Origin of the sequence: Microbacterium sp. LWH7-1.2, from assembly GCF_038397755.1 — a bacterium.
In the GTDB taxonomy this organism is placed as follows: domain Bacteria; phylum Actinomycetota; class Actinomycetes; order Actinomycetales; family Microbacteriaceae; genus Microbacterium.
Genome location: NZ_CP151637.1, coordinates 4083463 through 4307923 on the forward strand (window position 1 = coordinate 4083463; position 224461 = coordinate 4307923).

208 protein-coding genes, 3 tRNA genes, 1 other RNA gene, 1 pseudogene and 1 riboswitch (1 of these 214 cut by a window edge) are annotated in these 224461 nt (G+C 70.3%); of the genes and pseudogenes, 124 read left to right on the forward strand and 89 right to left on the reverse strand.

The annotated features are described in order from the left end of the window. Positions 1 to 1304: the 5' portion of an alpha/beta fold hydrolase gene (locus MRBLWH7_RS18935; RefSeq protein WP_341997325.1), read on the reverse strand. Its footprint begins 79 nt before the window's first position; 1304 of the gene's 1383 nt are visible here — the first part of the coding sequence; its start codon is at positions 1302 to 1304; its stop codon lies off the left edge, out of view. Between the two features lie 156 nt (positions 1305 to 1460). Here MRBLWH7_RS18935 and MRBLWH7_RS18940 point away from each other — a divergent pair, with 156 nt between their 5' ends. From MRBLWH7_RS18940 to MRBLWH7_RS18965, 6 genes are all read left to right on the forward strand, one after another. Next, the gene (locus tag MRBLWH7_RS18940; RefSeq protein ID WP_341997327.1) at positions 1461 to 3764 is read left to right on the forward strand and encodes a heavy metal translocating P-type ATPase; all 2304 of its coding nucleotides are present in this window, start codon (positions 1461 to 1463) and stop codon (positions 3762 to 3764) included. A gap of 85 nt (positions 3765 to 3849) precedes the next feature. Beyond that, complete coding sequence (locus MRBLWH7_RS18945) at positions 3850 to 4719, forward strand: DUF2510 domain-containing protein (RefSeq protein WP_341997329.1); 870 nt, start codon at positions 3850 to 3852, stop codon at positions 4717 to 4719. After that, the gene (locus MRBLWH7_RS18950) at positions 4716 to 5555 is read left to right on the forward strand and encodes a sulfite exporter TauE/SafE family protein (RefSeq protein ID WP_341997331.1); all 840 of its coding nucleotides are present in this window, start codon (positions 4716 to 4718) and stop codon (positions 5553 to 5555) included. The genes MRBLWH7_RS18945 and MRBLWH7_RS18950 overlap by 4 nt, the downstream gene beginning before the upstream one ends. Positions 5556 to 5564: 9 nt before the next feature. After that, on the forward strand, positions 5565 to 6014 hold the full coding sequence (locus MRBLWH7_RS18955; protein WP_341997333.1) for a MaoC family dehydratase N-terminal domain-containing protein: 450 nt from the start codon (positions 5565 to 5567) through the stop codon (positions 6012 to 6014). Next, on the forward strand, positions 6011 to 6424 hold the full coding sequence (locus tag MRBLWH7_RS18960; protein ID WP_341997335.1) for a MaoC/PaaZ C-terminal domain-containing protein: 414 nt from the start codon (positions 6011 to 6013) through the stop codon (positions 6422 to 6424). The genes MRBLWH7_RS18955 and MRBLWH7_RS18960 overlap by 4 nt, the downstream gene beginning before the upstream one ends. Before the next feature lie 3 nt (positions 6425 to 6427). Then, a complete protein-coding gene (locus tag MRBLWH7_RS18965; RefSeq protein WP_341997337.1) occupies positions 6428 to 7564 on the forward strand; it encodes a UDP-N-acetylmuramate dehydrogenase in 1137 nt (378 codons plus the stop codon). A 231-nt stretch (positions 7565 to 7795) separates the two neighbouring features. Here MRBLWH7_RS18965 and MRBLWH7_RS18970 read toward each other — a convergent pair whose 3' ends face one another. Then, positions 7796 to 8995 carry a hypothetical protein gene (locus MRBLWH7_RS18970; RefSeq protein ID WP_341997339.1) on the reverse strand — a complete coding sequence of 400 codons (1200 nt, stop codon included), beginning with the start codon at positions 8993 to 8995 and terminating at the stop codon, positions 7796 to 7798. 149 nt (positions 8996 to 9144) lie between these two features. After that, entirely contained in the window at positions 9145 to 10347 is a 1203-nt protein-coding gene (locus MRBLWH7_RS18975) for a pyridoxal phosphate-dependent aminotransferase (RefSeq protein WP_341997341.1), read from the reverse strand. 151 nt (positions 10348 to 10498) lie between these two features. On the opposite strand from MRBLWH7_RS18975, the gene MRBLWH7_RS18980 reads away from it, so the two are divergent. The 5 genes from MRBLWH7_RS18980 (at position 10499) to MRBLWH7_RS19000 (ending at position 14635) form a co-directional block, all read left to right on the forward strand. After that, complete coding sequence (locus tag MRBLWH7_RS18980; RefSeq protein WP_341997343.1) at positions 10499 to 10837, forward strand: hypothetical protein; 339 nt, start codon at positions 10499 to 10501, stop codon at positions 10835 to 10837. 119 nt (positions 10838 to 10956) lie between these two features. Next, the gene (locus MRBLWH7_RS18985; protein ID WP_341997344.1) at positions 10957 to 11850 is read left to right on the forward strand and encodes an ABC transporter ATP-binding protein; all 894 of its coding nucleotides are present in this window, start codon (positions 10957 to 10959) and stop codon (positions 11848 to 11850) included. 98 nt (positions 11851 to 11948) lie between these two features. Further along, positions 11949 to 12713 carry an ABC transporter permease gene (locus MRBLWH7_RS18990; protein WP_342002133.1) on the forward strand — a complete coding sequence of 255 codons (765 nt, stop codon included), beginning with the start codon at positions 11949 to 11951 and terminating at the stop codon, positions 12711 to 12713. Positions 12714 to 12743: 30 nt separating this feature from the next. Then, positions 12744 to 14006, forward strand: coding sequence for a sensor histidine kinase (locus tag MRBLWH7_RS18995; protein WP_341997347.1), 1263 nt, complete (start codon positions 12744 to 12746; stop codon positions 14004 to 14006). After that, positions 14003 to 14635: a response regulator transcription factor gene (locus tag MRBLWH7_RS19000; RefSeq protein ID WP_341997349.1), complete on the forward strand. Its 633-nt coding sequence runs from the start codon at positions 14003 to 14005 to the stop codon at positions 14633 to 14635. Before MRBLWH7_RS18995 ends, MRBLWH7_RS19000 begins: the two co-directional genes overlap by 4 nt. A gap of 189 nt (positions 14636 to 14824) precedes the next feature. Here MRBLWH7_RS19000 and MRBLWH7_RS19005 read toward each other — a convergent pair whose 3' ends face one another. Together MRBLWH7_RS19005 and aceB are read right to left on the reverse strand one after the other, a co-directional pair. Beyond that, on the reverse strand, positions 14825 to 16420 hold the full coding sequence (locus MRBLWH7_RS19005; protein ID WP_341997351.1) for an isocitrate lyase: 1596 nt from the start codon (positions 16418 to 16420) through the stop codon (positions 14825 to 14827). A 114-nt stretch (positions 16421 to 16534) separates the two neighbouring features. Further along, on the reverse strand, positions 16535 to 18175 hold the full coding sequence (gene aceB / locus MRBLWH7_RS19010) for a malate synthase A (protein ID WP_342002135.1): 1641 nt from the start codon (positions 18173 to 18175) through the stop codon (positions 16535 to 16537). Between the two features lie 283 nt (positions 18176 to 18458). On the opposite strand from aceB, the gene MRBLWH7_RS19015 reads away from it, so the two are divergent. Continuing rightward, positions 18459 to 19937: a helix-turn-helix domain-containing protein gene (locus MRBLWH7_RS19015; RefSeq protein ID WP_341997353.1), complete on the forward strand. Its 1479-nt coding sequence runs from the start codon at positions 18459 to 18461 to the stop codon at positions 19935 to 19937. 29 nt (positions 19938 to 19966) lie between these two features. Here MRBLWH7_RS19015 and MRBLWH7_RS19020 read toward each other — a convergent pair whose 3' ends face one another. Further along, positions 19967 to 21358, reverse strand: a complete 1392-nt coding sequence (locus tag MRBLWH7_RS19020) for an FAD-binding oxidoreductase (RefSeq protein WP_341997355.1) — start codon at positions 21356 to 21358, stop codon at positions 19967 to 19969. A gap of 188 nt (positions 21359 to 21546) precedes the next feature. Then, the gene (locus tag MRBLWH7_RS19025; protein ID WP_341997357.1) at positions 21547 to 23076 is read right to left on the reverse strand and encodes a PucR family transcriptional regulator; all 1530 of its coding nucleotides are present in this window, start codon (positions 23074 to 23076) and stop codon (positions 21547 to 21549) included. A 93-nt stretch (positions 23077 to 23169) separates the two neighbouring features. Between MRBLWH7_RS19025 and gabT the strand changes: the two genes are divergently transcribed. From gabT to MRBLWH7_RS19050, 5 genes are all read left to right on the forward strand, one after another. Further along, positions 23170 to 24531 carry a 4-aminobutyrate--2-oxoglutarate transaminase gene (gabT, locus tag MRBLWH7_RS19030; RefSeq protein WP_341997359.1) on the forward strand — a complete coding sequence of 454 codons (1362 nt, stop codon included), beginning with the start codon at positions 23170 to 23172 and terminating at the stop codon, positions 24529 to 24531. An 84-nt stretch (positions 24532 to 24615) separates the two neighbouring features. Beyond that, positions 24616 to 25977 (forward strand): NAD(P)/FAD-dependent oxidoreductase, encoded by a 1362-nt coding sequence (locus MRBLWH7_RS19035; RefSeq protein ID WP_341997362.1) that lies wholly within the window; start codon positions 24616 to 24618, stop codon positions 25975 to 25977. Further along, positions 25974 to 26855 (forward strand): universal stress protein, encoded by an 882-nt coding sequence (locus MRBLWH7_RS19040; protein ID WP_341997364.1) that lies wholly within the window; start codon positions 25974 to 25976, stop codon positions 26853 to 26855. Before MRBLWH7_RS19035 ends, MRBLWH7_RS19040 begins: the two co-directional genes overlap by 4 nt. After that, positions 26855 to 28420: an APC family permease gene (locus tag MRBLWH7_RS19045; RefSeq protein ID WP_341997366.1), complete on the forward strand. Its 1566-nt coding sequence runs from the start codon at positions 26855 to 26857 to the stop codon at positions 28418 to 28420. Before MRBLWH7_RS19040 ends, MRBLWH7_RS19045 begins: the two co-directional genes overlap by 1 nt. 40 nt (positions 28421 to 28460) lie before the next feature. Continuing rightward, positions 28461 to 29822 carry an NAD-dependent succinate-semialdehyde dehydrogenase gene (locus MRBLWH7_RS19050; protein ID WP_341997368.1) on the forward strand — a complete coding sequence of 454 codons (1362 nt, stop codon included), beginning with the start codon at positions 28461 to 28463 and terminating at the stop codon, positions 29820 to 29822. 3 nt (positions 29823 to 29825) lie between these two features. Here MRBLWH7_RS19050 and MRBLWH7_RS19055 read toward each other — a convergent pair whose 3' ends face one another. Next, positions 29826 to 30449 (reverse strand): hypothetical protein, encoded by a 624-nt coding sequence (locus tag MRBLWH7_RS19055; protein WP_341997370.1) that lies wholly within the window; start codon positions 30447 to 30449, stop codon positions 29826 to 29828. Between the two features lie 64 nt (positions 30450 to 30513). On the opposite strand from MRBLWH7_RS19055, the gene MRBLWH7_RS19060 reads away from it, so the two are divergent. From MRBLWH7_RS19060 to MRBLWH7_RS19105, 10 genes are all read left to right on the forward strand, one after another. Next, positions 30514 to 30951 (forward strand): pyridoxamine 5'-phosphate oxidase family protein, encoded by a 438-nt coding sequence (locus MRBLWH7_RS19060; protein WP_341997372.1) that lies wholly within the window; start codon positions 30514 to 30516, stop codon positions 30949 to 30951. A gap of 175 nt (positions 30952 to 31126) precedes the next feature. Next, positions 31127 to 31199: transfer RNA gene (locus MRBLWH7_RS19065), tRNA-Trp, on the forward strand. A gap of 90 nt (positions 31200 to 31289) precedes the next feature. Further along, positions 31290 to 31562, forward strand: coding sequence for a preprotein translocase subunit SecE (gene secE, locus MRBLWH7_RS19070; protein WP_116197035.1), 273 nt, complete (start codon positions 31290 to 31292; stop codon positions 31560 to 31562). 83 nt (positions 31563 to 31645) lie between these two features. Next, on the forward strand, positions 31646 to 32767 hold the full coding sequence (gene nusG / locus MRBLWH7_RS19075) for a transcription termination/antitermination protein NusG (RefSeq protein ID WP_341997374.1): 1122 nt from the start codon (positions 31646 to 31648) through the stop codon (positions 32765 to 32767). 104 nt (positions 32768 to 32871) lie between these two features. After that, a complete protein-coding gene (gene rplK / locus MRBLWH7_RS19080) occupies positions 32872 to 33303 on the forward strand; it encodes a 50S ribosomal protein L11 (RefSeq protein WP_116195954.1) in 432 nt (143 codons plus the stop codon). Between the two features lie 14 nt (positions 33304 to 33317). Continuing rightward, positions 33318 to 34010 (forward strand): 50S ribosomal protein L1, encoded by a 693-nt coding sequence (gene rplA / locus MRBLWH7_RS19085; protein ID WP_341997378.1) that lies wholly within the window; start codon positions 33318 to 33320, stop codon positions 34008 to 34010. A 113-nt stretch (positions 34011 to 34123) separates the two neighbouring features. Continuing rightward, positions 34124 to 35170, forward strand: a complete 1047-nt coding sequence (locus MRBLWH7_RS19090) for a DUF561 domain-containing protein (protein ID WP_341997380.1) — start codon at positions 34124 to 34126, stop codon at positions 35168 to 35170. Positions 35171 to 35288: 118 nt separating this feature from the next. After that, positions 35289 to 36089: an amino acid ABC transporter substrate-binding protein gene (locus MRBLWH7_RS19095; protein WP_341997382.1), complete on the forward strand. Its 801-nt coding sequence runs from the start codon at positions 35289 to 35291 to the stop codon at positions 36087 to 36089. 71 nt (positions 36090 to 36160) lie between these two features. Further along, on the forward strand, positions 36161 to 36829 hold the full coding sequence (locus tag MRBLWH7_RS19100) for an amino acid ABC transporter permease (protein WP_341997384.1): 669 nt from the start codon (positions 36161 to 36163) through the stop codon (positions 36827 to 36829). Next, positions 36816 to 37631 carry an amino acid ABC transporter ATP-binding protein gene (locus tag MRBLWH7_RS19105; protein WP_341997386.1) on the forward strand — a complete coding sequence of 272 codons (816 nt, stop codon included), beginning with the start codon at positions 36816 to 36818 and terminating at the stop codon, positions 37629 to 37631. The genes MRBLWH7_RS19100 and MRBLWH7_RS19105 overlap by 14 nt, the downstream gene beginning before the upstream one ends. Positions 37632 to 37637: 6 nt before the next feature. Here the strand turns inward: MRBLWH7_RS19105 and MRBLWH7_RS19110 are convergent, their stop codons facing one another. Beyond that, the gene (locus MRBLWH7_RS19110) at positions 37638 to 37913 is read right to left on the reverse strand and encodes an acylphosphatase (RefSeq protein WP_341997387.1); all 276 of its coding nucleotides are present in this window, start codon (positions 37911 to 37913) and stop codon (positions 37638 to 37640) included. A 63-nt stretch (positions 37914 to 37976) separates the two neighbouring features. Between MRBLWH7_RS19110 and MRBLWH7_RS19115 the strand changes: the two genes are divergently transcribed. After that, positions 37977 to 38330: a DUF1801 domain-containing protein gene (locus MRBLWH7_RS19115; protein ID WP_341997388.1), complete on the forward strand. Its 354-nt coding sequence runs from the start codon at positions 37977 to 37979 to the stop codon at positions 38328 to 38330. A gap of 15 nt (positions 38331 to 38345) precedes the next feature. Here the strand turns inward: MRBLWH7_RS19115 and lysE are convergent, their stop codons facing one another. After that, positions 38346 to 39083 (reverse strand): L-lysine exporter, encoded by a 738-nt coding sequence (lysE, locus tag MRBLWH7_RS19120; RefSeq protein WP_341997389.1) that lies wholly within the window; start codon positions 39081 to 39083, stop codon positions 38346 to 38348. A 71-nt stretch (positions 39084 to 39154) separates the two neighbouring features. Here lysE and MRBLWH7_RS19125 point away from each other — a divergent pair, with 71 nt between their 5' ends. Further along, the gene (locus MRBLWH7_RS19125; RefSeq protein ID WP_341997391.1) at positions 39155 to 40045 is read left to right on the forward strand and encodes a LysR family transcriptional regulator ArgP; all 891 of its coding nucleotides are present in this window, start codon (positions 39155 to 39157) and stop codon (positions 40043 to 40045) included. Between the two features lie 46 nt (positions 40046 to 40091). On the opposite strand, the gene MRBLWH7_RS19130 is transcribed toward MRBLWH7_RS19125, so the two are convergent. The 3 genes from MRBLWH7_RS19130 to MRBLWH7_RS19140 form a co-directional block, all read right to left on the reverse strand. Further along, on the reverse strand, positions 40092 to 41117 hold the full coding sequence (locus MRBLWH7_RS19130) for an NADP-dependent oxidoreductase (protein WP_341997393.1): 1026 nt from the start codon (positions 41115 to 41117) through the stop codon (positions 40092 to 40094). A 156-nt stretch (positions 41118 to 41273) separates the two neighbouring features. Beyond that, positions 41274 to 41738 (reverse strand): MarR family transcriptional regulator, encoded by a 465-nt coding sequence (locus MRBLWH7_RS19135; protein WP_341997395.1) that lies wholly within the window; start codon positions 41736 to 41738, stop codon positions 41274 to 41276. Positions 41739 to 41749: 11 nt separating this feature from the next. Beyond that, complete coding sequence (locus MRBLWH7_RS19140; protein WP_341997397.1) at positions 41750 to 43474, reverse strand: MDR family MFS transporter; 1725 nt, start codon at positions 43472 to 43474, stop codon at positions 41750 to 41752. 346 nt (positions 43475 to 43820) lie between these two features. On the opposite strand from MRBLWH7_RS19140, the gene MRBLWH7_RS19145 reads away from it, so the two are divergent. After that, the gene (locus MRBLWH7_RS19145; protein WP_341997399.1) at positions 43821 to 44810 is read left to right on the forward strand and encodes a hypothetical protein; all 990 of its coding nucleotides are present in this window, start codon (positions 43821 to 43823) and stop codon (positions 44808 to 44810) included. A 126-nt stretch (positions 44811 to 44936) separates the two neighbouring features. On the opposite strand, the gene MRBLWH7_RS19150 is transcribed toward MRBLWH7_RS19145, so the two are convergent. Beyond that, positions 44937 to 45647 carry a helix-turn-helix domain-containing protein gene (locus tag MRBLWH7_RS19150; RefSeq protein WP_341997401.1) on the reverse strand — a complete coding sequence of 237 codons (711 nt, stop codon included), beginning with the start codon at positions 45645 to 45647 and terminating at the stop codon, positions 44937 to 44939. A 139-nt stretch (positions 45648 to 45786) separates the two neighbouring features. Here MRBLWH7_RS19150 and MRBLWH7_RS19155 point away from each other — a divergent pair, with 139 nt between their 5' ends. The 6 genes from MRBLWH7_RS19155 (at position 45787) to MRBLWH7_RS19180 (ending at position 53560) form a co-directional block, all read left to right on the forward strand. After that, entirely contained in the window at positions 45787 to 47538 is a 1752-nt protein-coding gene (locus MRBLWH7_RS19155; RefSeq protein ID WP_341997403.1) for an amidohydrolase, read from the forward strand. Positions 47539 to 47585: 47 nt separating this feature from the next. Beyond that, complete coding sequence (locus MRBLWH7_RS19160; protein ID WP_341997405.1) at positions 47586 to 49235, forward strand: ABC transporter substrate-binding protein; 1650 nt, start codon at positions 47586 to 47588, stop codon at positions 49233 to 49235. Between the two features lie 75 nt (positions 49236 to 49310). Further along, on the forward strand, positions 49311 to 50267 hold the full coding sequence (locus tag MRBLWH7_RS19165) for an ABC transporter permease (protein WP_341997407.1): 957 nt from the start codon (positions 49311 to 49313) through the stop codon (positions 50265 to 50267). Then, on the forward strand, positions 50264 to 51127 hold the full coding sequence (locus MRBLWH7_RS19170) for an ABC transporter permease (protein WP_341997409.1): 864 nt from the start codon (positions 50264 to 50266) through the stop codon (positions 51125 to 51127). The genes MRBLWH7_RS19165 and MRBLWH7_RS19170 overlap by 4 nt, the downstream gene beginning before the upstream one ends. Next, a complete protein-coding gene (locus MRBLWH7_RS19175) occupies positions 51124 to 53013 on the forward strand; it encodes an ABC transporter ATP-binding protein (RefSeq protein WP_341997412.1) in 1890 nt (629 codons plus the stop codon). The genes MRBLWH7_RS19170 and MRBLWH7_RS19175 overlap by 4 nt, the downstream gene beginning before the upstream one ends. A 43-nt stretch (positions 53014 to 53056) precedes the next feature. Next, on the forward strand, positions 53057 to 53560 hold the full coding sequence (locus MRBLWH7_RS19180) for a 2'-5' RNA ligase family protein (protein ID WP_341997414.1): 504 nt from the start codon (positions 53057 to 53059) through the stop codon (positions 53558 to 53560). Between the two features lie 24 nt (positions 53561 to 53584). On the opposite strand, the gene MRBLWH7_RS19185 is transcribed toward MRBLWH7_RS19180, so the two are convergent. Further along, positions 53585 to 54253: a YqaJ viral recombinase family protein gene (locus MRBLWH7_RS19185; RefSeq protein WP_342002138.1), complete on the reverse strand. Its 669-nt coding sequence runs from the start codon at positions 54251 to 54253 to the stop codon at positions 53585 to 53587. Positions 54254 to 54662: 409 nt separating this feature from the next. On the opposite strand from MRBLWH7_RS19185, the gene MRBLWH7_RS19190 reads away from it, so the two are divergent. After that, a complete protein-coding gene (locus MRBLWH7_RS19190; protein WP_341997416.1) occupies positions 54663 to 55580 on the forward strand; it encodes a hypothetical protein in 918 nt (305 codons plus the stop codon). A 156-nt stretch (positions 55581 to 55736) separates the two neighbouring features. Next, entirely contained in the window at positions 55737 to 56372 is a 636-nt protein-coding gene (locus MRBLWH7_RS19195; protein WP_341997419.1) for a 4a-hydroxytetrahydrobiopterin dehydratase, read from the forward strand. A 25-nt stretch (positions 56373 to 56397) separates the two neighbouring features. Here the strand turns inward: MRBLWH7_RS19195 and MRBLWH7_RS19200 are convergent, their stop codons facing one another. From MRBLWH7_RS19200 to MRBLWH7_RS19210, 3 genes and pseudogenes are all read right to left on the reverse strand, one after another. Further along, entirely contained in the window at positions 56398 to 56802 is a 405-nt protein-coding gene (locus MRBLWH7_RS19200) for a heme-binding protein (RefSeq protein WP_310245123.1), read from the reverse strand. A gap of 56 nt (positions 56803 to 56858) precedes the next feature. Beyond that, a pseudogene (gene fdhA, locus MRBLWH7_RS19205) lies at positions 56859 to 58080 on the reverse strand (formaldehyde dehydrogenase, glutathione-independent). Between the two features lie 172 nt (positions 58081 to 58252). Next, the gene (locus MRBLWH7_RS19210) at positions 58253 to 59905 is read right to left on the reverse strand and encodes a M28 family peptidase (protein WP_341997424.1); all 1653 of its coding nucleotides are present in this window, start codon (positions 59903 to 59905) and stop codon (positions 58253 to 58255) included. Between the two features lie 376 nt (positions 59906 to 60281). Between MRBLWH7_RS19210 and rplJ the strand changes: the two genes are divergently transcribed. Both rplJ and rplL read left to right on the forward strand, forming a co-directional pair. After that, complete coding sequence (gene rplJ / locus MRBLWH7_RS19215; RefSeq protein ID WP_109211493.1) at positions 60282 to 60797, forward strand: 50S ribosomal protein L10; 516 nt, start codon at positions 60282 to 60284, stop codon at positions 60795 to 60797. A gap of 42 nt (positions 60798 to 60839) precedes the next feature. Further along, a complete protein-coding gene (gene rplL / locus MRBLWH7_RS19220) occupies positions 60840 to 61226 on the forward strand; it encodes a 50S ribosomal protein L7/L12 (protein WP_045300341.1) in 387 nt (128 codons plus the stop codon). Positions 61227 to 61300: 74 nt separating this feature from the next. Here the strand turns inward: rplL and MRBLWH7_RS19225 are convergent, their stop codons facing one another. Next, the gene (locus MRBLWH7_RS19225; RefSeq protein WP_341997431.1) at positions 61301 to 62350 is read right to left on the reverse strand and encodes a LacI family DNA-binding transcriptional regulator; all 1050 of its coding nucleotides are present in this window, start codon (positions 62348 to 62350) and stop codon (positions 61301 to 61303) included. Between the two features lie 244 nt (positions 62351 to 62594). Between MRBLWH7_RS19225 and MRBLWH7_RS19230 the strand changes: the two genes are divergently transcribed. The 3 genes from MRBLWH7_RS19230 (at position 62595) to MRBLWH7_RS19240 (ending at position 66349) form a co-directional block, all read left to right on the forward strand. After that, a complete protein-coding gene (locus MRBLWH7_RS19230) occupies positions 62595 to 63935 on the forward strand; it encodes an ABC transporter substrate-binding protein (RefSeq protein WP_341997433.1) in 1341 nt (446 codons plus the stop codon). A gap of 93 nt (positions 63936 to 64028) precedes the next feature. After that, the gene (locus MRBLWH7_RS19235; protein WP_341997435.1) at positions 64029 to 65372 is read left to right on the forward strand and encodes a sugar ABC transporter permease; all 1344 of its coding nucleotides are present in this window, start codon (positions 64029 to 64031) and stop codon (positions 65370 to 65372) included. Next, positions 65372 to 66349, forward strand: a complete 978-nt coding sequence (locus tag MRBLWH7_RS19240; protein ID WP_341997438.1) for a carbohydrate ABC transporter permease — start codon at positions 65372 to 65374, stop codon at positions 66347 to 66349. Before MRBLWH7_RS19235 ends, MRBLWH7_RS19240 begins: the two co-directional genes overlap by 1 nt. A 78-nt stretch (positions 66350 to 66427) precedes the next feature. On the opposite strand, the gene MRBLWH7_RS19245 is transcribed toward MRBLWH7_RS19240, so the two are convergent. After that, positions 66428 to 67102 carry a DUF305 domain-containing protein gene (locus MRBLWH7_RS19245; protein ID WP_341997440.1) on the reverse strand — a complete coding sequence of 225 codons (675 nt, stop codon included), beginning with the start codon at positions 67100 to 67102 and terminating at the stop codon, positions 66428 to 66430. Between the two features lie 8 nt (positions 67103 to 67110). Next, positions 67111 to 67821, reverse strand: coding sequence for a DUF3105 domain-containing protein (locus MRBLWH7_RS19250; RefSeq protein WP_341997442.1), 711 nt, complete (start codon positions 67819 to 67821; stop codon positions 67111 to 67113). Between the two features lie 379 nt (positions 67822 to 68200). Between MRBLWH7_RS19250 and MRBLWH7_RS19255 the strand changes: the two genes are divergently transcribed. Beyond that, positions 68201 to 69571, forward strand: coding sequence for a multidrug effflux MFS transporter (locus tag MRBLWH7_RS19255; protein WP_341997444.1), 1371 nt, complete (start codon positions 68201 to 68203; stop codon positions 69569 to 69571). Positions 69572 to 69577: 6 nt separating this feature from the next. Here the strand turns inward: MRBLWH7_RS19255 and MRBLWH7_RS19260 are convergent, their stop codons facing one another. Beyond that, positions 69578 to 70075, reverse strand: coding sequence for a nitroreductase family deazaflavin-dependent oxidoreductase (locus tag MRBLWH7_RS19260; RefSeq protein ID WP_341997446.1), 498 nt, complete (start codon positions 70073 to 70075; stop codon positions 69578 to 69580). A 199-nt stretch (positions 70076 to 70274) separates the two neighbouring features. Here MRBLWH7_RS19260 and MRBLWH7_RS19265 point away from each other — a divergent pair, with 199 nt between their 5' ends. The 6 genes from MRBLWH7_RS19265 to MRBLWH7_RS19290 all read left to right on the forward strand — a co-directional run bounded on the left by MRBLWH7_RS19265 (position 70275) and on the right by MRBLWH7_RS19290 (position 77183). Next, on the forward strand, positions 70275 to 70940 hold the full coding sequence (locus MRBLWH7_RS19265) for a phosphatase PAP2 family protein (protein ID WP_341997448.1): 666 nt from the start codon (positions 70275 to 70277) through the stop codon (positions 70938 to 70940). Positions 70941 to 70944: 4 nt separating this feature from the next. After that, a complete protein-coding gene (locus tag MRBLWH7_RS19270) occupies positions 70945 to 72981 on the forward strand; it encodes a helicase HerA-like domain-containing protein (RefSeq protein WP_341997449.1) in 2037 nt (678 codons plus the stop codon). A 45-nt stretch (positions 72982 to 73026) separates the two neighbouring features. Beyond that, the gene (locus MRBLWH7_RS19275; RefSeq protein ID WP_341997450.1) at positions 73027 to 73665 is read left to right on the forward strand and encodes a DUF305 domain-containing protein; all 639 of its coding nucleotides are present in this window, start codon (positions 73027 to 73029) and stop codon (positions 73663 to 73665) included. A 108-nt stretch (positions 73666 to 73773) separates the two neighbouring features. After that, positions 73774 to 76236, forward strand: a complete 2463-nt coding sequence (locus tag MRBLWH7_RS19280) for an FdhF/YdeP family oxidoreductase (protein ID WP_341997453.1) — start codon at positions 73774 to 73776, stop codon at positions 76234 to 76236. A 27-nt stretch (positions 76237 to 76263) separates the two neighbouring features. Continuing rightward, a complete protein-coding gene (locus MRBLWH7_RS19285; protein WP_341997455.1) occupies positions 76264 to 76743 on the forward strand; it encodes a MogA/MoaB family molybdenum cofactor biosynthesis protein in 480 nt (159 codons plus the stop codon). Then, positions 76743 to 77183, forward strand: a complete 441-nt coding sequence (locus MRBLWH7_RS19290) for a molybdenum cofactor biosynthesis protein MoaE (protein WP_341997458.1) — start codon at positions 76743 to 76745, stop codon at positions 77181 to 77183. Before MRBLWH7_RS19285 ends, MRBLWH7_RS19290 begins: the two co-directional genes overlap by 1 nt. Positions 77184 to 77205: 22 nt before the next feature. Here MRBLWH7_RS19290 and MRBLWH7_RS19295 read toward each other — a convergent pair whose 3' ends face one another. The 6 genes from MRBLWH7_RS19295 to MRBLWH7_RS19320 are packed head-to-tail and all read right to left on the reverse strand — an operon-like array spanning position 77206 to position 81208. Further along, complete coding sequence (locus tag MRBLWH7_RS19295) at positions 77206 to 77439, reverse strand: MoaD/ThiS family protein (protein ID WP_341997460.1); 234 nt, start codon at positions 77437 to 77439, stop codon at positions 77206 to 77208. Further along, positions 77439 to 77708 (reverse strand): DUF6457 domain-containing protein, encoded by a 270-nt coding sequence (locus tag MRBLWH7_RS19300; protein ID WP_341997462.1) that lies wholly within the window; start codon positions 77706 to 77708, stop codon positions 77439 to 77441. The genes MRBLWH7_RS19295 and MRBLWH7_RS19300 overlap by 1 nt, the downstream gene beginning before the upstream one ends. Then, on the reverse strand, positions 77705 to 78337 hold the full coding sequence (locus MRBLWH7_RS19305; protein ID WP_341997464.1) for an NTP transferase domain-containing protein: 633 nt from the start codon (positions 78335 to 78337) through the stop codon (positions 77705 to 77707). The genes MRBLWH7_RS19300 and MRBLWH7_RS19305 overlap by 4 nt, the downstream gene beginning before the upstream one ends. After that, positions 78334 to 78825: a cyclic pyranopterin monophosphate synthase MoaC gene (gene moaC / locus MRBLWH7_RS19310; protein ID WP_341997466.1), complete on the reverse strand. Its 492-nt coding sequence runs from the start codon at positions 78823 to 78825 to the stop codon at positions 78334 to 78336. The genes MRBLWH7_RS19305 and moaC overlap by 4 nt, the downstream gene beginning before the upstream one ends. Then, a complete protein-coding gene (gene glp, locus MRBLWH7_RS19315) occupies positions 78822 to 80066 on the reverse strand; it encodes a gephyrin-like molybdotransferase Glp (RefSeq protein ID WP_341997468.1) in 1245 nt (414 codons plus the stop codon). Before glp ends, moaC begins: the two co-directional genes overlap by 4 nt. Next, positions 80063 to 81208, reverse strand: a complete 1146-nt coding sequence (locus MRBLWH7_RS19320; RefSeq protein ID WP_341997469.1) for a ThiF family adenylyltransferase — start codon at positions 81206 to 81208, stop codon at positions 80063 to 80065. Before MRBLWH7_RS19320 ends, glp begins: the two co-directional genes overlap by 4 nt. A 162-nt stretch (positions 81209 to 81370) precedes the next feature. On the opposite strand from MRBLWH7_RS19320, the gene MRBLWH7_RS19325 reads away from it, so the two are divergent. Further along, positions 81371 to 81601, forward strand: coding sequence for a hypothetical protein (locus MRBLWH7_RS19325; RefSeq protein WP_341997471.1), 231 nt, complete (start codon positions 81371 to 81373; stop codon positions 81599 to 81601). Positions 81602 to 81648: 47 nt separating this feature from the next. On the opposite strand, the gene MRBLWH7_RS19330 is transcribed toward MRBLWH7_RS19325, so the two are convergent. After that, positions 81649 to 82011 carry an MmcQ/YjbR family DNA-binding protein gene (locus MRBLWH7_RS19330; protein ID WP_341997473.1) on the reverse strand — a complete coding sequence of 121 codons (363 nt, stop codon included), beginning with the start codon at positions 82009 to 82011 and terminating at the stop codon, positions 81649 to 81651. 131 nt (positions 82012 to 82142) lie between these two features. Between MRBLWH7_RS19330 and MRBLWH7_RS19335 the strand changes: the two genes are divergently transcribed. From MRBLWH7_RS19335 to MRBLWH7_RS19360, 6 genes are all read left to right on the forward strand, one after another. Further along, positions 82143 to 82535, forward strand: a complete 393-nt coding sequence (locus MRBLWH7_RS19335) for a TOBE domain-containing protein (protein WP_341997474.1) — start codon at positions 82143 to 82145, stop codon at positions 82533 to 82535. Between the two features lies 1 nt (position 82536). After that, complete coding sequence (gene modA / locus MRBLWH7_RS19340) at positions 82537 to 83343, forward strand: molybdate ABC transporter substrate-binding protein (RefSeq protein ID WP_341997475.1); 807 nt, start codon at positions 82537 to 82539, stop codon at positions 83341 to 83343. Continuing rightward, on the forward strand, positions 83340 to 84170 hold the full coding sequence (locus MRBLWH7_RS19345) for an ABC transporter permease (protein ID WP_341997476.1): 831 nt from the start codon (positions 83340 to 83342) through the stop codon (positions 84168 to 84170). The genes modA and MRBLWH7_RS19345 overlap by 4 nt, the downstream gene beginning before the upstream one ends. Continuing rightward, positions 84167 to 85255, forward strand: coding sequence for an ABC transporter ATP-binding protein (locus MRBLWH7_RS19350; RefSeq protein WP_341997477.1), 1089 nt, complete (start codon positions 84167 to 84169; stop codon positions 85253 to 85255). The genes MRBLWH7_RS19345 and MRBLWH7_RS19350 overlap by 4 nt, the downstream gene beginning before the upstream one ends. A gap of 124 nt (positions 85256 to 85379) precedes the next feature. After that, the gene (locus MRBLWH7_RS19355) at positions 85380 to 85991 is read left to right on the forward strand and encodes a GNAT family N-acetyltransferase (RefSeq protein ID WP_341997478.1); all 612 of its coding nucleotides are present in this window, start codon (positions 85380 to 85382) and stop codon (positions 85989 to 85991) included. Positions 85992 to 86057: 66 nt separating this feature from the next. Further along, positions 86058 to 87611 carry an SDR family oxidoreductase gene (locus MRBLWH7_RS19360; protein ID WP_341997479.1) on the forward strand — a complete coding sequence of 518 codons (1554 nt, stop codon included), beginning with the start codon at positions 86058 to 86060 and terminating at the stop codon, positions 87609 to 87611. A gap of 15 nt (positions 87612 to 87626) precedes the next feature. On the opposite strand, the gene cydC is transcribed toward MRBLWH7_RS19360, so the two are convergent. Both cydC and cydD read right to left on the reverse strand, forming a co-directional pair. Beyond that, a complete protein-coding gene (gene cydC / locus MRBLWH7_RS19365) occupies positions 87627 to 89303 on the reverse strand; it encodes a thiol reductant ABC exporter subunit CydC (RefSeq protein WP_341997480.1) in 1677 nt (558 codons plus the stop codon). Then, positions 89300 to 91174, reverse strand: coding sequence for a thiol reductant ABC exporter subunit CydD (cydD, locus tag MRBLWH7_RS19370; RefSeq protein ID WP_341997481.1), 1875 nt, complete (start codon positions 91172 to 91174; stop codon positions 89300 to 89302). The genes cydC and cydD overlap by 4 nt, the downstream gene beginning before the upstream one ends. A 91-nt stretch (positions 91175 to 91265) precedes the next feature. Here cydD and MRBLWH7_RS19375 point away from each other — a divergent pair, with 91 nt between their 5' ends. Further along, entirely contained in the window at positions 91266 to 92552 is a 1287-nt protein-coding gene (locus MRBLWH7_RS19375; protein WP_341997482.1) for an alpha/beta fold hydrolase, read from the forward strand. Between the two features lie 44 nt (positions 92553 to 92596). On the opposite strand, the gene cydB is transcribed toward MRBLWH7_RS19375, so the two are convergent. Together cydB and MRBLWH7_RS19385 are read right to left on the reverse strand one after the other, a co-directional pair. Then, entirely contained in the window at positions 92597 to 93631 is a 1035-nt protein-coding gene (gene cydB / locus MRBLWH7_RS19380) for a cytochrome d ubiquinol oxidase subunit II (protein ID WP_341997483.1), read from the reverse strand. 18 nt (positions 93632 to 93649) lie between these two features. Next, entirely contained in the window at positions 93650 to 95095 is a 1446-nt protein-coding gene (locus tag MRBLWH7_RS19385; RefSeq protein ID WP_341997484.1) for a cytochrome ubiquinol oxidase subunit I, read from the reverse strand. A gap of 229 nt (positions 95096 to 95324) precedes the next feature. Between MRBLWH7_RS19385 and moaA the strand changes: the two genes are divergently transcribed. Then, complete coding sequence (gene moaA, locus MRBLWH7_RS19390) at positions 95325 to 96431, forward strand: GTP 3',8-cyclase MoaA (protein ID WP_341997485.1); 1107 nt, start codon at positions 95325 to 95327, stop codon at positions 96429 to 96431. A gap of 1 nt (position 96432) precedes the next feature. Next, on the forward strand, positions 96433 to 97359 hold the full coding sequence (gene fdhD, locus MRBLWH7_RS19395; protein ID WP_341997486.1) for a formate dehydrogenase accessory sulfurtransferase FdhD: 927 nt from the start codon (positions 96433 to 96435) through the stop codon (positions 97357 to 97359). A gap of 13 nt (positions 97360 to 97372) precedes the next feature. On the opposite strand, the gene MRBLWH7_RS19400 is transcribed toward fdhD, so the two are convergent. Both MRBLWH7_RS19400 and MRBLWH7_RS19405 read right to left on the reverse strand, forming a co-directional pair. After that, entirely contained in the window at positions 97373 to 97981 is a 609-nt protein-coding gene (locus MRBLWH7_RS19400) for an ArsR family transcriptional regulator (protein ID WP_341997487.1), read from the reverse strand. A gap of 60 nt (positions 97982 to 98041) precedes the next feature. Then, a complete protein-coding gene (locus MRBLWH7_RS19405; RefSeq protein WP_341997488.1) occupies positions 98042 to 98413 on the reverse strand; it encodes a hypothetical protein in 372 nt (123 codons plus the stop codon). A 326-nt stretch (positions 98414 to 98739) separates the two neighbouring features. Between MRBLWH7_RS19405 and MRBLWH7_RS19410 the strand changes: the two genes are divergently transcribed. Continuing rightward, the gene (locus tag MRBLWH7_RS19410; RefSeq protein ID WP_341997489.1) at positions 98740 to 100155 is read left to right on the forward strand and encodes an amidase; all 1416 of its coding nucleotides are present in this window, start codon (positions 98740 to 98742) and stop codon (positions 100153 to 100155) included. A 13-nt stretch (positions 100156 to 100168) separates the two neighbouring features. Here MRBLWH7_RS19410 and MRBLWH7_RS19415 read toward each other — a convergent pair whose 3' ends face one another. Beyond that, the gene (locus MRBLWH7_RS19415; RefSeq protein WP_341997490.1) at positions 100169 to 100390 is read right to left on the reverse strand and encodes a hypothetical protein; all 222 of its coding nucleotides are present in this window, start codon (positions 100388 to 100390) and stop codon (positions 100169 to 100171) included. A gap of 248 nt (positions 100391 to 100638) precedes the next feature. Between MRBLWH7_RS19415 and MRBLWH7_RS19420 the strand changes: the two genes are divergently transcribed. Beyond that, a complete protein-coding gene (locus MRBLWH7_RS19420) occupies positions 100639 to 101382 on the forward strand; it encodes a sulfurtransferase (protein WP_341997491.1) in 744 nt (247 codons plus the stop codon). Continuing rightward, a complete protein-coding gene (locus MRBLWH7_RS19425) occupies positions 101379 to 101780 on the forward strand; it encodes a DUF3054 domain-containing protein (RefSeq protein ID WP_341997492.1) in 402 nt (133 codons plus the stop codon). The genes MRBLWH7_RS19420 and MRBLWH7_RS19425 overlap by 4 nt, the downstream gene beginning before the upstream one ends. On the opposite strand, the gene MRBLWH7_RS19430 is transcribed toward MRBLWH7_RS19425, so the two are convergent. The 6 genes from MRBLWH7_RS19430 to MRBLWH7_RS19455 all read right to left on the reverse strand — a co-directional run bounded on the left by MRBLWH7_RS19430 (position 101743) and on the right by MRBLWH7_RS19455 (position 106799). Further along, positions 101743 to 102093: a hypothetical protein gene (locus tag MRBLWH7_RS19430; protein WP_341997493.1), complete on the reverse strand. Its 351-nt coding sequence runs from the start codon at positions 102091 to 102093 to the stop codon at positions 101743 to 101745. The two genes, MRBLWH7_RS19425 and MRBLWH7_RS19430, sit on opposite strands and share 38 nt — an antisense overlap. 50 nt (positions 102094 to 102143) lie before the next feature. After that, positions 102144 to 103517 carry a hypothetical protein gene (locus MRBLWH7_RS19435; RefSeq protein ID WP_341997494.1) on the reverse strand — a complete coding sequence of 458 codons (1374 nt, stop codon included), beginning with the start codon at positions 103515 to 103517 and terminating at the stop codon, positions 102144 to 102146. Positions 103518 to 103641: 124 nt separating this feature from the next. Beyond that, entirely contained in the window at positions 103642 to 104556 is a 915-nt protein-coding gene (locus MRBLWH7_RS19440) for an ABC transporter substrate-binding protein (RefSeq protein WP_341997495.1), read from the reverse strand. Between the two features lie 28 nt (positions 104557 to 104584). Then, positions 104585 to 105310, reverse strand: coding sequence for an ABC transporter permease subunit (locus MRBLWH7_RS19445; RefSeq protein WP_341997496.1), 726 nt, complete (start codon positions 105308 to 105310; stop codon positions 104585 to 104587). Continuing rightward, positions 105307 to 105978 (reverse strand): ABC transporter permease subunit, encoded by a 672-nt coding sequence (locus MRBLWH7_RS19450; protein WP_341997497.1) that lies wholly within the window; start codon positions 105976 to 105978, stop codon positions 105307 to 105309. Before MRBLWH7_RS19450 ends, MRBLWH7_RS19445 begins: the two co-directional genes overlap by 4 nt. Continuing rightward, positions 105975 to 106799, reverse strand: coding sequence for an ATP-binding cassette domain-containing protein (locus MRBLWH7_RS19455; RefSeq protein ID WP_341997498.1), 825 nt, complete (start codon positions 106797 to 106799; stop codon positions 105975 to 105977). Before MRBLWH7_RS19455 ends, MRBLWH7_RS19450 begins: the two co-directional genes overlap by 4 nt. A gap of 152 nt (positions 106800 to 106951) precedes the next feature. Here MRBLWH7_RS19455 and MRBLWH7_RS19460 point away from each other — a divergent pair, with 152 nt between their 5' ends. From MRBLWH7_RS19460 to MRBLWH7_RS19485, 6 genes are all read left to right on the forward strand, one after another. Then, the gene (locus MRBLWH7_RS19460) at positions 106952 to 108370 is read left to right on the forward strand and encodes an NAD(P)/FAD-dependent oxidoreductase (protein WP_341997499.1); all 1419 of its coding nucleotides are present in this window, start codon (positions 106952 to 106954) and stop codon (positions 108368 to 108370) included. 140 nt (positions 108371 to 108510) lie between these two features. Next, the gene (locus tag MRBLWH7_RS19465) at positions 108511 to 109071 is read left to right on the forward strand and encodes a PadR family transcriptional regulator (protein WP_341997500.1); all 561 of its coding nucleotides are present in this window, start codon (positions 108511 to 108513) and stop codon (positions 109069 to 109071) included. 125 nt (positions 109072 to 109196) lie between these two features. Continuing rightward, the gene (locus MRBLWH7_RS19470; protein WP_341997501.1) at positions 109197 to 110897 is read left to right on the forward strand and encodes an AarF/UbiB family protein; all 1701 of its coding nucleotides are present in this window, start codon (positions 109197 to 109199) and stop codon (positions 110895 to 110897) included. An 84-nt stretch (positions 110898 to 110981) separates the two neighbouring features. Continuing rightward, positions 110982 to 111677: a DUF1345 domain-containing protein gene (locus MRBLWH7_RS19475; RefSeq protein ID WP_341997502.1), complete on the forward strand. Its 696-nt coding sequence runs from the start codon at positions 110982 to 110984 to the stop codon at positions 111675 to 111677. 59 nt (positions 111678 to 111736) lie between these two features. Further along, positions 111737 to 112828 carry a phosphogluconate dehydrogenase (NAD(+)-dependent, decarboxylating) gene (gene gnd / locus MRBLWH7_RS19480; protein ID WP_341997503.1) on the forward strand — a complete coding sequence of 364 codons (1092 nt, stop codon included), beginning with the start codon at positions 111737 to 111739 and terminating at the stop codon, positions 112826 to 112828. Continuing rightward, positions 112825 to 113445, forward strand: a complete 621-nt coding sequence (locus tag MRBLWH7_RS19485; RefSeq protein ID WP_341997504.1) for a GyrI-like domain-containing protein — start codon at positions 112825 to 112827, stop codon at positions 113443 to 113445. Before gnd ends, MRBLWH7_RS19485 begins: the two co-directional genes overlap by 4 nt. Positions 113446 to 113517: 72 nt before the next feature. On the opposite strand, the gene msrA is transcribed toward MRBLWH7_RS19485, so the two are convergent. From msrA to MRBLWH7_RS19510, 5 genes are all read right to left on the reverse strand, one after another. After that, on the reverse strand, positions 113518 to 114072 hold the full coding sequence (gene msrA / locus MRBLWH7_RS19490) for a peptide-methionine (S)-S-oxide reductase MsrA (protein WP_341997505.1): 555 nt from the start codon (positions 114070 to 114072) through the stop codon (positions 113518 to 113520). After that, the gene (msrB, locus tag MRBLWH7_RS19495; protein WP_341997507.1) at positions 114069 to 114536 is read right to left on the reverse strand and encodes a peptide-methionine (R)-S-oxide reductase MsrB; all 468 of its coding nucleotides are present in this window, start codon (positions 114534 to 114536) and stop codon (positions 114069 to 114071) included. Before msrB ends, msrA begins: the two co-directional genes overlap by 4 nt. Positions 114537 to 114733: 197 nt before the next feature. Next, a complete protein-coding gene (locus MRBLWH7_RS19500; RefSeq protein ID WP_341997509.1) occupies positions 114734 to 115312 on the reverse strand; it encodes a hypothetical protein in 579 nt (192 codons plus the stop codon). Then, positions 115309 to 116151: an endonuclease/exonuclease/phosphatase family protein gene (locus tag MRBLWH7_RS19505; RefSeq protein WP_341997512.1), complete on the reverse strand. Its 843-nt coding sequence runs from the start codon at positions 116149 to 116151 to the stop codon at positions 115309 to 115311. The genes MRBLWH7_RS19500 and MRBLWH7_RS19505 overlap by 4 nt, the downstream gene beginning before the upstream one ends. A gap of 95 nt (positions 116152 to 116246) precedes the next feature. Continuing rightward, entirely contained in the window at positions 116247 to 117749 is a 1503-nt protein-coding gene (locus tag MRBLWH7_RS19510; protein WP_341997515.1) for a SulP family inorganic anion transporter, read from the reverse strand. A gap of 226 nt (positions 117750 to 117975) precedes the next feature. Here MRBLWH7_RS19510 and MRBLWH7_RS19515 point away from each other — a divergent pair, with 226 nt between their 5' ends. Further along, entirely contained in the window at positions 117976 to 119637 is a 1662-nt protein-coding gene (locus MRBLWH7_RS19515; RefSeq protein ID WP_341997518.1) for an alpha-amylase family protein, read from the forward strand. Here the strand turns inward: MRBLWH7_RS19515 and MRBLWH7_RS19520 are convergent. Next, positions 119589 to 119897: a hypothetical protein gene (locus tag MRBLWH7_RS19520; RefSeq protein WP_341997519.1), complete on the reverse strand. Its 309-nt coding sequence runs from the start codon at positions 119895 to 119897 to the stop codon at positions 119589 to 119591. The genes MRBLWH7_RS19515 and MRBLWH7_RS19520 overlap by 49 nt on opposite strands. 136 nt (positions 119898 to 120033) lie before the next feature. On the opposite strand from MRBLWH7_RS19520, the gene MRBLWH7_RS19525 reads away from it, so the two are divergent. The 3 genes from MRBLWH7_RS19525 (at position 120034) to MRBLWH7_RS19535 (ending at position 123732) form a co-directional block, all read left to right on the forward strand. After that, the gene (locus tag MRBLWH7_RS19525; RefSeq protein WP_341997521.1) at positions 120034 to 122052 is read left to right on the forward strand and encodes an acyltransferase family protein; all 2019 of its coding nucleotides are present in this window, start codon (positions 120034 to 120036) and stop codon (positions 122050 to 122052) included. Positions 122053 to 122120: 68 nt separating this feature from the next. Beyond that, positions 122121 to 123080, forward strand: a complete 960-nt coding sequence (locus MRBLWH7_RS19530; protein WP_341997523.1) for an NAD(P)-dependent alcohol dehydrogenase — start codon at positions 122121 to 122123, stop codon at positions 123078 to 123080. 307 nt (positions 123081 to 123387) lie between these two features. Continuing rightward, on the forward strand, positions 123388 to 123732 hold the full coding sequence (locus MRBLWH7_RS19535) for a DUF2200 domain-containing protein (protein WP_341997525.1): 345 nt from the start codon (positions 123388 to 123390) through the stop codon (positions 123730 to 123732). Between the two features lie 122 nt (positions 123733 to 123854). Here MRBLWH7_RS19535 and MRBLWH7_RS19540 read toward each other — a convergent pair whose 3' ends face one another. Beyond that, a complete protein-coding gene (locus MRBLWH7_RS19540) occupies positions 123855 to 124832 on the reverse strand; it encodes a lytic transglycosylase domain-containing protein (protein WP_341997528.1) in 978 nt (325 codons plus the stop codon). A gap of 249 nt (positions 124833 to 125081) precedes the next feature. Here MRBLWH7_RS19540 and MRBLWH7_RS19545 point away from each other — a divergent pair, with 249 nt between their 5' ends. Further along, positions 125082 to 126383, forward strand: coding sequence for a M18 family aminopeptidase (locus MRBLWH7_RS19545; RefSeq protein WP_341997531.1), 1302 nt, complete (start codon positions 125082 to 125084; stop codon positions 126381 to 126383). Between the two features lie 124 nt (positions 126384 to 126507). After that, positions 126508 to 127245 (forward strand): CoA pyrophosphatase, encoded by a 738-nt coding sequence (locus MRBLWH7_RS19550; RefSeq protein WP_341997534.1) that lies wholly within the window; start codon positions 126508 to 126510, stop codon positions 127243 to 127245. 11 nt (positions 127246 to 127256) lie between these two features. On the opposite strand, the gene MRBLWH7_RS19555 is transcribed toward MRBLWH7_RS19550, so the two are convergent. Further along, a complete protein-coding gene (locus MRBLWH7_RS19555; RefSeq protein ID WP_341997536.1) occupies positions 127257 to 127832 on the reverse strand; it encodes a DUF2510 domain-containing protein in 576 nt (191 codons plus the stop codon). Between the two features lie 73 nt (positions 127833 to 127905). Here MRBLWH7_RS19555 and MRBLWH7_RS19560 point away from each other — a divergent pair, with 73 nt between their 5' ends. Continuing rightward, positions 127906 to 128307 (forward strand): PPOX class F420-dependent oxidoreductase, encoded by a 402-nt coding sequence (locus tag MRBLWH7_RS19560; RefSeq protein WP_056369280.1) that lies wholly within the window; start codon positions 127906 to 127908, stop codon positions 128305 to 128307. A gap of 68 nt (positions 128308 to 128375) precedes the next feature. Here MRBLWH7_RS19560 and MRBLWH7_RS19565 read toward each other — a convergent pair whose 3' ends face one another. After that, on the reverse strand, positions 128376 to 129251 hold the full coding sequence (locus MRBLWH7_RS19565) for an SDR family oxidoreductase (RefSeq protein WP_341997540.1): 876 nt from the start codon (positions 129249 to 129251) through the stop codon (positions 128376 to 128378). 111 nt (positions 129252 to 129362) lie between these two features. On the opposite strand from MRBLWH7_RS19565, the gene MRBLWH7_RS19570 reads away from it, so the two are divergent. Then, positions 129363 to 129725, forward strand: coding sequence for a helix-turn-helix domain-containing protein (locus MRBLWH7_RS19570; protein WP_341997542.1), 363 nt, complete (start codon positions 129363 to 129365; stop codon positions 129723 to 129725). Positions 129726 to 129762: 37 nt separating this feature from the next. Continuing rightward, positions 129763 to 130995 carry a nucleotide disphospho-sugar-binding domain-containing protein gene (locus MRBLWH7_RS19575; protein ID WP_341997544.1) on the forward strand — a complete coding sequence of 411 codons (1233 nt, stop codon included), beginning with the start codon at positions 129763 to 129765 and terminating at the stop codon, positions 130993 to 130995. A 33-nt stretch (positions 130996 to 131028) separates the two neighbouring features. Here MRBLWH7_RS19575 and MRBLWH7_RS19580 read toward each other — a convergent pair whose 3' ends face one another. Further along, positions 131029 to 132021 (reverse strand): TIGR03557 family F420-dependent LLM class oxidoreductase, encoded by a 993-nt coding sequence (locus MRBLWH7_RS19580; protein WP_341997546.1) that lies wholly within the window; start codon positions 132019 to 132021, stop codon positions 131029 to 131031. 210 nt (positions 132022 to 132231) lie between these two features. Here MRBLWH7_RS19580 and MRBLWH7_RS19585 point away from each other — a divergent pair, with 210 nt between their 5' ends. Together MRBLWH7_RS19585 and MRBLWH7_RS19590 are read left to right on the forward strand one after the other, a co-directional pair. Beyond that, positions 132232 to 132855, forward strand: coding sequence for a dihydrofolate reductase family protein (locus MRBLWH7_RS19585; protein ID WP_341997548.1), 624 nt, complete (start codon positions 132232 to 132234; stop codon positions 132853 to 132855). Beyond that, positions 132852 to 133940 carry a crosslink repair DNA glycosylase YcaQ family protein gene (locus tag MRBLWH7_RS19590; protein ID WP_341997550.1) on the forward strand — a complete coding sequence of 363 codons (1089 nt, stop codon included), beginning with the start codon at positions 132852 to 132854 and terminating at the stop codon, positions 133938 to 133940. The genes MRBLWH7_RS19585 and MRBLWH7_RS19590 overlap by 4 nt, the downstream gene beginning before the upstream one ends. Before the next feature lie 39 nt (positions 133941 to 133979). On the opposite strand, the gene MRBLWH7_RS19595 is transcribed toward MRBLWH7_RS19590, so the two are convergent. Both MRBLWH7_RS19595 and MRBLWH7_RS19600 read right to left on the reverse strand, forming a co-directional pair. After that, the gene (locus MRBLWH7_RS19595) at positions 133980 to 134315 is read right to left on the reverse strand and encodes a cupin domain-containing protein (protein WP_341997552.1); all 336 of its coding nucleotides are present in this window, start codon (positions 134313 to 134315) and stop codon (positions 133980 to 133982) included. Between the two features lie 138 nt (positions 134316 to 134453). Next, on the reverse strand, positions 134454 to 135395 hold the full coding sequence (locus MRBLWH7_RS19600; RefSeq protein WP_341997554.1) for an AraC family transcriptional regulator: 942 nt from the start codon (positions 135393 to 135395) through the stop codon (positions 134454 to 134456). Between the two features lie 138 nt (positions 135396 to 135533). On the opposite strand from MRBLWH7_RS19600, the gene MRBLWH7_RS19605 reads away from it, so the two are divergent. Continuing rightward, positions 135534 to 137225, forward strand: a complete 1692-nt coding sequence (locus MRBLWH7_RS19605; protein WP_341997556.1) for a Na+/H+ antiporter — start codon at positions 135534 to 135536, stop codon at positions 137223 to 137225. Between the two features lie 15 nt (positions 137226 to 137240). Here MRBLWH7_RS19605 and MRBLWH7_RS19610 read toward each other — a convergent pair whose 3' ends face one another. The 4 genes from MRBLWH7_RS19610 to MRBLWH7_RS19625 all read right to left on the reverse strand — a co-directional run bounded on the left by MRBLWH7_RS19610 (position 137241) and on the right by MRBLWH7_RS19625 (position 142250). After that, on the reverse strand, positions 137241 to 137852 hold the full coding sequence (locus MRBLWH7_RS19610) for a helix-turn-helix domain-containing protein (protein ID WP_341997558.1): 612 nt from the start codon (positions 137850 to 137852) through the stop codon (positions 137241 to 137243). A 64-nt stretch (positions 137853 to 137916) separates the two neighbouring features. Further along, positions 137917 to 138273 carry an SPW repeat protein gene (locus MRBLWH7_RS19615; RefSeq protein WP_341997559.1) on the reverse strand — a complete coding sequence of 119 codons (357 nt, stop codon included), beginning with the start codon at positions 138271 to 138273 and terminating at the stop codon, positions 137917 to 137919. Positions 138274 to 138350: 77 nt separating this feature from the next. Then, positions 138351 to 139391, reverse strand: a complete 1041-nt coding sequence (locus tag MRBLWH7_RS19620; RefSeq protein WP_341997560.1) for an LLM class flavin-dependent oxidoreductase — start codon at positions 139389 to 139391, stop codon at positions 138351 to 138353. 75 nt (positions 139392 to 139466) lie between these two features. Beyond that, positions 139467 to 142250 carry an AAA family ATPase gene (locus MRBLWH7_RS19625; protein WP_341997563.1) on the reverse strand — a complete coding sequence of 928 codons (2784 nt, stop codon included), beginning with the start codon at positions 142248 to 142250 and terminating at the stop codon, positions 139467 to 139469. Positions 142251 to 142371: 121 nt separating this feature from the next. Here MRBLWH7_RS19625 and MRBLWH7_RS19630 point away from each other — a divergent pair, with 121 nt between their 5' ends. The 5 genes from MRBLWH7_RS19630 to MRBLWH7_RS19650 all read left to right on the forward strand — a co-directional run bounded on the left by MRBLWH7_RS19630 (position 142372) and on the right by MRBLWH7_RS19650 (position 147700). Next, complete coding sequence (locus MRBLWH7_RS19630) at positions 142372 to 143448, forward strand: class I SAM-dependent methyltransferase (RefSeq protein ID WP_341997566.1); 1077 nt, start codon at positions 142372 to 142374, stop codon at positions 143446 to 143448. A 54-nt stretch (positions 143449 to 143502) separates the two neighbouring features. After that, positions 143503 to 144744, forward strand: coding sequence for a glycosyltransferase (locus MRBLWH7_RS19635; protein WP_341997568.1), 1242 nt, complete (start codon positions 143503 to 143505; stop codon positions 144742 to 144744). Continuing rightward, on the forward strand, positions 144744 to 145610 hold the full coding sequence (locus MRBLWH7_RS19640; RefSeq protein WP_341997570.1) for an alpha/beta hydrolase: 867 nt from the start codon (positions 144744 to 144746) through the stop codon (positions 145608 to 145610). The genes MRBLWH7_RS19635 and MRBLWH7_RS19640 overlap by 1 nt, the downstream gene beginning before the upstream one ends. A 70-nt stretch (positions 145611 to 145680) precedes the next feature. Continuing rightward, complete coding sequence (locus tag MRBLWH7_RS19645; RefSeq protein WP_341997572.1) at positions 145681 to 146172, forward strand: bifunctional nuclease family protein; 492 nt, start codon at positions 145681 to 145683, stop codon at positions 146170 to 146172. Between the two features lie 133 nt (positions 146173 to 146305). Then, positions 146306 to 147700 (forward strand): FAD-binding oxidoreductase, encoded by a 1395-nt coding sequence (locus MRBLWH7_RS19650; RefSeq protein ID WP_341997574.1) that lies wholly within the window; start codon positions 146306 to 146308, stop codon positions 147698 to 147700. A gap of 27 nt (positions 147701 to 147727) precedes the next feature. Here the strand turns inward: MRBLWH7_RS19650 and MRBLWH7_RS19655 are convergent, their stop codons facing one another. After that, positions 147728 to 148441, reverse strand: a complete 714-nt coding sequence (locus tag MRBLWH7_RS19655) for an MBL fold metallo-hydrolase (protein WP_341997576.1) — start codon at positions 148439 to 148441, stop codon at positions 147728 to 147730. A gap of 103 nt (positions 148442 to 148544) precedes the next feature. On the opposite strand from MRBLWH7_RS19655, the gene MRBLWH7_RS19660 reads away from it, so the two are divergent. Next, positions 148545 to 149069, forward strand: coding sequence for a WHG domain-containing protein (locus tag MRBLWH7_RS19660; protein ID WP_341997578.1), 525 nt, complete (start codon positions 148545 to 148547; stop codon positions 149067 to 149069). Here the strand turns inward: MRBLWH7_RS19660 and MRBLWH7_RS19665 are convergent. Next, positions 148969 to 149637: a dihydrofolate reductase family protein gene (locus tag MRBLWH7_RS19665; protein ID WP_341997580.1), complete on the reverse strand. Its 669-nt coding sequence runs from the start codon at positions 149635 to 149637 to the stop codon at positions 148969 to 148971. The two genes, MRBLWH7_RS19660 and MRBLWH7_RS19665, sit on opposite strands and share 101 nt — an antisense overlap. Before the next feature lie 55 nt (positions 149638 to 149692). Then, a complete protein-coding gene (locus MRBLWH7_RS19670) occupies positions 149693 to 150631 on the reverse strand; it encodes an RNA polymerase subunit sigma-70 (protein ID WP_341997582.1) in 939 nt (312 codons plus the stop codon). 42 nt (positions 150632 to 150673) lie between these two features. Between MRBLWH7_RS19670 and MRBLWH7_RS19675 the strand changes: the two genes are divergently transcribed. Beyond that, positions 150674 to 151585 (forward strand): metalloregulator ArsR/SmtB family transcription factor, encoded by a 912-nt coding sequence (locus MRBLWH7_RS19675; protein ID WP_341997584.1) that lies wholly within the window; start codon positions 150674 to 150676, stop codon positions 151583 to 151585. Positions 151586 to 151684: 99 nt separating this feature from the next. Further along, complete coding sequence (locus MRBLWH7_RS19680; protein ID WP_341997586.1) at positions 151685 to 152260, forward strand: DNA starvation/stationary phase protection protein; 576 nt, start codon at positions 151685 to 151687, stop codon at positions 152258 to 152260. 91 nt (positions 152261 to 152351) lie between these two features. Here the strand turns inward: MRBLWH7_RS19680 and MRBLWH7_RS19685 are convergent, their stop codons facing one another. Then, a complete protein-coding gene (locus tag MRBLWH7_RS19685) occupies positions 152352 to 152711 on the reverse strand; it encodes a PRC-barrel domain-containing protein (protein WP_341997588.1) in 360 nt (119 codons plus the stop codon). Positions 152712 to 152921: 210 nt separating this feature from the next. On the opposite strand from MRBLWH7_RS19685, the gene dinB reads away from it, so the two are divergent. The 4 genes from dinB to MRBLWH7_RS19705 all read left to right on the forward strand — a co-directional run bounded on the left by dinB (position 152922) and on the right by MRBLWH7_RS19705 (position 157624). Continuing rightward, positions 152922 to 154118: a DNA polymerase IV gene (dinB, locus tag MRBLWH7_RS19690; RefSeq protein WP_342002140.1), complete on the forward strand. Its 1197-nt coding sequence runs from the start codon at positions 152922 to 152924 to the stop codon at positions 154116 to 154118. A 178-nt stretch (positions 154119 to 154296) separates the two neighbouring features. Then, entirely contained in the window at positions 154297 to 155679 is a 1383-nt protein-coding gene (locus tag MRBLWH7_RS19695; protein ID WP_341997590.1) for an extracellular solute-binding protein, read from the forward strand. Continuing rightward, positions 155679 to 156644 (forward strand): sugar ABC transporter permease, encoded by a 966-nt coding sequence (locus tag MRBLWH7_RS19700; RefSeq protein WP_341997592.1) that lies wholly within the window; start codon positions 155679 to 155681, stop codon positions 156642 to 156644. Before MRBLWH7_RS19695 ends, MRBLWH7_RS19700 begins: the two co-directional genes overlap by 1 nt. Next, on the forward strand, positions 156641 to 157624 hold the full coding sequence (locus MRBLWH7_RS19705; protein ID WP_341997594.1) for a carbohydrate ABC transporter permease: 984 nt from the start codon (positions 156641 to 156643) through the stop codon (positions 157622 to 157624). Before MRBLWH7_RS19700 ends, MRBLWH7_RS19705 begins: the two co-directional genes overlap by 4 nt. A 61-nt stretch (positions 157625 to 157685) precedes the next feature. Here the strand turns inward: MRBLWH7_RS19705 and MRBLWH7_RS19710 are convergent, their stop codons facing one another. Continuing rightward, positions 157686 to 158939 (reverse strand): CorA family divalent cation transporter, encoded by a 1254-nt coding sequence (locus MRBLWH7_RS19710; RefSeq protein WP_341997596.1) that lies wholly within the window; start codon positions 158937 to 158939, stop codon positions 157686 to 157688. 511 nt (positions 158940 to 159450) lie between these two features. Between MRBLWH7_RS19710 and MRBLWH7_RS19715 the strand changes: the two genes are divergently transcribed. After that, complete coding sequence (locus MRBLWH7_RS19715) at positions 159451 to 159948, forward strand: DUF305 domain-containing protein (protein ID WP_341997598.1); 498 nt, start codon at positions 159451 to 159453, stop codon at positions 159946 to 159948. 135 nt (positions 159949 to 160083) lie between these two features. On the opposite strand, the gene MRBLWH7_RS19720 is transcribed toward MRBLWH7_RS19715, so the two are convergent. The 4 genes from MRBLWH7_RS19720 to MRBLWH7_RS19735 form a co-directional block, all read right to left on the reverse strand. After that, positions 160084 to 161718, reverse strand: coding sequence for a polysaccharide biosynthesis tyrosine autokinase (locus tag MRBLWH7_RS19720; protein WP_341997600.1), 1635 nt, complete (start codon positions 161716 to 161718; stop codon positions 160084 to 160086). Positions 161719 to 162170: 452 nt separating this feature from the next. Further along, on the reverse strand, positions 162171 to 163322 hold the full coding sequence (locus MRBLWH7_RS19725) for an MFS transporter (RefSeq protein WP_341997601.1): 1152 nt from the start codon (positions 163320 to 163322) through the stop codon (positions 162171 to 162173). Positions 163323 to 163326: 4 nt separating this feature from the next. Further along, positions 163327 to 164013, reverse strand: coding sequence for an aquaporin (locus tag MRBLWH7_RS19730; RefSeq protein ID WP_341997603.1), 687 nt, complete (start codon positions 164011 to 164013; stop codon positions 163327 to 163329). Next, entirely contained in the window at positions 164010 to 164360 is a 351-nt protein-coding gene (locus MRBLWH7_RS19735; protein ID WP_341997605.1) for a metalloregulator ArsR/SmtB family transcription factor, read from the reverse strand. The genes MRBLWH7_RS19730 and MRBLWH7_RS19735 overlap by 4 nt, the downstream gene beginning before the upstream one ends. 12 nt (positions 164361 to 164372) lie before the next feature. On the opposite strand from MRBLWH7_RS19735, the gene MRBLWH7_RS19740 reads away from it, so the two are divergent. Together MRBLWH7_RS19740 and MRBLWH7_RS19745 are read left to right on the forward strand one after the other, a co-directional pair. After that, on the forward strand, positions 164373 to 165767 hold the full coding sequence (locus MRBLWH7_RS19740; protein ID WP_341997608.1) for an FAD-dependent oxidoreductase: 1395 nt from the start codon (positions 164373 to 164375) through the stop codon (positions 165765 to 165767). Positions 165768 to 165781: 14 nt separating this feature from the next. Next, a complete protein-coding gene (locus MRBLWH7_RS19745) occupies positions 165782 to 166276 on the forward strand; it encodes an N-acetyltransferase family protein (RefSeq protein WP_341997610.1) in 495 nt (164 codons plus the stop codon). 275 nt (positions 166277 to 166551) lie between these two features. Here MRBLWH7_RS19745 and MRBLWH7_RS19750 read toward each other — a convergent pair whose 3' ends face one another. Then, positions 166552 to 168231 (reverse strand): FAD-dependent monooxygenase, encoded by a 1680-nt coding sequence (locus MRBLWH7_RS19750; RefSeq protein WP_341997612.1) that lies wholly within the window; start codon positions 168229 to 168231, stop codon positions 166552 to 166554. Here MRBLWH7_RS19750 and MRBLWH7_RS19755 point away from each other — a divergent pair. From MRBLWH7_RS19755 to MRBLWH7_RS19775, 5 genes are read left to right on the forward strand one after another with little or no spacing between them, the layout of a single operon-like run. Then, complete coding sequence (locus MRBLWH7_RS19755) at positions 168215 to 169072, forward strand: metalloregulator ArsR/SmtB family transcription factor (protein WP_341997614.1); 858 nt, start codon at positions 168215 to 168217, stop codon at positions 169070 to 169072. The two genes, MRBLWH7_RS19750 and MRBLWH7_RS19755, sit on opposite strands and share 17 nt — an antisense overlap. A 44-nt stretch (positions 169073 to 169116) precedes the next feature. Further along, on the forward strand, positions 169117 to 169536 hold the full coding sequence (locus MRBLWH7_RS19760) for an arsenate reductase ArsC (RefSeq protein ID WP_341997616.1): 420 nt from the start codon (positions 169117 to 169119) through the stop codon (positions 169534 to 169536). After that, on the forward strand, positions 169533 to 170177 hold the full coding sequence (locus MRBLWH7_RS19765; protein ID WP_341997618.1) for an arsenate reductase ArsC: 645 nt from the start codon (positions 169533 to 169535) through the stop codon (positions 170175 to 170177). The genes MRBLWH7_RS19760 and MRBLWH7_RS19765 overlap by 4 nt, the downstream gene beginning before the upstream one ends. A 37-nt stretch (positions 170178 to 170214) precedes the next feature. Next, positions 170215 to 171597 carry an FAD-dependent oxidoreductase gene (locus MRBLWH7_RS19770; RefSeq protein ID WP_341997620.1) on the forward strand — a complete coding sequence of 461 codons (1383 nt, stop codon included), beginning with the start codon at positions 170215 to 170217 and terminating at the stop codon, positions 171595 to 171597. Next, a complete protein-coding gene (locus MRBLWH7_RS19775; protein ID WP_341997622.1) occupies positions 171594 to 172046 on the forward strand; it encodes a low molecular weight phosphatase family protein in 453 nt (150 codons plus the stop codon). Before MRBLWH7_RS19770 ends, MRBLWH7_RS19775 begins: the two co-directional genes overlap by 4 nt. Positions 172047 to 172089: 43 nt before the next feature. On the opposite strand, the gene MRBLWH7_RS19780 is transcribed toward MRBLWH7_RS19775, so the two are convergent. The 7 genes from MRBLWH7_RS19780 to MRBLWH7_RS19810 form a co-directional block, all read right to left on the reverse strand. Beyond that, a tRNA-Ser gene (locus MRBLWH7_RS19780) sits at positions 172090 to 172174 on the reverse strand. A 41-nt stretch (positions 172175 to 172215) separates the two neighbouring features. After that, positions 172216 to 174495, reverse strand: a complete 2280-nt coding sequence (locus MRBLWH7_RS19785; protein ID WP_341997624.1) for a DUF3488 and transglutaminase-like domain-containing protein — start codon at positions 174493 to 174495, stop codon at positions 172216 to 172218. Beyond that, positions 174482 to 175741 (reverse strand): DUF58 domain-containing protein, encoded by a 1260-nt coding sequence (locus tag MRBLWH7_RS19790; RefSeq protein ID WP_341997626.1) that lies wholly within the window; start codon positions 175739 to 175741, stop codon positions 174482 to 174484. Before MRBLWH7_RS19790 ends, MRBLWH7_RS19785 begins: the two co-directional genes overlap by 14 nt. A 7-nt stretch (positions 175742 to 175748) precedes the next feature. Continuing rightward, positions 175749 to 176774: a MoxR family ATPase gene (locus MRBLWH7_RS19795; protein WP_341997628.1), complete on the reverse strand. Its 1026-nt coding sequence runs from the start codon at positions 176772 to 176774 to the stop codon at positions 175749 to 175751. A gap of 163 nt (positions 176775 to 176937) precedes the next feature. Then, a complete protein-coding gene (locus tag MRBLWH7_RS19800) occupies positions 176938 to 177471 on the reverse strand; it encodes a hypothetical protein (protein ID WP_341997630.1) in 534 nt (177 codons plus the stop codon). Between the two features lie 3 nt (positions 177472 to 177474). Next, positions 177475 to 179562, reverse strand: coding sequence for a primary-amine oxidase (locus tag MRBLWH7_RS19805; RefSeq protein WP_341997632.1), 2088 nt, complete (start codon positions 179560 to 179562; stop codon positions 177475 to 177477). Positions 179563 to 179607: 45 nt separating this feature from the next. Then, positions 179608 to 181083 carry an APC family permease gene (locus tag MRBLWH7_RS19810; RefSeq protein WP_341997634.1) on the reverse strand — a complete coding sequence of 492 codons (1476 nt, stop codon included), beginning with the start codon at positions 181081 to 181083 and terminating at the stop codon, positions 179608 to 179610. A gap of 210 nt (positions 181084 to 181293) precedes the next feature. Here MRBLWH7_RS19810 and MRBLWH7_RS19815 point away from each other — a divergent pair, with 210 nt between their 5' ends. The 3 genes from MRBLWH7_RS19815 (at position 181294) to ffs (ending at position 183613) form a co-directional block, all read left to right on the forward strand. Beyond that, complete coding sequence (locus tag MRBLWH7_RS19815) at positions 181294 to 182793, forward strand: APC family permease (protein ID WP_341997635.1); 1500 nt, start codon at positions 181294 to 181296, stop codon at positions 182791 to 182793. Beyond that, positions 182786 to 183484, forward strand: coding sequence for a helix-turn-helix domain-containing protein (locus MRBLWH7_RS19820; protein WP_341997636.1), 699 nt, complete (start codon positions 182786 to 182788; stop codon positions 183482 to 183484). Before MRBLWH7_RS19815 ends, MRBLWH7_RS19820 begins: the two co-directional genes overlap by 8 nt. Positions 183485 to 183516: 32 nt before the next feature. Next, an RNA gene (ffs, locus tag MRBLWH7_RS19825) (signal recognition particle sRNA small type) lies at positions 183517 to 183613 on the forward strand. On the opposite strand, the gene MRBLWH7_RS19830 is transcribed toward ffs, so the two are convergent. Continuing rightward, positions 183608 to 184279 carry an NUDIX domain-containing protein gene (locus MRBLWH7_RS19830; protein ID WP_341997637.1) on the reverse strand — a complete coding sequence of 224 codons (672 nt, stop codon included), beginning with the start codon at positions 184277 to 184279 and terminating at the stop codon, positions 183608 to 183610. The genes ffs and MRBLWH7_RS19830 overlap by 6 nt on opposite strands. Positions 184280 to 184390: 111 nt before the next feature. On the opposite strand from MRBLWH7_RS19830, the gene pta reads away from it, so the two are divergent. The 5 genes from pta (at position 184391) to MRBLWH7_RS19855 (ending at position 191938) form a co-directional block, all read left to right on the forward strand. After that, on the forward strand, positions 184391 to 186538 hold the full coding sequence (gene pta, locus MRBLWH7_RS19835; RefSeq protein WP_341997639.1) for a phosphate acetyltransferase: 2148 nt from the start codon (positions 184391 to 184393) through the stop codon (positions 186536 to 186538). A 31-nt stretch (positions 186539 to 186569) separates the two neighbouring features. Further along, the gene (locus MRBLWH7_RS19840; protein ID WP_341997641.1) at positions 186570 to 187796 is read left to right on the forward strand and encodes an acetate kinase; all 1227 of its coding nucleotides are present in this window, start codon (positions 186570 to 186572) and stop codon (positions 187794 to 187796) included. 95 nt (positions 187797 to 187891) lie between these two features. Then, positions 187892 to 188623, forward strand: coding sequence for a beta-phosphoglucomutase family hydrolase (locus tag MRBLWH7_RS19845; protein ID WP_341997643.1), 732 nt, complete (start codon positions 187892 to 187894; stop codon positions 188621 to 188623). Further along, a complete protein-coding gene (locus MRBLWH7_RS19850) occupies positions 188620 to 191145 on the forward strand; it encodes a glycosyl hydrolase family 65 protein (RefSeq protein ID WP_341997645.1) in 2526 nt (841 codons plus the stop codon). The genes MRBLWH7_RS19845 and MRBLWH7_RS19850 overlap by 4 nt, the downstream gene beginning before the upstream one ends. 73 nt (positions 191146 to 191218) lie before the next feature. Beyond that, positions 191219 to 191938, forward strand: coding sequence for a FadR/GntR family transcriptional regulator (locus MRBLWH7_RS19855; protein WP_341997646.1), 720 nt, complete (start codon positions 191219 to 191221; stop codon positions 191936 to 191938). On the opposite strand, the gene MRBLWH7_RS19860 is transcribed toward MRBLWH7_RS19855, so the two are convergent. Then, the gene (locus tag MRBLWH7_RS19860; protein ID WP_341997648.1) at positions 191895 to 193301 is read right to left on the reverse strand and encodes an aspartate ammonia-lyase; all 1407 of its coding nucleotides are present in this window, start codon (positions 193299 to 193301) and stop codon (positions 191895 to 191897) included. The genes MRBLWH7_RS19855 and MRBLWH7_RS19860 overlap by 44 nt on opposite strands. 166 nt (positions 193302 to 193467) lie before the next feature. Here MRBLWH7_RS19860 and MRBLWH7_RS19865 point away from each other — a divergent pair, with 166 nt between their 5' ends. Beyond that, positions 193468 to 195042 carry an amino acid permease gene (locus tag MRBLWH7_RS19865; RefSeq protein ID WP_341997650.1) on the forward strand — a complete coding sequence of 525 codons (1575 nt, stop codon included), beginning with the start codon at positions 193468 to 193470 and terminating at the stop codon, positions 195040 to 195042. Next, the gene (locus MRBLWH7_RS19870; protein ID WP_341997652.1) at positions 195039 to 195989 is read left to right on the forward strand and encodes an asparaginase domain-containing protein; all 951 of its coding nucleotides are present in this window, start codon (positions 195039 to 195041) and stop codon (positions 195987 to 195989) included. Before MRBLWH7_RS19865 ends, MRBLWH7_RS19870 begins: the two co-directional genes overlap by 4 nt. Positions 195990 to 195995: 6 nt before the next feature. On the opposite strand, the gene thiD is transcribed toward MRBLWH7_RS19870, so the two are convergent. From thiD to thiM, 3 genes are all read right to left on the reverse strand, one after another. Next, a complete protein-coding gene (thiD, locus tag MRBLWH7_RS19875) occupies positions 195996 to 197444 on the reverse strand; it encodes a bifunctional hydroxymethylpyrimidine kinase/phosphomethylpyrimidine kinase (RefSeq protein WP_341997654.1) in 1449 nt (482 codons plus the stop codon). Beyond that, a complete protein-coding gene (gene thiE / locus MRBLWH7_RS19880) occupies positions 197441 to 198175 on the reverse strand; it encodes a thiamine phosphate synthase (protein ID WP_341997656.1) in 735 nt (244 codons plus the stop codon). The genes thiD and thiE overlap by 4 nt, the downstream gene beginning before the upstream one ends. After that, complete coding sequence (gene thiM, locus MRBLWH7_RS19885) at positions 198172 to 198990, reverse strand: hydroxyethylthiazole kinase (protein ID WP_341997658.1); 819 nt, start codon at positions 198988 to 198990, stop codon at positions 198172 to 198174. The genes thiE and thiM overlap by 4 nt, the downstream gene beginning before the upstream one ends. Then, positions 198981 to 199075, reverse strand: a riboswitch (TPP riboswitch). It overlaps the preceding gene by 10 nt. 131 nt (positions 199076 to 199206) lie before the next feature. Here thiM and MRBLWH7_RS19890 point away from each other — a divergent pair. From MRBLWH7_RS19890 to MRBLWH7_RS19900, 3 genes are all read left to right on the forward strand, one after another. Further along, complete coding sequence (locus MRBLWH7_RS19890) at positions 199207 to 201444, forward strand: DNA polymerase III subunit gamma and tau (RefSeq protein ID WP_341997660.1); 2238 nt, start codon at positions 199207 to 199209, stop codon at positions 201442 to 201444. A 3-nt stretch (positions 201445 to 201447) separates the two neighbouring features. Further along, a complete protein-coding gene (gene recR, locus MRBLWH7_RS19895; RefSeq protein WP_341997662.1) occupies positions 201448 to 202041 on the forward strand; it encodes a recombination mediator RecR in 594 nt (197 codons plus the stop codon). A 174-nt stretch (positions 202042 to 202215) separates the two neighbouring features. Next, positions 202216 to 203148 carry a DMT family transporter gene (locus MRBLWH7_RS19900; RefSeq protein WP_341997663.1) on the forward strand — a complete coding sequence of 311 codons (933 nt, stop codon included), beginning with the start codon at positions 202216 to 202218 and terminating at the stop codon, positions 203146 to 203148. Between the two features lie 3 nt (positions 203149 to 203151). Here MRBLWH7_RS19900 and MRBLWH7_RS19905 read toward each other — a convergent pair whose 3' ends face one another. After that, entirely contained in the window at positions 203152 to 203640 is a 489-nt protein-coding gene (locus MRBLWH7_RS19905; RefSeq protein WP_341997664.1) for a hypothetical protein, read from the reverse strand. A gap of 252 nt (positions 203641 to 203892) precedes the next feature. On the opposite strand from MRBLWH7_RS19905, the gene MRBLWH7_RS19910 reads away from it, so the two are divergent. The 6 genes from MRBLWH7_RS19910 to MRBLWH7_RS19935 all read left to right on the forward strand — a co-directional run bounded on the left by MRBLWH7_RS19910 (position 203893) and on the right by MRBLWH7_RS19935 (position 211540). Next, positions 203893 to 205179, forward strand: coding sequence for an aspartate kinase (locus tag MRBLWH7_RS19910; RefSeq protein WP_342002142.1), 1287 nt, complete (start codon positions 203893 to 203895; stop codon positions 205177 to 205179). Positions 205180 to 205243: 64 nt separating this feature from the next. Beyond that, entirely contained in the window at positions 205244 to 205840 is a 597-nt protein-coding gene (locus MRBLWH7_RS19915) for a DM13 domain-containing protein (protein WP_341997666.1), read from the forward strand. 183 nt (positions 205841 to 206023) lie between these two features. Further along, positions 206024 to 207094 carry an aspartate-semialdehyde dehydrogenase gene (locus MRBLWH7_RS19920; protein ID WP_341997668.1) on the forward strand — a complete coding sequence of 357 codons (1071 nt, stop codon included), beginning with the start codon at positions 206024 to 206026 and terminating at the stop codon, positions 207092 to 207094. Between the two features lie 160 nt (positions 207095 to 207254). Next, positions 207255 to 208757 (forward strand): malate:quinone oxidoreductase, encoded by a 1503-nt coding sequence (locus tag MRBLWH7_RS19925; RefSeq protein ID WP_342002144.1) that lies wholly within the window; start codon positions 207255 to 207257, stop codon positions 208755 to 208757. A gap of 57 nt (positions 208758 to 208814) precedes the next feature. After that, complete coding sequence (locus MRBLWH7_RS19930) at positions 208815 to 210863, forward strand: DUF2207 domain-containing protein (protein ID WP_341997670.1); 2049 nt, start codon at positions 208815 to 208817, stop codon at positions 210861 to 210863. A 29-nt stretch (positions 210864 to 210892) separates the two neighbouring features. Continuing rightward, positions 210893 to 211540, forward strand: a complete 648-nt coding sequence (locus tag MRBLWH7_RS19935) for a thymidine kinase (RefSeq protein WP_341997672.1) — start codon at positions 210893 to 210895, stop codon at positions 211538 to 211540. Between the two features lie 25 nt (positions 211541 to 211565). Here the strand turns inward: MRBLWH7_RS19935 and MRBLWH7_RS19940 are convergent, their stop codons facing one another. Then, positions 211566 to 212396, reverse strand: coding sequence for a DUF1295 domain-containing protein (locus MRBLWH7_RS19940; protein ID WP_341997674.1), 831 nt, complete (start codon positions 212394 to 212396; stop codon positions 211566 to 211568). Positions 212397 to 212525: 129 nt separating this feature from the next. Between MRBLWH7_RS19940 and MRBLWH7_RS19945 the strand changes: the two genes are divergently transcribed. Both MRBLWH7_RS19945 and MRBLWH7_RS19950 read left to right on the forward strand, forming a co-directional pair. Then, a complete protein-coding gene (locus MRBLWH7_RS19945) occupies positions 212526 to 213275 on the forward strand; it encodes an FCD domain-containing protein (protein WP_341997676.1) in 750 nt (249 codons plus the stop codon). Positions 213276 to 213293: 18 nt separating this feature from the next. Beyond that, positions 213294 to 214679: an alpha-hydroxy acid oxidase gene (locus tag MRBLWH7_RS19950; protein ID WP_341997678.1), complete on the forward strand. Its 1386-nt coding sequence runs from the start codon at positions 213294 to 213296 to the stop codon at positions 214677 to 214679. A 69-nt stretch (positions 214680 to 214748) separates the two neighbouring features. On the opposite strand, the gene MRBLWH7_RS19955 is transcribed toward MRBLWH7_RS19950, so the two are convergent. The 6 genes from MRBLWH7_RS19955 to MRBLWH7_RS19980 form a co-directional block, all read right to left on the reverse strand. After that, positions 214749 to 215528 carry an HAD-IIB family hydrolase gene (locus tag MRBLWH7_RS19955; protein ID WP_341997680.1) on the reverse strand — a complete coding sequence of 260 codons (780 nt, stop codon included), beginning with the start codon at positions 215526 to 215528 and terminating at the stop codon, positions 214749 to 214751. A gap of 54 nt (positions 215529 to 215582) precedes the next feature. Further along, a tRNA-Pro gene (locus MRBLWH7_RS19960) sits at positions 215583 to 215656 on the reverse strand. A gap of 18 nt (positions 215657 to 215674) precedes the next feature. Further along, positions 215675 to 217246: a hypothetical protein gene (locus tag MRBLWH7_RS19965; RefSeq protein ID WP_341997682.1), complete on the reverse strand. Its 1572-nt coding sequence runs from the start codon at positions 217244 to 217246 to the stop codon at positions 215675 to 215677. Continuing rightward, the gene (locus MRBLWH7_RS19970) at positions 217243 to 217494 is read right to left on the reverse strand and encodes a hypothetical protein (protein WP_341997685.1); all 252 of its coding nucleotides are present in this window, start codon (positions 217492 to 217494) and stop codon (positions 217243 to 217245) included. The genes MRBLWH7_RS19965 and MRBLWH7_RS19970 overlap by 4 nt, the downstream gene beginning before the upstream one ends. A 107-nt stretch (positions 217495 to 217601) precedes the next feature. Next, entirely contained in the window at positions 217602 to 218534 is a 933-nt protein-coding gene (locus MRBLWH7_RS19975) for a metallophosphoesterase (RefSeq protein WP_341997687.1), read from the reverse strand. Next, positions 218534 to 221353 carry a transglycosylase domain-containing protein gene (locus tag MRBLWH7_RS19980; protein WP_341997689.1) on the reverse strand — a complete coding sequence of 940 codons (2820 nt, stop codon included), beginning with the start codon at positions 221351 to 221353 and terminating at the stop codon, positions 218534 to 218536. The genes MRBLWH7_RS19975 and MRBLWH7_RS19980 overlap by 1 nt, the downstream gene beginning before the upstream one ends. A gap of 109 nt (positions 221354 to 221462) precedes the next feature. Here MRBLWH7_RS19980 and MRBLWH7_RS19985 point away from each other — a divergent pair, with 109 nt between their 5' ends. Continuing rightward, positions 221463 to 221678 carry a hypothetical protein gene (locus tag MRBLWH7_RS19985; RefSeq protein ID WP_341997691.1) on the forward strand — a complete coding sequence of 72 codons (216 nt, stop codon included), beginning with the start codon at positions 221463 to 221465 and terminating at the stop codon, positions 221676 to 221678. A gap of 2 nt (positions 221679 to 221680) precedes the next feature. Then, the gene (locus tag MRBLWH7_RS19990; RefSeq protein WP_341997692.1) at positions 221681 to 222148 is read left to right on the forward strand and encodes a RidA family protein; all 468 of its coding nucleotides are present in this window, start codon (positions 221681 to 221683) and stop codon (positions 222146 to 222148) included. Between the two features lie 121 nt (positions 222149 to 222269). Here MRBLWH7_RS19990 and acs read toward each other — a convergent pair whose 3' ends face one another. Beyond that, positions 222270 to 224261, reverse strand: coding sequence for an acetate--CoA ligase (acs, locus tag MRBLWH7_RS19995; protein ID WP_341997694.1), 1992 nt, complete (start codon positions 224259 to 224261; stop codon positions 222270 to 222272). Positions 224262 to 224461: the final 200 nt, after the last annotated feature.

Genomic DNA, 224461 nt, shown 5'->3' on the forward strand with positions numbered 1-224461 from the left:
TGCGGCGCGTGCGAATCGTCGGCCATCCGCCCACCCGCGGCCAGCGCCGCCGCCACCCGCGCCTCGACCTGGTCACGCGGCACCGAGATGTCGATGTGCGTGCGCCCGCGGCCCGGCTTCGGCGGCGCGAGCGGGTGGAACCACACGTGCGGGTTGCGGCGCAGGGGGTCGATCGCGTCCTCGGCGCCGAGCGGGTCGTAGCCGAGCGCGGCGCTCCAGAACGGCCGGACGTGCGCGTCCGGCCCCTGCGCCACGGCGATGCCGACGACGGTGAGCACGGACGGGTCGGCTTCCAGACCGAGCTCGCGGGCGGCGCGTGAGACGGATGCTGCGAGCTCGGCATCCGTCCGGCTCAGTGCGCCGTCGCGACGGCTGAAGGTCTTGACGAAGACGCCTTCGGGTCGGAGGTCGATGTCGGGGTAGTGGTCCAGGCCCTCCGCGATGGCGGCGACCTCCGCCACCAGACGCGCGCCCTGGGAGAGCGAGTCGGCGCGGAAGAAGGCGTGCGCGCCCCAGTAAAGGACCCGCCAGTCCTCCACGCCCTCCGAAGCATGGAAGGCGACGGGGCTGATCGTCTCGACCTCCGGGGCGATCGTGCCGTCGCCCAGCGGCGGCTGCGCGAGGATGATGCGGGCCAGCTGCTGCGGACGCGTCAGCTGCGGCCAGTGCCCCGTCGGCAGGTCGACGTACGTGACGTCGCGCAGGCGCGCGAACTCCTGCACCGGCGGTGCCCCCGCGTCGATCCAGCCGTGCAGGTCGGCGACCGTGTACTCGGTCGCGACGGCGGTGACCGGGATGTCGAGCCGGCGTTCGTCGCCGAGGCGCTGGATGCCGGTGACCACACCCGCGGGAGAGGGGATCGCGTACGTGCGGAACGCCGTCATGCCGCCCTCGCCGAGATCGCGGAGATCGGCTTCGTCGAACTCGCTCCAGGGGGGCAGGGGAAGCTCCCCGCCCTCCGTCGCGAACCCGTCCAGCAGTGGGTCGCCATCAGCGGTCGGAAATCCGCCGATGAGGATCAGCCGGGCGACACGGTCGGGGCGCGCGTCGGCCGCCGCGTAGACGATGCCCGCGCCGGCGGAGTGCCCGACCAGCACGACCTTCTCGCCGGGGGCCTCGTCGATGGCGGCGACGACGGCCGCGACGTGGTCGGCCAGAGTGATCGCGGAGCGGTCGGCATCCGCCGACCCCATACCCGGAAGCGTGAGCGGCACCGGCCGATGCCCTTCCCGTTCGAGGGCGGGCGCGACCTCGTACCACGCCCATCCGCCCATCCACAGACCTGCGACCAGGATGATGTCCATTCATGCTCCTCGCGACTCCGGGTGCAGTCAGTGTCGCGCCTCCCGCCGACATTCGCCACGATTCGGCGCGAAGCAGGAATACGTCGCACCCGAGCGCGCTTGAAGTTGATACCCCTAGGGGGTATAACGGACACGTAGGTCGACGAGGAGAGCACCGTGACCGATCCGCATCACGACCACGAGCACGCGGCGCACGACCCTGCTGGCCATGACCACGCGGCGCATGACCACGCTGGGCGCGATCACACGGCGCACCACGCGGTCAGCGCCACGGCGACGACGGACGGCGCCGCCCACTCACAGCATGGCGCCCACGCCGATCACGGCGCCCACGCCGATCACGGCGCCCACGCCGATCACGGCGCCCACGCAGATCACGGTGCCCCGGTCGATCACGGTGCCCACACGGATCACGGCGCCCACGCCGCCTCTGCCGGGAACGGCGCGCACACGGGCCACGGGGGTCACGCCGGCCACGGCGCGGACCACGTCGCCCGCTTCCGGCGGCTGTTCTGGATCAACCTCGCCCTCGCCGTACCGGTCGTCGCGTTCTCGGGCATGTTCGCGATGGTGCTCGGCTACACGCTGCCCGACGGGCCGTGGGTCCGCTGGATCTCGCCGCTCGTCGGCACCGTCATGTACTTCTGGGGCGGCTGGCCGTTCCTGTCGGGCGCCGCGTCCGAGCTTCGCGCGCGCAAGCCCGGCATGATGCTGCTCATCGGGCTCGCGATCACGGTCGCGTTCTTCGCCTCGTGGGGAGCGAGCCTCGGGCTGCTGCACCACGAACTCGAGTTCTGGTGGGAGCTGGCCCTCCTCATCGTGATCATGCTGCTCGGCCACTGGATCGAGATGCGCTCGCTTGCCCAGACGACGTCGGCGCTCGACTCGCTCGCGGCGCTCCTTCCCGACGAGGCCGAGCGGGTGGAAGGCGACCGCATCGTCACGGTGGCGCCGTCCGAGCTGCGTCTCGGCGACGTAGTGGTGGTGCGACCCGGGGGCAGCGTTCCCGCGGACGGGCGCATCGTCGACGGCGCTGCCGACATGGACGAGTCGATGGTCACGGGCGAGTCCCGCACTGTCGCTCGCGGGGCCGGCGACCAGGTGACCGCCGGCACCGTCGCGACCGACTCGGGCCTGCGGGTGGAGGTCACCGCCACCGGCGACGACACCACTCTCGCCGGCATCCAGCGGCTCGTCGCAGAGGCGCAGAACTCGAGCTCGCGCGCGCAGCGCCTGGCCGACCGCGCCGCGGGCTGGCTGTTCTGGTTCGCGCTGATCGCCGCCGCGCTGACCGCGATCATCTGGACCGCGTTCGGACTGCCCGACGAGGCGGTCGTGCGCACCATCACCGTGCTCGTGATCGCGTGCCCCCACGCGCTGGGGCTTGCGATCCCCCTCGTGGTGTCGATCGCGACCGAGCGCGCGGCGCGCGGCGGTGTGCTCGTCAAAGACCGCCTCGCCCTCGAGAGCATGCGGACGATCGGCGCCGTGCTGTTCGACAAGACCGGCACCCTCACGAAGGGCGAGCCGACGGTGGTCGACGTGGCAGCGGCGACCGACCTCGATGCCGACGGCGTGCTCGCGCTCGCCGCGGCGGCCGAGGCGGACAGCGAGCACCCGCTCGCGAAGGCGATCGTGCGCGCCGCGCAGGAGCGCGGCCTCCCGCTCGCCCCCGCCTCCGGCTTCCAGTCGTCGCCGGCGGTCGGCGTGACCGCGACGGTCGACGGGCACGTCGTCCGGGTCGGCGGACCGCGCCTTCTCGCAGAGATCGGCGCCACGGATATCGCTGCCGCCGGCATCTGGCGCGACGGGGGCTCGATCGTGCTCCACGTCGTCCGCGACGGCGCGGTCGTCGGCGGGCTCGCGCTCGCCGACGAGATCCGGCCCGAATCGCGGGAGGCCGTCGATGCGCTGCACAAGCTCGGGGTCGCGGTCGTGATGATCACGGGCGATGCCGAACCCGTCGCGCAGTCGGTGGCTCAGGCGCTCGGCATCCGTCGCGTCTTCGCCGGTGTGCGCCCCGAAGACAAGGAGCGCAAGGTCGCCGAACTGCAGGGCGAGGGCCTCAAGGTCGCGATGGTGGGGGACGGCGTGAACGACGCGCCGGCGCTCGCGCGTGCCGACGTGGGCATCGCGATCGGCGCCGGAACCGACGTCGCCATCGGCTCGGCGGGTGTGATCCTCGCATCGAGCGATCCGCGATCGGTGCTGTCGGTCATCGAGCTGTCGCGTGCGAGCTACCGCAAGATGACTCAGAACCTGTGGTGGGCCGCGGGATACAACCTCATCTCGGTCCCGCTCGCCGCCGGAGTCCTCGCCCCGATCGGCTTCGTGCTGCCGATGTCGGTCGGCGCGATCCTGATGTCGCTGTCGACGGTCGTGGTGGCGCTGAACGCCCAGCTGCTGCGCCGGCTCGATCTCAGCCCCGAGCGGAGCGCCCGCGCCGTCCTCGATCGCTGACCCGGACACGGATGCTGCGACCCGAAGCGCCGGGTCGCAGCATCCGTCGTCCCTTCCCCGATATGTCGCGGGATAGGGTTTGAGGATGACGACGACTCCTCCCGGCTGGTACGACGACGGTCACGGCGCGATGCGCTGGTGGGACGGCACTCAGTGGACGGATCACGTCGCGCAGCCCGATCCGGAGACCTCGCCGGCGCCGTCCGAGGCGGAGATCGTGGCCTCCCAGCTGGGATTCGACCAGCAGGCCGAGGTGACCGTTCCGGCCGATGCCGCCGCCCGTCCCGAGGGTTCGGCCGAGTCCGACGCCGTCGTTCACCCCGGCCATCCGGCCGCGCCGGGGCAGTCTCCGGCGGTGGACGGGTATGCGCCCGTCGAGGGGTATCCGCAGGGGGTCTATCCCGGAACGCCCGCCGGCGTCGCCCCGGCCGGGGGCGGCTTCTCCGCGGCGACCGAGCCTCGCAGCAAGTCGAAGCTGTGGATCGTGTGGGTCGTGCTCGGTGTCGTGCTGCTGGGAATCGTGATCGCGGCAGCCGTCGTGATCCCGCTGCTGCTGCTGTCGGCGTCGACCGCGGACTCGGGCGGCCAGTCCGACGACGAGCGCACAGCGGTCGCGACCGTCGGGCTCTACGACGACGCCTGGCAGGAGGGCGACTGCGAGAAGCTCATCGCTGCCACGACCGAACAATTCCGTATCGATTCGGAGCTGAACGATTGCGCCGCCTTCGCCGATCAGGCCGCGGCCTTCAGCACGGGCATCGAGGACTACACGGTGAACATCACCGACGTGGAGACTGTCGGCGACGAGATCACCGTGACGACGAACGAGACCTTCACGTCGCTCGTCGACGAGAACGGCGAGCCGACCGAGCCCACCGAGGGCGCACAGGTCTACGAGTACACGCTGGTCGAGTCCGACGGTGAGTGGCTGATCGACTACCTGTACTCGGAATGACGCCGCACGACACCGCACGCCCCGCCCACGACGCTCGCTTCATCCTCACCTGCGTCGGGATCGGTCTGCTCGCCGGCCTGTTGTCGGGCCTGTTCGGCGTGGGCGGCGGCACGGTCATCGTGCCCTTCCTCGTGCTGTTCCTCCGCTTCGACCAGCGCCTCGCGGCCGGTACGTCGCTCGCGGCGATCGTGCCCACCGCGACGGTCGGCGTCATCTCGTACGCCGTGCACGGCTCGGTGGCGTGGATCCCCGCGCTGCTGCTGGCCGCCGGCGCGGTGTTCGGCGCCCAGATCGGCACGTGGCTGCTGCCGCGCCTCTCGCTGACAGTGCTGCGGTGGGCGTTCGTCGGCTTCCTCGCCGCCGTCATCGTGAGCCTGTTCATCGTCATCCCGTCGCGCGACGCCGAGCTCTCGCTCACATGGCTGAGCGGCGTCCTGCTCGTCGTGCTGGGCGTGATCACCGGCATCCTGTCCGGGCTCATCGGCGTCGGCGGCGGCATCATCGTGGTCCCCGCGCTCATGGTGCTGTTCGGCACGAGCGACCTCGTGGCCAAGGGAACGTCACTGCTCATGATGATCCCGACGGCGGTCTCGGGCACGGTCGGCAACATCCGCCGGCGCAACGTGGACCTCGTCGCCGCGGCGATCATCGGCGTCGCGGCGTGCACGACGACCGCGCTCGGCGCGTGGGCGGCGACCCTCATCGATCCCTTCGTGGGCAACATGCTGTTCGCGGCGTACCTGGTGATCATCGCGGTGCAGATGGGCCTGCGGGCCTGGCGCGGCCGCCCTCGCCCGGCGACCGGCCCGACCGGGCCGGCGGAGCCCGCTCGGTAGGATGGCCTGGTGCCAGTGAACCCCGAGCTCGTCGGCCGCGACTTCCCGCCGACGACCCCCTACCTCGTGGGTCGCGAGAAGGTGCGCGAGTTCGCGCGCGCCGTCTTCGCCGATGACCCGCAGCACACCGACCCCGCCGCCGCCCAGGCGCTCGGCTATGCCGACGTCGTCGCGCCGCCGACCTTCGCGATCGTCGTGACCGACGCCACGCTCCAGCAGCTGCTGGGCGAGCCCGACTCGGGCATCGTCCTCAAGAACGTGCTGCACGCCGAGCAGAGGTTCCGCTACTCGCGGCCGATCGTGGCGGGCGACGAGCTGACCGCGAAGCTCTCCGTCACCGGTGTCCGGCGCATGGGCGCGGCCGCGATGGTGACGAGCGAGTCCGAGATCACGGATGCCGCGGGCGACCACGTCGTCACCACGACGTCCGTCCTGCTCGTGGGGGAGGACGACCAGTGAGCGCGCTCCACAACCTGACCGTCGGCGACGTCGTCGCCGAGCGCACCGTGCATCTCACCCGCGAGTCCCTCGTGCGCTACGCCGGGGCCTCCGGGGACTTCAACCCGATCCACTACCGCGACGATGTGGCTTCCGCGGTGGGCCTGCCGGGCGTCCTCGCCCACGGCATGCTCACCATGGGCCTCGCCGTCGGCACGATCGAGTCGTGGGTCGGCGACACCGGCCGCATCCTCGAGTACGGCGTGCGCTTCACCAAGCCCGTCGTCGTCGATCCCGAAACCGGCGCCGACGTCACCGTCGTCGCGAAGGTGGGCGCGGTCGACGAGGAGTCGGCGCGCATCGACCTCACCGTGTCGTTCGAAGGCAACACCGTGCTCGTCAAGGCGCAGGTCCGCGTCCGGACCGTCTGACACATGCCCGAAGCAACCCCGATCCCGCTCGCGCGGCTCACGACGCTGCGCACCGGCGGCACGCCAGACCGCATGATCGACGCCCCCACGACCGCCGAGCTTGTCGACGCCCTGCGGGAGGTGTGGGCCACCGGCGACGAGTGGCTCGTGCTGGGCGGCGGATCGAACCTGTTCGTCGGCGACGAGCCGTTCGAGGGCACCGTCGTGCGCGTGCTCACGACCGGCATCGAACGGATGCCGTCGCCCGTCCCCGCACGCGTGCGGCTCAAGGTTCAGGCGGGCCACGACTGGGACGACCTCGTCGCGTTCGCCGTCGCCGAAGGACTGGGCGGCATCGAGGCGATGTCGGGGATCCCCGGAACCGTCGGCGCCGCCCCGGTGCAGAACATCGGCGCGTACGGCCAGGAGATCGTGCAGACCCTGAGCGAAGTCGAGCTGCTCGACGAATCGACCGGCGAGGTCTCCACCGTTCCGGCCGCCGAGCTGGGGCTGGGCTTCCGCACGTCGGTGCTCAAGCACCACTACGGATCGGCGCCCGCCCGGCGGGCGGTGATCCTCACGGTCACGCTCGACCTGCCCGACATCGGTCAGGGCGCGCGCCGTATCGCCGGCGACCAGCTCCGAACCGCACTGCGCCTCGGCCCCGACGACGAGGTGACGCTCGCGTGGGTGCGCGACCGCATCCTCGAGACCCGCCGCAGCAAGGGGATGGTGCTCGACGCCGACGACCCCGACACGTACAGCGCCGGGTCGTTCTTCCAGAACGCCGTGGTCTCGGCATCCTTCGCCCGCACGCTCCCCGAGGCGTGCCCGCGCTGGCCCGTGCACCCCGACCTCGACCCCGTGCTCGTCATCCCGCTGGCGAACTTCGACGGCTACGTGCCCGCGCCCACGACCGTGGAGTCCGACGTGAAAGTGAGCGCCGGCTGGCTCATCGAGCACGCCGGCGTGCGCAAGGGTTTCAAGCTGCCGCGCTCGCGCGCCGGCCTGTCGACCAAGCACGCCCTGGCGCTCACGAACCGGGGCCACGCGACCGCCGCCGAGCTCGCCGAGCTCGCGCGCTTCATCCAGGGCCGCGTGCAGTCCGAGTTCGGCCTGATCCTGCAGCCCGAGCCCGTCCTGGTGAACGTCGAGCTCTAACCCCCGCCCCCGGCCCCGCGCGCTGCATTTTGGCGAGTCGCCAGTGTCCACGCAAATGCGCGACGATTCTCGGCGAATCGCCGCTCAGGGTTTCGCGCTCGATTTTGGCGAGTCGCCGGAACAGGCGGCATTCGCCCTCATTCTTGGCGAGTCGCCAGAAGAGTTGACAAGACGTGTTCGACGGCCGCCCGACGTCGCGGCCGGGACACGCGCCAGGGCGCGATGCGCAGATCAGCTCGCGGTCGATGCGAAGAGGAGTCGGCGGATGCGGGCCGCGAGGGCGGGCAGGTCGTCGAAGTCACGCCGTGTGACCACCGTGAATCGGTAGCCGAGTGATTCCAGTTCGGCGCGGCGCATTTCATCGCGGCTCCACTGATCCGGATCGCGATGGTAATCGCCGTAGTACTCGATGATCAGTCTCTGCGCGCGGTAGAGCATGTCGACGCGGGCCACCAATCGCGTGCCGTCATAGATCTCGACATTGCACTCGGGCCTCGGTAGTCCGGCCATTTCGAGAACGCAGCGGAGCTCCGACTCACGGGGTGACTCCGAACGCTCCGAACAGAGTTCGAGGGCGCGGCGACGAATCCCCGCCCCAGGCGAGCGCGGTGCTCGGGCGTGTTCCGCTGTCAGCTGGTCGATGGTGCAACGGCGCCGGTTCCGCGCGATGAGGAAGTCCGTCACGGCGACGAACGCGGGAAGGTCGAGCTCGGCGGAGAGGTCGCGCCACGTCCGCGATGGACGAGTCACACGGACGCGACGTCTCGTCAGCACCTCATCCTCCGCGATCTGCAGAGATCGTCCGCGGACCCGCCGCCCTCGGATTCTGTTGCGCGGATGAGGCACCCCGATCGTCGGTCGTCCGAACGCGTCGTCTTGCAGCGCGACGGGGAGCGGCACGCCGAGCACCGCTCCCGCGGTCGGGCCGCAGGCGAAGGCATGCGAGGGCAGCGCGCGCATCAGAAGCTCGAGGCGCGCCATCGGGCTCAGTTCCCTCGTCGTTCGAGCGCCATGGAACGGATGCAGCAGCGACCTCGCCGAAAGCTGCGAGGGGGCGACTCCTGCTTCGCGTGCCTCGCGCACGGTGAAGCCCGGAAGCAGGTGGGGCGGGAGGTGCCAGTCGCGCATCTGTCGATCGTCAACGCCTTGGATGCGGTGTCCGTGACTGGCCAGACGTTTCCGAGGAATCTTTCCGCGCCACCGGTACTGGGGAGGAGCGGGCGTGGCTGCATGGACCACCAGTCGATCTGCCAGATCCAGGTAGATTGGGCCACCGATGCTGGCGACTCGCCAAAATGCGCGGCGCGTGGGGGCGCCGCGCAGTTCGACGAGTCGCCAGAAGGTGACGGTGGGACTCCCGGTTCGTGGCGACTCGCCAAGATGCGCGGCGCGTAGATGCGCCGCGTCGTTTGACGAGTCGCCAGAAGGCAACGGTCGGACTCGCGGTTCGTGGCGACTCGCCAAAACCGAGTGATGCGCCAAAACCGAGTGATGCGCCGGAACCGAGTGATGGGCGGGGCAGGGTGGACAAAGTGATCACGGATGCCTCGGGGCGAGGCATCCGTGATCAGAAAGAGCTCTTACGACGCGAAGAGGCGCTGCAGGCGCTGCACGCCCTCGAGGAGGGCGTCGTCGCCGAGGGCGTACGACAGGCGCAGGTAGCCGGACGGACCGAAGGCCTCGCCCGGGACCACGGCGACCTCCGCCTTCTCGAGGATGAGATCGGCGAGCTCGAGCGAGGTCGTCGGCGTGACGCCGGCCCACTCGCGGCCGAGGAGGCCACGCACGTCGGGGTACACGTAGAAGGCGCCGAGCGGGGTGGGCACCTGGACGCCGTCGATCTTCGACAGTTCGGCGACGATGAGCTTGCGGCGGCGGTCGAAGGCCAGGCGCATCTGCTCGACCTCGTCCTGCGGGCCGGTCAGCGCCGCCAGCGCCGCGCGCTGCGCGATGTTGTTCACGTTCGAGCACAGGTGCGACTGCAGGTTGCCGGCGATCTTGATCGCGTCCTGGGGGCCGACCATCCAGCCCAGGCGCCAGCCGGTCATCGCGTAGGTCTTCGCGACGCCGTTGACGAGGATCGTCTGGGCCGCAGCATCCGGAACGGCCTCCACGATCGACACCGCGCGCGTGCCCTCGTAGACGAGGTTCTGGTAGATCTCGTCGGAGATGATCCAGATGCCGTGCTCGACGGCCCAGCGGCCGATCGCCTCGGTCTCTTCGAGGGTGTACACCGAGCCGGTCGGGTTCGACGGCGACACGAACACGAGGGCCGTGGTCTTCGCGGTACGGGCGGCCTCGAGCTGCTCGACGGTCACCTTGTAGTCCTGGTCGGCACCGGCGAACACCTCGACGGGGATGCCGTCGGCCAGGGCGATCGCCTCGGGGTAGGTCGTCCAGTACGGCGCCGGCAGCAGCACTTCGTCGCCCGGGTTCACCACGGCCTGGAAGGCCTGGTACACGGCCTGCTTGCCGCCGTTGGTCACGATGATCTGCGACGGGTCGACGTCGAGGCCCGAGTCGCGCAGCGTCTTCGCGGCGATCGCCTCGCGCAGCACCGGAAGCCCGGCGGCGGGCGTGTAGCGGAAGTTCGCGGGGTTGTGCAGCGCCTCGGCGGCGGCGTCCACGATGAACTGCGGCGTCGCGAAATCGGGCTCGCCGGCCGCGTACGAGATCACGGGCCGGCCGGCGGCCTGCAGCGCCTTCGCCTTGGCATCGACCTTGAGGGTCGCGGACTCGGCGATGGCGGAGAGCTTGCGGGAGAGCGGTGCGCGTTCGGTCACGCTTCGAGCGTAGTCGGCGGCTCGCGACGTTTCAGCCGCCGATCGCACACGCGTGGCCCGGCTGTGTGCGCGATCCGGGCGCGACACGACGGAGCGTCCGGTTGGTAAGCGCTCTTCCGGATCGGGCCGTCGCCGGGGTAGCCTGTGCGTCGTGGACGCCTGGATCTGGGGAGCCGTCGTGCTCGCCATCGTGCTCGTCATCGCCGGTGGGATCGCGTGGTGGCTCGCGCGCGGCTGTGTGCTGACGATGATCGGCGCCACGGGTGCGGTCATCGGCGGCGTGATGTCGCTCATCGCGCTGGTGGTGCTGCTCGACCCCGACGTCGGGCTGCGCGTCGCGTTCATCGTGACGGTCGGTTCCGGAGTGTGGCTGCTCGCGTGGGCGCTCGCGGGAGGCATCCGCGGTCAGCGCCTGCTGCGCGCCGAGGAGCGGGCGGCCGGCGCGGCGGCCCCGGTTCCCGTGTCGGTGACGACCGCACACGGTCACTGACCGCTTCGCGCGCCGCGGCTCACGGGCGCACGGTGGACGACGGCATCCACCGAATGGGGGATGCCGTCTCCTGCGGATGACGGCTGGGCGCAGCATCCGTTCCGGGCGACGCTGGAAGCATGCAGACAACAGCGGTGCGGGTGCAGAACCTGCGCAAGACGTACGGCGACCGCACGGTCGTCGACGGGGTGTCGTTCGAGATCGAGCGCGGCGAGACCTTCGCCCTGCTCGGGCCGAACGGTGCCGGCAAGTCGACCACCGTCGAGATCCTCGAGGGGTACCGGCGGCGCACGGGCGGTGACGTCGAGGTGCTGGGCGTCGACCCCGCCACGGGCGGCCTCGACCTCAAGGCGCGACTGGGCATCGTGCTCCAGACGACCGGCCAGTCGGGCCTGGTCACCGTCCGCGAGCAGCTGAAGCAGTTCGCGGGCTTCTACCCGGACCCGCGCGACGTCGACGAGGTGATTGCGGCCGTGGGCCTCGAGTCGCAGGCCAAGACGCGCATCTCGAAGCTCTCGGGCGGACAGCAGCGAAGGGTCGACGTGGCCCTCGGCATCATCGGACGCCCCGAGCTGCTCTTCCTCGACGAGCCGACGACGGGCTTCGACCCACATGCGCGCCGGGAGTTCTGGGAGCTCATCCGCCGGCTGCAGGCCGAGGGGACGACGATCGTGCTCACCACCCACTACCTCGACGAGGCGGCGCAGCTCGCCGACCGGGTCGCGGTGATCGCCGCCGGACGGCTGCAGGCGATCGGCCCCGTCGCGGGGTTCGGCGGTGAGGCGGCGCGGGTGCCGATCGTGCGATGGGTGGAGAACGGGATGCCGCGCCACGAGCGCTCGGCGGACCCCTTCGTGTTCGCGACCGCTCTGGCGGCGCGGCTGGGCGGGGCCCCCGCCGAACTGGAAATCGTGCGGCCCAGCCTCGAGGACGTCTACCTGGAGATGGTCGGCGAGACGGCGCCTGATGCGGCCGCGGGTGCGGCGGCCGGCAAGAAGGGAGCGGTGCGATGAGCGCCACCGTCGAGAAGCCGCGGGCCGCGGGCACCCGTCCGCGTCGCGCACGTCGCAACGTCCTGGCCGTGGGGGTCTGGCGCACGCGGTTCGAGCTGATGCAGTACTTCCGCTCGGGCGACACGCTGTTCTTCACGTTCCTGTTCCCCGTCTTCATGCTGGGCCTGTTCAGCGTCGCGTTCGGATCGGACGGCGACGTCCAGATCGCCCCCGGAGTGCCGCCGACCTCGATGGCCGAGCTGTACCTGCCCGGCATGATCGCCGCCGGCCTGCTGCTGTCGGGTTTCCAGAATCTCGCGATGGACATCGCGATCGAGCGCTCCGACGGCATGCTCAAGCGCCTCGGCGGCACGCCGCTGTCGCCGGTGAGCTACTTCACGGGCAAGATCGGACAGGTGCTGGTCACCGGAGTGCTGCAGTCCGCACTGCTGCTGGTGTTCGCGTCCACGGTGCTCGGGGTCGAGCTCCCCACCGAACCGGAAAGGTGGGCGACGTTCGCGTGGGTGTTCGTGCTCGGCATCACGACGTCGGCGCTCCTCGGCGTCGCGCTGTCGTCCGTGCCGCGCACCGCGAAGAGCGCGACGGCCGTGGTCGTGCCGATCGCCCTCGCGCTGCAGTTCATCTCGGGCGTATACCTCACGTTCTCTCAGCTGCCGGAGTGGCTGCAGAACGTCGCGGGGCTCTTCCCGCTCAAGTGGATGGCGCAGGGCATGCGCGCGGTGTTCCTGCCCGACGAGTACGCGACACTGGAGCAGAACGGCGAGTGGAACCTCGCCGGGGTGGCGATCGCACTCGGCGTCTGGCTGATCGTGGGTCTGGTGCTGTCGCGGGTCACCTTCCGGTGGATCCGACGCGACGCGTAGCCTGCCGATGGGCCGACGGGAAGAGGAACGATGCTGACGAAGCGGGGATGGGACGCGATCGTGTCGATCGTGTCGGCCGTCATCGCCATCGCGCTCGTCTTCCTCTTCCCGCCCGCCAACGCCGCACGCACGGCGGTCGCGCTCGCGGCCATCGGTCTCTTCGTCCTGGGCTATGCGCTGATCGGCCGCGACGCGATCGAGCCTCCGCGCGCGGCATGGCGGTACCCCGCCTTCCTGTCGGTGGCAGCGGTCGCCGCGGGGATCGGCGCCGGCGCGGCGCCGTTCATGGCGATGCTGCAGACCCTGGCGTACCCCCTGGTGTGGGTCATCGGCGACTCCCGGCGTCGCGGGATCGGCGGATCGGCGGTCATCGCGGGGAGCGTCTTCGTCGGGGCGAGCTTCGGCTACGGCCTGAACCTGGATTCCCTGCTCGCCGGCGCGACCACCGCGGTCTTCTCCCTCTCGTTCGCGATCGCCATAGGCCTGTGGATCGCCCGCATCGCCGAGTACGGCGAGGAGCGCGAGCGGCTGCTGGCGGAACTGACCGCGGCGCAGACCCAGGTCGAAGCGCTCAGCCGGGAGCGCGGCGCGTCGGCCGAGCGCGAGCGTCTCGCCCGCGACATCCACGACACCCTGGCACAGACTCTCGCGGGCCTCGTGATCTTCGCCGAGCGCGCGGGCCGGCAATCCAGGGACGGGCAGACGGATGCTGCCGCCACCACGATCGCGACCGTCGAACAGGTCGCGCGCGACGCCCTCGCCGAGGCCCGGGCGCTCGTCGCCCGCACCGCGGCCGTTCCCCGCGAGCCGGCGTTCGGCGCCGCGGTCGAGCGTCTCGTCGAGAGGTTCCGCGAGCACGGGTCGGCGCGCATCGTCCTCGACACCGCCGGCGTGCAGGGCGAGCTCGACCGTGAAGCGCAGGTGGTGCTGCTGCGCTGCCTGCAGGAGGCGCTGTCGAACGTGACGAAGCACGCCGCCGCCGCGGAGGTCTCCGTGCGCGTGCAGGTCGCGGCCGGCGGCGCCGCCGAGCTCGAAGTGAGCGACGACGGACGAGGCTTCGACGTCTCCCGGCCGGGAAGCGGGTTCGGGCTGGATGGCATGCGCGAGCGGGTGGCGCTTGCGGGGGGCGCGTTCGATGTCGCCTCCGTGCCGGGCGAGGGCACGAGGCTGACGGTCAGGCTTCCGGCGGTCTCGGACGGCGCGCGCCGCGCGGAGGCGTCGACCCCCGCGGTGCCGGCCACGACGGGCGATGCGGTGGCAGACACCGTCCGGACGGAGGGAGACCGCCCATGATCCGGCTGCTCATCGCCGACGACCACCCGGTCGTGCGCGCCGGCCTCGCCGGGCTGCTCTCGGACGAGCCCGGCTTCGAGGTCGTCGCCGAAGCATCCGACGGCGACGAAGCGGTCCGCCTCGCGGCCGCGACCCGTCCCGATGTCGTGCTGATGGATCTGCGCATGCCGAAGGTCGACGGAGTCGCCGCCACCGCGCGGATCGCCGGGGGAGAGGCGGGCGACCCGCCGCCGCGCGTGCTGATCCTCACCACCTACGAGTCCGACGACCAGATCCTGGCGGCCATCGAGGCGGGCGCGACGGGGTATCTCCTGAAGGCCGCACCGCAGGCCGAGATCGTCGCGGGCATCCGCTCGGTGGCGGCGGGGCAGTCGGCGCTGTCGCCGCAGGTGGCGGTGCGGCTCGTCGAGCGGATGCGGCGCCCCGAGCCCGAGACAGTGCTCACCGCGAGGGAGCTCGACGTGCTGCGGCTGGTCGCCACCGGCCACAGCAACAAGCAGATCGCCGCCGTGCTCGGCATCGGCGAGTCCACCGTCAAGACGCACCTGCTCAAGGTGTTCGAGAAGCTCGGCGTCGCCGACCGCACCCGCGCCGTGACCCTCGCCATGGAGCGCGGCCTGCTCGCGTAGCGCGACGCCGGCGTCCTGCTCCCCGCGGTTCGCTCTCCGGCCGATCCGGAGATCGGACTTTCGCGCTCTTTCCGGGCTGCCGACGCCGGGGAGATCCGGAAACGCGCGCATTCTCCGAATTCCGGATCGACGACGGATGCTGCGGACCGGTCCGGTCCGCAGCATCCGTCGTCTTGAGATCAGTCCCGCTCAGCTGAACTGGTTCATCGTGTTGTGCTGGCCGCCCGCCTTGAGGGCGGCGTCGCCGGCGAAGTACTCCTTGTGGTTGTCGCCGATGTCGCTTCCGGCCATGTTCTGGTGCTTGACCGTGGCGATGCCCTCGCGGATCTCGCGACGCTGGACGCCCTTCACGTACGCGAGCATGCCCTCGTCGCCGAAGTAGCCCTTCGCGAGGCTGTCGGTCGACAGCGCCGCCGTGTGGTACGTGGGGAGCGTGATGAGGTGGTGGAAGATCCCGGCGCGTGCCGAGCCGTCGCGCTGGAAGGTGCGGATCTTCTCGTCGGCCAGCCGCGCCAGCTCGGTGTCGTCGTAGTCGACGCTCATCAGGTCGCTGCGGTCGTAGGCCGAGACGTCCTCGCCCTGCTTCGCGAGCAGGTCGTACGCCTGCTGGCGGAAGCTGAGCGTCCAGTTGAACGAGGGGCTGTTGTTGTAGACGAGCTTCGCGTTCGGGATCACCTCGCGGATGCGGTCGACCATGCCGGCGATCTGCTCGACGTGCGGCTTCTCGGTCTCGATCCACAGCAGGTCGGCGCCGTTCTGCAGCGACGTGATGCAGTCGAGCACGACGCGGTCCTCGCCGGTGCCGGGACGGAACTGGTACAGGTTGCTGGCGAGGCGCCTCGGGCGCAGCAGCTTGCCGTCGCGCTTGATGACGACGTCGCCGTTGCCGAGGTCGGAGCCTGCGATCTCCTCCACGTCCAGGAACGAGTTGTACTGGTCACCCAGATCGCCGGGCTCGTGCGTGACGGCGAGCTTCTGCGTCAGGCCGGCGCCGAGCGAGTCGGTGCGCGCGACGATGATGCCGTTCTCGATCCCCAGCTCGAGGAACGCGTAGCGCACCGCGTTGAGCTTCGCGATGAAGTCCTCGTGCGGAACCGTGACCTTGCCGTCCTGGTGGCCGCACTGCTTCTCGTCCGACACCTGGTTCTCGATCTGGATGGCGCACGCGCCCGCCTCGATCATCTTCTTCGCCAGGAGGTACGTGGCCTCGGGGTTGCCGAAGCCGGCGTCGATGTCGGCGATGATCGGCACCACGTGGGTCTCGTAGTTGTCGATCTGCGACTGGACGAACTCCGCCGCCGTGTCGTCGCCGGCGGCGCGCGCGTCGTCGAGCTGCGTGAAGAGCAGGTCGAGCTCGCGGGCGTCGGCCTGCCGCAGGAAGGTGTAGAGCTCCTCGATGAGCGCCGGCACCGCGGTCTTCTCGTGCATCGACTGGTCGGGAAGCGGCCCGAACTCCGAGCGGAGCGCGGCCACCATCCACCCCGACAGGTAGAGATAGCGCTTGTTCGTGCTCTTCAGGTGCTTCTTGATCGAGATCAGCTTCTGCTGCCCGATGAAGCCGTGCCAGACGCCCAGCGACTGGGTGTAGACCGACGAGTCGGCGTCGTAGTCGGCCATGTCGCGGCGCATGATGTCGGCCGTGTACTGGGCGATCTCGAGCCCCGTGCGGAAGCGGTTCTGTGCCCGCATACGGGCGACGGACTCGGGGTCGATGGCGTCCCAGCCGGGGCCCTGCTGCTCCTTGAGCGCCCGGATGGCTTCGATGTCGTCCTGGTAGGCGGTCATTGTCGTCTCCTTCGAGTGGTGGGGGTGTTCGTGTCCCGACTTATGGAGTTCGTGTCCCGATTTCCGTCGCAGCAACGGGTGTTGTGCGGCGAAAATCGGGACACGGATGCCTCGTCAGTCGGTCTCGACGAGGTACTTCGCGTAGGCCGGCAGCGTCAGGAACGCCGGGAAGTCCTGGCCGAGTGCGACCTCGCGGAAGATCTCCGCGGCGTCGTCGAACCGGTCGCCGTCCTGGCGGTCGGCCTCGGCCAGCACCTGCGTGACGAGGGCCTCGATCGACTCCCGCGTGATCGGTGTGCCGTCCTCGGTGGTGCGGTCCTGGTGGATCCACTGCCACACCTGGCTGCGGCTGATCTCGGCGGTCGCGGCATCCTCCATGAGGTTGTCGATGGCGACGGCGCCGAGCCCGCGCAGCCACGCCTCGATGTAGCGGATCGCCACCGACACGTTGCCATGCACGCCCGCCGCCGTGATCGGGCGGCCGATGTGGACGTCGATCAGATCGGATGCCGCCACCTCGACCTCCGGCCGCTGGCGGTCGATCTGGTTCGGGCGGTCGCCGAGGACCGCGTCGAACTCGGCGCGGGCCACCGGGATGAGGTCGGGGTGGGCGACCCACGTGCCGTCGAAGCCGTCGCCGGCCTCGCGCTTCTTGTCGGCGGCGACCTTCTCGAACGCGCGCGCGGTCACCTCGGGGTCGCGGCGGTTCGGGATGAAGGCGCTCATTCCGCCGATCGCGAAGGCGCCGCGCTTGTGGCACGTCTTGACGAGCAGCTCGGTGTACGCCCGCATGAACGGGACGGTCATCGTGACCTCGCTGCGGTCGGGCAGCACGAAGCGCGCGCCGCGGCCGCGGTAGTTCTTGATGATCGAGAAGATATAGTCCCAGCGACCCGCGTTCAGGCCGGCGATGTGGTCGCGCAGCTCGAACAGGATCTCCTCCATCTCGAACGCGGCCGGCAACGTCTCGATGAGCACGGTCGCGCGGATGGTGCCGTGCGGGAGACGCAAGTACTGCTCGCTGAACGTGAAGACGTCGTCCCACAGCTTCGCCTCTTCGCTCGACTCGAGCTTGGCGATGTAGAAGTAGGGGCCGCGACCGTTCGCGATGAGCTGCTGGGCGTTGTGGAAGAAGTACAGGCCGAAGTCCACGAGAGAGCCTGACGCGGCCATCGTTCGGCCGGTGCGGTCGGTGAAGTGAATGTGCTGCTCGGGCAGGTGCCAGCCGCGCGGGCGCATCACGATCGTCGGCGTCTCGGTCGCGGTGACCTCGTACCGCTTGCCCTCGGGACTCGTGAAGGACAGCTCGCCGCGGATCGCGTCGCGCAGGCTCAGCTGCCCTTCGATGACGTTCTTCCAGGTCGGGCTCGTGGCGTCCTCCTGGTCGGCGAGCCACACCTTGGCGCCGGAGTTCAGTGCGTTGATCGTCATCTTCGGGTCGGTCGGACCCGTGATCTCGACGCGGCGGTCCTCGAGGCCCGGGCCGGCGCCGGCGACCTTCCACTCCGCATCCTCGCGGATGTGGCGGGTGTCGTCGCGGAACTGCGGGTCGTGCCCGTTGCCGATCTCGAAGCGGCGGCGCATGCGGTCGGCGAGCCGGTCGTGGCGGCGGGCGCCGAAGCGGTGGTGCAGCTCGGTGAGGAACGCCAGCGCCTCCGGCGTCAGGATCTCGTCGTAGCGGGGCCCCAGACGTCCGGCGATCTCGATCGAGGGCTCGTGGGTCTGGGTGGGGATCGGGCCGGTGCGCGTACGCATCGGGGTGGCGGTCGCAGGTGTCATGGTCCTGCCTTCCTGTGTGGGTCTGCTCACCGTCGCGAGGTGCCGGGTCGAGTGGCAGGTCGTGACGGGCGAGCGGTGTGGAGTTCTCGGGGGGATGCCTCGACCTGGCGGTGTCGGCCGGGTCGCGGCATCCGTGATCCGCGTCTGGCTGGATCGGTGGTTCGTCGTGAGACCACTCTGGGGTGAAGTTCGGGGGTTCACTCGACAGATTGGGGTGTGAAGTTTTCCTGTATTTCTGCTTTCGTGACAGAATCGCGGCATGACGACGACGTTGACCCCCGATGTGCGCGGTGAAGTCCCGGACGATGATGAGGTGGATCCCCTCACCATCGGCCGCCGCATCCGGCAGCTGCGCACCGACCGCGGCATGACGCTCGAAGAGCTCGCCGCCGCCGTCGACCGCGCGCCGAGCCAGCTGTCGATGATCGAGAACGGGCGACGCGAGCCGAAGCTCACCCTGCTGCAGGCGATCGCGCGTGCGCTCGGCTCATCGATCGACGCGATCCTCGAGTCGGAGCCGCTCGACGAGCGCGCCACCCTCGAGATCTCTCTCGAGCGGGCCATGCGCGGGCAGACGTTCCAGGCGCTCGGCATCCCGCCCTTCCGCATCGGCAAGACGGTCCCGACCGAGGCGCTCAAGGCGATGCTGGCGCTGCAGGGCGAGATCGAGCGGCTTCGCGACGAGCGGGCCGCGACGCCCGAGGAGGCCCGCCGCGCGAACGTGGCGCTGCGCAAGCTCATGCGCACGCAGAACAACTACTTCGCCGAGCTCGAGCTCCAGGCGCGGCGCATCCTCGACGCGGTCGACCATCCCGGTGGTCCGCTGACGCAGCGCACGGCGTCCGACATCGCCGCGCACCTGGGCTTCACCCTGCACTACGTGCCCGACCTGCCGCAGACCACGCGGTCGGTCGCTGACATCAAGAACGGCCGCCTTTACCTCTCGAGCCGGCTCACCACGAAGGGCGACCCGCGCACGGCGGTGCTGCAGGCTCTGTCGAGCCGCATCCTCGGCCACCGCGAGCCCACCTCGTACGCGGACTTCCTGCGCCAGCGGGTGGAGACGAACTACCTCACCGGTGCGCTGCTCATCCCCGAGGCGCACGCGGTGCCGTTCCTGCAGGAGGCGAAGAAGGACCGCTCGATCTCCATCGAGGACCTCCGTGACGCGTATTCGGTGTCGTACGAGACGGCTGCGCATCGCTTCACCAACCTCGCGACCGTGCACCTCGGCCTCCCCGTGCACTTCCTCAAGGTGCACGAGTCGGGCGTCATCACGAAGGTCTACGAGAACGACGACGTGAACTTCCCGACCGACCGCCTCGGTGCGATCGAGGGGCAGATGTGCTGCCGCAAGTGGACGTCACGCGTCGTGTTCGACGTCGACGACCACTTCAACCCGTACTACCAGTACACCGACACGGGCAACGGCACCTACTGGTGCACCGCCCGGGTGGAGCTCTCGAGCGAGGGCGCGCACTCGATCAGTGTCGGCGTGCGCTTCGACGACACGAGGTGGTTCCTCGGGCGCGACACCCCGAACCGCGGTGTCTCGAAGCATTCCGTCGAGGTCTGCTGCCGTCGCGCCCCGGCGGAGCTCGAGGCGTCGTGGCGCGAGCAGTCCTGGCCGAACGTGCGCACGCCGCGCACCCTGCTGGCGACCCTGCCCACGGGCTCGTTCCCCGGCGTCGACACCACGGACGTCTACGAGTTCCTCGAGGCCCACGCCCCGCGCTGAGCGCGCGGCGAGTGCAGCGGTTGCGCGGGTCAGCGGCGGCCGGCGACGAAGTCGGCGACGTGCGCGGGCCACGCGGTGCGGTCGGAGGAACCGGATGCCTCGGCCCGGTCGGCCATCCGATACGCGGTGTAGATCGCGTTCACGGCGGTCCACCGCAGGGGCTCGAACTCCCAGCGCTTGGTGCGGTGACCCACCCAGGGCAGGCGGGTGAGCTCGGTGTCGCGCTCCAGCACGAGATCGGCGAGCGTGCGGCCGGCGAGGTTCGTCGCCGCGACGCCGGTGCCGACGTAGCCACCGGCCCAGCCGAGACCGGTCGCGCGGTCATGGACGACCGTGGCGGCCCAGTCCCGGGACACGCCGAGCACGCCGGCCCAGGCGTGCGCGACGCGCACCCCCGCGGCATCCGGGAAGAACTCCCGCAGCAGCCGCCTGAGCGACGCGATCGTGCGCTCCTGCGTCGTGCCGTCGGTGTCGACGCGCGAGGCGTACCGGTAGGGCACCCCGCGCCCGCCGAAGGCGATGCGATCGTCGGCAGTGCGCTGCGCGTACATGTACACGTGTGCGAAGTCGCCGACCGTCTCGTGTCCGTCCCACCCGACGGCCTTCCAGAACGACGCAGGCAGCGGCTCCGTCACGATCATCGACGAATTCATCGGCAGCCACGTGCGGTGCTCGCCGCGGAGGTCGGCGGTGAATCCCTCGGTGGCCCGCAGCACATGGGTCGCGCGTACCGTGCCGCGATCGGTGACGGCCCGGCCCGGCGCGATCTCGCGCACGTGGGTCCCCTCGTAGAGGGGCACCCCGAGCCGCTCGACCGCCTCGGCGAGCCCGCGCACGAGCTTCGTCGGGTGCACGCGGGCGCAGTGCGGGTGCCAGACGGCGCCGAGCGTTCCGGCGATGCGGATCCTGGATGCTGCGGCCGCAGCATCCAGGATCTCCACGTCCGTGTGCGGCCATGACTGCTCGGCGACGGCGCCGGCGGTGAGGCGGGCGAGCTGGGCCGGCGTGCGGGCGACGCCGTACTCGCCGCCCTTGACGACGTCGGCGTCGATGCCCTCGCGGGCGGCGACGGCGATGACCTCGTCGACCGTCTCGTTGAGCGCGCGCTGCTGCGCGATGGCGGCGTTTCGGCCGTGGGACTCGGCGTAGCGCTCGCGTCCGCCGGTGACGGTGTTGGTGAGCCAGCCGCCATTGCGGCCGGAGGCCCCGAACCCGGCGAAGCGCTGCTCGAGCACGACGACCCGCAGGTCGGGCTGGGCGCGCTTCAGGTAGTACGCGGTCCAGAGGCCGGTGTAGCCCCCGCCGACGATGGCGACGTCGACGACGATGTCGCCCGGCAGGGAAGTGCGAGGGGTGGGACTGCCGCCGAGGCTCCGCCACCACCACGACACGTCGCCGTTGGGCACAGCGGGCTCGGTCATGCCCCCATCCTGCCCCGCTGAGACGTGCTCCCGTCGGGCGATCTGTCGGGAATCGGACCCCACCCCGGCGATCTCTCTCGCCCGCCGCCCCGCCCGCGCTGCTCGTCGATCCGCCGCAACACGCCGAGGCCGTTCGCACCCGCACGGCGTGTCGTGGCGAGTGGCGGGGTCGCCCGGAGAGGGAAGGGTCAGGAAGCCAGGGCGCGCAGCGCCGCCCACAGCTCGGCGCGAGTCGCGAACGACGAGAGGTCGCGACTCAGCACGCGCTCGATGAGGGCGAGCCGGGTGCGCACGGTGTGGCGGTGCACCCCGAGGGATTGCGCGGATGCCTCGTGGGAGCAGTCCTCGTCGAGCCACACCTTCAGCGTCTGGACGAGATGCGTGCCGTGCGCGACGTCGTGGTCGTACAGCGGGGCGAGCTCGGCGCGCGCCAGCGCGCGGGCCTCGTCGGTGAGCGCCGACAGCACGCCGGCGCGGGCGACCTCGGCGAACTCGGTCACCGGACGGATGCCGCGATCCCGGGCGACGCGCGCCTGCCCGAGAGCGGCTGCGAACCCGTCGTAGCCGGTCGGGTCCGACAGGCCGACGCGCACGTCGTACCGCTCGATCAGGTCGGCGATGCTGGAGCGGTCGTCCGCCGGCACGACGAGCACGAGCCCGTCCTCGCCGCGGCCGAAGAACAGGGCGCCGCGCCGCTCGTCGGCCCAGAGCTCGAGCAGCTCTGCGATGCCGTCGACGCGTGCGGCGGCGGCATCCGTCAGTCCGACGACGACGGGGGCGGAGGGAAGCGGTCCCCACAGCTCGCGCGAGGTGCGGCGGGCGAGGGCGGGATCGCCGGTCAGCAGCGACTGCACCAGCCCCGCGCGCAGCGCGTTGCGCGCGCGGCCGAGGCCCTGCTGCTGCTCGAGCGCGAGCCCGGCCATCGCGATGACGGCGGTGACGACGACGCGGCCCTCCTGGTCGAGGTCGCCGGCGGCGATCGCGATCACCCCCCGCAGGTGCCCCCCGCGGCCGAGGGTCTGCAGCGAGAACGGCGTCTCGCCGATATGCAGCGACGAGCCTGCGCGCGCGCCGCGGTGCAGCACGCCCGTCACCTCCCGCTGCAGCGCCGCGGCCGTGTCGGCGCCGAGTCCGCCGACGGGGTGCTCGCGGGCCAGCTCGCCGGCGGCGTCGAACATCCCCACCCAGGTGTCGAGCTGCTTCGCGAGCTCGGCGACCGTCGCGCCGAGTCCGTCGGGGCGCAGCGCCGCCAGGGCGATCGCCCGCTGCGCCGCCAGCGCCCAGCTGCGCCGCGCGTACGCCTCGGCGGCGATCGCCTCGGCATTGGCCCGGGCGACGGCGATGAAGGGCGTCCGGTACGGCACCTCGAACAGCGGAATGCGTTCATCCCGGCATGCGTCGACCAGGGCCGGCGGGATGCCGTCGCGCACCACCTCGGTGCCGAAGCCGAGCCCGACCACGCCCCGGGTCGCGAGCCGGTGGACATAGGAACGGTAGACCGCGGCCGCGTCGGCGTCGTCCCGCTGGGGGAACTGCGTGCCCGTCGTGAGCAGCACGAGGCCCTCGGAGAGGAAGGGAGTCGGGTCGGCGAGGTCGGAGCTGTGCACCCAGCGGATGCCGCGGTCCAAGGTGCTCGGGTCGAGGTCGTCGCCGGCGAGGGACAGCTTCAGATCCCGCCGGGCGAGGAGGGCGCGAAGGGTGGGGGCATCGGCGTCCATGATCTTCCGAGTGTACGGCTCGTACAGCAGACCGGACAGAATGTACACCAGGGCGGGTGCGGGGTCCTCCGGCCACGACTTACGCTCCCCAGCATGACCAGCGCAGCCGACATCATCACCGAAACGCCCCTCGGCGGTCCGACGCTTCCGCAGGAGCGCCGCCTGGTCACCAGCATCCCCGGTCCCCGCTCGCAGGAGCTCCTCGACCGCAAGGCCGGTGCCGTCGCCGCGGGTGTCGGACACACCGCGCCCGTGCAGGCTGTGGCGGCCGGAGGCGGCGTCATCGTCGACGCCGACGGCAACTCGCTCATCGACCTCGGCTCCGGCATCGCCGTCACCACGATCGGCAACGCGCACCCGAAGGTCGTCAAGGCCGTGCAGGAGCAGGTCGCCCAGTTCACCCACACGTGCTTCATGATCGCGCCGTACGACTCCTACGTGTCGGTCGCCGAGGCCCTCAACCGCATCACGCCGGGCGACCACGCCAAGAAGAGCGCCCTGTTCAACTCGGGTGCCGAGGCGGTGGAGAACGCGGTCAAGATCGCCCGCAAGTACACCGGCAAGCAGGCCGTCGTCGCGTTCGACCACGGCTACCACGGTCGCACCAACCTCACGATGGCGCTCACGGCGAAGTCGATGCCCTACAAGAGCGGCTTCGGCCCGTTCGCGTCGGAGATCTACCGCGCGCCGCTGTCGTACCCCTACCGCGACGGGCTCGACGGGGGCCTGGCGGCCAAGAAGGCCATCTCGATGATCGAGAAGCAGGTCGGTGCCGACAACCTCGCCGCCGTCATCATCGAGCCCATCCAGGGTGAGGGCGGCTTCATCGTCCCCGCCGACGGCTTCCTGCCTGCGCTCGTCGAGTGGTGTCGCGCGAACGACGTCGTCTTCATCGCCGACGAGATCCAGACCGGCTTCGCTCGCACGGGGGAGATGTTCGCGAGCGACCTCTTCGGCATCGTGCCGGACCTGATCACGACCGCCAAGGGCATCGCGGGGGGCCTGCCCTTGGCGGCCGTGACGGGCCGGGCCGAGATCATGGATGCCTCGCACGCGGGTGGCCTCGGCGGCACCTACGGCGGCAACCCGATCGCATGCGCCGCCGCGCTCGCCGCGATCGACGTGTTCGAGAACGACGGGATGCTCGAGCGCGCCCGCGAGATCGGGAGCGTCCTGAAGGGCCGCCTGCAGGAGCTGCAGGCATCCGACCCGCGCGTCGGCGATGTGCGCGGCCACGGCGCGATGATCGCCGCCGAGTTCGTGGACCCCGCGACGGGCGAGCCCGACGCCGCGCTCACCGCCGCCGTCGCGAAGGCGTCCATCGCACAGGGCGTGATCGTGCTCACGTGCGGCACCTACGGGAACGTGATCCGTTTCCTGCCGCCGCTGTCGATCACCGACGACCTGCTCCACGAGGGCCTGGACGTCGTCACCGCAGCGCTCACTGCCTCTTGATCACGGGTGCTGCGACCGCCGCACGCACGGCGGTCGCAGCATCCCCCTGCCCTTCTGAATGACCTGAGGAACGAAGGAGTCCGAATGACCGAGCTGACCCGTGACGTCGTCATCGTCGGCGCCGGCGCCGCCGGCACGACTGCCGCCAACGAGCTGAAGAAGGCGGGACTGTCGGTCGTCGTGCTCGAGGCGCGCGACCGCGTGGGCGGGCGCCTGTGGACCGACGTGGTCGACGGCGCGATGCTCGAGATCGGCGGCCAGTGGGTCTCGCCCGACCAGGACGCGCTCAAAGAGACCCTCGCCGAGCTGGGTCTCGAGACTTACAGCCGCTACCGCGAGGGCGACTCGGTGTACATCGGCCAGGACGGCGAGCTCACCCGCTTCACGGGCGAGATCTTCCCCGTCGCGCCCGAGACCGAGAAGGAGATCGTCCGCCTCATCGAGGTGCTCGACGAGCTCGTCGCACAGATCGACCCCGACAAGCCGTGGGAGCACCCCGACGCCGAGGCGCTCGACCGCATCTCGTTCGAGGCGTGGCTCGAGGAGCAGACCGACGACCAGGAGGCGCGCGACAACATCGCCCTCTTCATCGCCGGCGCGATGCTCACCAAGCCCGCGTACGCGTTCTCCACGCTTCAGGCCCTCCTCATGGCGGCCAGCGCCGGCAGCTTCTCGCACCTCGTCGACGCGGACTTCATCCTCGACGAGCGCGTGGTCGGCGGCTTGCAGCAGGTTCCACTCCTCCTCGCCGAGCGTCTGGGCGACGACGTCATCCTGGGTCAGCCGGTCACCGAGGTGCACTGGTCGGACGACGGCGTCCGCGTCGTCACCGACAACGGCCTCGAGGTGCGCGCACGGTTCGTCATTCTGGCGCACGCGCCGATCCTCTACCCGTGGATCGAGTTCGCGCCGCCGCTGCCGCGCCTCAAGCAGCAGATGCACCAGCACATCTCGATGGGCTTCGTCATCAAGGTCCACGCGGTCTACGACCGTCCGTTCTGGCGCGAGCAGGGCCTGTCGGGCACCGCGTTCAGCCCGTACGAGATCTCGCACGAGGCATACGACAACACCAACCACGACGACGAACGCGGCACCCTGGTCGGCTTCGTGTCGGACCGCAACGCCGACGACCTGTTCCGCGTGTCGGCCGAGGAGCGCAAGGAGCGCATCCTCGAGTCGCTGTCGCACTACTACGGCCCCGAGGCCAAGACCCCACTGGTCTACTTCGAGAGCGACTGGGGCGCGGAGGAGTGGACCCGCGGGGCGTACGCCGCGAGCTTCGACCTCGGCGGCCTCGCCCGCTACGGCGCGGATCTGCGCACCCCTGTCGGCCCCATCCACTTCGCGTGCAGCGACATGGCCGGCGCCGGGTACCAGCACGTCGACGGCGCCATCCGCATGGGCCGCCTGGTCGCCGCGAACATCGTCGAGGCGGCACGGCGATGAGGGACCGCATCGTCGTCGGGTACACCGCGACGGAGGCGGGGGCGGATGCCGTCGCCCTCGGCGCGCGCCTGGCCGCGGCGATGGACGCACCGCTCGACCTCGTGCTGGTGCTGCCGGCCGAGGACCGCAGCGTCATCACCCCGCCCGACGCCGGCTACGACCGCTACCTGGTGACGCAGGCTGAGACGTGGCTCGCCGAGGCGGCGGCGTCGATTCCGGATGCCGTGACCCACGCGTCGCACGTGCGGTTCGGCGATTCCTTCGCAGAGGGCCTCATCGCGGCCGCGCACGAACTCTCGGCGTCCCATATCGTCGTCGGCGCCGCCAATGGCGGACGTCGCGGGCGCCATCGCCTCGGCACCGTGGCGAACGAGCTGCTGCATTCGTCGGATGTGCCCGTCGTGCTCGCCCCCGAGGGGTCGCGCCGGCTGGAGGCGGCCACGGTCACCCGCGTCACCGCCGCCATCGGCACGCGTCCGGGAGCGAGCGCCCTGCTCGACGAGAGCGTCGCCCTGGCCACGGCCACGGGCGCCGGACTGCGACTGCTGTCGCTCGTCTCGGTGGACCTTCCGGCCGGAGTCGACACGGGCGTCATCCGCATCGCGGGCGCCGCGCACGCCGACGACGTGCTGGGCAAGGCCCTCGAGGCACTGCCGGACGGCGTCGAGGCCGACGTGGTCGTCGCGCGCGGCGACAGCATCGAAGATGCCGTCGCCCACCTCGGCTGGGAGCCCGGCGAACTCGCGGTGGTCGGCTCGAGCCGGCTGGCCCGGCGCCGGCGCCTGTTCCTCGGCTCGACGGCGGCGAAGATGCTGCACGAGCTTCCCGTACCCATGGTCGTGGTGCCCCGCACGCGCGGCAAGAAAGGCGCACGCTGATGAGCGCTTCAGAGAGCCGCGGCACCGTGCCGCTGGCACCGTCATCCGGCGCCCACGCCGGCGAGCTGTCGAAGAAGGGCCTGAGCGCGGGAGCGGTCGGCGTCCTCGGCGCCGTCGTCATCGGCGTCTCCACCATCGCCCCCGCCTATACGCTCACGGCGTCGCTCGGGCCGACCGTCTCTGTCGTCGGCACGCAGGTGCCGGCCATCATCCTCGTCGGCTTCATCCCGATGCTGCTGACGGCCTTCGGCTACCGCGAGCTCAACCGCGCGATGCCCGACTCGGGCACCTCGTTCACGTGGGGCGTGCGCGCGTTCGGCCCATGGATCGGCTGGATGACCGGCTGGGGCCTCGTGGCCGCGACCGTCATCGTGCTGTCGAACCTCGCGGGCATCGCCGTGGAGTTCCTGTTCCTGCTGATCTCGCAGCTGACGGGCAGCCCCGAGATCGCCGACCTCGCGTTCAACCCGTTCATCAACGTGGTGGTGTGCCTGCTGTTCATGCTGGGCGCGACGCTCATCTCGTACCGCGACATGCAGACCACGCAGAAGTTCCAGTACATCCTGGTGACCTTCCAGGTCGCCGTGCTGCTCCTCTTCGCCGTCGTGGCCATCGTCAAGGCGGTGTCGGGCGATGCCCCCGATCCCACTGCGTTCTCGTGGTCGTGGTTCAACCCGTTCGAGGTGCCGACGTTCAGCGCGTTCGCGGCGGGCCTCTCGCTGTCGATCTTCATCTTCTGGGGCTGGGACGTCGTCCTCACCATGAACGAGGAGACCAAGAACCCCGCCAAGACCCCGGGGCGCGCGGCGATGCTCACGGTCGTGATCGTGGTCTCGCTGTACCTCCTGCTGTCGATCGGCCTGATCATGTTCGCGGGTGTCGGCGACGGTCCGCTGGGACTGGCGAACGAGGACATCTCGGCGAACGTCTTCTTCGCGCTGTCCGACCCGATCCTCGGTCCGCTCGCGTTCCTGGTGTCGCTCGCTGTGCTGTCGAGCTCGGCCGCATCGCTGCAGTCCACGGCCGTGGGCCCGGCGCGGACGCTCCTGGCGATGGGGCACTACGGCGCCCTGCCGCCGAAGTTCGCCCGCGTCAGCCCCCGCTTCTTCACGCCCGGCTACGCCACCGTGGTGTCTGCGATCGTCGCGTCGGTGTTCTACGCCGTCATGCGCGTCATCAGCGAGAACGTCCTCACCGACACGATCCTGTCGCTCGGCATGATGATCTGCTTCTACTACGGACTCACCGCGTTCGCGTGCGTCTGGTACTTCCGCAAGCAGTGGTTCGACTCGGTGCGCAGCTTCTTCTTCACGTTCCTGTTCCCACTCGTGGGCGGCGCGATCCTCGCCGTGCTGTTCGTCACGACGCTTATCGACTCGATGGACCCGGCCTACGGCAGCGGGTCGAGCATCGGAGGCCTCGGCCTCGTGTTCGTGCTGGGCGTGGTCGTCATCCTCGTGGGCGTCGTGATCATGATCTGGCAGGCGATCAAGCGTCCGGCGTTCTTCCGCGGTGAGACACTCGGTATCGACGCCCCCGAAAGCCTTCGACGCGCCCGCCGCTGACGGGCAGACTGTCCCCATCCACCCGATCGGAGAGAACGCAATGACCGACTACGCCGTCGTGAACCCGGCCACGGGAGAGACCCTGGCCACGTATCCGACCATCACCGACGAGGCTCTCGAGACCGCGATCGCGGGAGCGGATGCTGCGTACCGCACGTGGCGCGACCAGCCCGTCGCCGAGCGTGCCGCACGCATCCGCAAGGTGGCGGAGCTGCACCGCGAGCGTCGCGACGACCTCGCCGCGATCATCGTGCGCGAGATGGGCAAGCCGCTGGAGGCCGCCCTCGGCGAGGTCGACTTCGCCGCAGACATCACCGAGTACTACGCGGACCACGCGGAGAAGATCACCGGCGACCAGCCGATCGACATCGACGGGGAGGGCACGGCGGTCATCCGCCGCTCGCCCCTCGGCGTGCTGCTGGGCATCATGCCGTGGAACTTCCCGTACTACCAGGTCGCCCGCTTCGCCGCGCCGAACATCGTGGTGGGCAACACCATCCTCCTGAAGCACGCACCGCAGTGCCCGGAGTCGGCCGCCGCCATCGCGGCGATCTACGCCGACGCCGGGCTCGAGGGCGTCTACACGAACGTCTACGCGACGAACGATCAGGCGGCGACGATCATCGCCGACCGCCGGGTGCAGGGCGTCTCGGTCACGGGCTCCGAGCGCGCCGGCGCCGCCGTCGCCGAGATCGCTGGCCGCAACCTCAAGAAGGTCGCGCTCGAACTCGGCGGGTCCGACCCGTTCATCCTGCTTTCGACCGACGACCTCGACGCGGCGGTGCAGGCGGCCGTGGACGCGCGCCTCGACAACACCGGGCAGTCGTGCAACGCCGCCAAGCGCTTCATCGTCGTCGACGGCCTGTACGACGCGTTCCTCGAGAAGTTCACCGCGAAGATGACCGAGGCGAAGGTCGGCGACCCGTTCGCCGACGACACCGTGCTGGGCCCGCTGTCGTCGCTCACGGCGGCCGAGCGCCTGGCCGAGCAGGTCGACAGGGCCGTCGCGCAGGGCGCGACGCTGGTCGCCGGCGGCACGCGCGACGGCGCGTTCTACCCGGGCACGGTGCTCGCCGACGTCACGAGCGACATGGACGCGTACCGCGAGGAGTTCTTCGGCCCCGTCGGCGTCGTCTACAAGGTCGCGGACGAGGACGCGGCGGTCGCCCTCGCGAACGACACCAGCTACGGACTCGGCTCGTACGTCTTCACGACCGACGAGGAGCAGGCCCAGCGCGTCGCCGACAAGATCGACGCCGGCATGGTCTACGTGAACGTGGTGCTGGCCGACGAGCCCGGGCTGCCCTTCGGCGGCGTGAAGCGCTCCGGCACCTCGCGCGAGATGGGCCTTCTGGCGGCGGACGAGTTCGTCAACAAGAAGCTGATCCGCATCGGCGCCTGAGGATCAGCCCTCGCCGAGCGCCTCGCGCGCCTCGGCGAGGGCTTCGTCGGCCCACTGGACCTGCTGCGGCGTGCCCCAGCGGGTCGCGGCGTCCCGTGCCGCCTCGAACTCTGCGATCGCCTCGGCCAGGCGTCTGGCGTCGAAGAGGCGCCAGCCGGCGTTGTTGTGCAGCGACACGTTCCATCGCAGCGTGCGCTGATCCGAGGCGCCGTCGAGCGCCCTGAACGCCGCCGAGGTCCACTCCTCGGCCTGATCGGGCTCCGCGATCGCGAGCATGTGCAGCGCGTCGACCTGCAGGAACGTCAGGCCCGCTCCCGATGCGGCATCCACGGCCGCGAGGAAGTAGGTGACCGCCGCCTCGGGGTCGCCGGCCGAGTTGCGCACGCGGCCGCGCTCCAGGGCCGCACGGGCCGCGACCGCCGCGTCCTCGATCGAGACGGCGTCGAGGGCCGCGTCCGCCTCGTCGAACCGCTCCTGCAGGCCCAGAGCCCGCGCCACCTGGGTCTCGAGCTCGGCGCGGGTCGCAGCATCCGTCTCGTCCTCCATCGCCCCGCGCAGTCGCGCTTCGGAGCCCGCCGCGTCGGAGAAGTCCCACAGCTCGTCGAGCCGGGTCTGCGCGAGAGTCATGCCGGAATGCTAGTGCCGTCATCCGGGGGTGTCGCCGACGCGGCGTGAGCGCGAGGATGGAGTCATGGCAGACACACCGGACCCCGTCGTCTCCCTCTCCGATGAAGAGTGCTGGGAGCGCCTGCGCGGGCAGGAGCTCGGGCGCCTCGTCACCCACGTGGGCGAGGTGCTCGACATCTTCCCCGTGAACTACATCGTCGACGGCGAGAGCGTGCTCTTCCGCACGGCGCAGGGGAGCAAGCTGTTCGAGCTGACCGTCAATGACGAGGTGCTCTTCGAGGTCGACGACCACACCGACACCGACGCGTGGAGCGTGATCCTGCGGGGTCGCGCCCACCCGCTCGACCGCTCCGACGAGGTCGAGCGGGCCGACGGTCTGGGGCTCAGACCGTGGATCCCGACGCTCAAGTACACGTACGTGCGCGTCGAGGCGATGTCGCTGTCGGGCCGCGCCTTCGCGCGTGGACCCGAGCCCGACCGGTACGGCGTGCAGCAGTACTGAGCCGATGAGTGCGCAGGTGCGTGGCCGCCTCGGTTCGCGGGGCCCGCGGGCATGCCGTACACTGGATCGTGCAGTCGAAGTCTGCATTCTTTCGCCGTGCCCGGTACTCGGGCACGGACCCTCAACCCGCGGTGAGAGGGGAAGAGTGCGGGCTTCACGAGACCTCCGGGTCTCTAGGGCGGTAGCTCAATTGGCAGAGCAGCGGTCTCCAAAACCGCAGGTTGCAGGTTCGATTCCTGTCCGCCCTGCGCGTCAGCGCAACACCGGTGACATGCCGGTGGTTGACAACACAGTGTGCCGGCCCGTGTCGGCTCACGGAAGGTAATCAGGTGGCATCGATGGTTCAGGACGAGCCGAAGGGTGAAGTCGTCTCCGCAGAGGGAACGACCGCACCCCGCGAGAAGAAGCCGAACGTCTTCGCTCGTATCGCCCTGTTCGTGCGCCAGGTCTTCGCCGAGCTCCGCAAGGTCGTCACGCCGACCCGCCAGGAGCTGCTGAAGTACACGGCGGTGGTGCTGGGCTTCGTCGTCGTGATGATGGCGCTCGTCTACGGCCTGGACGTGCTGTTCGTGTGGATCACGTCGTACGTCTTCGGGGTCCCCGGCGCCTGATCCCGAGCGCTCCCGGCTCGCAGCGGGAGCACGACACGGGCGGACCGCAGGTCCGGCAGCGGACGGAACGGAAGAGAACTCACGTGACTGAAAGATATGTCGACGACGCCGATTGGGCGACGGCCGCCGAGCAGTCGTCGGAGGACGACGAAGCTCAGGAGGGCAACGTCCTCGCGGCGGAGGAGCGGTCGGTGGAAGCCGCCGAGCACCTCGCCATCCACATCGTCGACGACTCAGACGAGGATGACGCCGACCTGGACGACATCGACATCGACGACCCGGAGGCCGACGCCATCGTGAACGACGCTCTCAACCTCGACGAGACGGCCGAGACCGAGGCCGCGGCCGAGGTCATCAACGACTCCATCGCGGAGGAGGTCGCCGAACTCGAGGCCGAAGCCGCCGAGGAGGTGACCCCGTACGACGGTCCCGACGTGAACGGCGACGAGGACGAGCCGGAGCTCGACGAGGACTTCGTCGCGGAGGTCGATGCCGCAGCCGCCGTCGTCGACGACGTCGAGGCCTCCGTCTCGCCGGCCGACGCCGCCGAGGCTCCCGAGACCGACGACGAGGACGAGGACGAGGACCCCTACGAGGCGTTCCGTGCCGACCTGCGCACCCTCCCGGGCAAGTGGTACGTCATCCACTCCTACGCCGGCTTCGAGCGCAAGGTGAAGGCCAACATCGAGCAGCGCAAGTCGACGCTCGAGGTCGAGGAGGAGATCTATCAGATCGAGGTCCCGATGGAGGACGTCGTCGAGATCAAGAACGGTCAGCGCAAGATGGTCACGCGCGTCCGTATCCCCGGCTACGTGCTCGTGCGCATGGAGCTCAACGAGGACACCTGGTCGGTCGTGCGTCACACGCCCGGTGTGACCGGCTTCGTCGGCAACGCCCACAACCCGACGCCGCTGCGCTTCGAAGAGGCCTTCAACATGCTGAAGAGCCTGGTCGAGGTCAAGGAGGTCGCCGGCGCGAAGGGCGGTGCGGCCAAGAAGGGCGCCGCCGCCACGGCCCGCGTCATCCCGGCCGAGGTGGACTTCGAGGTCGGCGAGACCATCACGATCAAGGAGGGCTCGTTCGCGGGCCTGCCCGGCACCATCAGCGAGATCAAGCCCGAGAGCGGCAAGCTCACGGTCCTCGTCTCGCTCTTCGAGCGTGAGACCCCGGTCGAGCTGTCGTTCGACCAGGTCACCAAGCTCTAGCAGACTTCCCGGGGCTCGTCCCCGGGGGAACCGCTGCCCGGAGATGCCGGGCGTGCGGGAGAACGGGAGCCTCGCGGCATCCGTTCGAATGAAAGGAAACAAGAATGGCACCGAAGAAGAAGGTGACCGGCCTGATCAAGCTTCAGATCAACGCCGGTGCAGCCAACCCGGCGCCGCCGATCGGCCCCGCGCTCGGTCAGCATGGCGTCAACATCATGGAGTTCTGCAAGGCGTACAACGCCGCGACCGAGTCGCAGCGCGGCAACGTCATCCCCGTGGAGATCACCGTCTACGAGGACCGCAGCTTCACGTTCATCCTGAAGACCCCGCCGGCCGCTGAGCTCATCAAGAAGGCTGCCGGTGTGCAGAAGGGCTCGAAGACGCCGCACACGGCCAAGGTGGGCAAGCTCACCAAGGACCAGGTCCGTCAGATCGCCGAGCAGAAGCAGCCCGACCTGAACGCGAACGACATCGAGGCCGCCTCGAAGATCATCGCCGGCACCGCCCGTTCCATGGGCATCACGGTCGAGGACTGAGGGGGATAGGAAACATGGCTACCAAGTCCAAGGCCTTCCGGGCCGCAGCCGCCAAGATCGAGGCGGACAAGTTCTACAGCCCCACCGAGGCCGTCGCGCTCGCGAAGCAGACCGGTTCGGCGAAGTTCGACTCGACCGTCGAGGTCGCGCTCAAGCTCTCGGTCGACCCCCGCAAGGCGGACCAGATGGTGCGCGGCACCGTCATCCTCCCCCACGGCACCGGCAAGACCGCCCGCGTCATCGTGTTCGCGACGGGTCCGGCCGCTGAGGCCGCGATCGCCGCGGGTGCGGACGAGGTCGGCGGCGCCGAGCTCATCGAGAAGGTCGCCGGCGGCTGGACCGCGTTCGACGCGGCCGTCGCGACGCCCGAGCTCATGGGCCAGGTCGGCCGTCTCGGCAAGGTGCTCGGCCCCCGTGGCCTCATGCCCAACCCGAAGACCGGCACCGTGACCCCCAACCCGGCCAAGGCCGTCGAGGAGATCAAGGGCGGAAAGATCGAGTTCCGCGTCGACAAGCACGCCAACGTGCACTTCGTCGTCGGCAAGGCCTCGTTCTCGGCCGAGCAGCTGGACGAGAATCTGAAGGCCGCGCTCGAAGAGATCGTGCGCCTGAAGCCGTCGAGCTCGAAGGGCCGCTACATCCAGAAGGGCGCCGTGTCGACCACGTTCGGCCCCGGCATCCCGCTGGACGTCAACACGCTCGTCTGAGTCGTTCCGCACGAAGGCCCCACCCGTTTGGGTGGGGCCTTCGTCGTTCGCGGCGGGGCGGGCTGCCGTAACCACGAACGCGCGGTCGCGACCGCGGGAGTAGCGTCGAGGACATGCCGAAGACGCTGCAGGACCTGTTCGGAATCGACGCGCCGATCGTGCTCGGCCCCTTCGGCGGGCTGTCGTCGATCGAGCTGACGGCCGCGGTGAGCGAGCTCGGCGGACTGGGCTCGTACGGGCTCTACGGGTACTCCGCCGACCGAATCAGCGACACGATCGCGGCGCTGCACTCCGCGACGCGGCGCCCGTTCGCCGTCAACCTGTGGCTGCCGACCGGCGACGAGATCACTCCCGGCGAGGTCGACCTGAAGCCGGCGATCGAGGCGGTCGCCCCGCTCTACGACGAGCTGGGTCTCGCGCACCCGACGCCTCCGATCGAGTTCCTGCCCGACCTCGACTCCCAGTTGACGGCGGTGATGGATGCTGCGCCCGCGGCGCTGAGCGTGGTCTTCGGCGCGCCGTCGGAGCACGTGGTCGCGGCGGCGCGGAGCCGCGGCATCCGCGTCATCGGCACTGCCACCACTGTCGCGGAGGCCGTCGCGCTCGAGACGGCGGGGGTGGACGCGGTCGTCGCCACCGGCGCCGAGGCGGGCGGCCATCGCGTGTCGTTCCTCAGGCCCGCCGAGCAGTCGCTCGTCGGCACGTTCGCGCTCGTCCCGCAAGTCGTGGACGCGGTGGACGTCCCGGTGATCGCGGCCGGCGGCATCGCCGACCGGCGCGGCGTCGCCGCCGCGTTCGCGCTCGGCGCTTCGGGGGTGCAGGTGGGTTCCGCGTTCCTGCGCACGCGGCAGTCGGCCGCCACCGAGGCGCACCGTCGGGCGATCGCCGACGCCTCAGACACCGGGACCGTGCTCACCCGCGCCATGAGCGGGCGCCTGGCTCGCGGCATCCCGAATCGCGCCATGCGGGAGATCGAGACCACCGGGATCATCGCGCCGTTCCCCGCGCAGAACTGGCTCACCGGGCAGTTCCGTGCCGAGGCAGGGCGTCGCGGCGACGGCGAGCTCGTGTCGCTGTGGGCCGGGCAGGCCGCGGGGCTCGCGCCGAGCGACGACGCCGCCGAGGTCTTCGCAGAGCTGGTGTCGGGCCTGCCCGCCTGATCGGCCCTGGCAACAAAGCGCAACGCGACGCCCCCGAAGCGTCGTGACCGTGTTGTACTGGAAAGTCCGCCGCTCAGGGCGGACCGCACACAGCACGCCGCACCACCCGGGAATCCACATGTCACGCCGTATCACCGCACTCGTCCTCACCGCCGCCGCCGCCCTCGCGCTCACTGCGTGCAGCAGCGGCTCCGCCGACCCCGCCGCCAGCGGCGAGGGCGACGACTACGGCCTGGTGACCGCCGGCACGCTCACGGTCGCCACCGAGGGAACGTACCGCCCGTTCTCGTTCCACGACGAGTCCGGCGAGCTCGTCGGCTTCGACGTCGAGATCGCCGAGGCGGTCGCCGAGAAGCTCGGCCTGGAGGTCGTGTTCCAGGAGACCCAGTGGGACGCGATCTTCGCGGGCCTCGACGCCGGCCGCTTCGACGTCATCGGTAACCAGGTGTCGATCAACCCCGAGCGCGAGGAGAAGTACCTCTTCAGCGAGCCCTACACCGTGTCGCCCGGCGTGATCGTCGTGCCCGAGGACGACGACTCGATCACGAGCTTCGACGACCTCGCCGGAAAGACGACGGCGCAGTCGCTCACGAGCAACTGGTACCAGCTCGCCCAGGAGAGCGGCGCCACCGTCGAGGCGGTCGAGGGCTGGGCGCAGGCCGTCGCGCTGCTGCAGCAGGGGCGCGTCGACGCGACGATCAACGACAGCCTGACCTTCCTCGACTACGAGAAGAGCGAGGGCCCGACGGGTCTGAAGATCGCCGTCGAGACGGATGAGCCGAGCCTCAGCGCCTTCGCGTTCACGAAGGACAAGGAGGCGCTCGTCGAGGCGATCGACGGCGCCCTTGCGGAGCTCCGCGAGGAGGGCGTGCTCGCCGAGATCAGCGAGAAGTACTTCGGCGCGGACGTCACCCAGTAGTAGTCCGCGAGCCGCCGCTCGTCCTACCGTGGGCGGGCGGCGGCGTCGTCTGTCGCAGAGGGAGGACCCGCATGGATGGCACCACCTGGGCGCTGCTGGTGGATTCGTTCTGGCCGTTGCTGCTCGCCGCGATCACCGGCACGATTCCGCTCGCTCTCGCCTCGTTCGCCCTGGGGCTCGTGATCGCCATCGCCGTGGCGCTCCTGCGCCTGTCGGGCAATCCGGTGCTGTCGAACATCGCCCGGTTCTACGTGTCGGTGATCCGCGGCACACCGCTCTTGGTGCAGCTGTTCGTCATCTTCTACGGACTGCCGTCGGTGGGCATCGTGATCGACCCCTGGCCGGCCGCGATCATCGCGTTCTCGCTCAACGTCGGCGGATACGCGGCGGAGATCGTGCGGGCCGCGATCCTGTCGGTGCCGAAGGGTCAATGGGAGGCAGCGCACACGGTCGGGTACTCGCAGGCGCAGACCTTGACCCGGATCGTGCTGCCGCAGGCGGCGCGCGTGTCGGTGCCGCCGCTGTCGAACACGTTCATCTCGCTCGTCAAGGACACGTCGCTGGCGTCGACCATCCTCGTGACCGAGATGTTCCGCAAGGCGCAGCAGATCGCCGCGTTCACGTTCGAGGTGCTCGCGATCTACCTCGAGGCGGCCCTCATCTACTGGCTGATCTGCCTCGTGCTCTCCACCGGGCAGAGCGCGATCGAGAGGAGGCTGGACCGCTATGTCGCCCATTGATCCCGCGGACGACGCGCTCGCCCCGCCGGCTCCTGCCGACGATCGCCCGCTCCTGGAGGTGTCGGGCCTCACCAAGACCTTCGGCACGAATCGCGTGCTCGACGGCGTCGACTTCGAGGTGCGCCGGGGCGAGGTCGTCGCGCTCATCGGCCCGAGCGGTTCGGGCAAGACCACGGTGCTCCGCTCGCTCAACGGACTCGAGACACCCGAGGCGGGGACGGTCGCCTTCGCCGACGGACCCCGTGTCGACTTCGCGGCACCGCTCTCGAAGGCGGACCGGATCGCGCTGCGCGACCGCTCCGCGATGGTCTTCCAGCACCACAACCTCTTCCCGCACCGCACCGTGCTGCAGAACGTCACCGAGGGGCCGATCCACGCGCACGGCGTACCGAAGTCCGAGGCGATCGCGCGCGCCGAGGCGCTCCTGGACCGCGTGGGGCTGGGCAAGAAACGCGACGCCTACCCGTTCCAGCTCTCGGGCGGACAGCAGCAGCGTGTGGGAATCGTGAGAGCGCTCGCCCTGCAGCCGGCTCTGCTCCTCTTCGACGAGCCGACGAGCGCCCTGGACTCCGAGCTCGTCGGCGAGGTGCTCCTCGTGCTCAAGGAGCTCGCGGAGGAGGGGTGGACGATGGTCATCGTCACGCATGAGCTCGCCTTCGCGCGAGAGGTGGCCGACGAGGTGCTGTTCTTCGACAACGGCATCGTCCTCGAGCGCGGTGCGCCGAAGGAGCTGTTCAGCCATCCGCAGCACGAGCGCACCCGCCGCTTCATCGACAGGATCCTGCGACCGTTCGACGGATGAGGAGGCTCAGCCGGTGGGGCGCACCTCGAAGCCGCGTTCGCCGGTGGTCGCGGCATCCGTCACCGTCGCCTGCTCGACGCGGGAACCGGGCGGACCCTCGGCCATCCACGCGAGCACCTCGTCGACCTGGCCCGGCGTGCCCTCGACCTCGGCCTCGACCGAGCCGTCGCGGCGGTTGCGCACCCATCCGGCAGCGCCGGCCTCGCGCGCGACCATGAGCATCGTGTAGCGGTAGCCGACGCCCTGGACGTCGCCGCGAACCGTCACGTGCACGCGTCTCATGGCGCCCATCCTGCCGAATCGCCCGGCTTGCCGCGACGGGGCGCCGTGGGCCAGGATGCCCACATGGGAACCGTCGACGAACTCCTGGCAGGACTCGACGCGGCTGACCGGCCGTCGGTCGAGCGGATCTACGAGCTCGCGCGAGAAGAGGCGCCCGATGCGGAGCAGGGGCTCGGATACGGGATGCCGGCGCTCGTGTACCGGGGCAAGCCCCTGGTGTCGGTGATGCGGGCGAAGAAGCACATCGGCGTCTATCCGTTCAGCCCTGCAGCGGTGTCGGCCGTCGCGGACGCGCTCGCCGGGCATCCCGGCATCGGGCTGGACAAGGGCACGATCCGCTACCAGCCCGAGCACCCGCTGCCCGACGACGTGGTGCGCGCCCTCGTGCTCGCCCGGAAGGAGCAGATCGACGGCTGAGCGCGTCGGCCGCGCTCAGTGGGGGAGGACGAGCGAGACGCCGAGGGCGATCATGACGACCGCGATCACCGCGTCGAGGATGCGCCATGCCCGCGGCGTCGACAGCCAGCGGCCGAGCAGGCGCGCGCCGAACGCGAGGCCGAAGAACCAGATGACGCTCGCGGCCATGGCACCCGTCGCGAACAGCCAGCGCTGATCGCCGTGCGTGTTCGCGACGGTGCCGAGCAGGAACACGGTGTCGAGGTACACGTGGGGATTGAGCCACGTGAGCGCGAGGCAGGTCAGCAGCACGGGGATCAGACGTGCGCGCCTGGCGGGGGAAGAGGCGGTGCGGATGTCGCTGCGCACGACGGAGGCGGAGGCGTCGGGTGCAAGCGCGTCCCCGGTGTGGGTGTGTGCGGGCGGTGCTGCCCGCTGCGCGTCAGGGCGGGCCGGATCCGCGGGGTCGCCCCCGGACAGCGTCTCGCCGGAGGGGCGCCACGCGCGCCGGGCGGCCAACACGCCGTACGCCACGAGGAACAGCGCGCCCGCCCAGCGCACGGCGTCGACGAGCCACGGCACGGCCTGCAGCACGAACCCGATGCCCGACACCCCGAGCGCGATGAGGACGGCGTCCGAGATCGCGCAGATCGCCGCGACGGCGAGCACGTGCTCGCGGCGCAGTCCTTGGCGCAGCACGAAGAGGTTCTGCGCGCCGATGGCGACGATGAGCGAGAAGCCGAGGCCGAGGCCGGCGAGCACGGGGGAGAGCACGACTCGACGCTAGGAGCCGCAGCATCCGTAGTCCAGCTCATGGATCTTCAGTACCATTAGCCGCACTGAAGATGCGGATCCCGTTCGAGCTTGCAGAGACCGTTGCCGTCGTCGTCGACGAGGGCACGCTCGACGCGGCCGCGCGGAAGCTGCACATCACGCCGTCGGCGGTGAGCCAGCGCATCAAGACGCTCGAGGAGCAGCTCGGCCGTCTCGTGCTCGTCCGCTCCAAGCCGGTGCGGCCCACCGAGGCCGGCATGTCGGTGATCCGCCTCGCGCGGCAGACGGCACTGCTCGAACACGACGCCCTCGCCGAGCTGGGCGCCGGCGACGACGAGGCCGCACTCACCGTGGTGCCGCTCGCGGTGAACGCGGACTCGCTGGCGACGTGGTTCCTCGAGCCTCTCGCCCGCCTCGCGGAGCAGCATCCGGTCGTCTTCGATCTCCATCGCGACGATCAGGACTTCACCGCCGGACTGCTCGAGTCGGGAACCGTGATGGGCGCGGTCACCTCGCGCGCCGCGCCGGTGGCCGGGTGCCGCTCGTCGGCCCTCGGCGCGATGCGCTACGAGGCGGTCGCCACGCCCGCGTTCGTAGCACGGTGGCTCGTCGGCGACCGGGCGATCGCCCTGGCGAACGCGCCGCTGGTGGACTTCGATCGGCGCGACGACCTGCAGAACGAGTGGCTCGCGCACCAGGGCGTCGACCCTGCGGAGCCGCCGCGGCACTACGTGCCCGCGTCGAACGACTTCGCATCGGCGGTGCGCCTGGGGCTCGGGTGGGCGATGCTGCCGCGCTTCCAGTCGCATGACGCGCTCGAGCGCGGCGAGCTCGTGCTGCTGGGCGGTCCGCCGGTCGATGTCGGCCTGCACTGGCAGCAGTGGAACCTCCGCTCGCCGCTGCTCGACGCCATCGCCGACGCGATCGTCGCCGAGGGCCGGCGCCTACTCGCCCCCGGCTGAACCGATTCACGGCGGGGCGGCGCGGCGAACCGGAGCCCCAGCGGGGTCAGCCGTCGCTGACGCGGAGCACGAGCTTCCCGCGCGTGTGCCCCGTCTCGATCGCGCGGTGCGCGGCGGGGGCCTCGGCGAGGTCGAAGACCTGCTCGATGTAGACCTGCACCGAACCGGAGTCGAGCAGGCGGCCGATCGTCGCGAGCGCCCCGCCGTCCGGAAGCACCTTGTACGAGGTGGTGCGCACTCCCGCTTCTGCCGCCGCCTCGGCATAGCCCGGCCAGGAACCGGTCGGCACGAGCACGTAGAGCCCGCCGGTGCGCAGCACCTCGAGCGAGCGCGTGCCGGTCTCGGAGTAGACGTTGCCGACGAGGTCGATGACGACGTCTACCTCGCCGACGACCTCCTCGAACCGCGTGGTCGTGTAGTCGACCACGACCGCGGCGCCGAGTTCGCGAAGCCACGACGCATTGCGGCCGGAGGCGGTCACGGTGACGTGCGCACCGAAGTAGGCGGCGAACTGGACGGCGAAGTGGCCGACCCCTCCGCTGCCGGCGTGGATCAGTATGCGCTGCCCCTCGTGCGCGTGCGCCGTCTCGACCACGAGTCCCCAGGCGGTGAGCGCCGCGAGCGGCACGCCTGCCGCCTCGACATGCGACAGGGAGGCGGGCTTTCGGGCGACCGAGAGCGAGGGCGCCACGACGTACTCGGCGTACGAGCCGCCGGTGCGCGGGAACGAGGTCATGCCGAACACCTCGGTGCCCGGGGCGAAGGGGTGCGCCTCGTAGGGGCTCTTCACGACGATGCCGCTGAAGTCGTAGCCCAGGGTCGCGGGGTACGCCGCGATCGCTCCCGAGACGCCCCTGCCGCCGCGCGTCTTGGCGTCGATCGGGTTGACGCCTGCGGCGACGACGCGAACGAGCACCTCGCTCAGCACGGGCGAGGGGACGGGAACGGATGCTGCGCGCAGCGCGTCGGCGTCGCCCGCGGCCTCCACGACCATCGCCCGCATGTCGGCGGGCGGCGCCTCGACGGGGGCGAGCGGGGTGTCGGTCGCCGATCGCAGCGGTCGGATCCTCATCGTGCGCTCCTTCCGCGGGTGTGCCGCCTTCGGCACCAGAACTGAACCCCCGTGGATACAGTCAACCCTGCCTTCGTCTCGCTCGTGTTACGCGGGTGCTACCGGTGTCGCAACACGTCCGCGCCGGCGTGCGCCCCCGCCCAGCGGCGAGTCGGCTCAGGGCGCCGGGCGCTCGCCGAGGGTGAGCGCGTGCAGCAGTCGCGTGAGGTTGAGGATGTCGTCGACCGGCCACTCCTCGAGCGCGTCCACGAGCAGGTTCTCCTGAGGCGCGCGCGCCTCGGCCAGGCGCTCCAGCCCGAACGGGGTGGGGGAGAGCAGGCTCGACCGGCCGTCGTCGGGATCGGGTGTGCGCTGCACCAGGCCCAGCTGCTCGAGCTCGCGCACCGTGCGGCTGACCTGGCCCTTGTCGGAGGCGAGCGACTCGGCCAGCGCCGACAGCGTGATGCCCTCGCGGCGCACGATGGTCGTGAACACCTTGTAGGCCCCCGGCAGCATGCCCGGGCTCACGCGGTTGGCGTTGTCGATGAGGATCCGCCGGATGCGGTTGATCAGCTCCGAGAATTCCGCCTCGAGGGCGCGCACCGCCTCGGTGCGCGCCGCTCGAGTGTCGTCGGAGGTCATCGGATTCGACATTAGCGCCGGGTCGCGCATGCCTCGTCCGCGGCGCCGGCCGCCGGGGCCGGAGCATCCGTGTTCGCCGTCGCCGTCGCCGTCGCGGCGAGCGTCTCCATGCCCTCGGCGACCGAGACGGTCGCAAGATCGGCCTCGCTCGCCTGGACGCGCTCGCTCGTGGTCATGCGGGTGAGCGGCTTGTTCGGCAGGAAGACGATCGCGATGAGGCTGATCACGGCCAGCGGCACGGCGATCAGGAACGAGTGGGCGATCGCCTGGGCGTAGATGTCCTCGACGATCACGCGGATCGACTCGGGCAGCGCCGAGACCTGCGGGATGGTGCCCGACGCGAGCTGCTGCCCGATGGCGGCGCCCTTCTCTCCGAGCGCCATGAGCGCCGCGCCGATGTCGTCCCTGCGGTCGGTGAACAGGTTCGTCGCCGACGTCGCGAGCGCCGCACCCATCACCGACACCCCGATCGTGCCGCCGAGGCTGCGGAAGAACGTGACTCCCGAGCTCGCGACCCCGATCTCGCTGGGGTTCGCCGTGTTCTGCACGATGAGCACGAGGTTCTGCATGGTCATGCCGACGCCGGCGCCGAGCAGGAACATGTAGACCGAGACGAGAACGAAGTTCGTGTCGTAGTGGATCGTCGACAGCAGGTACGAGCCCGCGATCAGGAGCGCGCCGCCCACGATGAGGTAGGGCTTCCAGTGGCCGTGACGGGTCACGAGGCCGCCGATCACGATCGACGCGAGCAGCAGACCCGCGATCATCGGGATGGTCATGAGGCCGGCCTCGGTCGGGGTCGCGCCGCGCGCCAGCTGCATGTACTGGCTGAGGAACACCGAGGTGCCGAACATCGCGATGCCGATCGAGATCGACGCGATGACCGCGAGCGTGAACGTGCGGTTGCGGAACATCGTGAGGGGGACCAGCGGCTCCTTCGAACGCAGTTCGACGATGACGAAGAGCACGGCCGCGAGCAGCGCGCCGCCGACCATGAGGATGGTCTCGGTGCTCCACCAGTCGTAGTCCTTGCCCGCGTTGGTGACCCAGATGAGCAGGAGCGAGACGGCGGTCGAGAGCAGCACGATGCCGAAGTAGTCGATGCGTGCCTTCGCCTTGGGGCGCGGCGGCAGGTGGAGCGTCCGCTGCATCATGATGAGCGCGGCCACCGCGAACGGCAGTGCGATGAAGAAGTTCCAGCGCCAGTCGATGGTGTCGGTGATGAACCCGCCGAGGAGCGGGCCGCCGACGGTCGCGACGGCCATGACCGCGCCGAACAGGCCCATGTACCGGCCACGCTCGCGCGGGCTGATGATGTCGGCCATGATGACCTGGCTGAGCGCGGCGAGACCGCCCGCGCCGATGCCCTGCACCGCGCGGAACGCGATGAGCGTGCCGGGATCCTGCGAGAACCCGGCGGCCGCGGTGGCGAGCACGAAGATCACGATCGCGATCTGGATGAGCAGCTTGCGGTTGAACAGGTCGGCGAGCTTGCCCCAGACCGGCGTCGAGATCGCGGTCGTCAGGAGCGTCGCGGTGACGACCCACGTGAAAGCCGCCTGGTCGCCGCCGAGGTCGTGGACGATGACGGGGAGCGAGGTCGAGACGACGGTCGACGCGAGCATCGACACGAACATGCCGAGCAGCAGGCCGGTGAGCGCCTGCAGCACCTGGCGGTGCCGGCGCTTCTCGTCGGCAGTGGCGACCGACCCGGTCGCGGGGGTGGACGTGGCCATGGGAGTCCTTAGAACGAAGAGTGGTGTCGCGGCGCGAAGAAGGTTGACGTCAGTCAACAGTTGATTTGGGTCAACTATACGCTGATGGTTGACGTGCGTCAACTATTTCCTCGGGGTTCAGGCGCCACCTTCCCCGCCCACGTCATGTGCTCTCACCGAGATCACATGTCGTGCGCGTTCACGGCGTGTGCGCTCGGTGAGTGCACGTGATGTGGACGAGCGGTAGGGAAGCGGATGCTGCGGGCCGCGGCATCCGCTCCTCCACAGGTCGACGGTGGGACGAGTCACGCACAGGTTCCGCGGTGGCTCGGGCGTTGGGCACGGGCGGGGGGGCAGGCTGAGGCGCGTGCCGCGCCACCTGACTTCCGATGAGGCGATGGCGGCCGTGCGCACCCGTGAGCAGTTGCGCGCGAGCGGCATGACCGCCCGGGCGATCGGTGTCGCGGTGGCGGCAGGACGAATGCGGCGGCTGCAGCGCAACCGATACGTCGAGGTGGGGCTCTGGAATGATCTGTGCCCGGAGTCGCAGCATCTCATCGATGTGTGCGCCGCTGTGGGCGAGATGCGCGATGGCGGTGGTGTCGCCTCGCACGAGTCGGCCGGCGTGTTGTCGGAGCTGCCCCTCTATCGACACGCCCCCTCGGCTGTCCATGTCATCACGCCGGAAGGAATGCGGGCGTCGAGCCGCGCCGGACTGCAGCGCCATGCTGATCGGCTACCGGCCGGCGACATCACCGTGGTCAACGGCATCCGATGCACCGCGCTGGATCGCACTGTGTTCGACCTGGTGCGCACCCTCAGCATGGAAGCGGCTGTCGCAGTGGCGGATGCCGCGCTGCGCCGCGAGGCGATGCGCGGATCCCAGTATGACGAGCGGGCTGCTGAAGTCTGGCGGGAGCGGATGCTGCAGCGGTGCGCGCAAGCGCGGGGTGGCCGGGGAGTTCGTCAGGCCGCAGCCGTGATCAGGTTCGCCGACGGCCGATCGGAATCACCCGGGGAGGCGGTCAGTCGACTGCAGCTGAGCCGTCTCGGGTTCCGCGAATTGCGGCTCCAGGTGCCGGTGAGTGGACCGGACGGCCGGACGTACCGCGTGGACATCGGCATCGAAGACGTGCGGACCTTCTACGAGTTCGACGGCATGGGCAAGTACACCGACCTGGCGCGAGCTGCCGGAAAGACGGTGGAGGAGATCGTCCTCGACGAGAAGCGTCGCGAGGACTGGATCCGCGGAACCACCCAGCGTCGGCTCGTCCGCGCCGAGGCTCCCCACATCATCACTCCGGAGGCGCTCGCTCGTCGCCTCGCGGCGTTCGGGATCACCCCGCCCCGTGGGTGAGGCCGACGTCGACATCGTGTGCTCTCACCGAGATCACATGTCGTGCGCGTTCACGGCGCGTGCGCTCGGTGACTGCACGTGAGGTGGACGAGCGGTAGGAAAACGGATGGTGCGGGCCGCGGCACCTCACAGGCCGGCGGCGTGCTCGGCGGAGCGGATGACCGACTCGACGCCGAGCATGAAGAGTTCGCGGTCTTTGAGATCCAGGAGCTGCGCGGACATCTGCGCGATGTGGGGGTGCTTGATCGGGTCGACGAGCAGCGGTCCCTCGAACCACGGGCTCGAGCCCGCCGTGGCGAGGGCCGTGCGCTCGGCCCGCGCGCGGGCCACGCCGGCGGCGATCGAAAGAACGTGGGTTGCCATGAGCGCGTAGTGCTGCACCAAGGCGTCGCCGGTGAGTCCCGCGCGCGAGAAGGCGTCGAGCATGAACTCGATGGCGTCGAGCTCTCCGGGGCCGTGGGTGGTGAGGACGATCGCCTCCTGCCCCACCGCGGGGTAGCGGGCGAACTCGGTCAGCGTCGCTGACGCGAGCTGACGCAGGCGCTCCTGCCACTCGTCGGGATCGGCGGTCACGGCGGCGAGGCTGCGGAGGGTGAGCTCATCGAGCAGCGCGCTCATCAAGTCTTCCTTGCCGCGGAAGTGGCGGTAGACCGCGGTCGGGTCGGTGCCGAGCTTCGCGCCCAGGTCGCGGATCGAGAGGGAGGCGGAGCCGGTTGTCTCGGCGAGCTCGAGGCCGGCCGCGATGATCGTCGCGCGATCCAGGCGCTTGGCTCCCGGCTTGTCGGGCGTCGCCCCGGTGCGTGCCGCCATGATCCCCGCTTCCGCCGTCGCGTCCATCGTGCCACGGAGGCCTTGTCGCCGCGTCGTGACGTCCTGAGACTACCCGATCTGTCAGCACATCTGTCAACAGCGTTGACATGAGCGATGACAGCGATCTATCGTCAAGCGATCCGTTCGACGACGAAGGAGAGGTTCCGTGGCCGCTGCCATTCCTGCAGACGCAGACACCCCGTACGCAGACACCGTGTTCACTCGAGGCGCGCTGTTCAGCTCCGACCTCGTCCGCGCGGGGAGCCCCGAAGCCCTGAGCGGCGTGGCCGTCGCCGTGCGCGACGGGCGCATCGTGGCGGTGTGCGCCGAGCACGAGGCATCCGTGATGATCGGTCCTGACACCGAGGTCGTCGACCTCGCGGGTGCGCTGCTCGCCCCGGGGTTCCAGGACGCACACGTGCACCCCATGTCGGGCGGCGTCGAGCTGCTGCAGTGCAACCTCACCGGGTCCGAGGACGCCGCCGACACGCTGGCGACGATCGCGCGCTACGCCGCCGAGAACCCGGAGGCCGAGTGGATCGTGGGCGGCGGCTGGTCGATGGACCACTTCCCGGGCGGCGCACCGCTGCGTACCGCGCTCGACGCCATCGTGCCCGACCGGCCGGTGCTGCTCGCCAGCCGCGACCACCACTCGGCGTGGGCGAACACCGCGGCGATGCGTGCGGCCGGCGTCGATGCGACGACGGCCGATCCGGCCGACGGGCGGATCGAGCGGGAAGCCGACGGGTTCCCGGCGGGCACGTTCCACGAGGGGGCGGCCTATCTCTTCGCCGACGCCCGTCCCAAGGTCTCCGAAGACCTCGCCTACGAGGGCCTGCTGCGTGCGCAGAACGACCTCATCGCGCAGGGCATCACCGGGTGGCAGGACGCGCTCGTCGGCAATTTTCCCGGGATCCCGGGCGCCCTGGCGTCCTACCGGCGCGCGCTCGCCGAGGGAACGCTCAAAGCCCACGTGGTGGGTGCCCAGTGGTGGGAGCGCGGCGAGGGGATCGAGCAGCTCGAGGGCATGATCCGCACGCGTGACGAGGTCGCCGCGCTCGGCCAGGAGGATCGCTTCTCGCTGGGATCGATCAAGTTCATGGTCGACGGCGTCGCCGAGAACCACACGGCCGCGATGCTCGAGCCGTACCGCGACGGGCACGGCCACTCCACCGACAACCGCGGCCTGTCGTTCATCCCGGCCGAGCGCCTGCGCGAGTACGTGATCGCCGCCGACGCCGCGGGCTTCCAGCTGCACTTCCACGCCCTCGGCGACCGGGCCGTGCGCGAGGCGCTCGACGCGGTCGAGGCGGCGGCGGAGGTCAACGGCGCCACCGACGGCCGCCACCACCTCGCTCACATCCAGGTGGTGGACGAGGCGGACGTGCCGCGATTCGCCGCGGCCGGTGCGGTGGCGAACATGCAGCCGCTGTGGGCATGCCACGAGGACCAGATGGACGAGCTCACGCTGCCGTTCCTCATCGAGGCCGTGGCAGCGCGGCAGTACCCGTTCGGTGATCTGCAGCGGGCCGGGGTGCGCCTCGCCGGCGGCAGCGACTGGCCGGTGTCGAGCGCCGACCCGCTCGCGGGCGTGCACATCGCCGTGAACCGTGTCGCCCCGCTGTCCGACGCCGAGCCGCTCGGCGGCGCCCACCAGCGTCTCGACCTCGCCACCGCGCTCGCCGCCTACACGTCGGGGACCGCGTACGTGAACCACCGCGACCACGACACCGGCTACCTCCGCGCGGGCTACCTCGCGAATCTCGTCGTCGTCGAGCCGAACCCGTTCACGGTGCCCACCGAAGACCTGTACCTCTGCCGCGTCGCCTCGACCTGGATCGACGGTGAGCGCGTCTACGCGCGCGCCGACGCCGCCGCCGACGCCAACGCCGCCGCCGCGGCATCCGTCCTGTCCTGAGTCCCTTCTCCACCACCCGACGCCGTCGTCAGAACCCGAGGAGCACCATGATCCGCACCCGACGCACCGCCCGTCGCCTGCTCGCCGTCGCGGGCTTCGGCGTGGCCGGCGCGCTCGTCCTGTCCGCGTGCAGCGCCGACACATCGAGCCCCGACGCCACCGCCGCCCCCGACTGGGAGTACACCGCCCAGACGGCCGCGCCGTCTGGCGACATCGACTCGTTCTCGTGGGTGAGTTACTCCGAGCCCTACTCGCTGGACTACGCGTACGCGTTCGACTACGCCGACAACCAGGTGCTCTCGAACGTGTGCGAGTCGCTGCTGCGGCTCAACCCCGACTACACGCTGTCGCCGGGGCTCGCGGAGGCGTTCGAGCACCCGACGCCCGAGACCTGGGTCTACACGATCCGCGACGGCGTGACGTTCCACGACGGCACACCGCTCACGGCCGCCGACGTGGTCGCGTCGATGAGCCGCCACCTTGATCCCCAGGTCGGCTCGTCGTGGTACTCGGTCTACCAGAACGTCGCCGCGATCGAGCAGACCGGCGATCGCCAGGTGACCGTGACGATGAACCAGGCCGACTCGCAGTTCAATCTCGCGATGGGCGGCTCGGCGGGCGTCGTCGAGTCCGCTGCGACGCTGGCCGAGAAGGGCGCCGACTACGGCAACTCGTCGGGCCTCGTGAACTGCACCGGCCCGTTCGAGCTCAGCGAGTGGCAGTCGGGCGAGTCGGTCACGCTGACCCGCTACGACGGCTACTGGGACGAGTCGCTGCGCGCCAAGGCCGGCGAGGTCGAGATCCTCTTCATGACCGACGCGAATGCACGCGTCAACGCGCTCAAGTCGGGCGAGGTCGACGGCAGCTGGATGATCCCGACCGACGCGATCGCCCAGCTGCAGTCCTCCGGCAAGGGCGACATGTACTTCGGCCTCAACACCGCCGTCGGCAGCCTCATCGTGAGCAACCTCGAGGGTCCGCTCGGCGACGAGCGCGTGCGCAAGGCGCTGACGATGGCGATGGACCGGCAGGGGATCCTGGATGCTGCGGCCAAGGGCTACGGCGAGGTGACCGATGTCCTCACCACCGAGTCGGTGTGGGTCGGTGCGAGCGATGCGGCCATGAAGGAGGCGTTCGACGGTCTCGAGGAGTACCCGTACGACGTCGAGGCGGCGAAGAAGCTCATCGACGAGGCCGGCGTCGCGGGCGAGGAGATCGTCATCGCGACCGCGCCGATCAGCAACGACTTCGCGGTGATCTCGCAGGGCGCGGCCGCGGCGGCGCAGTCGATCGGGCTCGAGGCGACCATCGAGACGGTGAGCCCGAGCGCGTACACCGCGCTGTTCTCCGACCCGACCGCCCGTGAGGGCATCGACCTGTTCTACACGTCGTGGTACCTGTCGAGCCCCGACCCGCTCGAGATGTACGGGGTGCTCCGCACCGACGAGTTCAGCAACTACGGCAACTGGAGCGACCCCGAGTTCGACGCCCTCGTGAACGAGGCCGTCGCGATCGACGACCCGGCCGCGCGCAGCGAGGTCACCGCACAGGCACAGCGCATCGCGAACGAGCAACTGCCGTGGCTGCCGCTGTTCCAGGGGCCGATGACCCTGTTCCTCGGTGACCGGGTCACCGGCGTGGCCCCGTCAGTGGCGTTCCTGTACTACCCGTGGGCGGCGACCATTGGCTCCCGTTGAGCTGAGCGTTGGCCCGGCGGTCGACGCCGGGCCCCGCCGCAGGGCGCCTCGCACCGGCGCAGAGGCGGGGAAGCGATGATCGCCGTCCGCCGGATCGCCGGCAAGCTCGGGGGGCTGCTGCTCACCCTGTTCCTGGCATCCGTGCTCGTGTTCTTCTCGCGCTTCCTGGTGCCGGACGATCCCGTGGCGTTCCTGCTGCGGGGCCGCAAGCCCAGCCCCGAGGCGGTGGCGCAGATCACGGCGCAGTACGGCCTCGACCTGCCGCCGTGGCAGCAGTACCTGATCTGGGTGGCGGGACTCCTGCAGGGTGACCTCGGGCGCTCGCTGCAGTACCGGCAGGACGTCACGGTCGTGCTCGGCGAACGACTGCCCGTCACTCTCGGGCTCGTCGTGATGGCGGGCACGATGATCGCGGTCGTCGGTCTCATCGCCGGCGCGATCGCCGCCCTGCACCGCGGTCGCCTGGCGGACCGCTCGATCCTCATCGGGCTCACCGTGCTCGGGGCCATCCCGTCGTTCGTCGGGTCGATCGTGCTCATCGCGGTGTTCGCGGTGCAGCTCGGCTGGTTCCCGTCGTTCGGATCGGGCGAAGGCTTCTGGGACACGGTGTACCACCTCGTGCTGCCGTCGATCGCCCTCGCGATCGTCTTCGTCGTGCTGGTCGGCAAGGTGACGCGGTCGTCGATGATCGACCAGCTCGACCGCGAGCATGTCGAGGTCGCGATCAGCCGCGGCATCAAGCGCGGCACGGTGATCCGCCGTCACGTCTTCCGCAATGCCGTCGGGCCGATCCTGACGGTGAGCGGGATGCTGGTGGCAGGGCTCCTCGTCGCGAGCTCCATCGTCGAGGCCGCCTTCGGTCTCGCCGGCATCGGCTCGCTGCTCGTGCAGTCGGTCGACCGTCTCGACTTCCCGGTCGTGCAGGCCATCGTCCTCCTCGTCGTGACCGCGTTCGTGCTCGTGAACGCCGTCATCGACGTCCTCGAACCCTGGATCGATCCCCGATCCGCCGCCGGAGCCGGTGCCCGATGACGACCACACCCACTCTCGCCGTGAAGGTGCTGCGCGCGCCGCGGCTGCCCCGCACCAGCGTGACCTTCGCGATCGCTCTCGGTGTGCTCGCCGCGATGACGCTGGCCGCGGTCTTCGCGTCGTTCCTCGCGCCGTACAACCCCGATGCCGTCGACTTCGCCGCGGTGAACGCGCCGCCGAGTCCGGCGCACTGGCTGGGCACCGACGGCCTCGGCCGCGACACGCTGAGCCGGCTCATCTACGGCGCGCGCACCGCCCTGCTGGGGCCGCTCCTCGTCGTGGTCGCGTCGACCGTGCTCGGCATCCTCCTCGGGCTCCTCGCCGGCTGGCGCGGCGGCTGGATCGACGCCGTGCTCGGGCGCGTGTTCGACGTGCTGTTCGCGTTCCCGTCGCTGCTCATCGCCATCATGGCGGTCGCGCTGTTCGGCAAGGGTCTCGTCGCTCCGGTCATCGCGATGAGCATCGCCTATGCTCCCTTCGTCGCACGCCTGACGCGCTCGCTCATCGCGGCCGAGCGCACCCGCCCCTACGTCGCGGCGTATCGCGTGCAGGGCTTCGGCGGCGCGTGGATCGCTCTGCGGCGCGTGCTGCCGAACGTCACGCCGATCGTCGGGGCGCAGTCGACGCTCAACTTCGGGTACGTGCTCGCCGAGCTCGCTGCGCTGTCGTTCCTCGGCCTGGGCGTGCAGCCGCCCACGGCCGACTGGGGCGCGATGATCAACGAGGCGCAAGCCGGGCTCATCGGCGGGCACTTCCTGCCCGCGATCGTGCCGGCGGCCGCCGTGGTCGTGGTCGTCGTGGCCGTCAACATCATCGGGGAAGAGCTCTCCGACCGCATCGGTGGGGAGATCCCGGCATGACCGCAACCGAGACCGTCGTCGATCCGGCAGCCGCGCCGACGGAGCCGAACCCGGCACTGCTCGACATCCGCGACCTGACGCTGCACCTCGCCGACGGCACGCGGCTGCTGCACGGCATCTCGCTGTCGGTCACCGCCGGTGAGACGGTCGGCCTCGTCGGCGAGTCCGGATCGGGCAAGTCGCTGACCGCGCGGACGGTGCTGGGACTCGTCCCCGACCGCTCGGCGATCACCGGCGACGTCGTGCTGGACGGGGCGGGGGTCCTCACCGCTTCCGCGCCCGAGCTCCGGCATCTCCGCCGCCGCGGCGCGGCGATGATCTTCCAGGACCCGCGCGCGGGCATCAACCCGATGCGCACGATCGGCGATCACCTCACCGAGGCGCTGCGCCTCGCAGAGGGATGGTCGACGGATGCTGCGCGGGCGCGCGCCGTCGAACTGCTCGAGGCGGTGCGCCTCCCACGCCCCGAAGATCACCTGCACCAGTACCCGCACGAGTTCTCGGGAGGGATGCTGCAGCGCGTCATGATCGCGGGAGCCCTGACGACGTCGCCGAAGCTGCTGGTGTGCGACGAGCCCACCACGGCCCTCGACGTGACCACCCAGGCCGAGATCATCGGCGTGCTCACCGAGCAGCGCGCGAGCCGGGGCATGGGCATGCTCTTCATCACGCACGACCTCAACCTGGCCGCATCGCTCTGCGACCGCGTCTACGTCATGAGCGGCGGGCAGGTCGTCGAGCAGGGCCGCGCGCACGACGTGCTGCGCGACCCGCGGGCCGAGTACACGCGGCGACTGGTCGCCGCGACACCGACGCTCGTCGGCGCCGCGCCCGGTGCCACCCCGGGTCACAGGATCGGCGACCCTGCGCAGCACGCCGGGGCGCAGCATCCGTCCACCGGCGCGTCGTCGGCGACCTCCGATCCCGTGCACGATGACGGCGGGACGGATGCTGCGGTCGCCGCCGTGCCCGCGCGCGCCATGCTCGAGGCGTCCGGGGTGTCGAAGACCTACGTGCGCCGTGGCAAGGAGCCGGTGCGCGCGGTCATCGACGCGTCGGTCGCGGTTCCTCGGGGCGGCGCGCTGGGCGTGGTGGGGGAGTCGGGGTCGGGCAAGTCCACACTCGCGCGCATGATCGTCGGGCTCGAGGCCGCCGACAAGGGCGACATCCGCGTCGATGGTCGTGAGCGCACCGCCGTGCCGCGCACCCGGCGCGCGAGGATCGCCCACGCGCGCAGCGTGCAGATGGTGTTCCAGGACCCCTACCTGTCGCTGGACCCGCGGATCAGGGCGGGCCGGGCCATCGAAGACGCCCTGCGCCTGCACACCGCACTGAGCGCGACAGAGGCTCGCTCGCGCGTGCTCGACCTGCTCGCCCAGGTCGGACTGGGGGAGAAGCACGCTCTGGCGCGGCCGCGGACGCTCTCGGGCGGTCAGCGGCAGCGAGTCGCGATCGCGCGCGCCCTCGCGATCGAACCGGACGTGCTCGTGATGGACGAGGCGACGAGCGCGCTCGATGTCTCGGTGCAGGCGCAGGTGCTCGATCTCGTCGACCACATCCGGCGGGAGCGTGGACTCACCGTGCTCTTCATCAGCCACGACCTCGCTGTCGTCAGGCGCGTGTGCGACGAGACGGTCGTGATGCGCCGCGGCGAGATCGTCGAGCGCGGCCGCACGGCGGAGCTGCTCGCCGCGCCTCAGCACGAGTACACGCGGCTGCTCATCGACTCGGTTCCCCAGCCCGGGTGGGACGCGGAGGCGGCAGGCGCCGAGGTCGAGGCCGCGGGCGTCGAACCCGATGCTCCGGAGGAGCGAGCCGACGACGGCGATGCCGAGGCGGCAGCTGTGGAGGCGGCGAGGGTCGAGGCCGCAGGACAGGCGCGGTGATCGTCATCCCGCGGCGGACGCCCGCGCGCGGCAGGATGGAGGCGTGTTCAGCGTCGAACTGATCCCTGACGCCGAGCTCGACCGCGCGGTCCGAGAGGACTGGGACCGGCTGCTCGGGGCCGATCTGCCGAGCTCGGGGCGCAATCCCGCGCCGAGCAACCGTCCGCACGTGACGCTGGCGGTGCGCGAGCGGCTCGACCCGGCGGACTTCGCCGGCCTGGCCGACCTGCTCCCCGTGCCGCTCGATCTCGGGGGAGTGCTGCTCCTCGGTCACAGGGACCGCTACGTCCTCGCACGCCAGGTCATCGTGAGCTCCGCGCTGCTGGCGGTGCACCGAGCCGTCGCCGAGATCGCCGGCAGGCCGGAGCCGCGCTACTCGAACACGGGCATCGATCACTGGACTCCCCACGTCACTCTGGCGCGAGGACTCACCGCCGTTCGACTGGCGACGGCGATGCGCTTGATCAAGGCACCTCACGTCAGCGGTCAGGCCACGGGTGCGCGGGTGTGGGATGCCGAGGCCCGGCGTGTCACCACGATCCGATGACTTCCTCGCAGGCCGCGTGAGCGGTCAGTCGGCGAGGGCGAGTGCGCGGAACGGCTCGCGCGGCGGAGCCGGCGGCTGCGGCATCCGCTCCGGCTGCTGCCTGGCGCGCATCGTCCGCAGGTAGAGCTCATCGATGAGGGCGGTCGCGAGGCGCACGAGCTTCGCGATCTCGGCGTCGTCGCGGTCGACCCAGGCGCAGCGGGGCTCGTCGCCGACGGGCACGAAGCCGTCGTGCTGCTCCCACGCGACCAGCGTGCGCTCGGCGCCCAACACGTGCTGCTGCCACCACACCTGACGCAGGTAGGACCGAGGGATGCTGCGCCACGCCTTGTTCGTCGTCTTGATCTCGGCGAGGGTGATGCGACCGACGCCGTCGACCGCGATGCCGTCGGGGGTCGCGAGGTGGCGCTTCTCGACGACCGCGTGGAAAAGGGCCGACGACGGCTGGATGCCGTGGGTCGCGGCGACCCACCCGGCGATCTCGGGCTCGCGCGCGCGACCGTGCGCGGTGTAGGCGTTGCCGGAGAACCCGGAGCCGAGGAGCTTGGCGTCGGCGGCGCGGGCGATTGCCTTGTCGGAGGTGAGGGTGGCGACATCCGTCGCGGTGATGCCCCTCGACCGAGCGCGCACCCAGGCCACCCGGTCGCGCGAGTCCGCCACGATGCGGGCGGCGACCTCCGGTGCCTGCGCCACGAGCCCGGACGGGCGCGCGACGGAGTGCTCGGGATTCACCCTTCGAGGCTACGCCGCCGACCCGACATCCGCCGCCTGCGACGCGCTGACCACCCGTGCGCCTCGACGCGCGGCCGCTCCCAGGTCCGCCGTCCCTCCGCGCGCGGCGGGCGGCGCGCGGATCATGTGCTCTCGCCGAGGTGACACGATCGGTGCGCGCGCAACGTGTGCGCTCGGCGACAGCACATCACCTCGTCGCAGCGCAGCGGACCTTCCTCCCCAGCACGCGCATCGGTAGCGACCTCCACGAAGTCGACGGGAGACCCAACGGCCCGCGCCACAGAGCCGACCATGGGTCATGCCCAGTCATCTTTCCTTCGCGGATGCCTCGGCCGCGGTCCGCTCGCGAGCCCAACTGCGTTCCGAGGGGATGAGCGAACGTGAGATCGCGCGAGCGGTCGCAGATGGCGAACTGCGCAGGCTCCAGCGCAACCGGTTCGTGGCGGAATCGGTCTGGAGCGATCTGTGGCCGGAGTCGCGGCACCTGGTCGAGCTGAGCGCGGCCGCTGCCGAGATGCGTGCCGGAGGGGGTGTCGCCGCGTACGAGTCCGCAGGTGTACTGCACGCGCTGCCGTTCTATCGGCACATCCCCGACGCGGTGCACTTCACCCTTCCCTCGAGCAGAGGGATGCCGAGCCGCCCGGGCCTCCGGCGGCACCGCGATCGTCTGCCGGACGATCACATCGACGTCCTGTTCGGCATCCGCTGCACGTCCCTCGAGAGAACCGTGTTCGACCTGGTCCGGACGCTCAGTCCCGAAGCGGCCATCGCGGCCGCTGACGCGGCGCTGCGCCAGGTGGCGATGAGGAAGGACGGCTACGACGAGGCCGCCGCTGAAGCGTGGCGAGAGCGCATGATCGAGCTCTGCGGTCGATCTCGGGGAATGCGCGGCATCCGTCAGGCTGAAGCGGCGATCCGCTTCGTCGACGGGCGCTCGGAGTCGCCGGGTGAATCGGTCAGCCGACTACAGCTCTCTCGCCTCGGATTCCGGCGGCTGATGCTGCAGGTCGCTGTGCCGGGGCCATCCGGCAAGGACTACTCCGTCGACATCGAGATCGAAGACGTGCGCACCTTCTTCGAGTTCGACGGGAAGGGCAAGTATCTCGACGAGGCGATGCGCTCCGGAAGGACACTGGAACAGGTCCTTCTCGATGAGAAGCGCCGCGAGGACTGGATCCGGGGCGGGACGCAGAAGCGCCTGGTGCGTGCCGAGAGTGCGCACATCGTCACGCCCGAGGCGCTTGCACAGCGACTCTCGGCGTTCGCGGTCCGCCCACCTCGCCGCTGACCGCTCCCACGCCGCTGGACAGATCATGTGCTCTCGCCGAGGTGACACGATCCGCGCGCGTGGATCGTGTGCACTCGGCGAGAGGACACGATCTCGACGCGACCGGTGGCGCGCAAGGGGGGTTGCGGTCGGACGTGGCGGTGGCATCCTCGGGGCATGGACACCATCACTTCAGGCGAGTTCCGTGCGTTCCCCGGTGTCGAGGACTGGCATCCGCGCGTCACCGGGGCATTCGCGCTGTTCCGCACGGGCACGTTCGCGGTCGGGGCGCAGCTGTTCGGCGCGATCGCCGAGCTGGCAGAGGCCGCCGACCACCACCCCGACGTCGACGTCCGGTACACCACCGTGCGCGTGCGGCTCATGACCCACTCGGCGGGCGGGCTGACGGCGAAGGACGCCGAGCTCGCGGCGCGGATCTCCGAGGCCGCGCGCGAACTCGACATCCCGGCAGAGACCGGACGGATGCTCGATGTGATGCTCGCCGTCGCGACGCCGGACCCCGGTGCGGTCGTGCCGTTCTGGAAGGCGGCGACCGGATTCTCCGAGGTGCGCGACGGCGTCCTGTTCGACAAGGACGGCCGGGGCCCGCTCATCTGGTTCCAGCCGGTCGACAAGCCGCTGCGCGGCCGGTCGCACCTCGACGTCAACGGCCCGCGCGACGTCATCGAGAAGCGGCTCGACGCCGCACTGGCCGCGGGCGGCGTCATCGTCGACGACTCGCACGCGCCGGAATGGTGGACGCTCGCGGATGCGGACGGCCACAAGGTCGACCTCTGCCCCTGGCGGACCTGACGCCGAAGAGCTCGTCCTCCTGGCGTCAGAACGCGGCGGCGCCCGCCTCCGCGACGGTCTGATCCTGCTCGCCCGACCCGCCGCTGACTCCCACCGCGCCGACGACCTTGCCGTCACGGCTGAGCGGCACGCCGCCGGCGAAGATCGCGACGCCGCGGCCGTGCGCGTTGGTCGTGTGGATGCCGAAGAACTGCTGCGTCGGCTGGGAATTGTCGCCGAGATCCTTGGTCGAGATGTCGAACGCCTTCGACGTCCATGCCTTGCTCATCGAGATCTCGATGCTGCCGATCCAGGCACCGTCCTGGCGCACGTGCGCGACGAGATTGCCGCCCGCGTCGACGACGGCGATGTTCATGGGCTGGCCGATCTCGTCGGCGCGCTTCTCAGCGGCTTCGATCACACGACGGGCGTCTGCGAGGGTCACGGACATGGGAGTTCCTTTCGTGGGAGGGAGACGGATGCGCCGGGCCCGAGGCATCCGAGGGATCACGCGGTTGTGATGTATCCGTGGGGGTTGAGCACGTACTTCTTCGCGGCGCCCTGGTCGAAGTCGGCGTAGCCGCGCGGGGCGTCTTCGAGCCCGATGGGCGTGGCGCCCACGGCGTCGGCGATGTGCACCTTGTCGTGCAGGATCGCCATCATCAGCTGCCGGTTGTACTTCATGACCGGGCATTGGCCGGTGGTGAACGAGAGCGACTTGGCCCAGCCGAGGCCGAGCCGCAACGACAGCGAGCCGACCTTCGCCGCTTCGTCGATGCCGCCCGGGTCGCCGGTGACGTAGAGCCCGGGGATGCCCAGCGCGCCGCCGGCGGCGGTGATGTCCATCAGCGAGTTGAGCACCGTCGCGGGCGCCTCGTGCGAGGCATCCGCTCCGTGTCCGCGCGCTTCGAAGCCGACGGCGTCGACGGCGGAGTCGACCTCGGGGACGCCGAGGATCTGCGCGATCTGCTCCTTCGGGTCACCCTTCGACACGTCGACGGTCTCGCAGCCGAACGAGCGGGCGCGAGCCAGGGCGGTCCGCGTTGAGGTCGCCGACGATGACGACGGCGGCACCGAGCAGCTGCGCACCGACGGCCGCGGCCAGCCCGACGGGTCCGGCGCCGGCGATGTAGACCGTGGACCCCGGGCGCACGCCGGCGGTGTAGGCGCCGTGGAAGCCGGTGGGGAAGATGTCGGACAGCATGGTGAGGTCGAGGATCTTCTCGAGTGCCTGGTCGCGGTCGGGGAACACCAGCAGGTTCCAGTCGGCGTAGGGGACGAGGACGTATTCGGCCTGGCCGCCCACCCAGCCGCCCATGTCGACGTAGCCGTAGGCGCTGCCAGGGCGGTCGGGGTTGACGTTGAGGCAGATGCCGGTCTTGCCCTCTTTGCAGTTGCGGCAGCGGCCGCACGCGATGTTGAACGGCACCGAGACGATGTCGCCGACCTTGATGAACTCGACGTCGGGGCCGACCTCGACGACCTCGCCGGTGATCTCGTGGCCGAGCACGAGTCCCGCGGGCGCGGTGGTGCGGCCGCGGACCATGTGCTGGTCGGAGCCGCAGATGTTCGTCGACACGGTCTTGAGGATCGCGCCGTGGGGCACCTTCCTGCCGACATTCGCGGGATTGACCCCCGGCCCGTCCTTCAGCTCGAACTCGGGGTAGTCGGTGTCGATGACCTCGACCTCGCCCGGACCCTTGTAGGCCACCGCCCTGTTTGCAGACATCGTCGTCCTCTCCGTCGCGCGACAGACGTGGTCGTGCCGCTTCGTCGTGCTGGGGCTCGCGTTCGAGCTTCGTCCTCCCGGAGGACGGGCGCAATGGGGTCCGATGTGCAGGCACAGCGGAAGGCGGGGGCGCCGATACCGGCACCCCCGCCTCGCTTCTCAGCTCATCGACTCAGTCGACGTCGCCGTTCGCGTGGTCGTGGTCGGGCGCGAGGCCGCCGCCACCGGGAAGGTTGACGGTGCCCTCCGGACCGGCCGGAGCCGGGAACGAGAAGTTCCCGGGCACCTTCGTGCCCACCACGCCGTTCACCGACTCCGTGGAGTACGCGTACGTCATCACGGCCGCCGCGATCGCATCGGAGTTGACGTCCAGCGCGTCGAGCGCGAGGTTGTCGATGTCGTCGCACGCCAGGTGGTAGCAGGGGTCGTACTGCTGTCCGGCCGTGCCGCCCCAGATCAGCGCCTGCTGCGCGGTCTTGACCACTTCGGCGCCCGTGAACAGACCGCCCGCGGGGATGCCGTTCTGGATGAACGCCTGGTAGTCGCTGCGGCCGCTGAACTGCGCGTCGTCGTACGGCACGCCCGCCCATGTGTAGTAGCTCTCGAACAGATCCTCGATCTGGATGGAGCCCTCGGGGATCGGCACACCGGCAGGGGCGTCCCAACCCGACTCATCGCCGTCGTACACCATGAAGATGTAGTTCGGCGACGCGACCATGTCGAAGTTCAGGTAGAGCGCGACCTCGTCGAGCGTGCCCTCCGCCTTCCGCTCCTCGACCCACGCGCGTGAGCCGAGCAGCCCGCTCTCCTCAGCGCCCCACCACGCGAAGCGGACGGTGTTCTGGGGCTTGAGCTTCGAGATCTGCTGGGCGATCTCGAGCAGCGCCGACGAGCCGCTGCCGTTGTCGTTGATGCCGGGACCGGCCAGCACCGAGTCGAGGTGCGCACCCGCCATCACGACGTTCGCGTCGTTCACGCCGGGAAGCTCTGCGATCACGTTGACCTGCGGACGCGATTCCGGCTGGTCGACGACGATGTGCGCGGTCGATCCTGCCTGGGCCAGCGCAGCGCCGTCCGCGAAGCTCGCACCCACGACGGGGATGTTGAGCGGCGTCTGGTTGATGCCGAACAGCGTGCCCGTGACGAGGCCCGAACGAAGCTCGGTGTTGCCCTGGTTGAAGATGATCACTGCCTCGGCACCGGCCGTCTGCGCGTTGATCGCCTTGACGCCGAACTCGCAGGTGCCGCGCTGGATCAGCGCGATGTCGTTGGGCCCCGAGAAGTCGAGACCGACGAAGTCCGACGCCTCGCACCCGCTCGTGACCGGATCCCGCGGCATGGCGAGGACGATGTCGACGGGGATCACGTTGCCCGTGATCTCGCCATAACCCGTTCCGGTGAAGTTGCCCGACTCGTACTCGGCGGCGACCGGGGTCAGCTGCTCGAGCAGGGGCGGCGGCACGAAGGTGAACGGGAACTCGTCGAGCTCGACGTTCCAGCCTGCCGCCTCGAGTGTGTCGACCACGTAATCGACGCTCGCGGTGTAGCCCGGCGTGCCGGCCGCACGAGTGTCGCCGTTGGCATCCGCGATCGCCTGCAGCGCCCTCTCGTGCTCGAGGACCCCGTCGACGGTCACACACGAGAGGAGCTTCTCGTACGTGTTGTTCGTGCGCGTCTCGCATGCCTGGGTGGGGGCTGCGACAGCGCCGCCTGCGGGAACCAGTGCCAGGGCCGCGACCGCCGAGGTCGCGATCACCGCCACTTTGGCGCGCTTGGAAAGTGTTCTAGATGGGTACATCGTCTTCCCCTCCAATGCGGGCGTCATCGTTGACACCCATTGCGAGGGAGCATATTCAAAGCCGTCCGCGCGGCAAAGTGAAGAAAATGTGAGAATTTGAGCCAGTCGTCTGCGCACATCGCCCGCGCGACGTCTTCCGGTCTCGATTTGGCGGTGGGCGCAGCATCCCTTACCCTTGATGAAGCCGAAGACCGCCGGTCATCGACGTGCGTGCGAACTCACGGAGATCGAAGCTCTGCAACGCAGGGGCCCGCGCAGGTGTCACGAACGATTCTCCTGATTCAGGAATCCTGCTCCGTGCGCTTGCGCCGGAGCTTTTTTGTTGCCGCGACGAGCAGATGAGCGGATGCCTTCGGCCGGCGCCCCGCCACCGCGGAGCGTCTCATTCACACAAGGAGTGGCCATGGCGCAGAAGGAAGCATCGGTCGCCGAGCTCACGAAGAACTTCGAGGACTCGACCGCCGTTCTGCTGACCGAGTACCGCGGTCTGACGGTTGCCCAGCTCAAGGAGCTGCGCAACAGCATCCGTCAGGACGCGGAATACGCCGTGGTGAAGAACACGCTGACCAAGATCGCCGCGAACAACGCGGGGATCACGTCGCTGGACGACGACCTCAAGGGTCCGTCGGCCATCGCATTCGTGCACGGTGACCCGGTCTCCGTCGCGAAGGGTCTCCGTGCCTTCGCCAAGGCACACCCTCTTCTCGTGATCAAGGGCGGTTTCTTCGACGGAAACCCCCTGAGCGCTGACGAGGTCAACAAGCTCGCCGACCTCGAGAGCCGTGAAGTCCTGCTGGCGAAGCTCGCCGGTGCGATGAAGGCCTCGATGACCAAGGCGGCATACGTCTTCAATGCGCTTCCGTCGAAGGCCGTCCGCACGGTCGACGCGCTGCGCGAGAAGCAGGAGTCCGCGGCCTGATAACGGCCTCGGCATAGCAAACCACTATCAAGGAGAAACATCATGGCAAAGCTCAGCACTGAGGAGCTGCTCGACGCGTTCAAGGAGCTCACGCTCATCGAGCTCAGCGAGTTCGTCAAGGCGTTCGAGGAGACCTTCGACGTCACCGCCGCCGCCCCGGTCGCGGTTGCCGCTGCGGGCGCGCCCGCCGGTGCCGCTCCGGAAGAGGTCGAGGAGAAGGACTCGTTCGACGTCGTCCTCGAGGCCGCCGGCGACAAGAAGATCCAGGTCATCAAGGTCGTCCGCGAGCTCACCTCGCTCGGCCTCGGTGAGGCGAAGGCCGTCGTCGACGGTGCTCCGAAGGCGGTCCTCGAGGGCGCCAACAAGGAGACCGCCGACAAGGCGAAGGCCGCTCTCGAAGAGGCCGGCGCGACGGTTACCCTCAAGTAATCCCGCGCTGCTTCTGCAGCGATTCCACGAAGGCCCCGGGTGCTCGGCATCCGGGGCCTTCGTCGCCTGTGGGCTCAGGCGGTGCCGAGCGGGCCGACGCCGATGATCGCGGACGCGTCATCGTCGACGGGTGCGGTGGAATTGCGCACGACGAGCGGCGACGACTCGTACAGGCGATGGGTGGGCGCGTTCGGGTCGTCGAGCTGCCACATCAGCAGCTGGACCGCGGCGCGTCCCTGCTGGTGCGGACGCTGCTGCAGCGTGGTGAGCGAGAACATGTCGGCGTAGGCGTGGTCGTCGATGCCGACCACGCTGAGCCGCTCCGGAACGCGGATCCCCAACCGTCGCGCGGCGATGATGGCCCCGACGGCGACCTCGTCGCACACCCCGACGATCGCCGTCGGACGCGTCCGGCGGTCGCCGAGCAGCTCGACGGCGGCGCCGTAGCCGCCGGGCATCGTCACCTGCGACTGGACATGGCGAGCGGATGCCTCGAGCCCGGCCTCGCGCATCGCCGAGAGATACCCGTCCAGGCGCCGGCCGTCGCCGAAGCTGGTGTGCCGCCCGTCGGGGTCGCCGCCGAGGAAGACGACCTCGCGATGCCCGAGGCCGAGGACATGGTCGGTGGCGATGCGGGCGGCCGCCGCGTCGTCGATCGAGACCGCGTTGGTGCCGACGTCGTAACCGCCGACCGCCACGACCGGCTTGCCGAATGCGACGAGGCGTTCGAGTTCCCGCGCGTTGGGTTCGATGCCGACCGCGATCAGGCCGTCGAACCTCTTGCGGGCGAGGAAGTGCTCGAACATCTCGCGGCGGGCGGCCGACTCGGGAGGCGCACCGTAGAGAGCGAGGTCGTATCGGCGCTCGAGGAGCGCATCCTGGATGCCCTCCAGCACCTGGGAGAAGAACCACCGGTCGAGCGACGGCATGACGACACCCACGGTCTGCGTGCGTCCGGTCACGAGGCTCACGGCGCTCGTGGTGGGCACGTAGCCCAGGGCGGCCGCGGCATCCCTCACCCGCTGACGAGTCGCGGCGGAGACGTACCCCGAGCCCGTGAGCGCGCGCGACGCCGTCGATTTCGAGACGCCTGCCGTCCGCGCAACATCGGCGATGCCCGCCATCGGGTCCTCCTCGCGCGCCCGGGGACGCCGCCGTCACCCGGGATTCTGGAACCGGTTCCACGGGTCATTGTGCCGGGATTGCACACCTCCCACCAGTACACGAGTCGGTATTTACCGACTCGTGATGTGGGGTCATTGTGTGCCCCAGCGGCATCCCCTAGTTTGAGCATGGAATCGGTTCCCGATCTCACATGTGCGGAGCCCGAGAGGCGTGGCTTCGCGAACTCGAAGAGGAGGCAGACACATGACTGCACTGCGATCACGTCGTCGACACGGCTATATCGCGCTGGGACTGACGGCCGTCGCGGCACTCACGCTCGCCGGTTGCGCCGAGGGCGGCGATGAGGGCGGCGACAGCGGCTCGGTCGAAGGAGAGACCGTCGAGATCGCCGGCGGCATCACCGGCTCGGAGGCGGAGAACCTCCAGAAGACCTTCGAACAGTTCGAGGAGGACACCGGCATCACCGTCAACTACACCGGTGACAAGGGGTTCGAGGGCAACATCGTCACGAAGGTGGCAGGCGGATCCGCGCCCGACATCGCCATCGTGCCGCAACCGGGCCTCTTCCGCTCGCTCGTCGAGACCGGCGAGGTCAAGGAGGGCACGGCGGAGGTCGAGGCCAACGTCGACGAGTACTGGTCCTCCATCTGGAAGGACACGGGCTCGGTGGACGGTACGTTCTACGCCGCACCGATGCTGGCCAACCTGAAGGGCTACGTCTGGTACTCGCCGAAGAGCTTCGCCGAGTGGGGCGTCGAGCCGGCGACGACGTGGGACGAGCTCATCACGCTGACCGACACCATTCGCGAGAAGACGGGCGAGCCGCCGTGGTGCGCCGGATTCTTCTCGGAAGCCGCGTCCGGGTGGCCCGGGACGGACTGGGTCGAGGACCTCGTGCTGCGCCAGGCCGGACCGGACGTGTATGACAGCTGGGCAGCCGGAGACACGCCGTTCACCGACCCCGACATCGAGGCGGCATTCGACTCCGTAGGCGAGATTCTGCTCAATCCGGACTACGTCAACGCTGGATTCGGCGACGTCAAGAGCATCAACTCGACGGCATTCGGTGACCCCATTGCTGCCGCTGTGGCGAACGGCACGTGCGCGCTGACCCACCAGGCATCCTTCCTCACGGCCAACTTCCTCACCGCGAAGACGGCAGATGGCGCGACGCCGGAGGTCGGACCGGATGGCGACGTGTACGCCTTCCTGCTCCCCGGCCCGGAAGCAGGCGAGCTCGCGGTCGAGGGCGGCGGCGAACTGGTGACCGCGTTCTCGGATGATGCGGCAACGCAGCAGGTGCTCGAATTCATGTCGACGCCGGAGTTCGCCGACGCGCGCGTGAAGCTCGGCGGTGCCATCTCGGCCAACACCGGTGCCGACCCGACGCTGGCATCGAGCGAGTTCCTGACCGAGGCGATGAAGATCGTGCAGGACCAGAACACGGTGTTCCGCTTCGACGCCTCCGACCTGATGCCGGCGACCGTCGGCTCGGGCTCGTTCTGGCGCGGCATGGTCGACTGGATCGACGGCAAGCCGACGCCGCAGGTCCTGAGCGACATCCAGGCGGGATATCAAGACTGATCCATCGCATCCCGGTGCCGGGTCCGCACGCTCGACGTGCGGCCCCGGCGTCGGGGTGAGTCATCCGTCGACGTCGACGGGGGAAGGCGAAACATGTCTCAGACCACAACATCGGCGGCTGACGAGGCGCAGGGCACGCCTCCGCCGGAACGCGGAGGAAGGAAGCCTCCGTCGCGCCGGACGACGCGACTCGTCGTCACGATCGGGCTCATCCTGATCGCGGCACTGATCGTCTTCCTCCTGCTCAGCCCCCCGAACCCGGACGCTCGACCGGTCTCGCTCGGATTCTCGTACAACTCGTTCTTCCAGTGGATCGGCAACATGGGGCCGATCGTGCAGATCCCCATCATCCTGGTGATCTTCGCTGCGGTGGTCGGCATCCTCCTGGTCCTGATCGAGTACGCACCGCGCGCCGGCAAAGGCTACTTCTGGCTGCGGCTCATCTCGTGCTTCGCGATCCCGTTCCTCGCGTTCATGATGCTGCGGCCGTACCAGGGCGCCGTGATCTACGTGATCGCGATCGCCCTCATCGCCGGTGGTCTCCTGTTCTGGGCCGACTACCGGGCGAGCGAGGGCGCCGGCTATCTGTACCAGCTGACGCTCTTCATGGCGCCCGCCGCCATCGCGATCCTCGTCGGCCTCGTCTATCCGAGCATCGCGACCATCATCCAGTCTTTCTTCGACAAGACCGGGGAGAACTTCGTCGGCCTGGAGAACTACGTGTGGGCCTTCACGAACCCGCAGGGGTTCTGGTCCATCATCAACACGCTCATCTGGGCGATCTTCGCACCGGTCTTCGCGACGGTCGTCGGCCTGGCGTACGCGGCCTTCATGGAGCGGGCGCGCGGCGAGCGCTTGCTGAAGCTGCTGGTGTTCATGCCGTTCGCGATCGCCCCGGTGAGCATCAGCCTCATCTGGAAGTTCGTCTACGACTACCGCCAGGGCGAGCAGATCGGAACCCTCAACGCGATCGTCGTCGCGTTCGGCGGTCAGCCCGTGCCGTGGCTGGACATCTGGCCCCTGGTCAACACGTTCTGCCTGCTGTTCGCTTTCGTCTGGGCGCAGACCGGGTTCGCGATGGTCGTGCTCTCGGCCGCGATGAAGGCGGTCCCGGTTGAGCAGCTCGAAGCGGCCCAGCTCGATGGCACCTCGGCCTGGCAGCGGTTCATCAACGTGACGGTGCCGGGCATCCGCACGTCGATCATCGTCGTCCTGACGACCGTCACCATCGCCGCCCTGAAGCTGTACGACATCGTGGCGGTGATGACCGGCGGGCGGGCGAACTCGACAGTGCTCGGCTTCGAGATGGTCAACCAGCAGCAGCGGTTCCAGAGCTACGGACACTCGGCGGCGCTCGCCGTGCTGATCTTCGTCTTCGTGACACCACTGATCATCTACAACGTGTTGCAGCTGCGTAAGCAGAGGGAGGTGCGCTGATGACCGCCGTCGACTCCAAGACCATGCCGCAGACCACCAAGGCGGAGGCGCGGAGGGTCGCGCGTGAGACGCGTCGCAACGAGGCGCTCGCGCACAAGCGGCTGACCTCGCCGCTGGCGACCATCTTCGCGGTCGCGATCGCGTTCCTGTGGACGATCCCGACGCTCGGCCTGCTCATCACGTCGTTCCGCCCGGGCGCCGACTCGGCGACGTCAGGCTGGTGGACGGTCTTCACCAACCCCGACTTCACGCTCGGCAACTACCAGGACGCGCTCACGTCCGGTGGCACCGCCCTGACGCTGGGCGAGTCGTTCCTGAACTCGCTCGCGATCACGATCCCGGTCACGATCTTCGCCCTGGCCGTCGCGTCGCTCGCCGCGTACGCGTTCGCGTGGATGGACTTCAAGGGCCGCGGGTTTCTGTTCGTCGCGGTGTTCGCCCTGCAGATCGTCCCGATCCAGATGGCGCTCGTGCCGCTGCTGAGTCTGTTCTCGAGGGGTCTCGAGATCGGCGACGTGCAGATTTTCCCGGGGCTCGAGATGCGCGAGGTCGACCACAGCTTCGCGACGGTGTGGATCGCCCACGTCATCTTCGCGATGCCGCTGGCGATCTTCCTCCTGCACAACTTCATCTCGGAGATCCCCTCCGACGTGATCGAGGCGGCTCGCGTCGACGGCGCAGGGCACGGGCAGATCTTCTTCCGGATCATCCTGCCGCTGGCGACGCCGGCGCTCGCGTCGTTCGCCATCCTCGAGTTCATCTGGGTGTGGAACGACCTGCTCGTCGCGACGATCTTCGCCCCGACGACATCACTGCCGATGACGCAGACGCTGAACTCCTTGTCCGGCACCTGGGGCAACCAGTGGTTCCTCGTGTCGGCGGGCGCGTTCCTCGTGCTGTTCGTGCCGATCATCGTGTTCCTTGCACTGCAGCGGTTCTTCGTGCGCGGGCTCATGGCCGGCGCGACGAAGGGCTGAGAACCACAGAGAAAGGATGCCGCGGGCCCGCGTCTCACGTGGGCTCGCGGCATCCGTTCACGATGTCGTGGCCCCGGGTCAGCTGGTGCAGCCGAGCCGCGACTGGATCGAGCGCATCGCGTCGATCTCGGCGGTCTGGCCGTTCTTGATCGCGGTCGCGACCTCGAGGGCGCGCGGGTCGGTGCCGAGTTCGAGAAGCGCTTCGGCCATCGGGATCGCGCCCTCGTGATGGCGGACCATCAGCGTGAGGAACTGGCAGTCGGCCTCGACGCCGGTCGCCGCCTTCAGCGCGGCGAGCTCGTCAGCGGATGCCATGCCCATCGCCGCGTGAGCCTCTTCGTCCGTCATCGGCTCGGCGGACGAGCCGCCGTGGGCGTGCTCCGAGCCCCCGGCATCCATCCACTGCATCATCGGCCCGCCCGACTGGGGGAGACCCCACTGCACAAGCCAGTCGTACATCTCACCGCGCTGGCCGGCCTGACCGGTGGCGATGTCGTAGGAGAGCACGCGCAGCTCTTCGTCGTCGGTCTTGCCGTAGATCTCCATCGCCATCTCGATCGCCTGCGCGTGGTGCACCTGCATGTCGCGGGAGAACCCGGCCTCAGGAGAGTCGGTGCCCGGAGCTGATGGGGCCGCCTGGGAGCCGAAGGTCGAGAAGCGCCCCACCGCGAACGCGAGGCCGGCGATGAGGATGAGCGCGACGACGATCACGAACCACCGCCGGGAGCTCCCCGCCGAGGGCTCGTCCGACACGTCGCGGCCTACTTCTTGCCGGGAGCGTCGAACGCGCCGGTGCACGCGGCGTTCGGCTCGGGCGCGTTGGTGCTCTTCCAGTACGCCTTGATGAACTCCTCGATGCGCTCGTCGTCGGCCGAGTCGACCTTGAGCTGCGCGTTCCAGGCAGTCACCGCGATGGGGGTGTCCATGTCGTTGTACGGCGAGAGCACCGTGTAGGTCGACGGCAGCTCGCCCTCGAGCGTGGCGATGTCGTCGTCCGAGACCTGTGCGGGGTCGTACGTGATCCAGACCGCGCCGTGCTCGAGAGCGTGCACGGCGTTCTCGTTCGGAACCGGCTCCGTGTACACGCCGCAGTTCAGCCACATCACGTTGTGGTCGCCGCCGGCCGGGGGAGTCTGCGCGTAGTCGACGGCGCCGTCGACGTGGTTCGCGGTGTTCGTGAAGGTCTCGACGCCCTCGATGCCGCTGCCGTCGCTGTCTCCGCGGGCATACGACGGGGCCGGGGCCGGCGCGAAGACGATCGACGCGACGATCGCCGCGACGACCAGGACCGCGGCCGTCGAGCCGACGGCCCACCACACGAGCTTGCTGCGCTTGCGCTTGGCGAGCTGCTTCTGATATTCGGCCAGCTTCTCCTGGCGCTTCTGCTCGCGCTGCTGCTTGACGGTGAGGTCGATCTTCGCCTGGGTGGCGGGGTTGCCGCTCTTGCGCTTCTCGTCGGGGGACGGGGTCATTCTCGTGATCTCTGCCAATCGATGGACCGGGGCGCCCGGCGCGAGCCGCTCGAAGGCGGCTGACGGGTCGCCCTCATCTTATGCGAGCGCATGAGTCCACCCCTGAGAACGAGCCGACAGCCGGCACCTTCGCCCGGGGGCCGGACCAGCCGTGGGATAACGCTTGCGGGCCGGGTGGAGGCATCCGTTATCATGGAGACTCGAATCGATTCGACCTTCGCGGTCGATCGTGCTCCCCGGCGCCGATCGGCAGCGCCGGACGACTCGCGTCACCTCGATCCCCTTCTCCCTGTGTGCGCCATCCCGGCTCTGCCGGTGTCCACGCCGCTCCGCCTCGCCCGCCGCCCCGTCGAACCCCGCCACGAAACGAAGTCCACTGTTGCTCGACACCGCCTCCATCCCCACTCTGAAGCCCGACACCCGCACGCCCGAAGCCCATCGTCGCACCGCACCCCAGCCGCACTCCTCGTCTACGGGCGCGATCCGCACGCTCGGCAGCAACCCGGCGACCGCGCCGATCGTGCTGCACCCGGGCGACTCGATCCCGCACCGCCGTCGTGTTCTCTACATCGTGCTGCTCGGCGCGCTCACGGCGCTCGGCCCCTTCACGATCGACCTCTACCTGCCGGCGTTCCCGGTGCTCGAGGCGGACTTCGACACCACGGCCGCGATGATCCAGCTGACCCTCACGGGTACCATGATCGGTTTCGCGCTGGGCCAGCTCATCGTCGGCCCGCTCAGCGACAAGGTCGGTCGGCGCATCCCGCTGCTGTCGGTGACCGCGCTGCACGTCGTGGCCAGCGTCGGCGCGGCCCTCGCGCCGACCCTCGAGCTGCTGTCTGCCGCCCGCGTGCTGCAGGGCGCCGGTGCCGCGGCCGGCGGCGTCGTGGCCGCTGCGATCGTCCGCGACCTCTTCGGCGGGCGTCGCCTCGTGGTCATGCTGTCCCGCCTCGCGCTCGTCTCGGGCGTCGCGCCGGTGCTCGCGCCACTCGTCGGCTCGGCTCTGCTGGCCGTCATGCCGTGGCGCGGCATCTTCGTGGTCCTCGCGGTGTACGGCGCGATCATGCTCGTGGCCTCGATCGTCCTGGTTCCCGAGACGCTGCCGCCCGCGCGTCGCCACGACAAGGGCGCTACGACCGTCTGGCAGCGCTACCGGAGCGTCTTCAGCGATCGTGTCTTCATCGGCGTGCTCATCATCGGCGGCATGACGTTCTCGGGCCTGTTCTCGTACCTGTCGAGCTCGTCGTTCCTGTTCCAGCTCAGTTACGGTCTCACCCCGCAGCAGTACGGACTGATGTTCGCGGTCAACTCGTTCGGCGTGGTCGCGGGCGTGCAGACCGCTTCGCGACTCGCCGCGCGCTTCGGACCCCAGTGGGTCATGGCCTGGTCGACCGCCGTGCTCCTGGTCGCAGCATCCGCCATCATCGTCACCAACCAGCTGGGCCTGGGCCTGTGGGGCACCATCGTGCCGCTGTTCGTCTTCATGACCGCGTGCGGGTTCACCTTCCCGTGCGTGCAGGTGCTCGCGCTCGACCGCCACGGCAAGGCGGCGGGCACGGCGCAGTCGATCATCGGCGCGACGAACTTCGGGGTCGCGGGGCTCATCTCGCCCCTCGTGGGATGGATCGCGAAGGACGCGGGCATCACGGCGACGACGATGGCCTCGGTCATGGTCGGGTGCGCCGTCATCGGCGTGCTGTCGCTGTGGTTCGTCGTGCGCCCGCGCACGGTCGAGCGTCTCGCGCCCTGATCCGCGTCAGGCCGGCGGCCGCACCGGCTGCAGGCGGAAGAGTCGGACGGTGCGCCCGGACTCCCGTTCGTAGTTGCGGTAGCCGGGCCATTGGGATTCGATCCGCGCCCACACCGCGTCGCGCTCGGCGTCGGGCACCGGCGTGGCGCGGACGGGCATCCGGCGCCCGCGCACGGTGATCGCCGCGTCGGGGTGTGCGAGCAGGTTGGCGGTCCACGCGGGATGGCGGGCACCGGCGAAGTTCGTGCCGGCGACGATCGCCCGGCCCTGGCCGTCGGGCGTGTACATCAGGGGCACGTCCCGCGGCTCGCCGGACTTCGCGCCGATCGTGTGCAGCACCAGCGAGGGGACCAGCAGCGCGCTCACCTGAACGCGGCCGTGCGACACCCACGCGACGAGCCGTTCGACCGGCGGCAGCAACGCGGGGCCGATGACGCGCCGAAACACCCGCGTGCGCGTGAGTGGCGCGATGAGCCTGCGCGCCACGTCGACGACCGATGCCATGCGTGCCTCCTCACCACCGCGATGCACCGCGATGCACCGCACGATAGCACCGGCGCCACCCGACGCCCGCTCCGCCGCGTCGGCACCGAGCCGACGCGCGTGGTCACCGAGCCGACGCGCGTGGTCGCCGACAGGCGGCATGCCGCGCGCCGGTGCGCAAGGGGGTGGCGTCGATGAGTCCGCCAGGCAGAATGGGGCGATGACGACAGTCCAGCGTCGGGTCGCTGTGCCGGTCATCGCATACCTCGCGGTGGGATCCGGGCTCGTGGTCCTGTCTTGCCTGCTCGGGTGGTGGATCTTCGCGCGCGGCGACGAGCCGTTCGCCATCGACACCGCGTGGAACCTGCTCGTCGCCGAGCTGTGGCACCCCGTACTCACCGGCTTCTCGCACGTCATGGACTTCGTGGGCGGCGGATGGTTCAGCGTGCTCGTCGTACCGATCGGCGGAGCGATCGTGCTCATCGTGCTGCGGCGGCCGTGGGCGGCCGCGTACTTCCTCGCCGCCGAGGCGGCATCGGCGGCGGGCGTGCAGGTTCTCAAGCACCTCTTCGGCCGCGTGCGTCCCGAAGACATCATCGTGATCTCGGACTACGGCTCATACCCGTCGGGGCATGTGGCCAACGCCGCCACCATCGCGGTCGCCGCGGTGGTGATCTTCCCGCGCGTGTGGGTGGCCATCGTGGGCGCCGCGTGGGTCGTGCTCATGGCTTTCAGCCGCACCTACCTGCACGCGCACTGGCTCAGCGACACTGTCGGCGGAGCGCTCGTCGGTGCCGGCGCGGCACTTCTGGTGGCGGCGGTGTTCGCCGTGCCGATGGCACGGGAGGGAACCGCTGCCTCGGCGAAACGCCCGTCGTTAGGCTGAGCGCATGACTGCGTCCGCCCCCGAAGAGTCCGCACCGACTGATCCGGCGGTCGCCGTCGCCGAGGCGGAACTCGCGCGCTTGCGCGCCGAGGCCGAGGCGGCGGAGGCCCAGCTGAAGGCGGCTCAGGCCAAGGCCGCCCTCGCCGCCGCCGAGGCCGCCGCCGCGAAGGCCCGGGCCACCGCTGCACCCGCGCCCGCCGCGTCCTCATCCGAGGACGAGGGCCGGACTGCGGGAGCTTCCCGGGGTGCGGCGCCTCAGATCGGCGCAGATCCTCAATCGAGGACGGAGGCGGCGGACGGTTCGCAGGCCCAGGGGCCCGCGCGAGCGCCCCGCCACGGCTCCGCGACGCGGGAGCCGGGCCCGACGGAGTCAACCGTGCCGCAGACGGAGAGCGGCCCGCTCACCCCGCAGGAAGTCGAGAAGGTCTCCTCCGGCTACTCGTTCGAGGGGGCGACCCTCGATCTGGGCGCCCTCGTCAACGGCGACCCGGTCCCGTCGGCCCAGATCCGCATCCCGCTGCCGATGATGAACCGCCACGGGCTCGTAGCTGGCGCGACCGGAACCGGCAAGACCCGCACGCTGCAGGGCCTCGCCGAGCAGCTCGCCGCGAAGGGCGTGCCGGTGTTCGCCGCCGACATCAAGGGCGACCTGTCGGGGGTCGCGACGCCCGGGCAGTCGAGCGAGAAGCTGCTCGCCCGCACGCGGGCGATCGGGCAGGACTGGAGGCCCGAGGCATCCGTCACCGAATACTTCGCGCTCGGCGGCGTCGGCAAGGGCGTGCCCGTGCGGGCGACGGTGTCGGGCTTCGGTCCGCTGCTGCTGAGCAAGGTGCTGGGCCTCAACGACACGCAGGAGTCGAGCCTGGGGCTCGTGTTCCACTACGCCGACGCGAACGGCCTCGCGCTCGTCGACCTCTCGGACCTGCGCGCCGTGCTCACCCACCTCACGAGCGACGAGGGCAAGGCCGAGCTCAAGGAGCTCGGCGGCCTGTCGGCGGCGACCGCGGGCGTGATCCTGCGCGAGCTCATCACCTTCGCGGATGCCGGAGCCGACGTGTTCTTCGGCGAACCCGAGTTCGACGTGGCGGACTTCATCCGCACGGCAGCGGACGGACGCGGTGTCATCAGCCTGCTCGAGGTGCCGGGCGTCATCGACAAGCCGGCGCTGTTCTCGACGTTCCTGATGTACCTGCTGGCCGAGCTGTTCGAGATCCTTCCCGAGGTGGGCGACGCCGACAAGCCGAAGCTCGTCTTCTTCTTCGACGAGGCGCACCTGCTCTTCAAGGACGCGTCGAAGGACTTCCTCGCCGCGATCGTGCAGACGGTTCGTCTCATCCGCTCGAAGGGCGTCGGCGTCTTCTTCGTCACGCAGACCCCGAAGGACGTGCCGTCCGACGTGCTCGCGCAGCTCGGCTCGCGGGTGCAGCACGCGCTGCGCGCCTTCACACCCGACGACGCGAAGGCGCTCCGGGCCACGGTCGGCACCTATCCGAAGTCGGGCTACGACCTCGAGCGCGTGCTGCAGGAGCTGGGCACGGGCGAGGCGATCGTCACCGTGATGAGCGAGAAGGGCGCGCCGACGCCGGTGGCATGGACGCGACTGCGGGCACCGCAGGGACTGATGTCGCCGACGCCGGAGCCCGCGATCGTCACGGCGGTGAACGCGTCGCCGCTGCTCGCGAAGTACGGCACCGCCATCGACCGAGAGTCGGCGCGCGAGATCCTCGCGAGGAAGATGCAGGCCGCCGACGACGCGGCCGCGGCCGAGGACGCGGCGCTCGCGAAGGCGAAGGCCGATGCCGAGTACGCGAAGCAGAAGGCTGCGATCGACAAGCAGCAGGCCGCGGCCGACAAGGCCGGCGCCGCGGCGGAGAAGAAGGCGCAGCAGGAGTACGAGCGGCTGCTCAAGAAGACGGCGGGGACGACCCGCACATCGCGGTCGGCCCAGAAGTCGCCGATCGAGCAGATTCTCAACTCGAAGTCGACCCAGACGATACTGGGTGGGGTGATCCGCGGGATCTTCGGCACCGGCAGGCGCTGAGGCATCCCGATCCCGGCGGGTCGCTCCCGATCCGGAAGGTCTTCCGTGCGCCGCAGAGCAGTCGTCGTCGTCGCGCTGACGCTCGCCCTGCTGACGGCCGCGGCAGGCGTGTGGCTCGCGATCGCTGCGACGGCGGGGAACACGGATGCTGCGCCCTCGGCGTCCGTCTCGCCCTCCGCGTCGGCGTCGGCCCCGGTGACGGCCGACGACTACTGCTACGTCGAGGCGATGATCTACTACCGGGTCGAGGAGCAGGAGCTGGCGCAGACCCTGCTGCGCAAGCAGGGGATCGAGGCCGGGGCGAGCGGATTCGCCACCGGCATCGCCGCGCGGAACGAGGTCGAGCTCGAGGATCTGCGCGCGTGGTACCTCTCGTGGGCCGATGCGCGTCCGGCGGAGCCGCCGACGGACGGCCCGTGCGGCGGGCACGGTTCCGACCACGCCCAGATGCCGGGGATGCCGTCGTGGAGCGCCCTGCAGGGACTCGTCGACGCGCAGCATCCCGACGCCGAGCGCCGGTTCGCCGAGATCCTGCAGGCGCAGAACGCCGGCATGATCGCGCTCGTGACGCTCATCCTCGAGGGCGACCCGCATCCCGCCGTGGCGACCTCGGCGGAAGAGGTGCTGAAGCAGGCCGCGGCCGACCGGGCGACTCTGCAGGGGATCCTCGACTCCCTGCCCTGAGAGCCCGGTCGTGGACGGATGCTGCGGGCTGCAGCATCCATCCCGCTTCCGAACGGATGTCGGGGCGGAGGCGGCCCTCAGGAGCCGTGCGAGGCATAGCCTGGAGACATGGCGACGAAGCCTCCGACCGCCGATATCGACGAGACCCGCGTGCACGTGTCGCGGCCCAAGAAGGTCGCGGTGGGCGTGCCCGCAGTGCTGCACGCGCTCGAGATCGCGAACGAGCAGATGGGGGTCTCCCGCTCGGTCCAGACGCTGATGCGCGTCAACCAGAAGGACGGCTTCGACTGCCCCGGCTGCGCGTGGCCCGAGGAGGACAAGCGCCACATCGCCGAGTTCTGCGAGAACGGCGCGAAGGCGGTCGCCGAGGAGGCGACGCTGCGGCGGGTGGGTCCGGAGTTCTTCGCGGCGCACTCGCTGGACGAGCTGCGCGGGCACGACGACTGGTGGCTGGGGCAGCAGGGCAGGCTGACGCACCCGATGGTGCTCGAAGAGGGCGCGACCCATTACCGCCCGATCTCGTGGGACGACGCGCTGGCCCTCGTGGCCGACGAGCTCGAGGCCCTCGACGACCCCGACCAGGCGGTGTTCTACACCTCGGGTCGCACGTCGAACGAGGCGGCGTTCCTGTACCAGCTGCTCGTACGGGGCATCGGCACCAACAACCTGCCGGACTGCTCGAACATGTGTCACGAGTCGTCGGGCTCGGCACTCACCGAGACGATCGGGATCGGCAAGGGCACCGTCTCGATCGAGGACGTCCACGAGGCCGACCTGCTCATCGTCGCCGGTCAGAACCCGGGCTCGAACCATCCCCGCATGCTCTCCGCGCTCGAGAAGGCCAAGCAGCGCGGCGCCACGATCATCGCGGTGAACCCGCTCCCCGAGGCGGGGCTCCTGCGGTTCGAGAATCCGCAGACGGTGCGCGGCGTCGCGTTCGGCGGCACGAAGCTCGCCGACGAGTTCGTGCAGATCCGGCTCGGCGGCGACCAGGCGCTGTTCCAGGCGATCGGCAAGCACCTGCTCGAGGCCGAGGCATCCGACCCGGGTGTGCTCGACCACGCCTTCATCGCGGAGCACACGAGCGGTTTCGACGCCTACCGTCAGGCGATGACGGATGCTGCGTGGCGCGACTTCGTCGCCGCCACGGGGCTCCCCGAGAAAGCGCTGCGCCGCGTCGGCGAGGCCGTGCGCACGTCGAAAGCCACGATCGTCTGCTGGGCGATGGGGCTGACGCAGCACAAGCACTCGGTGCCGACGCTGCGCGAGATCGTCAACATGCTGCTGCTGCAGGGCAACATCGGGCGCCCCGGCGCGGGCGTGTGCCCGGTGCGCGGCCACTCCAACGTGCAGGGCGACCGCACCGTCGGGATCTACGAGAAGCCGTCGACGGCGTTCCTCGACGCGCTCGACGCGGAGTTCGGGTTCGCCGCGCCGCGCGAGCACGGCTACGACACGGTGCAGGCCATCCGCGCCATGCGGGACGGCCAGGTGCGCTTCTTCATGAGCATGGGCGGCAACTTCGTGTCGGCCACGCCCGACACCGCGGTCGTCGAGGCTGGGATGGCGCGGGTCGGGCTCACCGTCCACGTGTCCACGAAGCTCAACCGCTCGCACGTCGTGACGGGCCGCCGCGCGCTCATCCTGCCGACGCTCGGCCGCACCGACCGAGACCGCCGAGGCGGGCGGGAGCAGCGCGTCACCGTCGAGGACTCGATGGGCGCCGTCCACTCCTCGCGCGGCCGACTCGCGCCGCCCTCGGAGGAGCTCCTCAGCGAGGTCGCGATCGTGGCACGGCTCAGCGCCCTCGTCTTCGGGCAGAGCGGCGGTTCGCCCGCCGCGGCGCCCGCGAAGCACCTCGATGCCGGCGCAACGCAAGACGCTGCCCGCCACGACCGCGGCTATCCCGAGCGTTCGCCCGCCGAAGAAGCCGCAGTGGCCGTCAGCGCCTCCGATCCCGCCGGGGTGCAGCACCCGTCCAACGTCCCCCAGGCGGACTGGGCGGCGCTCGAGGCCGACTACGCGCTCATCCGGTCGCACATCGAGCGGGTGGTGCCGGGCTTCGACGACTACGAGGAGCGCATCGACAGGGGGCGAACGCTCCACCTGCCGAACGGGCCGCGCGACGCGCGCCGGTTCGCCACCGCCGACGGCAAGGCGCGGTTCACGGTGAACGCGCTCGAGTATCCGGTGATCCCGCGCGGCCGGCTGCTGCTGCAGACGCTGCGCTCGCACGACCAGTACAACACCACGATCTACGGCAAGGACGACCGGTACCGGGGAATCCACGGCGGCCGGCGCGTGGTGCTCGTGAACGCGAAGGACATCGTGTCGCTCGGCTTCGCGGAGAACGACGTCGTCGATCTCGTGTCGGAGTGGACGCGGCCAGACGGCACCATCGAGGAGCGCCGCGCCGAGGAGTTCCGCATCGTCGCGTACCGCACGCCGCGGGGCAACGCCGCCGCCTACTATCCCGAGACGAACGTGCTCGTGCCGCTCGACTCCGTCGCCGACGTCTCGGGCACTCCGACGTCGAAGTCGGTGATCGTGCGGCTCGAACGCCGCGCGTGAGGGGGCGTGCGCGCCTAGGCTGGATGCATGACCCGAGCCGCCGTCGTCACCGTGTCCGACCGCTCGGCCGGAGGGTCGCGGACGGACGAGAGCGGACCCATCGCCGTCGCCGCCCTCCGCGAGGCCGGCTTCGACTGCGCGGACGCGGTCGTCGTCCCCGACGGCGCCGACAGCGTCGAGCGCGCACTCACCGCCGAGGTCGTCGCGGGGGTGAAGCTCATCGTCACGACCGGCGGCACGGGGGTCTCGCCGCGCGACCAGACCCCCGAGGGCACGGCGCGCGTCGTGACGCGCCAGATCCCGGGCATCTCCGAGGAGCTCCGCCGTCGCGGAGCCGCCGAGAAGCCTGTGGGCATGCTCACGCGCGGCGTCGCCGGCGTCGTCGACCCGCACGGGGTGCTCGTCGTGAATCTTCCGGGATCGCCCGGTGGCGTGGCGTCCGGCATGCCGGTGGTGGTGTCGGTCGCCCGACACGTGCTCGACCAGCTCGGCGGGAGCGACCACTGATGGCCGTCTCGACCGACGCCGTCCGGGTCTCGGCGATCAGCGCGGAACCGCTCGATCTCGACGCGCACCTGCGTGCCGTGGACGACTCGCGCATGGGCGCGGTCACCACGTTCGTGGGGCGCGTGCGCGATCATGATCCGGATGCCGCGACCGCTGTCGTCGCCCTCGAGTACTCAGCCCACCCCGAAGCCGAGGCGACCCTCGCGCGGCTCGCGGCGGCCGCCATCGGGTCGACGGGCGCCCTGGTCGCGGTCTCGCACCGCGTCGGCACGCTGCACGTCGGCGATGCGGCCGTCGTGATCGCGGTCGCCTCAGCGCACCGGGCGGAGGCCTTCGAAGTCTGCCGCACCCTCATCGAGACGATCAAGACCGACCTGCCCGTGTGGAAGCGTCAGGTCGAATCCGACGGCACCGCCACCTGGCTCGGCCTCGGCGGCTGAGCCCCTGCCGGGGCCCCGGGGATCAGCCGCCCGCGAAGGGCGGCAGCACGTCGACGAGGTCTTCGGAGCCGAGCGGCGTGTCGTCGGCGACGCGCGAGCCGCCCACGAGCACGGCGCAGCGGGGGAGGATGCCGCCGAGCCCGGGGTAGGCGGCCGACACGGCCTCGCGCAGCGCACCGAGCGTGGCCTCGGACCGGCGCTCGGTATCGAGGCCGGTGGCCTCCTGGGCGGCGGCGAAGTAGCGGACGACGGCCACTAGACGTCCCACTCTTTCGCCATCGCGGTGATGATGGCGGCCGCGGCCGCGGTGTCTTCCGGCGAGCCGCCGGCCCGCCCGGCGACGAGGCCGGCCGCGAACGCGCTGAACGGCGCGGCCGGGCGTGCGACCCCGAGCGCGACGTCGCGCGCGAGATCGAGGATCAGTGCCACCGGGAGCTCTTCGGGCGCGAGGCCGAACCGCTCGCGCAGCGCGTCGGCCCACGCGTCCAGGGCCTCGGGCGGAAGGGTGCGGGACTGCTCGCTCATGACGGCTCCTCCGGTGCGTGCTCGGCCCTTCGTCGGGCCTCTTCCAGATCCTCCCACGTGTCGACGTCGCGGGTCAGGTCGTCGGGCGCGGTGACGACGGCGATCGCCAGATCGTCGAGCAGCGCACGGACGGGCGCATCGCGGCCATCATCAGGAAGAGCGGATGCTGCGGCCCGCAGCGCATGCGTGCGATACGCACCGATCAGCCACTGCGGCCGGCTCGACGCGTCGGCCAGGCAGACGCCGTCGGTGTCGGAGGGCAGGAGGGGGATGTCGTCGACGAGCCGCTTCACGGCGGCGCCCACGCCGGGCAGGTCGCACGCGAGCAGAAGCGTCCACGTCGGGTCCTCCTCCTCCTCCTCCGCCCAGGAGGCGAGGGCGGCGACGACGGCCGCGGCCGGGCCCGTGAACGGCGGGTCTTCGCGCACCCACGCGACCGGCAGCGTCTCGTCCAGCACGGGTGCCACCACGGTGATCGGCCGGGCCGCAGCATCCGTCGCCGCCGACACCGCCGCCGTCAGCAGCGTGCGTCCGCCGACGTCGAACAGGGGCTTCGCCGCTCCGTCGACGCGGGAGGCGCGGCCGCCGGCCAGCAGGATGGCGCCGAGGTCGCCCTGAGCCGGCGTCATGCATCGCCCGCGCGGTGCCAGTCGCCGCTCTTGCCGCCGGTCTTCGTCACGATGCGCACGTTCTCTATCGAGGTGCCCTTGTCGAGGCCCTTCACCATGTCGACGACCGCGAGGGCGGCGACGGAGACCGCGGTGAGCGCCTCCATCTCGACGCCGGTGCGATCGGCGGTGCGCACCGTCGCCTCGATGCGCACGCCGTCGTCGTCGATCGCGAGGTCGACCGTGGCGCCGTGGACGCCGATGACGTGAGCGAGCGGCAGCAGCTCGGGCGTGCGCTTGGCGGCCTGGATGCCCGAGATGCGGGCGACCGCGAGCACGTCGCCCTTCGGCACCGAGCCGTCGCGGAGCGCTGCGACGACGTCCGGCGTGCAGCGCACGAAGCCGCGCGCGGTGGCCGAGCGCACCGTCGGCTGCTTGAGGGTCACGTCGACCATGCGGGCGTTCCCCGCCTCGTCGAGGTGCGTGAACGTGGGCTGGTCGGTGCTCATGAGATCAGCATGACATCGACGAGGTCGCCGGCTGAGACGGCGTCGGCCTCCGCCGGCACGATCGCGTACGCCTCGGCGCGGCCGAGGCCGCCGGCGAGGTGGGACCCGCCGGAGGTCGCGGGGATCACCCGCCATGCTCGCGGATCGGCGCGGTCGATGGTGACGGGGAGGTACTGCCGCCGGCCGGGCGGGGTGCGCCAGCCGTCGCCCGCCGGCAGGGCGAGGACGGGGCGATCCAGCACGCGGCGGCCCTGCATGCGCAGCAGCGCGGAGCGGACGAACACCTCGAACGACACGGCGGCGCTCACGGGGTTTCCGGGGAGGCCGAACAGCAGTGCGCCCGAGGGAAGGCGGCCGAAGCCCTGCGGCTTGCCCGGCTGCATCGCGATCTTGGAGAACGTCATCGTGTTCGCGAGGGTCGTCTTGACGACCTCGTACGCGCCCGCGCTGACCCCGCCGGAGAAGACGACGACGTCGGCGCACTGCGGCGATCGCGGGTCCGCGACCTCCGCCAGCACCCTGTCGAGGTCGCCGGGCTCGTCCGGAACGCTCGCGCGGCGCACGACCTCGGCGCCGGCGTCCGCGGCGAGGGCGGCGAGCAGCACGCTGTTCGATTCGGGGATCTGGCCGCGGCGCAGCGGCGCCCCGGGCTCGACCAGTTCACTGCCGGTCGAGATGACGGCCACCCGTGGCCGCCGCGAGACCACGACGTCGGCGACTCCCGATGCCGCGACCGCCGCAACCTGCAGGGCACCGAGCACGACGCCCGCGGAAAGCACCTCTGCGCCGGCATGCGCGTCCTCGCCGGCGCGGCGGATGTGCGCACCGGCGGCGCGCGGCGCGCGCAGGACCGAGATCAATCCGAGCGAGTCCGCGAGTCCGCCGGCCGTGTCCTCGAACGGGACGATGGCGTCCGCGTCGGACGGGACCGGCGACCCGGTCATGATGCGCGCGGCCTCACCGGGCGCGAGGGCCGGGTCGTCGGCGGTGCCGGCCGGAAGATCGGAAACGACCCGGAGTGTCACGGGGGCGTCGGCGGCCGCATCCGTGACATCCGCGAAGCGCACGGCGAAGCCGTCCATCGCCGAGTTGTCGAAGACCGGGATGTCCACCGCCGCGCGCACGGGTTCGCTGAGCGTGCGGCCGTGCGCGTCGATGAGCGGGATCCGCTCGCCGGGCAAGGGCACAGCGGCGGCGAGCACGTCGGCGAGGTGCTCCTCGACGGTGCGGAGCCCGCTCACGCGTGGACCGCCGCGATGTCGCGGTTCCACGCCTCGATGCCTCCGGCGAGGACGGATGCCTCGACCCCGGCGCCGCGCAGAGCCACGGCCGCGCGCTGCGCGCGCATGCCCACCTGGCACACGACGATCACCGTCGTCGCACCGATGCTCGACGGGTCGGCGAGCACGTCGCCGAGCGGCAGGAGCACGGATCCGGGGATGACGCCCCGCTCGGTCTCGAAGGGCTCGCGCACGTCGAGCAGCGTCGTCCCGGCGTGCTGCGCGGCCAGAGCTTCCGCGGGCGAGAGCTGCGGGATCGCGGGCGCATGCCGAAGCTGGGGTGCCGCCGTGGACACGTGCGCGGGCGCGGGGGTCGCGGCATCCGTCGCTCGATCCGTTGCCGGTCGCAGTGGCACCTCGTCGGTCCGTCCGCGGAGTGCATCGATCACCAGCACCCGTCCGAGCAGCGGATCGCCCACCCCGGTGATGAGCTTCACGGTCTCGGTCGCGAGAATCGACCCGACCTGCAGGCACAGCGCGCCGAGCACGCCGACCTGGGCGCACGACGGGGCTTCGCGTCCGGCGTCCGGCGGGTACAGGTCAGCGAGCAGCACGGGCATCGCGCCGGCGGGCGGCGCTGACCAGAAGACCGTGGCCTGTGCGTGGAACTCCTGCACGACGCCCCACACCAGTGGCACGCCCAGCCGTTCGCACGCGGAGGCGACGGCCTCGCGGGTCTCGAACGTGTCGGTGCCGTCGACCACCACGTGTGCGCCGGAGAGGAGGTCCACCGCGTTATCGGGTGTGAGCAGTGCCTGCACCGGCCGCACCACGGTCGTGGGCGAGAGGTCAGAAGCGATGCGCACGGCCGAGTCGACCTTCGCGGCACCCACGTCGCTCACTCGGTGCATGACCTGCCGCTGGAGATTGGATGCCTCGACCAGGTCATCGTCGATCACCGTGATGGTGCCGACCCCAGCGGCAGCGAGCGCCAGCACGACGGGAGAACCGATGCCGCCCGCCCCGACGACGGCGACGTGGGCCGCGGCGAGCCGGCGCTGGGCGATCTCACCGAAGCCCACGAGCACCCGGTGACGGGCGGTGCGCGTGCGTTCGGCGTCGGTCAGCTCGGCGACCGGCTCGACGAGCGGGGGAAGTGCCATGCCTTCAGGCTAGCCGCGCGGATCCGAGCCGGGGTCGCTCATTCGGCAGCTCCGATCTATCCATCGGCGGGGAGCCGCCGTTCCCGTCGCGACGTTGTCAAGGGCCATGCCGCGCCGACTTCGGGCGGCATATCGTTCCCGAAACGATGACGGGAGCATCACATGAGCGATCACCGCGCTGAGCCGACCAGCGACGACCAGAGCACGACGGCAGCCGACGATGCGGGGGGAGTGATCCCCCGCCTCAACCCGGGCGACACCAATCCCGCGAGCGATCTCAAGACGGACATCATCAGAGACGTCGAACGGGAGCACACCATCACCAGCGACGTCGTGGGGCCGCGCCGCGAAGAGATCTCCGACGAGGACTCGGACCTGGAGGAGCGTTCCTGAGACGTCGGGGGACGAGGCGGGGAGTCGCTCGACGGGGCGCCCGGAGACTACTCCGCGGCAGGACCGCGGAACTTCTTCGGCAGCCCGGCGACCACGAGTTCGTAGGAGCGATCGATGGCCTCGCGCAGCTCGTCGTCGGGGATGCCGCCGCCGGTTCTCAGCGTGTTCCATCCAGATCGACCGATGTAGGCCGCGACGCGGGCGTCGTCCGGGTAGCGGGCCAGCCAATCATCGGCCTCGTCGCGGGTCGTGGCCGCCTTGACGCCGATCGAGCTCCCGTCGCCGAGGAAGACGAAGATCTTGCCGCGCTGGGCGGGGCCGACCTTGAAGACGACGTCACCCTCCCAGGGTTCGTCCTCCCACGCTCCCCACTTCGCGGCGCAGTACGCGCGGATGTCCTCAGGGGTCACGCCTTCAGTATCCTCCGCGACCGGCACTCTGGGGCGCCGGGTCCCAGGCATACGGATCTTCGTGAGCCGGGCACCGCAGGTGCGGCGAAAGTGCGTGACTAACGCCGCATTCGCGGTGATAGCGTGAGGAGATGGCCAGCTACAAGATCGCCGAGGCGGCGCGCCTGCTCGGCGTGAGCGACGACACCGTCAGGCGGTGGGTCGACGCCGGCACGCTGCCCACGACCGGGGCATCGCCGATCGAGATCCCCGGCGACGCGCTCGCGGCGCATGCCGTCGAGCTGGCGGCATCGCCGAAAGACCCCGCCGACGTGCTCTCGAGCGCTCGCAACCGTTTCGTGGGCCTGGTCACCCGCGTGCAGGCCGACGGCGTGATGGCGCAGGTCGACATCCAGTCCGGCCCGCATCGCGTGGTCTCGCTCATGTCGAGCGAGGCGGTGCGGGAGCTGGGTCTCGAGCCTGGATCCCTCGCGGTCGCCGTGGTGAAGGCCACGAACGTCATCGTCGAAACCCCGAAGGGCTGACATGCCGCGCTCCGCGCTCCTGCGCGCCTCCGCCGTCCTTGCCGCCCTCGCGCTGCTGCTCACCGGCTGCGCGACCGGCACCGACCAGGATCCGCTCGCGACGTCGGCATCGACGACGCCCGCAGGGCCCGAACTCACCGGCGACCTCACGGTCTATGCGGCGGCGTCGCTGAAGGCGGCCTTCGATGAGCTGGCGACGGAGTTCGAGGCGCAGCATCCGTCCGTCGATGTCCAGCCGATCACCTACGACGGCTCGTCGACCCTCGCGACGCAGATCATCGAGGGTGCCCCGGTCGACGTGTTCGCATCAGCCGACGAGAAGAACATGCAGAAGGTCGTCGACGAGGGGCTCGCCGCCGACCCCCAGGTGTTCGCCGGCAACACGCTCGTGCTGGTGGTGCCTGCCGGCAACCCGGGGGATGTCGAGGGTCTCGACGATCTCGCCACCGCCGAGCTCACCGTCGTGCTGTGCGCCGCGGAGGTGCCGTGCGGCGCGTCGGCGGCGACGCTGCTGTCGAACGCGGGCGTCACGGCGAGCGTCGACAGCTACGAGCAGAACGTCACCGCGGTCCTCACGAAGGTGGCGGCGGGCGAGGCGGACGCGGGACTCGTGTACGTGACGGATGCGACGACCACGAACACCGTCGATGCGATCGAGCTGGAGGGTGCCGAGGACGTCGTCAACCGCTACCCGATCGTGGCGCTCTCCGACGCCGCGAGCACGGACGTCGCCGACGCGTTCGTCGCGTTCGTGCTCGGCGACGAAGGCCGGCAGGTGCTCACCGCCCTCGGCTTCGGGGTGCCGTGACCCTCGCTGCGGCACACGCACCCGCGCGCGAGGAGCGCGCGGGATTCGTGCCGCGCGTGCTCGCCGTGCCGGCGGTGATCGGACTCGCGCTGCTGGTGCTGCCGCTCGGCGCCCTCGTGCTGCGGGTCGAATGGGCGACGCTGTGGAGCGATGTCACGTCGCCCGCGGCGCTGTCGGCGCTGGGGCTCTCGCTCGCGACCGGCGCGGTGGCGACCGCCGTGTGCGTCGTGCTCGGTGTACCGCTGGCGCTTCTCATCGCACGGAGCACCGTCCGCACGGCCGCCGTGCTCCGCGCCCTCGTGACGGTGCCGCTGGTGCTGCCGCCCATGGTCGGCGGCGTCGCCATGCTGTTCCTCTTCGGGCGCACCAGCTGGCTCGGCGGCATTCTCGCGGAGTGGGGCATCCGCATCCCGTTCACGACGACCGCGGTCGTGATGGCGCAGACCTTCGTCGCGCTGCCGTTCCTCGTGCTCGCCCTCGAGGGAGCGCTGCGGTCGACCGGATCGGGGTACGAGCAGGCGGCGGCGGGCCTGGGCGCGGGGCGCTGGACGATCCTCGCCCGCGTGACGCTCCCGCTCGCCGCGCCGGGACTGGTCGCCGGCATCGTGCTGTGCTTCGCCCGCGCGATCGGGGAGTTCGGGGCGACCGCGTTGTTCGCGGGCAACGCGCCGGGCGTGACGCAGACCATGCCGCTCGCGATCTACACCGCGTTCAACGGCGCCGGCGTCTCGCAGGGGACGGCGGTGGCACTGTCGCTGCTGCTGCTCGTGACCGCGGTCGGGGTGCTGCTCCTCGTGCGCGCCTGGCGGGCGGAGGCTCCGCGATGAGCGCGGTCGCGTCGCACGCCGGGACGGATGCTGCGTCCCGCGCCGCGGCCGGGCTCGACGCCCGGGTGGTGGTGCGTCGCGGCGGGTTCGCCCTCGACGCCGCGCTGCAGGTGGCGCCCGGAACCGTCGTCGCTCTGATGGGACCGAGCGGGGCCGGCAAGTCGACGCTGCTCGGGGTGCTCGCGGGGCTCACCGGCTTCGACGAGGGACATGTGCATCTCGGGGGTCGGGTGATCGACGCGTCTCCGGCGCGCCGCACGCCGCCCGCCTCGCGCGGGGTGGTGCTTCTCGGGCAGGACCCGCGCCTGTTCCCGCACCTGAGCGCGATCGACAACGTCGCGTTCGGACTGCGCGTCCACGGGGCGACGAAGGCAGCCGCCGCGGACGGAGCCGCGGACTGGCTCGGGCGCGTCGGCCTCGGGGATCTCGGCGGGCGCCGTCCCGCGCAGCTGTCGGGCGGCCAGCAGCAGCGCGTCGCACTCGCGCGTGCGCTCGCGACGGCGCCGGCCGCCCTCCTCCTCGACGAGCCGCTCACGTCGCTCGACACCGAGACCGCCGGCGACGTACGCACGCTCCTGCACCAGCAGCTCGCGGCCACCGGCACGACCGCGGTCGTCGCAACCCACGATGCAGTCGACGCCGTCGCCCTCGCGAGCCGCTTGGTGGTGCTCGAGGGCGGCCACGTCACGCAGTCCGGCCCGGTCCGTGAAGTGCTCGCGTCTCCGGCGACCCGTTTCGCCGCGGCGGTCGCGGGTCTCAACCGCGTGGAGGGGACGACGGATGCTGCCGCCTGGCGTGCCGGGAACCTCGTGCTGCCCCGCCCGACGGGGGCGCGGCATCCGTCTTCCGCGGCCGTGTTCCGCGCGAGCGATGTCCGGGTCGTCGAGGGGCGGCCACGCGAAGCGGGGGAGTGGACCGCGCGCATCGTGCGGCTCGAGCAGACGCCCGCGGGCGTGCGGGTGCGCACTGCCGACCCCGACGTCGCCGTGGACGTCGCCGCCGATCGCGCGGCGGGCCTCGGGCCCGGGGATCCGATCACGCTGCGCGTGAACCCGGCCGACGTGCGCTTCGTCGACGTGCCGTGAGTCGGCGGCGGGTGAGGCGCGTTTCGACTTCGCGCGCCAGAGCGCGCTCCGCTCAACGACCGGTACTTGGGGAATCGCTCGTTGAGCGAGTGAGCCTCGATGGGAGCGGCCGTAGACTCGGCCGGTGATGCGAATCCGCCCCTTCCGTCCGGGTGACGAGCCCGCACTCGCCGAGATCTGCCTCAAGACCGCGGATGCCGGCGCCGACGCCACCGGACTGCTCGACGACGACGACCTCTGGGCCGAGATCTTCGTGCTCCCGTACGCGGCGCGTCACCCCGAGTTCGCCTTCGTCGTCGAGGCCGACGACGCCCGCGTCGTCGGCTACGTCGTCGGTGCGCCGGACTCCGCCGCGTTCGAGCACTGGTTCGCCACCGAGTGGTGGCCGCAGTTCGCCGAGCGCTGGCCCAAGCCCCAGGGCGACCCGCTGCCGGTGAGCGTCTCGCGCCAGGACGGCATCGTGCGCTACGCCTACGCGCGCCGAGGCGGCGCCCAGCCGTTCGGCGACGAATACCCTGCGCATCTGCACATCGACCTGCTGCCCGAGACCCAGGGTCAAGGGCTCGGTCGCCGCCTCATCGAGACCCTGGAGAACGCGCTGCGCGAGGCGGGTGTCCCGGGACTGCACCTCGTCGCGTCGTCCGACAACTCGGGAGCGATCGCGTTCTACCCGCGCGTCGGGTTCGAGCCGCTGCCGTCGCCGGAGGGCACGCAGGTCTTCGCCACGCGCCTCTGACCTACGCCTTCGGGGACGCTGCGTCAAGCCGTTGGGGCGGCCGGAGGGCTCCCATAGTCTGCTGGCGTGGACGATGTCTCGGCGCCGACCGGCCGCGAGCCGGCACTCATCGCCCGGCCGCGCGAGGACGGCTCCGCGCCCCGGGCCCTGGTCCTCGGGGCAACGGGCTACATCGGCGGTCGTCTGGTTCCCCGGCTCCTGAACGCCGGGTACGAAGTGTGCGTCCTGGCACGCGACGCGGCCCGGGCGGCCGCGTTCCCCTGGGGCGACCGCGTCGAGATCGTCCGCGGCGACGCCACGGATGCCGCATCCGTCGGCGAAGCGGCGCGTGATGTCGACGTCCTCTACTACCTCGTCCACTCGATGTCGGGCGGCACGACGTTCGCCGATGCCGACCGTCGCGCGGCCCGGACGGTCGCGAAGGCGGCGGTGGCGGCATCCGTCGGACGGATCGTGTATCTCGGTGGCCTGCACCCCGAGACAGTCGCGCTGTCGCCGCACCTGCGGTCGCGGGTCGAGGTCGGCGAGACGTTCCTCGCGAGCGGCGTGCCGACGATCGTGCTGCAGGCGGGCGTCGTGATCGGATCCGGGTCGGCGTCCTTCGAGATGGTGCGTCACCTGACAGAGGTTCTGCCCTACATGCCGGCCCCGAAGTGGGTGCGCAACCGCATCCAGCCGATCGCCGTGCGCGACGTGCTGCACTACCTGCTGGGTGCCGCGCGGCTGCCCGCCGACGTGAACCGGGCCGTCGACATCGGCGGACCCGATGTGCTGCGGTACGGGCAGATGATGAACGGCTACGCCGTCGAAGCGGGACTGAGGCAGCGACCGATCGCGGCCCTGCCGGTGCTCACGCCGCGGCTCGCCTCCCACTGGGTGAACCTCGTCACGCCGATTCCCCGCTCCATCGCCCGCCCGCTCGTCGAGTCGCTGCAGAACGAGTGCATCGTCAAGGACCATGCGATCGACGACCTGATCCCGCCGCCCGACGGAGGCTTGACGCCCTATCGGACGGCGGTACGAATGGCGCTCGGTCGCGTCGAGGCCGACGCGATCGAGACGAGCTGGCAGGATGCCGAGGTGCTCGGCGCGCCGAGCGACCCGCTGCCGAACGATCCCGACTGGGCACGACGGGTGGTCTTCTCCGACGTGCGCATCGCCCACACCCCGGCCTCGCCCGCGGCGCTGTGGGGCGTGATCGTGGGGATCGGCGGCGAGAACGGCTGGTACTCGTCGCCCCTGCTGTGGGCTGTGCGCGGCTGGATGGACCGCCTCGTCGGCGGCATCGGGCTGGCCCGCGGGCGGCGAAGCAGAGAACGGCTCGCGGTCGGCGACGCCCTCGACTTCTGGCGCGTCGAAGCTCTCGAACCGGGACGGATGCTGCGCCTCCGGGCAGAGATGAAGGTGCCGGGTCTCGCGTGGCTCGAGCTGCGGGCCTCGCCCGACGGAGACGGCGGCGGCTCACGCTACGATCAGCGCGCCGTGTTCTTCCCGCGCGGGCTCGCGGGGCGCCTGTACTGGCTCGCGGTGGTGCCCTTCCACGGATTCATCTTCGTGGGGATGGCGCGGCGCATCACCGCGGCCGCCGAGGCCGTCGTGGCGGAGCCCGCGTCGGTGTGACCCCGCGGGCGGGCATCACACCACCAGGCCGCCGTCTTCGATGCGCACGACGCGGTCGACGAGCCCGTCGGGCACGGCGACGTGCGAGATCAGCACCACGGCCTGGTCATCGCGGACGGCGCCCAGCAGGTCGGCGAGCAGGCGATCGGATGCCTCGGGGTCGACACCCGCGGTGGGCTCGTCGAGCACGAGCACCGGGAAGCCCCGCAGCAGCGCCCGTGCGAGCGCGATCCGCTGCGCCTGTCCGCCCGACACCAGGGCGCCGCGCTCGCCGACGCGCGCGCCGAGTCCGCCGCGCTCGCGCAGCCACGGGCCGAGGCCGACGCGGTCGAGGGCGGCTTCGAGCTCGGCATCCGTCGCGGTGTCGCGCGCGAAGAGCAGGTTCTGGCGGATGTCCTCGTCGAAGAGCATCGGATGCTGCTCGCACAAGCCCACCGTGAGCCGCACGTCGTCGGGGGAGAGATCGTGCACCGAGCGGGGGCCGACGTCGTAGCCGCCCTCGGTCTCGAGGAACCGCACGAGCGCGTGCGCGAGGGTGCTCTTGCCCGCGCCGCTCGAGCCCATGACGAGCACCCGCTCGCCGGGCCGGATCGCGAGGTCGATGCCGCGCAGCGCGGGCTCGGCGGCGCCCGGCCACCGTACGCTCGCCCCCTGCAGCCGGATGCCGCCGCCCAGAGCCGGGGCGTCACCCGTGGCCTCGACGGTCTCGGGGGCGAGTTCAGCGGGGGCGGTGACCGGCAGCGAACCCGCGATGCGCTCCGCCGACGCTCGCACCTGGCGCCACGCCGACGCGGCCATCGGCACCGACGCGAACACCTCGAACACCGCCATCGGCACGAGCACGGCGACCGCGAGGGACGGACCGGCCAGAGAGCCGGATGCCGCACTCGGCGCGGAGACCAGCACGGCGGCGATCGACGCGGCACCGGCGAGGAGCGACACGAGGGCGGCGGTGCCGGCCTGCGCTCCGGACCGGCGGACGACGGCGCGCCGCAGGTCGGCGTCCGCGCCGGCGATGCGCTCCCGGCTCTGCGCCTCCGCGCCGAACGCGGTCAGCACGTCGAGGCTGCCGATATGGTCGAGTACCGCGTCGGCGAGGCGGGCACGCAGCGGGGCGATGGCACGTTCTGCGCGGGCACCCGACATCCATCCCCACAGCGTGGCGATCGCCGCCGCGACGATGAGGCAGGCGAGCAGGGTCAGGGCAGCCGGCCACCACACGACCGCGACCAGCACGACCGCGCCGAGAGCGACCAGTGCCGACGAGACCAGCGGCTGCACGACGCGCAGCGGGAGATTCTGCAGTTCGTCGACGTCGTCGACGAGCGCCCCCAGCACTGAGCCCCGGCGCGTGCGCGCCAGGCCGTCGGGGGCCAGGGGGACGAGCCGGCGCACGAGGTCGGCGCGCGTCGATGCGAGCTGCCGCAAGGCGGCGTCGTGGCCGGTGAGCCGCTCGAGGTAGCGGAACGAGGCCCGCGAGATGGCGAAGAACCGCACGCCGACGACCGCGGCCGACAGGTACAGCACCGGCGGCTGCTCGCTCGCGCGGACGATGAGCCACGCGCTGACGGCGAGCAGCGCGACCGCGGAGGCCTCGGACGCGAAGCCGGCGGCGAGCGCCCACCAGAAGCGGCGCGCCGGGGGCATCGCTCCGCGCAGCACCGCGCCCGGCGTCGAGGCCGAGGCGCTCATGCGAGCACCTCGCTCGGCTCGAGCCGCACCACCTGGTCGGCGATGGCGAGCGCCGACGTGCGGTGCGAGATCAGCAGCACGGTCGCGCCCTCGTCGGCGAGGAGACGGATGTTGCGCCACAGCCGGCCCTCTGTCCGGGGGTCGAGAGCTGAGCTGGGCTCGTCGAGCGCGATCACCGGGGCCTCCCCCCGCAGGTGCCGGTAGAACGCACGAGCGACCGCGACGCGCTGGGCCTGGCCGCCGGAGAGACCCGCGCCCTGCACGCCGAGCTCCTGCGCCGGGTCGAGCGCATCGGCGCAGGCGAGGCCGAGTGCGCGCAGCACGGTCTGAGAGCTTGGTGCGGCATCGCCGAGGGTGACGTTGTCGGCGATGCTGCCGGTGAGCAGGCCAGGACGCTGACCAGCCCACGCGAGCCACTCGGCCGGTGTGAGGGCACGCAGGTCGGTGTCTGCCCACGACGCCTCCCCGTCGAACGCGGCCGCTCCCCGCAGCGCGGCGAAGAGGCTGGACTTGCCGACCCCGCTCGGCCCCTCGATGAGGGTGACGGTGCCCGGGCCGGCCGCCAGGTCGACGGGCGGCAGCATCCGCTCTCCGCGTCGCACGCGCGTGCCGTCGAGGACGAGGCGATGACCGCGCTCAGGCGTTTCGACTCGTTCGTTCCTCACTCGCTCAACGAGCGGTTCCTTCAGTCCCGGTCGTTGAGCGTAGGGCGCTCTCGCGCCCGCAGTCGAAACGCCCTGGGTCTGCGGGAATGCCAGGCGCGTTTCGACTCGCTCAACGAGCGGTTCCTTTAGTCCCGGTCGTTGAGCGGAGGGCGCTCTCGCGCCCGCAGTCGAAACGCCCGGGGTCTGCGGGATCGACCGGGGCACCCCGTCGCCCGCACCCCGCGCGGCGTCGAGCACGTCGAACACGTCGTCGGTCGCTGCCACGCCCTCGGCGGCGGCGTGGAACTGCACACCGACCTGCCGCAGCGGCAGGTATGCCTCGGGAGCGAGCAGCAGCACGAACAACCCGACCGCCAGGGTCAGCGATCCGTCGATGAGCCGGAACCCGATCGACACCGCGACGATCGCGACGGCGATCGACGCGAGGAACTCGAGCGCGAACCCCGAGAGGAACGAGACGCGCAGCACGCGCATCGTCTCGCGGCGGTACTCGCCGGTGACCCGTTCGATGGATGCCGCGGCCCGGTGCTGACGGCCGAACACCTTGAGCGTCGACAGCCCCTGCACCGTGTCGGCGAACCGTGAGGCGAGGTGCTGGAGGGTGCGCCACTGCCGCTGCTGCACCGAGCGCGTGGCCAGGCCGATGAGCACCATGAAGATGGGGATGAGCGGGAGCGTGAGCAGCACGGTCAGCCCTGACAGCCAGTCCTGCCACCACATCACCGCGAGGATCAGCGGCGTCGCGACCACCGTCTGCACGAGCTGCGGCAGGTACCGGCCGAAGTACGCCTCCAGTGCGTCGAGCCCTCGTCCGGCGGTCACCGCGAGGGCCGCCGAGTTGCGGGCGCCGAGCCATTGCGGACCGAGCACGCCGATCGCCGCGACGAGCGCCGTCCGCAGCTGCCCCTGCACGCGTGCGGCCGCGCGAGCGGCGACGGCTTCGCGCACCCACAGCAGCACGGCGCGGAGAGCGACGACGATCGCGAGCGCGCCGAGCGTCGGCGCGAGTTCGGCCCACGGCATCCCGGCGATGGCCCCGGTGATCGCGCGCGTCAGCAACCACGCGAACGCGACGATCACCGCGGTCTGCGCCGCCGCGATCGCGGCTATCGCGACGAAGAAACCGCGAGAGGCGCTCGCGTACCGCAGCAACCGCGGGTCGACAGGTTTGCCGTTCACGCGAGGCGGGGCATCCGTCTCACTCATTCCACCTCGACCCTACCCATTGCGCGGTCTGTCGCTGTCCATGCGGCGACCGCTACTGTGTGTCGCACCGCGCGAAGGGGGCCGAGGCGCCATGTGGAGCATCCCGATCATCGACGGTCCGGTGCCCTGGATCGTCTACGGCCTCGCCGTCGCGTTCTTCCTGGTGCTGCTCATCCGCACGCCCACCAAGCGGTGGGTGCTGACCGCGCTCACCGCGCTGGTCGTCGGTGCGCTCGTCGGTCTCGGCATCGGGATCCTCGCGGACGTGACGAATGCGTTCGGCGACGCGGTCCCCGACCCCGTGGTGTGGTGGGCGACCGCCACCTTCGCCGCGATCGGCATCGCGGTGGCGAACCTCTGGCGCTCGCCGCTCTGGCGCAAGGTCGTGGCTGTGATCGGCATCGTCATCTTCGTGATCGCGGGAACGATCGGCATCAACGCGTTCTACAACCTGAATCCGACCCTGGGCAGCCTGTTCGGCATCATCGACGACAACCCGATCGTCGTCCCGACCAGCACCGCGACCGCCGATCCCGACGCGGGCCCGCTGTACGAGACGTTCGAACCGCCCGCCGACATGCCCGCGAAGGGGCAGCAGGGCACGCAGGTCATCCCCGCGACCGACTCGGGCTTCACCGCCCGAGCGGCGGGCGTCTACCTGCCGCCGGCGGCGCTGGTCGCGGACGCCCCCGCCCTTCCGCTGGTCATCATGATGATGGGCCACCCGGGCAACCCCGACCCGAGCTACATCGCCGGCGTCCTCGACGACTTCGCGTCGAAGAACAACGGGCTCGCGCCGATCGTCATCGTTCCCGATCAGCTCGGACCCGATGGGAACGACCCCGCGTGCGCCGATTCGAAGGCCTACGGCAACGCCGAGACCTACGTCACCGAGGACGTCGTCGCGTGGGCGAAGCAGAACCTGCACATCATCCAGGACCCGAAGTACTGGGTCATCGCGGGCTACTCCAACGGCGGCGGCTGCGCCGTGAAGTACCTCGCCAAATACCCCGACCAGTGGAAGAACCTCATCGACATCTCGGGCGAGCCGTTCCCCGGATCGGAGGATCCCGGGAGCGTCACCACGACGATCTACGGCGGCGACACTGCGGCGTTCGAGGCGGCCAAGCCGATCGAGATCATGAAGGCCGCCCCCTCCGGGACCTACGACGGCATGACCGCGGTGTTCACCACCGGCTCGGAGGATCCGACCTACATCCAGGCTGCCAAGGACGTGTCGTCCGAGGCGCAGACCGTGGGTATGACGGTCACGTACTACGAGGTGCCCGGTGCCGGTCATGTCGGCGATGCGCTGACGGGCGGACTGCAGGAGGGGGTCACCGTGATGTATCCGGTTCTGGGGCTGTCGGCCAAGTGAGGAGACGGATGCTGCGGCCCGCAGCATCCGTCCTGTCATCCGACTCAGTGCGCGGGCGCCGTCGCAGCCTGCTCGATGCGGGAGCGGGTGACGCGCTTGCGGAATATCCAGTACGTCCAGCCCTGATAGGCGAGCACCAGCGGCAGGAAGATGAGAGCCGCCCACGACATGATCGTCAGCGTGTAGTCGGTGCTGGACGCGTTCTCGATCGTGAGGGATCCCGACGGATCGCCTGTGGAAGGCATGACGTACGGGAACAGCGCGAACCACACGGCGAGCACGGCGGTCACGATCGTGAACGCGCCGAACCCGAACGCCCAGCCCTCTCGGCCGCGGGCGTTCGAGATCCACGAGGCGATGAGGAGCACGGCCGCCACGGCCGAGAGGACCGCCGTGATCATCGCGAAGTCGCGGCCCTCGGAGAACGCCATGCCGACAGTCCACACGAGGAAGGCGGCGGCGACCACGATCGTGAGAAGACCCGCTCGCCCAGCCAGACGACGGGCGTCGGCGGCGACTTGGCCGTCGGTCTTCAGCGCCACGAAGTACACGCCGTGGGTGAAGAACAGCAGCAGCGTGGTCAGACCGCCGAGCAGACCGTACGGGTTGAGCAGGGTCAGCAGCGAACCGGTGAACTCGTGGTCCGCGTCCAGCGGCACCCCCTGCACGATGTTCGCGACGGCCACGCCCCACAGCAGCGCCGGCACTGCGGAGCCGACCACGATCATCGTGTCGAAGCCCTTCTTCCACCTGAGCGAATCGCGCTGGTGCCGGTACTCGAACGAGACGCCGCGGAGGATCAGCGCGAGCAGGATCAGCAGCAGCGCGAGGTAGAACCCGCTGAAGAGCGTCGCGTACCACTCGGGGAACGCCGCGAACAGGCAGGCGCCGGCGACGATGACCCAGGTCTCGTTGAGGTCCCACACGGGGCCGATCGTGTTGATGACCTGGCGACGACTGATGTCGTTCCTGCCGAGGAACGGCAACGACATGCCGACGCCGAAGTCGAACCCGTCGAGCACGAAGTAGCCGACGAAGAGGAAGCCGACGATCCAGAACCAGAGGTAGGCGAGATCCATGATGTGCTCCTGCAGCCCTTAGTAGACCGTCGTCGGGGTGTCTTCGACCGCCAGGTCGCGCGCGTCCGGCGCCCCCGGCTCGGGGAGGGGTTCAGGACCCGCGGTGGTCGTCTTGAGGATGAGGCCGAACTCGACCACCGCAAGCGCCGCATAGATCAGCGTGAACGCGGTCAGCGAGATGAGCACGGTCCATCCGGGCACCGAGGGCGAGACGCCGTCCTCGGTCAGCATGAGGCTGAACACGATCCACGGCTGACGGCCCATCTCGGTGAAGACCCAGCCCACGAGGATGGCGAGGAGGGATGCCGGCCACGCCCAGATAGCCAGACGCCAGGCCCAGGCGGGAACCTCGCGCGTGGCCTTCTTGCGCGTGAGCCAGAGGCCGACGACCGCGACGAGCGCGGCGACGCCGCCGAGGCCGATCATCCAGCGGAACGCCCAGTAGGTGACCCACAGGATGGGCGCGAAGTTGCCGTCGACCTGGTCGGCGAACTGCGGGAACAGCTCGGTCGTGTAGAGGTTGTTGAGGTCGTTGATCCCCTCGACGCAGCCGTCGAACGAGTGCGTCGACAGCAGCGCCAGCAGGTAGGGCACGCGGATCGAGAACAGCTCGCTCGTCCCGTCGGGTGTGCCGAGCGTGAAGATCGAGAACGAGGCGTCCGCTCCGCAGGCGCTGTTGAACATCGCCTCGGCAGCGGCCATCTTCATCGGCTGCGTCGCGACCATGACGAGGCTGAGCTGGTCGCCCGAGATCGCGACACCGGCGAAAGCGGCGATCAGTCCCCACAGGCCGAACTTCAGCGAAGAGCGCATCATCTCGACGTTCTGCTTGCGCAGCAGGTGCCAGGCCGAGATCGAGACGATCACTCCCGCGGTCATCATGAACGCCGCGAACAGGGTGTGGGGGAGCGCCGCGAGGGCCACGGGGTTCGTCAGCACCGCGAAGAAGTCGGTCATCTCGGCGCGCGAGCCATCCTCGGCCATCTTGAAGCCGACGGGGTTCTGCATGAACGCGTTCGCGGCGAGGATGAAGTACGCCGAGAACCACGCGCCGATCGTCGCGATCCAGATGCTCGCGAGGTGCAGCGCCTTGGGCAGCTTGTCCCAGCCGAAGATCCAGAGGCCGATGAACGTCGCCTCGAAGAAGAAGGCCATCAGGCCCTCGAAGGCGAGCGGCGCCCCGAACACGTCTCCGACGAACCGCGAGTAGGACGACCAGTTCATGCCGAACTGGAACTCCTGCACGATGCCCGTCACGACGCCCATCGCGAAGTTGATCAGGAAGATCTTCCCGAAGAAGCGCGTGAGATGGAGCCACTTCGCGTTGCCGGTGCGGAACCACGCGGTCTGGAAGATCGCGACCGTCAGCGCCATGCCGAGCGTGAGGGGGACGAAGAGGAAGTGGTACAGCGTCGTGAGGCCGAACTGCCAGCGTGCCAGCAGCAGGGGGTCCAGCAGATCCACGATGCGATTCTCCGATCGTTCCGGACTGGGTCTGATCACCGTAGCATGTGGTCAGACCACACGGGCGACATAGCCCCATCGGGCGCCCGGTGCACCCAGATTCCCAGGAATCCGGTGCCGAGGCGAGCCTTCCCGCCGTGAATAATGACGCGGCAGCGGCGCCCGCCGTCCGCGGCGCGACTACCCTCGGAAACATGGCAAGCCGGGCACAGCGATCGGAGCCGGGCGCGTGAGTGCGATCCCGGTGACGATCGGGCGGCGGGTGCCTGTTTCCGCGGCATCCGCTGATGTCGGCGTGTCCGCGGCGGCGGGGGTCGCTGCGCCGGCTGCCACGATCGGTGCCCCGTTGGTGGACACGCATGGGCGGGTGCATCGGGATCTGCGGATCTCGTTGACGGATCGGTGCTCTCTGCGGTGCACGTACTGCATGCCGGAGCAGGGCAACGAGTGGCTGGCGAAGTCGAGCATTGTGAGCCTGGACGAGATCGTGCGTATCGCGAGGGTGGCGGCGGCGGACGGGATCACGACGTTCCGGCTCACCGGTGGCGAGCCGCTGCTGCGGGCCGACATCGTGGAGGTGGTGCGCCGGCTCGCGGCGATCACGGGTCCGGGTGGCCGGCCGGTGGAGATCGCGATGACCACGAACGGGATCCGGTTGGCGGAGCTGCTGCCGGGCCTGGTCGACGCGGGGCTTGACCGCCTGAACATCTCGATCGACACGCTGCGCCGGGACCGGTTCCACGCGCTGACCCGCCGGGACCGGCTGGATGATGTGCTGGCGGGGATCGCGGCGGCGGCGGCGTCGGGGTTGCGGCCGGTGAAGCTGAACGCGGTGGCGATGCGGGATGTGAACGACGACGAGCTGGTCGATCTGGTGGAGTTCGCGACCGGCCACGATGCGCAGATGCGGTTCATCGAGCAGATGCCGTTGGATGCCGGGCACACCTGGGACCGGTCGCGGATGGTGACGCAGGACGAGATCCTCGCGACGCTCCGCGGGCGGTGGACGCTGACTCCGGTGCCGGGTCGGGGCGGTGCGCCGGCGGCTCGGTGGCTGCTGGATGGCGGGCCGCATTCGGTGGGGGTGATCGCGTCGGTGACGGCGCCGTTCTGCGGCGACTGCGACCGGTTGCGGCTCACCGCGGACGGGCAGTTGCGCAACTGCCTGTTCTCGGCCACCGAGTACGACCTGCTGCCGATCCTGCGTGGCGGTGGTGAGGACGGGCAGGTGGATGGGATGCTGCGTTCCTGTGTGCACGGCAAGCTGCCGGGGCATGCGATCAACGACCCGTCGTTCCTGCAGCCGGTGCGCGGTATGAACGCGATCGGCGGCTGAGATGGGCCGCATCACCACCCGCACCCCCGTCACCCGCATCGTACTGAACGACGGTGACGCCGTCGTGCGTCGCCGCGCCGACACGCTCGTGGTCGAGGAGCCGCTCGAGATCCGCGTCGCGGGGGAGCCGCTGACCGTCACGATGCGCACCCCCGGAAACGACATCGAGCTCGCGGCCGGGTTCCTGGTGTCGGAAGGCGTGATCTCCGCGGCCGCCGATCTCCGCTCCGCGATCCACTGCGGTGGACCGGGCACGGGCTCGGTACCGCCGACGCCGCTGCTGACGATCGGCGTCGGCCCCGTGCCGGCGGTCGTGGCGCCGGCGGCGTCGACGGAGAACACCTACAACGTGCTCGACATCGCGCTCGCTCCCGAACTCGCGCCGCTCGTGACCGACATCGCCCGCAACTTCTACACCACGAGCTCGTGCGGTGTCTGCGGCACGGCGTCGATCGAGGCGATCGAGAAGCAGTCCCGCTACGACGTCGGCGCGGATGCCGCCGCGGTGGACGCCGCACTTCTCACGGGTCTGCCCGACGAGCTGCGGGCGGGGCAACAGGTGTTCGACAAGACCGGGGGTCTCCACGCCGCGGCCCTGTTCGACGCCGCGTCCGGCGAGCTCCTCGTGCTGCGCGAGGACGTCGGCCGGCACAACGCCGTCGACAAGGTGATCGGCTGGGCCGTGCTCGACGACCGGCTGCCCCTCAGCGGAACCGTGCTGCAGGTCTCGGGCCGGGTGAGCTTCGAACTCGTCCAGAAAGCGGTGATGGCCGGCATCCCGATCCTGTCAGCGGTCTCAGCGCCGTCGTCCCTGGCCGTCGAGCTGGCCGCAGCGTCCGGGCTCACCCTCGTCGGGTTCGTACGCGGGTCGTCGATGAACGTCTACTCCCGCCCGGGGCGCGTGCGGGTGGCCGCGCCGGTGCGCTGACCGCCCCCGGCATTCAGCCGCGTGTGGCGGCGAGCTGCACGATGCACTGCGTCGGGTCGCACGACGCGGCGATGCCCTCCACGCGCAGCGGGCCGCCGGCCTGTGCGAGCACGCTGTCGATGAGACCCACATGGACGCTGCACAGCACGCCGCGGTGCTCGGCGGCGGGCACGTGCGGGCAGGGGGTCAGGTCGACCGTGAGGTCGCGCTCGTCGACGAAAGGGTCGAAGCCGGCGTCGCCGAGGTCCTCCACGAGTGCGTCGAGCTGGTGCAGGGCATCGGCGCCGAGTTCGGCATCCGTGTCGGATCCGTACACGCGACGCAGCAGATCTCCGCGACGAGCCGCCTCCTCCGCGCGGCGGACGGCGACGGGGCTCGAGCCCGCGTCGGAGCCGGTGGCCGCGGAGTAGAGCACGCGCGGGCGTCCGCGCGTCGTGCGGTGCTCGGTCTCGGCGATCACGTACCCGGCGTCGATGAGGCGCTGCACGTGCTCGCGCACGGTGTTGGCGTGCAGGCCGGTCGCGTCGACGAGCTCGGAGATCGCCCGCCGCGGGCGCTCCTGCAGGAGGTGCATGATCTCGACGCGGGAGTAGCTCGATATCGCGCTGTACCCGGTCGTCATGGTCCCATTATCGCCGGACGCCGCGACGACTCCGGTGCGCGCGGGCTCATCCGCGTGGGATCAGAACAGCTGGCCGAAGATGAGGATCGCGATGAAGAACACCGCGACGATGCCGACGATGATCGCGAGCGTGCGGCCGGAGAGCTTGGCGACGCCCCAGCCGACCAGCACGGGTATGGCGAACAAGAACAGGGCCACGATCCACCAGAACGCCGAATAGGCGCCGGTGGTCGCCTCCTCCAGGCGGCCGCCGAAGAGCTCCTTGGTCGAGGGGTGGGTCGCGAAGCGCACCGCGATGGAGATGGGGACCGCCACGAACACGAAGACCACGAGTCCGATGAGCCAGCCCCACAGGGTGGAGCTTCCCCCGCCCGAGAGGACCCCGCCGCGGAGCTCGGGTTCCGGCTTCTGCTGCTGCTTGCCTGATGCCATGGGCATGACTCTAGTGGCGCGGGATGGCGCGGCATCGTACGATTCGCACGATTTCGCGCCGGACATGGCGCTGTCCGCCGGCGGGGACGGGCGGACAGCGTCGGGGCGCCAGGGAGAAACGCCACTGGGGGAGCGATCTCCGCGCTCACCATCCACGAGTGTCGCCCGTCAGGGGGTGGAGCTTCGGGACGGCGTTCGCGGGGTCTGAGATCAAGGTACGCCCGTGGGTGTTCGGCACAAGGGGTATTGCCTGTGGGTCTCCTGAGTGCTAGCCGCAGGTGCCGGTCACCGGTGCACGGGTCCTCCCGTGGTGGGATGGGAGCGACATGAGCCAGCCGCTGCCTCCCCCCGATTCCGTCGCCGCGATCGCCGCCGCCGTGCGGGCGCGGGAGGTGACGGCGCAGGAGGTCGTGGAGGAGCATCTCGCCCGCATCGCGCGCGTGGGTCCCGGTCTGAACGCGCTCACGGTCGTGTTCTCCGACCGTGCGCGGACGGCCGCCGCGGAGGTGGATGCCGCGCTCGCGGAGGGGCGCGATCCCGGACCGCTCGCGGGCGTGCCGATCTCCGTGAAGGAGAACATCGACCTCGCCTGGTCGGCCACCACGAACGGCTGGCGGGGACTCGCCGACGCCCTGCCCGCCCGGGACGCCACGATCGTCCGTCGTCTGCGAGGCGCCGGCGCCGTGCCCGTCGCACGCGGCAACATGCCCGACTTCGGCATGCGGTGGGACACGGACAACGACCTGTTCGGGCGCACTCGAAACCCGTGGAATCCGGACCGCAGCGTCGGCGGATCCAGCGGCGGCGACGCGGTCGCGGTGGCGACCGGGATGAGCGCCCTCGGCCTCGGCAACGACTTCGGCGGCTCGCTCCGCCTCCCGGCCTACGCGACGGGGGTCGTGGGCCTTCGCCCGTCGCAGGGGCGCGTGCCGCGCGGGGCGGTGCAGGGGCAGTCTGTGGCACTCACGCTGCAGCTGTTCTCGGTGAACGGCCCGATGGCGCGATGCGTCGAAGATGTCGCGCTCGCCCTCCGGGAGATGCAGGGATGGGATGCCGACGACCCGGTGTCGGTCGCCGCGCCCGCGGCGCGCGACGACGAGCTGCCGCGGCGAGTCGGCGTCGTGCGCGACTTTGCAGGCCTGGCCGTAGATCCGGAGGTTGCCGGCGGAATCGACCGGGCCGCAGCATCCCTCATGCGTGCCGGCTGGGAGGTCGTCGATGTCGCGGCTCCGCTGCTCGAGGAGGCGGCCGTGCTGTGGCGGCGGCTGTCATGCACCGACATGCTCATCTCGCTCGACCCGGCTGCCCTCGGCCAGCCGCTCGGGCGTTCGGCCACCGCCTTCCTGCGCGACAGCACCGCGGCGGCGCGCCCCTACGCGTCGGCGCGCGAATATGCGGAGGCGTGGGCGCGGCGCGCAGTGATCGCGGCGGAGTGGCGGCGGCTGATGGTCGACGTGCCCGTGATCCTCGGACCGGTGTCGATCTCGCGCATGCGGGAACCGGACTACGACCTCGGCGGGAAGGAGGCGGCGGACCGTGCGTGGCGCGACCTCTGGCTGACGGTGGTCGTCAACTTCCTCGGACTGCCCGCGTTGGCGCTGCCCACCGGCCTCGGCGGCGACGGCATGCCCACCGGCGTCCAGCTCATCGGCCCCGCCTTCGGCGAGGAGGTGCTGTTCCAGGCAGGCCGTGCAGTCGAGGCCGCGGTTCCGCGCCTTCCCCCGATTCCGTCGCTCGTCTGACCCGGCGCTCGGCCTATGGGGTCGGCGTCTCCGGCGGCCGCGGGAACGGCGGTTCCTCCGGGTGCGGCGCGAGCGGTTCTTCGGGCCACGGGGCGGGCGGCTCGTCCGGCGGCGTCGGGATGGTTGGTCCGGGTCCGGGGTCAGGACTGCCGGGTCCGGGGAAGCCGGGTGCCGGCGGCATCTCGCCCGGCGGGGTCTGGTCCGGGAGCGGTTCGGGGACGGTGGGGTCGGTCATGACGTCTCCTGGGGAGGATCGAGGGGGCGCTGCGCGCCCCCGCACGTGATCCCAGCCTGCGGCGCCGGGCCGGAAGCAGCGAGGCCCTTGACCGGGAGGCGGTGCGGGTCTACGCGTCAGCGACAGGGAACGGTATGAGCGCGACACCGGGACCGACGCGGCCGCGGCGTCGACGGCTCGCCACGCGAACCGGCGCGTGACGGCGCCTCTCGTACGGGACGCCGTAGCGGGCTCCGTAGGCTGGAGGGGTGGCATCCGTTCTCAACATCTCGGCGTACCTGTTCACGCGTATCGATGACACCGCCGAGCTGCGGCCGGTGCTGCGCGAGCGGGCGGTCGCTGCGCGGCTGAAGGGCACGATCCTGCTCGCCGAAGAGGGGATCAACCTCTTCCTCGCGGGAGACGCCGAAGCGGTGCGCGGCTTCGTGCACGAGTTGAGGGACGATGAGCGCTTCGCCGCGCTGAAGACCAAGGAGAGCTGGTCGCAAGCGCAGCCTTTCGGTCGGATGCTCGTCAAGGTCAAGCGCGAGATCATTCGCATGGACCACCCGACCATCCGTCCCGAGGGCAACCGAGCGCCCGCTGTCGCCCCTGCGACGCTCCGTCGCTGGCTGGACCGCGGCCACGACGACCACGGCCGCGAGGTGGTGCTGCTCGACACCCGCAATGCGTTCGAGGTCGACTACGGCGCCTTCGACGGCGCGCTGGACTGGCGGATCGAGCGGTTCACGCAGTTCCCGGATGCCGCGGCCGCCGCAGCGCCCGACCTCGAGGGCAAGACCGTCGTGAGTTACTGCACCGGCGGCATCCGCTGCGAAAAGGCCGCGATCTACCTGCGCGAGGTCGGCGTCGAGGCGTACCAGCTGGACGGCGGCATCCTCGGCTACTTCGAGCACGTGGGCGGGGACCACTGGAGCGGCGACTGCTTCGTGTTCGACGAGCGGGAAGCGCTGACCCCGGGCCTGGCACCGCGGTCGGGAGCAGTCGCGTGAGCCGCTCCGAGCCCGCCGGCGACGCTCGTTCCGCCGGTCGCGCCGCTGTCCTGATCGCGCTCGCGGCAGACGTCGTGCTGGTGATCACGTTCGCCGCGATCGGTCGCGCGAGCCACGACTCCGACGTCTGGATCGGCCTGTCGCAGACCGCCTGGCCGTTCCTGGCGGCCCTCGGCATCGGCTGGCTCGTGACCCGCGCGTGGCGCGCGCCCGCGGCGCCGGTACGCACGGGGGTGGGCGTCTGGGCGATCACCGTCGGGGGCGGGATGCTGCTGCGCTGGGCATCCGGTCAGGGCGCCGCGATTCCGTTCATCGTCGTGGCGTCGCTGACGCTGCTGGTCGCACTGGTGGGGTGGCGCGTCATCGTCGCGGTCGTGCGCCGCGTGCGCCGACGCTGAAGTCGTCGCGGGCTCGGGGTGTCCTTCGGAGCCCGGTCTCGATGACGATCCGGTTCCCCTCGATCACGCCTGGGCCGTCGCCAGGAAGCGGCGCGGGCGCCGGAGTGATCTGCTCGGCCTCCCACACCGCGCGGGCGTTCTCCGCGGTCGGGTAGAAGAACTCCTCGACACCGAGCAGACCGCCGGAAGAGTGCGACGGCGTCTCCCCTCGCTGGCGGCGACGGTGCGTGTCGAACGCGAACCACAAGAAGTACAGCGGCAGTGCGACGACCAGACAGACGAATGCCCACACCATCGCGTCGCCGATCGTCATGACGCCCAGCGTACGTCGCGACGATGGCCGCAGCATCCGTGATTGCGCCGTCAACGGTGCGCGAACGCCTGCAACGTCGCGTCGGCCGGGAGCTCGCTGAACCACACCTCGAACGGCACGGGCGTGCCATCGCCGGGGACGTTCTCGATGGAGCTGGTGGCGGCTGCCACGATCGCCCCGTCGGCGGTGCGGGCCAGCGCGGTGATGCTGACGTACCGCTGGTCCTCCGCGAAGCGGCCGGTCACCGTGCCTGTCGCCGACGTCGCACCGCTGTCGCTCGACGATCGGGTCGTGCCGTCCACGGTGAACGCCCCGGTCTCGTCGGCAGGAGAGAGGGTCGCGTCCGTCGCCCGCGGAAGAGAGACGTCGATGCTCGTGATCTGCGTGTCACCGACCCCGAAGAAGTAACCGACGATGGCGGTCTGGCCGGCGAGGAGGGTCGCGAACGCGCTCGACGGGGCCACGGTCGACCCGTCGTCGGTCACGGCGCGAGCCTCCATGTACGCGTCGAAGACGTAGTCCGTGTTGGGGTTGTCGACGACCACGACGTACCACCACACGTCGTCGTACTCGTGTCCGAACGCGGTCTCGACGACCGCGGGCTGGACGGGCGGAGCGAACTCTACGCCGGGGTCGGGCTGCCCGTCGGTGCCTGGGGCCGTGATTCCGGGCACGCTGTAGTCGTCGTAGGGGTCGTCGGAGTAGCCGTCTTCCCCGCCCGGCTCGGCGTAGCCGTCGTACGAGGATCCGAATGATCCGAACACCCACGCGACGGCGAGCACGATCGTGAGGAAGCCGCCGAGGATCGACGTGATCAGCGCGCCGACGCCGATCCCCTTTCCGCCCTGATTGCGGCTCGCCAGTGCGACGATCGAGAGCACGAACGCCGCGAACAGGAGCAGGAACGACAGCCAGCCGGGGCTGAAGGCGCCCGCGACGTAGGGGACGAACGCCAGGAGCACGCCGGCGGCAGCGAGGACCAGCGCGATGATCGCCAGCGTCCTCGGCCGCTCGTCACGACCACCTGATGGAGGAAAGGCGACGCCTGGCTGGTTCGCCGACCATCCGGCTGCGCCGGGGTACCCCGGCGCGCCGCGATAGGCCGGTGCAACGGGGGCGCCCGGCGCCGGGTGGGTGGCGGGGCGTGCGTACGGGGGGAGCACGCGGCCGGTGGCGACTGTTCCGGGGTCGCCGCCGGGCAGCGCGTAGCCCTGCGGGGCGGCGTAGTGCACGGGGGCGCCGGACGGCGGTGCCGCTTCGCCGGGCTCAGGAGCCGCGTAAGCGGGGACGGCGTACCGGGCTTCGGCGAGATCGGGCGCGCTGTAAGGCCGTGGGGCGGGAGCGTCGTCGCGGGCCGCCGGATCGGAGCCGCCGCCGGTGGGGACGGGCTCGCCCTGTGCACCCGGAGTCAGGGGATCGGACATGGGGCTCCTGTTCTCGGTCTCCTGCGTGCCCAACTTAGCGAACGTGGGCGTTGGTGAGCGCGGCAGCGCCTCCTCCGCGACCTGTGAGGCGGCGAAGGAGGCGCTGTGGCGGGGCTCCGATGGTTCAGCTCAGGCCGTTGTCCGCGAGCCAGTCCTTCGCGATGTCCTCCGAGGAGCGCTGGTCCACCGTCGACTCGACGTTGAGGGCGACCAGGCCCTCCGGGGTCAGCGCGACGCTCACCGCGTTGATCACGTCGGCGATCTCGTCCGCGACGTCGGCGTTCACGAGGGGGACGACGTTCGACGCCAGGAAGAGGCCCTCAGGGTCTTCGAGCGTGACCAGCTTGTCGGTCTCGATACGCGGATCGGCGCTGTAGACGTTCGCCACCTGGATGTTGCCGGCCACCAGCTCGTCGACCGTCGTGTCGGCGGTCGGGTTGAACGAGACGGATACGCCGTAGACCTCTTCGAGGCCCTTCGGTCCGTAGGGGCGCTCTTCGAGCTCGGGCGGACCGCCGAGCACGAGGCCGTCGATGCCCGCGAGGTCGGCGATCGAAGTGAGTCCGTTCTCCTCGGCGAAGGCGGACGTGACGTTGTAGGAGTCCTGATCAGTGGCCGGCGACTGGTCGAGGACCGTCAGCCCGTCGGGCAGGGCATCCTGCAGGGCCGCATAGACGTCGTCCGGAGTGGTCGCCGTCGTGTCGGGCTCGAAGTACTGCAGCAGGTTGCCGGTGTACTCGGGGAACAGATCGATGGAGCCGTCCTCGAGCGACGGGAGGTACGCGTCTCGCTGTCCGATGTTGAAGTTGCGCTCGACCGTGAAGCCGGCGCCCTCGAGCGCCTGCGCGTAGATCTCGGCGATGATCTCGTTCGAGTAATAGGCCTGCGAGCCGATGACGATGGCCGACGAGTCGCCGGTGTCGCCGGTGTCGGTGTTCTCGCCGCTGAGCGGGTCGTTCGAGGCGCACCCTGCCAGAGCCAGTGCTGCGACCGCGGTTCCGGCGAGGGCTACGGCCAGCCGGGTTCGTGCTGTGGACATTGTCATACCTCCGATGTGGTGGTGGGGGTCAGCGGGAGAATTGCGGGATACGGATCCACGGCGATGCGGCGACCCGGGAACGGATGCGCCGGCCGTCGGTGGGTGGCACGGCGAAGCGGGCGAGCAGGGCGAAGAGGCCATCGAGCACGAGTGCGAGGGCGACCACCACGATCGACGCCCCCAAGATCTCCGGGAAGTCACGGAGGTTGATGCCCTGGATGATGAAGAAGCCGAGTCCGCCGAGGCCGACATACGCCGCGATGGTCACCGTCGCGACCACCTGCAAGGTCGCCGAACGGAGTCCGCCGATGAGGAGCGACAAGCCGAGGGGCATCTCGATCTTGAACAGGATCTGCCATTCGGTCATTCCCATCGCGCGGCCCGCGTCGATCACACTGCGGTCGATCGATTCGATGCCGGCGTAAGCGCCGGCGAGGATCGACGGGATCGCCAGGACAACGAACACCGTCACCGCAGCCTCGGTCTTGAGGTTCACGCCGAAGAGCATGACCAGCAGCACGACGAGTCCGAGGGCCGGCAGTGCGCGCGCGGCGCCCGACAGGAACACCGCGATCTCGCGACCGCGGCCGGTGTGGCCGATCAGCCAGCCGATCGGGATCGCGATGACCGCGGCGATCGCGACGGAGCCGAACGTGAACGCGAGATGCTGGGCGATCGCGGTCGGCAAGGTGAGCGTGCCCGTGAGGCGGGCGGGCGAGAAGATCCACGCGAGTCCCTCGGCGAGGAGATTCATGCTGTCACCGCCCGAAGCCGGCCCGGACGTGGTGTGCTCCGACGTCGCGTCCACGGCATGAGTGCGCGGCCTGCCAGCATGAGCAGGACGTCGACGATCACCGCGATGACCACCACGGCGACGACACCCGCGAACACCTCGGCGATGATCCGGCGCTGCGAGCCGTTCGTGAAGAGGTAGCCCAGGTTCTCGACGCCGATCAGGGCGCCCACGGTGGCGAGCGAGATCGTCGACATCGCCGTCACCCGCAGCCCGGCCAGGACCACCGGGCCCGAGAGCGGGAAGTCCACCGTCCAGAACCGGCGCCATGCCCCGAAGCCCACCGCGATCGCCGCCGACCGCGCGACGGGGTCGACGGAGGCCAGCCCGTCGGTGACGGAGCGGGTCATGATGGCCACCGCGTAGATCGTCAGGGCGACCAGGAGGTTCAGTTCGGAAAGGAACGGGATGCCGAACAGGGTGAGCAGGGCGAAGAGGGCGAACGACGGGATCGTGTACAGGAGCCCGACGAGGGTGAGCACGGTGCCGCGCAGCGGCGTGTACCGGAACGCCAGCCAACCCAACGGGACCGACAGCACGAAGCCTGCGACGATCGCGATCGCGCTCTGCCGCAGATGATCGACGGTCAGCGCCCAGATCAGATCGAGGTTGTCGGAGACCCAGTTCACCGTTCGTCCTCCACGAGCACGCCCTGGGTGCGGCCGGCGGCGTCCACGAGGACCGTGCCGCGATCGGTGTGCCTGGCGTGCAGCGCGCGCGTGCCCCGCTCGACGCCGATGAAGTCGGCCACGAAGTCGCTCGCCGGATTCTCGATGATCTCGCTCGGGCTGCCGATCTGGGCGATGCGAGCGCCCTTCTCGAGGATCACCACCTGGTCGCCCAGGAGGAACGCCTCGTCGATGTCGTGGGTGACGAAGACGATCGTCTTGTCGAGTTCCTTCTGCAGCCGCAGCGTCTCGGTCTGCAGTTCGCGGCGCACGATGGGGTCGACCGCGCCGAACGGCTCGTCCATCAGCAGGATGTTGGGGTCGACCGCGAGGGCGCGGGCGACGCCGACGCGCTGCTGCTGGCCCCCGGACAGCTGGCTCGGGTAGCGCTTGGCGAGTCCGCGTTCGAGGCCCACGACATCCATGAGCTCGAGTGCGCGCTCGCGCGCCTTCGCCTTGGGGACGCCGTTCAGCACGGGGACCGTCGCGATGTTGTCGAGGACGGAGAAGTGCGGGAGCAGCCCGGCGTTCTGCAGCACATACCCGATGCCCCGGCGCAGTGTCACCGGATCGCGTTGCGAGATCGGCTCGTCGTCGATGGTGATGACCCCGCCGGTGGGGTCGACGAGCCGGTTGATCATGCGCAGCAGTGTCGTCTTGCCGCTTCCCGACGAGCCGACGAGCACCGTCGTCTTGTGGGCGGGCATGAGGGCGCTGAAGTCCTCGACCGCGGCCGTGCCGTCCGGATAACGCTTCGAGACCCCACGGAATTCGATCGCCATGCTGCCCTTTCGGCCGGGGTTCCCAGATAATCACAGGCCGCCGACATGGCGGCCGAAGCTGGACAGGTGCCGTAACCTGCGCCATCCTTCCGTCTGCGCGCGCGGCGGGCAACCGCTTCGTCGTGTCATCGCCGGCCGCTACGTTAGGGCGCATGACTGCGCGGGAGTACGACCTCATCGTGATCGGCGGCGGCCCTGTGGGGGAGAACGTCGCAGACAGGGCCACTCAGGGAGGCATGTCGGTCGTCGTGGTCGAGAGCGAGCTCGTCGGAGGCGAATGCTCGTACTGGGCATGCATCCCCTCGAAGGCGATGCTGCGGGCGGGCGCGGCGGTGCGGGCCGCTCGCCGCGTGAAGGGCGCCGCAGAGGCAGTGACCGGGGCCGTCGACGTGGCCAGGACCCTGGTGCGCCGCGACGAGCTCGTGCACGACTGGGATGACACGTCGCAGGTCGAGTGGCTGCAGGGCGCGGGCATCGATCTGGTTCGCGGCCACGGACGCCTGACGGGCGAGCGCGAGGTCACCGTGACCGATGCCGACGGCACCGAGAAGGTGCTCATCGCCCGCCACGCGGTCGTGGTGTCGACCGGCTCGGCAGCGCTCCTGCCCGACATCCCAGGCCTGCGCGAAGTCGAGCCGTGGACCAGTCGCGAGGCCACGGGCGTGCGCGACGTGCCGGCGTCGCTCGCCGTGCTCGGCGGTGGCACCGTCGGCAGCGAGATGGCGACGCTGTACACGTCGTTCGGCTCCACCGTCACCCTCATCGCGCGTTCCGGCCTGCTGCGGGGCGTCGAGCCCTTCGCGGGCGAGGCCGTCGAGAAGGCGCTGACAGATGCCGGGGCCACCGTCCGCACCGGCGTCGACGTCGAGCGGGTCTCGCGCGACGACGACGGCGAGGTGGTGCTGTCGCTGTCGGACGGGTCTCTGGTCCGGGCCGCCCAGGTGCTGGTGGCGACGGGCCGGGTGCCGCGGACCGAGGACCTCGGCCTGGAGGCGGTCGGACTCGAGCCGGGTTCATGGCTCGACGTCGACGACACACTGCGCGTGCGCGGGGTGGAGTGGCTGTACGCCGTCGGCGACGTCAACCACCGCGCGCTGCTCACACACCAGGGCAAGTACCAGGGCCGTGCCGCGGGCGATGTGATCGCGGCGCGGGCGAAGGCGGCCGAGGTCGACGACGCCCCGTGGGGCAGGCACGTCGCGACAGCCGATCACTCGGCGGTTCCGCAGGTGATCTTCACCGACCCCGAGATCGCGGCGGTCGGGCACACCGAGAAGTCCGCCCGCGAGGCGGGACTCAGCATCCGTGTCATCGATTACGACCTGTACTGGATCGCGGGCGCGAGCGAGGTCGCCGATGACTACCAGGGTCGGGCGCGGGCGATCGTGGACGAGGAGCGTCGGGTGCTCGTCGGTGCGACGTTCGTCGGGCAGGACGTGGGCGAGATGCTCCACGCCGCCACGATCGCGATCGTCGGCGAGGTTCCGATCGACCGTCTGTGGCACGCGGTGCCGTCGTACCCGACGATCAGCGAGGTGTGGCTGCGGTGGCTCGAGGAGTACGGCCGCTGATCCGCACCCGCGCTGCTTCGGGGCCGCGGGATGGCGGCGCCCGCCGGACTGCACAGCGAACGCTCAGCCCCAGCCCTTGTTCACCGATATATCGGTAGGTATCGTCAGGGTATCGGCACACGCTCGTTCGGGAGGTCGCCATGAGCGGTTCATTCCAGGGATTCGGTTCGCGTCCGGGAGCGCAGGGCTCGGGACTTCCGAGCAGCTTCTGGGACGCGATGGAGCAGTTGAAGGACACTTTCGAGCGCAGCTTCTCGCCGCGCGTCGCCAAGGGTGATGTGCGGGCTGCGGTCCTCGCGATCCTGGCCGAGAAGCCCATGCACGGCTACCAGATCATCCAGGAGATCGAGGAGCGCAGCGACGGCGCGTGGAAGCCGAGCCCCGGCTCGGTGTACCCGACGCTGCAGCTGCTCGCGGACGAGGGACTCGTCGCCGCCGAGGAATCGAACGGCAAGAAGACGTACTCGCTCACCGAGGCGGGCCGGGCAGCGGCCGCGGCGGCCGAAGGGCAGTCCGCGCCGTGGGAGTCGGCCGGGTCGCGCGATTCCGGGCGTGCCACAGCGCTGCCGAAGGCCGGCGCGAAGCTCGCCCAGGCGGCCGCGACCGTCGGTCGCAGCGGCACGCCCGAGCAGGTGGCGAAGGCCGTCGAAGTGCTCGACGACGCGCGGCGTAACCTCTACTCGATCCTGGCTCAGGACTGACGGCCGGCCCACCGGCAGAGGGCGTCGGTCCGGACCCACGGGGTCAGGGTGGGCGCGCACGATCCCGGGCGACCGGGACCGCGGGCACCCCGCAATCCGCTGACCACCACCGCCGAGGAGCTTCGATGGCCGACGTCGGGAACGCGCGCGCCCGCTATCGCCGGATCCTGCGCTTCGCCGGCCGTTACATCGTCCAGGCCTGGTGGTTCGAGCTCGTCCTGCCCCGGTTCGGCTTCGGCGCGCTCGCCGCCCGCGGCCGCACCCGCCGTCTGCAGAACATCGCGCGCAGGTTCCATGTGCTCGCCGTCCAGTACGGCGGGCTCATGATCAAGGTCGGCCAGTTCCTGTCGTCGCGGCTCGACGTGCTGCCGCCGGAGATCACCAAGGAGCTGGAGGGTCTCCAGGACGAGGTCCCGCCGGTCGCCTTCCCGGCGATCCGCGACCTCGCCGAGTCCGAGCTGGGCGTCCCCCTCGGCCGCGCGTTCGAGTGGGTAGACGAGACGCCCGTGGCCGCGGCTTCCCTCGGACAGGCGCATCGTGCGCGGCTGACACCCGCCGACGCCGCCGAGACCGGGTTCGCCGACGTCGTCGTCAAGGTGCAGCGACCGGGCATCGAGGAGATCGTCGACGTCGACCTGGCGGCGCTGCGCCGCGTGGCCGGCTGGCTCAGCAGCGTGCGGGTCGTGCGGGACCACGTCGACCTGCCGGCGCTGGTGGAGGAGTTCGCTCACACCAGCCGCCAGGAGATCGACTACCTGCACGAGGCGCAGAATGCGGAGCGGTTCGGCGCGGACTTCGCGGGCGATCCCCGCGTGACGGTGCCGGAGATCGCCTGGGAGCGCACGACCCGTCGGGTGCTGACACTCGCCGACGTCACCGCGATAAAGATCAACGACGTCGACGGTCTGCGCGCCGCGGGCATCGATCCCGCCCAGGTCGCCGTCGAGTTCGCGAACGTGATGTTCGACCAGCTGTTCCTGCGAGGGTTCTTCCACGCCGATCCGCACCCGGGGAACATCTTCGTGACGCCGGTCACCCGCGCCGCCGGCGACACCGGCCGCCCGTGGACCCTCACCTTCATCGACTTCGGGATGATGGGCGAGGTCCCCGACAAGCTGCGGCACGATCTGCAGCGGCTCATGATCGCGGTCGCCTCGCGCAACAGCGGACAGATGATCGACAGCATCCGAGCCGTCGGCGTGCTGCTGCCGTCGGCCGACACCGTCGAGCTCGAACGCGCGATGACGGCGCTGTTCGGGCGCTTCGGCGGCATGGGGTTCGCGGAGCTGCAGCAGGTCGACCCGCGCGAGTTCCGGCAGTTCGCCAAGGAGTTCGGCGACGTGATGCGGTCGCTGCCGTTCCAGCTGCCCGAGAACTTCCTGCTGATCATCCGCGCGGTCTCGCTCACCAGCGGCATGTGCAGCTCGCTCGACCCCGCGTTCAACGTGTGGGACGCCGTCGAGCCCTATGCCGCCCAACTGCTGCGCGACGAGCGGGGCAACGCCGCGAAGGCCGTCGCGCAGGAAGCCGCGTCGGTCGCGGGTGTGATGGCCCGGCTGCCGCGGCGCCTCGACGACATGGTGACCCGCATCGAGGACGGTCGCCTCGTCGCGGACGTGCCGAAGCTCGACCGCTGGCTGCGCCGCCTCGAGCGCCTGATCCGGCGCGTCGTGGCGGCGGTGCTGTTCGCCGGACTGCTCATCAGCGGGTCGGTGCTGCGAGCCGAAGACCTCACGATCGGCACCGTGCTCATGATCGGCTCGCTCGTGCCGCTGCTGTACGCGCTGTTCGCGGGATTCTCCGGCCGGCGCGGACCGCACGGCTGAGCTCGCGTCCACTCGCCGAGATTTCGGATGACGGATGCTGCGCCCTCGTGCACGTGCGGCTCGCCGGGGACCCCACACGCTACGGTGGCACGCAGGAACCTGTCCTCGGGGGTGCGTGTGGTCTGGGCGGTGATCGTGCGGGTCGCGGATCTGCTGGTGCAGCTGGCGCTGATCTGGCTCGGCCTCCTCATCATCTTCGCGGATGGCGAGGAACCGACCCTCGACGCTCTCGTCGGGTGGTGCACCGTCGGCGCGTTCTACTGGCTCGCATCCGTGATCGCAGTCGGTGTGAGCGTGAAGCGGTCCCGCAGCGCCGCACCGCGGTGGATCGGAGAGTTCGACACGCACCCGCTGGTTGCGGCGATCACCGTCACAGCCACCTTCCTGGCCAGCGCCGTAGGGATCATCGCCGCCACCGAGATACTCGTGCTCCGCAACGACCCCAAGTGGGCGGGCTGGGTCGAGCTCATCGGAGTGGTGGCGATGCTGCTGTCGTGGGCGCTCTACCACTGGGGCTTCGCGCGCATCTACGACCGCCGCTATCGGCGCGCGATCATCCCGCCCCTGATCTTCCCCGGGACGGAGAGCCCGAGGCTCGCGGACTTCGTCTATTTCTCCTTCACGAACGCGACGACGTTCTCCGTCTCGGACGTGCAGGTCGTCACGACCCGGATGAGGTGGACCGTTGTCTGGCACACGACGACGAGCTTCTTCCTCAATGCGCTCATCATCGTGCTGGCATTCAGCACGATCATCAACGCGAACCTGGTCGATCTCTAGACTTCGAGGACGGGCGCCGGGGCACGGGGCTCGCGCCGCAGACGAGCGAAGGAGATGCGATGCAGCTGGGAATGGTGGGCCTCGGCCGGATGGGCGGCAACATCGTTCGGCGCCTGATGCGGGACGGGCACGAGTGCGTCGCGTACGACGTCAGCCCCGACGCCGTGTCCGCCCTCGCGGGTGAGGGCGCCGTCGGATCCGACAGCCTCGCCGATCTCGTCAGCAAGCTCGAGGCGCCGCGCGCGGTCTGGCTCATGATCCCCGCCGGGCTGACCGGCAAGGTCGTCGACGAACTCGCCGCACTGCTCGACGAGGGCGACATCATCATCGACGGCGGGAACTCGAACTACCGCGACGACGTGCGACGCGCGGCAGCACTGCGGGAGACCGGCATCCACTACGTCGACGTCGGCACGAGCGGCGGCGTGTTCGGCCTCGAGCGCGGATACTGCCTGATGGTAGGCGGACCTGACGAGGCGTTCGCACGTCTCGAGCCGATCCTGCGCACCATCGCGCCCGGCGGCGGCGAGGTCGAGCGCACGCCGGGCCGCGTGGGGGACTTCGCCCCCGAGGAGCTGGGTTATCTGCACTGCGGACCGTCCGGTGCGGGCCACTTCGTGAAAATGGTGCACAACGGCATCGAGTACGGCGTGATGGCTGCGCTCGCCGAGGGCCTCAACATCCTCGAGCACGCGGACGCCGGTGTTCAGGAAGCCGAGCACTCGGCCGAAGTCGCACCCCTCGAGGAACCCGAGTTCTACCAGTTCACGATCGACACCCCGAAGGTCGCGGAGCTGTGGCGTCGCGGCTCGGTGATCTCGTCGTGGCTGCTCGACCTGACCGCGGCGGCGCTCCAGGGCAACCCCACGCTCGACGGGCTCGCCGGGCGCGTGTCGGATTCCGGCGAAGGCCGCTGGACGGTCAAGGCCGCCGTGGACACGGGTGTTCCGGTACCGGTGCTCGCGGCATCCCTCTTCGAGCGCTTCGCATCGCGCGACGAGGACCATTTCGCCAACCAGGTGCTCTCGGCGATGCGTCTGCAGTTCGGCGGACACCAAGAGCTGCCCGCGGGCGACGTGCTCGAAGCGGGCTCGCGCAAGTCCGAGTCGTCGAGCAGCGGCCAGTCGGAGACGGCCGCGGACGCGTCGTGACCAAGCTCGATCTGAAGAAGTCGATCAGGGCGTACACCGCACCGCGGGGGTCGTTCGAGCTCGTCGACCTCCCGCCGATGCGGTATCTCATGATCGACGGCCACGGCGACCCCAACACGTCGGAGGAGTACGGCGACGCCGTGGCGGCCGTGTTCGGTGTCGCCTACAAGCTCAAGTTCCTGAGCAAGGCAGAACTCGGACGCGACTACGTCGTGATGCCCCTGGAGGGTCTGTGGTGGTCCGACGACATGTCGGCATTCACCTCCGAGCGAGACAAATCCCGGTGGAGCTGGACGATGATGAGCCTCGTCCCCGAGTGGCTCGACGTCGGCCACTTCGATCGCGCGCGGGAGACGGCTTCGGCCAAAGGCGGGTCGCCCGCCATCGATCGACTTCGCCTGGCGGAGCTCGCCGAGGGACGGTGCGTGCAGACCTTGCACGTCGGGTCGTACGACGACGAGGCGCCGGTGCTCGCCGAGATGCACGAGCACTTCATTCCCGGGGCGGGCCTGCGCATGCGCGGCCTCCACCACGAGATCTACCTCACCGACCCCCGCCGCGCCGCGCCCGAGAAGCTCCGCACGATCCTGCGCCAGCCCGTCGAAACGGCGGGGTAGTCCTCACTCCTTGTGATCCGAACGAGGGATGCCGCGACCCGGCCGGGTCGCGGCATCCGTTCTCGTCTGTTCCTACGCCGTCGCGTCGGCCCGCTTGGGGAGCACCCATCCGGCCCGCGGGAAGTGGCACGTATAGCCGTTCGGGATGCGGATCAGGTAGTCCTGGTGCTCGGGCTCGGCCTCCCAGAACGGGCCCGCGGGCTCGATCGTGGTGACCGCCTTGCCCGGCCAGAGCCCCGACGCGTCGACGTCGGCGATGGTGTCGCGCGCGACCTCGGCCTGCTCAGGCGAGAGGGGGAAGATCGCGGAGCGGTAACTGGAGCCGATGTCGTTGCCCTGACGATTCAGGGTCGACGGATCGTGGATCTGGAAGAAGAACGCCAGGATGTCGCGATACGAGGTCTTCGTGGGGTCGAAGACGATCTCCACCGCCTCTGCGTGACCGGGGTGCTTGCGGTAGGTCGCGTGCGCGTTCTCGCCGCCGGTGTAGCCGACTCGGGTGTCGAGCACGCCGGGCTGGCGGCGGATGAGGTCCTCCATGCCCCAGAAACAGCCGCCGGCGAGGACTGCCGTCTCAGTGCCGGGGGTGCGGGTGATCTCGCCGGTGTCGAAGGGACCGCTGGTCATGATGCGTGCTCCTGGTTCTCGGTGGTAAAGAGGTGTCGGTAGGCGCCGTAGCCCTCGTCCTCGAGCGACGAGGCGGGCACGAAGCGCAGTGCGGCCGAATTCATGCAGTATCTCAGGCCCCCGGCCTGGCGTGGGCCGTCGGGGAAGACGTGGCCCAGATGGCTGTCGGCGCCCGACGAGCGCACCTCGGTGCGCGGCAGGAGCAGCTTCCAGTCCTTCTTGGTCGAGACGGCGTCGGGCTCGATCGGCTTGGTGAAGCTCGGCCATCCGGTTCCGCTGTCGTACTTGTCGGTCGACGAGAAGAGCGGCTGGCCTGAGACGACGTCGACGTAGATGCCGGGCTCGTGGTTGTTCCAGTAGGCGTTCCGGAAAGCGGGCTCGGTGCCGTCCTCCTGTGTCACGCGGTACTGGGTGTCGGTGAGGCGGCTCAGCGCCTCGGGGGTCTTGCGGTACTCGTTGCTCACGGTTCCTCCAGTTCGACGCGGCTGGCTGCGGCGTCATAGAGGAGAACGGATGTTTCGTCGCTTTTGGTCCCTCGAACCTGGGAACGGGCTCTGAGTTCCACAACGGCTCGGGTTCCCTCACCGCGCCCGAGCGGCGGCGAGAATCAGAGGACGGCGACGCGACTGCTCCGCATCTCCGACACGCGTGCTGGTCGAGGTCACACCGGATCGCTCAGCAGGCTGACGCGCGCGACGATGCACCCCGCGATGAGCGCGCCGATGCCCCCGGCGGCCATGTCGCCGATCGTGTCCTGATAGGTCACGAAGATGTCGGGGGCGATGAGGGTGCGACCCACCCACTCGAGCATCTCCCAGACCGCGCTGAGCGCGAGTCCCAGCACCGTCACGAGCACCACGGGGGTCGCCGGTCGCGTTCCCTCGGCGAGCGGGACGGGCACGATCCCCGCGCGTGCGAGCACCACATAGGCCATCGCGGCGAGCATCCCGGTGAAGATGCAGTGGACCACGAGATCCCACACCGCGACGGACTCGTAGGCGTCGAGCACATTGCTCCACGCCGCGACCAGGGCTGCGACGCAGAATGCGATGTCGAATCCGGCCCGCACGCCGGCGAAACGCGGGATCATCAGCGCGACCAGCGCAAGGGAGACGATGCCCGCGTCGCCCGGCGCCCACCAGACGAACGCGGCGACGACCCCGAGCAGGCCGAGCAGGCGGACGCCGTCGGCCGTCCAGGCGGCGATGCCGCGCGGGGGTGCGAGGCAACGGTCGATCACGGCTGCTCCGGTTCGTCGGGGACCGAGAGGACGGCCTGCACCGGGAGATGGTCGGAGGGCCACACGCCCGCGAAGAGACGGGTGTTGATGGCGGCCCGCTGGACCGCCACCCCCGGCGTGACCAGGATCCAGTCGATGCGGGCACGGTCGGGTCTCGGCGTCCGGTAGTTCGCGAACGTGCCCACGGATGCTGTTACCCGGTGCTCGGCGATCGACCACGCGTCCCGCAGGCCGCCGTCGAGCATGTCGCGCAGGGTCCGCGAGCCGGCGCCCGCGTTCAGGTCGCCGGTGAGCACGGCGGGGCCGGAGTCGATGACGGCCTTGAGGGCGTCCGCGGAGCGCAGACGCGAGCGCGGGGAGAACGGGTCGAGGTGAGTGTTCACCGCCGTGAACCTGCCTCCGGTGGCACGGTCGCGGAAGCGGGCGGCCACCGCGATGCGAGGGATCGGGTTCCCCCACGTGCGCGACCCCGCCTCGTGCGGGTACTCCGACAGCGCCGTCTGCTCCCAGTGGAGGAGCTCGAGGCGCTCGGCGTCGTAGAAGAGCGGGCAGCCCTCACCGGTCCCGCGTCGGCCGTGTCCTCGTCCGACGAACCGGTAGCGCCGCCCGAGGGAGACGAGCACCGCGTCGGCGTGGTCGGGCATGACCTCCTGCAGCCCTGCGATCGTCGGCTGCTCCTGGCGGAGCAGGGCGCGCACCGCGGGAGCGCGATGACGCCAGCGGTCGGCGCGTCGCCACGCCAGACCGTCCATCCGGCGGCGGATGTTGAAGGTCATGATGTGCAGCGCGGGCGGTGCCACCGGGCCGATGAGGGGCAGACCGGCGTGCTCGTCGATCATCGCCCCTCCTCGCGTCCGCTGAGTTCACCGTAGGCGGATGGCGCAGAACGGGGCAGGGGCTTGCGCCGGAAGCCGAGCCGCCCCTCGTGGCGCGATCACGCCGAGCCGAGCTCGCCGCTGAGGCGGCCGTGGAAGCGGGCCGCAGCATCCGTCATCCCGCGCAGCTCGACGGCCGTTCCGCGGGACTCGTACTTCGTGACGATCGCGTCGAGGGCGGCGACGGTCGAGGCGTCCCACACGTGGGTGCGCGAGAGGTCGATGACCACGTTCGGTGGGTCGGCGGCGTACTCGAACTGCGTCGTGAGGTCGTTGCTCGAGGCGAAGAAGAGCTCGCCGTCCACGCGGTAGCGGGCGATGTCGCCGTCGACCTCGCGGGTGACGGTCGTGAAGTGCGCGACGCGTCGCGCGAACAGCACCATCGCGGCGAGCACGCCGAGGATCACGCCGACGGCGAGGTTGTGCGTCCAGACCGTGGCCACGACGGTGACGAGCATCACGAGCGTCTCGCTGAGCGGCATCCGCTTCAACGTCGACGGACGGATGCTGTGCCAGTCGAACGTCATCACGGACACCACGATCATGACGGCGACGAGTGCCGCCATCGGGATGAGCCCCACGATGTCGCCCAGGACGACGACCAGCACGAGCACCCATGCTCCAGCCATGAAGGTGGAGATGCGGGTGCGGCCGCCGGACGTCTTCACGTTGATCATCGTCTGGCCGATCATCGCGCAGCCGCCGGTGCCACCGAAGAACGCCGAGGCGATGTTGGCGACGCCGAGGCCCCACGCCTCGCGGGTCTTGCGGGAGCGGGTGTCGGTGATGTCGTCGACGAGCTTCGCGGTCATGAGCGACTCGAGGAGGCCCACGAGCGCGGCCGCGAACGCGTACGGAGCGATGATCTGGAGCGTCTCCCACGTCCCGGGCACGCTGGGGATGAGGAGCTCCGGAAGGCTGCGGGGCAGCTCGCCCTGGTCAGCGACGTTCGGCACCGCGGACAGTCCGAAGCCCACCACGACCACGGTCAGCACCACGATCGCGATGAGCGGCGCGGGGACGACGCGCGTGATCCGCGGCCAGACGATAAGGATGCCGAGACCCACCGCCACGAGCGCGTACACGGCCCACGGCACGTCGACGAGCTGTGGCATCTGCGACAGGAAGATCAGGATCGCGAGGGCGTTCACGAAGCCCACCATGACGCTGCGCGGGATGAACCTCATGAGCCTCGCGACTCCCAGCATCGCGAAGAGCACCTGGATGACGCCCGCGAGCGCGATCGTGACGATGAGGTAGTCGGAGCCGTACTCGCGCGCCACCGGCGCGATGACGAGCGCGACCGCGCCCGCGGCGGCGGTGATCATCGCCGGGCGCCCACCGGTGAACGCGATGACGACCGCGAGCACGAACGATGAGAACAGCCCCACCCGAGGATCGACGCCCGCGACGACCGAGAAGGCGATCGCCTCGGGGATGAGGGCGAGCGCCACGACGAGTCCGGCGATGACCTCGCGGGTGAGCAGACGCGGCCGGCGCAGCGCCTGCAGCACGGTCGGCTCGCTGCGATGGCGATCGGCGGATTCGGCGACGGTGGACACGGCGGCTCCTCGGAACGTGCGCGCACCGTTGCGCCCGCAAGGCATGGGAAGGGACGGATGCTGCGACCCGCGCGGCCCTTCGACTCTAGCCGCGCGTACCCGACGACGCGGCCGATCTCAAGGGCCTCGCGAGGTGCCCCGCTGCTCGTGAGAATCGCGGAAGGTCCATGCGTGGCCGCCGTGCGGCCGCGGCAGCCGGCATCCGTCCCCGACCGGAGGAGGCACGATGAAGATCACCGACACGAGCGACCTGTGGTGGAAGAGCGCCATCGTCTACTGCCTCGACGTCGAGACGTATATGGACGCCGACGGTGACGGGACCGGCGACATGCAGGGCCTCGCTCAGCGCATCGACTATCTCGCGCAGCTGGGCGTGACGTGCCTGTGGTTGATGCCCTTCTACCCGACTCCCGACCGCGACGACGGGTACGACATCACGGACTTCTACGGCGTCGATCCGCGGCTCGGCAACCACGGCGAGCTCGTCGAGGTGATCCGCACCGCCAACGACCGCGGCATGCGGGTGATCGTGGACCTGGTCGTCAACCACACGTCCGACCGGCATCCGTGGTTCCTGAAGGCGAAGCGGAGCGTGAACTCGCCCTACCGGGACTACTACGTGTGGCGCGACGATCCGCCGCCGAAGGGTCAGAAGAACGCCGTGTTCCCGGGCGACGCGAAGGGCATCTGGACCGAGGACGAGGCGTCGGGGCAGTGGTATCAGCACAGCTTCTACGAGCACCAGCCCGACCTCAACATCGCGAACCCCGTCGTGCGCGACGAACTGGCGAGGGTGATCGGCTTCTGGCTGCAGCTGGGAGTGGCCGGTTTCCGTGTCGACGCGGTCCCCTTCTTCCTCGAGCTGCCGAAGGGCGCCCGGATCCCCGATCCGCACGAGCTCCTGCGGGACTTCCGTCGGTTCCTTCAGCGCCGCTCGAGCGAGGCGATCCTGCTCGGCGAGGTGAACCTCCCGTACGACCAGCAGGTGCAGTACTTCGGGGGTGCGGAGGTGAACGAGCTGTCGATGCAGTTCGACTTCATCGGGATGCAGGCGTTCTACCTGTCTCTCGCCCGCAGGAATCCCGCGCCGCTCGTCGAGGCGCTGACGTCACGGCCCGACCTTCCCGAGGATGTGCAGTGGGCGAACTTCCTGCGCAACCACGACGAGCTGACGCTCGACAAGTTGTCCGACGACGAACGGGAGGAGGTGTTCGAAGCCTTCGCGCCGGACGAGAAGCAGCGCGTCTACGGCCGTGGCATCACGCGCCGGCTGCCTCCGATGCTCGGCGACCCGCGGCGTATCCGCATGGCGTACAGCTTGATGTTCACGCTCCCGGGCACACCGGTGCTGTTCTACGGCGAGGAGATCGGGATGGGCGAGAACGCCGAGATCCCGGGGCGGAGCGCCGTGCGCACGCCGATGCAATGGACGGGCGAGAAGAACGGCGGCTTCTCGTCGGCGCCCCCGTCGCGGCTGATCGCGCAGCCGCCGGGCGACGGCTACGCGCCTGAGCACGTCAACGCCGCAGCCCAGATCAAGGACCGCGATTCGCTGCTGCACTTCTTCCGCGACCTGATGTCGCGCTACCGGATCTCGCCGGAGCTCGGGTGGGGAGCCTTCGAGGTGCTCGAGCAGCCGGTGCCGGCGGTCCTCGTCCACTCTCTCAGCGCCGATGTCGGTCGGCTTATCGCGATCCACAACTTCGACGAGGTTCCGTCGACGACGCGATTCATCGTGGACGGGGAGCCGGAAGGCACCTGCCTGGTCGACCTGCTGGGCTCGCAGCGCATCGAGCTCGATGGACGGGGAGGCCTGGAGCTCGAGGTGCCGGGCTACGGCTACCGCTGGCTGCGAGTGTCGCGCCCAGGCGACGGTCGCGTGTCGTAGCCCGCTCCCCGGCGCGAACGCGCCAGGTCGACGAAGGCGGAGATCGCGGCGCCGAGCCCGAAGAGGAGGGCCGCGGCCAGACAGGTCGTGAAGAGCGCCGATGGCAGGTCGAGCGTCGCCCACTGCTGGATCCCGCCGCGGATCAGGAACGGCAGGACCCCCGCGCAGAAGAGGAACACCGCACACGCCCAGAGAAAGCGGCGCAGCGGAGTCTTGGGCGGATGGTCCTGCGCCAGATTGAACAGCGGCAGGGGGGCCATGTGCGTCTCCGGTCGGGAGGAGGGGCGGGGTTCGTCAGTATGCCAGCCCCGGGCGGCGTGGCCGTATCGTGCAGCGTACGCCACGGTCCGTCAAGGGGGTGTCGACCGTTCACCTCGCCGACCTAGAGTCTGTCGAGTGGTGGACCGAGCACGCGCCCAGCCCGACCACGCGGGTTTTCGCGCCGATGTTCAAGGACTGCGCGCGATCGCGGTCGCGTCGGTCCTGCTCTATCACGCGGGGCTGCCGTTCCTGCCGGGCGGCTACGTCGGCGTCGACGTGTTCTTCGTCATCTCGGGCTTCCTCATCACGTCGCACCTGCTGGGGCAGCTCGAGCGTCATGACCGGCTGAGATTCGGGGAGTTCTACGCCCGACGGGCCCGCCGCATCCTGCCGGCATCGTTCGTCGTCCTGATCATCTCCGTCGCGGCGGCGCTCATCTGGTATCCGCCGCTGCTCATGAAAGACCTCTGGGCCGCGGCCGTCGCCACCGCGCTGTACGTGCCGAACTACTTCTTCGCTTCCGCGAACTCGGACTACCTGGCCGAGTCGTCGAATCCGTCGCTGTTCCAGCACTACTGGTCGCTGGGGGTCGAGGAGCAGTTCTACCTGCTGTGGCCGGCGGTGCTCGCACTGGTGTGGGTGCTGGTCCGCTCGCGACGGGCGCTGGTCGCCGTGCTCATCGCGGTGGTCGCCGCCTCGTTCGCACTCTGCGTGTGGCTCACGTTCGCCGCGCAGCCGTGGGCGTTCTTCTCGCTGCCGTCGCGCGCGTGGGAGCTCGGCGTGGGCGGGCTCGTCGCCGTGCTGCTGCAGCGCAGACCCGGGATCGTGGGGGAGCGGTGGGCGGCTCCCCTCGGGTGGGCGGGGATCGCGGCGGTGGCGGCGTCCGTCCTCTTCTTCTCGTCCGGGACGCTCTTCCCGGGTGCGGCGGCGGCGCTGCCCGTGCTCGGCACCGCGGCGGTGATCGCGGCGGGTGAGACGCGGCGCGGACCGACACGGATGCTGTCGACCCGCGGCATGGTGTTCATCGGGACGATCTCGTACTCGTTGTATCTCATCCACTGGCCGGCGATCGTGCTGCCCGGCACCGCGCTTCCGGGGGAGCTGCCACTGTGGACGACACTCGGCATCGCGGTCGCGTGCGTGCCGGTGGCGTGGCTGCTGTACCGGTTCGTCGAGGATCCGGTGCGCCGCGCGCCGCTGCTCACGAAGCGGCGTGCGCGCGTCACGCTGGTCGGCGCGCTTGCCGGCTCCCTCGCGTGCCTGGGCCTCGCGAGCGCCGCGTACGCCGTGGTCGACACGCGTTCGCTGCACGCGGAGCGCGCGGCCTCGAGCACCGTCATCGTCGATGCCCCGCGCGGCACAGAGTTCGTGCCCGACAACCTCGCGCCTGCGCTGCGGGACGCCCGCGACAGCCTTCCCGAGCTCTACCAGGACGGCTGCATGCGGGGCAGCGCCGCCACGGATGCCGAGGGCTGCGTCTACGGGGATCCCGCGGCGCCTCGCATCGTGCTCCTGGGCGACTCGCACGCCGCGCAGTGGTTCCCCGCGCTCGAGGGCTTCGCCACGTCGGCCGGGTACTCGGTCGAGGTCCACACGAAGAGCTCCTGCCCGGCGGCCGACATCGACTCGCTGCGCCGGGGCGCGCCCTTCCCGCAGTGCCCCGAATGGCGCGACGCCGTGATCGACCGCATCAACGCTTCGCCTCCTGCCCTGGTGATCCTGGCGACCTTCACCGACCCGGAGCTCGCCCCCGGCGTCGACGACGACGCGAAGACATGGGCGGCGGCGTTCGGCCGTACCCTCGACGCGATCGACGCGCCCGTCGCGATGATGGCCGACACCCCCGATATGCGGGAGGACCCGGCACCGTGCTTGTCGGCGCACCTCTCCGACGCCGTGGCATGTGCTCAGCCCCGGACGATCGCGCTGGCCGGGCCGGCCCGCGAGGGCGAGGCGACGGCCACCGCCGAGCGCGGCGTGCCGCTCGTCGACCTCAACGAGTACCTGTGCGGCGTCGACGCGTGTCCGCCCATCCTCGGCAACACGCTCGTGTACCGCGACTCGCATCACCTCACCGCGGAGATCAGCGCCGATCTGGCCGTCGTGCTGGGCCGGGCCTTGCAGCCGCTGCTGCCTCCGGGCGCGGGCGGTTGAGCGGGACCTCGCTCCGCCACGCCGAGAGGACGTTGCGCGCATCGTCGCGAGCCCGAGACGATGTCGGCATGCGCGCGGTCGTGTACGAGCGGTACGGTTCGCCCGAGCAGCTCCAGGTGCGCGACGTCCCGCGGCCGGTGCCCCGGGCCGGCGAGGCGCTCGTCGAGGTCGTGGCGACGTCGGTGAACCTCTCTGACTGGGAGGGGCTGCACGGAAGTCCCGCCTACGCGCGCCTGGGCGGGCTGTTCCGGCCGCGGCACCGGATCCTCGGCTCCGACATCGCCGGCCGCATCGCGGCCGTCGGCGAGGGCGTGACGCGGTTCGCGATCGGCGACGAGGTGTTCGGCGACATCATGCCCCGCTACGGCGGGTTCGCCGAATTCGTCGCCGTGCCCGAGGCGGCGCTCGCCCCGAAGCCGGCGCAGTTGTCGTTCGCCGAGGCATCCGCTCTTCCCCAGGCAGCCGCGATCGCGACGCACGCCGTGGCGCTGGCGGAGCCGGGTGCGCGGATGCTGCTCAACGGCGCCGGCGGAGGCTCGGGCACTCTCGCGATGCAGCTCGCGACGCAGAAGGGCGTGCACGTGACGGCGGTCGACAACGCCGGCAAGCTCGACTTCCTCCGCGCGCTCGGCGCGGACGAGGTCATCGACTACCGGTGCGAGGACTTCACCCGTCGCGGCCCGTACGACCTCATCGTGGACCTCGTCGCGCGCCGTTCCGTGTTCGCCTACGGGCGTGCGCTCGCGAAGGGCGGCCGGTGCGTGATGGTCGGTGGCACGGGACGGGCGCTGATACGGATGCTGACCGCCGGCGCGCTGCTCGGAGCCCTCACCGGCCGGCGATTGGGGGTGCTGTTCGTGCGCCAGGGCCCCTCGGCGTTCGTGCCGGTCGCGGAGCGGTGCGCGGCGGGAGAGGTGAGGGTGCATATCGACCGCGTGTTCTCGCTCGATCAGGTCCCCGAAGCGCTTGCGTGGCACGGCGAGGGCCGCGCACTCGGCAAAGTCGTGGTGGCGGTGCGCGGGGAGTGACCCCGTCCGACCTCGAGCCGAAGTCGACGCAGGCCCGACACGATCGTCGAGTTGCCGCGACTCGCTCGGCTATCAGGTCGGCGCTGCGCGTGTCAACAGGCAGACGGACCCGGGTGTCCCTGCGTAATCTGGCGGAGCAACATGCAGTTCAGCGCGCAGCGGTCGAGCTTCGGCGTTCGGGTCGCCGTCCCGTCTCCCGCGAACGCGCGATGGTCCCGGTGGGAGGGCAACCCACCGGGACCATCTTCTGCGCCGGGGCTCACCGATGCCGTGGGCCGAGGCATCCGTCCGGTACTAGCCTGTCGGCATGCACCGGATCTTCTCGATCAGCTTCGCCTCGGTCTACCCGCTCTACGTGACGAAGGTCGAGAAGAAGGGGCGCACGACCGAGGAGCTCGACGAGGTCATCGAGTGGCTCACGGGCTTCGACGATGCCGAGCTGAAGCAGCACCTCGACGAGCAGACGACGCTCGAGGACTTCTTCGCCCACGCCGACCTCAACCCGAACGCCTCGCTCATCACGGGCGTCATCTGCGGCATGCGGGTCGAGGAGATCGAGGACCCGCTGATGCAGAAGATCCGGTACCTCGACAAGCTCGTGGACGAACTCGCCCGCGGCAGATCGATGGAGAAGATCCTCCGCACCGCCTGAGTCACGCCTCTGCCGGCGCGGGTCACCAGGCGACGAAGAGGGCACGTCCACAGTCAGGACGTGCCCTCTCCGAGGCGGTCAGGCGAGCGCTCCGGATCGCCGACGAGCGTTCGTCGCGTCGATCAGTACCAGCCGGTCGACTGCGAGTGGCTCCACGCGCCGCACGGGCTGCCGTAGCGGCCCGAGATGTAGCCGAGGCCCCACGCGATCTGCGTCGCGGGGTTGGTCTGCCAGTCGGCGCCGGCGCTGCCCATCTTGCTGCCGGGGAGAGCCTGGGGGATGCCGTAGGCACCGCTGGACCTGTTGTAGGCCTGGTAATTCCAGCCCGACTCCTTGATCCACAGCGACACGAGGCAGCCGAACTGGTCGTCGCCCCAGCCGTAGCCTCCGATCATCGAGCGTGCGGTTGCCTGCGCGTCGGCCGGGCTGGTGCCGCCCACGGCGCCGCCGGTGGCGAACACGGGTGCGCCCCCGCCGGACGAACGCGGCGTCGCCGACTTCTTCGCCGCGGCGGCCTCTTCGGCGGCCTTGGCGGCAGCGGCGGCCTCGGCCTCCTTTCGGGCCTTCTCCTCCGCCTCGCGCTGCGCCTTGAGGGCGATCGCGGCGTCGAGCTTGCCACGCAGGCCCTGCGCCTGCTCGTTGACCGAGGCGGTGAGAGCGGTGACGGCATCGGTGACGTCCGTCGTGTACTGCGCGGGGAGCGACTGCGCACGCTTCAGCTGCGCGACGGCGTCCTCGAGGTCGGTGGTATCCACCGCCGTGTCGGGTGTGCCGACGTCGAGACCCGACGCGGCGATGTCGGACGACACGGTGGACGCCGCGGTCATCGCGGCATCGGCGTCGGCGACGGTCTTCTCGAACGCGCTCGGTGCCGCGGCGGTCTCGCCGGTGACGGAGACCGGGGAGTACGACGCCAGCGCGAAGTTCGTCAGCGAACCGGATGCCTCGGCCTGCGATGCAGGGGTCGCCGTGCTGAACGCGGCGGTGGCCAGCACGCCGACGGCGAGCGTCGCCGCGACCAGCACCGGGCGGCGGCGGAGGCGGCGTTCGGCGCGGCGGAGAGTGCGGCGGGCGGGCGGAATCGACGTGTGGGAGCGCATATAAGACCGGGTTCCGTATTAGCGAAATGCGCCATCGGGCGGCGCGTCGTGACCGTTCGGGCGGGCACAAGTCCCCGAGTCTCCCGGGCGTTTCTGGACGCTTCCGGTGCGTTACCTGAACGTTACATGTGAGCGGAATGTTCGAAAAGGCCCGATCAAGGGGTGGGATCCGGTCGGATGAGGACGCCTGGGAAGGTCCTCCGAACTACGATCGAAGCACCCGCCGGCCGTCATACAGGAGGCTCATCCGTGCCCTCGTCCACCGCTCCCGCCCGCCCCGCAGCCCTCGCGCACGCCGACGATCTCGCCGCGTTCGTGGCGGCGTCGCCGTCGAGCTTCCACGCGGCCGCCGAGGTCGCGAGCCGCCTCGAGAACGCGGGATTCGTCCGTCTCGACGAGGCGGCCGGATGGCCGGCGCCGGCCGGGGGGAAGTATGTGGTGGTGCGCGACGGCGCCGCGATCGCGTGGGTCGTGCCGCCCAGCGCGACGGCGTCGACGGGCGTGCGGATCTTCGGCGCGCACAGCGACTCGCCGGGTTTCAAGCTCAAGCCCAAGCCGACGACCGGCAAGCTCGGCTGGCTGCAGGCCGGCGTCGAGATCTACGGCGGTCCGCTCCTGAACTCGTGGCTCGACCGCGAGCTCCGCCTGGCGGGCAGGCTGGTGCTCGACGACGGCACGAGCGTGCTCGCGGCGACCGGTCCGCTGCTGCGACTCCCGCAGCTCGCGATCCATCTGGACCGCGAGGTCAACGACCACCTCGCGCTCGACAAGCAGTCGCAGACGCAGCCGGTGTGGGGTCTCGGCGAGGCGGATTCCGCCGACATCCTGGGCGAGCTCGCACGCGAGGCGGGCGTGGACGCGGGCCGGGTCCGCGGCTACGACATCGTGACCGCCGACGCTGCGCGGGGCGCGATCTTCGGGCGTGACGATGTGTTCTTCGCCTCCGGACGCCTCGACGACCTCGCGTCGGTGCACGCGGGCGTCGTCGCGCTCGAGCGCGCGGCCGACGGCCACGAGGCCGGCCACATCGCGATGCTCGCCGTCTTCGACCACGAGGAGGTCGGCTCGGGCACCCGGTCGGGTGCGGCCGGTCCTTTCCTCTCGGACGTGCTCGAACGGCTGTGGCTGTCGCTCGGCGCCGATCGCGAGCAGCAGCTGCGCGCGCTCGCCGCATCCTGGTGCGTCTCGAGCGACGTCGGCCATTCCGTCCACCCGAACTACGCCGACAAGCACGACCCGGTCGTGCAGCCCGTGCTCGGCTCGGGCCCGATCCTCAAGATCAACGCCAACCAGCGGTACGCGACGGACGCCGCGGGCGCGGCGGCCTGGAACGGCTGGTGCGCCGTGGCCGGCGTCACGAGCCAGGAGTTCGTCTCGAACAACGCGGTGCCGTGCGGCTCGACGATCGGCCCGATCACGGCGACCCGTCTCGGCATCCGGACCGTGGACGTCGGCATCCCGATCCTCTCCATGCACTCGGCGCGCGAGCTCGCCGGCGTGAGCGACTTGTGGGACCTCGCCCGCGTCGCAGAGACCTACTTCCGCGGCTGACACCGATTCCACGAAGCATCCATGTCCCACATTCCACGGAGCATGTCCCGAAATCGGTGGCTTTGCGGGCCAGGAATGAGCGAAACCGGGACATGCTCACGGGGCGCAAGCGTAGCCTGAACGGATGCCGCATCCCATGACTCCGCCGACGGGCGATGTGCGTCGCCGGGAGGCGCTCGGTGCGCGCGCTCAGCTCGCGGCGCTGGCCGAGACCTCCTCGACGGGGACGGGCCCGCTGCTGGATCTGCCGTCGCCCGCCGACCCGCGCCCGGCCGCGGTGCTCATGCTCTTCGGGGTGCTCGACACGCTTCCCAGCGACCACGACGCGCAGTCCACGGCGGTGTCCCGCGATCTCGACGTGCTGCTCCTCGCGCGTGCGACGACGCTGCGTGCGCATCCGGGTCAGGTCGCGTTCCCCGGCGGCCGGATCGATCCAGGCGATGACGGCCCGGTGGCGGCGGCACTGCGCGAGGCCCGCGAAGAGACCGGGCTCGATCCCGCCGGCGTCGAGGTGCTGGGCGAGCTCGTCCGCATCCCGCTCGCCTTCTCGCAGCACATGGTGACTCCCGTGCTCGCGTGGTGGCGGCATCCGTCACCCGTCCGCGTCGTCGACGAGGCGGAGTCGGCCGATGTGTTCCGCGCGCCCGTCGCCGACCTGCTGAACCCCGCCAACCGCGGGGTCACGGTGATCCGTCGCGGCGGACAGGAGTGGCGCGGCCCCGGATTCCTCGTGCGGCATGCGACCGGCGAGCACCTGGTGTGGGGGTTCACCGGCATGGTGCTGGATGCGCTGTTCGACCGCCTCGGCTGGAGCGAGCCGTGGGACGAGGAGCACGAGCTCCCGCTCGTGCTGCCTGACTGACGAGACCGGTGTCAGCGGTAGCGGTAGTGGTCCGCGCTGCTGTTGACCCACGCGATGAAGCGGCGGGCCTCCGCGTCGCGCGCGAGCGGGAACGGCGCCACCCACACCTGCGACCCCGCGATGACGAGGTGCGGTGCCGCTCGGTCGATCGCCCGGTTGAGGCTTCGCGGGGTGATGGCACCGGCGGCCCCGAACATCCGCCGCTCGACGGAGGCCCTCGTGAACTCCGGGCGCCGCAGCAGCGCGTCGCCCGAGTCCGCGGATGCCGCGACCTCGTTCACCGGCTGGCTCAGGTCGCCGAAGTGGATCCACCGGCCGTCGATCACGACGCCCGCGAAGTCCTGCTCCTCGCCGCTGTACCGCACGTCGCTCGTCCAGCGCCGGCCGTCCCACCAGCGGGTGCGTCCGCGCTGGTCGTCGTACCATCCCGCCGGTGCCGGCCCGGAGGCGGCGGGGCCGCCATCCGTCCGCAGCTCGGTGTCGCGCTCGCGCAGATCGATGTACTGGTCGGTCCAGTGCGTGCCGTCCCACCAGCGCTGTTTGCCGGAGCCGTCGTCGTACCACCCGGGTGCGGGCTGCGTCGCCATGATCCGAGGGTAGTTCGTGACGCGGATTCCGGGGATCGGCCCTCGCCCGCCGACGCCACGGCAGACTGGTGCCATGCCTCACGTCGACGACATCGTCCCCGCTGACCGCCGCCATCTGCTCGAGCTCCCGGTGTACGCGCACCTCGGGACCATCCGGCCGAACGACACCGTCCAGGTCAACCCGATGTGGTTCGAGTTCGACGGCGAGCACGTCCGGTTCACGCACACGAACTATCGGCAGAAGTACCGCAACCTGCAGCACAACCCGTCGATGTCGCTGTCGATCCTCGATCCCGACTCGCCTTTCCGGTACCTCGAGGTGGCGGGCAAGCTCGTCGACGTCGTCCCCGACCCCGAGGGCGCGTTCTACGTCCGGCTGCAGAACCGCTACGGCAACCCGAGCTCCACGCCACCGCGCGACAAGGAGGACCGCGTGATCCTCGTCATGGCGATCGACCGCGCGACCCGGCAGTGATCGTCACGGACGAATAGGAGGACGGATGCTGCGGCCGCAGCATCCGTCCTCCTCTTCTGTCCGCGCGGTCAGGCGTTGATGCGGGAAGCCTCCACGGCTGCGCGCAGGCCGTCGGCCACGGGCGTCGTCGGCCGGCCGAGCAGGCGTGCGAGCGCCGGGTCTGCGTCGGCGAGCACGCCGCGCGCGATGCCGGCCTCCATCTCGGCGACGAAGCCGACGGTGCCCGCGTCCAGCCCCGCCTCGGTGAGCGCGGCCTCGAGCTGCTCTCGCGAGACCGGCACGAAGGCGACGTCGCGGTCGAGCAGCTCGGCCGCGGCGGCGGCGAGGTCGGCGTACGACACGGCGGTGTCGCCCGAGAGCTCGTAGGTGCGGCCCAGGTGGCCGTCCTCGATGAGCACGACGGCGGCGGCCTCGGCGTAGTCGGCGCGACTCGCGGCGGCGACCGTCGCGTCGCCCACCGATGCGGCGATGACGCCGGTCTCGGCGGCGCGCAGCACGTCGGGCGCGTAGTTCTCGGTGTACCAGTTGTTGCGCAGCACGACCGCGGGAACACCGCTCGCGGCGAGGTGCTGCTCGGTCGCCTTGTGCTCGGGCGCGAGCACGAAATCGGCCGAGTCGGCGTGCGCGAGGCTGGTGTAGACCAGCTTCGCGACGCCGGCCGCCTTCGCCGCGTCGATCACGTTCACGTGGCCCTCGTATCGCCGGCCGAGTTCGGAGCCCGAGATGAGCAGCACGGAGTCGACGCCCTCGAGCGCGGCGGCGACGGCCTCGGGCGCGTCGTAGTCGAGCGGGACGACACGGATGCCGCGCTCCACGAGATCCGCGACCTTCGAGGTCGTGCGCGCGCCGGCGACGATGTCGCCCGGGGCGACGCCGCGCTCGAGGAGGGCGTCGATGACGAGGTGGCCGAGCTGTCCGCCGGCGGCGGTCACGAGGATGGTCATGGTGGTCCTTTCGGTGGGGACGCGCTCGGTGCGCGCTCACCGGACGCCAACGTGCCGTATGCAGCGACACATTCCAGCCTGCGGGTACCCACTCTGAGGTAAGGTACCCACGTGATGGTGAGTTTTGCGGAAATCCGGTCAGAGATTCCGGGTGTCTTCGACGAGGCCTGCCCGACGCGTGTGGTCCTCGACCACGTCATGAGCAAGTGGGGCGTGCTGGTGCTCATGGCGCTCTCCGAAGGCACGATCCGGTGGGGCGAGTTGCGCCGCACCGTCGGGGGCATCAGCGAGAAGATGCTCGCGTCGACGCTGCGCACGCTCGAGAAGGACGGCTTCGTGGCGCGCACGGCCTACCCCGAGGTGCCGCCGCGCGTCGAATACTCCCTGACGCCGCTCGGCGACGAGCTGATGGAGCGCATGATGCCGCTCATGGCCTGGATCGGTGTCAACGCCGCCGACATCGTCGACCGCTGAGACAGTCGCCGGGCGTCTCGCCTGCCAGGATGACGGCATGGCTGCCGTCCTCTTCTGCCCTGTGACGTTCAACCTCGCCGAGGTGACGCGCATGATCGAGGTGGCGCGGGCGCTGGATCCCGCGCATCGCGTCGTGTTCCTGGGCTACGAGCCGGACTTCGCGTACCTCATCACCGACGCGGGCTTCGACTACCGCGCGAGCGAGCCGGCGATGACCTCCGCGCAGCGCGCACAGCTCATGAGGTTCGACCAGGGCAAGACCCTGCGCAGCCCGCTCACCGATGCGCTGGTCTCCGCGCGGGTCGACGTCGAGCGTGCGCTGATCCGGGAGACGGATGCCGCGGCCGTCGTGATCGGCTCGAACGTGACGTCGATGATCTCGGCCCGGGCCGAGAAGATCCCCTTGTTCTATGCGGTGCCGTTCGCACTCACCCGGCCTCAGGTCGCGCAGACCGCGCGGCTCGGGATGGTGCGAGGCAGCGGCCGCGTCGCCCACGCGCTCGACCGCGTGGCGACCAGCCTGCTGCGCTTGGCCTACAACCGCCTGCCGCTCGCGCCCCGGGCGTTCGGCCGAGTCGCTGAGGCCAACGGTGTCCCGGCCCTGAAGACCGTCGTGTCGCTGCTCGAGGCCGACCACAACCTCCTCACCGTCATGCCGTGGGAGCTCGAGGGCTACACGCTCCCCGACGCGTACCAACGCGTCGGGCCGATCTTCGCGCACATCGACGCGCCGATGCCGCCGATCGTGGCGGAGCTCGCGGCGCGCCCCGAGCCGCTGGTGTACCTCGGCCTCGGCTCCTCGGCGAATCGCGAGATGGCGCTCGCCGCCGCGTCGCAGCTCGGTGCTCTCCCTGTGAACGTCGTCGCGCCGGTGCGGCACTATCTGCGGGAAGCCGACGTGCTGCCGCCGAACGTCCACGCGACCGGGCTGCTGCCGGCGCACCTGCTGGGCGGGCTGGTCGACGCTGCCGTCCTCCACGGCGGACAGGGCACCGTGCAGACGGCGTGCGCGGCCGGGATCCCGTTCGTGGGCATGGGGCTGCAGCCGGAGCAGGTCTGGAACGTCGACCAATGCGTCCGTCAGGGCAACGCGCTCGCGCTGTCGCCGAAGCAGGCCGGCGCGCCCGCGCTGGCGGGCGCCGTGCGCCGGCTGCTGACGGACGACGGGATGCGCACCGCGGCCGAGCGCGTGCGCGCCGCGTATGCGGACGAGGACGGGGCCGCAGCATCCGCTCGGGTGATCGAGGCTCACCTCGCGGGGCGGGGGTGAGCGCGAGCCGGCACCGCTCCTTGTGGCGCCGGATCAGCTCATCGCGCGAAGGCGTTCCAGCAGTGGCCCGGCCGCCTCGGCGAGGAACCGGTCCTGCGCCTCGTCGCCGATCTGCACCAGGGCGATGTCGGTGAAGCCCGCCTCGAGATAGGGACGCACGCTCTCTGCGAGCTCGTCGAGGTCCGGCCCGCACGCGATGGACTCCGCCACGTCCTCCGGGCGCACGAACTTGCTCGCGGCCTCGAAGCCCGCCGGCGTGGTGAGGTCGGCGTTGACAGGCCAGCCTCCGCCGAACCACCGGAACTGCTCGTGAGCGCGCTCGACGGCGGTGGTCTTGTCGGGGTCCCACGAGACGGCCACCTGCCCGATCTTGCGTGACGTGCCGCGGGTGCCGGGCCGGGCGTCCGCCGTGCGAGCCTCGTCCCACAGTTCCACCAGCTCGGGTCGTGGCTCGACGGCGATCATATGGTCCGCCAGCGGTGCGAACGATCCGATCGACTCCTCGCCCGACACGGCCACGCCGATCTCGACCGGCGTGTCGGGCGCATCCCAGATCCGCGCGGAGTCCACGCGGAAATGCTCGCCGACGTAGGTGAGCAGCCGGCCGGTGTGCAGCTCGCGGATGATCTCGATCGCCTCGACGAGCCTGTCCTGACGGACGTCGACGTTGGGCCAGCCCTCGCCGACGACGTGCTCGTTGAGACTCTCACCCGAGCCCAGCCCGAGCAGGAACCGGCCCTCGCTGAGGATCTGGAGGGTCGCCGCCTTCTGGGCGACGACAGCCGGATGGTACCGCATCGTGGGGCACGTCACGTAGGTCATCAGCTCGACGCGCGAGGTCGCGTGGGCGACCGCGCCGAGCACGGTCCACGCGTACGGCGAGTGCCCCTGGCTCACGAGCCAGAGGGAGTAGTGGTCGCTCGAGACCTCGAAGTCGTAACCCGCCTCCTCCGCGGCCTGGGCGTACCGCACCAGTTCGCGAGGTCCGCTCTGCTCGCCCATCAAGGTGTGTCCGAATCGCACCATCGTGTCCCTCTGCTTCCGCCTCGCGTCGCGCCGCCCGGTCAGCGGTCGCCCTCCGGACGATACGAACGAACGCGCGGCGTCGCCCGGGGATTGCGACCTCGACTCACGGGTGCTATCCGCGACCGTCACCCGCGCATGCGCGAGAGGGCTGTCGTGCCGTCGGTGCCCGGACTAGCGTGGGGCCGACCGCACGTCCCATCGGAGGTTCGCATGTCAGTCGTCGCCACGATGTCGCTCTCGCTCGACGGGATCGGTGCCGGAGTCAACCAGACGGAGGAGCGCCCGTTCGGCGAGGTGCCCGAGAACGCGCTGCACCGCTGGATGTTCGAGACGCCCGACGAGAACCGTGCCGAGATCGACGCGATCGTCTCCGCCGGCGCGTACATCATGGGGCGCCACATGTTCGGTCCCGTACGCGGCGAGTGGGACCGCGACTGGCGCGGATGGTGGGGCGCCGATCCCCCCTACCACGCCCCGGTCTTCGTCCTCACCCATTACCCTCGGGAGTCCGTCGAGATGGAGGGCGGCACCACCTTCCACTTCGTCACCGACGGCATCCACGCGGCCCTCGATCGGGCGCGGGAGGCTGCGGGCGACCGCGACATCCATGTGGCCGGAGGCGTGTCGACCACGAACTCCTATCTGGCCGCCGGCCTGATCGACGAGCTGATGCTGCAGATCTCGCCGAGCATCGTCGGCACCGGGCTGCGCCTGCTCGACGGGATCGGTCCCGTCCGGCTCGAGCAGATCTCGGGCCGGTCGGCGTCGCTCGTCACGCACGTGCGGTACCGGGTGCTCCCCGGCGGCTTCGCCGAATCCGCGGATTCTGCGTGACGGCGCACCGGCTCACTCGCGATCAGGCGCGGCGCATCGTGGTCCGCGCGCAGCTGCTCGATGCCGAGAGGCCGGGCGACGTCGTCGAGGTCGCCGAGCAGCTCGGCTACATCAAGATCGACCCGACCGCGACGATCGCGCCGTGCGAGCACACTGTGCTGTGGTCGCGGATCGGCTGGTCGTACGAACCCGGGCAGCTGCGCAAGGTCGTGGAGGACGACCGTCTTCTCTTCGAGTTCGACGGCACGTTCCGCCCCATGAGCCTGCTGCCGCTGATGCTGCCCGCGATGCGCCGGTGGCCGCAGCGCGAGAGCAGCCGGCAGTGGCTCGAGGCGAACGCCGGCTTCCGTGAGGATGTGCTTGCGCGACTGCGCGCCGAAGGACCGCTGCTCGCGAGCGAGATCCCCGATACCGCGCAGGTGAGCCGTGCGCCGGACGGCTGGTCGGGGACGAACCAGGTGCCCCACATGCTGGACTTCCTGCTCCGTCAGGGAGAGGTGGCGGTCACGGGCCGCGAAGGTCGCCATCGGGTGTGGGATCTCGCTGAGCGCGTGTACCCGCAGGACCTGCCGGAATACGGCGACGACGAGGCCGCCGCGCTCCTGGCGGCACGCAGACTGCAGTCCGCCGGTCTCACGAAGCCGCACTGGTTCTGGAGCGGCGTCGCGAAGGACACCGGCGAACCCGCCGTCGTCGAGGGCAGCACGACGAAGTACCGGGTCGACCCCGAGGCGCTGGCCGCTCTCGAAGAGGAGGACGCCGGAGGCCGGGTCGCCTTCCTGAACCCGTACGACAGCCTGCTCTTCGACCGGAAGCGCCTCGAGGAGCTCTTCGCGTTCACCTACGTGCTCGAGCAGTTCAAACCGAAGGCGCAGCGCCGGTACGGTTTCTTCGCGCACCCGATCCTCATGGGCGACCGGTTCGTCGGGATGCTGGACGCCGAGGTCGCCCGCGATCGCGAGGTGCTCAGGGTGAACGCGATCCATGAGTTCCTGCCGTTCGAGCCGGAGGAATCCGAGATGGTCCGCGCCGAGATCTCCGAACTCGCGGAGTGGCTCGGTGTCTCAGTCACGGGACTGCCCTGAACGGGCCCGAGCGCTGCGACCGGACCGACCTCGGCCGAGTCAGGGCACGCGGTTCGACACCGTCAGGAGCACGACGGCGTCTTCCAGCGCCGCGAGGCTGTGGCGCTGCGGCGGGACCGTGAGGTGATCACCGGATGCCCCGTCCCAGGCGTCGTCGCCGGCGATGAGTCGCACGCGCCCTCGGAGCACCTGCAGCGTGGCCTCGTGGGGGCTCTCGTGCTCAGCAAGCTCGTGTCCGGCGCGCAGCGCGATGACCGTCTCGCGCAGGGCGTGCTCATGACCGCCGCGGATGGTCCGCGCGGCGCGCCCGCTCGAGGCCTCGCGCGCCTTCGCCGTCAGGTCGTCGATCAGATCGGCCAGATCCGTGCTGTCCATCCGCGTCGCCTCCATCACCTCGACAGGCCGGAGTCTACCCGCGCAGGTCGCCGTGGAGACAGGTCCGCATCCGCACGGCGCCCCACGCCGTCGAGATCAGCTCAGCGATTCGGCCGAGTACACCCCGAACGAAGCGGCTCAGTGGCCTCGCATCGTCTGCCGCGGCGAGCGTCCATACGCCTCGCGGTAGTGGCGGGCGAACCGCGATCCACTGGCGAATCCCCAGCGCTGGGCGATCTCGGCCACCGACACGCCCGTCGCCTCCTGCAGCTCCGCATGCGCTCCGGCCAGCCGCTGCCGGCGCAGATACTCCATCGGGGTCTGGTCCAGTGCCCGCCTGAAGGCGTACTGCAATCCTCGCGGGGAGATGTCGGCGGCAAGCGCGACGTCCTCGATCGTGATCGCCTCCTGCGCGTGCTGCTCGATGTATGCAATCGCGCGGCGCACGGTCCTGGGTGCGGCGGTGCGCTGCGCGGAGCGCTCGAGGGCGGCCACGAAGGCGGGGGAGAAGACGGCGAGCGTGGTGTGCAGCGCGTGCCGTCGCAGCTCCGCCTCGACGATCCCCGGGCTGGGTCCGGGAACGAAGAGGGTGGCGGCGACGTGCTGGAAGACGCGCTCCCAGTGCGCGGCGAGGTCGCGATGGACCGGTGACGATCCGACGGTCGCCGACCGGAGTGAGAACCGGTCGTCGCCGGTCATGCGGCGGGCACCGTCCTCCGCCTGCGCACGGTCGAAGACGAAGGCGCGCACGTCGGCCTGCTGCTGCCAGCGCGCCGTCGTCGGCCCGTCCAGCGCCAGCCAGGGCAGGCCGGAGTTCAGGTCGCCCCGGGGCGTGCCCACCCAGGCGCCGCGAGAAGCGACGCGGCAGGCCATCATCTGGTCGTCCGGTGCGATGGCGGACTGCACGGATGCGGCCAGGCGGTAGTTGACGATCGAGAACCCGGGCATCGCCGCCGACGTCCACGAGAACTCGAACGTGCGCGGATCGACCCGCTGCAGTGCGGCCGACGGCACGAAACGGCGCCACGTCTCCTCGACGTCGGCGACCTCGCGCGACGCGAACGTGAGAACCTCGCCCAACCTGCCCCTCCCCGGCATCCCGTGCACACGACGTCGTGTCCGGTGCGGACACTCTAACCCGCGCAGCGATCTCGGGATTCGCGGGAATCCCGTCATGTCGCCCGCGGTTGCAGGATCATTGCGCTGAAGGGAGCCCACATGAACGGACTCGAGGTCACCGTCCTGCTCGGAATCACCGTCCTCACAGGCGCGATCCTGGCTCCGAGATTCCGGGTGGCCATGCCCCTGCTGCTCCTGGTGGCGGGACTGGCGCTCGGCTTCATCCCCGAGGTGCGTGAGATCGTGCTGCCGCCCGAAACGGTGCTGCTCCTCTTCCTCCCGGTGCTGCTCTTCTGGGAGAGCATGACCACGTCACTGCGCTCGATCCGCCGGGACTTCCGCGGCATCTTCCTCATGAGCACGGGCCTCGTGGTCGCGAGCGCGTTCGCGGTCGCCGGCATCGCCTCCGCGCTCGGGCTGCCCTGGGATGCCGCGCTGATCCTCGGCGCGGCCGTCGCGCCGACCGATGCCACCGCGGTGGCCGCCCTCGGCCGGATGCTGCCACGGCGCAACTTCATGAACCTCAAGGCCGAGAGCCTCACGAACGATGGCACGGCGCTCGTCATCTACGGCGTGGCGGTCGGTGTCGCGGTCGGCGGACAGTACACGCCGCTCGACATCACCGGGCTGGTGCTGCTGTCCTACGTCGGCGGAGCCGCCGCGGGTGTCGTCGTGGCGGGTGTCGCGTATCTGGTGATGAGGCGCCTGCGGAACACGCTGAACCTCAACATCGCGCTTCTGCTCGTGCCGTTCACGGCGTTCCTCGTGGCCGAGCTGATCCACGCATCCGGCGTGCTTGCAGTGGTGGTCGCCGGGCTCATCGTCGCCTACATCAATCCGCGCATCAGCACGGCCGCCTCGCGCCGTCAGGCGGCGTGGACCTGGCCGCTGGGCTCCTTCCTCCTCAACGGCTCGCTGTTCGTCCTGATCGGGTTCGAGGTGCAGGCGGTCGCCCACGAGATCCCCGGCCGCGAGATCGGCTGGCTCGCCGTCATGACCGTGGCGGTGTGGCTGGTGCTGCTGATCGCCCGGTTCGTCTTCCAGACGACGTCGGTCATGATCATCCGCCTGCTCGATCGCCGGCCCTCGCAGCGACTTCGCCGCACGACCTATCGCGCGCGGATCGTCAGCGCCGTCGCGGGGTTCCGTGGTGCGGTGTCGCTCGCGATCGCACTGTCGGTGCCGCTGACCACGAGCGCGGGCGAGGCCCTGCCGGGCCGTGACGAGATCATCTTCGTGACCGCGGGTGTCATCGTGCTGACCCTTCTCGTGCAGGGGCCGCTTCTTCCCGCTGTCGTTCGGTGGGCGCGTCTGCCCGACGACTCCGCCCTGCAGCACGAGCTGGAGCTCGCCGAACGCGCCATCACGGGCGCCGCGCTCACCGCGGTCAAGGAGCTCGCCCGCGACCACGGCATCAGCGAGGAGATCCGCGATCGTCTGACCCGCGACTACTACGAGTACCTCGAACGCAACAACGAGCGGGTGCAGGCCCGCGAGCAGGCCGAGGTCGACCGTCAGATCGCCGATCTCGACAGGAGGATCGAGGGCACGGACGCGGTCGCCGAGGCCGCAACGGCCACGGCGCTCCTGGAGGTGCCTGCCCCGCTGCCCTCGCCCCGTGAGCGAGACGCGGAGTACTCGCGACTTCGCATCGCAGTGCTCGACCGTAAGCGCGAGGTGCTCTATCGCCTGCGGCGAGAGGGCGCGGTGGACGACGCGGTCGTCACCCAGATCCAGACGCGTCTGGACGTGGAGGAGCTGCGCATCACGGGCATCGAAGTGCTCGACTGAGCCCGCCCGGAGCGGTCAGGCGGCCGGCTCGCGCAGGCCTGCCGATATCAGGTCGGCGAGGGCAGGCAGGTCCGCCGTTTCGGTCGCGTCCGCCATGACGTCGCCGCCCCCGGAACCGGTCTCGTCGGCGCTGGCGAGTTCGAGCAGGCTCGGCGTGGTGATGATCGCGACCCAGGCGGCGGCGGCCGTGCGCACCCGGCGCGCCGCGATCGGGTGGAGGATGCTCGCGCCGAGCACGCGCTCGACGATCGTCTGCAGCTGGGCGCGGTAGTTCTGCAGCTTCTCGCGCACCTCCGGGTGCGTGCGGTGCTCGCGCCACACGATGACGCGGCGCACCGCCGACTCCGCCTGCAGCTCCCGCAGCCGGCCGGTGACGTTCAGCAGGGTGCGTGCGGGGTCGCCGCGCGCGATCAGCCCGGACGTGTCGATGGGGTCGAGATCCAGACGCTCACCGACCAGCGCACGCAGCAGATCGGTCTTGGTGGGGAAGTAGTAGAAGAGCAGCCCCTTCGGCACGCCGGCGACGTCCGCGATCGCCGTCGTCGGTGTGGCGTCGAAGCCGCGCTCCGCGAACAGGCGCTCGGCGGCGTCGAGGATGAGCCTGCGGCTTTCGCGATCGCGGGTCATGTCGGGTCCTGGAGAAAGCGGCGGGGGCGTCGGTCGTGGCCGGCGCCCCCGTCTCGGCTCGCACTCAGTGCGGGAGCGTCTGGTCGTGCATGTGCATGGCGGGTCTCACGGCGAGCGCGGCGACGATCACCGCGACCGCTCCGCCGATCCAGCTGACCCAGGCGACGCCGGCCTGCATGTCGGCATAGCCGCCAAGCCACGGAGCGACGAACAGCAGCGCGCCCAGCGCGAGCTGGACGTACTCCATCGCCACCATGCCCGGCATCGCGAGGTTGGCGATGCCCGCAGCGATGAGCAGGACACCGACGATCAGCATCCACGGCATCGAGGCGCCCATCTGTGGCAAGGCGAACGCGCACACCGCGGCGACGAGGCCCACACCGGCTGCGACCCAGTCCTCCCAGCGATTCCACTTCTTCATTCGGATCTCCTCCTTCCGAAACCTGATGGCTCCCGATCGGGGGTCGATTCGAACGGTACGCCTGACTGACCGGCCGGTCAAGAAGTCAGGGGGCGCGCCGACTGCCATCCGAGCTGCGGTGCGACGTACTTCGCGAACGACTCGACCACCCGCAGGTTGAACTCGACGCCGAGCTGGCTCGGGATCGTGAGCATGAGGGTGTCGGCCGACGCGATCGCCGCATCGTCTCTGAGCTGCTCGACGAGCTCGTCCGGCTCCGCCGCGTAGGTCTTCCCGAACGTCGAGCGCATCCCGTCGATCACACCGATCTGGTCGCCGTCCTGGCGTCCGCCGAAGTACATCCGCTCCTCGGCGGTCGTGATCGGGAAGATGGAGCGACTCACCGATACCCGTGGTTCGCCGGCGTGCCCCGCCTCGCGCCAGGCGGCGCGGAACGCGTCGATCTGCTGCGCCTGCAGCAGGTCGAAGGGGGTGCCGTCCGCCTCGGTGAGCAGAGTCGACGACATGAGATTCACGCCTGTCCGGCCCGCCCACTCCGCGGACTCGCGGTTGCCGGCGCCCCACCAGATGCGCGAACGCAGCCCGGGGGACTGCGGTTCGATGCGCTGCAAGCCGGTGGCTCCGGTGCCGAACGGGGACGAGGCATCCCGTTCCGCCAGTCCTTCGCCGTCGATCGCCCGCAGGAAGAGGTCGAAGTGCTCGCGCGCGATGTCGGCGCCGCGGGGATCTTCCGAGCCGGTGTAGCCGAACGCCTCGTAGCCGCGCACGACGGTCTCGGGTGAGCCCCGCGAGACACCGAGGGCGAGCCTGCCGCCGGAGATCAGATCGACGGATGCCGCCTCCTCAGCGAGATAGAGAGGGTTCTCGTAGCGCATGTCGATGACGCCGGTGCCGACCTCGATGTTCTCGGTGCGCGCGGCGATCGCCGCGAGCAGCGGCATGGGGGAAGACTGCTGGCGTGCGAAGTGGTGCACGCGGAAGTACGCGCCGTTGACGCCCAGTTCGTCCATGCCCTGGGCGAGGTCGATCGCCTGCAGCATCGAGTCGGCCGTACTGAGCTGTCGCCCGCCGCCGAGCGGGCCGTAGTGTCCGAACGAGAGGGTTCCGAATCGCTGCATGTCGTCTGCAACCGTACGCGCGCGGCATCCATTCCAGTGAATGCACCGCGCGGTGGGGCCACGGCCCGCGGTCCCTCATCCCCGCCCTGCGCGATCCTCGCGACGGACCGCCTCCCCGGCAAGAGCATCCGTGAGCTCGGAGCGCGAGCTGATGCCCAGCTTCGTGTACACCTTGCGCAGGTGGTACTCCACGGTCTTCGGACTCAGGAAGAGCGCGGCCGCCGCCTCTCGGGTCGTGCGTCCCTCGGCGAGGAGGACGCTCACTTGGAGTTCCTGAGAGGTGAGGGCGGAGACCGCGTTGCCACCGGCGACACGGACGTGCTCGCCGGTGGCCGTGAGCTCGGTCGCGGCGCGATCGCGCCACACCACCGCCCCCAGTTCGGTGAAGTCGTCGAGGGCCTCTCGCAGCTGAACGCGTGCATCGATCCGCCGACCCGACCGGCGCAGCCGCTCGCCGTACGCGAGGCGGGTGCGGGCCGCCTCGAACCGATCGAGAGTCTGCTCGTGCCAGTCGAGCGCCGACTCGAACCATCCGTCGGACGCGCCGTCCTCGTCCGCGATCCCCATCGCGCGTTCCGCGCGGGCCCGAGCCCACGGCTGCCCCTTCGCCATCGCGTTCTCGCGATACGACGAAGCGGTGGCGCCGGCCTCCGCGCGTCGCCCGACGCGAACGAGGGCGTCGGTGTACTCCGGCCCCGGAGCGAGGTCGACGTCGTCCAGCCCAAGACGCCCGAGAAGGCCGATCAGCTCGGCGAAGAGCGCGGCGGCGGCTTCCGGATGCCCCAGCGACAGCTCGAGATCGCCCAGCGCGTGCGCCACCCACACCTCGCCGACATGGATGCCGCGTTCGGCGCACTGAGAGCGCGCCGCGTCGCCGTGTGCACGGCACGCGTCGGCGCGCCCGGCTCGTGAATCCAATCGGGTGAGCCCGGCCAGCGACATGGCCAGCTCGGTGGTCTGACCCGTGTCGGTCGCGAGCCGGATCGCCTCGGTGAAGTTCGCCTCGGCGCGCACCCACGTTGCGGCCGTCGTCGCCTGATCGACCGCGACATGAAAGAGGAGCGCCGGCAGTGCACCGATCCCGGCGGCTCCGCGCACCTCGTCGACGAGCTCGCGAAGCCGCACGCCGCTCGTGGCATCGCGAAGGTACAGGGGCGCGAGCATCAGCCACGAGAGCCGACGGGGATCGCCGCGCAGGTCGGGGTCGGTCTCAAGGAGCGGCACCGCGGCGCGGATCTCATCGGCGCCGCCGTGCCCCGCGAGGGTCTTCGCCATGCCCGAGGCCATCAGCCCCAGCGCGTGGGCGCGCGTGGTCCGCACCTCGGGGAGGATGTCGGCGATCCGGTCGGCCAGCGCGAGCGCCGTGCGGGCGTCGCCCAGATAGTACGTGGCGTGTACGGCATCCGCGAGTGCGACAGTCGCGGCATCCGCCGACGTCGTCTGTTCGGCGGCGCGCAGCAGGATGTCGAGCGCCTCCTGCAGCGAGCCGGAACGGGCCGCAACGGACGCGCGCAGCTCGACCTCGCGAAGAGCATCGCCCGCAGGTTGCGGCCGGGCGGCGGCCGCCTCGGCCGCCCGGCGATCGAGGAGGGTGACCGCACGGCCCCCGTCGCCGGCCTCCCACGCAGCGTCCGCGGCACGGAGCAGGCGCGCACTGCGCGCCCCGGCATCCGGGGTCAATCGCGCAGAACGTTCGAAGGCCCCCGATGCGACCGCGTAGGCGGCACGCGCGAGGGCGTGGTCACCTGCATCCGAGAGGAGCGCGGCGACCGGCTCGTCAGGGTGCGATGTCGCCTCCGACAGGTGCCACGCCCTTCGGTCGACGTCTCCCGGCGGCGCGGCGTCGGCGGCCGCTCGATGCGCTGCGCGTCGCGCCTGGGCGGACGCGCCCGAGTACACGGCCGCGCGCAGGAGCGGATGCCGGAAGCCGACGCGTCCGTCGTGCACGCGGATCAGATCCAGGTCTTCCGCCGCATCGAGATCCGCCACATCCACGCCGTACTCCGCGCACGCCGCGCCGACGAAGCGGTGGTCCGGTCCGCAGACGGCAGCGACGAGCAAGGCGGAGCGGCAGTCGGCGTGCAGTCCCGCCAGGCGTCGTCCGAATGCGTCGATCACGGCACGCGGCACCCGCAGCGGCAGCCCTGTCTCGATGCTCTCGACCACGTCGAGATCAGCCGCGCGCAGTTCGAGCATCGCGAGGGGATTGCCGTCGGTGGCGCGGTGCAGCGTGCGGACGCGCTCGTCCGAGACCGCCTCGCCGGCCGCGCGACCGAGGATCTCTCGAGCCGAATCGAGATCCACCCCGCTGAGCGACAGCGTCGGGAGTCCGGTGACGACGTCATCGCCCTCAGGACTGCGCACGCCGAACAGGGTGACGACCGGGTCTGCCGCGAGGCGTCGGGCGGCGAAGACGAGTGCATTCGACGATGGCACGTCGGCGACATGAAGATCGTCGACGACGACGCCGATCGGCCCGTCTTCGGCGAACCGGCAGACAAGGCTCAGCACGGCGGCACCGATCGTGAACCGGTCGATCCCATCGGCGGGGCGCGCGGCTCCTGGCAGGGAGAGGGCTGCGGCAATGGCCTCCGCCTGAACCGGTGGGATGCCGTCGAGCGATCCCAGCGCCGGCCGCAGGAGCTGCAGGAGCATGGCGAACGGGATCTCGCGCTCCGACTCGAGGCCGGTCGCGTGCAGCACGCGCATCCCGTCGAGCCGGGACACCGAGTCGTCGAGGAGTGCCGTCTTGCCGACGCCCGCTTCGCCGCGCACGACGAGGACGCCACTCGTCCCCAGACGCGCGGCGGCCCCGAGCCGTTCGATCCGCTGCTGCTCGGCCTGCCGACCCACCAGCATGGCCCGAGTCTACGACCGGGCCGACGACCAGGGGGGTCCCCGGATGCGACGGTGACCGGCGCATTCCTAACGTCGAGACAGCTGCTCATCGCAGCGAACCCACCGACAGAAGGAGCCGCTGATGTCTCTCACCGCCTCACCCACGCAGATCGACACCGACAAGCTGATGAACTTCGTCTTCCGCGCCGTCGACGAGGTCGGCGCGACACTCAACGCGGCCCTGGTGGTGATGGGCGACAAGCTCGGGTACTACCGGGATCTCGCCGCGCACGGCCCGAGCACCCCGGCGCAGCTGGCGGAACGCACGCAGACGGCGGAGCCGTACGCGCGCGAATGGCTGAACGCCCAGGCCGCAGGCGGCTACGTCGCCTACGACCCCGCGACGAGGCGCTACACGCTTCCGGCCGAGCACGCGCTGGCCATGACCGACCCCGAGAGCGCGGCCTTCCTCCCCGGCTTCTTCCAGATCGCGCTCGGGACGGTGCATGACACCGAGCACATCGTGCAAGCCGCCCGCAGCGGTGCCGGCTACGGCTGGCACCAGCACGGCGCGGACGTGCACGTCGGCTGCGAGCGGTTCTTCCGCCCGAGCTACCACGCGAATCTCGTGGATGCATGGATCCCCGCCCTCGACGGTGTCCGCGAGAAGCTCGAGGCGGGAGCACTCGTCGCCGATGTCGGCTGCGGCCACGGGGCGTCCACGATCCTGCTGGCTCACGCCTTCCCGAACTCCACCTTCGTGGGCTCGGACTACCACGCGGAGTCGATCGACACGGCGCGCGCCCGCGCCGCCGAGGCCGGCGTGGAGAACGTCCGCTTCGAGATCGCGTCGGCCCAGGAGTTCGGCGGCAGCGGTTATGACCTGGTCGCGATGTTCGACTGCCTGCATGACATGGGCGACCCGGTGGGTGCCGCGCGCCGCGTGCGCGACGCGATCGCCGACGACGGCACGTGGATGATCGTCGAGCCCATGGCCGGCGACAGCGTCGAAGACAACCTCAACCCCGTGGGGCGCGCGTACTACGGCTTCTCGACCCTCCTGTGCACGCCGTCCTCACTCTCCCAGGATGTGGGCCTCGCCCTCGGCACGCAGGCGGGTCCCGCGCGCATCCGCGATGTGACGGCCGCGGGCGGCTTCACGCGGTTCCGCACCGTCGCCGAGACGCCGTTCAACCGCGTGATCGAGGTGCGGCCCTGACGCAGAGCAGGCGAGAGGAGCACACTGGGCCCTGAGCACGAGGAGATGGCCGCCATGGGCAACCGCCACACCTGGGTCCGGGCGCAGCGTCGCCCACGCAAGGCTCTGTTCCTCTCGTCACCGATCGGCCTGGGCCATGCTCGGCGCGACGTCGCCATCGCACAAGAGCTGCGCCGGATCCACCCCGACCTCCAGATCGAGTGGCTGGCGCAGCATCCGGTGACGCGTGTGCTGGCGGATGCCGGGGAGCCTGTGCACCCGGCATCCGCCCTGCTCGCGAACGAATCCGCGCACATCGAGGACGAGTCGGCCGACCACGATCTGCACGCGTTCCAGGCGATCCGGCGCATGGACGAGATCCTCGTCAACAACTTCATGGTGTTCAACGACGTGGTCGACGAGACCTATTACGACCTCGTGATCGGCGATGAGGCCTGGGACGTCGACTACTTCCTGCACGAGAACCCCGAGCTCAAGAGGTTCGCCTTCGCCTGGATGACCGACTTCGTCGGGTGGCTGCCGATGCCGAGCGGCGGGGATGCCGAAGCCTCCCTCACCGCTGACTACAACGCCGAGATGCTCGAGCAGCGGGCGCGCTACCGGCGGCTGCGGGATCGATCGATCTTCGTCGGGAATCCCGACGACATCGTGGACGCCGCCTTCGGACCGGGGATGCCCCGCATCCGGGACTGGACGGAGGCCCACTACGACTTCGCCGGCTACGTCACCGGCTTCACGCCGCCGACCGGCGAAGACCGGGAGCGCGTTCGCACAGATCTCGGCTGTCGGCCAGACGACGTGCTGTGCATCGTCACCGTCGGCGGTTCGGGCGTCGGCGATGCCCTGCTGCATCGAGTCATGGATGTCGTGCCGTTGGCGCGACGGATGCTGCCGCAGTTGACTTTCCTCGTGGTGACCGGCCCGCGCATCGATCCGTCGTCGCTGCCCCGGCGGCAGGGAGCGCGCGTGCGGGGGTTCGTGCCCGACCTCTACCGCGCCCTCGCCGCCTGTGATGTCGCGGTGGTGCAGGGCGGCCTCACGACCTGCATGGAGCTGACGGCCGCTCGACGGCCGTTCCTCTACGTGCCGCTGGAGAACCATTTCGAGCAGAACTTCCACGTCCGCCACCGGCTGGATCGCTACGGTGCGGGACGCTGCCTGCGCTACGAGGAGGCGAGCGATCCGGCGGTGCTCGCGGAGGCGCTCGTCGCCGAGGCATCCCACGAGGTCGAGTACCGTCCCGTCGAGACCGACGGCGCGGCACGGGCCGCGGCGATGCTCGCGGAGCTGATCTGATGCGCGCCGCCCAGCCGACGGCGACCGGGGACCTCGACCGCGACGGCGTCTCGGTGCGCTACGAGGTGTACGGGGACGGTTCGCCGACGGTCTACCTCCTCATGCCCGATGTGATCGTGCACAGCAGGGCATGGAAGGCGCAGATCCCCTTTCTCGCACGCTCGTTCCGGGTGGTGGTGAGCGATCCCCGCGGCAACGGCGGCAGCGGTCGCCCCGATTCGCCGGATCAGCTCGGCGACCGGCTGCTCCTGGACGACGAGTGGGCGGTCCTGGACGCCGTCGGTGCCGACCGGGCGGTGCTCGTCGGCGTGTGCACGGGTGCCGGTCACGCACTGATGATGGCGGCGGAGCGCCCGCAGCGCGTCCTCGGCGTCTGCGCCATCAATCCCGGGTTGCTCCTGACCGAGCCGCTGCCGCACCGGATCGCCTACGACTTCGACGAACCTCGAGATTCGTACGAGGGCTGGCAGCAGCAGAACCGCCACTTCTGGCGCGAGGACTGGCCCGCGTTCTCCCGCTTCTTCTTCGGCGAGATGTTCCCCGAACCGCACTCGACCAAGCAGCGCGAAGACTGCGTCGAATGGTCGCTCGGTGCCGGCCCTGAGACCATGCTCCTCGAATACGACTCGCCGCCGTATCTCGCGAACTCCGTCGATACGGCCACTGCTGTCTGCGAGGCGGTCCGCTGCCCGGTGCTGGTCATCACGGGCTCTCTCGACAACTGCCAGAACCCGCTCAGGGGCCCGATCGTGGCCGATCTCACCGGCGGCGACCTCGTCGTCATCGGCGGTGGCGGACATCTGCCCCAGGCGCGCGATCCAGTGAAGGTCAACCTCCTGCTGCGCGACTTCATCGCCCGCGTGTAACCCCCTGTCAGACCCCTGGCCGCCGTGCCACGATGGCGGATACGGATGCCGCGAGTCGAGGGGGTGCGCAATGGTCCAGGTCCGCGTGGCCGGTGTGGCTCTTGACGCGTCGGGGCAGCACGTGCTGCTGCTGAAGCCCGTCGATCAGATCCCCGGCGACGGGCTCGTGCTCCCGATCTGGATCGGTCAGCTCGAGGCGACGTCGATCCTGGTCGCCGTCGAGAACGCCGAGGTGCCGCGGCCACTCGCGCACGATCTGATGGGGCTCATCCTGACCGCGCTGGACGCGGTGACGACGAAGGTGGAGGTGACGCGCATCGAGGACGGCACGTTCTACGCCGAGATCACGCTGTCGACGGCGCTCGGCGAGCGCGTCGTCGATGCCCGTCCGTCCGATGCCGTCGCTCTCGCGTCGCGCGTGGGCGCGCCGATCTGGGTCGCCGACGCGGTCCTCACCGAGGCGGGTGTTCCCGACGTGCTCACCGAGACGGATGCCGCCGAGCGGCTCGACGAGTTCAAGCGCTTCCTCGACGACGTCGAACCGGAGGACTTCGAGAGCTGAGGTCGGATTCGCGCCGCCGTGTATCTGCGGGGGTACCGCGCGCTCTTTCGTGGGGTGGCCGCCGCGTGTGGACGGTCACGCGGACGGAGTCGGTCGTGACGTTCCGTCGCGCTCGTTCACCGAAAGGCACCCCATGTCCCTCAACGACCTTGCCATCGACGTGCCCCACGCCGCCCTGGCGGCCGCGGCGGCCGAGCTGCGCGCGGCGCTGGGCGACCGTGCGCTGCTGCGTGGCGACGCCGGCTACGACGCCGCCCGGACGCCGTGGAACCTCGCTGTGGCGCAGCATCCGTTCGCCGTCGTGATCGCGGAGTCCGCGCAGGACGTCGTCGACGTCGTCCGGGCCGCCACCCTCTCGGGGCTGCGCATCGCCCCGCAGTCCACCGGCCACGGTGCGGGCGCGCTCAGCGACACCGACCTCGCGCACACCGTGCTCGTATCGTTGCGGGGGATGCGCGGCGTGACCGTCGATCCCGAGGAGCGCACCGCGCGCGTGCTCGGCGGTTCACTGTGGAATGACGTGCTCGAGGCGGCGGCCCCGCACGGACTCACCGCTCTCCACGGCAGCGCCGGCGACGTGTCGGTCGTGGGGTACTCGCTGAGCGGCGGCCTCTCTTTCTATGCCCGTGCGCACGGTCTCGCCGTCAACGCGGTGCGCGCCGTCGAGATCGTGACAGCCGACGGCTCGCTCATGCGCGCGACAGCGGACGAACACGCCGACCTGTTCTGGGCGGTGCGTGGCGGCTCGGGCTCGTTCGGTGTCGTCGTCGCGATCGAGATCGACCTGCTCCCGCTCGCCGACATCTTCGCCGGCATGCTGCTGTGGGACGCGTCGCGCGCCTCCGAGGTCTCGCACGCGTGGGCGCAGTGGACCCGGTCCGCGCCCGAGACGGCCACCACGACGCTGCGGATCCTCCACATCCCGCCGATGCCCGGACTGCCGCCGTTCCTGTCGGGCCGCTCGGTGGTCGTGATCGACGGGGCGATCGAAGACACGGATGCCGCGGCATCCGCTCTGCTCGAACCGCTGCGTGCGCTGCAGCCCGAGGTCGACACGTTCGCCCGGATCCCCGCTCCCACCCTCGCCGGCGTGCACATGGACCCGCCGGAGCCGTCGCCGTCGGTGACGTGGCACGCGGTGCTGGGGGAGCTGCCGCCACATGCCGTGGACGCCTTCGTCGAGGCCGCGCAGACGCCGGGAATCTTCGTGCAGGAGCTGCGTCACCTGGGCGGCGCGGTGAACCGGCGCCCGGAGGGCGGTGGCGCGATCGCGTCGCTGGGCGGCCAGTACCTCGTGCACTCGATCGCGATGGTGCCGGCACCCGAGGCCGCGGCGGGCGCGACGGCGGCGGTGCGTGCGGGGGTCGCGGCCTTGACCGCATGGCGCGTGGACGCGCTCGCCCTCACGTTCGTCGACGCGCCGGGCGCCGACCGCGCGGCCGCGTTCGGGACGGCGTGGTCGAAGTTGCGCCGACTCAAGCTCGCCTACGACCCGGCCAACCTCTTCGCGGCTGCGCGGCCGGTCTGAGGCCCTCGCCGCGCGGCTGGGTGCGGCTCAGGCCGCGCTCGCCCGGACGGCGGCCGCGACCTCGGCGGGCGAGCCCTTCCAGGGCGCGCCGTGACCGGGCAGCACCCACGACGCCTGCAAGCCGGCCAGATGCTCGAGTGATGCCAGGGCTTCGGCAGGGTCATCGGTGAACGGCGCCGGCTGCATGCCCTCGCGGCCGGTGAGCACATGGCGTGTGGTGAGGGCATCGCCCACGAACACGGCGTCGGCGACCGGGATGTGGACGGCGATGCTGCCTGGCGAGTGGCCGGGCATGCCCACGATCGCCGGCGAGCCTGGCAGGTCCAGCACGTCGCCGTCGTGCACCTCGACCACCTCCGATACGTACGCCGTGGGCATCGCGCGCTTGCGCAGCGCGTAGGCGAAGAAGCCCAGAGTCGGGCCGAGCTTCATCGGACCGGTGGCGACCTTCGGCTTCTCGCCGGTGCGGGCGCGCTCGGCGTCGGCCTCGTGCACGTAGACGGGCACGCCGTGGTCGCGGCGGAGGCGCTCGGCGAATCCGATGTGGTCGCTGTCGCCGTGGGTGAGCACGACGCCCTTGACGTCGGCCGGCGAGAGGCCGAGTTCATCGAGTTCGCGCACGAGGTCTTTCCAGTGGCCGGGAAGGCCCGCGTCGACGACGGTGACGCCGTCGTCCGTGACGACGAGATACGCGGCGACGATGTCGTTGCCGATGCGATGCAGGTGGGGTGCGAGCTTCATGGGGGAATCCTTCGCGAGAGCCGTCGGTGTCTCCGACCTTGGCATAGCTACGATACGTAGCTATCATGGCTACTGTCAATAGCCATCGATGAGGGGTTGCCAGATGCCGACACCGGAACGCACGTCGTACGCCGAGATCGTCGCCGCGGGACGGGACATCCTGGAGGATTCCGGCCCCACGGGCCTCACCATGCAGAGCGTCGCGCAGCGGGTGGGGGTGCGCGCGCCCTCGCTCTACAAGCGCGTGCGGGATCGTGACGCCCTGATCGAGGCCGTCGCCGCCGCGACCGTGGACGACCTGACCGGCCGGCTCGAGGCATCCGATCGGTCTCTGGAAGGCCTCGCCCATGCCTACCGGGCGCTCGCGCACGAGCGTCCGGAGGGGTTCCGCCTGATGTTCGCCGCGGCGGCCCCGCAGGAGCCGCTCGATCGTGCCGGACTGATCATCGTCGACAGCGCCGGGGCCGTCGCCGGCGCAGAGCACGCCCTCGATGCCGCGCGTCTCGTGACGGCATGGGCGACGGGGTTCATCCACATGGAGCTCGCGGGTGCGTTCCGGCTCGGCGGCGACGTCGACGGCGCGTTCGAGTACGGCCTCGCCGCGCTCCGCCGGGGCATCGGCGCCTGACTCGATCAGCCGTGTGGCCCGAGACGCGGTGGACGGTGAGGCTCGCCGGTCCCGTCATCTCAGACGACACGAGCTCGAGGTCGACGGGGTCACGGAAGAGCCGGCGTCCGGCGGTCACGGCGGTCGGGAACGCGATGAGCCGGTACTCGTCGACGAGGTCGTGCTCGCGCAGGACATGCACGACGGACCCGCTGCCTATGACCACCACGTCCTGGGTCACGACGGTCTGGAAGATCCACTCGACCAGGGGGCCGTCGACGGCCCGCGAATTCGTCCATTCGCTCTCGGGCAGCGGGCGGCTCGTCACCACCGCCTTGTCCGCCTGGTTCATGGCGCGGGCGAACGAGGTCTCGCGCGTCGGCCACAGCTCGGCGAAGTGGTCCCAGGTGCGGCGGCCGAACAGGAGCACTCCCGTCTCGAGCATGCCGCCCAGCCGGAACTTGTCGCCTGCGACTCCTTCCGGCCCGTACCGCATGGCCCATCCGCCGAACGGCGTGCCGTCGCTGCCGTCGGGGTCTTCGACCACGCCGTCGAGCGTGATGTACTGCACGACGATCACTCGTCCCATCGTGTCCTCCTCGTGAAGTGGGTTCAGAAGGACATACGGATCGGATGCCGCGAACTCATCGCTCGTTGGAGGACTCGTTCTCGAAGAGCGCGAAGAGCCGGGCGTCCTGGTAGACGAGCACGTGTGCGATGGCGCCCGATTCATCGGCGTCGAGAATCTGCACGGTGTGCGGTTCACGCCCGTGGTCAGTGAGCCGGTAGAGCAGAATCCCCGGCTGACCGTTCGCCGAGATCGGCGCTGTGGCCCACTCCTCGCCGCGGCGGACGAAGAAGTCCGCCATGAAGTCCCGATAGGTTTCGCGGCCGCGGGACCAGGCGGGCACCGGCGGCATCTCGAAGACGAGGTCTTCGGCGACGAGGGAGACGAGGGCTGCGACATCCGCTCGTTCGATCGCCCGGGCGTACTGTTCGACGGTGGTCGGGGCGAGCGCGTGCGGACGCCGGGCGCCCGTCGAGAGCGCCGCGCGTGCCCGCTGCAGAGCCGAGTTCGCCGAGGCGACCGACACCTCGAGGGCCTCGGCGGTCTCGGCGGCAGACAGCCCCACGAGATCGCGGAGCACGAAGGCGCCGCGCTGCAGCGGTGAGAGCGACTGCAGCATGGCGGTGACGGCGAGCCGAACGTCGCTGCGGCGCTCGGCGGCAGCCTCCACGTCCGACGCGGCGAGCCACGCGGTCGGGGCGGGGATGAGCCACGGGACGTCGAACGCGGGAACGAGCGGTGCGCCGATCTCGATGCCCGGCGCCCGCAGATCCCTCGGCAGCGGGCGCCGAGGGGTCTCGCGGAGTCTGTCGAGACAGACGTTGCGGGCGATGCGATACGCCCAGGTCGTCAGGCTCGCGCGGTCCGGGTCGAACGAGTCGCGCGCTCGCCAGATGCGCTCCATCGCGTCCTGCACGGCGTCCTCCGCCTCGAACGGCGAGCCCAGCATCTGGTAGCAGAACGGCAGGAGCCGTCGACGGATGCCCGACAGCTCGCCCTCGTCGAACGCAGCCACACGGCGAGCATAGGGTGACGCGCGTCCCTGCGCGGCTCCGTCGTGCCGCGCCGCGTCGATAGACTTCGATCTATGAAAGGCGCGGCCCAGCGCGGACTCAGCGTCCTCGCCGACCCGACCCGGGCCCGCATCCTCCGCCTGATCCGTGACGCGGACGGCGGGCATGCCCTGGTCGGAATGCTCGCCGATGCGCTCGACCTCCGGCAGCCCACGGTGAGTCACCACATGAAGGCGCTGCTGTCCGAGGGCGTCGTCGTGCGGGAGCGCGACGGCCGGAGGGCCTGGTACTCGATCGCGCCGGACCAGGCCGATCGCGTGAACGCCCTCATCGGCGACGACAGGACGGCGACGGCGGAGCCCGATCTCGAGCGGATCGTCGCCGATCTCGCTCTGCGGTTCCGCGGAACCTTCAGTCCCGAGACCGTGGGGGAGAGCGTCCGGAGCAGCTACGACCTGCTCGCCGGCGGTTCGAGCTCGCCGCTGCTCGCATCGCGCACGGCCGCGTTCGCGGCGACGCGACTCGAAGCGCTCAGCCGAGCGCAGGGCGATCTGCCCGGGCGACCTGAAGTGCTGTTCGTCTGCGTGCAGAACTCGGGGCGCTCTCAGCTGGCTGCCGGAATCCTCCGCCACCTCGCGGGCGATCGCGTCGGGGTGCGCAGTGCGGGATCGGCGCCCGGACCGGAGGTGCGCTCGTCGATCGTCCAGGCGCTCGATGAGATCGGCGTCTCCGTCGGCGGGGAGTTCCCGAAGCCGCTCACTGACGACGTCGTACGTGCCGCAGATGTGGTGGTCACAATGGGATGCGGCGACGCCTGCCCGGTCGTCCCGGGTCGGCGTTATCTCGACTGGCCGCTCGAAGACCCTGTCGGCAAGCCGATGGACGCGGTACGCAGCATCCGCGATGACATCGAAAGCCGTGTGCGGCAGTTGCTGGACGAGATCATCGCGTACTGATCCCGACCGGGGGTCGTTCGAGCCGCCGGCCGCTAGCACGACCGTTGCGGAGGCACAATCCCTGGGCATGTGCCGGCTGCAGTCCGTACGGTCGGCGTCATGGCCACCACGACGAAGAGCCCCGCGACGAAGAACTCGACAGCATCCGCCACTCGCAACAAGCGACGTCCCGCGCGCGGCGCCCAGCTCACCAAGGAGCAGAACGCGGAGAGCGGTTTCACCGCCTCCGCCGCCCTCGGCGACAATCTGCAGAAGGTGCTCGTGGATCTCCTCGAGCTCGCCTCGCAGGGCAAGCAGGCCCACTGGAACGTCGTCGGCAAGAACTTCCGCGACACGCACCGCCAGCTGGACGAGATCATCGAGTCGGCGCGCGAGTTCAGCGATGCCGTCGCAGAGCGCATGCGGGCCCTCCACGCCCTTCCCGACGGTCGGAGCGACACCGTCGCGGAAACCACCAGCCTTCCTGAGTTCCCGCAGGGTGAGATCGCCACGACGGACGTCGTCGACCTCATCACGGAGCGGCTCGAGAACACGGTCGGCACGTGCCGGGATGTGCACGACGCGGTCGACGAGGAGGATCCCACGAGCGCGGATCTGCTCCACCAGATCCTCGAGAAGCTCGAGCAGTACGCGTGGATGGTCAGCGCGGAGAACAGGGTCCCGAGCCGGGGCTGAGTTCCGAGCCTGAGAAACGGGGTGCAGCCTTCCGGCTGCATCCCGTTTCGCTCAGTCGGGGAGGACGGCGACCCTCCGGTCGCCGACCCGGTCAGCGGTAGAAGCCGCCGTAGTAGGTGTCGAGCTCGCCACGGTACGCGTCATCCTGACCCGTCGTGGACTGATCCCACTCCGGAGAGTTCTTGATCTGATCCTTGGTGAGATCGACGTACACCTTCTCGTCTTCGTCGTCGACGCGCTCGACGGTCCCCGCCGGAAGGATCACCTTCCGCCCGAAGATCCACGGGCCCGTGTCCACGACGAGCCGGCTGCTGCCGGCATCATTGCTCGCCTCGTCGATCTTTCCGATGTCGCCATCCGTGGCGTGCACGTGGTAGCCCACCAAGTCGCGAGAACCGGCCCCGCGATCGACCGACTGACGGTAGTCCCAGGCGTCCCAACTCGAGGACATGACTGCTCCTTGTCTTCATGCGAGGGATGGATTCGGATGTCGACCGGGATGGCCGCTCCGATCTCCACGCTAAAAAGTGCTCCGCGATCCGGCGACCCCCTGGCGAATCCGCCGCAAGAGGCGTAAGGGGCGCGGACGCGCCCGCGAGCGGGCGCCGATGTCGTCGGTGGGTGCGACGATCTCCAGAACAAATGTTCGATGGGAGGCGGCATGCGGGGCGAGGCGACCGTGCTGCACGCGGACCTGGACGCCTTCTACGCCTCGGTCGAGCAGCGCGACGCCCCCGCGCTGCGCGGCCGGCCCGTCATCGTCGGCGGGGGCGTGGTGCTGGCCGCCAGCTACGAGGCGAAGGCCCGTGGCGTGCGTACGGCGATGGGGGGTCGTCAGGCGCGCGATCTGTGCCCGGATGCGGTCGTCGTGCCGCCGCGGATGGAGGCGTACTCGGCGGCCAGCAAGGCCGTCTTCGCGATCTTCCGCGATACGACCCCGCTCGTGGAGGGTCTCTCCATCGATGAGGCGTTCCTCGAGGTCGGCGGGCTGCGGCGCGTCGCCGGCGCGCCCGAGCAGATCGCCGTGCGGCTGCGGGAGAGGGTCCGTGCGGAGGTCGGACTTCCGATTTCCGTCGGGATCGCCCGCACGAAGTTCCTGGCGAAGGTCGCCAGCGCCGTCAGCAAGCCCGACGGACTCCTGGTGGTCGAGCCCGAGCGGGAGGAGGAGTTCCTGCTGCCGCTGCCGGTGGAACGCCTGTGGGGCGTCGGCGCCGTCACCGCCGAGAAGCTGCACAGGCTCGGCATCCGCACCGTCGGGCAGCTGGCAGAGCTCGAGGCGGCGACCGCCGAGAGGCTGCTGGGCAAGGCTGCCGGAGCGCACCTGCACGCGCTGGCCCGCCTGCGGGATCCGCGCCCGGTCGACACGACGCGTCGCCGCGGGTCCATCGGCTCGCAGCGCGCGCTCGGCACACGCCCACGCACGGCCGAGGAGCTCGAGGTCATCCTCACGCAGATCGTCGATCGGCTCGCGCGTCGCCTGCGCGACGGCGACCGCGTGTGTCGCACGGTCGTGCTGCGGCTGCGCTACGGCGACTACGCGAAGGCCACCCGATCTCGCTCGTTTCGCTCGCCCACAGATCGCACCGCGCTGATCCTCGCGGTCGCGCAAGGGCTGCTGGCCGCGACGCAGCCGGAGATCGCGCAACGCGGCATCACCCTCATCGGCATCTCGCTGTCGCAGCTCGGGCGCGTCGACAGCGTCCCACCCGAGCTTCCGATCGATTGGGACGACGGCGTGCGCCTCGACACCGTGCTCGATGCCGTGCGTGATCGATTCGGAGCGGCCTCCGTCTCGCGCGCCGCGCAGCTCGGACGCGACCCCGGCTGGTCGACGCCGCTGCTGCCGGAGCACGAGTGAACGCGGTCGGCGCACCCGCCGAGCCATCGGCCGGCGCCCCGAAGCCCCGGCGCTCTCTCGCGCACCCACAGCACGCGACTACGCCCCCGAGGACCGTTCGTCAATCCCCTCGCTGATCGGCCGTGCGCCTCCTTACGTTCCCTCCACCGCCCACTTCTACCGGGCGGAGGAGGCGATCATGCGTGCGACACGATGGACGGCCGCGGGAGTCATCGCTCTGCTGGCGGTCGGGGCCACGGGGTGTGCCGTCGGAACCGGAGGAGGTGCCGGTGATGACGAGGCGAACTACGACTCCGACGCGGAACTCAGTGGGTCACTGTCGGTGATGGGCTTCTCGGGGGTGGACGAGGTGGCGACCAGCCGCGTCGACTACGCCAAGGAGCAGCTGGGCGATGTCGAAGTCAAGCTGGCCGAAGGCGACCTGGACCTGCAGCAGTTCCTGTCGGCGGTCGCGTCGGGCAAGCCGCCGGACATCGTCTATGCGAGCCGAGACCAGATCGGGTCGCTCGCGGCCCGGGGAGCCGTGGTCGCCCTCGACCGCTGCATCGACGGCGAGGGCATCCCGACGGACGACTTCGTGCCGTCCGCGCTGGACCAGGTCACGCTCGACGGCACGATGTACGGCGTCCCGGAGTTCAACACCGTGCAGCTCACCATGGCGAACGCGGACCTGCTCTCCGCGGCAGGGATGACGATCGAGGACGTCAACGGCTCGGACTGGGATGCCGTGAGCGCGGCGAACCAAGCGCTCACCGTGAGCGATGGCGGCAACCTCCAGGTCATCGGGTACGACAGCAAGCTCCCCGAGTTCCTGCCGCTGTGGGCGAAGTCGAACGGCGCCGACGTCGTCTCGGAGGACGGCAAGACGGCCCAGCTCGACGACCCCAAAGTGGTGGAAGCACTCGAGTGGGCAGCATCCGTCTATGAAGACCAGGGCGGCTTCAGCGCGGTGAAGGCGTATCGCGACTCGGCCGACTTCTTCGGCGAGGGCAACCAGTTCGCGACGGGGGTGCTCGGCGCCATGCCGATGGAGCAGTGGTACGTCAACGTGCTCAACGACGTATCGTCCGACGCTCCGATGGCCTTCGACACCGTGCACGACCGCAACGGCGACACGATCGCGTACTCGACCGGGTCGGCATGGGCGATTCCCAGCGGGAGCGCCAATCCTGAAGCGGCCTGCCGCTTCGCCCACGCCATGACATCGGTCGATGCGTGGCAGGCCGCTGCCGATGCGCGGATCGAAGCCCGCAAGGCCGAAGACAAGCCCTTCACCGGCATCCTCACCGCCAACGCGAAGGCCGACCAGATGATCCGCGAGCTGACGACATCGGGCGGCGAGCCCTGGGACACCGCCGTGTCGAAGATGTACGAGGCCAACGACAGCACCTTCTCGATGCCCGCGAACCCGGCCGACGCCGAGTTCAAGACGGCGATGTTCGACGCGGTGAACGCCGTGCTGGACGGCAAGGCCTCTGCCGCGGACGCACTCGCCGACGCGCAGCAGGAGGCCCAGTCCGCCCTCGACGACGCCTGGTCGAAGCTCGAGGACGGTGACTGATGACCGCGCCGCCCGTCGTGGCCGCCTCGGCCGCGCCGCCTGTCGACCGCGAGCGCGGTCGCAGGCGGGCCCGGCGGCGCAACCTGGGCTCCGCGCTGCTGTTCCTGAGCCCCTGGCTGGTCGGGTTCGCGGTCTTCACGGCGTGGCCCTTGATCTACAGCGTGTACCTGTCGCTGACGGACTACGACGTCATCAACGACCCGAACTTCGTCGGCGCCGACAACTACGTCGAGCTGTTCAGCGACCCCAAGGTCGCCCTGGCTCTCGGCAACACACTGTTCTTCACGATCGTGCAGGTGCCGCTCTACGTGCTGGTCTCGCTCCTGCTCGCCCTGCTGCTCAACCGGGCGGGAAGAAGCGCAGGGGTCTTCCGTACCGTGTTCTTCCTTCCCAAGATGACCCCGCCGGTGGCCGTGGGCATCCTGTTCCTCCTGCTCTTCAACGGTCAGAACGGGCTCTTCAACACGGTGCTCGGGTGGTTCGGGATCGACGGGCCATCCTGGACGACGGATGCTGCGTGGGTGAAGCCGGGGCTCATCATCATGAGTCTGTGGACCGTCGGCGCATCGGTCATCATCCTGCTGGCCGCGCTGCAGGCCGTACCTGACGAGCTCTACGACTCGGCGAAGCTCGATGGCGCCGGATTCTGGCGGCAGTCGTTCTCGATCACGGTGCCGATGATCAGCCCGGCGCTCTTCTTCATCGTGGTGGTCAACACGATCGCGGGTCTGCAGACCTTCGATGAGGCGTACACCGCATTCTTCGGTGCCGGCAACACGACGTACAGCAACGATGCCGCGCTGTTCTACGTCATCTACCTGTTCCAGCAGGCTTTCGAGTTCCTCCACATGGGGTACGCCTCAGCGATGGCCTGGGTGCTGTTCGCGCTCATCATGGTGGTCACCGCCATCCAGATCCTGGTCTCACGACGCGTCGTGTACTACGAGGGGGATGATCGGACATGAGCAGGGTTCTCCCTCCTGGTCTGCCGCACGACGAGGAGCTCGACGCGCCGCGTCCGGCCGGTGCGCCCGCGCCGCACCCGCCCGCCCGAGCGGATCACCGCGCGCCTGCAAGACCGGAGGCGCGTACCGCGGCTGCCGCACGGGCGCGTCGGCGGCACCTGATCCGGCGTTCGCTGATCATCGCGGCGCTCAGCCTGCTCGCGCTGGTCTTCGCGTACCCGTTCGTGTGGCTGGTCAGTGCGTCGTTCAAGCCCCGCGGCGAGGTGTTCGACAATCGACTGATCCCCGAGACCTTCACGTGGGACAACTACGTCCAGGTATGGCAGGCGGCGCCGCTCGCGCTGTGGCTGTGGAACACGCTCCTGGTCACCGTGCTCGCGGCGACCACGGTCACTCTCTCGAGTGCCATGGTCGCGTGGGGATTCGCCTACTTCCGATTCCGGGGGAGGGGCGCGCTGTTCGGCGTCGTGCTCGCGACCATGATGCTGCCGGGTGCGGTCACGATGATTCCCACGTTCCTCATCTGGAACGCCCTCGGATTCGTCGGCACACTGGTGCCCTTGTGGGCGCAGAACATCTTCGGCAGCGCCTTCTACGTGTTCCTGCTGCGTCAGTTCATGCTCGGGCTGCCGCGTGAGTTCTTCGAAGCCGCCCGCGTGGACGGCGCATCGAACTGGGACCTCTTCTGGCGCATCGCCCTGCCCCTCAGCAAGCCTGCGCTCGCGGTCACGTTCGTATTCGAGGTGCAGGCCGTGTGGACCGATCTCATGCGCGCGCTCATCTACCTGCGGGATTCGGCGGATTACACGCTGCCACGCGGGCTCAAGTCTCTCGTCGACGCCTTCGGATTCGGCGGCGAATGGCACTGGGAGCTCATCGTCACAGCGAGCGTCATCGCGACGGTTCCCATGATCATCGTGTTCTTCGTCGCCCAACGGCAGATCATCCACGGCATCAGCGCGGGTGGCGTGAAGGGCTGACGGAAGCCCGTGTTCTGGCGGTGGCTTCTGAGGGATCAGGCCGCCGCGCTGATTCCCGGATTCAGAGCCAGCGGCGGCGTTTGAACATCCCGTAGATCACGAGGTCGATCGTCACGATGCCGAGGCCGATGACGATCCACCCGTACTGCCACTGCATCAGCGGGATGTTCTTGAAGTTCATCCCGTAGAGCCCTGCGATCAGCGTGGGCACGGCCAGGAGCGCGGCGAACGCGGAGATTGTGCGCATGTCCTTGTTCTGGCGGGCGGCGATGTTGTTCTCGTGGCTCGAGAGGATGGCGTCGAGGCCTTTGCTCTGGTTGTTGATCAGCGCCGCCGTGCCGGCGGCGTCGTCGAGCAGGTCGTGGAGGTAGGGCAGGATCTGCTCGTTGCCGACCGTGAGAGTCTCGAGATGCCGCGTGCTCTCGTGCAGCGCTGCCGCGATGCTCGAGACCGCGCGGTCGACGCGGCCGATGTTCTTGCGGATCCGGTAGATGCGGTGATGGTCTTCGCGCCCGCCTTCGCTGAAGACCTGCTCCTCGAGTTCCTCGAGGGCGGTCTCGATATCGGCCGCCGCCTTCGCGTATCCGTCCACGATCTGCGCAATGACCTGGTGCGCCGCGGGCAGGGTGTCGGAACGCGCGTTCTCCGGGGCCTCCTCGAGCAGCTTCGGCAGGTCCGGAAGCTCCGCCCCGTTTCCCCGCTGCACGGTGAGCAGCCAACCCTCGCCGATGTACAGGTACGTCTCGCCCAGCAGCAGCGATTCATCCGGCAGGCGCAGCACGTTCCACAGCATGACGAACAGATGCTCGTCGAACTTCTGGACCTTCGGCTGCTGTCGGCGCGAGACCACGTCGGCGACGGCGGTGGGGTGGATGCCGAGCACGTCGCGCGCCTGACGCACGGTGTCCTCGTCGGGTTCGACGAGATGCAGCCAGACGAACTGGTCCTTCCTTCGCGTGCGGTGCACGAGGTCGGGGACATCCGCGAGCGCGACATCGGCCGGCTCGATCGGGCTGCCCACGAGGAAGATGTGCGCCGACCCGCTCTCGCGAGAAGCGGCATCCCGCTTCTGCGGTGATCGTTTTTCTGTGGATTCGAGCATGAGCGTCCTCCCCCGACGAGGTTGCCTTGCGCGCAGCGCGACCCTCACCCCCTTGACAAGGGCGGCCATCCGCTCCCGAGCCTGCCGGCCGACCGGCAGGCGACGATCGGGCCGCCCCGATGTCACGCAGGTAAAAATGGCGCCGTCGTCATCGAACTTCCGTGACGCGCCCGGTAGCCTCGGGGCATGCGCCGCGCGGAGTTGCCCGAACACACATGTGGTTGGTCTCCCCGCTATCGGCGCACGGTCCCCAACGACGAGTGCGAGAGGTGTCGTGCAGAGGACGAGCTCATCTTCGACACGCAGCGGTTCGACCAGCGCAAGCGGTCCTGGATCTATCGGCCGGCTCGAGCATCCAACGCGGTGTCCGCCATCGCGATCACGAACGGCGACGACTCCACCTCTCGCGAAGCACCCGCCGAGCTACGGCGCGAGACCTTCGTGCCGCTGAAAGGCGTGAAGGAGTAGCGAGACAGCCGCCTGACAGCCGTGACCATTGGGTCGCCGCCGGTTGCATCCGCGGAGTCCTACCACAGCGCGGGCCTTGACACCAACCCGTATGGCGGTCGCTGCGGGCGTGGCACCCTGACGAACATGTCTTCGACAACATGTTCGAGACGCGCCACCGCGCTCACCACCATCCCAGTGGCACTGACCATCATGCTGACCGGCTGCGGCAGCCCGAGCAGCAGCGAGTCGCGGCCCGGCACTACCCAGTGCTGAAGTGCCCGGATCGGCATCGCCGACGGTTGAGAAGAGCGGCGAGTTCTCTGATGAAGATGTTGAGTTCCTCACCGAGATGATCCCGCATCACGAGCAGGCAGTGGAGATGAGCGAGGTGCTGCTCGACAAGGACGGCATCGACCAGAAGGTGGTCGCTCTCGCCGAGCAGATCAAGGATACGCAGGAGCCCGAGATCGACCTGATGGAGAACTGGCTGGACGACTGGGGGATCGACGATGACGTCGATGACGACGATGACGACGATGACGACGGCATGATGTCGGACGACGACCTGGAAGCGCTCGAGCGCGCCGAGGGTTCAGAAGCGGCGCGGCTCTACCTCGAAGGAATGATGGCACATCACGAGGCAGGAGTAGACATGGCCAAGTCCGAACTTGACGAGGGAATCAATCCCGATGTCCTCGAACTCGCTCAAGCGATCATTGACGCCCACACCGCCGAGCTCTCGACAATGCAGGATCTTCTCACCGAGATCTGAGCCGTCGGGTCGGCCTGCCTTGCGACTCGGCGGTCGGAGGCGACTTCCCCGGGGTCGCTCGTCGCCTCGACTTCTGCCACGTGGCGGGCGACGACGTCGCGTGGGGTCGTCGACTCGGACTCGTGTACAGGTGACTCACGGGTGATCCCCGCTCGATGTCACGTGAGTGCGCAAGGCCGGTTCCTTCGCGACAACGACGTCGGCAGGGTCCCCGACGGTCGTGATCTCCGCCGTGTCTGGTTCGGCGGGGCGGGCGGGCGCTTTGGTCGGTGCGTAGCTGTAGCGGTGGTCTTCGCGGGAGCGGGACAGGTTGAACACGGCGCCTTCGACGGTGGCGCCGATGGCGGTGAGCCGGTCCATGGCCCGCCGCAGTTCGCGGACGCGGAGCACGCGGGCGCCGATGACGAGGATGACGCCGCCGAGCAGTCGGGCCAGCACGGCGCCGTCGGGGACGGGGTTCAGCGGCGGGCAGTCGATGATGGTGACGTCGTAGCGTTCGCGGATCCGCCGCAGGACTTCGCTGGCGGCGGCGGATTCGAGCAGTTCGCTGGGGTTGGGGGGCCGGGAGCCGGCGAGGACGACTTTGAGGTCGTCGGGTCCCCAGCTGACGATCGCCTCGTCCAGGGTGATGTCGCCGGTGAGCACGTCGGTGAAGCCGGTGTACTCGGGAAGGTCGAGCACGTCGCTGAGGGTGGGGCGGCGCAGGTCGGCTTCGACGAGGCAGACCTCGAGGCCGGAGGCGGCCAGCGCGGCGGCGATGTTCGCCGCGGTCGCGCTCTTGCCCTCGCCGGGTCGTGAGGAGGTGACGGCGAACACCTTGTGCGGGTCTCCGGGTTGCAGGAACCGGAGGTTGGCGCGCAGCTGCCGGTATTCCTCGCCGCGTCGGGACCCGCTCTTCATGACCGCGATGGGGTCGCGTTGCGCGCGCCGGTCGAAGGACACCACGCCCAGCACCGGCAGCCCGGTGATCTCCGTGACCTGGTCCTTGTCGCGCACGCGGGCGTCGACGACGCCGCGCAGCACGACGACGACGGCCGCCGCGACCAGCCCGGCGAGCAGTCCCGTGAGCAGCAGCAGTGGCACGTTCGGTGACGACGGCGCCGATGGCGCGGTCGCGGACTCGATGACTTGCAGGCGGACCGGCGACTGACCGTCGACTCGGGGTGTGAGAGACGGGACGACTTGTGCGAGGTAGGTGGACACCGAGTTGGCGATCGCGGCCGCCCGCTCGGGGGACTCGTCGGTCGCCGAGATGGTGATGACGCTGGTGTTCAGGGGAACGGATGTCGAGACCTGACGTCGCAGCTGCGAGATCGTGACATCGAGATCGAGCGATTCGATCACGGGGGCGAGCACCACCTCGCGGGTGGCGACCGCACTGAAGTTGCGGGCCTGCAGCTGCGAGAAGTTCGACGACTGCGCGAGCTCCCCGGTACTGGCCCCGCCCGTGACCGTGACGAACACGTCCGCGCTGGCCGTGTACTCACGCGGCGCCGCGACGACGAGCGCCCACCCCCCCAGGACGCCCAGCATCAGACAGGCCACGACGACCGCCCAATGATGCCGGACGAGCCGCAGCAGAGCCTTGGTATCCATACCCTCGCCCATGATCACGCCGAGGGGGCAGGGAGGTTCGCGGTTCTCCCTGGCCCCTGCCCCATCCTCATGCTGGATCGCCAGGATCGAATGCTCAGAAGGGAGGAGTGGGAGGCTGCGATCATGTTCGATGAAGCAGTCGGATAGTACGGCGTCCTCGTGCCGGTCAGCCATTGTCGACGCAGCGCGCTGAGTCGACCGACGGTGCCACTAAGCAGTGGCCACGCCGCGTGACGTCGCACGGCATCGCCCAACCTGTTGCTGAACGGTCCCTTCGACGCGACGCTTCGATCGCAACCGAGCATCATTCCCTCTCCCGGTGCCGATTCTTCCCGCATCTTGTGGATATGGAAGAGCCCTTGACTTCTCACGGCCGACGTGGTGGACCGGCCCGCCAACACCGATGGCCTTCGAAGTCGGCGCACTGTAAAGCGCGACACGTTGGCCGCAGGGCCGGCTCGACCGGCTCAGTGCCCGGAAATCGAATGGATGGCGACGCGCAGTAGCTGGTGGTTGGGCAAATCGATGAGGCGTCCTCTCACCACGTCCTCGGGGGGAGCAAGGCGATGAGGGGCCGCCTGGTCGGGAGGATACAACGCGAACCCCGCGGCTCGCCGCCCAGACGCCTAGCGCCGGATGGCGAGGAGTCCGCCCACGGCGCAGACGACAGCCATCACGAAGGCCATCGACGCATATGACCCGAGCGCGCCGGCGACCAACGCGGCTGCGCCAGGCGCGAACGCGGTCAGCGCCATGACCGGCGCGGCGAGAGCCCCGTTGAGTCTCCCGTACGAGTCCACGCCCCAGCGATCGGCGACCGCCGATGCTTGGACGAGCGTGAGCGCGCCGCGGACAGCGCCGGCAGCAAGCCCGGCGATGAGGATCCCGAGGGTTCCCCCGACGAATGCGAACGCCCAGAGGGCACTGGAGCCCAGAAGACCCGCCAGCATGGCAGCGATCCACGGAGCGGCTGTGCGGGGGAGGGTCATATAGAGCAGCCGCCCGAACACCTGGCCGGCGCCGATCACGCCGAGTACCCACGCTGCGGTCTGCAGGTCGAAGCCCTTCTCAACCGACGCGGGGACGGCAGACAGCGTCACGGCGTAGAGCGAGAACGACATCAGGGCGAACGAGCTGGCAAGGATCCAGAAGCGGCGGGAGCGGAGGATGCGCCGGGACGCGCCATCACGCTCGGCTACCTTGTCGAGGTGCGGCCAGGCCCGTTCCACGGTGAGAGCGTAGGTGGGGATCGCGGCCGCCGCGAGGATCGCGGCGAGGACCACGAACGCCACCCGCCATCCGACTTCGAGGACGAGCCACCCGGTGAGGGGCGCGAAGATCGTGGATGCGAGTCCGCCGGCGAGGGTGACGAGTGTGAGTGGTCCGCGTCGATCGGAATGGTAGCGGTGTGTGATGACGGTGAAGGCGGCCTGGTAGAGCACGGCCGCCTGGGCTGTGCCGCACACGATCCATGCCGCGGCGAAGATCCATATGGTCGGGGATGCCGCGGCGGCTAGCAGCGCGATTGTTCCGACGATGGCGCCGGTCACCATGACGCGTCGGGGATGTCGATCCAGCCACCGCCCGACCGGGACAGCGGAGACTGCGGAGGTAAGCAGCCCGGCGGTGATGGCGAGGAAGATCGCCCGCTCGTCCCACCCGGTCTCGTCGGCGATCGCGGGCGCTGCGACGAGCACGGCGTAGTAGAGCACGCCCCATGCGATGACCTGCGTGACCGCCAGGGCGGCCAGGTGCGCGCCGGATCGGGGACGCGTCATGGGCTCAGTCTCGCGCGGTGGCGGGCTCCGCGGCGGCGGGGAACAGCACCCGGACGGCGGCGAAGCCGAGTGCCGCGCCGACCAGTTGCGCGCCGATGAACGGCAGCGCGGAGGCGGGGGCGATGCCGGCGAACGTGTCTGTGAACATGCGGCCGATGGTGATCGCGGGGTTGGCGAAGCTCGTCGACGAGGTGAAGAAGTAGGCGGCGCCGATGTAGGCGCCGACCGCGGGGGCGGCCAGGTGGGAGCGGCCGGTGCGGACCAGCGCGAAGATGACCAGGATGAGCCCGGCGGTGGCGACCACCTCGGACAGGAGGTGCGGCCAGTCCGCCCGGTCGGTGGTGCTCCAGGCCACGGCCGGGGCGGCGAACATGACGTTCGCCAGCACCGCGCCGGCGATGCAGCCGAGCACCTGGGTGGGCAGGTAGACGGCGGCGGTGGACCAGCTGCGGCGGTGCAAGGTGATGTCCACAACGGTGACCACGGGGTTGAAATGAGACCCGGAGACGGTGGCGAACGCGAGGATCAGCACGGCCAGTCCGAGGGCGGTGGCGATCGCGTTCTCGAACAGCTGCAGCCCGACGTCGGTCGGGGAGAGGCGTTGCGCGGCGATGCCGGAGCCGACCACGACCGCGGCGAGTCCTGCGCTGCCGAGGAACTCGCCGACGGCAGCGCGTGCGAGGGGGCTCACGAGGCGACGAGGAGCTGCGAGACGCGGTCGAGCGCGCCGGGCACGAGCTTGAAGTACGCCCACGTGCCTCGCTTGCTGCGCGTGAGGAAACCGGCGTTGGTGAGGATCTTCAGATGGTGCGACACGGTCGGCTGACTCAGCCCGACCGGTTCGATCAGGTCGCACACACACGCTTCGGTGTCTTCGGAGGCCGCCACGATGGACAGCAGCCGCAGCCGCGTCGGATCGGCAAGAGCCTTCATCGTCCCGGCCAGCTGCTCCGCCTCTTCGGCGGTGAGCGGCTCGCGTACCAGCGGTGTGCAGCACACGCCGGCGGTGACGTCGGTGAGGTCGAGCATGGTGGCCATACATCGACAGTAGTGGATATTGACAGTTGTCGATATGCCGTTGCAGAATCGAGCATCGAAGTTCATCGATATTCGTTGGAGGCTGTTGTGACTCTGCTCGACCCGACACCGCGAACCGTGACCGCGGACCGTGTGTCGACCCTTCCCGTCGTGATCATCGGCGCCGGCCCGATCGGACTGGCGGCCGCGGCCAACCTGGTCGAGCGCGACATCGACATCGTCATCTTCGAAGCCGGGGACCAGGTCGCCGCGAGCGTGCGGTCCTGGGGCCACACGCGACTGTTCTCGCCGTGGAAACACCTCGTCGACCCCGCCTCCCGCCGCCTACTCGCCGAGCACGGCTGGGAGATCCCGGCGCCGGAGGCGGCTCCGACCGGTGCCGAGCTGGTGGAGCAGTACGTCGCGCCGCTGGCCGAGTTGCCGGAGATCGCCTCCCGGCTGCGGCTGGGCGTCGAGGTCGTCGCGGTCACCCGCGAGGGCATGGACCGCACCCGCACCCGCTCGCGCGCAGCGACCCCATTCGCGGTCCGCATCCGCAGCGCAAACGGCGACATCGAGGACATCGCCGCTCGCGCGGTGATCGACGCGTCCGGCACCTATCGCTCGCCCAACTCGCTGTCCTCCAACGGGCTCGAGCTCTTGGGTATGACCGACATCGCCGATGCGGTGGCACCGGCGCTGCCGGACGTCCTCGGCCGCGACCGGGAGCGTTTCGCCGGCCGCCACACCACCGTCGTGGGCGCGGGCCACTCCGCAGCGAACACCCTCCTGGGACTGGCGGAGCTGGCGCTTCAGGAGCCGGGAACGACCGTGACCTGGCTGATCCGCAACGCGCAGGCCGTCCGGGTCTCTTCGTCCCCGGATGACGAACTCGCCGATCGCGCGCGGCTGGGCAGCCGCGTGGACCACGCCGTCGCCGACGGCCGGATCACCGTGCTCGATGGCTTCGAGATCATCCGTGCCCGACGCACCGGCGGAGGCGTCGAGCTCGTCGGGCAACGGCGCGGCGAGGTCGTCGTCCACACCACCGATGTCGTCGTGAACGCCACCGGGTTCCGTCCCAACCTCGAGATGCTGCGCGAGATCCGCCTCGAGCTCGACGAGATCGTCGAGGCTCCCAAGCGCCTCGCCCCGCTGATCGACCCGAACGTGCACTCCTGTGGGACTGTCGAGCCCCACGGGTTCCGCGAGCTCACCCACCCCGAGCAGGGATTCTTCATCGTCGGCATGAAGTCCTACGGGCGCGCGCCGACCTTCCTACTCGCCACCGGCTACGAGCAGGTCCGCTCCGTCACCGCATGGCTCGCCGGCGACACCGCCTCGGCATCGAACGTCGAGCTGGTCCTCCCTTCGACCGGAGTGTGCTCCACGAACCTCGGCGACGGCGCGTCAAGCTGCTGCTCGTGATCACAGTCCGCGAGATGACTGCCGACGATTGGCCGGCGGTCGGGGCGATCTACACGCAAGGGATCGAGGACGGGGAGGCGACCTTCGAAGTCGCCACCCCTACCTGGGCGGCGTTTGACGCCGGGAAGCTTCGCAACGTTCGCTTCGTCGCCGTGGACACCGACGGCTTGCTCGTGGGCTGGGTGGCCGCGTCACCGGTCTCCTCGCGACCCGCGTACCGCGGGGTTGTCGAGCATTCCGTGTACATCGACCGAGCTGCACGTGGTCGCGGCGTCGGGCGCGTGCTGCTCGACGCCTTCATCGCCGCGTCAGAGCAAGCCGGGATCTGGACGATCCAGTCGAGCATCTTCCCCGAGAACGCCGCCAGCCGCCGGCTCCACGAATCCGCGGGGTTCCGGACGGTGGGTCGACGGGAACGCATCGCCCGGTCGGGGACAGGACCTCACGCCGGGATGTGGCGCGACACACTGCTCATCGAGCGCCGCAGCGCTGTCGTCGACGGCGGCTGAGCGGTGGACGAGTCGACCATCCGTCGCTTCAGCAGCGACGCGCGCATCCTGATCCTGGACATCATCGACGAGGAACACGCGACCGACGTCGGGCAGGTCACAGTGGCATGGCAGGCACGGCAACCGTCGATGCGGTACGCCCAGGCGCACCGGTTGCCGCGAGTCGTGGGTCAACTGCTGTGGCAGCTCGAAAATCTGGAATGGGTCCGCAGGCACGGTGAGCAGCTCATGGTGACAGGTCTCGGCCGCAAAGCACAGGCGCTCGCGCGGCGCGCTCAATCAGGTGCAGTGAATGACTTGGGTGGAACGAATGGGGCGAACGCCGGCACGGCGTCGAAAGCGGCAGCCGCGCCGGCGACGAAACCGTCCGGACGTACCAGGTAGAGACGGTCGGTGCGCAGCCGACGATATGGGTCTGCCGGAAAGCTCACCGCAGCGATCCCAAGAGATGCGGCGACAACACTGACCGCTGCGGGATCGGCGAACCCGTAGCTGTGCAGCTGCCACGTGAAGTGCCGGAGCGCAGCGTAGTTGCCGCCGGTCCACGGCAGTCGTCGACCTACGATGCGGTCGCGCCGGCCGCGGGTGCTCCGCTTCTGCTCGTCCGACATCCAGTAATGGATACGAATCTGGGCGAGGTAGCCGTAGATGCGCTGGGTGCCGATGACGCGCGGCATGATCCGCACGGCGATCGGTGCGACGACGGGCACCACCCGGCTGCGCACGAAGCGCGCGGACCGCTTGGCCGAGGTGATCCGATTGAAGGCGGCATCCGTGCTTGTGACTAGGCGGGACGCGACCGGTCGCCGTTCCGCTTCGTAGCGGTCGAGGATGCGGGGGTCAGCGCCGCGCAGCACGACGTCGGCGAGCTTGCAGGCCAGGTTGTGCGCATCCTGAAGGCCGGTGTTCATGCCCTGCGCGCCGACCGGGGAGTGCACATGCGCGGCGTCGCCGACCAGGAACACCGGACCGGATCGGAAATGGGTGGCGAGACGGTGGTGCACGCGATAGCTCGAGGCCCACGCCGTCGCACTGAAGCTCACGTTGAACTCGCGCTGCAGCCGACGTCGCACGAGGCCCTCCAGGTCCGGGTCGTCGCTCTCCACCACGCCGAGAAGCCGATCATGACCGCCCGGGCCCATCGGGAACGTGAGGAGGAAGTCGTCGCGGGCAAAGCGCAGGTTCACCGCTTGGCGGACCAGCCCGCGTGTGCCGATCGCGTCGATGACGTAGAACCGTCGGGGATTGGTCGTGCCCTCGAATGACAGACCGAGCTGCTCGCGTACGGGCGAGGATGCGCCGTCCGCGGCGATGCACCATCGCGCGTGGATGGTCCTGGGGCCTCGCGGTGTCGCCACCTCGACGGTCACCGGTAACGGCGCGGCCTCGTCGATCTCGATGGACGTGAGTGCATGCCGCCACCGGAGGTCACCGCCGGCATCCGTGAGACCTTGGGCGAGGAGGCGCTCATTCCTGCTCTGTTCGAGGACGTGGATGCCGGGAAACGGTGTCAGGGTGCGGCCGAACGCCGCGAAGCTCACCGCCGGGAACGTCCGGGCGCCGTAACCCGGCACGATCTTGGGCGACCGCTGCGCCTCCCTCGCCACCTCATCCGCAAGCCCCAACTGCGCGTACAGCTCCATCGACCGCGCCTGCAAGGCGAGGGCCCGCGACTCGCGGGTCGGCCCGTCCTTACCGTCGATCACCACGGCTCTCACGCCGAGCCGCGCCAAGCACAGGGCAGCCATCAGACCGCTCGGCCCCGCCCCGACGACCAGCACCTCCGTCTGCTCCACGTTCATGGCAGCCACATCACGAGAATCTCCAACGCACAACGGCACGTCAACGGCATCGCTCATGCCGGCCGCTTCAAGTCGATCGAGGGAGTCGGGAGATAGACTCATGTCTATGGATTCGACGGCCGCTCCCGCACTGACGGTGCTCGCCGACCCCACCCGTGCGCGTATCCTGCGCCTGATCCTCGACGCTCCGGACGGGCGACAACTGGTCGGCCGGCTCGCTGACCAGCTCGGCTTCCGCCAGCCGACCGTCAGTCACCACATGCGTGCGCTCCTCGACGCCGGTGTGGTCACTCGCGAGCCCGAAGGCAGGCGTGTCTGGTACTCCATCAACCCGGACCAGAGCGAGCTGGTGACCACCGTTCTCGGTGGCGTCACGACAGGCGAACCGGAACCGGACCTGGGGCGAGTGGTAGCAGATCTTCAGGGTCGCTTCCATGGTGTCATCGGCCCCGAGACGGTGGAGCGGTACGTGCGGGAAAGTCACGCGTTACTGGCCGCCCGTGAGTCGACGCCCCTGCTCGCCTCACGTACGGCGGCCTTCGCCGCCCAGCGCCTCACCGACCTGCTCCGCGTCGACGAGAGCACCCGGTCAGTGCCCGAGGTCCTGTTCGTCTGCGTTCAGAACGCCGGCCGCTCGCAGTTGGCCGCCGGAATCCTGCGACAGCTGGCCGGCGACCGCATCGTCGTCCGCACCGCTGGCTCCGAACCCGCCGCCGATGTCCGAACATCCATCGTGAACGCGCTCGACGAGATCGGCGTGCCCATGTCCGGCGAGTTCCCCAAGCCCCTCACCGACGAAGCGGTTCGCGCCGCCGACTTTGTCATCACGATGGGCTGCGGAGATGCGTGCCCGATCTACCCGGGCCGCCGCTACCTGGATTGGGACATCGAAGATCCGGCCGGCAAGTCGCTCGCCGCCGTGCGGCGCATCCGCGACGACATCGACGGCCGCGTCCGAGACCTGCTCGCGGGCATGCAACTCGCGGTGGTGTAATCCATAGATATTGGTCTATGCTTCTCGTGAGAGAAGGAGACCTGATGAGCGAAGACAAGCCCACCGTCCTGTTCGTCTGCGTTCACAACGCGGGACGTTCGCAGATGGCCGCCGGCTATCTCCGGGCGCTCGGCGGCGACGATGTCGAGGTGCTTTCGGCGGGATCCGCACCCAAAGACTCGATCAACCCCGTCGCCGTCGAGGCGATGGCGGAAGAAGACATCGACATCGCCGGAAACACACCCAAGGTCCTGACCGTCGACGCTGTGCGTGAGTCGGATGTCGTCATCACGATGGGCTGCGGCGACGCTTGTCCCATCTTCCCTGGCAAGCGCTACGAAGACTGGGAACTGGACGACCCGGCTGGTCAGGGGATCGACGCCGTGCGGCCGATCCGCGACGAGATCCGCCGCCGGGTCGAGCTTCTGCTGACGGAGATCCTTCCCGCCCGGGGTGCGGCGTGATCGGCGGGGCAGGGCAGGGCGCGCTCCTCGCGCCGGACTCGGTGCTGCATCGCGCGGCGGAGCGACTAGCGCAACAGTTCGCTGGGATGGTCAACGAGGAGACGGTGGAGCGGGTGGTGTTCGAGTCGTACACCGGCCTGGCCCGTACCGCGGCCGTGAGGACCCATCTTCCCAGCCTCGCCGAAAAATTCGCACGCGACCGGCTGACCGCGCTCGCCCAGTCGAAGGGCCTCATCGCTAAGCGCGTCCCCGAGGTGCTGTTCGTGTGCGTGCAGAACTCCGGGCGATCCCAAATGGCAGCCGCACTCACCCGGCAGATCGCCGGGGGTCGCGTCCACGTGCGCTCGGCCGGCTCGCAGCCGGGTGAGCGCATTCTTCCTGAGGTTGCGCTGGTCCTCGCCGAGATCGACCTGGATGTCACCGAAGAGTTTCCCAAGCCGCTCACCGATGACGTGGTCCGGGCCGCGGACGCGGTGATCACCATGGGCTGCGGCGACGCTTGCCCGCTGTATCCGGGCAAGCGGTACCTGGACTGGCAGCTCGACGACCCGGCGGACCTCGATCTGGATGGTGTCCGGCGCGTCCGTGACGACATTCGGGGCCGCGTCGAACACCTCCTTTCCGAGCTGATCCCCGTCTGACTCGCCCGATTCAGACGCTGCCGACCCAAGGAGCAGCATGCACATCGTCGCCATCGGCGGCAGCGACGCGGGTATCTCCGCCGCGCTGCGCGCCCGTGAACTCGACCAGTCCGCCGACGTCACCGTGGTGGTCGCCGACGAGTACCCGAACTACTCGATCTGCGGCATCCCGTACTACTTCTCCGGCGACGTGCAGCCCTGGCAGTCGCTGGCGCACCGCACGCACGCCGACCTGGAGGCGACCGGGATGCAGCTGCGGCTGAACACCCTGGCCACTCGGATCGACGTCGCCGATCGTCGGCTTGTCGTGCAGGACGACCACGGCGAATCGACCATCGCCTACGACGAACTGATCGTCGGCACCGGCGCCCTCCCCGCTTACGCCGGCATCGAGGGACTCGGCGAGCTGGGCCCCGAGGACGGGGTCCACGTCATCCACTCGATGGGCGACACGTTCGCCCTCGATACGCACCTGGCCGACCGGGACCCGCGCGCCGCGGTCATCATCGGCGCGGGCTACGTCGGGCTCGAGATGGCCGAAGGGTTCCGCACGCGCGGCATGCAGGTCATCCAGCTGCAGCGCGGCCCCGAGGTGCTCTCCACACTCGACCCCGAACTCGCATCCGCGGTGCGGGAGGAACTCGTCGCGCACGGCGTCGACGTGCACACCGACACCACGGTCAGGGCGGTCACCAAGACCGACACCGGGCTCGTCGTGCACGCCGAGCACCGCGGTGAGCCGGTGTCCCACGCCGCCGATCTCGTGCTCGCCGTCGTCGGCGTCCGCCCGAACACCGCCCTGCTCGAGCAGGCCGGCGCCCGCCTGGGCGCCGGACGTGCGGTGGTGGTCGACGACCGGATGCAGACCGGCCTCCCGCACGTTCTCGCAGCCGGGGACGGCGTCGTCACGCATCACCGCCTGCTCGGCACGACCTACCTTCCGCTCGGCACGACCGCTCACAAGCAGCGCCGTATCGCCGGCGAGAACGCCCTCGGCGGCCAGGCACGCTTCGCCGGCTCCGTCGGCACCCAGGTGGTCAAGGTCTTCGACCTCGTCGCCGCCCGCGCCGGGTTGCGGGAGCATGAGGCCGCGGCGGCCGGATACGCGCCGGCGACCACCCAATCCGTCGCCGACGATCACAAGCGCTACTACCCGGGCGCCCAACCGATCAGCATGCGCATCACCGGCGACCGCGACACCGGTCTGCTGCTGGGCGCGCAGATGGTCGGCCGGCTCGGCACCGAAACCGCCAAACGCATCGACACCTTCGCCACCGCGCTGTTCGCCGGCCTCACCATCGAGCAGATCAGCGACCTCGATCTCTCCTATACCCCGCCGCTCGGATCGCCCTGGGACGCGGTACAAGCCGCCGCCCAAGCCTGGAGTAGAGCGCACCAGCCGATCGGAGCTTCCGCATGACCACCCCGCCCACGGTTCTGTTCATCTGCCAGCACAACGCCGGCCGGTCACAGCTCGGCGCCCACCTGCTAGAGGTCGTCGCACCCGGCCGCTTCGCCGCCACGAGCGCTGGCCTCAACCCCGCCGACGAGATCAACCCCGTCGTCGCCGAGTCGCTTCACGAGCTCGGCGTCGACACGTCGGGGGCCGAACCGCGGCTGGTCACTGACGCAGACCTGGCGACCGCCGACGTCGTCGTGACCATGAAGCCGGGGCTTCCCCTCCCCGGCCCTGTCGCCGGGCGCCTCGTCGAGTGGGAGTTCCCGAACCCGGAGGCGTGGGACCTCGATGGCGTCCGTCGGCTGCGCGATGCGATCGCCGCCCGGACGCGGGAGCTTGCAGGAGATCTCGACCCACAGTCGGTTCAAGGCCGGACCGTCAACCCGCCGAACCCACAAGAAAAGTCCTGAGCCGCGACTCGTTCGTAAACGATGTCGCGACTCAGGACAGGCGCGGAGGATGGGGGATTCGAACCCCCGAGGGCTTGCACCCAACACGCTTTCCAAGCGTGCGCCATAGGCCACTAGGCGAATCCTCCAGGAGGCCCCGGAGGGCCGCCGACCATCCTACCCTGCTCGGCTACCTTGCCCGAACCGGGGCGGTGCCGGCGTACACGCTGCCCGGCCGGATGACGAGCGAGCGTGGCGCGATCAGCGCGAGGATCCGGCGCGAGGGCGGCACCGATGCCAGCAGTGAGATGCGGACGGATGCTGCGGCGTCGGCCGCCGCGTCTCCCATCCAGAATGAGCGGACACCGGCGCGGGAATAGCTGGCGCGCTCGATCGCGAGCAGGACGGTGTTCATCTCGGATGCCGCGACTCCGTGTTCGGCGACGAGCCTGCCGGCGAACGCGCGTGGCGTCTCACTGGCGGGCACCGGGATGCCGGCGTCGATCGCGGCCTCCTGGACCGACTGCCAGGCGGCGGCCGCGTCGCCGCCTCGCGCGGCGGCATCCTGTTGCCTGCGGCGCAGCTCGCGGATGAGGAAGGGGAGTGCGAGCAGCACCATCACCGCCGCCACCACGCCGAGGATCGGGAGCGGGTCGAGGGCGTCTTGGGCAGATCCGTCTGACGCGTTCTGGCCCTGCTCCTCGAGGTCGATCTGGGCCTGATCGCCGCGCGCCGTCGGAGTGGGGTTCGACTGCGGAGTCGTCGAATCCGGGTCGGCGGTCTGGCCGGGCAGCGTCAGGTCCGACGAGAACGTGGTCGGAACGCCGAGACCGGAGGTGGGCTCGAACGGGATCCATCCGATCCTGTCGAAGAACACCTCGGGCCAGGCGTGGAGTTGTGAGCTCGATACGGAGAAGACCGGCTGTCCGTCGACCGCGTCGGTGGTGGGAGTGCCGGGCAGGTATCCGACGACGATGCGCGACGGCATGTGGAGCGTCCGTGCCATCAGCGCGAACGCCGACGCGAAGTGGATGCAGTACCCCTCGCGCACCTCGAGGAACCGCGCGACCGCCTCGGCGCCAGTGCCGTCGAACCCGTCCTCGACCGGCGCTTCGAGCGAATACCGGAAGTCGACGCCCCGGAACCAGCGTTGCAGCGCGGTCAGCTTGTCGTAGTCGGAGGTGGCGTCGGCCGTCACCTCGAGGGCGAGCTCGCCGATGATGGGCGGAATCTCGGCCGGCAGCTCAGTCGTCTCCTCCCGCACCTGCGAACCCACCGACACCGCCGCGCGAGCCTGCTCGAGCGAAGGGCGCGGGACGTCGAAAGCCACCTCATAGGACTGGCCTTGGGTCGATCCGGCGGTCGTGGCGACGGTGTGGTTGTAGGGAACCGCACTCCACTGGCCCCCACCGAGGCCTGTGATCCCGACAGCGGGGTAGGGCACCGGCGCCCAAATCGAGTCGAGGTTCACCACGTCGATCTTGACGGTGTACTCGCCGATGCGGACGTCCTGGTCGGAGTCGGGGGCGCCGAAGGCGCGCTCGCTGGCGAGGGACACGGTCTGGGAACGATCGGATTCCCACGTTTCACCGTCCAGGCGGGTCACGGTCGTCGCGCGCAGGTACGGCACCGAAGGGGCGTCGGTGCGGACGCGGAGCACCTCGGTCTCCCGCGGCCGGCGGAGGTCGTCGCCGAGCCGCAAGGTGGCATCGATCCCCGGTCCGGGTCCGAGGCCCGATCCGGCCCGCGCTCCGGGCTGCGGCAGCACGGGGGTCGCGACGACGGCCACGACGATCGCGATCGCGCCGATGCCGAGCGCCGTCGCGGGCACGCCGGCGGTTCGCTCCGCCTCGCGCTCCATCGGCTTCTCCCGCGAGCGGGTCTCGGAGCGCAGCAGGAAGAGGATCGTCACCGCGAGGAAGACGAACCCGATGACGTCGACCTCGCTCGGCGCGGCGATCGCCGGAATGAGCGACACCGCGACGATGCCGACGGAGGCGAGCAGCGGCATCCGTGCCGTCACGACGACGTGGTCGACGATGATCGTGAGAAGCCCCATCGACCCCACCACGACGAACGCCAGCGACAGTGTGGGCTCGAGCGGCGCCGCACCGACCGTGATCTCCTCCATCGCGGCCTCGACCAGGAGGGGCACGGCGCGGAAGGTGTCGAGCGTCGGGATCACCCAGAGCAGGGCGGTGTCGCGCAAGAACACCAGGGTCATGAACATGACCCACACCGCGACCTCGATGAGGGTCACCGCGACGGCCGGGAGTCGGTAGAGGCGGGCGGCGTAGCCGGCGGCGAGCACCATCGCCGACAGGGCGAGCGCGGCGACCAGCCACCATCCCGGCTCGACGACCCGGACGACCGGCAGCAGCGCCGCCAGCAGCGCCGCCAGAATCGCGAACGTCAGGAGCCGCTCGCCGCCGTGGGCGCGTACCTGGTGGTCGGTTTCAGCCGAAGACATGGTGCACCCCCCGGCCGATCGCGTTCGCCCAGGCGAGCCCCAGGTCGCGGTCGGGGCCGACAGCGGCCACGTGCCAGCCGTGGTCGGCGGCGATATCGAGCGCGGCTCCTTTCGGCGCCGCCGAAAGGAGGACGGGGAGCGTGCTGTGGTGCGAGACCGGGCCGACCGCCACCGCGTCGGCCGGGTCGAGCCGCCCGACGATGAGCACGATCGGACCCGTCGAGGCCCCGGCGAACAGCCGCGACAGGCGCGGGAGGGCGTCGTCGCGATGCGCCGTGATCGTCGCGAACTGCGCGAGCATCGCGTCGACCTCGGTCATGTCGCCGCCGTCGATGCGGTCGACGAGCACGGTGCCCTCGGTGTCGAGCACTTCGACGGCATACCCGTCGTGAACGAGCCGCGCGACCGCCGAGACGCACGCCGAGATGCCGGCTTCGAAGCCGGGGTCGGCGCCCGGCGCGCGCAGCGCTTCGGGGGACCAGCGCAAGGCGGCACGGTCGAGGACGACCGTGGCCTCGGGCGTGGACTCCTGCTCCTCCTGGCGCACCATGAGCTCGTCGCGGTGCGCGGTCGCGCGCCAGTGGATGCGTCGCATCGAGTCGCCCGGCGCGTACGGCCGCGCGACGAGGTTGTCGGCGCCCTGGCCGAGCTGGTCGGTCGTGGTGTGCAGCATCCCGCCCGTGGCGCCCGCGTAGTCCACGAGCGGCGGCAGATCCACCACCGCGGGTGCGACGGTGACCGGTGTGCGCTGGCTGAACACGACGGTGCGCCGCGCGAGCCCGAACGGGTCGGACGAGCGCACGGTGAGCGGTCCGAGCGAGTGGATCCCGCGCCGCGCGCCGGTGATCGTGTACACCAGGTCGATGCTGCGCGCGCCGCCGCGCTCGCCGCCGCGCAACCCCGAGCCGAGCGCGGGGAACGCCCCCTCGGCCTTGCCGCGCAGCCCCTTGGGCAGCGCGTCGCGCCAGGTTCCCGGGGCCGTGGGTAGCGCCGTGCGCACCTCGACGCGCACGGACACGCGCGCATCTTGTCCGACCGAGACGACGTCCGGGACGAGCGCCCGCGTGACCGCGTCGGAGCGGCGCCCCACGTAGAGGGACGCGATGCTCGCGACGACCACCGCCAGCAGCAGGATGCCGAAGTACATCAACTCGACGAGGCTGGCCTCGTTCGCCACGATGAAGCACGCGACCGCGAGGACCAGCGCGCCGGTTCCCCGGACGGTCAGTGGCCACACGCTTCTCATGATCTGCTCACTGACGTGCGGCGATCGGCACCCGCACACTCGCGGCGATGCGCTCGAGGATCGTCGTGATCGCGTCGGACGCACTCGATGCGCGGGCTCCTCCCGCGGCGCGGGTCGGGATGAGCCGGTGTGCGAACACCGGCGAGAGGAGCGCCGTGATGTCGTCAGGGATCACGAACGCACGACCGTCGAGCGCGGCCCAGACCTTGGCCGCGCGCACCAGCTGCAGTGTGGCGCGCGGGCTCGCGCCGAGGCGCAGGTCACCGTGCGTGCGGGTCGCCTGGGCGAGGGCCACGGCGTAGTCCTCGATGGCCGGCGCGACGTGCACCGCCCGCGCCCATGCGACCAGCCCGCTGACCTCGTCCGCAGAGACCACCGGCGCGAGCTGGTCGAGCGGGTTCACCGTGTCTCGCTGACGCAGCATGAGAGCCTCTGACCGCGGATCGGGGTAGCCCATCGAGATGCGCATCATGAAGCGGTCCCGCTGCGCCTCGGGAAGGGCGTACGTGCCCTCCATCTCGAGCGGGTTCTGCGTCGCGACGACGAGGAACGGCTCGGGCACGAAGTGCGTGCGCCCGTCGACGGTGACCTGGCGCTCCTCCATCGCCTCGAGGAGGGCCGACTGCGTCTTGGGGGAGGAGCGGTTGATCTCGTCGGCGATGACGATGTTCGCGAAGATCGCGCCCGGCTTGAACTCGAACTCGCGCTCGACGGGGTTGAAGACGCTCACACCGGTGACGTCGCCGGGGAGCAGATCAGGAGTGAACTGGATGCGGCGGACCGTGGCGTCCACGGAGGTCGCCAGTGCCCGCGCGAGCATGGTCTTGCCCACGCCGGGGACATCCTCGATGAGGAGGTGCCCCTCCGCGAGGAAGCACACCAGGGCGCTGCGCACCGCGTCCGGCTTGCCGTCGATGACGCTGCCCACCGCGTCCAGGATCGCATCCGTGACGCGGGCGAAACCCTCGGCGCTCGGGACGCCGAGCGCACCTGAGCCTTCCGATGCGGCATCCGTCATCGCGGTATCGACCATCGCCGGCTCCTGTTCCGCCCTCGAACGAGCGGGTCGCGGGTGGGGTGCGGGCTCCCTCGCCCACGCGACTGATCCTAATCGCGCCGTTATCGGATCGGTATCGATCGCGCTGGGAGAACCCTGGACACCGTTCGTCGCGCCACCCGCGGTCGGGTCGGGCCCTCTACAGCACCGCACCCACGGCCATGATCAGCACCGAGGCGCCCATGCAGATGAGCTGCGCCCGGTCCAAGCGTCGATGGGCGCGCAGGACCAGGAGTGCCGACAGCGCGGCGTACGCAGCCGCACCGCCCACCAGCAGGACGGAGAGGAGCGACCCCCCGCCGACGGCACCGTGGGCGTGCGCCGTCGCGGCGATCGTGACGGCGGGCTGTGGGGCCATGGCGAGCTGGAGCGCCGCCATGCCCACCAACCCGAGCCCGGTGTGGACGGTCATCGGGCCGGGGGTCGAGCCCGCCCGACTGCCGGCCGCCCGGCGTGGGCGCTGCCAGGCCGCGAAGGCCATCGCCGAGGCCAGCAGCAGCACGGTCCAGTACACCGGTGCCACGAGGCGGGCGAGCGCCGCGTCCAGCATCGCGATCAGCATGATCGCCGACGCGACGGCGTCGGGCCACCGCGCCCGGCCGCGATCGGCTGCCAGACAACAGGCGCCGATCGCGGCCGGGGCGATGGCCCAGGCGTGGAGCAGTTCGGTCACGGATCAACCGTGGTCGTGGTGCTCGCCGTGCGCGTGACCGTGCGTGCTGTGGTCGTGCCGGAGAGCGCTCGGGTCGTGCACGTGCGCGCCCGGAGTCGGGCCGTAGCCGCCCGTCGCGCCGTGGACGTGACCGGTGCCGGGTGAGCAGTGCGCCGACTGGGGCGCCGGTACGTTCAGCGTGGGGTTCCGCTCGAAGAAGTTGTACGGCTTGAGCGTGAACTTGGCGTAGTCCATGGGCATGACCGGCCAGTCCTCGTTACGGGGGAAGTGCGTGAGTCCGAACGTGTGCCACAGCACGACGTCCTCGCCGATCAGCGGCTCGTCGCCGGCGATGAACGCGGGGATGCCGCCGCCGCCCGGGTGCTGGTTGACGAAGTCGCCCGCCGCGTAGCGTTCGGCGGGATCGTACTTGGTGACGAACAGGTTCTTGGTGGCGAACGCGGCGCGCGACGCGATCGACGACTCGTCGTGGGCGAGCAGTACGGGCGTCTCGGTCGGGAACAGCACGTAGGAGGTGGGCTGGCCCATCGATGTGGTCTTGTCGGTCGAGGCGATCTGCCACACGCGGTTGCGGGCGCCGTCGGCGAGGCGGCCGGACTGCTTCTCGGACGCGATCGGCGTGACGCTCTTCGTGAACGCGTTGCCGGCGGGGTTCGCGGGCGAGATCGGCACGCGCACCGCGTCGATCTCGTTCACCACGTTCGCGACCCCGTCGACCGTCATGTCGAGCCGGGCGGAGAACAGGTGCTGGTGGTACGGGGCCCCCAGGCCCGGCGCGACCTCCGAAGCGAACGCGTAGGGCGAGCCGTCCTCGTTCACACCGGGGTAGGCGGAGGTGAAGAGGATGCCGGTCAGCTTGGCTTCGCACTCGATGGTGCCGTCGAGGTAGAGGTACCAGAAGAAGCCGTAATCGTAGTTGCCGACCGTCGTGAAGAACGAGATCACGAGGCGCCGCGATCGGCGCACTTCGGCAGCCCCGGTGAAGAGGTCGGTGTGCTTCCAGAGCGACCCGAAGTCCTCTTCGTGCATGCACACGCCGTTGCGCACGGTACGCGGCATCCCCAGCTCGTCTGCGAGGATCGCGTCGACGTACGTGATGTCGCCGACGCAGTCGCAGCCGAGCTCGAGCTCGTTCGTGTAGCGGCCGAAGAGGTACTCGCCGGTGTCGAAGTAGTTCTGCCAGAACCGGTTCGGCTGCGGGTCGGCGTAAGGCACGACCATCTCGCTGATCGACCCGCGGTACATCACCGGGCGTCCCGCGAACGACAGCTGCCGGAGGATCAGGCCCTCGCGCGTGTCGAAACCGATCCGGAAATCCCACTCACCCCATGTCACGTGCTCGTCGTCGACGGTGAAGCTCGATCCCTCGGGCTGCGTGATGACGATCGGCTTGAGTCCCTCGAGCGGCGCGCCCTGCAGCTCGGGGTCGTCGTAGTTGCCGCTCGTCTGCGGGATGTCGAACCCGGGGTTGTCGACGATCTTGATCACCGTCCGGGCGGCGACGTCGATGTAGGCGGTCAGTCCGTCGACGGGATGCGCCCAAGGGTGATCCGAGGCGTGGAACTGCTGGAACGCGAACGTGCGGAGGATGCGCCTTCCGGCCTCGTCCTCGTATCCGTAATTGCCGGCCGACAGGGGTACGAGGACCACATCGTCGGGCGTCAGGCCGCGGGCGCGCAGTGCCTCCACCCACTCCTCGCTCTCGTTCGCGATCACCCCCACCTCCTCGAACTCCGCGTCGAGGATCGGCAGCTGCCCGGCCGTGCCGTCGAGTGCGACGCTCGAGACCACGGCGCCCGTCGCGAGCGACACGACGAGGTCGAGCGACAGCGCGGTCCGCATGTCGAGCAGCTGCACGCGCGCCCGGCGCTCGGGCAGCGAGCCGGTGCCGGCCTCCCACGCGAGCACCTCCGGCTTTGGCGCTTCCTCCAGTCCGATGTACGCGAAGCGGGTGGCCTCGGTGGTGGTGTCGAGGCCGAGCACGATCGCGCGCACGGCGTGGATCTCGGCGGGCGTCAGCGAGGCGAGCGGATGCTGCGGCGTCGGCGGTGCGGTGAAGCCCGAGGCGGTGGCGACGTCGGTGATGGTCATGGTTCTCCTTTGTTGCGGGGCGATGCGGGGATCGATCGGCGGCCGTCAGCCGGCGATCGAGTCGGTGAGCTTTGCGTAGGCGGCGGGTCGCCGGTTCTTGATCCACGCGGCCTGCGCGTAGCCGATGGCCGGAATGACCACCACGAGGCCGAGGAGGAACCAGCTGACGGCGCCGAACACGGGGTTGCCGTCGGCATCGACATCGCCGACCATGATCGGGAAGTAGGCGACGATCAGCGCGCCCGACAGCATGAGACCGACGAACCCGAGCGCTGGGGCGATCATCGTGTTCCAGACGCGACCGTCCTTCTTCGTCTTGACGAAGTAGACGATGACGGCCACGGACGTGACGGCCATGAGGAGCGCGATGGCGAGCGTCGCGACGCCGGCGAACCACGTGAACACCTGCAGCACCGGGTCGAGACCGAGAACCGCGAACACCGCGATGAGCACAACGGCGGTAGCCGTCTGTACGAGCGACGACACGTGCGGCGAGAGGTGCTTTGCGTGCACCGCGCCGAGCCTGTCGGGCAGCACGCCGGCGTTCGCCATCGAGTGCTGGTAGCGGGTGAGGACGTTGTGGAACGACAGCACGCACGCGAACATCGCGGTGACGAGCAGGATGTTGACCGCGACCTCGCCGAACGTGCCGAGGTAGCGCGCCATGGTCGTGATGATGAAGGTTCCCGGGTCCTCGGCGATGACGTCGAGCACGCTGCTCGGCCCCCAGGCCATGACGAGGCCCCACGACGCGAGCGTGTAGAAGACGCCGATGCCGATGACCGCCGCATACGTGGCGCGGGGGATCGTGCGATGGGGGTCTTTCGCCTCGTCGCGGAAGATCGCGGTCGCCTCGAAGCCGATGAACGCGGCGATCGCGAACATCAGGCCCACGCCGGGCGAGCCGCTCGCGATGTTCGCCGGCTCGAAGGGTGCGAGGCTGAGACCCTCGGCGCCGCCGGTCGCGACCACCACGACGACCATCGCGAGGACGATGCCCACCTCGGCGACGAGGAGGACGCCCAGGACCTTGCTGGACAGATCGATGTGGCGGTAGCCGAGCACGCCGACGACGGCGATGGTCGCCAGTGACATCAGCCACCACGGCAGTGCCGGGCCGCCGAGCGACTGCAGGGTGACCGACAGGATGTAGCCGATGTAGCCGTACACCGACACCTGGATCGTCGTGTAGGTCAGCATCGCGATCCACGCGCTCGCGAGGCCGGTCGACCGACCGAGCCCGTAGCCGACATACGTGAAGAACGCGCCCGGCTTCGGGACGTGACGTGTCATGGCCGCGAGCCCGACGGAGAACAGCAGCAGGATCACGGCGCTGATCGCGTAGAGAGCGGGGAAGCCGACCCCGTTGCCCAGCAGCATGCCGAGCGGTGCGGCGCCGCCGATCACGGTGAGGGGGGATGCGGCGGCCACCACCATGAAGACGATGGCGGTGACTCCGAGCGAGCCGGTGAGCGACCGCTTGGCGGACGCCTCGACTCCCTTCGATTCGAGCTGGGTCATGGCGGGACCTCCGGGCGGATGTGGTAACGGGATGCTGCGAGCCTGGCTCCGCCGGATTGCACGGTCGCTTCCCGCCTGTGAAACCTCGCGCACGCCGAGTGAGAATGGCGGCCCGACGCGTCTCATTCGGGCGACACACGGGCGAAACACGAGGGAAGCGGCGCGGCAACGGCGCCCGCGTATCGTCTGGCACGCACCACCGGAGGCGACATGACCGCACTCGAGCGCGCGATCGCGCGACCCGACCCCGTCCATGACTTCGGAGCGCGCTCGCCGCTGCACGGGCTCGACCGCCGCAGCGTCGGCTTCTTCGACGTGCTCGCGCAGTCCGTCGCCGCGGTCGCACCCGCCGCCGCGGCGACCACCGTCGTGCTGCTCGTGGCCGGCATCTCGCCGTCGGCCACCGTGCTGGCGATCCTGTTGGCCGCCGTGCTCAGCCTTCTGGTCGCCCGGACGATCTCTCAGTTCGCGCGCCGGCTCGCCGCCGCAGGCTCGACCTACACCTACACGGCGCGTGGCCTCGGCTCGGGCGCGGGGCTGGCATCGGGTGCCGCGATCCTCGTCGGCTACGGCGCCATCGCGATGTTCGCGCTGCTGGGCGGCGCGTACTACGTCACGTTCCTGCTCGAGTCGGTGTGGCCGGCGGCGGGCGGCCCCGGGACCCTCGCCGGCGTCCTGGCTGCCGAGGCCGCGTTCGTGGCCGTCGTGCTGGTGCGAGGCATTCGCATCTCGTCCCGCGTCGCGCTCGTCGTCGAGGTGCTCTCGGTCGCGCTGATCGCGGTGCTGCTGGTCGTGCTGCTGGCCAGGATCGGTCCGATCGAGCCGGCCGAGGTCCTGGGCCTCGGGAACGTCGACCCGGCCGCGCTCGCGGCCGGGTCGGTCATCGCGCTCACCGCGTTCGTGGGATTCGAGAGCGCCTCGACGCTCGGCGTCGAGGCGCGGATGCCGCTGCGCAACGTCCCGCGCGCGATCGTGTGGACAGTGGTCCTCTCGGGCGGCCTCTACGTGCTGGCCGCCGTGACTCAAGTCGCGGGATTCGATGCGCTCGGGGCGTCGCTCGGCGAGAGCGCCTCGCCGATCAACCAGCTCGCGGCCGCCTACGGACTGGGGGGCTGGGGGGTCGTCGCCGACATCGGCATCGCGGCCTCGTTCGTCGCGTGCGCCATCGGGTCGACGACCGCCCTCACACGGGTGCTGTTCACGATGGGTCGTGACGGTGTCCTGCCGGCCACTGCCGGTCGCGTCCATCCGCGCTTCGGGACGCCGATCGGGGCGGTGGCGCTGGCGTTCCCGATCATCGCGGGCGTGCCGTTCCTGCTCCTTGTCTCGGGGCTCGACATCCGTGACGCGATGCACGTGACGATCGCCGTGGGAGGCGCCGGCTACATCGTGGCGTACATCCTGGTCTGCGTGGCGGCGCCGGTGTTCCTCCGCCGCATCCGCGAGCAGACGGTCGGGTCGACGGTCACGGCGATGGTGTCGGCGGTGGTCCTCACCGGCGGCCTGGTCACGTTCTTCGCGGTCGATGCCGCCACGGGGAGCGTCTCGGTGTGGGTCGCGGCGGCGATCGCTCTGATCTCGGCGATCGCCGTGCTCCTCCGGCTTCGCCGCGGCGTGTCTTCGCTCGCCAGGATCGGCTCATACGACGAACCCGTCGCATCGCAGGTGCTCGGCGGGGTCGCCCGTGGGGAGCGAACCAGCGGTGGCTGACCGGCCGGCGTCCGGCCCGACGCTGACGGCGCGCCAGCCGAAGGCGGTCCACAGCGCGCTCACGGTGCTCGAAGCGGTGGCGCAGCTCGGTGCGGGGGCGACCGCGCGCGAGATCTCGCTCGAGCTGGGTCTCCCGCGTGCCACCGCCTATCGCCTGCTCAACCTTCTCGTGCAGGACGAATACCTCGTCCGCACGCCCGACCTCGCGGGATTCGCGCTCGGGGCGAAGGTCGTACAGCTGGCCGCCGTCGCTGCCGGACCCGCCCGCCTCACATCGGCGGCTCGCGCCGTGGTCGGCGAGGCCCGCGCGGCCCTGCGCGGCGGCCTGCACGTGGTGCTGTTCGTGGACGGCCGTGTCTCGGTGGTCGACGCCGACCCCGATTTCCCCTTGTCGGACGAGGTACGTCTCGCGCGCGAGCCCGAGCGGTTCGCGCTCGGACGCCTGCTGCTGATCGAGCAGGGGAGAGGGGAGGACACCGCGAGGCAGGACCTCGCCGACTTCGGTGCCACTCGCCAGCTCGGCGAGCTCGTCCCGGGGTACGGCTGTGTCGCGGTGCCGATCCGCGACACAGCAGGGAGCCTGGCGGGCGCTGTGGGATTCTCGGGTCCCCGGCATCGCGCCGACGACCCCGCACAGGTGCTCTCGGTGCTGCAGCCCCTGGCGGTCCGCCTGGGGCCGCTGGTGGTGTGACGTCGGGCCCCCGCCGGACGGGTTAGACTTGACCCAGCTCTCCGCGAGGCGGCATCCAGGCCAACTCCCCCAGGACGGAAACGTAGCAAGGGTAACCAGGCTCTGCCGGGTTCGCGGAGAGTCTTAATCTTCCCGGGCGAAGGGGCCCTCCAGCACCGACCACTGCAGCAGCATGATGGTCTTCGCGTCCTGGATCCGCCCGTCGCGGACCATCGCGAGCGCGTCGTCGATGACGAGCTGCACCAGTTCGATGTGCTCGCCCTCCTCCGCCAGGCCGCCGCGCTCGCCGATCCCCGCAGCGCCGTCGTAGGCCGCGGCGAAGAAGTGCAGTCGCTCGGTGACCGAGCCGGGGCTCATGTAGACGTCCCACACGTGCTGCAGCTCGCCGATGTCGACGCCGGTCTCCTCGACCGCTTCGCGCCGGATCGCGGTGGCCGGGTCGTCCTCGTCGAGGAGTCCGGCGGCGGTCTCGATCAGCATCCCGTCGGGGTGGTCGTTGACGTAGACCGGGTACCGGAACTGGCGCGTGAGCAGCACCGTTCGCCGCGCCCGGTCGTACAGCAGCACCGTCGCGCCGTTGCCGCGGTCGTACGTCTCGCGCTGCTGCGTCTCCCACCGACCCGACGGCCCTCGGTACTCCAGCGTCGTGCGCCGCAGCACGTGCCACGCCGAGGCGAGCACCTCGACATCGGTCACCCGCACGTCCGGGTTGCGGTCCAGATCGCGTCCCGTGCGGTCGAGGCCGGTGCGGCCGCGGTGATCGGGGACGTCGATTCCAGAGCGGGGTTCGTGCATGCCGTCGAGGCTATCCGCGGGTGGCCGCGCATCCGCCCACAGCACCGCAGGCTGCTTTTGATCCGGTGGCACGCCTGGCCGCAGCATCCGTGCCGCCCATAGGCTGGACGCGTGGCGCAGAGCATCTACATCACGTCGGCAGAGGGTCATTCGGGGAAGTCCACGGTCGCGCTCGGTGTGCTCGACGCGCTGAGTCACGCGACCCCGCGGGTGGGCGTGTTCCGGGCGATCGCCCGGTCGACCGTGGAGCGCGACTACGTGCTCGAGATGCTGCTCGACCACGACGGCGTCGACCTGCCGTACGACGACTGCATCGGCGTCACCTACGACGACGTCAGGCATGATCCGGATGCTGCGCTCGCGACGATCGTCGAGCGCTACAAGGCCGTCGAGGCCCAGTGCGACGCCGTCGTCATCGTCGGCAGCGACTACACCGACGTCGGCAGCCCCGCGGAGCTCGCCTACAACGCCCGCATCGCCGCGAACCTCGGCGCCCCCGTGCTGCTCGTGCTCGGCGGCCGCTCGGCGCAGAACCAGACCCAGCCCGAGCAGCTCGGCTCGTCGCTCGCGCGCACCCCCGCCGAGATGGGGCAGATCGCCGACCTCGCGCTCGCCGAGCTCGCCCACGGCCGCGCGAAGCTGTTCGCCGTCGTCGCGAACCGCGCCGACGCGGAGCGCTCCGACGAGACGCTCGAGGCCATCCGCCGGTCGATCCGCGCGCACCTCGACGGCGCCGCTCCGGCCACGCCGGTTCCCGTCTGGGCGATCCCCGAGGATCGCTTCCTCGTCGCACCGTCGATCCGCGGCATCATGCGCTCCGTCGACGGGGAGATGCTCGCCGGCGATCCGGGCCGGCTCACGCGCGAGGCGCTGGCGGTCGTGGTCGCGGGCATGTCGATGGTGAACGTGCTGCCGCGCCTGCTCGAAGGCGCCGTCGTCATCATCCCGGCCGACCGCTCCGAGGTGCTGCTGGCGATCCTGCTCGCGAACGCGTCCGGCACGTTCCCGTCGATCTCGGGCATCGTGCTCAACGGCGGCTTCGAGCTGCCCGAGCCCGTCACGCGCCTCATCGACGGCCTGGGCTCGAGCGTGCCCATCATCACGACGGAGCTCGGCACTTACGAGACGGCGGTGCGCATCATGGGCACCCGCGGCCGCCTCGCCGCCGACTCGCAGCGCCGCTACGACACGGCTCTCGCCCTCTTCGAGCAGAGCGTCGACACCGACGAGCTGCTCGTCGCGTTCGGCCTCGCCCGCGCGACGGTGGTCACGCCGCTCATGTTCGAGTTCCAGCTCATCGAGCGGGCGCGCGCGCAGCGCAAGCGGATCGTGCTGCCGGAGGGCGACGACGACCGCGTGCTGCGGGCCGCGGCGACGGTGCTCAAGCGCGGCATCGCCGACCTCGTCATCCTCGGGGAGCCGTTCGAGGTGCGCGCGCGGGCGATCGAGCTGGGCATCGACATCCAGGCCGCCGAGGTGCTGTCGCCGCTGGACGCCGTCCACGTGCACAAGTTCGCGGAGGAGTATGCGCGCCTGCGCGCCCACAAGGGGGTCACGGTGGGGCAGGCGGCCGACACCGTCACGGATGTCTCGTACTTCGGCACGATGATGGTGCACCTGGGCCTCGCCGACGGCATGGTGTCGGGCGCCGCCCACACGACCGCGCACACGATCCGACCCGCGTTCGAGATCATCAAGACCAGGCCGGGCGTCTCGGTCGTCTCGAGCGTGTTCCTCATGGCGCTCGCCGACCGGGTGCTGGTCTACGGGGACTGCGCCGTCATCCCGGATCCCACGAGCGAGCAGCTCGCCGACATCGCGATCTCGTCGGCGGCGACCGCGACGCAGTTCGGCATCGATCCGCGTGTGGCGATGCTGTCGTACTCGACGGGGGAGTCGGGATCGGGTGCCGATGTGGAGAAGGTGAGGGATGCGACGGCCCTCGTCCGCTCGCGGGCCCCGGAGCTGCTCGTGGAAGGGCCGATCCAGTACGACGCGGCAGCCGATGCCGCGGTCGCCGCCGCCAAGATGCCCGGGTCCGCGGTCGCCGGGCGCGCGACGGTGTTCGTCTTCCCCGATCTCAACACGGGGAACAACACCTATAAGGCGGTGCAGCGATCCGCGGGCGCCGTCGCGATCGGACCTGTGCTGCAAGGCCTCAACAAGCCCATCAACGACCTCTCTCGCGGCGCCCTCGTGGACGACATCGTCAACACGATCGCCATCACCGCGATCCAGGCGCAGGAGGCCGGTCGTTGAGACGACGGCCGGAAGAAGGAGGGAACGCGCGATGACCCCGGTGCTCGTCATCAACAGCGGCTCGTCGTCGTTCAAGTACCAGCTCCTCGACATGGACACCGAGCGCACGCTCGCGTCCGGCCTCGTCGAGCGCATCGGCGACCCGATCGGCGTCGCGCGCCACACCGTGTACCCGACGCCGACGGACGGGCCCTCGCCGGCGTTCCTCGACGCCACTCGCACGCGGGAACTCCCCATCCCCGACCACACCGCAGGCTTCGCCGTGATGCTCGAGGCATTCGCCTCCGACGGGCCGTCGCTCTCCGAGACACCGCCCGTCGCCGTCGGGCACCGGGTGGTGCACGGCGGCGCGCGCTTCTTCGAGCCGACCCTGATCACGCCGCTCGTCGAGATCAACATCGACGAGCTGTCGGTGCTCGCGCCGCTGCACAACCCCGCGAACCTCGCAGGCATCGTCGCCGCCCGGCAGGCGTTCCCGGACGTGCCGCACGTGGCCGTCTTCGACACCGCGTTCCACCAGACCCTGGCGCCCGCGGCCTACACCTACGCGATCGACGCCGAGGTCGCGGCATCCCATCGGATCCGCCGGTACGGCTTCCACGGCACGTCGCACAAGTTCGTGAGCGAGGCCGCGGCCGCCTTCCTCGGGCGCCCGCTCGCCGAGCTCAGGCAGATCGTGTTCCACCTCGGCAACGGGGCCTCGGTCACCGCGGTCGACGGCGGCCGCTCGATCGACACCTCCATGGGGTTCACCCCGCTCGAGGGGCTCGTGATGGGCACGCGCTCGGGCGACATCGACCCCGCCGTGCTCTTCCAGCTCGAGCGGCGCGCCGGCATGTCCGTCGACGACCTCGACGACCTGCTCAACAAGCGCAGCGGCCTGCTCGGGCTCGCAGGCTCGAACGACCTGCGCGACATCCGCGCCGCGATCGGGCGCGGCGAGGAGAGGGCGATCCTGGCGTTCGAGGTCTACGTGCACCGGCTTCGCGCGTACGCCGGCGCCTACCTCGCCCAGCTGGGCGGCGCGGACGTCATCTCGTTCACCGCCGGGGTGGGCGAGAATGCACCGCATGTGCGTGCCGGCGCGCTCGAGACGCTCGGCTTCGCCGGTGTCGAGCTCGACCCGGTGCGCAACGAGAGCCCCGAACGGGGCATCCGGGTCATCTCGACGGACGCCTCGAAGGTGACCGTGCTCGTCGTGCCGACCGATGAGGAGCTCGAGATCGCGCGTCAGACGCTGAGCGTCGCCCGCGGTTAACCGTCACGGGGTGTCGACCGGACACTCGCGCCCATTACGCTTGCTGGACGGCGCGCTGCAGTGCCGAAGCATCCGTACCCGTATCCGGAGGTTCTGTGGCTGACGACGCCCTGCCCGATCTGACCGCCTACGACGCCGTGCTGTTCGATCTGGACGGCGTCCTGACGCCCACCGCCGAAGTGCACATGCACGCGTGGCAGACGATGTTCGAGGAGCTCTTCGCGGCGTGGGACATCACCCCGCCGTACACCGAGCGCGACTACTTCGATCACCTCGACGGGAAGAAGCGCTATGACGGCGTGGCGAGCCTGCTGCGGTCCCGCGACGTCGAGGTGCCGTGGGGCCACCCGTCCGACCCGGTGACCGCCGACACGGTGTGCGGCATCGGCAACCGCAAGAACGCCGTCTTCGAGCGTGTGCTGCGCGCCGACGGCATCGCGGCGTATCCGGGTTCCCTGCGGCTGCTCGACGTGCTGGCCGCGGCCGGCACGCCCGTCGCGGTGGTGTCGAGCTCCAAGAACGCGGAGGAGGTGCTCGCGGCAGCCGGCATCCGTGATCGCTTCGCCGTCGTGATGGACGGCGTGATCGCCGAACGCGACCACCTCGCCTCGAAACCCGCACCGGACGTGTTCGTCGAGGCGGCACGGATGATGGGGGTCGAGCCGTCGCGCAGCGTCGCGGTGGAGGACGCCATCAGCGGCGTGCAGTCCGCAGCCGCCGGCGGCTTCGCAGTGGTGGTGGGCGTCGACCGCGGCGCCGGCGAGGACGACCTCGTCGACGCGGGCGCCGACGTCGTGGTGAAGGACCTGGAGGAGTTCGCACGATGATCGATCGCGACCGGTTCCCCGTCGACCCGTGGCGCCTCGTCGAGACGTCGTTCCAGCTCGACGACACCGGCGTCACCGAGACGCTGTTCGCCGTGGGCAACGGCTACCTGGGCCTGCGCGGCAACCAGCCCGAGGGACGCCACGCACACGAGCACGGCACGTTCATCAACGGGTTCCACGAGACGTTCCCGATCCGTCACGCCGAGCAGGCCTACGGTTTCGCCGAGGTCGGCCAGGCGATCATCAACGCCCCCGACGCCAAGGTCATGCGGGTCTACGTCGACGACGAGCCGCTGTCGCTGGACGTCGCCGACGTCCGCGAGTACGAGCGGACGCTCGACATGCGCGACGGCGTGCAGCGCCGGCACATCCTGTGGGTGACGCCGTCGGGCAAGGAGGTGCGGATCGACTACGAGCGGCTGGTGTCGTTCGAGGAGAAGCACCTCGCCGTCATGACGGTGGACGTCACCGTGCTCAATGCCGACGCGCCCGTCACCGTGAGCTGCCAGATCCTCAACCGCCAGGACGGCGAGGACGTCTACGGCGGCACGCCCACGGCTCCGCGCATGGCCGGCTTCGACCCGCGCAAGACCGAGACGCTGCACGAGCGGGTGCTGCAGCCGCAGGAGTACTGGCAGGACAAGCTGCGCGCCGCCCTGTCGTACCGCGTCACCGACTCGGGCATGACGATCGCCGTCGTCGCCGACCACCTGGTCGAGACGGCGAACGAGTACACCTCGCGCACGCTGATCGAGCCCGACATCGCGAAGAACGTGTTCCGGGTGAACGCGAAGGCCGGCGTGCCGATCCGCGTCACGAAGCTCGTGAGCTACCACACATCGCGTGGCGTACCCGCGCGGGAGCTCGTCGACCGCTGCCGCCGCACGCTCGACCGTGCGCTCGGCGAGAGCGTGGACGCGATCCGCGCGCAGCAGCGTGCGTGGCTCGACGCGTTCTGGGAGCGCTCGGACGTGCGCATCGGCGGCCACGACGACCTCCAGCAGGCGACGCGCTGGTGCCTGTTCCAGCTCGCGCAGGCGTCGGCACGCGCCGACGGCCAGGGCGTGCCCGCGAAGGGCATGACCGGCTCCGGGTACTCCGGACACTACTTCTGGGACACCGAGATCTACGTGCTCCCGTTCCTCGCGTACACGACGCCGCTGTGGGCCCGCAACGCGCTGCGCATGCGGTACCTGATGCTGCCCGCCGCCCGGCGCCGGGCCTTCCAGCTCAACGAGGCCGGCGCGCTCTTCCCGTGGCGGACGATCAACGGCGAAGAGGCATCCGCGTACTACGCCGCCGGCACCGCGCAGTATCACATCAACGCCGACGTCAGCTACGCTCTCGCGAAGTACGTGCGGGCGACGGGCGACGACGAGTTCCTCTTCCGCGAGGGCGTCGACATCGCCGTCGAGACGGCGCGCCTGTGGGCGACGCTGGGCTTCTGGCGCTCGAGCGACGGCGTGGTCGACGGCGAGGGCGAAACGTTCCACATCCACGGTGTCACAGGGCCCGACGAGTACACCACCGTCGTCAACGACAACCTCTTCACGAACGTCATGGCGCGGTTCAACCTCCGCTTCGCCGCCCGCACGATCCGGGAGATGGCCGAGACCGACGGTGAGGTTTACCGCCAGATGGTCGACCGCCTCGCCCTGGAGCCGGGCGAGCCCGAGGCGTGGGAGCGGGCCGCCGAGGCCATGCACATCCCGTTCAGCCCGAGCCTCGGCATCCATCCGCAGGATCACGTGTTCCTCGAGCGCGAGATCTGGGACCTCGAGAACACGCCGCCCGACAAGCGACCCCTTCTGCTGCATTTCCACCCGCTGGTGATCTACCGGTACCAGGTGCTCAAGCAGGCTGACGTCGTGCTCGCCCTGTTCCTCCAGGGCAACCACTTCTCCGACGAGGACAAGCTCGCCGACTTCGAGTACTACGACCCGCTGACCACGGGCGACTCGACACTGTCGGCGGTCGTGCAGTCGATCCTCGCCGCCGAGGTCGGCTACCAGGACCTCGCGCTCGAGTACTTCCGGCAGTCGATCTTCGTCGACCTCGGTGACCTGCACCACAACGCCGCCGACGGTGTGCACGTGGCCTCGGCCGGTGGCGTGTGGACCGCGCTGGTCTCCGGTTTCGGCGGCATGCGCGACCACTTCGGCGAGCTGTCGTTCGACCCGCGGCTTCCCGCCTCGTGGCCGTCGCTCGAGTTCGTGCTGCACTGGCACGGCACGCGCCTCGTCGTCACGGTCACCCGTGGCGAAGTTCGCGTGCGCGCCACGGAGGGCGACCCCGTCGGCTTCAGCGTGCGGGGCGTAGGGTACGTGGTCGGCGCGGGCGAAGAGGTCGTGGCACCGCTCGCCGGGCAGGGGCCGGTCATCCCGGGCCGGCCGTCGCTGCGCGAGCTCGGCGACGCGCGCCGCGAGGACGGCTCGCTGCTGTCGGCGTCGGTGCCCACCGTCACCTCGACGATCCCGATCATCGTTGGCGCTGCCGACGTCGAGCACGGCGCCGACGTCTGACGTCTCATCGGGAGTCCCGGCTCAAGCGGACTGACGGTTTGACAAGTCACTGCCGGGCTTCGACAGTGGACACATGAGCGATGGAGTCAGGTGGATGCCGCGGGCCGAGGCCGTGCCCCGGACCAGCGTGGCCGACGCGGTGCTGGCCGACCTCCGGGAGGCCATCTCGACAGGAGCCATCCCGGTGGGCGCACGGCTTCCCGCCGAGGCGGTGCTGGCCGAGCGCTACGGTGTGAGCCGTCCGCTCGTGCGCGAGGCTCTGCGCTCGCTGCAGGCGCTCGGGCTCACCCGCACCCGAACGGGGAGCGGCACGTACGTCATCGCCGATCAGCTCAACCCGGCCACGACTTTCGGCGACTTCTCATCCCGCGATCTGATGGAGGCTCGGCCGCACATCGAGGTGCCGGCCGCCGGGTTCGCGGCCGAGCGCCGCTCCGAGCAGCAGCGCGGCGAACTGGTGCGCCTGTGCGATGACATGGATGCCAGCACCGATCCCGACGAGTGGGTGCGACTGGATTCCCGGTTCCACGCTCTCGTGGCCGAGGCATCCGGCAACGCCGTCTTCGCCAAGACCGTCGCCGACATCCGTGACGCCCTCACTCACCAGTCCCAGGTGGTCAACCTCGTCGCCCACCGGCGGGAGGCCTCGAGTCGTGAGCACAGGCGCATCGCCGAGGCGATCGCCGTGGGCTCGGCGATCGAGGCCCGAGAGGCCATGCGCACGCACTTGAGCGAGGTCGAGCGGGTGATCACGCCGCTGGCGGCATCCGCGGCACCAGACGCTGCAGACTGAGCGCGTCGTCGAGCTGCAGGTCGGTGAGCAGACCCTTCTCGCGCACGATGTCGGGCACCGACCGTCCCGTCGCCAGAGCCTCGCGGGCGACCTCCGTCGTCGCCCGGTAGCCGAGAAGAGGGTTCAGTGCTGTCGCGAGGCCGATCGAGGTCGCCACGCGTGCGGCCATCACCTCGGGGTGGGCCTCGATGCCCTCGACGCACGCCGTCGCGAGAGTGCGACACGCCGCCGTCAGATGCGTGAAGCTCTGCGACAGTGCGCGCACGATCACGGGCTCGAACGCATTGAGCTGCAGCTGCCCCGACTCGGCCGCGAGGGTGACGGCCAGGTCGTCGGCGATGACGGTGTACGCCACCTGCGACACCATCTCCGGGATCACCGGGTTCACCTTCCCCGGCATGATGCTGGAGCCGGCCTGGCGTGGGGGGAGGGTGATCTCGCCCAGGCCCGCGCGAGGGCCCGAGGAGAGCAGCCGCAGGTCGTTGCACGTCTTCGACAGCTTTATCGCGATGCGCTTGAGCACTCCGGAGAGATGGACGAACGCGCCGGGGTCCTGGGTGGCCTCCACCAGATCGCGGGCGGTCGTGAAGGGCCGTCCGGTCAGCTCCGCCAGATGCGCGCACGCGGCCTCCGCGTAGCCGGAAGGAGCGTTGAGCCCCGTGCCGATGGCCGTGGCGCCGAGGTTGATCTCGTACAGCAGGGCGGCGGATTCCGCGAGGCGGGCGCGGTCCTCCCCGAGCATGACGGCGAAGGCGCGGAACTCCTGCCCGAGCGTCATCGGAACCGCGTCCTGCAGCTGCGTGCGTCCCATCTTGACCACGCCGTCGAACTCGGCGGCCTTGGCGGCGAACGCGTTCTCCAGAATCTCCATCGCGACGCCGAGCTGCTCGGCCGCCTCCACGAACGCCACATCCGCGGCGGTCGGGTACACGTCGTTCGTCGACTGGCTGAGATTGACGTGATCGTTGGGGTGCACCCTGGCGTAGTCGCCCTTGCGGCCGCCGAGAATCTCCAGTGCGCGATTGGCGATGACCTCGTTGGCGTTCATGTTCGTCGACGTCCCGGCGCCCCCCTGGATCACATCCACGATGAACTGGTCGTGCAGCGCCCCGGCGCGCAGCTCGCGGCACGCCTGTGCGATGGCGGCGGCCCGGTCCGCGTCCAGAAGCCCGAGGTCGCGGTTGGCGAGCGCGGCGGCCTCCTTGACGAAGGCGAGACCCCGCACGAGGAACGGATAGCGCCCGACGGGGACGCCGGTGATGGGGAAGTTCTCGCGGGCGCGTTCGGTGTGCACGCCCCAGTAGGCGTCGTCGGGGACCTCCTTCTCGCCGAGCAGGTCGTTCTCCGTGCGCATTGCGGGCATGCTCTCTCTCCTTCGAGTGTGCGATGCGGTCAATCTATCAGACAGATTTTCGGTGCCGTGGCTTGAAATCGACGGAAACGTTGTGTTTCACTGCCGTAGTCTGTCTGACAGGCAGGCATCCAACTCGTGGGCAACGATGCTCGCGACGCACAGGGAGCAGGAGCGCATGGCCACGACGTCGATGAAGACGCGGACCGACCAGCCCGCGGTCGTCCGTGATGAGGAAGCAGGGTTCCACAAGGCGCTGCGGCCGCGCCAGATACAGATGATCGCCATCGGCGGTGCGATCGGCACCGGCCTGTTCATGGGAGCGGGCGGCCGCCTCGCGATCGCCGGACCGGCACTCGTCATCGTCTACGCCGTGTGCGCCTTCTTCGCCTTCCTGGTGATGCGCGCTCTGGGTGAGCTGATCGTCCACCGCCCGACAACCGGATCGTTCGTCTCGTACGCCCGGGAGTTCTACGGCGAGAAGCTGGCGTACGCCGCCGGCTGGATGTACTGGCTGAACTGGGCCATGACATCGGTCGCCGATGTCACCGCCGTCGCCTTGTACATGAACTTCTTCAAGCAGTACGTGGCGTGGCTGCAGCCCATCGACCAGTGGGTCTTCGCCCTGGTGGCGCTGGTGTTCGTGCTGGGCATGAACCTGCTGTCTGTGAAGGTCTTCGGCGAGCTGGAGTTCTGGTTCGCGCTCATCAAGGTGCTCGCGCTCGTCGGCTTCCTCGCGGTCGGCGTCTTCTTCGTGGTCACCGGCACGCCCGTCAACGGCGAGACGCCCGGACTCCACCTCATCGCCGACAACGGCGGCATGTTCCCCAACGGCGTGCTGCCGGCGCTCATCGTGGTGCAGGGCGTGGTCTTCGCCTACGCCTCGATCGAGCTCGTCGGAACAGCTGCCGGCGAGACCGAGCACGCGCGCAAGGTGATGCCGCGCGCGATCCGCGCGGTGGTCTTCCGGCTCGCGGTGTTCTACGTCGGATCGGTGCTCCTCTTCACCCTCCTCATGCCGTACACGGCGTACCAGGCGGGTGAGAGCCCGTTCGTGACGTTCTTCGGATCGATCGGCGTGGAGGGCGCCGACGTCATCATGAACCTCGTCGTGCTCACGGCCGTGCTGTCGTCTCTGAATGCCGGGTTGTACTCGACCGGCCGGATCCTGCACTCCATGGCGGTATCGGGCTCCGCTCCCGCTGCCTTCGCCCGCATGAACCGTGCCGGCGTGCCCTACGTGGGCATCGCCGTCACGGCCGTGGTGACGGCGCTCGGCGTCGCCCTCAACGCCGTCGTCCCCGCGCAGGCATTCGAGATCGCCCTCAACGTGTCGGCACTCGGCATCATCAGCGCGTGGGCCGTGATCATCCTCTGCCAGCTCAAGCTGCAGTCGCTCGCCCGAACGGGCGCGATCGAGCGCCCGGCGTTCCGCATGCCCGGCGCCCCGTACACCGGCTACGTCACCCTGGCGTTCCTCGCCACCGTCATCGTCCTCATGGCACTGGACTACCCGATCGGCACGTCCACGGTGTCGTCGCTGGTGCTGATCGTGCCCGCGCTCATCGGCGGCTGGTTCCTGCTGCGCGACCGCATCCGCCGCCTGGCAGCAGAGCGCACCGGCACGCTCGCCGCACTCCGCCTCCGGGAAGGGGCCGAGGGCGCCCAGGCCGCGCCGTCCTCGTCGCTCGCCGACTCCGACGACATCGCGTCCACCCCCCAGAGGGCGGCTCCCCGGGATGGAGAGCGATGACCGGTACGGGCAGCGTCGTGGTGATCGCCACGGGCGGGACCATCGCGAGCCGCCGTGACGAGGACGGCGCGAGCAGACCGGTCGTCGCGGGGGGCGGCCTGCTCGCCGGCATGGAGCCGGCCGCCCCTGTCCGGGTCGTCGACGTGATGGCGCACGACTCGGCGACGCTGACGCTCTCGCACATGCAGCGGATCAGTGACGCGGTGGGGAAGGTCGTCTCGGACCCCGATACGCGCGGCGTGGTGATCTTGCACGGCACCGACTCGCTCGAAGAGACGGCGCTCCTCCTCGCGCTCCAGCACGGCGGATCCGACCGGCGCATCGTCGTGACCGGCGCGCAGTTCACCTTCGACGACCCCGAACCCGACGGGCCTGCCAACATCGAGGCGGCCATCCGCTTCGCCGCCGACGGCCCGCCCCGGGCTGCGCGCCGCGGGCGGGACGCCCGAGATGCGGTCTGTGTGGTCTTCGGCGGGCGGGTCCTGCCGGCGTGGGGTGTGTACAAGCACAGCGCCGACACGGCCGACGCGTTCCGCGTGGCGGGCCCGGACCTGGCGGTGCCACCGAGCGAGCCCACCCCCGTCGACGGCGTGCGCATCGACATCGTGGCCCTGCCGCCCGGTGCCGACGCGCTGCACATCCGGGCGAGCGCGGCAGCCGGCGCACACGGCATCGTGCTGCAGGCCCTCGGCTCCGGGAACTCCACCGCCGAGGTCGTCGCCGCCGTCCGGGAGTGCGTCGCGTCGGGCATCCCGGTCGTCGTCTCCAGCCGCGTGCCGCAGGGCGCGCTCGCCCCCTCGTACGGCGGCGGAGGGGGCGGGCGCGACCTGGCGGAGGCCGGTGCCGTGCATTCTTCGACCCTCCGCCCCGGGCAGGCGCGGATCCTCCTCGCCGCGCTCGTCGCGCGCGGCGCGGAAGCCGCCGAGGTGCGCGCCGCGTTCGGCTGATCGGGCTCAGGACGTGATCGGCAGCGGCACTGCCGGCGTCTCGAAGAACTCGAGCTCGTGCGCCATCGACCGCGCGAACGCCGCGTCCATGCGGGCGCGCTCGCGAGGCCCGGCCTCCCGCGCGGCGGCGTCGGCGATCTCGATGGCACGTGCGGTCGCCTCCGCGAACGCGGGGTCGCCGTACAGCGCGAGCCAGTCGTCGTACGGATGCTCGTCGTGCCTGCGCGCGGCGAGCCGCGTGCCGAGGTCGGTGTACAGCCAGAAGCACGGCAGCAGCGCGGCGACCAGCTCGCCGTACGACCCACCCGACGCGTGCAGATGGTTGGTGTAGGCGAGCATCTGCGGTTCGGGGACGGATGCTGCGAACCCGACGTGCGTCTCGTGGAGCCGGCGCTCCTCGACGATGGCGGACTCGGCCGACCGTGCCCAGAAGACCTGCTCGTCCGCGGTCGGGGCGAGGGCGCTCGCCCGCGCCAGCACGCGGGAGTACTCGCCCAGGTAGAGCGCATCCTGCGCCAGGTAGCGCACGAACACCTCCCGCGGCAGCGAGCCGTCGCCGAGGCCGCCGACGAACCGGCCGGCGTCGACCTGCGCCCGCACGTCGGCTGAGGCATCCCATGCCCGCTGCGACCAGGAGCCGCCCGCACCCTGCGCGCGGCGCAGCTCGTGGAAGTGGTCGACCGGGCCGCTGCCGGTGCCGACGTGCAGCGCCTCGGCGTGGACGAGGGCGCCCGTCAGCCACTCCTTGGCGCGCTTCAGCGCGTCGGGCCACGACGCACCCGCCGCCCGCAGCGTCGCCATCGCAGACGACAGCGAGCAGCCGGTGCCGTGGGTGTGGCGTGTGTCGACGCGTCGCCCGGCGAGCTCGTGCAGCCCGTCGGGACTCACGATGGCGTCGGGGCAGGCGGCTCCCTCGAGGTGCCCGCCCTTCAACAGCACGGTGGTGCCGGTGGCCTGGACGAGAGCGCGGGCGTCATCGACCGCCTGCCCCCAGGTCGTCGCCGCGGGGCGCCCGGTGAGCACCGCGAGCTCGGCGAGGTTCGGGGTGACGAGGTCGGCTTCGGCGCACAGTGCGCGCAGTTCGTCCTCGGCGGCCGGATCCAGCAGCCGGTCGCCGCTGGTGGCCACCATGACGGGATCGAGCACGACCACCGGAGGGCGCACGCGCGCCAGCCACTCCCGGACCGTGCCGATGATCTCGGCGGACTGCAGCATCCCGATCTTGACGGCGTCGATCCGCACGTCGTCCGACACGGCCTCCAGTTGCGATCTCAGGAACGCGACGGGCGGCACGTGGACGTCGCGGACGCCGCGGGTGTTCTGCGCGACGAGTGCGGTGACGACGGCCATGCCGTAGCCGCCGAGCGCCCCGATCGATTTGAGGTCGGCCTGCACGCCCGCGCCGCCGGTGGGATCGGTGCCGGCGATGCTGAGCACCCGCGGAATCGCGGTCATCGTGCCGCCTCCAGCGTCGCGTCCGGGGTCAGTCCCCTCGACGCGCCCGACGGGGCGGTCGGCTCATCGGCCAGCGCGTCGTGGCACGCGTCCCGCAGCGCCCGCGTCACGGCGGCGGGGTCGTCGGCGGCGCAGATCGCCGACACCACGGCGATGCCGGCCGCCCCGACTCGGCGCAGCGCCGGCACATCGTCCACCGTCACGCCCCCGATCGCGATGCACGGCAGTGGGGCGGCCGCGGCGAGCGCGGCGAATCCGTCGATCCCCAGCACCGGGGGGTGATCCGGCTTGGTGAAGGTCGGGCGGATCACGCCCACGCCGAGATAGTCGATCGTCCGCGGGGGGAGTGCGGATGCCGCGGCCAGGTGCGCGGGGGTGTTCGCCGTCCACCCGATCACGGCATGCGTGCCGAGCAGTCGCCGCGCCGTCTCCGGCGGCAGATCGCTCTGACCGAGGTGCACGCCGTCGATGCGCGCCCCGGCATCGCGGGCAGCCAGGGCGACGTCGACGCGGTCGTCGATGACCAGCAGGCTGCGCCGGTCGACGACCTCCGACAGCGCCACTGCCTGCCGCAGCAGCTCCCGGGCGGTGACGGACTTCGCCCGCAGCTGCACGACGTCCGCGCCGGCGCCCGCGGCGACGTCCACGATGTCGCAGAGCCGGTCGAAGGGCACCCGTTCGTCGGTGACCAGGTGCAGGGCCCCGCGGCTCGCGGGAAGGGCGCCGCTCATCGGACGGCGAGGGTGTCGGCGACGCGCGCGTCGAGCTCGGTCGGGTGCGCCCCGAGGGCGTCCAGCGCGTCGAGGAACGCCACGGCGAACGACCCCGGCCCCTCCGCGCGAGCGGCCGCGCGTTCGGATGCGACCGCATAGAGGACGGATGCCGCCACCGCCGCCTCGAACGGCGCGCACACGCCGACGAGCGCGGCCATCACCGCGCCCAGCGAGCAGCCGCCGCCGGTGACGCGGGTGAGCAGCGCGTCCCCGCCCTGGATGCGGACGACACGCTCGCCGTCGGTGACGAGATCGACCGGACCCGAAACGGCGACGACGCCGCCGGTGCGCAGCGCGAGCGACCGCGCGGCGCCGGCAGCAGCATCCGTTCCGTCCGTCGCGTCGACTCCGCGACCGCCGCCGCCCTCGCCGGCGAGGGCGAGGATCTCGGAGGCGTTGCCGCGGACGATGGCGGGACGGTGCTCGAGCAGCTCGGCGGCGAAGGCCGTGCGCACGGGGAGAACGCCGACGGCGACGGGATCGAGCACCCAGCAGGAGGTGGCGCGGACCGCCTCGCGAGCGGCATCGCGCTGCTCGGCGGTGGGCGTGCCGAGGTTCACCAGCACGCCGTCGGCGATCCCCGCGAAGAGCCCGGCCTCGCCCGGGATGTCGCACATCGCGGGGGCCGCGCCCACCGCCAGCAGGGCGTTCGCGGTGTAGTTCGTCACGACCGCGTTCGTGATGCACTGCACCAGGGGTGACGCCTCCCGCAGCGCCGTCAGCGCGGCGGCGGGGGACAAGGGGGACAGGTGTGCTTCGGTGCGCGCGTTCATCGCGACATCCCTTCGCTCGCATGATCGAGATCAGGTTCGACGGGTGTGTTCTCAGCCCGCCGTGCGGGCACCCCGTGTCACTGCGGAGCAATCTAGCAGGCGATCTCGACGGGGCATCGCCGTGTGTCGACGTCGCCCGCCGGCAGGTGAAGCCGAAGCCGCGGAGCGATGGGCTCAGCCTGCCGAAGTGTCGGCCCCACGCCGTAGGCTGGAGGAGTGACCACCGCCCTGTACCGCCGCTACCGGCCCGAGTCGTTCGGCGAGATGATCGGGCAGTCGCAGGTCACCGAGCCGCTCATGACGGCGCTGCGCGGCGACCGCGTCGGCCATGCGTACCTGTTCTCGGGTCCCCGAGGGTGCGGAAAGACCACGTCGGCGCGTATTCTCGCGCGCTGCCTCAACTGCGCGCAGGGTCCGACCGACACGCCGTGCGGCACGTGCGACAGCTGTGTCGAGCTCGGTCGCGGTGGCGGCGGCTCGCTCGACGTCGTCGAGATCGACGCCGCGAGCCACAACGGCGTCGACGACGCCCGCGACCTGCGCGAGCGTGCGGTGTTCGCGCCTGCCCGCGACCGCTTCAAGATCTTCATCCTCGACGAGGCACACATGGTCACCCCGCAGGGCTTCAACGCCCTGCTGAAGCTCGTGGAAGAGCCGCCCGACCACGTCAAGTTCATCTTCGCGACGACCGAGCCCGAGAAGGTCATCGGCACCATCCGCTCGCGCACGCACCACTACCCGTTCCGGCTCGTGCCACCGGCGGCGATGCTCGAATACGTCGAGCAGCTGTGCGGGCAGGAGGGCGTCGACGTCGAGCAGGGCGTACTGCCGCTGGTCGTTCGTGCCGGCGGCGGCTCTCCGCGAGACACGCTGTCGCTGCTCGACCAGCTCATCGCCGGTTCGGAAGACGCGAAGGTCACCTACGCCCGCGCCGTCGCGCTCCTCGGCTACACGCACGCCGAGCTGCTCGACGAGGTGATCGACGCCTTCGCCGCGGCCGACGCGTCAGCCGCCTTCGCCGCGGTCGACCGCGTGGTGCAGACCGGACAAGACCCCCGCCGCTTCGTCGACGACCTGCTCGAGCGCCTGCGCGACCTCATCGTCGTGTCGGCGACCGGTCAGGGCGCCTCGGCCGTGCTGCGCGGCGTCTCTGCGGACGACCTCGCCCGCATGCAGCGTCAGGCCGACGCGTTCGGCCCGGCGCGGCTGTCGCACATCGCCGACCTCGTCATCGCGACCCTCGACGACATGACCGGCGCCACCTCGCCGCGGCTGCAGCTGGAGCTGATGGTCGCGCGGGTGCTGGCGCGCGGCGCAGGAGCCGCGCCCGCTGCGGCGCCGATCGCCGCGCCCACGTCGGCCCCGGCTTCCGTCCCCGCGGCCTCGACGGGTCGCGCCACCCCCGCGCCGGCCGCTCCTATCGCTACCGCTCCGGTCGCACCGACCGGCGCGGCTCCGGTCGCACCGACCGGCGCGGCTACGGTCGGGCCGCCCGCCGAGCCCGCGCCCGTGGCCGCACCTCCCGTACCCGCCGGGCCGGTCACCCTCGGCCGCCTGCAGCAGTCCTGGTCGCAGGTGCTCGCGCAGCTCGAGAACGTGAGTCGCTCGTCCTGGATGCTCGCTTCGGGCGCCCGCACCGTGGCGCTCGACGACGACGTGCTCACGCTGGCGTTCTCGAGCCAGAGCGACGTGGCGAAGTTCAAGCAGCTCGCCGCCGGCAAGGGGCCCAGCGAAGACCTGCGCCAGGCGATCCTGGCCGTGCTCGGCATCCGCGTGAAGTACATCGCCCGTCACGACCCCGCCGGCGGATCCGGTGGCGGGGGCAGCCCGGCAGCGCCGGCGCCGTCCGGCCCCGGCCGCGAGGCCCCGCGACAGCCGGCCACCGAGGCGCCGACGACCCGCTCCACCTCTGCCGCGCCCAGCGGGTCGCGGAATGCGCAGGCCGCGGCACCGCGTGCCTCCGCATCGGCCGCGCCGGGGGCGTCGGCTCCTGCCGCGGTGCCCCGGTCGACGGCTTCCGCGCCGGCATCCGCCGCGCCCGTGACGGACTGGGCGGTCGCGGCCATCCCCTCCGACGACGACGCTCCGCCGCCAGACCCGGGCCCCGCTGCCTTCCCCGCCGAGACGCCCCCGCAGTTCGCGGTCGACGACGAGCCCGAAGACGCCGAGGCCGCGACCGCACGGGTCGCGACCCTCGCGCCGCCGCGCGAGGGCCAGGTCCTGCCGCGCACCGAGATCGCGCCACCGTCCGAGCGCGACGACGATGACGATGACGACACGGACGCGCTGATCGCCGACCTCCCGGTGCCCCCCACTGTCGCGCCGCCGCTGACCCCCGTGGTCACGACGCGCAACGGCGGCGTGCAGCGCTACGGCGAGGCGGTGGTGCGCCAGGTGCTCGGCGCCACGTTCGTCCGCGAGGAGCCCTACGAGCCGCCGACGAGGTTCAGCTAGCCCATGTACGACGGCATCGTCCAAGACCTCATCGACGAGTTCGGCCGCCTTCCCGGGATCGGGCCGAAGTCGGCCCAGCGCATCGCGTTCCACATCCTGCAGACGCCGAACTTCGACGTGTCGCACCTCGCCGAGCTCCTCAGCGAGGTGCGCGAGAGGGTGCGTTTCTGCGAGGTGTGCGGCAATGTCTCCGAGCAGGAACGCTGCTCCATCTGCCGCGACCCGCGTCGCAACCAGACGCTGATCTGCGTCGTGGAGGACGCGAAGGACGTGGCGGCGATCGAGCGCACGCGCGAGTTCCGGGGGCTCTACCACGTGCTGGGCGGCGCGATCAGCCCGATCGCCGGCATCGGCCCCGATGACCTGCGGATCACGCAGCTGATGCAGCGGCTCGCAGACGGCACCGTGCAGGAGGTCATCCTCGCCACGAACCCGAACCTCGAGGGCGAGGCGACGGCGACCTACCTGAGCCGCCTGCTCCACACCCTCGAGATCACGATCACCCGCCTCGCCTCCGGCCTCCCTGTCGGCGGCGACCTGGAGTACGCCGACGAGGTCACGCTCGGCCGCGCCTTCGAGGGCCGCCGCTCCGTCTGAGCATCTCGCCCCATGGTCCCGGTGCGGCGACCGGCCAGGATGTCGGAAGTCCGTCGTAGATTGGCGGTTGGCCGTCTCGCGCTCTGCGCCGGCGACCGCGGAACCTGAGTCGAGGACGACCCTCGGGCGGCGTCGCGCCAGACCCCGCCACACCACCGTTGGGAGACACTTCGCATGAACTCTTCGCAGCGATTCGACACGCGTGCGTGGCTGCTGTTCGGCGCGATGGCACTGCTGTGGGGCGTCCCGTACCTGTTCATCAGCGTGGCCGTCGAGTCGTACTCGCCGGCGGCGGTGGTGGCCGGCCGCACGCTTCTCGGCGCAGTGCTTCTGCTCCCGTTCGCGTTGCGTCAGAAGGCCCTGCGCCCCGCATTCGCGAAGATCGGCTGGGTGCTGCTGTTCGGCGCCATCGAGATGGCAGGCCCCTTCCTGCTGCTCGGCCATGCCGAGCAGACCCTGCCCTCCGGGCTCACGGGACTCCTGGTGGCGACCGTGCCGCTGTTCGCGGCGCTGATCGCATTCGGAGGCGGCGACAGGTCTGTGCTCAGCCCGGCGCGGGCGATCGGACTCTTCGTCGGCTTCGCGGGCGTGTTCGTGATCGTCGCCGGTCCCGGGCTCGCCGTCGGGGGTGGCGGCGGTCTGCTCGCCGTCGGTGAAGTCCTTCTCGTCGCCCTCCTCTACGCGATCGCCCCGTTCGTCATCGCGACCAAGCTGCGCGACGTGCCCTCGCTGGGCTCGATCACGCTCGCCCTCTTCGCCGTCGGCATCTTCTACACGCCGATCGCCTTCCTGACCCAGCACCAGGTGCCCACGATCGAGAGCACGGTGTCGCTCGTCGCGCTCGCGGTGCTCTGCACGGCGCTCGCGTTCATCGTCTTCTTCGCGTTGATCGCCCGCGTCGGCCCGGTGCGGGCCCCGCTGTTCACGTACGTCAACCCCGTGGTCGCGATCGTGCTGGGCACCATCATCCTGGGCGAGCCGCTGACGCCGGGCCTGCTGATCGGCTTCCCGCTGGTGATCCTCGGCTGCTGGCTCGCCGCTACCGGCGGCACGCTGCGCGCACGCAAGGCCGAGGCGGCCGACCTGCCACCGATGGCGTCGAGCTGAGCGTCAGCGCAGCACCTCGACCAGGACGATCCACGACACCAGCAGCGCGGCGACGATCGCGACGATCGACCCGGCCGCGAACCACGCGAGGCCGACGGGCTGGCCGGCCGCCAGAAGGGCGCCGCCGATGAGGTAGGCGAGCGGCGCGAAGAATCCCACCGCCGACTTGAGCCAGCGCAGACGGTTGGCGGGGTGACGGTTCTCGAAGATCCTGCGGGTCGCCTGCACCTGGAACGCCCCCGCGCCGACCGCGATGACGACCATCGCGACTCCGTACGGGAGGGGGCCGACGGCCGGGATGAGCCCGACCGCGGAGCCGATGAGCGCGAGCACCAGCCCCGAGATGCCCGCGGCCAGACGGGCGGTGAGCGACGCCTCCTTGATGATGTCGCCGATGTTGACGCTGGCGGCGACGATCACGAGACCCGCGAGCGCCGCCGTCGCACCCACCATGGCCACATTGAAGTCCGACCACGTCTCGATCTGCTCCATGCTCGGATGCTACTGGCGCTGCACCGCGGCGCACAGAAACGACCTTTCGCCGACACACCGGTCAGCGGACCTCCTGCGCGGCGTGCCGGGCGGAAGCTCCGACTCTGCACCGCCCTCGCAGCCGTTCGGGCATCGCGACACATGGCTGGGCGCGCATGAGCGCGTCCGTAAGATGGACCCTTGGGCGGCAGGAGACCGCAGTGCGCGGCATCCGTTCTCGCCCGTCCTCAGACAAAACGCGTGGAGTTCGATGTGGCGCTGATCGTCCAGAAGTACGGCGGATCGTCGGTCGCTGATGCCGTGAGCATCAAGCGCGTCGCGAAGCGCATCGTCGACACGCGCCGCGCCGGTCACGACGTCGTCGTCGCCGTCAGTGCGATGGGCGACACGACCGACGAGCTGCTCGACCTCGCGGGCCAGGTCGCGCCGATCCCGGCGCCCCGCGAGCTCGACATGCTGCTCTCGAGCGGTGAGCGCATCTCGATGGCGCTGCTCGCGATGGCGATCCACTCGATGGGCTTCGAGGCGCGCTCGTTCACCGGCAGCCAGGCCGGCATGATCACGACCGCCGACCACGGTTCGGCGCGCATCGTCGACGTGACGCCGATCCGCCTGCGCGAGGCGCTCGACGAGGGCGCGATCGTCATCGTCGCCGGCTTCCAGGGGTTCAACCGCGACACCCGCGACATCACCACGCTCGGCCGCGGCGGCTCGGACACCACGGCCGTCGCCCTCGCGGCGGCGCTCGAAGCCGATGTCTGCGAGATCTACAGCGACGTCGACGGCATCTTCACGGCCGATCCCCGGGTCGTGCCGAAGGCGAAGAAGCTGGGCGTCGTCTCCGCGGAGGAGATGCTCGAGCTCGCGGCCAACGGCGCCAAGGTGCTGTACATCCGCGCCGTCGAATACGCACGCCGTCACGGCGTGCTCATCCACGCCCGCTCCACGTTCAGCTCGGGCGTGGGGACCTATGTGCTCGGCCCCGGGATGAACGTTCCCGAGGGCGAAAAGGGAGATGAGATGGAAGAGCCCATCGTCGCCGGCGTCGCCACCGACCTCGGCCAGGCCAAGATCACCGTGATCGGCGTTCCCGACGTCCCCGGCAAGGCAGCCGAGATCTTCAAGGTCATCGCGAAGTCCGGCGCCAACGTCGACATGATCGTGCAGAACGTGTCGGCAGCGGCCACCGGCCGCACCGACATCTCGTTCACGCTTCCCAAGACCGACGCCGCCACCGCCCTGAAGGCGCTCGCCGGCGACCAGTCCGAGATCGGGTTCGAGAACCTGGTCCACGACGACCAGATCGGCAAGCTGTCGGTCGTCGGCGCCGGCATGCGCACGCATTCGGGCGTCTCGGCGACCCTCTTCGAGGCGCTGAGCGTCGCAGGCATCAACATCGAGATGATCTCGACCTCCGAGATCCGCATCTCGGTCGTGGTGCGCGGCGACGACCTCGCCGAGGCCGCCCGCGTCGTGCACACCGCCTACGGCCTGGACGGCGACATCGAGGCGACCGTCTACGCCGGCACCGGCCGCTGACGACCTGACCTCCCAGCCCGGCTCCAGCCTGCGGGCCTAGCCTCGGTGCGTCGAGGAGGCCGACATGGGGCGACGAGGACTGTCCGCTCGGTCGCGGTGGCTGTGGGTGGCCGGCGGCGTGCTCGCGGTGGCGGTCGCGATCGTTGCGGGACTCGTCTTCCAGCCGTGGTTGCTGTTCATCGACGTCCGGGTCGACGACGCGATTCCCGAGACTGCGGTGGTCGCGCCCACCACGTCCCCGTCGACAACGCCTGCGCAGTCCGCTGCGCCGGAAGCCGCCGTCCCGACGCCGGATCCGCCGCCGCTCACGACGCCGGTGAATCTGCTCACGGGCACGTTCGTGAGTCACGAGCACACGACGACCGGCGCGGTCCGCGTGATCGAGCACCCGGACGGGAGCCGGCAGCTTGCCATCGTGGGCCTCGCGACCTCCAACGGACCGGACGTGCACGTGTGGCTGAGCGCCGGACCCGTCGTAGAAGGGTTCGACGGCTGGTTCACGGCGCGCGACTACGACCACGTCGATCTCGGCCTCATCAAGGGCAATCTCGGCGACCTGTTGTACGACATCCCGACGGACGTGGATCTCGAAACCTTCCGCACGGTCGATCTGTGGTGCGAGCAGTTCTCGGTCTCGTTCGGAGCCGCGGCACTGACGTAACCGCGAACCGGTCCGTTCGCACGCCGTCCCGCGCGAACGGCAGGAATCGCACGGACCCTGTCCGCTCGGACTGGTAACACCGCGGTCCGCGCCCGGCCGCGGCCGGTAGAATCGCCCAAACCCCGCGCGATCGACGGCGCCCGCGCGTCCGCTCCACGCTTGTGCCCACGCTGAGGAACCACCATGACCCGCATCTCCGATTCAGGACTCTCCGTCGCCGTCGTCGGCGCCACCGGCCAGGTCGGGACGGTCATGCGCGAGATTCTCGCCGAGCGGGACTTCCCGATCCGCGAGCTGCGCCTGTTCGCGACCGCCCGCTCAGCCGGCACCGCCGTCGAGTTCGCCGGCGAGACGGTGATCATCGAGGATGTCGCGACCGCCGACCCGTCCGGCATCGATGTCGCTCTCTTCTCGGCAGGCGCCACCGGCAGTCGCGCCCACGCTCCCCGCTTCGCCGAGGCGGGCGCGATCGTCATCGACAACTCCAGCGCGTGGCGCATGGACCCCGACGTGCCGCTCGTCGTCAGCGAGGTCAACCCGCACGCGATCGCGAACCCGCCCAAGGGCATCATCGCGAATCCCAACTGCACGACGATGGCCGCGATGCCGGTGCTCAAGCCGCTCGACGCCGAGGCCGGCCTCGAGCGCCTCATCGTCTCCACGTACCAGGCCGTGTCCGGCTCGGGTCTGGCCGGCGCCCAGGAGCTCCTGGGCCAGGTGGAGGGTGTCCTCGCGCAGGGCAACACGCTCGACCTCGTGCACGACGGTGCGGCGGTCGACTTCCCGCAGCCCGAGAAGTACGTCGCGCCGATCGCATTCGACGTGATCCCGCTGGCCGGCAACCTGGTCGACGACGGCCTCAACGAGACCGACGAGGAGAAGAAGCTCCGCAACGAGAGCCGCAAGATCCTGGAGCTGCCCGATCTCCGGGTCGCGGGCACCTGCGTGCGCGTCCCGGTCTTCACCGGCCACTCGCTCTCCATCCACGCGGAGTTCTCGCGCGACATCACGCCCGAGCGCGCGTACGAGATCCTCGCCTCCGCACCCGGCGTCGTCGTCGAAGAGGTCCCGACGCCGCTGCAGGCGGCCGGCAACGACCCGAGCTACGTCGGCCGCATCCGCGCCGACCAGTCCGCGCCTGAGGGCAAGGGTCTCGTGCTGTTCATCTCCAACGACAACCTGCGCAAGGGTGCGGCCCTCAACGCCGTGCAGATCGCCGAGGTCGTCGCTGCGAACCTGGGCGTCACCGCCTGACGGGCACTTCGGAGGCGGACGGATGCTGCGACCCGCAGCATCCGTCCGCTTTTCGTTTCGGCAAGAACCGCCGGACTTTCGGGGTCGGAACCCGCCTCCGGTCGGGGGTGCTTTCGGGCGGAACTAGAATCGTCTGGTGACCGAGAAGCCCTCCGACTCCCTGCCCAGCCCTGACGACAGCGACCTCCCCACGGGAACGGTCGACGTCCTGCTGATCGGCGGCGGGATCATGAGCGCGACGCTGGGCACCCTTCTCCAGCAGGTGCAGCCCGACCTCAAGATCGCCGTGTTCGAGCGGCTGAGCGACGTCGCGCTGGAGAGCTCGAACCCCTGGAACAACGCGGGCACCGGCCACGCCGCCCTGTGCGAGCTCAACTACATGCCCGACAACAAGGACGGCGGCCCGCTGGACCCCTCCAAGGCGATCTCGATCAACGAGCAGTTCCAGCAGAGTCGCCAGCTCTGGTCGTCGCTCGTCGAGGCCGGCGTGCTGGACGCTCCGTCGACCTTCATCAACTCCACCCCGCACATGACGTTCGTCCGCGGCGAGAAGGATGTCGCGTACCTCAAGAAGCGCTACGAGGCACTCAAGGACGAGCCGCTTTTCGCCGGCATCGAGTACAGCGAGGACTCGCGCGTCATCAACCAGTGGGCGCCGCTGCTCATGCAGAAGCGCCGCAAGGGCGAGCCCTTCGCCGCGACGCGCGTGCCTGCGGGCACCGACGTGGACTTCGGCGCCCTCACGCGTCAGCTCTTCGACCGTCTCGCCGACAACGGCGCCGACGTGCGCACCAACACCGAGGTGCGCCGACTCAAGCGCCTGCCCGACGGCACCTGGAGCGTGAAGTACCGACGCACCATCGGCCGCACCCCGGGTGAGATCCGCGCGAAGTTCGTCTTCGTGGGCGCGGGCGGCTGGGCGCTCAAGCTGCTGCAGCGCTCGGGCATCCCCGAGATCTCGGGCTACGGCGTGTTCCCGATCGGCGGGCAGTTCCTCAAGACGTCGAACCCCGCCGTCGTTGCGCAGCACAAGGCGAAGGTGTACTCGCAGGCGTCGGTGGGTGCGCCGCCGATGTCGGTGCCCCACCTCGACACCCGCGTCGTCGACGGCGAGGCGTCGCTGCTGTTCGGCCCGTTCGCGACGTTCAGCCCGAAGTTCCTCAAGACCGGCTCGTGGTTCGACATCGTGGGGCAGGTGCGCCCCGGCAACATCGGCCCGATGCTCAAGGTCGCGTGGGACAACCCCAGCCTCATCACGTATCTCGTCGGCGAGCTGCTGAAGAACCACAAGAAGAAGGTCGACAGCCTCCGCGTCTTCATGCCCACCGCGAAGGACGAGGACTGGGAGATCATCCAGGCCGGCCAGCGCGCGCAGGTCATGAAGAAGGACCCCGAGAAGGGTGGCGTGCTGCAGTTCGGCACTGAGGTCGTCACCGGCGCCGACGGCACGATCGCCGGCCTGCTCGGTGCTTCGCCGGGCGCCTCGACCGCGGTCTCGATCATGCTCGGACTGCTGAAGACCTGCTTCCCCGAGCGCATCGAGGCATGGGAACCGCGCCTGCGCGAGCTCATCCCGAGTTACGGCGACACGCTCAACGCGCGCCCCGAGGTCGCTCGCGAGTCGCTGGACGAGACCGCCGAGGTGCTCGCCCTGTCGGCCTGATCCCGCCATGCGGCGGTGATCTGGGAGCGTGGGGCGCCGGCCCCCTAGGGTGGGGGCATGCGAGCACGGCTCACCTGGCGCACCTGGGCGATCGCTGCCGCGTTAGTCGTGGTCATCGTGGTGGCCGGAGCCATCGCGCTGGTTCGGGGCGTGCAGCCGGCCGTGGCATCCGCCGGGGTGGCAAGCCGTGGCGGCGAGGCGAGTGCGTCTGCGGCGCTGCGGGTCGACACGTCGCTCGACGACTTCGCCTATGACTCCTTCGAGGCCGACTACTGGCTCGGTCGGGGAGCAGGTGGGCGCAGCGAACTCTTCACGACCGAGACGCTCGTCGCCCGCTTCCCGGACTACGACCAGAACAAGGGCATCGTGCGGTGGCTTCCGAAGGCCGACTCGGGTATCGCGCACGACACCCAGGTGATGAGCGTCACCGGTCCGGGTGGCGCACCGATCCCGTGGTGGACAGAAGAGGACGAGGAGTTCGTCTACGTCCTGACCGGCGACGACAGCTATGTCCGCGGCTCGCAGACGTACGTCATCTCGTACACCATGAGCGACGTCGTGCTGCGGTACGAAGACACCGATGCCGACGAGTTCTACTGGGACACGATCGGCACCGACCATGCGCAGCCGTTCGCCGATGTCCGCGCGAACGTGCGCATCCTCGGCGCCGCCGGAGAGGGTCTCCTGCCAGATCGCACCGTCTGCTACACGGGCCTGGCCGGCTCGACCGAGCGGTGCGATATCCAGCCGACGACCACCGCGCCGCCGCCCGACGAGGTGCTCGCCTGGGCGCTCGGCAACGGCATCGTCGGCGCATCCGAGACGCAACTCGCCTTCACGGCCGCCGACACGGGCCTCGGCGCCGACGAGAACGTCACGGTCGCGCTCGGCTTCGAGCGGGGCACCTTTGCGGCGCCGACGCCGCCGCCACCACCGCCGTATCCGTGGTGGGAGTGGATCCTTCCGGTGCTGGGGCTGCTGGCGGGATTCGGTGGGCTGGCATTCGTGCTCGTCATGAAGGCGGTGCTGCGCCGCAACCCCGATCGATCGCCGGTGATCGTCGAGTACTCGCCGCCGGTGGACGAGTCGCCCACGCTGTCGGCGGGCGTGCTCGGCGTGCCCGCCCGAGCGCTGGCCGCGCACGTCGTCGACCTCGCCGTGCGCGACAAGGTGGAGATCACGGCGACCGGCGACCGCGCGGACACCGACGACTTCGACGTCGTCCTGCGCGACCTGGAAGGCCTCGAACACGACGACCGGCGCATCGTGACGACGTTGTTCGGGAAGGATGCCGCACCCGGAGACCGAGTGGACCTCGGAGTCTTCGCGGCGAAGCCGCCGGTGCGAGCTGTGACCTACGTCCGCCGCATCGAGGACGCGACGGTCGACCGGGGCTACCGCAGCAAGACGCCCGGATGGGTCGGCGGTCTTCGTGGACTGCTGCAGTTCGGCGGCCTGGCCGTCGCCGTCATGCTGACCTTCTTCGTCGACGCCGTCCCCTCGGTGCTCACCGACCTCGGCGCGCTCGGGGGCTGGATCAACTTCCTCGCCATCGCGAGCGCCTTCGGCGCGTTCATCGTGCTGCCCTTCTTCAGCCTGCCCCGGACGACGCTCACCCTCGCCGGCGGACGCCACCGGACGTACCTCGACGGCATCCGCGAGTATCTGTCGCTCGCCGAGGAGGACCGACTGAAGGCGGCACAGTCGCCGCAGACGGCCGATCTCGTGTCAGGTGGCCGCCGAGCCTACGGCGACGCCGCCAATGCGGCGGGAGCGGAGGTCGTGAATCTCTACGAGCGGCTGCTGCCCTACGCCGTGCTGTTCGGGATGCAGCGTGAATGGGTGGAGGTCATCCGCGCCGCACTGCCTGCCATCGACGCCGGTACGTCGTCGACCCGGCTGGCACTGTTCGACTCCGTCACTTCGAACTCCCTGTCGGACGCCTCCTCCTCGATCGGGCGCCTTGCGGCGACGCCGGTCTCGCGCGGCAGCTCGTCGAGTTCCTCCGGTTCGTCGTTCTCCAGCAGCTGGTCGTCGTCGGGCGGTTCCTCGGGCGGCGGGTTCTCCGGTGGCGGTGGCGGGGGTGGCGGTTTCGGCGGCCGCTGACGCGAACCGTCACCGACTACGCTCGATCCGTGGCCAAGCTCTACTTCCGCTACGGGGCGATGAACTCCGGCAAGTCGACATCGCTCCTGCAGGCCGCGTACAACTACGAGGAGCGCGGGCAGCACGTGCTCCTCGCCAAGCCCGCCATCGACACCAAGGGTGCCGACCAGATCGACAGCCGTCTCGGCGTGAAGCGCACCGTCGACTTCCTGGTGCGACCCGACGACGACATCCGCGGGTTGTTCGCGGAACACCGCGCGCGGGTCAAGGCCGAGGCGGCCGACACGCTCGTCCCCGAGTCCGACGAGCACGAGGTCGACGTCGCGTGCCTCCTCATCGACGAGGCCCAGTTCCTGACCCGTGCGCAGGTCGACGATCTGCTCCGCATCGTCGTGTTCGACGGCGTGCCGGTGCTGGCGTACGGAATCCGCACGGACTTCCAGACCCAGGCTTTCCCGGGCTCGGCCCGGCTGCTCGAGCTCGCCCACAGTCTCGAGGAGCTGAAGACCATCTGCCGGTGCGGGCGCAAGGCGCTCTTCAACGCCCGTCTCGTCGGCGGTCGCTTCGTGTTCGACGGCGATCAGGTCGCGATCGACGAGCTCACGGCCGATCGGGTCACGTACGAGTCGCTGTGCGCCGAGGATTACCTGCGCGCGTCGGGCGGCCGTCTGGAGTGACGCCGCCGACACGGCGGCCCTGGGTTCAGGCCGCTTCAGGCGCGCGCTCGCGTCGCCGGGGGAGCGGGATCAGCATCGACGTCGTGCGCTGGTACTCCCGGTAGGCCGGGTACTTGGACGCCGAGATCGACTCCGTGAACACCGTGGAACCGATGAACAGGACCGTCAGCAGCGCCGCGCCCGCGATCGTCCAGTTGAGCCAGCTGCCGCCGTCGACGACGAGAGCCGCCGCGCCGAGCGCGTAGAACGCCCACCACTGCGCCTGCTCGAAGAAGAAGTTCGGATGCCGGCTGAAGGCGAACAGACCCGTGGTGACGAAGCCGGGTTCGAGCGTGCCGCCCGCCGCCTTCTTGGCCTGGTGGAACGCCCACTGCTGCTGATCTGCGACGGTCTCGCCGACCAGGAACGTGGCGAAGAGCACCGCGAACGCGGCATCCCATCCGGTGAACGGCACGGGATGCTGCCACGCGATGTAAGCCGGAAGCGAGATGAGCACGAGCAGCGCGCTCTGAAAGAGCACGATGAAGAAGACGTTGAACAGCTGGAACTGCCAGCGCGACATGCGGCCGCGCAGGATCGCCCAGCGATAGTCCTCCATGCCGGTGTAGCCGCCCTTGCGAGCGAAGTTGAACGTCAGTCGTGCACCCCAGGCCGTGACGAGGAGCGCCATCACGATGAGCCGCGTCGCGTCGACCCCGGCGACGAGCGCCGCGACGGCGAAGATCCACACGTAGATCACCGGCACGATCGACCACAGCCGGTCGATCCAGGACGTCTCGTTCGTGACGAGCGAGGTGATCCAGCAGAACGCGGCGGCGACGCCCGCGACGATGAGGACGACGAGGAGGGGGTCCATGGGGTCAGCGTAGTGCTCCGCGCGGACACGCGTCGTCATGCGGGTTGTCTGTGGTCCGACCACACGCTATCGTGGTCGGACCCCCTTCGAAGACGGAGGACGCCGGATCCGACATCGACGAGGAGATCCGTGGCAGACACCCCGACTCCGCCCGCGCTCGCGCCCGCACGCGCGTGGCGCGTCGTGCTCGAGAAGATCGAGACCGACCTGCTCGACGGCACCCTCACGCCCGGTGACCGGCTCGCCCCCGAGCGGGAGCTCGCCGCGACGCTCGGCGTGGGGCGTTCCAGCGTCCGCGAAGCCTTGCGCGTGCTCGAGGTGATGGGGCTCATCCGCACCGGCACCGGGTCGGGGCCGACCTCCGGCGCCATCATCATCGCGACGCCCCAAGGCGGCATGTCGGCGCTGCTGCGACTGCAGGTCGCCGCGCAGGGCTTCCCGTTCGACGACGTCGTCGCCACGCGCCTCGTACTCGAGTCGGCCGTCGTCGACGCCCTCGCCGCCGACCCGGCGCGCTCGACCGCCCGAGCACGGGAGCTGCTCGACGCGATGGATGCCGACGACCTCACCACTCCCGAGTTCCTCGCCCTCGACGCCCAGCTGCACCTCGCCCTCGCCGAGGCATCGGGCAACGTCGTGATCGCGGCGATGATGGCCGGCCTGCGCACGGCGATCGAGTCGTACGTGCAGGCGGGCGCGGCGGGCATCGCGGAATGGGATGCCGCGGCAGACCGTCTGCGCCACGAGCACCAGGCGATCCTCGACGCCGTCGACGCGGGTGACCCGACGCTCGCCCGCACCCTCGTCCACGACCACATCGTCGGCTACTACGCAGCGGCGGGTCTCGCCCGCTCGACCGCCGCCCGCACCCAGATCTGACCCATCGGAGAGGTTTTCATGGTCACCCGCCAGTTCCCCAACCCCAAGGAGCTCCTCGAGCTCATGCAGTTCAAGAAGCCCGAGCTCGACGGCAAGCGGCGCCGCCTGGAGTCCGCGCTCACGATCTACGACCTGCGCGACATCGCGAAGCGCCGTACGCCGAAGGCCGCCTTCGACTACACCGACGGCGCGGCCGAGGGCGAGCTGTCGCTCTCGCGCGCGCGCCAGGCGTTCGAGGACATCGAGTTCCACCCCGACGTGCTGCGCCCCGCCGAGAACGTCGACATGTCGACGGAGATCCTCGGCGGCCCGTCCGCCATGCCGTTCGGCATCGCACCGACCGGCTTCACGCGGCTCATGCAGACCGAAGGCGAGGTCGCCGGCGCCGGAGCTGCCGGTGCCGCCGGCATCCCGTTCACGCTCTCGACGCTCGGCACGACGTCGATCGAGGGCGTGAAGGCGGCCAACCCGAACGGACGCAACTGGTTCCAGCTGTACATCATGCGGGACCGCGAGATCTCGTACAGCCTGGCCCGCCGCGCCGCCGAGGCCGGCTTCGACACGCTGCAGTTCACGGTCGACACGCCGGTCGCCGGCGCGCGCCTGCGCGACAAGCGCAACGGCTTCTCGATCCCGCCGCAGCTCACGCTCGGCACGATCGTCAACGCCATTCCGCGTCCGTGGTGGTGGTACGACTTCCTCACCACTCCGAAGCTCGAGTTCGCGTCGCTGTCGACGACCGGCGGCACCGTGGGGGAGTTGCTCAATTCGGCGATGGACCCGACCATCAGCTACGACGACCTCGCGATCATCCGTGAGATCTGGCCGGGCAAGATCGTGATCAAGGGGGTGCAGAACGTCGCCGACTCGAAGCGGCTCATCGATGCGGGCGTCGACGGCATCATCCTGTCGAACCACGGGGGCCGTCAGCTGGACCGCGCCCCCATCCCGTTCCGCCTCCTGCCTGAGGTCGTGCGCGAGGTCGGCAAGGACGCGACGGTCATGGTCGACACCGGCATCATGAACGGTGCGGACATCGTCGCCTCGATCGCCCTCGGTGCCAGGTTCACGCTCATCGGCCGCGCCTACCTCTACGGCCTAATGGCGGGCGGACGCCAGGGCGTCGACCGCACCATCGCCATCCTGCGCAGCGAGATCGAGCGCACGATGAAGCTCCTGGGCGTCTCCTCCATCGCCGAGCTCGAGCCGCGACATGTCACGCAGCTTCAGCGCCTGGTCCCCGTGGCGGTGTCGGCGCCCGCCGCCGAGGCGGCCGCGTCGGCCCCGCGCCCTCGCGCTGCCCGTGCCACGACGGCGTCGAACGCTGCGAAGACGGATGCTGCAGCATCCCGTCCTGCGAAGGCGCCGGCGTCGAAGAGCACCGGGCCGCGCGCCAAGGCCTGATCCTTCAGCCCTGAGATCGAAGAGGACGGGTCCCCGGTGGGACCCGTCCTCTCGGTGCATCCGGACGCGTCAGACGCGGACGGGAAGCGTGGGGATGAGCTGTTCGAGGTAGGCGACCGTGTCTTCCCAGCCGTCGACGGCCTGGCAGCGCACGCCCATCGCCAGGACGGGGTAGTCGTTGCCGTCGGGATCGAGACGGTCGCCGACGAACAGCATGTCGTCGAGGGAGATGCCGGTCTGCTCCGCGAGCTGACGCATGCCGTACGCCTTGTCGATGCCCCGCTCGGTGATGTCGACCGAGGTCGAGCCGCCCGAGCGCACCTCGAGATCGGGCAGCAGCGCTGCGACGGCGGCGCGAAGGCGGTTCTTCTTCTCGCCGGTCGGGTCCCACGCGGTCTTCGCCGCAACGGGAGCCTGCTGGCCGAGCGCTGAGAAGGTGATCTGCGAGCCGCGGTCCTCGAGGATGTCGCCCCATGTCTCGGACTCCCAGAGACCGAGACGGCGAGCTTCACCCTCGACGGCGGCGAGAGCGCGCGATTTCTGGTCGTCCGTCAGTGAGAGCTTGTACACCGTGACGACGTCGTCCGCGGTGAGCCGGTAGTACTGCGTGCCGCAGGTGGGAAGCAGGTGCAGACGCGCGAGGGCGTCGGCGGGGGCGTCGGGAAGGCGGTCGACGACCTGCGTCGTGAACTGCTGGAGCTGGCCGCCGGAGATGATCGCCACTTCCACACGCTCCGCGAGGGCGATCAGCAGTTCGCCGATGCGCGGGTCGATCTGGCTCTTGGATGGGGCGAGCGTGTCGTCGAGATCGAAGGCGACGAGAAGGGGCGGGGTGCTGCGGTCGACCATGGTGTCCGTCCTTTCACGCGAAAGGCCCCGCCTTGCGGCGGAGCCTCTCTGCTGTCGGGGTGACAGGATTTGAACCTGCGGCCTCTTCGTCCCGAACGAAGCGCGCTACCAAGCTGCGCCACACCCCGTTTTGCAACCCTCCGAGTCTAACCGATCGTCAGGGGTGCTGCTGACCACGGTCGTCTCGAGCTGATGATCGCGATGCCGAGGCTGAGGAGGGCGATCGCGATCCCCGCAGGCGCGCGCAAGGTGGCAGCATCCGTTCCCGTCGCAGCCAGCTCGGCAGGACGCGGCCCGAGCGGAGGCGGCGGCGCGTCGGCTGCCGCGGTTGGCGTGGGTGTCGGCGCGGGTGGGGGTGGAGGTGGGGCGAGCACGGCGACCTGCGAGGGCTCGCCGAACCGCTCGGTCCAGGCGAAGTCGGGGCCGGTGTGGGCGGCGACGGACGGGAGCTGGTCGGCGGCGGTCACGCTCCAGACGGCGGTGTAGTACCCCGGAGCGGTCATCTCCCACGACGACCTGACGGTGTACGGCGTTGTCGGACCGGTCCCGGGTTCGGTGGTGACCTCGAGCGTGCCGACGATGGCCTCCTCGCCCGGGACAGCCGCACCGGCGACGGGCTCGGCGTCGGTGCGGTACACGACCGCGCTCGCCGTGACCGGCAGGTAGGAACCGTCGTCGGCGCGCGGCCACGAGCCCTCCGCCGCGGTGAAGGCGACCTCGTCGACGTACGGCCCGCCGCGCGCGTCCCGCGCCGCGACCTGAGTCGAGATGGCCGGAGAGAACGGGGGGACGCGCGGCGCGGAGTCCGCTCCCGACACATCGAACCGCACGCGCTCCGCCGGGCCGGCGGTCTCCTGGCCGCCAGGGGTCGTGAAGTGCCGTACGGCGGAGGCGAGGCCGGCATCGAAATGGCCTGTTCCACTCACCGTGTACGGGCGCCCCTCGGCGGGTGGCACCGTGCGGATGCCGTACGTCGAGCCGGATGTCGCATTCTCGAGCGTCGGCGAGCCCGATTCCACGAAGACCGCGTCGGTGAGGGTGACGGTGCCGGTCGCCGCGCTGGTGGTGTCCACTCGGACCGTTCCGGAGCGGTGGTCCGCGGGATCCGTGGTGAACACGAGGCTTCCGCTCGCCGTCGATGGGCCCGGCGCCGCACGTGCGGCCTCGTCGTAGAAGGCGACCGCGCGCTCTTGGACGGCGCGGTCGTGCTGCGGGGAGAGCGCGGACATCGTCCAGTGGATAGCCCCGGCGAGCGAGTCGCCTCGGTAGCCGAAGGCATGCACGGTCTCTTCGTGGTTCGCGATCGCCTTCACGGCCCACGCGACCGCGGCGGCCTGGACGGGATCGTCGGTCTGGCCGTACGTCGTCACGAGGAGGTTGATCCCGGCGAGCTGCTGGGGTGAGAGGCCGGCCGCCGATCCGCTGATCCCGTGATCGGCGGTCTGCCCGGTCGGGGCAGGGGCTCCCGGTGTGATGCAGTAGGTGTGCACACCGCCGACGAGCATCGAGCCGTGCCACCCGTACGCGGAGATCGGCGCCCAGGTGCCGAACCCGGTGCCGCGTTCGGCGGCGTCGGCGCGGGATGGGGAGCCGATGCTCACCCACAGGACGGCCACGAAGATCGTGACGAGGAGCAGGTGCGCGGGCAGGCGCCGAGCGCGCCCGCGGAAGACGAGCCGCGGCTGATTCCGGGACGAGTCGGCCAGGGGCATGCTCACTCCGCTTCCTCGACGAGAGGCACGAACGGGGCGTGCCGGCCGAAGCCACGGGAGGAATGGGTGTCGCCGCGATCCGCCTCACCCGTCGTTGCGGAGCCGAACGACGCGCAGACGCCTGCGATCGCGAGGGCGATCAGGAGCGCGAACAGCTTGAGGCGTGTGGGAAGGACCCCGTGAACGGCCGTCGTGGCGAGGAGCGTGTTGCGGAGCGGGGTGTCGGCGGGTCGTGGGTGACGCGAAGCAGCCATGCATCGAGGATCGACGCCCCGCGCCGGCGGTGGCGGTCGAGGAGGGCGAACTGTGGACGACCGGTCGCCGAGGGCGATTGGGGAGGAACCCGAGCGGGCCGCCGGCGCTATGCCCGCGGAATCAGCGTGAGGAGCGAGGCCTCGGGACGGCAGGCGAAGCGCACCGGCGCGTAGATCGAGTGGCCGATGCCCGCGCTGACGTTGAGCGGCACCGTGCGGCCGTCCTGCTTCCACGCACTGAGTCCGCGCGCCTGACGCAGCGGGATGTCGCAGTTGGCGACGAGCGCGCCGACACCCGGGATGCGGACCTGGCCGCCATGCGTGTGGCCGCCGAAGATCACGTCGGCATCGAGATCGACGAAGTCATCGAGCACACGACGGTACGGCGCGTGGGTCACGCCGATCGACAGGTCGGCGGACTCCTCGCCGCGAAGCGCCGCCAGCGGCTCGGGGAGCGCCTCGAGGCGGTCCCAGTGACGATGGGCGTCGCTCACGCCGAACGCGGCGATGCGCAGGCCCGCAGCATCCAACGATCCGACCTTGTTGTTGAGGTCGAGCCAGCCGAGTTCTCGAGTGAAGTAGTCGTCCAGCGCCTCGGTGTCGAGCGGTTCCGCGGTGTGCTTGACCTTCGACGGACCGGTGAAGTACCGGAACGGGTTTCGAGGCGACGGCGCAGCGTGGTCGTTGGAGCCGTGCACGAAGACGCCGGGGACGCCGCGCAGCGGATCGAACGCCCGCCGCAGTCCCCGAAGGCCGTCGAAGTGGCCCATGTTGTCGCCGGTGTTGACGATCAGGTCGGGCTGGAGCTCGGCGAGCGCGGCGATCCAGCCCTGCTTGCGGTGCTGCCAGGGCGCCATGTGCGCGTCGGAGAGGTGAAGGAGGCGGATGGGCCTTGCGCCGGCGGGGAGCACGGGAACCTCATGGAAGCGGACCGTGAAGAGATAGCGCTCGATACCGATGCCCCAGATCGCCGCACCCGCGCCGACCGCCCCCACCGTGCCGAGCACGGTGAGGGCGGTGCGAGTCGCTGCGGAGCGCACTAGTCGTCGCCGTCGCCGTTGCCGGGTCCCCGGCCGCCCCCGCCGCAGATCGCGGCGGCGTAGTCGACGGAGATCGACGTGTTGCGGTTAACAACGGACCCGGCGGCCGGGTTGGTAGCGACTGCCTTTGTCTGCGCGCCGAGACTTGCATCCACCGTGCAGTTGCCGTCGCCGACGTTGCCGAAGCCGGCGCTGCGCAGCGCCTTCTTCGCGTCCTCGAGGGTGCTGCCAGACACGTTCGGCACAGCCACGCCCTCGCCGTTGCTGGGGTTGATCGTGACGGTGCTGCCGCCCGCGACCTTGCCCGCTCCGGGGTTCTGAGCCGCTACGACGCCTGCGGGCTGGTTGGAGTCGACCGGACCGCCGACCTCGACGGTGAACCCTGCCTCGGTCAGGATCGTCGTAGCCTCGTCGACCGACTTGCCGACGACGTTCGGCAGATCGGTGAGCTGGACCTTCGTCAGCTCGTTGTCAGGGGCGGCGAATTTGTCACCGCCATAGATGTCGTTCGCCACGCCCTGGATGGCCCGCGTGATGGGGAAGCGGATCTGGTTCAGGCGGTTGCCGTTGTAGGACGTCTTCGTGATGTCACCGCCACCCTGCACGTTGCCGACCCACGTCGCCGTTGCCACCTTCGTGCTCGACTCGACCATCCACGTCGTGATCTCTTCGTGCGTACCCGTCTTGCCGATGAGGGGGGTGCCGTCGCCCGGGTTGCCGCCGGTGCCGGTGCCGCCCGAGTTCATGACGCCCTGCAGCGCGTACGCCGCAGTCGCCGCGACGTTGGGGGCGATGACCTGGGTGCACGTGCGCGCCGGTTTGGCCAGCTCGTTGCCGTCGGAATCCGTCACGCGGTCGATCGCTTGCGGCTGGCAGTAGATGCCGTTGTTCGCGACGGTCGCGTAGGCCTCGGCCATCGCCATGGGCGAGACGAAGTTCGTGCCGATGATGGAGTTCAGGTTGGTCATCTCGACCTCGTTCCCGTTCCCCTGGGTCACGCCCATTCGCGTGGCGACGTTCTTGATGTCGCACAGGTCGAGCTTCTCCGCCATGGCGAAGAACCCGGTGTTGAGGGAGTCCTTCGTGAAGCGCATGGGCGTGCCCATGTAGCCCCTGTTGTTGCCGAAGTTCTTGATGAGGGTGTTCGACCCGTTGACCCAGTCACCCGAGCACGAGTTCTTCATCCTCTTGAAGACGTGCAGCGTACCGTTCAGGGTCTCGTTGACCGAATGCCCCTTCTCGAGCCAGTCGATGAGCGTGAACAGCTTGAACGTCGAACCAGCAGGGAACCCGCCCGACGTGCCGAATTTCGCGTCACCGGCGAAGACCAGCGATGCGTAGTTCGGGTCGCTCGAAAGCGAGGCATCCTCGCTAAATTTCGTGTTCTGCGCGATCGCGAGGACGCGCCCCGTGGTCGCTTCGATGCTCACGGAGGTTGCCCCGAAGCGGCCGGGAGAAGGAGTGGTGCTGCCGATCGGCATGTCGATCGCCGTGGGGGCGTACTTCGTCATCGCGTCCTGCGCCGTCGTCTGCACGCGGGTGTCGAGCGTGGTGTAGACGTTCAGCCCGCCGCGCTGCAGCAGCGCCCGGCGCTCGTCCTGCGTCGCTCCGAACGCTTCGTCGTTCAGGATCACGTCCTTCACGTACTGACAGAAGTACGCGGCGCCGCCCGCCGCCTGGCAGCCGGTGGTCGGCTCGACGATGCTCGGCGTGATGGGCCAGACTGCGGCCTCGACATACTGCTCGCGCGTGATCTTGCCGTCGTCGAGCATCCGGCTCAGCACGTAGAGCTGGCGCACCTTCGTCGAGGTGTAGCCGTCGGCGGCAGCCAGCTTCTGCTCTTCGGTGATCTCCCCGCTCGCCACGAGCGCGTCGAGGGCACCGAGCTTGGCGCCTTCGTCGATGACGCCGTCCGGCGCCTTGTTGAAGGTCGCGCCGTCGGAGCCGAAGATCGAGCCGCCCGGCTTGTCGATGCGGTAGTTGTTCGGGTTCTGCACCATGCCGGCGAGCGTCGCCGCCTGCGCGACAGTGAGGCTCGCCGCGTTGCTGTTGAAGTAGTGGCGTGCCGCGGCCTCGATGCCGTAGGTGATGCCGCCGAAGTTGGCGATGTTCATGTACCCGAGCAGGATGTCGTTCTTCGAGTATTTCTGCTCGAGGGAGATGGCGTAGCGCATCTCCTGCAGCTTGCGGGTGTATCCCTCCGAGCCCTCGGCCGTCGTGGCGTCGACCCAGCACTGGCGCAGCGCCGCGTCGCGGCTCATCTTCTCGATCGGCAGGCCGGTGGCCTCGTCTTTGACGATCTCGCCGGCCTCGTCGGTCTCGTACACCGTCGTGGCGTTCTGCTCGCACTTCTGGATCAGCACGTTCTTCACGTACTGCTGGCTGATCGACGAGCCGCCCTGCGTCTCGCCGCCGCCCTGCGCGTTGGACAGAAGGGCGCGCGTCGTTCCGATGAGGTCGATGCCGCCGTGCTGGTAGTAACGCGGGTCCTCACTGGAGAGAAGCGCGTCGTACATGACCGGGTTGATCTGGTCGAAGTTGACCGGGGTCCGGTCCTGTTCGAGGAACTTGGTCAGCAGTGTCTGCTCACCCGTCTCGGGGTTCGTGGCGTAGAAGTTGCTCGGGAGCATGAGCTTGTCGATCTCGAGGACGCTCGGGAGATTGTCGAACATCGTGATCGCGCGCTCTGCCGCGGTGCTCGTGATCGCGACCGCGGGGGTGACGGTCGCCGCAATGAGGACACCGGCTGCGGCACTGAGGCCGACGAGCCCGGCGAGTCCGCCGAGCACACCGGTGGCCGTGCGTTTGGTATCAGGCATAGGGTTGATCGTAAGGGAGATACCTGGGCGATCCATCAAGGACGCTCGGTCAACCGGGGTGTTTCCCAGCCTTCACCAGCCGTCCTTTCCGCACACTCGAGGAGTCGCGATGACGACGTGGGAGTACCTCACCACGCCCCTTCTGATCCACAACACCGCAGCGATCCTCAACAACTGGGGCAAGCAGGGCTGGGAGCTCGTTCAGGTGGTGCAGGGCCCCGAGGGCGGACTGGTCGCCTACTTCAAGCGCCCGTCCGGCGGCGGTCAGCAGAACGTGGGACTGGATGCCGCGGCCCAGGCCGCGAAGCAGTTCGAGGAGGCCTGAGGATGAGCGTGAGCGCCCGTCTCGCCGAGCTCGGCATCGACCTTCCCGACGTCGTTCCTCCCGTAGCCGCGTACGTCCCCGCGAAGGCGCACGGCGACCTCGTCTACACAGCCGGCCAGCTGCCGATGGTCTCCGGCGCGCTGCCGGCGACGGGCAAGGTCGGCGAGGGCCACGGACTCGTTCCGGCGTCCGACGCGAAGGCGTACGCGCGCCAGAGCGCCCTCAACGCACTCGCGGCCGCAGCGGACGCGGTCGGCGGCGTGGACCGGCTCACCGGCGTCCTCAAGGTCACCGGGTTCGTGGCATCCGTTCCCGAATTCACCGGCCAGCCCGGCGTGATCAACGGCGCGAGCGAGCTGCTCGGCGAGCTCTTCGGCGACGCCGGCACGCATGCACGTTCGGCGGTCGGTGTGCCGGTGCTCCCGCTGGACGCCCCCGTAGAGGTCGAGGTCGTCTTCTCGTACGCCTGATCGTCCTCGCCGCTCGTTGAGCGAGCGAAACGAGTCGAAACGCCCCGGACATTGCGCAAGGTCCGGGGCGTTCCGACTTCGAGCGCCGGAGCGCCCTTCGCTCAACGAGCGGGGGCTTTCACTACTTGACCTGCGCGGAGATCACCGACATGACGGCGGTGTCGGCGAGGGTGGTCGTGTCGCCGACCTCGCGACCCTCGGCGACGTCGCGGAGCAGGCGACGCATGATCTTGCCGGACCGGGTCTTGGGCAGCTCGCCCACGATGTAGACGTCGCGGGGACGCGCGATCGGGCCGATCTGCTCGCCGACCCACAGCCGCAGGTTCTGCGCGAGGCCGTCGGGGGAGTGCGCGTCGAGGTAGGACTGCTTGATGATGACGAAGGCGACGACCGCCTGGCCGGTGGTCTCGTCCGAGGCGCCCACGACCGCCGCCTCGGCGACCGCCTCGTTGCCCACCAGCGCCGACTCGATCTCGGTGGTCGACAGGCGGTGGCCGGACACGTTCATGACGTCGTCGACGCGGCCGAGCAGCCACACATCCCCGTCATCGTCGAGGCGGGCCCCGTCGCCGGCGAAGTAGTAGCCCTGCTTCTGGAACTTCTCCCAATAGGTTTCGACGAAGCGCTCAGGGTCGCCCCAGATGCCGCGCAGCATGGACGGCCACGGCTCAGTGATGACGAGGAGTCCGCCGTTGCCGTTGCCGACGTGCGTGCCGTCCTCGTCGACGACGTCGATCGAGATGCCGGGCAGCGGCACCTGTGCCGAACCGGGCTTGGTCTCGGTGACACCGGGAAGGGCCGACACCATGATCGAGCCGGTCTCGGTCTGCCACCACGTGTCGACGATCGGCGCCGTCTTGCCGCCGATGATCTTGCGGTACCACATCCACGCCTCGGGGTTGATGGGTTCGCCCACCGAGCCGAGCAGGCGCAGCGACGACAGGTCGAACTGCTTCGGTATCGCCCGGCCCAGCTTCATGAACGAGCGGATTGCGGTCGGCGCGGTGTAGAGCACGGTCACCCCGTACTTCTGCACGATCTCCCACCAGCGGCCGGGGTGCGGGGCATCGGGCGTGCCCTCGTAGAGCACCTGCGTCGCGCCGTTCGCGAGCGGGCCGTACGTGACGTAGCTGTGCCCAGTGATCCAGCCGATGTCGGCGGTGCACCAGTACACGTCGGTCTCGGGGTGCAGGTCGTGCACGACCTTGTTCGTGAACGCCGACTGGGTCAGGTAGCCGCCCGACGTGTGCAGGATGCCCTTGGGCTTGCCGGTGGTGCCCGACGTATAGAGGATGAACAGCGGGTTCTCAGCGGGGAAGGGCTGCGCCTCGTGCTCGCCGGACGCGGCGGTGACCACGTCGTGCCACCACAGGTCGCGGCCCTCGGTCCAGTCGACGTCGTTCTCGCCGCGCTTGACGACGAGCACGTGCTCGACGGTCTCCTGCACGCCGGTGCCGCGGTCGCCGAGGGCGAGGTCGACGGCGGGCTTGAGCGGGGAGACCTTGCCCTTGCGGTACCCGCCGTCGGCGGTGATGACGAGCTTTGCGCCGGCGTCGTCGATGCGGGCCCGCAGGCTGTCGGCCGAGAAGCCGCCGAACACGACGGAGTGGATGGCGCCGATGCGCGCGACGGCGAGCATCGAGGCGACCGCCTCCGGGATCATCGGCAGGTAGATCGCGACGCGGTCGCCCTGGCCGATGCCGAGGCCCTCCAGCACGTTCGCGAGACGCTTGACCTCGTCGGTCAGCTCGGCGTAGGTGACGCGACGCTCGTCGCCTGGCTCGCCCTCCCACAGCAGCGCGACGCGGTCGCCGTTGCCTGCCTCGACGTGGCGGTCGAGGCAGTTGTACGCGACGTTGAGCTCGCCGTCGGCGAACCACTGCGCGAACGGCGGGTTCGACCAGTCGAGCACCTCGGTGAAGGGCTTGTGCCAGTGCAGATCGCGCGCCTTGTCGGCCCAGAAGCCGAGGCGGTCGGCCTTCGCCTCTTCATACAGCTCCGCCGTCGCGATCGCGTCGGCGGCGAAGTCGTCAGTGGGCGCGAAGCGCCGGTCCTCGTTGAGCAGGTGGTCGATCTGGCTGGTGGCTTGCGTGAGAGGGGTCTGTTCGCTCATGGGAGCGCGCTCCTTTGCGGGCTTGGTCGAGGCCGAGGGGTGTCGGCGAGTCTGCCAGGAAATGTACCCACCACCGCCCGAAGCGACTACCCCCGATAGTAGGGGGCGCCGCATACATCGACCCAGACCGATATATCGGTGAGAATCCTCTCCTTTTCGTTTTGTCGGGACCCATGCCTCGCCTATGCTGACCGGTGGCC

Bases quoted from the DNA above. Each gene is read 5' to 3' on its own strand.
- MRBLWH7_RS18945 (WP_341997329.1), top strand. From the start codon at position 3,850: ATGACGACGACTCCTCCCGGCTGGTACGACGACGGTCACGGCGCGATG.
- MRBLWH7_RS19455 (WP_341997498.1), bottom strand. From the start codon at position 106,799: ATGGCGATCGAATTCCGTGGGGTCTCGAAGCGTTATCCGGACGGCACG.
- MRBLWH7_RS19515 (WP_341997518.1), top strand. From the start codon at position 117,976: ATGAAGATCACCGACACGAGCGACCTGTGGTGGAAGAGCGCCATCGTC.
- MRBLWH7_RS19615 (WP_341997559.1), bottom strand. From the start codon at position 138,273: ATGAAGAAGTGGAATCGCTGGGAGGACTGGGTCGCAGCCGGTGTGGGC.
- MRBLWH7_RS19785 (WP_341997624.1), bottom strand. From the start codon at position 174,495: ATGTCTTCGGCTGAAACCGACCACCAGGTACGCGCCCACGGCGGCGAG.
- MRBLWH7_RS19140 (WP_341997397.1), bottom strand. From the start codon at position 43,474: ATGGCCACGTCCACCCCCGCGACCGGGTCGGTCGCCACTGCCGACGAG.
- MRBLWH7_RS19235 (WP_341997435.1), top strand. From the start codon at position 64,029: ATGTCTCAGACCACAACATCGGCGGCTGACGAGGCGCAGGGCACGCCT.
- MRBLWH7_RS19240 (WP_341997438.1), top strand. From the start codon at position 65,372: ATGACCGCCGTCGACTCCAAGACCATGCCGCAGACCACCAAGGCGGAG.
- MRBLWH7_RS19305 (WP_341997464.1), bottom strand. From the start codon at position 78,337: ATGACGCCGGCTCAGGGCGACCTCGGCGCCATCCTGCTGGCCGGCGGC.
- MRBLWH7_RS19200 (WP_310245123.1), bottom strand. From the start codon at position 56,802: ATGTCCGTGACCCTCGCAGACGCCCGTCGTGTGATCGAAGCCGCTGAG.
- MRBLWH7_RS19850 (WP_341997645.1), top strand. From the start codon at position 188,620: ATGATCGATCGCGACCGGTTCCCCGTCGACCCGTGGCGCCTCGTCGAG.
- MRBLWH7_RS19320 (WP_341997469.1), bottom strand. From the start codon at position 81,208: ATGGCACTTCCCCCGCTCGTCGAGCCGGTCGCCGAGCTGACCGACGCC.
- MRBLWH7_RS19680 (WP_341997586.1), top strand. From the start codon at position 151,685: ATGGCCACCACGACGAAGAGCCCCGCGACGAAGAACTCGACAGCATCC.
- MRBLWH7_RS19805 (WP_341997632.1), bottom strand. From the start codon at position 179,562: ATGACCATCACCGACGTCGCCACCGCCTCGGGCTTCACCGCACCGCCG.
- MRBLWH7_RS19695 (WP_341997590.1), top strand. From the start codon at position 154,297: ATGCGTGCGACACGATGGACGGCCGCGGGAGTCATCGCTCTGCTGGCG.
- gabT (WP_341997359.1), top strand. From the start codon at position 23,170: ATGACCAGCGCAGCCGACATCATCACCGAAACGCCCCTCGGCGGTCCG.
- MRBLWH7_RS19020 (WP_341997355.1), bottom strand. From the start codon at position 21,358: ATGACCGAGCCCGCTGTGCCCAACGGCGACGTGTCGTGGTGGTGGCGG.
- MRBLWH7_RS19280 (WP_341997453.1), top strand. From the start codon at position 73,774: ATGGCGACGAAGCCTCCGACCGCCGATATCGACGAGACCCGCGTGCAC.
- MRBLWH7_RS19100 (WP_341997384.1), top strand. From the start codon at position 36,161: ATGGATGGCACCACCTGGGCGCTGCTGGTGGATTCGTTCTGGCCGTTG.
- MRBLWH7_RS19435 (WP_341997494.1), bottom strand. From the start codon at position 103,517: ATGTCCGATCCCCTGACTCCGGGTGCACAGGGCGAGCCCGTCCCCACC.
- MRBLWH7_RS19115 (WP_341997388.1), top strand. From the start codon at position 37,977: ATGGGAACCGTCGACGAACTCCTGGCAGGACTCGACGCGGCTGACCGG.
- MRBLWH7_RS19050 (WP_341997368.1), top strand. From the start codon at position 28,461: ATGACCGACTACGCCGTCGTGAACCCGGCCACGGGAGAGACCCTGGCC.
- MRBLWH7_RS19160 (WP_341997405.1), top strand. From the start codon at position 47,586: ATGATCCGCACCCGACGCACCGCCCGTCGCCTGCTCGCCGTCGCGGGC.
- MRBLWH7_RS19795 (WP_341997628.1), bottom strand. From the start codon at position 176,774: ATGGTCGATACCGCGATGACGGATGCCGCATCGGAAGGCTCAGGTGCG.
- MRBLWH7_RS19270 (WP_341997449.1), top strand. From the start codon at position 70,945: ATGACTGCGTCCGCCCCCGAAGAGTCCGCACCGACTGATCCGGCGGTC.
- MRBLWH7_RS19405 (WP_341997488.1), bottom strand. From the start codon at position 98,413: ATGGCATCAGGCAAGCAGCAGCAGAAGCCGGAACCCGAGCTCCGCGGC.
- MRBLWH7_RS19130 (WP_341997393.1), bottom strand. From the start codon at position 41,117: ATGAGGATCCGACCGCTGCGATCGGCGACCGACACCCCGCTCGCCCCC.
- MRBLWH7_RS19520 (WP_341997519.1), bottom strand. From the start codon at position 119,897: ATGGCCCCCCTGCCGCTGTTCAATCTGGCGCAGGACCATCCGCCCAAG.
- MRBLWH7_RS19865 (WP_341997650.1), top strand. From the start codon at position 193,468: ATGGCCACGACGTCGATGAAGACGCGGACCGACCAGCCCGCGGTCGTC.
- MRBLWH7_RS19225 (WP_341997431.1), bottom strand. From the start codon at position 62,350: ATGGCGGGCATCGCCGATGTTGCGCGGACGGCAGGCGTCTCGAAATCG.
- MRBLWH7_RS19095 (WP_341997382.1), top strand. From the start codon at position 35,289: ATGTCACGCCGTATCACCGCACTCGTCCTCACCGCCGCCGCCGCCCTC.
- MRBLWH7_RS19565 (WP_341997540.1), bottom strand. From the start codon at position 129,251: ATGACCATCCTCGTGACCGCCGCCGGCGGACAGCTCGGCCACCTCGTC.
- aceB (WP_342002135.1), bottom strand. From the start codon at position 18,175: ATGCGTACGCGCACCGGCCCGATCCCCACCCAGACCCACGAGCCCTCG.
- MRBLWH7_RS19665 (WP_341997580.1), bottom strand. From the start codon at position 149,637: ATGGGACGAGTGATCGTCGTGCAGTACATCACGCTCGACGGCGTGGTC.
- MRBLWH7_RS19230 (WP_341997433.1), top strand. From the start codon at position 62,595: ATGACTGCACTGCGATCACGTCGTCGACACGGCTATATCGCGCTGGGA.
- MRBLWH7_RS19940 (WP_341997674.1), bottom strand. From the start codon at position 212,396: ATGGACCCCCTCCTCGTCGTCCTCATCGTCGCGGGCGTCGCCGCCGCG.
- MRBLWH7_RS19790 (WP_341997626.1), bottom strand. From the start codon at position 175,741: ATGAGAAGCGTGTGGCCACTGACCGTCCGGGGAACCGGCGCGCTGGTC.
- MRBLWH7_RS19110 (WP_341997387.1), bottom strand. From the start codon at position 37,913: ATGAGACGCGTGCACGTGACGGTTCGCGGCGACGTCCAGGGCGTCGGC.
- rplK (WP_116195954.1), top strand. From the start codon at position 32,872: ATGGCACCGAAGAAGAAGGTGACCGGCCTGATCAAGCTTCAGATCAAC.
- rplA (WP_341997378.1), top strand. From the start codon at position 33,318: ATGGCTACCAAGTCCAAGGCCTTCCGGGCCGCAGCCGCCAAGATCGAG.
- rplL (WP_045300341.1), top strand. From the start codon at position 60,840: ATGGCAAAGCTCAGCACTGAGGAGCTGCTCGACGCGTTCAAGGAGCTC.
- acs (WP_341997694.1), bottom strand. From the start codon at position 224,261: ATGAGCGAACAGACCCCTCTCACGCAAGCCACCAGCCAGATCGACCAC.
- MRBLWH7_RS19735 (WP_341997605.1), bottom strand. From the start codon at position 164,360: ATGGCCACCATGCTCGACCTCACCGACGTCACCGCCGGCGTGTGCTGC.
- MRBLWH7_RS19855 (WP_341997646.1), top strand. From the start codon at position 191,219: ATGAGCGATGGAGTCAGGTGGATGCCGCGGGCCGAGGCCGTGCCCCGG.
- MRBLWH7_RS19060 (WP_341997372.1), top strand. From the start codon at position 30,514: ATGGCAGACACACCGGACCCCGTCGTCTCCCTCTCCGATGAAGAGTGC.
- recR (WP_341997662.1), top strand. From the start codon at position 201,448: ATGTACGACGGCATCGTCCAAGACCTCATCGACGAGTTCGGCCGCCTT.
- MRBLWH7_RS19210 (WP_341997424.1), bottom strand. From the start codon at position 59,905: ATGACGCCCGCATTGGAGGGGAAGACGATGTACCCATCTAGAACACTT.
- MRBLWH7_RS19415 (WP_341997490.1), bottom strand. From the start codon at position 100,390: ATGACCGACCCCACCGTCCCCGAACCGCTCCCGGACCAGACCCCGCCG.
- fdhD (WP_341997486.1), top strand. From the start codon at position 96,433: ATGGGCCGCATCACCACCCGCACCCCCGTCACCCGCATCGTACTGAAC.
- MRBLWH7_RS19430 (WP_341997493.1), bottom strand. From the start codon at position 102,093: ATGACGATCGGCGACGCGATGGTGTGGGCATTCGTCTGTCTGGTCGTC.
- MRBLWH7_RS19250 (WP_341997442.1), bottom strand. From the start codon at position 67,821: ATGACCCCGTCCCCCGACGAGAAGCGCAAGAGCGGCAACCCCGCCACC.
- MRBLWH7_RS19920 (WP_341997668.1), top strand. From the start codon at position 206,024: ATGACCCGCATCTCCGATTCAGGACTCTCCGTCGCCGTCGTCGGCGCC.
- MRBLWH7_RS19870 (WP_341997652.1), top strand. From the start codon at position 195,039: ATGACCGGTACGGGCAGCGTCGTGGTGATCGCCACGGGCGGGACCATC.
- MRBLWH7_RS19985 (WP_341997691.1), top strand. From the start codon at position 221,463: ATGACGACGTGGGAGTACCTCACCACGCCCCTTCTGATCCACAACACC.
- MRBLWH7_RS19660 (WP_341997578.1), top strand. From the start codon at position 148,545: ATGCCGACACCGGAACGCACGTCGTACGCCGAGATCGTCGCCGCGGGA.
- MRBLWH7_RS19445 (WP_341997496.1), bottom strand. From the start codon at position 105,310: ATGAATCTCCTCGCCGAGGGACTCGCGTGGATCTTCTCGCCCGCCCGC.
- MRBLWH7_RS19535 (WP_341997525.1), top strand. From the start codon at position 123,388: ATGCACCGGATCTTCTCGATCAGCTTCGCCTCGGTCTACCCGCTCTAC.
- thiD (WP_341997654.1), bottom strand. From the start codon at position 197,444: ATGACCGCGATTCCGCGGGTGCTCAGCATCGCCGGCACCGATCCCACC.
- MRBLWH7_RS19170 (WP_341997409.1), top strand. From the start codon at position 50,264: ATGACGACCACACCCACTCTCGCCGTGAAGGTGCTGCGCGCGCCGCGG.
- MRBLWH7_RS19410 (WP_341997489.1), top strand. From the start codon at position 98,740: ATGAGCCAGCCGCTGCCTCCCCCCGATTCCGTCGCCGCGATCGCCGCC.
- MRBLWH7_RS19645 (WP_341997572.1), top strand. From the start codon at position 145,681: ATGGTCCAGGTCCGCGTGGCCGGTGTGGCTCTTGACGCGTCGGGGCAG.
- dinB (WP_342002140.1), top strand. From the start codon at position 152,922: ATGCGGGGCGAGGCGACCGTGCTGCACGCGGACCTGGACGCCTTCTAC.
- MRBLWH7_RS19840 (WP_341997641.1), top strand. From the start codon at position 186,570: ATGACCCCGGTGCTCGTCATCAACAGCGGCTCGTCGTCGTTCAAGTAC.
- MRBLWH7_RS19325 (WP_341997471.1), top strand. From the start codon at position 81,371: ATGAGCGATCACCGCGCTGAGCCGACCAGCGACGACCAGAGCACGACG.
- MRBLWH7_RS19770 (WP_341997620.1), top strand. From the start codon at position 170,215: ATGCACATCGTCGCCATCGGCGGCAGCGACGCGGGTATCTCCGCCGCG.
- MRBLWH7_RS19290 (WP_341997458.1), top strand. From the start codon at position 76,743: ATGGCCGTCTCGACCGACGCCGTCCGGGTCTCGGCGATCAGCGCGGAA.
- MRBLWH7_RS19620 (WP_341997560.1), bottom strand. From the start codon at position 139,391: ATGCAGCGATTCGGAACCCTCTCGTTCGGACACTACGGCCCGCTCGGC.
- MRBLWH7_RS19725 (WP_341997601.1), bottom strand. From the start codon at position 163,322: ATGACGCGTCCCCGATCCGGCGCGCACCTGGCCGCCCTGGCGGTCACG.
- MRBLWH7_RS19400 (WP_341997487.1), bottom strand. From the start codon at position 97,981: ATGACGACCGGGTACAGCGCGATATCGAGCTACTCCCGCGTCGAGATC.
- MRBLWH7_RS19265 (WP_341997448.1), top strand. From the start codon at position 70,275: ATGACGACAGTCCAGCGTCGGGTCGCTGTGCCGGTCATCGCATACCTC.
- MRBLWH7_RS19460 (WP_341997499.1), top strand. From the start codon at position 106,952: ATGACTGCGCGGGAGTACGACCTCATCGTGATCGGCGGCGGCCCTGTG.
- MRBLWH7_RS19260 (WP_341997446.1), bottom strand. From the start codon at position 70,075: ATGGCATCGGTCGTCGACGTGGCGCGCAGGCTCATCGCGCCACTCACG.
- MRBLWH7_RS19045 (WP_341997366.1), top strand. From the start codon at position 26,855: ATGAGCGCTTCAGAGAGCCGCGGCACCGTGCCGCTGGCACCGTCATCC.
- MRBLWH7_RS19150 (WP_341997401.1), bottom strand. From the start codon at position 45,647: ATGGACGCGACGGCGGAAGCGGGGATCATGGCGGCACGCACCGGGGCG.
- MRBLWH7_RS18985 (WP_341997344.1), top strand. From the start codon at position 10,957: ATGCAGACAACAGCGGTGCGGGTGCAGAACCTGCGCAAGACGTACGGC.
- MRBLWH7_RS19560 (WP_056369280.1), top strand. From the start codon at position 127,906: ATGCCTCACGTCGACGACATCGTCCCCGCTGACCGCCGCCATCTGCTC.
- MRBLWH7_RS19810 (WP_341997634.1), bottom strand. From the start codon at position 181,083: ATGACCCAGCTCGAATCGAAGGGAGTCGAGGCGTCCGCCAAGCGGTCG.
- MRBLWH7_RS19125 (WP_341997391.1), top strand. From the start codon at position 39,155: ATGCGGATCCCGTTCGAGCTTGCAGAGACCGTTGCCGTCGTCGTCGAC.
- MRBLWH7_RS19900 (WP_341997663.1), top strand. From the start codon at position 202,216: ATGAACTCTTCGCAGCGATTCGACACGCGTGCGTGGCTGCTGTTCGGC.
- MRBLWH7_RS19760 (WP_341997616.1), top strand. From the start codon at position 169,117: ATGAGCGAAGACAAGCCCACCGTCCTGTTCGTCTGCGTTCACAACGCG.
- MRBLWH7_RS19300 (WP_341997462.1), bottom strand. From the start codon at position 77,708: ATGAGCGAGCAGTCCCGCACCCTTCCGCCCGAGGCCCTGGACGCGTGG.
- MRBLWH7_RS19440 (WP_341997495.1), bottom strand. From the start codon at position 104,556: ATGTCCACAGCACGAACCCGGCTGGCCGTAGCCCTCGCCGGAACCGCG.
- MRBLWH7_RS19530 (WP_341997523.1), top strand. From the start codon at position 122,121: ATGCGCGCGGTCGTGTACGAGCGGTACGGTTCGCCCGAGCAGCTCCAG.
- MRBLWH7_RS19580 (WP_341997546.1), bottom strand. From the start codon at position 132,021: ATGGTGCGATTCGGACACACCTTGATGGGCGAGCAGAGCGGACCTCGC.
- rplJ (WP_109211493.1), top strand. From the start codon at position 60,282: ATGGCGCAGAAGGAAGCATCGGTCGCCGAGCTCACGAAGAACTTCGAG.
- MRBLWH7_RS19040 (WP_341997364.1), top strand. From the start codon at position 25,974: ATGAGGGACCGCATCGTCGTCGGGTACACCGCGACGGAGGCGGGGGCG.
- MRBLWH7_RS18965 (WP_341997337.1), top strand. From the start codon at position 6,428: ATGCCCGAAGCAACCCCGATCCCGCTCGCGCGGCTCACGACGCTGCGC.
- MRBLWH7_RS19650 (WP_341997574.1), top strand. From the start codon at position 146,306: ATGTCCCTCAACGACCTTGCCATCGACGTGCCCCACGCCGCCCTGGCG.
- cydC (WP_341997480.1), bottom strand. From the start codon at position 89,303: ATGAGCGCCTCGGCCTCGACGCCGGGCGCGGTGCTGCGCGGAGCGATG.
- MRBLWH7_RS19540 (WP_341997528.1), bottom strand. From the start codon at position 124,832: ATGCGCTCCCACACGTCGATTCCGCCCGCCCGCCGCACTCTCCGCCGC.
- MRBLWH7_RS19195 (WP_341997419.1), top strand. From the start codon at position 55,737: ATGGACACCATCACTTCAGGCGAGTTCCGTGCGTTCCCCGGTGTCGAG.
- MRBLWH7_RS19860 (WP_341997648.1), bottom strand. From the start codon at position 193,301: ATGCCCGCAATGCGCACGGAGAACGACCTGCTCGGCGAGAAGGAGGTC.
- MRBLWH7_RS19700 (WP_341997592.1), top strand. From the start codon at position 155,679: ATGACCGCGCCGCCCGTCGTGGCCGCCTCGGCCGCGCCGCCTGTCGAC.
- MRBLWH7_RS19015 (WP_341997353.1), top strand. From the start codon at position 18,459: ATGACGACGACGTTGACCCCCGATGTGCGCGGTGAAGTCCCGGACGAT.
- MRBLWH7_RS19165 (WP_341997407.1), top strand. From the start codon at position 49,311: ATGATCGCCGTCCGCCGGATCGCCGGCAAGCTCGGGGGGCTGCTGCTC.
- MRBLWH7_RS19285 (WP_341997455.1), top strand. From the start codon at position 76,264: ATGACCCGAGCCGCCGTCGTCACCGTGTCCGACCGCTCGGCCGGAGGG.
- MRBLWH7_RS19955 (WP_341997680.1), bottom strand. From the start codon at position 215,528: ATGGTCGACCGCAGCACCCCGCCCCTTCTCGTCGCCTTCGATCTCGAC.
- MRBLWH7_RS19505 (WP_341997512.1), bottom strand. From the start codon at position 116,151: ATGATCGACGAGCACGCCGGTCTGCCCCTCATCGGCCCGGTGGCACCG.
- MRBLWH7_RS19055 (WP_341997370.1), bottom strand. From the start codon at position 30,449: ATGACTCTCGCGCAGACCCGGCTCGACGAGCTGTGGGACTTCTCCGAC.
- msrA (WP_341997505.1), bottom strand. From the start codon at position 114,072: ATGACCAGCGGTCCCTTCGACACCGGCGAGATCACCCGCACCCCCGGC.
- MRBLWH7_RS19135 (WP_341997395.1), bottom strand. From the start codon at position 41,738: ATGACCTCCGACGACACTCGAGCGGCGCGCACCGAGGCGGTGCGCGCC.
- MRBLWH7_RS19025 (WP_341997357.1), bottom strand. From the start codon at position 23,076: ATGGACGCCGATGCCCCCACCCTTCGCGCCCTCCTCGCCCGGCGGGAT.
- moaC (WP_341997466.1), bottom strand. From the start codon at position 78,825: ATGAGCACCGACCAGCCCACGTTCACGCACCTCGACGAGGCGGGGAAC.
- gnd (WP_341997503.1), top strand. From the start codon at position 111,737: ATGCAGCTGGGAATGGTGGGCCTCGGCCGGATGGGCGGCAACATCGTT.
- MRBLWH7_RS18950 (WP_341997331.1), top strand. From the start codon at position 4,716: ATGACGCCGCACGACACCGCACGCCCCGCCCACGACGCTCGCTTCATC.
- modA (WP_341997475.1), top strand. From the start codon at position 82,537: ATGCCGCGCTCCGCGCTCCTGCGCGCCTCCGCCGTCCTTGCCGCCCTC.
- MRBLWH7_RS18995 (WP_341997347.1), top strand. From the start codon at position 12,744: ATGCTGACGAAGCGGGGATGGGACGCGATCGTGTCGATCGTGTCGGCC.
- MRBLWH7_RS19465 (WP_341997500.1), top strand. From the start codon at position 108,511: ATGAGCGGTTCATTCCAGGGATTCGGTTCGCGTCCGGGAGCGCAGGGC.
- MRBLWH7_RS19105 (WP_341997386.1), top strand. From the start codon at position 36,816: ATGTCGCCCATTGATCCCGCGGACGACGCGCTCGCCCCGCCGGCTCCT.
- MRBLWH7_RS19905 (WP_341997664.1), bottom strand. From the start codon at position 203,640: ATGGAGCAGATCGAGACGTGGTCGGACTTCAATGTGGCCATGGTGGGT.
- MRBLWH7_RS19470 (WP_341997501.1), top strand. From the start codon at position 109,197: ATGGCCGACGTCGGGAACGCGCGCGCCCGCTATCGCCGGATCCTGCGC.
- cydD (WP_341997481.1), bottom strand. From the start codon at position 91,174: ATGAGTGAGACGGATGCCCCGCCTCGCGTGAACGGCAAACCTGTCGAC.
- MRBLWH7_RS19635 (WP_341997568.1), top strand. From the start codon at position 143,503: ATGGGCAACCGCCACACCTGGGTCCGGGCGCAGCGTCGCCCACGCAAG.
- MRBLWH7_RS19830 (WP_341997637.1), bottom strand. From the start codon at position 184,279: ATGCACGAACCCCGCTCTGGAATCGACGTCCCCGATCACCGCGGCCGC.
- MRBLWH7_RS19035 (WP_341997362.1), top strand. From the start codon at position 24,616: ATGACCGAGCTGACCCGTGACGTCGTCATCGTCGGCGCCGGCGCCGCC.
- MRBLWH7_RS19625 (WP_341997563.1), bottom strand. From the start codon at position 142,250: ATGCTGGTGGGTCGGCAGGCCGAGCAGCAGCGGATCGAACGGCTCGGG.
- MRBLWH7_RS19335 (WP_341997474.1), top strand. From the start codon at position 82,143: ATGGCCAGCTACAAGATCGCCGAGGCGGCGCGCCTGCTCGGCGTGAGC.
- MRBLWH7_RS19655 (WP_341997576.1), bottom strand. From the start codon at position 148,441: ATGAAGCTCGCACCCCACCTGCATCGCATCGGCAACGACATCGTCGCC.
- MRBLWH7_RS19705 (WP_341997594.1), top strand. From the start codon at position 156,641: ATGAGCAGGGTTCTCCCTCCTGGTCTGCCGCACGACGAGGAGCTCGAC.
- MRBLWH7_RS19915 (WP_341997666.1), top strand. From the start codon at position 205,244: ATGGGGCGACGAGGACTGTCCGCTCGGTCGCGGTGGCTGTGGGTGGCC.
- MRBLWH7_RS19720 (WP_341997600.1), bottom strand. From the start codon at position 161,718: ATGGCTGACCGGCACGAGGACGCCGTACTATCCGACTGCTTCATCGAA.
- MRBLWH7_RS19350 (WP_341997477.1), top strand. From the start codon at position 84,167: ATGAGCGCGGTCGCGTCGCACGCCGGGACGGATGCTGCGTCCCGCGCC.
- MRBLWH7_RS19980 (WP_341997689.1), bottom strand. From the start codon at position 221,353: ATGCCTGATACCAAACGCACGGCCACCGGTGTGCTCGGCGGACTCGCC.
- MRBLWH7_RS19685 (WP_341997588.1), bottom strand. From the start codon at position 152,711: ATGTCCTCGAGTTGGGACGCCTGGGACTACCGTCAGTCGGTCGATCGC.
- MRBLWH7_RS19990 (WP_341997692.1), top strand. From the start codon at position 221,681: ATGAGCGTGAGCGCCCGTCTCGCCGAGCTCGGCATCGACCTTCCCGAC.
- MRBLWH7_RS19000 (WP_341997349.1), top strand. From the start codon at position 14,003: ATGATCCGGCTGCTCATCGCCGACGACCACCCGGTCGTGCGCGCCGGC.
- MRBLWH7_RS19610 (WP_341997558.1), bottom strand. From the start codon at position 137,852: ATGACCCGCGATCGCGAAAGCCGCAGGCTCATCCTCGACGCCGCCGAG.
- MRBLWH7_RS19585 (WP_341997548.1), top strand. From the start codon at position 132,232: ATGTCAGTCGTCGCCACGATGTCGCTCTCGCTCGACGGGATCGGTGCC.
- cydB (WP_341997483.1), bottom strand. From the start codon at position 93,631: ATGGATCTCGCCTACCTCTGGTTCTGGATCGTCGGCTTCCTCTTCGTC.
- MRBLWH7_RS19950 (WP_341997678.1), top strand. From the start codon at position 213,294: ATGGTCACCCGCCAGTTCCCCAACCCCAAGGAGCTCCTCGAGCTCATG.
- secE (WP_116197035.1), top strand. From the start codon at position 31,290: ATGGTTCAGGACGAGCCGAAGGGTGAAGTCGTCTCCGCAGAGGGAACG.
- MRBLWH7_RS19555 (WP_341997536.1), bottom strand. From the start codon at position 127,832: ATGGCGACGCAGCCCGCACCCGGGTGGTACGACGACGGCTCCGGCAAA.
- MRBLWH7_RS19175 (WP_341997412.1), top strand. From the start codon at position 51,124: ATGACCGCAACCGAGACCGTCGTCGATCCGGCAGCCGCGCCGACGGAG.
- MRBLWH7_RS19375 (WP_341997482.1), top strand. From the start codon at position 91,266: ATGTGGAGCATCCCGATCATCGACGGTCCGGTGCCCTGGATCGTCTAC.
- MRBLWH7_RS19970 (WP_341997685.1), bottom strand. From the start codon at position 217,494: ATGGCTGCTTCGCGTCACCCACGACCCGCCGACACCCCGCTCCGCAAC.
- MRBLWH7_RS19005 (WP_341997351.1), bottom strand. From the start codon at position 16,420: ATGACCGCCTACCAGGACGACATCGAAGCCATCCGGGCGCTCAAGGAG.
- MRBLWH7_RS19595 (WP_341997552.1), bottom strand. From the start codon at position 134,315: ATGGACAGCACGGATCTGGCCGATCTGATCGACGACCTGACGGCGAAG.
- MRBLWH7_RS19745 (WP_341997610.1), top strand. From the start codon at position 165,782: ATGACTGCCGACGATTGGCCGGCGGTCGGGGCGATCTACACGCAAGGG.
- MRBLWH7_RS19775 (WP_341997622.1), top strand. From the start codon at position 171,594: ATGACCACCCCGCCCACGGTTCTGTTCATCTGCCAGCACAACGCCGGC.
- MRBLWH7_RS19815 (WP_341997635.1), top strand. From the start codon at position 181,294: ATGACCGCACTCGAGCGCGCGATCGCGCGACCCGACCCCGTCCATGAC.
- MRBLWH7_RS19190 (WP_341997416.1), top strand. From the start codon at position 54,663: ATGAGCGAACGTGAGATCGCGCGAGCGGTCGCAGATGGCGAACTGCGC.
- MRBLWH7_RS19575 (WP_341997544.1), top strand. From the start codon at position 129,763: ATGGCTGCCGTCCTCTTCTGCCCTGTGACGTTCAACCTCGCCGAGGTG.
- MRBLWH7_RS19090 (WP_341997380.1), top strand. From the start codon at position 34,124: ATGCCGAAGACGCTGCAGGACCTGTTCGGAATCGACGCGCCGATCGTG.
- MRBLWH7_RS18990 (WP_342002133.1), top strand. From the start codon at position 11,949: ATGCAGTACTTCCGCTCGGGCGACACGCTGTTCTTCACGTTCCTGTTC.
- MRBLWH7_RS19640 (WP_341997570.1), top strand. From the start codon at position 144,744: ATGCGCGCCGCCCAGCCGACGGCGACCGGGGACCTCGACCGCGACGGC.
- thiM (WP_341997658.1), bottom strand. From the start codon at position 198,990: ATGAACGCGCGCACCGAAGCACACCTGTCCCCCTTGTCCCCCGCCGCC.
- MRBLWH7_RS19630 (WP_341997566.1), top strand. From the start codon at position 142,372: ATGTCTCTCACCGCCTCACCCACGCAGATCGACACCGACAAGCTGATG.
- thiE (WP_341997656.1), bottom strand. From the start codon at position 198,175: ATGAGCGGCGCCCTTCCCGCGAGCCGCGGGGCCCTGCACCTGGTCACC.
- MRBLWH7_RS19605 (WP_341997556.1), top strand. From the start codon at position 135,534: ATGAACGGACTCGAGGTCACCGTCCTGCTCGGAATCACCGTCCTCACA.
- MRBLWH7_RS19550 (WP_341997534.1), top strand. From the start codon at position 126,508: ATGCCGCATCCCATGACTCCGCCGACGGGCGATGTGCGTCGCCGGGAG.
- MRBLWH7_RS19930 (WP_341997670.1), top strand. From the start codon at position 208,815: ATGCGAGCACGGCTCACCTGGCGCACCTGGGCGATCGCTGCCGCGTTA.